Raw genomic sequence first — 230686 nt, 5'->3', positions numbered from 1 at the left:
ACGCGCCTTCGCTGGATGGCCTATGTGAGAAAGAGCATTTCATTAGCTTTGATGAAATCTGCAACCTGCAGTGCGTCTTTCTTGAATCTAAGTAGTGTCAACTAGTACTCACTTTATAATCTCGGCATGTACATCTCAACATTACATTTCTCTCGATAATGAACCCCCTAGCGCAGGCGCGGAAAAGGGGTCGCCGAAGCCGTAAGACTGGATGTGAAGCGCTAATCCAGGCTTATGGCGAAAGGTATCCCCAAAGCGCCAAGCGATCTACAATCCGCACCCGAGAATGGGATCAACGAATGTCCCAATACAGGAGGATAGAATTAGAATTCCTGCTAATATCGCTTCGGCGCTTTGTGGATGCCTCCCGCGATAAGCCCGAAAGGAGAGCGCTTTCAGTCTTATCGCTCCGGCTACCACGAAGTCGCACCTTCGCTGGATGGTCTATTTGAGAAAATGTATTTCATTATCTATGATGAACTATTGAATCCGGTGTATAAACTAAGCGAAGGCGCTTTAACAGGGGTAGCCGAAGTCATAAGACTGGCGGCGAAGCTGCTTGGCTTATGGCGGGAGGTATCCCCTAGCGCCGTAGCGGTTCAATGGAATTCTTTAATTCAACACATATATTAATTATTCCTACAAATCAGCTTCTGCGTTTGAGGCAACTACATCGTATTCAATTGTTCAACATATACAACTTATTTTTTTGTCACATGCCAATATGGTATACTTATTGTACAATTTTCGCACAATAAAAGGAGTGGAACGAGATGGCCCTATTACAAAACACCCCGCTCCTGGCGGCATTATTTGGAATCGTCTTTGCTCAATTCGTCAAAATTCCGATCCACTTTTTTCTTGTCGGTAAACTTGACTGGAAATTGATGACCTCGACAGGTGGAATGCCAAGCTCCCATTCCGCCGCGGTTACATCCTTAACCACTGCGATTGCTTATGAATCCGGGCTTGATTCTCCCCTCTTTGCTGTCTCGGCTATCTTTGCCGTCATTGTTATGTTTGACGCCACAGGAATTCGCTATCAAGCAGGACAGCAAGCACTTATCATCAATCAGATGCGAGTGGACTTCCAGACGTTCGTCCAAGAGGCAAAAGGCTGGCAGCATAAAGATGGTCAACAAAAAATTCAAGAATTGAAAACATTGCTAGGTCACAAACCAAGTGAGGTGTTCGCAGGAGCCGTAACTGGTATCCTCATCTCTGTAATACTTTATTCATTCATTATTTAAATAAGGAAAAGGATGTCTACAAGCATTTATCGCTTGTACACATCCTTTTTTTTAAAACATTTGATAACCTTGTTTTCTGAGTAGCTTAATAACGATACCTGAAATAATCGCTCCTACCAGTCCGCTTACTAAAATGAGAATATCCGCTGTATGCAGGGCCAAAAGCTTTTCTCCAAGAAGTTGGAATGCGTATTTCGGTTTCGTGAAGTATTCATACACTTTTACTTCATCAATAATCAGTATGACGACAATCGGGTAAATGATGGCCATCAACCATGTCATTCGAAGAAGCATATTCAAAAGGAATCCTATACCAAAAAACATGACAATGAAAATCATTACGGATAATACGACGTGCGTTAGTGAAATGGTTCCCAATGTAACTACCTCCGTTTTCCATTCATTATTTTACAGGAACGGATGAAAGCTTTCAACATTACTAGAGCCGTTCGATAATTTGTCGAAATTTAGACGAATAGATAATTCTATCGCCGGTATCACTTTTTGAAAAAGAGTTTATACGAAGTATAGCCGAATTGATCTCCAGGATTGATATTTTCAATTTCGTCAAAACCCGATTCAATCACCTTTTCAGCAATCTCATGAATCATAACAGAAACATCCTTATCTTCTTTCAATTCAAATGGACTTTTCCATGCCACTTCCGAAATTTCTTTCAGCTGAGGTATTAAGACTTGGTCTTCTTTCGCAAGTGTAAGTAGAAATATAGCCATGTTATCGCTAATTTCTCCGTTCAATACACCGGTACGGAATCCAATCATACCTTCAAGCCGGCAGATAATTCCCGTCTCTTCTTTTACTTCCCTAATTGCAGCTCGATCTGCCGTTTCATTGCCTTCAACGAAACCTGCCGGAATGGACCATAACCCCTTAAGACCACCATACTTTTTACGAACGACAAGCCACTGTCCTTTGCTATTAACAACAAGACCCGCTGCTCCAAGCCATACATTACCCCTCATTTTCCGTGACATTAGTTTCCCTCCTTGATAAAGTGCAAGGCTGATGCCCGGAACGCAGTAAGTTTTGATAACTATACTTTATTATCTTTCAAAAAAAACACCCGCCGTCATTGACAGGCGGGTGCTTCAAAAATGTTTTATTTAAGTAAGTTGAATTTACCTTTTTTCAGTGTAAGACCTGCTCCGCCAATCATGAATAGAGCACGGTTATCAATCATTTTTTTCATGAATGAAGCTTTAGTACCCGTTACTTTTTTACCGAATACTACACCAATTGCATCGCTATCACCTAGTGAACAAACGCTTCCTTTTAAGTCAGGTACGAACTCTGAAGTAGGATTGCCTTTCATAAGTGCGATGATATTATTCGCACACATGTCGCCTTGTTGCATAGCAATTTGTGCAGTAGGCGGGAATGGACGGTTCACTTCTTCGTTGATCATAAGCGCGCAGTCTCCAACGATGAATACATCAGAATGACCAGGTGCACGAAGATCTTTGTCTACTTTAACGCGAGCACGCATGTTTTCGATACCCGTTTCTTCAATCAAACGGTTACCACGCACACCAGCAGCCCAAACGACTGTACCAGCTTTGATAAATTCAAACTCATCTTCGCCTTTTTTAAGATTGACGCCCTCAGGAGTAGCTTCTACAACTGGTGTACCAATTGAGAATTCAATTCCTTTAGAGTTCAATTGTTTAACTGCATACTCCACAAGTTCAGGATCAAATCCTGGAAGAACCATAGGGGCTGCTTCTACACATAGGACACGTACTTTTTCTTGCGGAACGTCGAACTCTTTGCAAAGTTCTGGAACACGGTTACCAAGTTCACCAAGGAACTCGATTCCTGTGAAGCCCGCTCCTCCTACGATAATTGTCAGGCGGCTATCGTCTTTAACTTCTTCAGTTGACCAAGTCGCGAATTGATATTCAATATGTTCGCGGATTTGACGTGCAGCTTTAACATTGGCAATCGAGAAAGCATATTTATCAAGACCTGGGATACCGAATGTTTCTCCTTCAAAACCAAGCGAGATAACAAGATAATCGTATGTATGAGTACCAACGTTTGTCGTTACGACTTTCCCGCTAACGTCGATTGCTTGAACTTCGGCTTTAATAAATTTAACTTTATTACTATTAATAACATTTGCTATATCATAACGTACAGATTCAGGAGACATTGTTCCCGCAGCAGCTTCATGAAGCCATGTCGATTCATAATGGTAATCATTTTTGTTTATAAGAACGACATCTGCATCGTCCGCTCCAAGAGATTTTTGCAAGTTAACAACCGTTGTTAAACCGCCATAACCCGCACCTAATACTAAAATTGTCGGTCTTTTCACGAAGATCGAAACCACCTTTGATTTTTTTATGTGCCCAGCCCACGTGAAATCGATACACCGACGATTTACACAGTCCCGGCCTTTGTCATTTTTTCGACAAACTTCTATCTCTTATAGTAGCCCTTTTGATACGGCATTTCAATAGTATATTTGAAATAGCAAATATTTGAAAATACTGACTAAACCCCTACAATTATAATGAGACTAAAAAGCCCTCCTAAGCATGACTTAGGAGAGCCCGCGTAACGATCAGCAGTCTGCTGGCGTTCCTTCTTTCTTAGCTGTTCTGAATGATGTTCCGCAACCGCATGAAGCAATTGCATTCGGGTTATTTATCGTAAATCCGCCACCCATAAGGGACTCTTTATAATCAACTTGTGTGCCTTCAAGCACTCCGGCATCTTCACTAGAAACGAGAATTTGTAAACCGTGCTGTTCAAGCAGAATATCGTCCGGTGACTTTTCAGTTTCGAAACCCATACCATATGTCAACCCGCTGCATCCTCCACCGTTCACAGCGACACGCAGAAATGATCCTTCTTCTTCATTATGAAGCATCATTTCCCTTACATGAATTGCCGCTGCTTTTGTAACTTCAACAACCTGTGTCATTCGTGTTCACCTTCCCTTTGTTTTCTTCATTCCATCATACCAATTAAAACAAGCTGAACGCAATCATATTAACTCCTGTATTGAGTGTTATGCGCTATAATGAATTGTCTAGTACGAAAGGAAGATTTATATGGAAATCAGCCCATTTTATGATAAGAAAGTAACGTGTATTAATTGCAAAAAACACTTTACAACTATAAGAATCCGTTCGAGGTTCGTTCGAGTTGCATCCCACGAAAGTGATTTCAAACCAGTCTATTCAGATCCTGAAGTAAATCCCATCCTATATAACGTTGCCGTCTGTCCTCATTGCGGTTTCTCTTTTACTGATGACTTTTCCCCTTACTTTGCTCCCGGCACGGAAGAAGATATAGCCGAACGGATAACATCTCAGTGGAACGGCCGATCATTCAGTGCTGAGCGTGATACCGATGAAGCCATTGAAACTTATAAGTTAGCCTATTTAAGCGCTATGTTCAAGAAGGAGAAAGTTCTTACACTTGCGGGACTTACCCTGCGGATTGCTTGGTTATATCGTCAAAAAGGGGCAAAGGAAGAAGAGAAGCGTTTTCTACTAATCGCCAGAAATTTCTATAATGCTTCCTATTCAGAAGGCGATTTTAAAGGAACACAAATGTCTGAAACAAAGGTACTGTATTTGATTGCGGAACTATCATGGAAAATCGGGGATGAAAATGAGGCAGTAAAGAGTTTTTCCCGTATCCTTGAAAGCCAGCGCACATCGACTGAACCAAAAATTATTGAAATGGCTAAAGAACGATGGCAAGATATAAAAGAGTGGCGCAAGGTATCCGAATAGACGTGACAAGCGTCAGTCTGCAGTGGAAGCTTTTCTTGTCGAGAAAATAGAAAAAGCGAACCGAATTCCGGCCCGCCCACTTAAAAATTAAAATACTTGTTCCACTTCAACGACGCCTGGAACTTCTTCCAAAAGAGCGCGCTCAATACCTGCTTTTAGTGTAATTGTCGAGCTTGGGCAAGTACCGCAAGCGCCAAGTAGACGTAGTTTCACGATACCATCCTCGATATCCACAAGTTCACAGTCTCCTCCATCACGTAAGAGGAATGGGCGTAATTTATCTAATACTTCTTGTACTGGTTCAGTTAACATTGTATCTGACATTGTTTTTTAACTCTCCTTTCCTTATACTTATTATAAACTGGAAAGAAGAAAAAATCCAACAATCAATCGAGAGGGGACAAATAAAGTGAATAAAGTTATTATAAACATTGAAATTTACGGAGCAGATATCATTTGTGCCAGTTGTGTAAATTCACCTTCCTCCAAAGATACATATGAGTGGCTTCAGGCTGCTATCGACAGAAAGTACCCAAACCAACCGTACACTATCGATTATATTGATATCGAATCAGATGTTTCCGATGACAAGCATAAAAAAATCATACAGCAAATACAAGACGATGAGTTTTTCTATCCACTCGTCATGATCAATGATGAAATGGTCGGTGAAGGCTATATTCAATTAAAACCTGTGTTTACGGCATTTGAAAAGAATGGCTATGTAGCTGAATCGTGAAATGATAAAAATATAGTATAAATGAGAAGAGAAAATCCCTTACCCGCCAGTATGCAGGTAAGGGATTTTTCACACGCCATGAAATTGTGAAATTCTCATATTGTGGACAAGTTACAAGTTCGAGAGTTGTCATCTAGACTCCAGCGCTTTTGTTTAACCATTATGCCATTTATACATCCAAAGCACACCTGATTTTAACAATCGAGCAATACGGCCAGTTACAGTACGATCAGCTAGGTATGCAAATCCTTGTTTCTTACCAAGGGATCCTAGGAACCCTTTCAACTTGATTTCTGGCATTGTCTCTGGCAAGGGCTCATTGTTCCAGACATTGCGCAAGACACGTACAATCTGCTCCGCCTGTTCCTCTGCGACTTGTGCACTCGGTGCGTATGGAAGGGCCGCACAGTCCCCTACAATATAGACATCATTAAAGTCAGGCAACTGATGATACATATTCAGTACAACTCGGCCTGATCCATCTTTTTCTGTATCGATATTTTGTACAGCCGCGACAGGACGAATCCCTGCTGTCCAAACGACAGCATCGACCGCTATCGTTTCTTCATGATTAAAGAGTGTAGTCGGTTCAACTTTTGTAATATTGGAGCTTGCAACGACGTCGACATTATGCTCGTCAAACCAACCTTTGACATAATTGCTGAGTCTTTCAGGGAAGTCTCTCAAAATACGCGGGCCGCGATCAAACAATTTAATATTCAAATCCGGTCTGCTTTCCCGCAGCTCACTGGCAAGTTCGATTCCGCTTAAACCGGCTCCAACAATACCAATTGTTGCTCCGCTGCCAAGGCCAAGTAGTTTTTCATATGTAACCCTGGACTTACCAATTGTTTGAATACTATACGTATATTCAGCAGCCCCCGGCACGTCATGATAGTTATCTTCACAGCCAAGGCCGATGACCAATTCGTCATACATGAGTTGGACACCATCATCGAGATAGACACACTTTTCATCTGGTCTGATTTCTATAATTTCTCCACTGACAACTTTCAATCTATCATGTTCTGGAAGCGGAACTCGTACAACCGAATCTGAGACAGTTCCAGAAGCCAACGCATAAAATTCCGTCTTCAAGCTATGGAATGGGGTACGATCGACAAGCGTTATTTCGATATCTTTCGGCAGTTCTTTTGTCAATAAACGCAGTAAAATACGCATATTTCCATATCCAGCGCCTAATAATACAAGTTTTCTCATGTTTTTTCTCCTTTGTAATACAGTAATCCGTTGTTTTCCCAAATACGATTATAACAGTTTGTGACATGTTTCACAATAAGTCATCATAAAGCGAAAGATTAATCAGTGGAATTCGGTGCCCCACTAATCAACAGCCGCAACCCATATGATATACGTAATAGACGCTGCTACGTCCGCTTGCCCCTGAATGCGGGATAATTGACGTGCGAGGAAAAAAAGAGTAGGATTCCAAATAGGTGAGGTGATCGTCGTGAATCCGATTGTCGAGTTTTGCATGAGTAATATTGCAAACGGTTCACAAGAAACATTTGAAAAGTTGGAGAAAGATCCAAATCTTGATGTTCTTGAGTACGGTTGCTTAAGTTACTGCACAAAATGTTCAGATACGCTGTATGCGATCGTCAATGGTGAAATCGTCGAGGCTGATACGACAGACGAGCTGACTGAACGCATCTATCAATATATAGAAGACAATCCGCTCTTTTGAGCATTATGACTAACCGCCTACTCAAGGCGGTTAGTCTTTTTACATTCCCCATTCAAGCAATGACTCATACGAATAGGTGGGCTTCTGTTTTCTCGCTTGTACTTCTTCTCGTGATGTAACTCCCCCAGCAACATGTACGGTATCAATGCCGAAACGAATTCCTGCTTGTATATCCGTCTCGTAATTATCACCAATCATGACCATTTCTTCTTTTAGATAGCCGTTCTCTACCTGAATGAATTCAAGCATATGAGGCTCTGGTTTACCGACAAATACTGGAGTTATTCCCGTCGCACTTTCCAGCAATGTCACGAACGATCCATTACCAGGAACGAGTCCTCTCTCCGTTGGAAAAGCTTTGTCGCTATTCGTTGCGATAAAATTAGCCCCTGCCCGTATTGCAAGACAAGCATCGGCCAATTTCGCATATGTCACGCCCCGGTCAATCCCCATGATTACAACATCTGGATTTTCTTTGACGATCTCAATCCCTTCGAATGCTAATGCTTCTTCCAAACCTCTTTCGCCAATCATCATGACAGATGCACCATTATAATTCTCTTTGCAATACTTCGCCGCAGCAATAGCGGATGTCATAATACGATTACGATCTGCTTTTATGCCGAAAGAAGCTAGCTTTTCTTGCAGTTGCAGACACGTCATCGACGAATTGTTTGTTATGAAATAAGGATCAATGCCTCCCTGTTGCATTTCCCCAATGAACGTAACCGCTTCTGGAATCGGTTCTATTCCTCGATAGACAGTGCCATCCAAGTCAAGACAGATTGCTTTGTATGTTCCCATGATCATTTGTCCTCTGGTAAGAATGCGGAAACAGGTCCGAGTTCATGTTCAAGGTAGTGACGAACCTTAGTTGAAAATACAAGGAGTTCAGTCATCGACGCATTTAATACACGCTGGATTTCTTCGCTATCCACTTTTGTGAAGTCGCGAACGATCATCTTTCTAAGCTCGACAACTTGTTTTAACGGCTTGGCCATTTGCGAAGTAATGACCCGCTCGTCTTCCATAATGTCGATAATATCTTCATAACTCCCTGGATCACGCATGATAAAACCATCAATCATCGTATTCCCGACATCAATAATCGATTCGATGATGACATTCGTTATCCGTTCAAGCGCTAGTGAATGAATGATATCCTCTTGCCACTCATTTTCACTTTTATATAATTCAAGCAAATTATCCATATGGTTAAGCGATTCACTAATTTGATTTCGGTCGACAAAATACACGGGCTTTTCCCTCCTGATTGTTCACTATCTTCACCTCATGATACCATATTTGCTATGCGTAACAAAAAAAGACCCACGTGCGGATTCAAGATCCACGCGCGGGCCCAATTATTCAGGTACTTCGGAAACTTGCGTTTCCAGCTTAACCCGTCCTATTTTTTTCAATACAAAATAAGCGCAGCCAAAATTACAGTATTCGTAAAGATAATCCTGTAATGTACTGATTTTAGTTTCATACGTTGCTTTCTGGTTTGTGTCTTCAAAAAAACCTTTTAAACGGAGTTGTCCGTATCCCCAGTCCCCAAGTATATAATCGTATTTAAGGAGCACGTCACTATATCTCGCAAGCAATGCTTCTTCATTAAAGCCTTCACGGTAATCCTTTACAATTTCAAACTGCCAACTTTCTAATGTTATCATTCCACTATCACCGCCAATTTAGCTTTGCAGTGTTGTTTCAAGTAGTTCATCGCCTTGACGCTGCCTTTCTTTTGCAGCCGCATTCACCTGCTCGTCGGCATGGTAACTCGAGCGTACTAGAGGACCTGCCTCGCAGTGTGAGAAACCTTTCGACTTTGCAATTTTTCTTAGTTCATTGAATTCTTGCGGCGAATAATATTTCTGTACTTTTAAATGTTTTTTTGATGGCTGTAAATACTGACCAATTGCCATTATATCAACTTTATGTGCAAGAAGATCATCCATTGTCTCGAGGATTTCTTCATGCGTTTCACCAAGCCCAAGCATCATAGATGATTTTGTAGGGATATCGGGTTGCATCTCTTTTGCACGGAGCAAAAGTTCGAGTGAACGGTCGTATGTCGCACGCGCACGGACTCTAGGTGTAAGACGGCGTACCGTTTCAATATTGTGGTTCAAGATATCGGGTCTAGCATCCATAAGCCGCTCCAAATTTTCATAAACCCCACCCATATCGGAAGGTAAAACTTCCACTGTTGTAAATGGATTTTTTCTACGGATGGCACGAATTGTTTCAGCAAATACTGCAGATCCTCCGTCTTTCTGATCATCACGTGCTACTGCCGTCACAACTGTATGTTTTAAATTCATAAGCGCAACAGAATCGGCAACACGTTCCGGCTCAGCAAGATCAAGTTCAGTTGGTAAACCTGTTTTGACCGCACAAAAACGGCATGCACGTGTACAAACCGCACCAAGGATCATGAATGTAGCGGTACGTCTCTCTCCCCAGCATTCGTGAATATTAGGGCAACGTGCTTCTTCACATACGGTATTTAAGTTATTCTCCCGCATGATTTTCTTAAGATCTGTATAGTTTTCATTCGTATTCAGCTTAATTTTCAACCAATCCGGTTTTCTAACATATTCCGTTCTATTCCCTTGTTCCGGTCTGCATGACAAGATAATCGACTCCATTCCCATCGTTAATTGAAGGTTTTCATTACTGTTGTCAATGTATCATATATTCTGACTTCAAACAACCGTCATTCTGGCATATTTCGGAATAAAAAAGACAGCGCCTTGTTGTTAAACGCCATCTTTTTCAATGAATGATTAGTGACCGCCGAGATACGCATTCTTAATCTCTTCGCTGGCATGCAATTCTTCAGCAGTCCCTGAAAGAATAACACGACCCGTTTCAATAACATATGCCCGGTCAGCAACTGATAAGGCCATATGCGCATTTTGTTCTACAAGAAGAATCGTCGTTCCTTCTTCATTAATATCTTTTACAACTTGAAAAATCGTCTTGACCATTAGCGGGGCTAATCCCATTGATGGCTCATCCAGCAACAACAGTTTCGGCTTTGCCATAATAGCCCTGCCCATGGCTAACATCTGCTGCTCCCCGCCGGATAAGGTTCCAGCCGACTGCTTACGCCGCTCGTGCAGGCGCGGGAAAGTCTCATATACTTTTTGAAAATCCTTTTGAATACCCGCTTTGTCTTTTCTTAGAAAAGCACCTAACTCAATATTCTCTTCAACACTCATCTCCGCAAAAACTCGCCTGCCTTCAGGAACATGGGAAATTCCTGCTTGTACAATAGCCTGCGCCTGTTTGCCTGCTATTGAATTATTCAAGTACTCGATGGTTCCTTCCTTAGGTTTCAACAAACCTGATAATGTTTTCAACAACGTACTTTTTCCAGCTCCGTTCGCGCCAATCAATGTCACAATTTCGCCGGCATCTACATGTAAAGAAACACCCTTAAGGGCATGGATACTTCCATAATATACGTTTAGATTTTCAACTTTAAGCATGCTCATTCGTGCACTTCCTCCCCTAAATAAGCCTCTATCACTTTTGGATTATTACGGATTTCTTCAGGAGTTCCTTCAGCAAGGAGCACACCATGATCCAACACATAAATACGTTCGCAAATCCCCATTACCAAGTTCATATCGTGTTCGATTAACAAGATAGTTAAATTGAACTTTTTTCGAACAAAAGCGATTAACTCCATTAATTCTTTTGTTTCTTGCGGATTCATCCCTGCAGCCGGCTCATCTAGTAATAATAGCTGAGGTCCTGCCGCTAATGCTCTTGCAATTTCTAGCCGCCGCTGTTTACCATACGCCAAATTTTTAGAGTCTTCGTCTTTGTTTTTTTCTAATTGAAAGATTTTCAATAACTCCATCGCTTTCTCTTCCATTTCTTTTTCGCCCGAAAAGTGTGAAGGCAAACGAAACATAGAGCTAAGAACGGAGTGTTTTGCTAACGAATGATAAGCAACTTTGACATTATCTAAAACCGATAATTCATTGAACAAACGGATGTTTTGAAACGTCCGGCTAATTCCTCCCCGTGTAACCTGGTAAGGTGCCATCCCATTAATGCGCTTCCCGTTAAATAGTATATCGCCTTCCGTTGGCTTATAGACTCCTGTTAATAAGTTGAAACTAGTTGTCTTACCGGCACCATTTGGGCCTATGAGACCAATAAGCTCGCCTTGATTGATTTCCAAATTGAAATTCGAAACGGCCTTTAGTCCACCAAACTGAATACCAACATCTTTAACTTTAAGTAACGGTTCACTTGTCATGTTGGTCTCCTCCTTTTGAGCCTCTCCATAGCTTGAAGTAATCGGTAATTTCCATTGTACCCATCAACCCTTTTGGACGATAAAGCATTACAATAATCAACACAAGACTATAGATGATCATGCGTGTTTCTGGATAACCTTGCAAGAACGTGGAAACGACTGTCAATAAAATTGTAGCAACAATCGCCCCCGATAAACTTCCTAGGCCACCCAGAACAACATAGATCAAAATATCAATGGATTTTAAGAATCCAAAGTTTGAAGGCTGAATGATATAAAAGTTATGTGCATACAAAGCGCCTGCGACACCTGCGAAGAAAGCGCCAATTGCAAATGCTAACACTTTGTAATATGTTGTATTGATGCCCATCGCATCCGATGCTATCTCATTTTCTCGAATAGAGATACACGCTCGGCCATGTCTAGAATTTGTAAAATTGACGATAATTAGTATAGTTAGGAAAAGACAGATAAACGTAGTTGTCCATGTAGTTAAGTGACTAACTTGCATACCCGCTGCTCCACCGACATAATCAATATTTAAGAATACAATCCGAATAATCTCTGCAAATCCAAGCGTAGCAATTGCCAAATAATCTCCCCGTAATCGTAAACTCGGGATCCCTATTATTAATCCTGCAAGTGTAGCCACAATACCTGCCGCTAAAATTGCAATCGGAAAAGGTAATTGTAATTTCATTGTCACGATTGCCGATATATAAGCACCTACTGCTAAAAATCCAGCATGCCCTAGTGAAAATTGCCCCGTTATCCCAATAACCAAATGCAAACTGACCGCTAACATAATATTGATAGACATAAAGATTAATGTATTAGAATGGAAGTCATTTAAGATACCTACACTAATAAGAACTTGAATAACAGTATAAACGATAATCGATGAAGCAATAAATGACCAGAACTGTTTCGATTTTTTCATAATTTTACTTCACCTACACTTTCTCACGTGTATTTTTACCAAAGAGCCCAGACGGTTTGAAAATGAGTATTAAGATTAAAATGACAAATGCTGCCGCGTCTCTCCAAAGAGAAAATCCGAGTGCACTGACAAATGTTTCTACAACTCCAAGCACGAGTCCTCCAGCCATGGCGCCTGGAATAATTCCAATCCCGCCAAGAACAGCAGCTACGAATGCTTTTAAACCGGGTATAATCCCCATTAACGGGTCAATCTTTGTATAATAAATACCGAAAATAACGCCCGCTGCACCCGCTAGGGCTGATCCAATTGCAAACGTTGCCGAGATTGTGTTGTCGACATTAATCCCCATGAGTTTAGCAGCTTCTGCATCATAGGAAACAGCTCTCATGGCTTTACCAATTTTGGTTTTATGTACAACAAACTGAAGAATGATCATCAGTGTGATAGAAACGGAAAGAATTAATATGGATTGACTGCTGATTTGAGCACCAAAAAAGTTAAACGTTGAATTACGCAATACCTCTGGATAGGCTTCTGGTTGCGCTCCACGCATATAAATGACACCATTTTGGATTAGAAGTGAAACGCCAATCGCGGTAATCAACGCCGCAATTCTTGTAGCATTCCGTAATCTTTTATAAGCAATCCTTTCAATAACGACACCAATAATCGCACACGATACCATCGATATTAGTAATGCAGGTACAAATCCAAGTCCCCATCCAGCTATAGTGAAATAGCCGATAAACGCACCAATCATAAAAATTTCTCCATGTGCAAAGTTTATGAGTTTTATGATTCCATAAACCATTGTGTAGCCCAGTGCAATTAATGCATAAATACTTCCGAGTGAAATACCGTTTATAAGTTGTTGTAGCCATTCCATGAAATTTTCACTCCTTTTTGAGCTCTAATAGTTGGGATGAAAAAAGGAATGAGGGAGGACATCCTCCCCCATTCCTACCAGTTGAATTAAGGATTTACCTTCGTTTTAAATACTTGTTCGCCATCTTTATATTCAAGAATTGTAGCGGATTTAACCGGGTGATGATTTTCATCAACCGAATATAAACCGGTTACTAGTTCAAGATCCTTTGTTTCAGCAAGAGCGTCTTTAATTTTCTCTGAATCTGCACCGCCAGCACGTTCGATAGCATCCATTAGTAGATAAACTGTATCGTAGCCAAGTGCGTTAAATGCGTCAGGTGATTTACTGAATTTGTCATTGAATTTTTTGTTGAAGTCTTGAATGATGCCGTCCGGATCTTCAGAAGAATAGTGGTTTGTCGTGAATGTATTGTTTAATGCTTCTACACCAGCAAGTTCGAGTAGAGTTGGAGAATCCCAACCATCTGCACCCATAAGTGGAACAGTGATACCCATTTCACGAGCCTGTTTAACAATCAATCCTACTTCTTCATAGTATCCAGGGATGAAAATGAATTCAGGATTTGCTGCTTTAATACGCGTAAGAGTTGAACGGAAATCAGAGTCTTTTCCTACATAAGATTCTTCTGCAACAATTTTACCGCCTGCAGCTTCAAAATCTTTTTTGAACGATGACGCAAGACCTTTTGAATAATCGCTTGCGTTATCAGAGAAAATTGCTACGTTTTTAACGCCAAGGTCATTCGCTGCAAAGTTTGCTGCAACCGTTCCTTGGAAAGGATCAATGAATGATGTACGGAATACGAATTCATTAACATCTCCGTTGTCTTTAACAGTTACGTTCGGGCTTGTTCCAGACGGGCTGATTAGTGGCGTCTTGTTGTTATTAGCAATTTCAGCCTGTGCAACAGTAGCACCGCTTGTTGCTGCTCCGATGATTGCAATTACCTTATCCTTAGTTATCAATTTAAGTGCTGCACTTATTGCTTCAGCAGGGTCGGACTTATTATCCACTTTTATAAGCTCAATTTTCTTGCCATCAATTCCCCCAGCTGCGTTAATCTCATCACGGGCAAGCTCAATTCCCGATAATTCCGAAGTACCGTATGAAGCAACAGCACCCGATAATTCTAAGTTAACCCCGATTTTAATCGTATCGCCATCCTTAGAACCACCCGTACTTCCTTCTTCCGCCTTCTCACCTGTACCACATCCAGCCAACAATCCAATTGCTAGAGCTGAAGCAGCAAATACACTTACAAACTTTTTCAATTTCATATAAAATCCCCCTTTTATTGATATTTCTGATAATTTAAATCGTTTTAATCGAACTGATACTGACAAACGTTTAGCTTTTCAAAAACATCATTTTCTCCCTGTGTACATGCCCATTGTAAAACAAACTTTCTATTCAGTCTATGATAACTTTTCTATTCCAATCTTTCGCAGTTTAAATTCTACGAGTAAGGCTTATGATTACGAGTTCAATATCATCCTTTCTTGACACCCCCAGCTAACCATTGAATGGGAGTTCTCCATTTTCAGACTATTAGTGGTCTTAATGCCTAGTATATATACCTATCTAACTATTGTCAAAACATTTTTTATTGGAAAACTATTTGAAATATAATAAAAAGCGGTGAAAAGTTCACCGCTTTCAATCATTTACTACTATAAAGACAGCTGTATTGCCTCTTTCTTAGCTTTCATCGTCCAAACAGAAAACAATACTGCAAGAATAACGATGACCCCTACTAAACCAATCCATATAGAACCTGTAATGCCTAATAGGATATAACCCGCCGTAGCCACTAGCGCACAAATCAACGCGTATGGAAACTGTGTTGAAACATGGTCAATGTGGTTACATCCTGCTCCTGTAGAAGAAAGAATCGTTGTATCAGAAATAGGCGAGGAATGGTCTCCGAAAACGGCTCCTGCCAAAACAGCTGCAAGCGCAGGCAGTAACATTTCAGGTGCCGCTTCAATCATTATTGTTCCTGCAATCGGCATAAGAATACCGAAAGACCCCCAAGAACTTCCCGTTGAGAAAGCCATAATGCCAGCAAGAATGAACATAATGACCGGCAGGAATGAAACCGGTATATTTGATTTCAATACTAGCTCAGATAAAAACAAACCTGTTTCCAGTTTTCCAATTAAGAACGACAGTGACCAGGCAAAAATAAGGATGAAAACGGGTGGCATCATAGCCTTCAATCCATTTGTAAATGCGCTGCCCATGAGGGAATAGCTAGCAGTTTCATTATTTTTCATCTGCAACATATATAAGATGGCTGCAAGTGCTGTAGCTGTAATCCCACCTGCCAACAGCGCTAGCGATACATCCGTATTTTCAAAGATCGACAAAATGTTCATCGATCCTCCCTCTAAATAACCTGTCCAAATCATAACAGCAAATGTTACCGCAACAAGTGTAACGATTGGTGCGACTAAATCCCGAACACGACCATGCGCGTGAACCGGAAATTCTTCTTTCAGTTGACCTGGAATTTCTTTTTCAGGATCAAATAATTGACCCGTCTCCATTGCACGCTGTTCATGTTTCTTCATGTCGAATAGATCAAAATTCGTCCATGCGAGGAAGAATACCATTGCAAATGTGGCGATAACGTAAAAATTCATAGGTGCCATCATAAGGAAAGCGGATAGTGGCGAATAGCTAATTGCAGCAGCCCCGCCAAATATGAGTGCAAGTTGTCCGATTAAAAAGGCTCCCCAGCTTGAAATTGGAGAAATGACACAAATCGGCGCCGAAGTTGAGTCGATGAAGTAAGCCAATTTCGCTCTTGAAACCCGATGTTGATCCGTGATCGGACGAGCGATTTGCCCAACTGCCAACGCATTGAAATAGTCATCCACAAAAATAGCAATACCGAGAAACACTGTGAGCAATTTTGCTCCGCGTTTTGTTTTGATATGACGCACTGCCCATTCTGCAAATGCCCGGCTTCCCCCAGACAAACTAACAAATGCAGTGATAACTCCTAATAGAAGGATGAAAAGAATGATATAAATATTCCCTGTATTAAATCCATCATCCCAAAATGTTGCTTTTAATGATTCCCACAAATTCTTCAGCGATTCAACAGGCCCAAATGACGCTGCCAGCAAAGCGCCTGACACTATTCCTGCGCCTAGCGACAATAGCACTCGCTTAGTCGCAAACACCATAATAATGGCGATTAGCGGCGGTAAAATTGATACCCATGTTCCTATCATCTACAATTCCTCCATTTAGTCGGGTTGAGGCCCTGTATAGGGGGAATAAAAAAACGGCTGCTAATTACACTCAGCAGAGTGCATCAGGAGCCGGCTTTATCTACGTTTCGTTTGTTGGATAACTCATACTGCTTATCTAACACACGACTTGTAGCTCATCATACATGTTCAAAGATGTATGACAGTGTTATCCCTATTCGGAACAACCCCAGCCTGATAGATCCTGACGATCTTACCAAGCTTCGGCAAAGCTTCCTTTTACGCACGGTCATCGGTGTCAATCTCGCGTGTGTGACTAATAAGCAATGCAGCCTCTACCCAATCGATTTTTCAATTCTTAACAAGCCTATCAATAATCTTGGACATTTTCAAGCCCTTCTTCATTCCGCGAAATTATCTGGCAAAGGGATTTGAAGATTTGGCGGATTTCCACTTCCACTATTGTAGTAGTCAGGAACCGTTCCATGAATGAGTCCCATCGCTACCGGAATCTTCTGTTTAACTACACTTTTTTCGGTTGCGAGTGGAACAATAATTTGAACATTTACTGTCAGTAATATATTAACTTCAACATACACACTGTTAATACCGAAAGAACGTGTTTCCGTATCAATCGTCGCACTGACCTCGCCAATGACGTGGAAACGGATAGGGATTTTGGGGCCTAAATTACCGAGCAGGGGAATATTCGTCGCTTGCCCGATTGGCACAAAAAAAACAACTCCACCTTGGCTTTCCATCGCTTGCGGATCGAATTCGATACCACTTTGCATAGGTAGCATATCCAGATTTCCCTCCTCGGCTTGCTGGAGATGGGACTCGACTAGTTGTTGTGTTTCTGCCAACACCCTATTGATAATTTCTGTATTGAATTTCCACGCCGCCCCCCCTTCAGTATTAGTCGATGCGTCTACAATAATCTCATTGACGTCCAGGACATTAGCTATTCTTGAATTAATGGCTTTACTGATAACATGGGAGGCTATTTTCTCCGTCTGTACCTCTGCATACTGGACATAAATTGGAGTAAGTCTTGTATTAACAGTGTAAAAGAATAGGGAGACTGCAATTATAATTGTGGGAAGAAGAAAGGGTAACAATTTACGTTTCTTTTTCCTGGATCGCCGGGTTACCTGGCCCTGAAATTTCAAAACGACTCCTCCTGCTATACGTTATGCAGGAAAGGAGTCGTTCATTCTTTAAAATATTCAGTTCCATACCACCCTAACACGTCCCTGATCAATTCTGGCATGTAGTACTCTTTCTCTGCCTGTTTCAGTGACGGGAAGAAAAATCCGAATGTGAACATATCCAGCGTTGCAAGTGTATACTTTTGACCGGACACAACTTCCCGGTTGCCGGCGAATAACTGGCCATGTCTATTTTTATATAATCTTTCATGAATCATCGCACCCATTAATGCTCCCCGAAAGCCCAGTCCTTTAATTTCGATTTGTGGCCAGTCTTTATTCATGGACAGCTCATATACGTCTATCAGTTCAGATCCATCCAATGTGACGAGGCAGGGATTGATGGGATGAGGCAGCAACGCATGTAAATCAGCTTTCGTCACCCAGCCCTCATCTAGACTTCCTAAGAAAATCCCCGCATTGAACAATGCGCAATCAGCTTGCGAATAGGCAATGAGCGCCCTCCCAAAGAAAGACGACAAGGGACTTTCTTCAAACAAGTTTTGAGCCAAATGGGTTGGATTGAAAAAGACCTGTTCTTCCATTTCTTTTTTCCCCAATTGAATTAGTTTATTTACTTTTTCAATATCTTTTTCATTACTCTTCACCGAATCCATCCTGAAAAGCTCTGCATCCAGTTGCATGGGCTTTTTGGCATCCTTATCAAATTTCACGGTGACATGACCGACATACTGACCATATTTCCCCGTTGCAGCGAGCATCGTTTCGCCAATCATCTTGCCCTCATGAAAAAGGTGGTGCGTATGTGCGCCGAAAATGACATCAATCCCTGGACATTCTGCTGCAAGCTTTTCGTCTTCATTAATCCCCATATGCGATAGACAAACAATAAAATCAGTGTCCTCAGCCAAACTCTCAGCAATACGCTTTAAATTTTCGCGGGGTGGTGTCACTTGCCAGCCCAGCTTCGAATAGAAGGCTTTATATTCTGCGGTAGCTCCTATGACACCGATTCGTGTTCCTTTCGCAGTGCTATAGATTCTGTAAGGCAACGACCAATCTGGCCGACTTCCATCGTCCTCAAATAAATTGCTAAGGATAACATCGAAACTGGCCTCCTTATAAAGAGAAGACAGCGCCTCTTTTGACATGGTAATTCCTTCGTTATTGCCAATCGTGACGGCATCATATCCCGCTTCATTCAACAATTGTATATTCCCTTGACCTTTCGTCCCTTCTGTAAAAGGATGGGAACGATCAACATGATCTCCGATGTCTACTATGTAGCAAGCATTTCCTTCTATTAAATGCTCCTGTTTCTTATTACAAAGAAGCCGGCTGATTTGTGGCCAGTTCTCAAAATGGCTGTGGATATCGTTTGTATGATAGAAGTGAATCGTCTCAATTTCGTGATTCATATGTCACCCCATAAGTCCGTCAATAATTGATCTTATTCCTAGTAGCAGAAGAATAATACGCAGTGCAACAACAAGCGTTTCTGATTTCATTTTTTGGTTCAACTTTGCACCGACTTTGGCACCGATATACGCTGCTGGAACGACTGGGATGGTATAGAGCCACGGCACATTGCCCAGAGAGATATGCGTGATAGAGTTGACGAGAGCTGACAAAAATACCATGAACATCGACGTACCGACCGCGACATGCGGTGGAAACAGAAATAGAAGAATCATTGCAGGTACGATGATTGATCCCCCGCCGATACCAAATAGACCTGATGCAAATCCGACTCCAAATGTCAGCACTAGTGCAAACCATACAGGATAACCATAAACGTAAGTCTGGTTCATCTTATCTGTGAATGATCTTTTTTTGCCGTGATTAACAAACCAGCTGACCGGTTTCAAATAATTGCGTACTAAAAGAAGTGTTGATAATAGGATGAGTAAAATTCCGAAATATAAATTGAATGATGGCAAGTCGAGTCCTTTATTTACAAATGCACCAAGTAAAGTCCCCGGTACACTTCCTATAAAAAAGATAAATCCACTTTTGAAATCAATTGTTTTTGTCTTCATATAGGAAAGTGTTGATGCTAAACCAGTAAAAATCATCATGATAACGGAAAGACCGACGACACTTTGAGGAGTAATACCATCGATTAAACCAAGATTAATACCGACGAAAAGCGTCGCTGGGACGAGGATAACCCCGCCGCCCAATCCGACAAGCGCTCCGACAACTCCTGCCGCCAGACCGATCACAGCCAATAAGATAAATTCCATTACAATTACCATTCTCCTTCAAAAAAATCGAGTTGTTTCGGCGTTAGACTTTCATAGTGGATGTTGAGCATTTTTTGAAAGCGTTTTGCATTTTGTGCCGCATGTCCACCCGAATTATTGTTAAAGATGACGAACACCTCATCAGTCGCATCTTGCAATTTTTGTAAGGCTAACTGGATTTCCTTTAGTTCAGCATCATTATAGTTATATAAGTACCTCACCTTGCGCCATGCCTTATCATCCCCCGTCGTGTTGCGCCATCCCGCCACATTACGACCGTGTAATCTAACTAGCACTTTATCCGTCCGGGTTGAGATCGGTATCAGCGGGATGCTTCCCTGCCCGGCTTGTGGCTCATCACATACGGAATGGATAACGTTCAGTCTCTTCAAAAAAGCTAACGTTTGATCACAATATTTCGGAGAATACCAAGACTGATGCCTAAATTCAATAGCGATGTCGAATCCATGCAATTTACTGCAAACAAAGCTGATTTCCTCAACGTTCTCTTTCGTACAATCAAACCAAGGCGGAAACTGAACAAGGATCATTGCAAGTTTACCCGCTTCTTGTAGCGGAGTAACTGACAGCCGAAATAATTCGTACATTTCTTCGATGGATGCATAGGGCAGTTCTCCCCGATGATGCCCGGTCATTCCTTGATAAGCTTTGACGACAAAACGGAAATTACTCGGTGTTTCTGCAATCCATTTTCGAATATTGCGCTCCGACTGTATTGCGTAAAAAGTGGAATCTAATTCGACGATAGGAAAGTGCGCACTATAATCAATCAGTTTTTCTTTCTTCGAAGAAGAAGAGTTGTATACGTCAGGATGGTCTCCCCAACCGGTTAGTCCGATTTGGATCATCCCTACGCCCCCTTTCAAATGAATCGATACTATTTATATTAACATATCTGGACAACAGATTTGGCCGACTATAAAGGTCGACATAAAGAATACCATTGAATTCGATGCGGCGATCGGGGATGCCTCCCGTGATAAGCCAAGCAGAAAAATTAATCAACTACTAGGCACTCCGTGTATAATTGCTTTTTTGATCGCTTTGGATTGAACAACTTCTATACCATTACCGAGCTTTTTTTCTGTATAGGTTTTCGGCAATCGTATGGTGGTTGTTCATCCGTCACTCTCCAAAAGCGCAGATACACGAAGTGCTAATGCTTTTTGGGAACGAGGGAATAGAGGGCTTCTTACTTGGAGAGAAGCGGTCAAAGATACAATTTTGACCGCTGATACCTTCGCCATGGGCTTTTCCTTTTTTCATTTTAGGAATTGTCTCTTTCTATAGGTATTGTAAGTACGCGACAGGCAACTATTTGCAACAAGATTACCAAGAAGGGTGTCATGACTATTTCGCCGAAAGTGAACCGGAAATAATCCAGTGAAAATGTTGGTTTCAAGCCTTTGCTTACCTACAACTTATGTATGAAAATAGTTAATCAATAGACGCGGTAAAAACAAAAAAACCGACCGTAGTGGCCGGTTTTTCCATATAATAATTACCCGATTGAACCTTCCATCTCAAACTTGATAAGACGGTTCATTTCTACAGCATATTCCATCGGCAACTCTTTTGTGAATGGCTCGATGAAGCCCATAACGATCATTTCAGTTGCTTCAAGCTCAGGAACTCCGCGGCTCATCAAGTAGAAGAGCTGCTCCTCTGATACTTTAGAAACTTTCGCTTCGTGTTCAAGTGAAATGTTATCATTCAGGATTTCATTATATGGAATCGTGTCAGAAGTCGACAGGTCATCCATAATGAGCGTGTCACACTCGATGTTTGCGCGTGCACCATCTGCTTTACGTCCGAAGTGAACGATTCCACGATATGTTACTTTACCACCGTGTTGAGAAATCGATTTCGATACGATTGTAGATGATGTATTTGGCGCAAGGTGATGCATTTTAGCTCCAGCATCCTGGTGTTGACCTTTCCCAGCAAGCGCGATGGAAAGTGTCATACCGCGAGCGCCTTCGCCTTTAAGAATAACTGCAGGGTATTTCATCGTCAATTTCGAACCGATGTTACCGTCAATCCATTCCATTGTTGCATTTGCATCACAAACTGCACGCTTAGTAACAAGGTTATACACGTTGTTTGCCCAGTTTTGGATTGTCGTATAACGGCAATACGCATCTTTTTTGATGATGATTTCAACGACTGCACTGTGGAGTGAGTTCGTCGTATAAACAGGTGCAGTACATCCTTCAACGTAGTGGACGCTTGCTCCTTCATCAACAACGATAAGTGTGCGCTCGAACTGCCCCATGTTTTCCGAGTTGATACGGAAGTAGGCTTGCAACGGTGTTTCAACTTTAACGCCTGGTGGCACGTAGATGAATGAACCGCCTGACCAGACAGCTGAATTTAGGGCAGCAAACTTATTATCAGAGTTCGGAATAATCGTTCCGAAATACTTTTTGAATAGCTCTTCGTTTTCTCTAAGTGCTGAATCCGTATCTTTGAAGACAATCCCCAAGTCTACGAGTTCTTCTTTCATATTGTGATACACAACTTCAGATTCATATTGTGCAGAAACACCTGCAAGGTATTTTTGTTCCGCTTCTGGAATCCCGAGTTTATCAAACGTACGCTTGATTTCTTCCGGTACTTCATCCCAAGAGCGTTCTGCTCCTTCAGATGGTTTAACGTAATATGTGATTTCGTCGAATTTAAGGGAGTTGAGATCTCCACCCCACTGAGGCATTGGCATTTTGTAGAACAGTTCCAATGATTTCAAGCGGTAGTCAAGCATCCACTTAGGTTCGTCCTTCATTCCTGAGATTTCTTCGACGATTTCTTTTGTCAAACCACGTTCCGAACGGAAAACAGAGACGTCTTTATCAGCAAACCCATATTTGTAATCGCCGATTTCCGGCATTTTTTTAGCCATTACTATTCCTCCGTTCTATTTTGTCCGGAGTCATTTCCGACTCCCTTTTCCATCGCCTTCCAGGCCAATGTCGCACATTTGATACGGGCGGGAAATTTCGCTACGCCCGCCAATGCTTCAATATCGCCGAGGTCGATGGAGTCGTCAATATCTTTGCCCAACATCATGTCCGAAAAGACAGTGGCAGCTTTTAATGCTTCGTCCACTTTTTTCCCTTTGACAATTTGCGTCATCATAGAAGCGGATGCCATCGAAATTGAACAGCCGTCCCCTTCAAATTTCGCATTTTGAACGATGCCGTCATCTACTTGAAGCGTCAGATGAATAACATCGCCACATGTCGGATTATTCATATCGACAGTGATGCTACTTTCTTCGATGATGCCTTTGTTTCTAGGGTTTTTGTAATGATCCATGATGACCGAACGATATAATTGATCTAATTTATTAGTAGACATCTGCGAAATACTCCTTTGCAATACGGAGTCCGTCCACGAGGCGATCAACGTCAGCTTCTGTATTGTAAATATAGAAGCTGGCGCGTGCCGTGGCTGATACATCGAGCCATTTCATGAGCGGCTGTGCGCAATGGTGACCCGCCCTGACGGCAATGCCGTGCATATCGAGCACCGTTGCGACATCATGCGGATGGACATCGTTCAGATTGAACGTGACAAGTCCAGCGCGTTTTTCAGGATCAAGCGGGCCATAGATGGTAAGTCCATCGATTTCCGACATCCGCTTCATTGCATATCCGGCAAGTTGGTGTTCATGCCGTTCAATGTTATCCAGTCCGATCTCCTCAAGAAAATCGATAGCAGCACCAAGACCAATCGCACCCGCGATAATCGGTGTACCGCCTTCAAACTTCCAAGGAAGCTCTTTCCATGTTGATTCATACAAACCGACGAAGTCGATCATTTCGCCTCCGAACTCCACCGGCTCCATTTTGTTAAGTAAATCTTTTTTCCCATAAAGAACACCGATACCGGTTGGCCCGCACATCTTGTGTCCCGAGAAAGCGAAAAAGTCACAGTCAAGTTTCTGTACATCGATTTTCAAATGCGGTGCAGCTTGCGCGCCATCGACAACCATGACAGCCCCATGAGCATGCGCAATTTCGGTAATTTCTTTAATCGGATTCATCGTACCAAGCACGTTCGATACGTACATGATTGACACGATTTTTGTCCGGTCTGTAATCACTTCTCGCACTTTTTCGATTGACAATGTTCCGTCTTCCTCAAGGTCGACGTATTTCAACACTGCCCCTTTTTCTTTTGCCAATTGCTGCCATGGAATAATGTTCGAATGGTGCTCCATGTAAGTGATCAATATTTCATCACCTTCAGCGACATTCGCCCGCCCATAACTTTGCGCAACTGTGTTTAATGCAGTTGTCGTACCACGCATGAAAATGACTTCTTCCGTCGACTTCGCATTTATGAAGTTACGCACTTTCTCACGTGCACCTTCATACCCTTCCGTCGCCCGGTTTCCAAGCGTATGCACGCCACGGTGAACGTTTGAGTTATCAAAACTGTAATAGTTGCTAATCGCTTCTATTACTTGCCGGGGCTTTTGAGAAGTCGCGGCACTATCTAGATAAACGAGCGGATGCCCGTTTATTTCCTGGTCCAATATAGGGAAATGTTTGCGGATGTCTGTACTGAGCATTAGCGCACTTTCCTTTCGATAACCTCCGTCAATTGTTTCTTAACGCCTTCAATCGGCAATTTGCTGACAACAGGCGCAAGGAAACCATGGATGACAAGGCGTTCTGCTTCGTGTTGGGAAATTCCTCGGCTCATCAAGTAAAACAGTTGCATCGGATCAACCCGACCAACAGATGCTGCGTGTCCTGCAGTTACATCGTCTTCGTCGATAAGAAGGATTGGGTTTGCGTCTCCGCGTGCCCTTTCACTCAACATAAGAACACGTGACTCTTGAACAGCGTTCGCTCTTGTTGCGCCTTTTGCAATTCTTCCAATACCGTTAAAGATACATGTAGATGCTTCTTTCACGACACCGTGTTTCAAGATGAATCCTTCAGTATCCGTTCCCCAGTGAACGATTTCAGTTGTGAAGTTTTGGCGCTGTTGACCGCGTCCAACAACAACTGTCTTCATGTCACAATGAGATCCGTTACCAACAAGATGCGTAATATTTTCAGAAATCGTATCACTGTCATTCATCAATCCAAGTGCCCAATCAATTCGGCTATCGCGTCCTGTAACTCCACGACGATTCACGTAAGTTGTAAATCCCTTCGCAAGTACATCAACCGCACCGTAAGTAATTTGTGCATTATCACCTGTGAATACTTCAGAAACGATATTAGCTAATCCTTTTGCTTCTTCTACAGTCGATAAATAGTTCTCAACATACGTCACTGAACTATTCGCTTCTGCCACAACTAGAACGTGGTTAAAGAGTGAAGCTTGTTCATCATCATGTAAAAACAACACTTGAATTGGTTCTTCGACAACAACATTTTTCGGAACATATACGAAAACGCCACCGTTTATAAGTGCTGCATGAAGTGCAGTCAGTTTATGCTCGTCTACTTTCACACCGTCTGTCATGAAATATTTTTTCATAAGATCACTATGTTCACGTGATGCTGTGAAAATGTCTGTCATGATGACACCTTTCGCTTTCAACTCTTCAGATAAAAACAGGTAAGCTGGTGTGTTATTATGCTGGACATAAATGCTGTTCTGCTGATCTTTATCAACAAGTGCACGCGCTTCTTCTGACAGTTCGTCCAATGAAGAATACGTAGCACTTTCTACCGTATGAACAGGGAATTCCGTGAAATTCCATTTATCGATTTTCGTCTTATCTGGTTTTGGCATTGGTAGCTGTTCCGCTTTCGCTAATGCGTCTGCGCGGAAATCCGCCATCCAATCTGCTTCATTCATCTTAGCGGAATAGGAGCGGACGTCCTGTTCGGTTAATGCCATCTTTGTTTCAACCGTCATTTTGAATCGTCCCCCTTTCTTAAACTTCCTGCCCGACAGTTTCGTCTTCGATGCCAAGTTCTTCTTTAATCCAGTCATATCCTGATTCTTCAAGTTTATGTGCTAGTTCAGCACCGCCGGATTTAACAACTTTACCTTGCATCATAACGTGAACTTTGTCTGGCGTAATATAGTCAAGAAGACGTTGGTAATGAGTGATGATCAGGCAACCAAAATCTTCGCCGCGCATTTCGTTAATGCCTTTTGAAACAACTTTCAATGCATCAATGTCAAGACCAGAGTCAATTTCATCAAGCACTGCAAATTTAGGTTTCAGCATTGTAAGCTGAAGGATTTCGTTACGTTTCTTTTCTCCGCCTGAGAAGCCTTCGTTCAAGTAACGTGTAGCCATATCTTCGTCCATTTCAAGGAATTCCATTTTGCTATCAAGTTCACGGATGAATTTCATCAATGAAATTTCATCGCCTTCTTCACGTTTCGCATTGATTGCAGAACGAAGGAAGTCAGCGTTCGTTACACCAGTAATCTCGCTTGGATATTGCATACCAAGGAAGATACCCGCTCTAGCGCGCTCGTCCACTTCCATCTCTAGCACGTCTTCGCCATCGAGTGTGATTGTACCTGATGTTACCTCATATTTGGGATGCCCCATAATCGCTTGCGCGAGTGTAGATTTACCTGTACCATTCGGACCCATGATTGCGTGGATCTCATTTGTATTAATCGTCAAATCGACGCCTTTCAATATTTCCTTGCCTTCAATTTCGACGTGAAGGTCTTTAATTTCTAAAGTAGCCATTCCAATACCTCCAATATATTAAAGTTGAACGGATATCCATTCTCTATTTAGTATCATTCTAATCTTATCGCATTAAGCATTGCCTTGCAAATCATTAAGAATCGTTTCATTTAAAAGGAATACCCTTAATTCAAGACTTGAACAGCTTTCTTCATCAAGTCTTTACTCATTTTCAATTATCTATCCCTTATTGAGAAACCAAACAATTCAAAAAGCCGGCACTTTATGTACCGGCTTGGGACTACTTATTAATATTGTTTTGGTTCTAATTTCGTTTCAGTTGGAATGTCATTATCCGTAAATCTGTCGACGATAATAGCAAGTGCACCGTCGCCAGTGACGTTCGTAGCTGTTCCGAAACTGTCTTGCGCCATGTAAAGTGCAATCATAAGTGCAACCATTGTCTGATCAAAACCTAGCATTGAAACGAGGAGTCCAGTTGCCGCTACAACCGCGCCGCCCGGAACTCCAGGAGCAGCAATCATTGTCACACCCAGCATGAAGATGAATGGCAGGTAATCGCTGAACACAACAGGCACTCCATTCATCAGCATGACACCGATTGAACATGACACAAGAGTGATTGTACTTCCTGACAAGTGAATTGTCGCAAAAAGTGGAATGGTAAAATCAGTTACCTTATCCGACGCACCGGTTTTACGTGCTTGGCTTAACGTAATTGGAATCGTTGCTGCAGATGATTGTGTCCCAAGTGCAGTAAAATAAGCAGGGGCCATCGTTTTCATCAAGAAGAACGGATTACGTTTTGAAAGCGAGCCGGCAATCGTGTATTGAATCGTTAGCATGATGAAATGTAGAACGATAATCATCACGAAGACCATTGCAAACACAGAAAGAACCTTTGCAACCTCACCAGTATATGTCATATTAAGGAAGATACCAAAAATATGGAACGGCAATAGCGGAATGATAACAAACGCAATCACCTTTTCGATCAAGACATTCAATTCCTCGAATACAGCCAGCATTGCCTTACTGCCAATGGAAGCCATACCAATACCAAGTACGAATGCGAGAAGGAGTGCTGACATTACACCCATGATCGGTGTCATTTCGAGTTCAAAAAATGATTCTGCGGCAGCCCGGCCTGCTTTTTCGACCTTGCCGTCTCCAATACTTCCGATAAAGCCTGGCAATAAAGCTGTTGCCGAAAAGTATGCAATAATACCCGCTACAATTGTAGAGATATAAGCGAATGCTGTTGCTAGACCAAGGAGCTTTCCAGATCCTTTACCCAGCTTCGCAATTCCAGGCGTGATAAATGCAATAATAATCAAAGGCACTATAAAGTTCAAAAAACCTCCAAAAATCATATTAAATGTAGCGGCAAGACTGACAAACCAATCCGTAAAACCTTCTCCGATTTTTGGTATCATCGGTAAAAGTAATCCAAGTACAATTGCTGATGCAATTGCGATGACGATACGCCATATAAGCCCAATTTTCAACTTCAAACCTATGTCCCCCTAAGATGACTTTATGTATTTAATAGATAACGATACCATAATATTTTCGCTATTGAAACATCTATTCGCGATTAACATCTATTGGAAAACAGAAAAAATCCGTCGAACTCAAAATCTTCGACGGAGTATTCTTCACATCACTTTACCGGGACTACTGTACCGTCCCATTCATTTAGAATAAAGTCTTGAATTTCTTTCGACTTCAATATTTCAATCAAAGTTTTGATTGACTCTTTATCTTCATCGCCTTTTCTTACAGCAATGATATTTACATAAGGTGAATCCGTGTCTTCGATTGCAATGGAATCTTCAATCGGATTCAAGCCCGCATCGATCGCAAAATTCGAGTTGATCAGCAATGCATCGCCTTCATCATTCGCATAAAGTTGCGGCATTAGGCCAGGTTCGTAGTTTGCGTCAAACTTGATGTTTTTAGGATTTTCAACGATATCTTTCAGTTCAGCAGCTGTCTTATCTATACTTTCATCAAGTTTGATAAGTCCTGTTGATTCGAGCATCGCAAGTACACGTCCATGATCCGAAACAGAACTACTCATCAAAATCGTCGCACCTTTAGGTAGTTCATCAAGTGATTTATACTTTTTCGAATACACTCCGATTGGTTCAATATGGATGCCGCCTGCATTCACAAAATCGTATCCTGCGTCTTTAATTTGCAAGTCAAGGTAAGGGATATGCTGGAAGTAGTTTGCATCGAGGTCACCCGATTCAAGATCTTGATTTGGCAACACATAGTCTTGATATGTTTCGATTTGAAGATCGTAACCTTTTTCCTTCAATAACGGTTTAGCTTGCTCGAGTATGATTGAATGCGGTGTATTGGAAGCACCGACAACAATCTTAGTTATTTCTTTTTTCCCGTTATCATCACTTTTTCCGCTTACATTATTGCTTTCATTGGTGTTTTTTGTTCCGCAAGCCGCAAGTGCGAGTACAAGTACTGCCATTAAAAACCCTATGCTAAATTTTTTCATTTTTAAATCTCCCTTTTTTCTATGATGTTCTTCTGGATGGAAGGGTAAAGCCTATTATTCACTTTCTTCATTAAATCACTTTACAGGGATAACGTCGCCGCCCCACTCTTCGAGAATGAAGTCTTGGATTTCTTTCGATTTCAACACGTCAACCAAAGTCTTGATTGCTTCCGTATTTTCTTCGCCTTCTCTTACTGTGATGATGTTTGCATACGGCGACTCCGTCTCTTCTATCGCAATAGAATCTTCAACTGGATTCAAACCTGCATCGATTGCATAGTTTGCGTTGATAACGACTGCATCGCCTTCATCATTATTATAAAGTTGCGGCAAGAGTGCTGGTTCGTAATTTGCATCAAACTGGAGATTTTTAGGATTGTCTACAATGTCTTTCACTTCAGCCTTTACTTTATCTACTCCGTCAGCTAATTTAATTAACCCAGCTGACTCCAGTAAAGATAGAACGCGGCCATGTTCAGCTACTGAGTTACTAAATATAATAGTAGCACCCTCCGGAAGTTCCTCGATTGATTTAAATTTCGTCGAGTAAACAGCCATCGGTTCGATATGGATAGCCCCTGCATTTGCAAATTTATAGCCATGATCAATTACTTGTTGGTCCAAGTAAGGTATGTGTTGGAAGAAGTTCGCATCCAACTCACTGGATTCAAGATCTTTGTTTGGCAAGATATAGTCTTGGTAGGTTTCAATGACAAGTTCAATGCCTTTTTCTTTCAATATCGGTGCTGCCTTTTCTAAAATGATTGCGTGCGGTGTATTTGATGCACCAATGACGATTTCCGTTTCCTCTACGGTTTCATCGACAGCCTTGTCTCCCCCATTTGCATTTTTATCGCCGCTGTCATCTTTCGCTCCACAAGCTGCCAATGCGAATACAAGTACTGCTAATACTATTCCCCCTAAAAGCTTTTTCATGATGATTTCTCCCCTTTTTCTATTCTGTTTTATGGTTTACAGGCAAAGCCTGACGTTACTGCTATAAAATTATCTTTTGTCAAATTTCCTTACCGCGAAATCCCCGATGAATTGGATTACGAATACGATAATTAAAATAAAGATTGTTGCAACAAGTGTAACGTCCTCGCGGCTACGCTGGAATCCATCTAAGTACGCGAGTGTCCCAAGACCGCCTGCGCCAATAATCCCCGCCATAGCGGTGTACCCGACGAGTGCAATCGCTGTTACGGTAATTCCCGAAATAAGTGCAGGCATCGATTCGGGTAAAAGAACTTTAAAAATAATCGTTCTCGTTTTTGCTCCCATTGACTTCGAAGCTTCAATTACACCTTTATCAATTTCCTGTAAGGCAATCAGCACCATTCTTGCATAAAACGGAGCCGCCCCAATTATTAGTGCCGGCATCGCAGCATCCGGTCCGCGGATTGTGCCAAGAAGAAATTTCGTAAACGGAATAAGCAAAATGATTAATATGATAAACGGGATTGACCTAAAGACATTGACGAATGCCCCTGAAATCATATTTACAAACTTATTCGACCACAGTTGACCGGGACTTGATAGGAAGAGTAAAATCCCGAGTGCTAGTCCAATAACTAATGTGAACAATGTAGAGATTGCTGTCATATAGAGTGTTTCCACTGTCGCTTCCCACATCTTAGCCCAGTCAACATTCGGAAAAAGGTTTTCAATCATTACCGATCACCTCCGTCTGAACATCATTTTCATTGAGATAATGAATTGCTTCCTCAATAATTGTGGAATCTCCAAGGAGCTGAAGTATGAGTGTGCCGTATGCCCCACCATGCGTATGGGAAATGTTCCCTTGCACGATATTCACGTCGACACTGAATTTCCGGATAAGACTTGCGAGCACAGGTTGCTCTGTCCGGTCACCTACAAATAAGAGCTTGATAAGCGTACCGGTAGGGAATTCTTCCTTAATATGCGCCATTGCCTGCTTCGCTTCAGCTGGCTCAGTTACTTGAGAGACAAAACGCTTCGTAATAGACTCTTTCGGCGATTGGAACACATCGAGCACATTCCCCATCTCGACAACCTTCCCTGCTTCCATTACCGCGACTCTGTGGCAAATTTTGCGAATAACATGCATTTCGTGTGTGATAAGGACAATCGTCAGCCCAAGTCTTTCATTAATGCCCGTCAGAAGATCAAGTATCGAATCCGTCGTTTCCGGATCAAGGGCTGAAGTCGCTTCATCACAGAGAAGTACTTCCGGATCGTTTGCAAGCGCCCGGGCGATGCCGACACGTTGCTTCTGTCCTCCAGACAATTCAGATGGATATGCGTTTTCCCGACCACTTAATCCAACCAGTTCAATCAGTTCTGCCACTTTCTTGTCTCGCGTAGCTTTTCGTACGCCCGCGATTTCAAGTGGAAAAGCAATATTGTCCTTCACTGTCCGCGACCATAACAAGTTGAAATGTTGGAAAATCATACTTACTTTTTGACGCGCTTCTCTTAGTTCTTTTCCTCTGATTGCGGATATTTCTAAACCACCTATTTTCACACTACCTGATGTCGGCTTTTCAAGCCCGTTCAACAGGCGAATTAATGTACTTTTTCCTGCTCCGCTGTATCCGATTATGCCAAAAATTTCGCCATCGGCAATTTCAAGTGAGACATTTTCGACCGCTGAAATACTGGCTGGTCCTACACCGAACCGTTTATTGATTTCTGTTAAATGAATCATCTATTTCACCTCTGAGTATTTATCTATATAAATTGGAATTTAGAATTCCTTCAAATCCGCTTCGGCGCTCGGGGATGCCTCCCGCCATAAGCGAGGGTACTGAAAAAGTACGATTTCCTTCAATCCCGTTGATTTCCGTTCCGAGCGGACGCTTTCCGCGGGCACGGCTTCAGCCTCCTCGTCACTGCGTTCCTGCGGGGTCTTCAGCTCGTGCTGTTCCCGCTGGAGTCGCCGCTCTCCACTACAATCAACTAGTTCTTACTGAAAAAAGAACTTTTTCAGTGGCTTCCCATAAGCCAGACAGCTTCGCCGTCAGTCTTATGGCTTCGGCTACCCCTTGTAAGGCGCCTACGCTCAATAACTATCCGGTAGTTCACCGCTTAGTGACAATAAGGCTACATTTCATTAGAATACAAAAAAGCCTTCCTGCAGACGGGCAGAAAGGCTTTACGCTATCATAAAATAAACGTTTGTCCGATCTCTCATCTCTCAAAGTATGCACTTTGTGTGATTTGGCACCATTTCACTTTCGTGACGGTTGCCGGGCTTCGCAGGGCACTATCCCTCCACCTCTCTTAATAAGAGCGACCTATTCAGTTGAATGTTAAATCGAATTATATCAAATTAGCATATTGTTTGTCAATCAATCTTTTCAAGCAGATACGGAACCGACTGAAAGGCATAGATTTTATGGGTTAATACGCCCTCCTTCTGTATTAGAAGGCAAGGAACACTTTCAATTTCATAGTCAATTGCAATATTTTGGACGTAATTCAAATCTGCTTTCCCGATTGGTATTTCTGGTCTCATTACAGTGATGATCTCCATCATTTTAGATGCAACCGCACATGTGCCGCACATCGGTGTATATAAATAAAACGCTGCTACCGGAGACTCTTTTAAGGCTATCTCCCACTGTTCGCGTGTCCATGTCTCCATTGATCCTACATCCTTTAAAGTAGATATTCAGGCCGGATTTTGAAATCCGCCTCTTGAAGTATTTTGGCTAGCACTTTATACGGAGTTGTCTCCACTTCTCGGTATACCTTTTCTGTATATAGATGGATTGCTGCCGGGAAATCTCTCTTAAATAAAATACGGGTCTTCTCGCCATCTTCATCCGCATCGACAAAGACGTATAGTTCCTGTTCTTCGTAGGGTGCAAGTAACTCTTCAAGCCGGTAAGGGCTAACTGTACCGTTCGTACAAATAATTTCGACAGGATCAGCAAGTATGCGCACTAAACGTTTTCTATCCGAACCGCCCTCTACTATGATGACTTTTTCATCCGACAAAAGAGTTCCCCCTTTGCTAATACACTAGTAAGATGCAAAAAACGCCGGAATTATTCCGGCGCTCAGTTAAATCAAATACGCCTCGGCGTATTTGCGCCCAGATTTTGAATTGAGCTTGCTCAATTCACTCCTTTCAAAATCTGTGGCATCCGCCGGAGGCTTAGGGCCAACAGGACGTTGGTTACTCAGACGTTGCCGCAGGACGCGGCGATTTTAGTCTGAGTTCCCCTATTCAGCAAGGGTTTGAACTTCTGCTGAATAAATTTCAATTATTCTCCAACTGTCATTTTTTCATACGCTTCAGCTGACATAAGTTCATCCAGCTCAGAAGCATTAGAAGGTTCAACGACAATCATCCATGCATTTTCATACGGTGATTCGTTGACGAATTCAGGGCTGTCTTCAAGTCCCTCGTTCACTTCAATTACTTTACCGCTAATTGGTGCATAAAGTTCCGATACTGTTTTAACTGATTCAACGCTTCCGAAAGGCTCGTCCGCTTTGATGTCGTCACCGACAGATGGAAGTTCAACGAATACGATATCGCCAAGTTCAGATTGTGCAAAGTGAGTAATACCGATGCGGTAATTTCCGCCTTCTTCTTTTACCCATTCATGCTCTTCAGAATAACGCAGATCTTTTGGTGTGCTCATTCCGTACCCCTCCAAATAAATAGTTTCATTCTCTTCAATTCTGGCATATTTCTTGAACAAAGACAAGAAGGGAACTCAGTTACCCCATACTTTTTCGAATTCTTCTTCCTTGAACCCAACAGTCACTTTTCCTTCTCCAAAAACAATCGGTCTTTTAATCAGCATGCCATCTGATGCAAGTAAACTAATTTTCTCCTCATCCGTCATTTCCAGTAATTTATCTTTCAAGTTAAGTTCTCTATATTTCATGCCGCTGACGTTGAAAAACTTTTTCAACTCCAAATCAGAGACTGCTATCATCTTCCCAAGTTCCTCTTCTGAAGGAGGTGCTTCTGCTATGTTCACTTCCTGAAAGTCCAAGTTGTTCGTTTCGAGCCATTTTTTTGCTTTCCTGCATGTCCCGCACTTCGGATAACCGTAATAAACCAATCCCATAAAGCAACGCCTCCATTTTCGCCATTATAACAGAAAAAACACCCGGGCGCCTATAAGCATCCAGATGTCAAAGTGAGATCAGCAATTTTACTTCATTAAAACAATCACGTCTGTTGATTAATCATTTACTTGCATAAAACGATAGCGAGTAGGGCTTAAAAATCGATATTTCACTTCACCATTTCCGGCCCGCTATCGGCGAATTAATCACGACATTATTACCGTCCCGCAACGCTTTGGCACTTCTTGTACTTGTGTCTTTGGAGAGCGACGGATGAACTACCACCATACGATTACCGAACAGATAAGTAGGGATGCGACAAAGTCGCATCCCTACTTATCAAAACATCTCGATAATGATATAGAAGTTGTTCAATTCAAAGCAATCCAAAGGCAACTATACATGTAGTGCACAGTGTCTGATCAAGTTATTTATTGGTTACTTTTAGTTAATTTACAGTCATGTTAAACGATATACTTCTCCGCTTCGATTAACTTAACTGACGCTTCGCGTTTTTTAGCGATGATATTATACGGATTCGAGCGAGTCAATTTGCGCAACGCTGAAATCATCATGCGCTGGTTATCTCCATCGACAGCTGCCAGAAGTGTTTCTTTCGCATCTCTTTCAATCTCTTCAAATGCTTCTTGACAAAAGATTTGTGTGTAAAGAATCTTCTGTTGTGCTTTTTCTTCTCCGCTGCGTGCAATCGCTTTTTCTGTACGCAGAAGTGCGGACTCCATTGCAAAAACGTTGTTAGCAATGTCTGCGATATTAACAAGTACTTCTTGTTCTGCCTCAAGCTTCGTGCCGAAACGCTGTGCAGCAAGACCAGCAGCAAGCAAGCCAATTTTCTTAGCGTTTTTCACAAGTGCTTTTTCTTGTGCAAGTGCTTCATCGCCAATTTCTTCAGGCATCATCATAAGTAGCTCTTCTTGAAGTGCCTGTGCTTGTTGAAGTAATGGCAATTCGCCCTTCATTGCTTTTTTCAAGAACGTACCCGGAACAAGGAGACGGTTGATTTCATTTGTCCCTTCAAAAATACGGTTGATGCGCGAATCACGGTAAATACGCTCTACTTCATATTCTTGCATGAAGCCGTATCCGCCATGAAGCTGAACTGCTTCGTCAACGATGTAATCTAACACTTCAGAACCCACAACTTTATTGATTGAACACTCGATTGCGTATTCTGCAATTGCAGCAGCAATTGCTTTACCGTCTTTTTGCTGTTCAGGACTCAACTGGCTCTGACGCTCCTCGAAGTAGCCAACCGTACGATAAATCAAGCTTTCTGCTGCATAGAGCTTAGACGCCATTGTCGCTAGTTTTTGTTTCGTCAAATTAAATGAAGAAATTGGTGTTTTGAACTGTTGACGTTGATTTGTATATGAAATTGCGAGTTCAAGCGCACGTTTCGATCCACCGATTGTGCCTACTCCCAATTTGTAACGTCCGATATTCAAAATATTGAACGCGATAATATGACCACGACCGATTTCACCTAACAGGTTCTCAACAGGTACTTCAGCATCTTGTAAAATCAATGTACGTGTTGATGAAGATTTGATACCCATCTTTTTCTCTTCAGCTCCGACAGAAACACCTGGGAATTCTTTTTCGACAATGAATGCCGTGAATTTATCGCCATCGATTTTCGCATATACAACAAACACATCCGCAAATCCAGCGTTTGTGATCCACTGTTTTTCACCATTCAGGACATAGTGTGTTCCAGCAGCATTTAGTTTCGCATTTGTTTTCGCACCCAATGCATCAGAACCTGAACCTGGCTCCGTTAATGCGTATGCAGAAATTTTTTCACCTGATACAGAGTTCGGCAAATACTTTTTCTTCTGTTCTTCATTCCCGAAAAGGACGATTGGCAATGTACCAATACCTACGTGTGCACCATGTGTAATTGAGAACCCGCCCGCTACTGACATTTTTTCAGCAATCAAAGCAGATGAGATTTTATCAAGACCTAGCCCGTCATATTCTTCTGGAACGTCTGCGCCCAAAAGGCCGAGGTCGCCTGCAGATTTAAGTAGTCTGACAGAATGCTCGAATTCATGATTTTCCAGCTTTTCTACAACAGGGAGCACTTCGTTTTTCACATAGTCTTCTGTAGTTTTTGCGATCATTTTCTGTTCATCTGAAAAGTCTTCCGGTGTGAATACACGGCTTGCTTCAATATCCTCAGTTAAAAAGGCTCCACCTTTGATTAGTTCATTTGTTTTTAATTCAGTCAATGTTGTTTCCTCCTTTTGATCTTAAGGGTTTATATGTCCACTATTAATATAAAATTCACTGGTTTCTTTGCTATATAGTCGGCATTTAATAACTAGAATGTTCTTCCAACACCGCTTTGTCGCTTGGTGATGGCCTCACGCAATTAGCCCGCCAGAAGATCATTGTCGGTCTTATTGCTTCGGCTCACACTTGTCGCTCCTTCGCTAGATTTGTTCGTTATACTGGTGAGGTATACCACCTAGTTAATTCTAAATAAGTAGTGCCGAATTTATAGTGTTTACAGCAATTCAAACACGCCGGCTGCGCCCATTCCGCCGCCAATACACATCGTAACAACACCGTATTGTTTGCCTTGACGTTTTAACTCACTCATCATACGGATTGTTAAAATAGATCCTGTTGCTCCAAGCGGATGTCCAAGAGCGATTGCTCCACCGTTGAAGTTCACTTTATCCATATCAAGACCTAAATGACGGATAACTTGAAGTGATTGGGACGCGAATGCTTCATTCAACTCCCAAACATCGATATCCTCAATAGAGAGTCCTGCAATTTTAAGTGCTTTCGGAATGGCTACGATTGGTCCGATTCCCATTACTTCGGGTGGCACGCCGCCTACAGCAAATGACAGGAACTTCGCAATTGGCTTCAATCCTTGCGCTTCTGCTACTTCACGATCCATCACAAGTACTGCACCTGCTCCGTCTGATGTTTGTGATGCGTTACCTGCAGTAACAGTACCCGTTACTGAAAATGCCGGACGCAATTTAGCTAATCCCTCTACACTTGTTCCATGACGGACTCCTTCGTCCATTTCAAACATAAATTTCTTCTCATTATATTTACCATGCTCATCCACAGAACGCTTTACGACTTCAACAGGTACGACTTCCTCATCAAATTTCCCAGCAGCAATTGCCGCGCCCGCTTTTTTATGGGACAGTACGGCAAATTCATCCTGCTCTTGGCGAGTAATACCGTATTTTACGGCAACTTGCTCAGCAGTGTGACCCATTCCCATATAATACTGGGGAGCCGTCTCTGCTAAATGGGCATTCGGTCTGATCGTATTCCCCATCATCGGAACCATGCTCATGGACTCGACGCCGCCGGCAAGTATTGCTTGCGAGTGCCCGAGCATGATGCGCTCAGCTGCATAAGCAATTGATTGAAGACCCGATGAACAGAATCGGTTTACTGTAATAGCAGGCGTCGTATCAGGAAGACCTGCAAGTGCACCAATATTTCGTGCAACGTTCATCCCTTGTTCAGCTTCAGGCATTGCACAGCCAATAATTAAGTCATCAATTGGTCCATCATACCCTCCAGCACGTTTCAACGTTTCTTTAATTACTAGTGCCCCTAAGTCATCCGGGCGTACAGTTACAAGAGAACCTCTACCCGCTTTTCCCACCGGTGTCCGTGCACCGGCTACTAGTACTGCTTCACGCATTGAATTTCCTCCTCTTTGCTATGCACTTTAAATCAGTTACGTAACGGTTTACCTTTAACGAGCATGTGTTGCATACGCTGTTGTGATTTTGGTTCCGCCACAAGGCTAAGGAACGCTTCACGTTCAAGGTCCAACATATATTGTTCTTCCACAAGTGTTCCGTATGGCACTTTTCCGCCGGATAAAACAAACGCCAGTTTCTTCGCGATTTTCAAATCATGCTCGCTGATAAAGCCAGATAGGAACATGCCCTCTGCTCCGAGAAGCATCGTCGCATAACCTGAATCACCCGTAACAGGGAATTTCTCGCGTTGAGGTGCTTTGTAACCCATGTCAAACAATGCAATAGCTGCCTGTTTCGCATCATAGATTAAGTGATCGGCATTGACACTAATTCCATCTGCGAAATCGAGGAAGTTATTTTCACGTGCTTCGACTCCCGAAGTCGATACTTTTGCAGTTGCTATTGATTCGAAAACTTTATTGGCAACAAATTGATAGTCAATATGGACGCCCTTTGGCAATCCTTTTAAGTGTTTTGTATAAAGTCCTACGTTTCCGCCGCCACCTGGTATCAAACCAACACCTGCTTCAACGAGCCCCATATAGGTTTCCATTGACGCTTGGATATGCGCTGCTGGCAAACAAACCTCAGCTCCGCCGCCAAGCGTCATTGCAAATGGTGCTGCAACAACAGGTTTTGAGGAATACTTGATTTTCATCATGGCATTTTGGAATGAGCGCACAATGAAATCAAGTTCAAAGATATTGTCATCCTGTGCTTCCATTAGAATCATTCCGAGGTTTGCCCCTACACAGAAGTTTTTGCCTTGATTTCCAATGACAAGGCCTTTGAAGTTTTTCTCTACTTCATCAACAGCGAAATTAATCATTTGAATGATGTCAGGACCAATTGAATTCGATTGTGAATGGAATTCTAGCAGCGCCACGCCATCACCCAGGTCGATTAAGCTAGCGCCTGAATTCTTTTTAATGACACCGTGTTTTTTCTTATACAGTTTTAAATCGATTACTTTTTCATTTACCGGAACAAGCTGGTAATCTGCTCCGTTGAAGAAGTAACGTTCACTGTCTTCTTCTTTATAAAAAGTTTCATAGCCTTTGTCGAGCAGACTTTGAACAAATGCTGGTATTTCATAGCCTTCTTCATTCATCTTTGCAACTGATTTCTCTACGCCGATTGCATCCCACACTTCAAACGGTCCTTGTTGCCAACCAAAGCCCCATTTCATGGCATTGTCGATTGCAACGATATCATCTGCGATTTCACCGTTTAGTTCTGCAGAATAAAGCAATGTAGGTGAAAGAATGTTCCATAAAATTTCACCAGTGCGGTCATCAGCATAAACAAGAGTCTTCACTTTGTTGGCAAGTCCCTTTTGTTGCTTTGCCATTTCAATTGAAGGCGTTTTCAATTTCTTAGCTTGACTATATTCAAATGTCTCTGTATCTAGTTCAAGAATCTCTTTGCCTTTTTTCAAGTAGAATCCTTGTTTCGCTTTTGCTCCGATCCAGCCATTATCAATCATCTTTTTCATAAATGGCGGCAATTCGAATACTTTTTGTTCGTCGCCTTCCGTCTTGTCGTAAACGTTTTTTGCTACGTGCATGAATGTGTCTAATCCCACAACGTCAAGCGTACGGAATGTCGCTGATGTCGGCCGACCTATCAAGGTGCCAGTCACCGAGTCAACTTCTCCAATCGAATAACCGCGTTTTTCCATCTCACGCAATGTGATTAGAAGACCATATGTACCGATGCGGTTTGCGATGAAGTTTGGCGTATCTTTTGCAATGACTACCCCTTTACCAAGGATATCTTCGCCAAAACGAGTCATGAACTCAATAACTTCCGGCGCTGTTGTGCTCGCTGGAATCACTTCAAGCAGTTTCAAATAACGGGGTGGATTGAAAAAGTGAGTCCCCATGAAATGTTTTTTGAAATCTTCCGAACGGCCTTCCGCCATCACTTCAATACTAATGCCTGATGTATTTGAAGTAATGATTGTACCTGGTTTACGTACCTTATCTATTTTTTCATACAAACCTTTTTTCACGTCAAGATTTTCAACAATTACTTCAATGACCCAGTCAACATCTTTTAATTTATCCAAATCATCATCGAAATTTCCTGCTTCTATAAGGGACAGATTACTTTTCCTCGTTAAAGGCGCAGGTTTTTGTTTCAATAGTTTCTGTAAAGCCCCTGCTGCAATTTTGTTTCGTACAACACTATCTTCAAGTGTAAGTCCTTTTGCTGTTTCTTCTTCGGTTACCTTTCCAGGAACGATATCCAAAAGTAAAACCGGGATTCCTATATTAGCGAGATGAGCTGCAATCCCTGAACCCATAACGCCTGAACCTAAAACTGCTGCTTTTTTAATTTGATAAGCCACTTGCGAAGCCTCCCTTTTTCTATTTGAATGAACACTCATTCATTTAATGAGCAAAAAAAATAGAAACCATTTCTATAACTCTCAGTGTAGAACATTTTGCTAGTTTTCGCAATATTTAAATCGAAAAAATATTATTTTCTGTTTTTTAAACTATATAGGTTGGGATAAAGAATCCCACTGAATCTGCCGTGGCGCTCAATTAATGAGAGAATTGTAATTCGGGGTGTGGATTATAGTACGTTTAACACTTTGGGAATGCCTTTCCCAGCGTCTACGCTAGGGTGTTCATTATCGAGAGAAATGTGATTTTGATATGTATATGCCGAGAGTACATGTGATTACTAGTTGATACTAAACAGAATTCCATTGAACCGCTACGGCGCTAGGGGATGCCTCCCACCATAAGCCAAGCAGCTGCGCCGCCAGTCTTATGGCTTCGGCTACCCGGTGTCCAGTTACTGACACAATTCACGTCCTTCGAATTGTGTCAGCAACTGGCATCGAATAGGCGCCTTCGCTCAGTTTATACACCGGATTCAATAGTTCAACATATAGAATTAGAGTCAAGAAAGACGCACTCCAGATTGCAGATTTCATCCCCGATAATGAAATGCGCTTTCTCAAATAGACCATCCAGCGAAGTCGCGACTTCGTGGTAGCCGGAGCGATAAGACTAAGGAGGGATGCAGTTCAATCCCTCCCAAATGCTCTCCTTTCCGGCTTATCGCGGGAGGCATCCACAAAGCGGCGAAGCGGGATTAGCAGGATTTCTAATTCATTCCAAGTTATTAGGGCTTTTCCAATAGCCTTCCAAAAGCCCTTGTAAAGCACATACGCAGTATTTATTTGTTCAACATATATAGGCCGTATAAGTAGCCGACTAAAGTGAATACGTTGTACACTGTCCCTATATAAGGAGGGACAATAGTTATGAAACCAATTACAACAGTTGAACAGTTCAATGAAATTATTGCAGGAGATTCCAAAGCACTTGTCAAATTCCAAGCAGGATGGTGTCCTGACTGTCGACGGATGGATATGTTCATCGATCCAATCGTCGAGAAATACGATACGTACACTTGGTATGATGTCGATCGTGACGTTTTGCCCGAGATCGCTGAAAAATATGAAGTCATGGGAATTCCTAGTTTATTGATTTTCCAGAACGGTGAAAAGCAGGCGCATCTCCATAGTGCAAATGCAAAATCGCCATCACAAGTTACCGATTTCCTTGAAAACGTAAAAGCGTAACTAATAGAGACTTTACCTAAACGGATGGACTTATGTCTGTCCGTTTTTCATTTTCGGTGCACCTTTTATCTAGATGAAGTATACTAGAGAAAATGGTAACGAGGTGTGTATTAGTGGACTACGAGAATGAAATCCAACAGCTTAAAGCTAAAATTGCTTCCTATGAAAAGATTATACTAGAAACATCAGCACCAATCATTCCTTCCATTGTCGAAAATACGATTCTCGTCCCGATTTCGGGTCACACCGGCCAAGATCGCTTTAATTTGATCCGCACCCGCGTCCTCGATTATGTTGGAATTCATAGAAGTACAGTGTGTGCAATATTCGATTTCACTGGAGTGGGTCTCAAAGACGTAGAGGAATATGATTTTAATATACTTACTCTTGAAATCAATCAACTGAATAACACGTTGAAACTGATGGGGGTACGTCCTATTTTTGTCGGTTTTAATCCGAGGATTGTCAGAGAAATCGTCTCTGCGGGCATTCACTTGGAAATCGAAACCTATGTAAACTTCAGAACTTCATTAGCAGTATTGCTTAACGAGACAGGAAACTCACTTCAATTACTTTAATGAAGTGAGTTTTTTTTTACTAAACTTGAATCCCTTCACTTGCTAATAAGAGACTTATACTTTACATTGTAATTAGTATTACTTTGTAATAATTATAAACAAGGAGTGATTTCATTGGAAAAGAAACTAACAACAAATCAAGGTGTTCCGATTGCAGACAACCAAAACTCACGTACGGCAGGCAGTAATGGTCCTTCCCTACTTGACGATTATCAATTGGTCGAGAAACTCGCACATTTTGACCGTGAACGCGTTCCAGAGCGTGTCGTCCATGCACGGGGTGCAGGCGCACATGGCGTATTTAAAGTAAAAAATAGCATGAAGAAGTATACAAAAGCGGCATTCCTTCAAGAGGAAGGGAAAGAAACTCCTCTCTTCACACGCTTCTCTACAGTTATTCATGGACTTGGCTCTCCTGAAACAGCACGGGATCCACGTGGATTCTCTGTTAAGTTTTACACGGAAGAAGGAAACTATGACTTCGTCGGGAACGACTTACCGATTTTCTTCATCCGCGATGCGATTAAATTTCCGGATGTCATTCACTCACTAAAGCCCGATCCACAAACAAACTTGCAAAGTCCTAGCCGTTACTGGGATTTCATGGGTCTTTCACCTGAAACGACGAACATGATGATCCACTTGTTCACGGATGAAGGAATTCCTGCTTCTTACCGTCATATGCGCGGTTCTTCCGTTCATGCTTACAAATGGTATAACGAAGCGGGCGAAACCGTTTATGTGAAACTTCGCTGGGATCCAAAAGAAGGCATTAAGAATTTCACGATTGAAGAGGCGGAAGAACAGCAAGGTAAAGACTTCAGCCACGCAACACGTGATCTGTTTGAAGCAATTGAAGAGGGCAACTTCCCTGAATGGGATCTTTATGTCCAAGTACTTGACCCTAAAAATCTCGACGACTACGATTTCAATCCACTGGATTCAACAAAAGATTGGCTCGAAAAAGACTTCCCTTCGGAGCTTGTCGGTACGATGACATTGAATCGTAACGTCGATAACTTCTTTGCAGAAACGGAATCAGTTGGCTTCAATCCTGGTGTTTTAGTACCTGGTATGCTTCCATCTGAAGATAAAATGTTACAAGGTCGTATTTTCTCCTATTCTGATACGCAACGTCATCGTGTAGGACCAAACTACTTGCAATTACCGATTAACGCACCACAATGTCCATTTTCAAATAATCAGCGTGATGGTTCAATGCCTATCAAGCAACAAACGTCTACAATCAATTTTGAACCGAACAGCTACTCGTCTGAGCCGAAAGAAGATCACTCTTATCGTGAGCCTGATCAGCCACTGTCAGGTGTCATTGGCCGTAATGCTATCGAGAAAACGAACAACTTCGGTCAAGCAGGCGAAATTTACAGAAGCTATGATGAAGCTACGAAACAAGCGCTCATTAAAAACTTGTTGAATGACTTTGCGCAAATTGAAAACCGTGATATTGTTGGACGAGCAGTCGCAAACTTTTACAAAGCGGATGAAGGACTAGGACGCGCACTCGTAGAAGGTACAAACGTTGACATTAAAAAGTATTTATAAATCTTTGCTAATCGAGGAGCTTTTCCCTACGCTAGGGAAGAGCTCTTTTTTTCGGGAGGCAGATGAATGAAAGTTTTTATAGACGTCAAAGGAAAATCTCAATTCGATAAGGATATTGATCAATCGCTTCGATCATCAGCATGCGGACCGGTAACAGCATTTGTAATAGCTCAACATCTTTTTCCGCAGGGGTGCCCATACACCACAAATGAATTGTATCGTCTCTTGGGCGGCACAAAAATGGGTCTATTCAAATACCGCTTCATTCGAAATATGCGCAAAATGCTTGGAGTGGATTGGACTGTTGCGAAGTGTACGATTGATGAAGTGAAAAGACAACTCGACAACGGCCGGCCCGTCGCTGCAAAATTTGATAAATGGTTTACATTTCGTTGGCGCGGCAATTATGGATTCGACTATCATTGGGTACCCGTCATAGGTTATGAAGAGAAAGCTGATGATGTTTTCCTATTTATTCATGATAACGGGGGAAGAAACCGGGATAGTCAGGTCCGGCTCATTTCTTATAAGAAGAATAGTCCAATTTTATCTTTCATAAAGATTGAGCCTACTAAATAGTGAATCCAAAAAGCCCTATCCGAATCAGTTCCCGACTCGGATAGAGCTTTTTTCATTTTTCTATACACGCTAAAGCCTGCTTTAGCGTGGCAAAACTTTTAATCCTGCCAAACGATAATCCTAATTGTACGAGCGTTTGTGCGATAGCTGGCGATATTCCGCTTACAATTGGCTGAATACCAAGTAAGGAAAGCGCATCAAACAAATTGAATAATTGTTGTGCGACAAATGTGTCTGTTGTCTGCAAACCCGATAAATCGATAATCAGATTTTCCAACTGCAATTCGGATGCATTAGGTAATACTCGTTCCTGAAGAATTATGGCACGGTCATGGTCAACTGTGCCGACAAGTGGCAGTATGGCAGTCTGATCATTAATCGATACGAGAGGAACGGATAATTCGGAAACAAGAATTTGAGAAAGATCAAGTCTCTCTTTTTCATGTTTGACAAACGGGATACTAAAAAAGTAGATAGCATCGTTCAGCGACTGATCCAACACACTGATCAAATCGTACATCTCACGGGCACCGAGATCCAGTTCTATTACTTCATGTTTTATCACTGCTCCAAGTGTATTCCGATAATTGGGCATTTCACGAAGCATCATATCCAAACTGATCATCTCGTAATTAGCAAGCCGCGTCCCGACCTCCTCTCCCCAACTTTTAAGGGTTTCAATCCTTTCCGATTCATCCATAATCAGAGTATCAGCAAACATATGAACCATTTCTACCCTTTCCAGATCCAATAGATTACCAAGTTTCCCCATGACCGGATATCTGTTATTTTGACTTTCCGATACTGCTCGACCTATCTGCTCGGCCTCCGCTGCAATTTTTGTTCTCATATGTTCTAAATACTTTTTCACATGCATCCCCCTAGGATCTTTCTATAAAAAAAGCGAATCCGCTTGTCTGACGATCATAGAATAACCTTCTCTACCTATCATTTCCCTCACAACTCCATCATAAACAGGTATTTTCAGGGTTTCGATTGAATCATTCATTTCCAATTCACAATGGATTTCTGCAAGTTTTTTGGATAATAAGAGCATGTCCATCTCTTCCTCGATTTTCTTGCGTATTGCCGGCGTCAACTCATGCAATGATTGAATCACGCCTTCCACCGATCCATATTCTTTAATGAGTTTAAGTGCAGTTTTTGGTCCGATGCCTCTCACTCCAGGATAGCCGTCACTTGTATCCCCAGTGAATGCTTTTGTGTCAATAAACTGGATAGGGGTAATTCCATACTCTTCAATGAAACGTTCCTCTGTGTAAATATCGTAAACATTAAAACCTTTTTTCGTAAATGCAATACGGACACCCGGTCTAAGCAACTGAAGCATATCTTTATCGCCAGTCACGATTGTAATCTCCGCTTTCCCCTCCCAAGCCTGAACGAATGAACCAATCAGATCGTCTGCTTCCATGCCTGGCACTCCGTAGTTTTTCCAACCAATTAATTCAGAAACACTTCTTGCCATATCAAACTGCGGTACGAGCTCCGGCGCCGGTGCAGGCCGGTTTGCTTTATATCCTTCAAATAAGTCATTGCGGAACGTTTGCGCGCCCATATCCCAACAAACCGCCATATGTGTAGGTTTGAATATCGAGGTCGCTGTCATAGTATGACGGGCAAACCCCTGCACTGCATTCGTTGGAATTCCAGCGTCATTCGGGAAATAATGCCCCATCGCCGAAGTTGCAAAAAAGGAGCGGAATAAGAGTGCCATTCCGTCGATTATTAAAATATGTGGTTTTTCTTCTATAGTCATTTAATCTTCTTCCTCCATCTGCCAAACTTTATTAGTAGAACTTCATCAATGATAACATGCTTTCAATCAGTAGTTTGGGGGTAAAGAATAATAGATTTCATAGAGGAGGTTGTAAGTATGCATATTCACGAAGGTTCATTGTATTGGCCAGGAACGATGCCAATTCCCCCCGAACGAAAAAAAGTAGAAATCGCGTCACATTATGATGTCATTATTGTAGGTGGAGGGATGTCGGGAGCTCTTTCGGCACTTGCATTGGCTGACAAAGGTCTTTCGATCGCAATGCTAGACAAGCGGCAGATGGCTACTGGCAGTACAATGGCAAATACGGGATTACTTCAATATTCAAATGATATCATGCTCCATGAATTAATCGAGCAAATTGGAGAAAAGGATGCTGTGCGTTTTTATCAGTTATGTTTGGAAGCCATGGAAAACCTGAAAAACACTGCTGAACGACTGCCGATTGATCCTGATTTCATCAGCCGGCCAAGCGTTTATTATGCAAGTGACGACAATGATTTGAAAATGATCAGGAAAGAATATGAAACGTTAAAGAGTTATGGATTTCCTTGCGATTATTGGAACGAAGACGAAATCGGCAAGCATCTCCCATTTTCAAAACCTGGGGCAATCGTGACAGATGGCGATGCTGAGGTGAACCCTTACAAATTCGTCAACGGACTATTACAATTGGTGGAATCTATGGGCGTCCACCTATTTGAATTTACGGACATGGACGACGTCATCGACAAAAAGGGACTGTTGCACATTTCCACGTCTTCAGGGGGATTCCATGCAGATAAAGTTCTTTTTACAACTGGATACGAAACGCTTCCGGTAGGAAAACGGATCGGTGCCGACATTAACCGTTCGTATGTCATTGTCACTGAACCACTAGACGCTTCCTCGATTTGGCATGAAAATGCGCTGATTTGGGAATCAAAGCGTCCCTATCTCTATATGCGGACAACGGTCGACAACCGAATCATTGTAGGCGGGCTCGATGAGGCTAAACCCCAAGCCCCTTTTTCAAATGAAGCAATTATGAAGCGCGGTGAAAACTTAAAAAAACAACTAGAGGCACTTTTCCCGGAACTTCCGATTGAAATTGACTACGCGTATTGTGCAACATTCGGAGAATCGCTAGATAACTTACCATTCATAGGAGAACATCCAACAAAAAGAAATCATTATTATCTACTGGGCTATGGAGGCAATGGAACTGTTTATAGTATGCTTGGTTCAAAAATTCTCGCTGAGATTATGACAGGCAAAGCGAATTCCGATGCGCAGATCGTACAACTCGAACGCTCCGTAACTGCTTTAACTGGTGGACAAAGCGTGATTGCCTAACCAACAAACAAGATAACAACGAGTACATAAAAGATGACCAAGAAATAGACGGTATGCAAAGAGCGTTATCCATTTTGACACTTATTATCTTCTACTTTACGTTCTGTCTACTTTTACGGAAGTGCTATCTAATTAGATTCAAATTATCGTGATTGGCGATTTATGCTCTCATCACTAGCAGCCCAGAAAAATTTTGATTCGCTGATGGTCCTAGATAACCACATTCCCCTTATTTTTCATCGTTTTCAATCGTTTTCATTTACATATACTAAAGACCTCTAAATTTTAAAAAAGTTCGTGTGAAAATAAAGTACATTCCTTTTCACCCATTGTTGCATAGGATAGATGGAATCGCTTGGAAGGAGTGAACGAATGGTAAACATGCAACCAGATGGGCAAGAAGAGCCGCAATGGTTCCCTAGATTACCTGAAGGATATGAGGGAAATCCGGCACAAGATACACCGGGATATGCGTCTGCTGGATGGCCACCTGGAATGGGTATGCTGGAACAAGGTATGCAAGACTTTCCACGAGGGCAAGAAATGTCAGGATTCGAAACGCAAGGGTTTCCGCCGGTGCAAGGGATGGTAGGCTACGATATGCAAGACTTTTCATCGGACCAAGGGATGTCAGGATTTGATATGCAAAACTTTTCGTCGGACCAAGGGATGTCAGGATACGATATGCAAAACTTTTCGCCGGAGCAAAGGATGCCGGAGCAGGAAATGTTTGCTTTTCAACCGGGGCATGGTATGCAAGGGCTTAATCCACCAGGACGACCGCCCGGACAAGGAGCTCCAGGATTTGGACCACCGGGAAGACCGCCGGGCCAAGGGATGCCGGGATTTGGGCCTCCGGGACCTCCACCTGGTCAAGGAATGCCGGGATTCGGACCTCCAGGACGTCCGCCGGGCCAAGGAATGCCAGGATTTGGACCTCCAGGACGTCCGCCGGGCCAAGGAATGCCGGGATTTGGGCCTCCAGGACATCCGCCGGGGCAAGGAATGCCAGGATTTGGACCTCCAGGACATCCGCCGGGCCAACAAGGCGGCCAACAAGGTCCATCATCTCCTCCGCCAAACACCGTTCCCGCTTATCCTAGTACTCAATTGTTCGCAGTAGATCCAGGTGCAATCCGCGGCTGTCTCTACCGTCAAACTTACGTCTGGTTATCGAGAAGACAAGGTTTTTGGTTTTTCCCTGTATTTGTCGGAAGAACCTCTGTTGCAGGCTACAGATGGCGCAATAGACAAAGAAGATGGGAATACATGGGCATCGACCTTAATCGAATCGACAAATTCTCTTGTTTTTAAATTGATACGTTGAACATATTGATATAGCGTTGGCGCTATTCGATACCAGTTGCTATCATAATTCGGAGGACGTGAATTGTGTCAGTAACTGGACACCGGGTAGCTTCCCCTAGCGCCACAGCGGTTCAGGGGAATTCTTTATTTCAATTTATATTGTATCAACTAGTAATCACATTATAATCTCGGCATATACACCCCAAAATCACATTTCTCTCGATAATGAATAACCTAGCGCAGGCGCGGCAAAGGGGTCGCCGAAGCCGTAAGACTGGATGCGAAGCGCTAATCCAGGCTTACGGCGAAAGGCATCCCCAAAGCGCCAAGTGATCTAAAATCCACACTCCGAATTACAACTCTCCCATTATTGAGCGCTACAGCAGATTCAATGGGATTCTTTAATTCAACATATATGAGTTAATTTCATAATTCTCAGCCCATACGCACCAATGCTTTCTAGACATTAAAAATAGAGTACCTCCCCAAGTCTTGTATAATGTAGTCACCACAACAAACATTACAGACTGGAGAGATACCCCTATGTCTATTGTACGACAACAAAGCCTTTTTGACATGCATGAACTATATGATATTGAACCTACCCATCGTTTTAACGCCATTTTTTCAACGATAAACCTTGAACCTGTCTGGACTTTGTTCGATAAAAACACAAATGTAGGTGCGCCGAGAGAATTAAATTATGGGGCCATGGTCTATTCGTTAATCGCTCGTGTGGTGGAGCGAATTCCGACGGTGAAGGACCTTGTGAAACGTCTTGGAAATGACCCTTTTTTTCGATATGACTGTGGCTTTCTCCATTCGGATACGGTCCCATCCGAAGTATCTTATTCACGAATGATTGGACTGATTAGTGAATCAGATGCGATGGTACGCGTGCATGATGAACTCCTTCTGCTTGCGATTGATGAAGGATATATTACTGAAGAAAACATCGCCATTGACGCAACTCATTTTGAAGCGCGAGATCGCGCTTGGCCATCGGAAAAGAAAGAAAAACCTGCACCGAAAAAGCGGGGACGTAAACCGAAAGCAGAACATGAACAATGGTTGAAGGACAAACAAGTCGAAGAAGCAACACGCTCGATTTATGAAAAAGAGATTGTTCACCAACTATCCGAATCTGTGGAAACGTTATATACAGAGGCCCCGATCGATCCAAAGTGGGGAATCAAGAAAAACAGTGATGGGAAAAACTTTTCATGGTTCGGTTACAAAGCCCACTTAGCTGTCAGCACAAAGAGTCAATATATTCTTGCGGGGCTGATGACATCAGGTAATCTAAATGATGGAAAAGCAGCGATTCCATTATTAAAAAAGATTGAACAGGATCTTCCGGATTTATTTACCGCAGGTCTTTTCGATGCATGTTATGATTTTAAAGCGGTTTATCAGCAAGCAATAGATCAAAACTTACAAGCCGTCATTCCTTATAATCCTCGCGGTGAAGGAGAGGTAATTGGATACGATGCCCACTTCGCGCCAACATGCGTCCTGGAACATTCCTATCGTTACGACAGTTTTGACGCGACATACAGCACGCTGAAATATACCCGACCAAAAGAATGTGCAACTTGCCCATTACAACATGATTCACTTTGTCAGAAGACGTATAAAATCAGGCAGTCCGTGGATATCCGGAAATACACTTCCCCAGCGAGAGGGTCAAAAAGATGGACTGAACTGTACAAAGAACGTACAGCCGTTGAACGTGTCAATGCATATTTAAAGGAATACTTCGGCCTTACTAATGTCCGGCATCGAACTGGAAAGAAAGCGAGACTACACTTCCAATTGGTGACGCTTGTTTATAATGCCTCAAGATTAGCCACGGATCGGATTAGAGTAGAAATGAAACAACAGTCGTTACAAGCGGCCTAATTAAATCGTAATTCTATTTTTTAAAAAACTGAATTTCATTAAGGGGTTACTCCACGTATTTTTAAAAACGGCAATTATGAAATTAACTCATATAGTTACATTATTTAGTCGTACATTCTCAGTTAGTAACTGCCACCCTGAACTCTACAGTCGATAAAAAACGATTTCATTTAACAATGAAATCGTTTTTCCATTGGACTTCTACTGTTTAACAACCGTAGTTAAAGGGTATGAAAGTAGGAATGTGTGCATGGTAATGATAAAAAATGGACAAGCTTTATCTAAATGACTTGCAACAAAATCCCATAAGAAACATAGGTGATTGAATGAAAAAGGTTTCAAACGTTTTTTGGATTTCCGTCTTACTAGTAATATTAGCAGTTGCATACGGTGCTTTTGCACCCGCAAGCTTTGAAAGTGTAACAAATAACATGAAAGATTTCATCACTTCCTCATTCGGTTGGTATTATTTACTCGTTGTTACCGGGATTGTATTGTTCTGCTTGTACTTCATCGTTAGTCCGATGGGACAAATCACACTCGGTAAGGCTGATGAAAAACCAGAGTATTCCCGGATGAGCTGGTTTGCTATGCTCTTTTCGGCCGGTATGGGGATCGGGCTAGTCTTTTGGGGAGCAGCGGAACCCTTATCCCATTTCGCCATTAACCCAGCAACGGAGAGTCCTGGAACCGACGCTGCCTTCCGTGAATCAATGCGTTTCACTTTCTTCCATTGGGGCATCCATGCATGGGCAATTTACGCTGTCGTTGCTATGGCTCTTGCTTATTTCCAATTTCGTAAGGGTGAACCCGGTTTAATTTCCTCCACATTAAAGCCGCTCTTCGGTAAACGGATGGATGGCTCACTAGGTACGCTAATTAATGTACTCGCCGTATTCGCGACAGTGGTAGGGGTTGCAACAACGTTAGGATTTGGCGCCATTCAAATAAATGGCGGATTAGCCTATCTGTTCGATTTACCCATCAGTTTCCCAGTTCAAGTAATAATTATCGTGATTGTAACAATCTTATTTATTGCCTCTGCTTGGTCTGGCATAGGAAAAGGGATAAAGTATTTGTCTAACATTAATATGGTACTCGCAGTAGTATTACTTGTGCTTGTCGTTGTTCTCGGACCTACTTTGTTAATCTTCAATACATTTACAGATACGATTGGTGCCTACTTACAAAACTTGCCCCGTATGAGTTTCCGAGCTGCACCGCTTAATGACAGCGACCGTGCTTGGATTAATGATTGGACGATTTTTTATTGGGCTTGGTGGATTTCTTGGGCTCCTTTCGTCGGCATATTCATTGCCCGTGTATCGCGCGGCCGGACTATCCGGGAATTTCTAGTCGGTGTCCTGCTATTGCCTACTTTGCTTAGCTTTTTCTGGTTTTCCGTTTTCGGTGCCACTGCAATGGATGTACAAATGAAAGGCACCGATCTATCCGGTCTGCAAACCGAAGAGACGCTTTTCGCCGTTTTCAATCAGATGCCGATGTCAATGATGCTGTCGATTATAGCGATCATACTCATTGCAATCTTTTTCATCACATCTGCGGACTCGGCTACATTTGTACTCGGTATGCAAACAACATTTGGATCCCTTAATCCGAAAAACATCGTAAAATTAACTTGGGGTATCGCTCAAGCGGCAGTCGCGACCATCCTTCTTTCTGCCAACGGACTGAACGCACTCCAGAATGCATTGATCATCGCCGCACTTCCCTTTTCTTTCGTCATCATTTTCATGATGATCTCGTTCTATAAAGCCCTTGATCAAGAACGTAAAGAGATGGGATTAATGGTCAGACCTTATGATAAGAAAAAGAAAAAATGATTTAAAAAGCCAAGGCCGAGTCATATGCTCGGTCTTGGCTTTACTCTTTATATCGAAGTGCCGCAATTAATGTTGATGCCTCTCCCATATTCATGCTTTGAAAACCATACTTCTCTCTCATATCTGAAACAACTTGAAGAATTTCTGTTAGAAAGGCTAGGTTTTCGTCCGTATACTTGCCAAAGTTATGGGGATGCCACCATAAATGATAGACTTCACCATTTCGTGCAGCATATTCGATTCCTTTCTTAATCCTGCGTAATCGGAGTGGCTCTAGTGCTTTCAATGGCTGACTGAAAGGTCTTAAGAACCTGCTGGAGCGCAGGTTGACAAGCGGTTCTCGTTCGACGGTATCCATGGGGTACGTATGTTGCCCAGAAATATTTATATAGCAATCAAGCAAGCGAAGCATCCTTTTCATTCGACTTTGGCTTTCGTAACGGCTTGCTTTATAAATCCAACTCTCTTCATTCCCCCGAAAGCTATCGATTCCAGCACTTCTACAAATTTGCAAGTAACTTTTATTCAACTGATTTCGTGGGAAGACAAGCGAACGGATCGGCTGTCCATTGAAGCTACATGCCTTGATTGACGTAGTCAAGTCTGTTTCAAACTGCTTAGCGTCCTGCCCCTTTTCAAGGCAATAGTAATGTGAAAATGTATGCGTCCCTATTTCCTGGTATTGAGTGCTAGCAATTTTCCGAACTAAGGACAAACCAAAATGATAAGGATCCTGTTCTTCATCTAGCCCCACTGCATGCAGTTTTTCATAAGGGGAAAAACTTAAGTTCTGATAGGTTGGACGAATGAATGGCAGATTGGCCAATAACTCCTTCTTTGTATCAAAACATAGCATACCTACTGTCGCCCAGGTTGCATGGATATTAAATTGCTTGAATAGCTCTAGCATTCGCGGAATAGCTACTCTGCCACCACTTATATTCTCCTTATATTTTTCCAATGAAAAAACATCATGCACTCCCCAATTCAATTCAAAATCAAGAGAAATGATAAAAACCCCTTGTTTCGTCACTGTATCCCTCTACTAGTGGCAGAAGCTAATTTCCAACTTCTGAGCTTCAAAATAACTTTCGCTAAGTTAGATCGTGCTTCATAACCTGAAAAGACGGGAACAATTTCTCCCCCGAACCCTATTTTAAATCTGCGTATGTTTTCATTGTCTGATAATCCCCCCATGTCATATAACAGGTTGCCCTTATCTTTAAACCAGATAATGCTCTGCCATATAAGGAGTCGGTTTGCCTGGCTCAGAATCCTCTTCACCTCTGGACTGTCTACCATTCGAAAATGGGACGCAGAATACAAATTCATCGCAATAATTCCATCTGTCAAGTAAATACGGTAACAAAGAACATTTTCCTCTTTATCTTGCATATACGTAAGTACCAAAGCTTGTTTCTCACGGAGAAGCTTCATTGTTTGCATGTGATATGAATTACATGTGTGTGTTTGTTTATTTTTCGCAAATCGATTATAAAAGTCTTGGAATTTCGTCAATTCCTGATCTGAGGGATTATCAATAACAATATGCTTCAAATCCAAATCTAATGCACTTCTAATCTGTCTTCGAGTTGTTTTATGCATTTCCATGAGTAATATATTTTCATCTTTCGACAAATCGATTTGTATGGTATCGAAGCTTCTAAGTTCACTCTTCGGAATAAAGGAATGGGAATAGCCAATCAATTGAACATTAGAACCTGGCTGAATAGTCTCACTCGCGAAATAACATGTTTTGATATTCACACGCATGACTTTTCTTTCAATTGTAATAATAGTTTTCGCCTCCCAGATTTCACTCTGTGATTTGTTGTTTACTAACGCCAAAAAAAGTTCTTTTACTAATTTTTTTACAAAGAGTAAAACCCATATCTTTCAAGGCCGTACTATCTTGTTGAGAAACATCCTTAATCGTTACATAGAGCATTCTTGCCTTGCTGCTTCTTTTTACGAATGAGCATACATCTGCAAAGTTACTTTTATTCCAATTCTGTATATAGACGGAGTTTTTTCGAAAGTTTTCGATATAGGAGATAGAATCGATTCGAAGCACCTTTTCATTTGTCCAAAATATATTTTCATTAGACAAACTTCCATTAGGATAATACCCTCTATATCCTCCGTATATCTTCCGGCAAATTTCCTTCATGTGGAACTTGGAGATTACCGGGTCTTTTAATGCATCTGCTAATGTCAATTCAACAAAAACATCTGCCCTGGATAAATCGTTAATAGCCGTTCTTTCAATCTTATACACAAGATAATGGTTACATTCGTGTACATATTTTCCCCCTCGAATCACCATTTCTTTAAATTCACTCCAAATACTTTTCATCTCATTTTTATTAAATAAGTTCCTAAAGATATACACTAGTTTTCCAATTTTATTTCGCTTAAATAATACAAGTTTATGGTTTTTCTTAATACGTTCTATAATGGTTTCCTTCACCGATAAAAAAATCCGCGAAGTATTTGCACTAATAGTGTCCGACGAAAAAATCATTTTTCTCGTATAATCGACATCCGTATTCCAATCAAATTTATATGTTTCGTAACCAATGCTTAAATCAAAAGTTTGATAGTCGCTGTATTTACATTGCAATATTTTTTCTTTTTCAAGAATACGACCAGGACTGAAACCCTCAAAATCATTATCATAGCCTAATACATAACCTAAAAATCGTCCTCGGCAGTTGAATCCATAATTGAAAGCAATCATTGTGTTATTTATATATAAAGAATCGATTTCAGTTTTCATCGGTCCTTCTTGAATACAAGCAAGGCTGCGGTAAAAGGCCTTTTCTTTTTCATTTGTAAATCCACTTGTATCATGCTTTTTTTTCCACTGTTTTTTGTGTAGTTTAAATATATAATCCATTTCCGAAATTTCAGTTGGGCTCACCCGTACATTTCCAATACTCCGCAGTTTTTTTTCTCTTCTATCTAGCCGATGTAATCTTTGCCTTTCCCGCATGTATTCATCGAGTTTTATCTTTTGGAGATCGATATAGGGAGTGATTACTCGATGAACGGAAAAAACGAATTTTCTTTTTTGTAAATAATACTCCAAAGACTTTGGGGTACTTTTGCTCTCAAGCAGACCATGCAAGTAAAATACAACATTTTTTCTGGAACGGATGACTTCATCAACTACAATTTCAATTACACTGTCCAATAAATCTTCATAAACTATAAAATCCATATAATTAGCCTGTCCAAAAGCCATAAAGCTATATCTGTAACCGAGCCAGCTTCTTTTATAAAGAAAGGGGAAAAATGCAACGGGTTTATTTTCTTGTAGTACCGCTATTATTTCCACTTGGCTATCAATCCCTAAATGTCTCCACCATTCATTGATCCAATCAAATTCGATAAATGGATTCGTATTCTGATTTTTTTCTAATATTAGAGACCAATCAGCGCGATATTGTTGTAACTGCTCTCTCTTTGTAATCCATACTAATTCCACCTTCTTTACCCCCACTTATCTGTAGTTAAGTAAAGTCGAATAATAACTGATTGTTTCATCAAGCCCAATAGATAGCGGATAACTAACGTTCCACATTAGTTCAGAACGAGCTTTTTCATTGTTGAGGACACTTCTCACTATTTCTGCAGGGCGAAGTGATTTAAATTGAGGTTTTGTAGATGATAACGTTTTATCAGCAATAACCATAAACAGTTCCTTAATCGTTGTTTCCGTATTCGAACTGATATTAAAAAAACCTTTCAAGCCTGGTTCAAGAGATTTCCGGCAAGCGATTGCAACATCCTTTACATAGATAAAGTCCCTCGTTTGACTTCCGCCATAAATACATACTCCCTCATCCCGCAACATCCTGGAGATGAAAGTAGATACAACTCCTCCTTCTCCCCCTGCCTGTTGCCTAGATCCATAGACATTTGAAAAACGTAATATACAACTTTCCAACCCATACAACTCTTCATAGGAGCGAATATAATTTTCTGCAGCATATTTAGATACTGCGTAAAATGATTGCGGGTTAATTGTATGGTTTTCATCAACAGGTAAAATGAAAGGTTCGCCATATACAGCTGCAGAAGATGCGAAGATGAACTTTTTCACGCCATTCATTTTAGACAAATGTAAAAGTTTAACGGTCGTTGCTGTATTCGCTTGAAAATCTGCAAGTGGGTCCTCCATTGAAGCAACAACTGAAGTTTGTGCTGCCAGATGTATAACAATATGAGGTTGTTCAAGTTCGAATACATACTGCATTTCTCGATCGTTTATGTCCATATTGTATAACTTCATTTTCCCCGGAAGGTTCTCTATCTTCCCTGATTTCAAATTATCGACTACTATGATTTCATAATTATGGGCAAGCAATTCCTCAGCTATATGCGAGCCGATAAACCCCGCCCCTCCAGTTATCAATACCTTCATCCCGACATCCTCTTCCCCATGACTTTTTTATAGTAAGTAATAGTTTGAGTAATCATTTTGTCAAAAGTGAAATGCTGTTCATATAATTCCCGACTTTTACATCCCATTTCAACTTGCATGATTGGACTTTGAATCAGCTGTTCAATACTGCTCACAAGCAATTCCTTGTTTTCCAATCCAATAAGAAAACCATTATCTTTGCCGACGGCTTCTGCTATTCCTCCGACATCTGATGCGATTATTGGCAATCCAGCCCGCATCGACTCCAAGATTGAAAGCGGGAACCCTTCATGACCAGAAAGTAAGATTGAAATATGTGCCTTTGAAAGGAATTTCGCCACGTCTTTCCTTGCGCCTTCAAAGTGAACTCGGGAACCAATATTATTTAAAGCTGCATATTCTTGCGCTTCTTTCATTTCAGGCCCATCACCAATAAAGTACATCTCCCAATTCAGATGTTTTAGTTTAACGAGGGCTTCTAGCAACAGCAATTGCTTTTTTGGGGGTGCAAAACGTGCAACCATCATCAATTTTTTGGGGTCACCTCTATCAGCTGAGCTCTCATCAATAACCGCATCATGCACGCCATTATGAATTTGTATGATTTTCCTTGCAGGTACAATGTTGTGTTGGAGAGCAAGCTTCCTATCATAATTTGATACAGAGATCACACCGTCAGTAAAAATTCCCGCGAACTTCTCAACCCACATATACAATCGTCTTTTTGTTCCTCTTACGCCTTCTGTAAAGGACCATCCATGTACTGTGAACACCACCGGAATACGTAAAGAATAAGCTGCTAGACGCCCTATAACTCCCGCTTTAGATGAATGTGTTGCGACAAGATTTGGTCTGATATTTTTCAATAAGCCTCTGATTTCAAAAAAAGCCCTCACATCTGCTAAGAGGTGTATTTTATGGATAAGATACTTGGAATAATGCACATCAATCTTCTCATTTTCTATCTCAAAATGTTGATTTGCGTCTCCACCTGTCACAATGCTTATTGCATATCCTTTTCTTTTCAGACTGATTGAAATATCTCGAACATGTGATTGTGCACCGCCCATTGTATCCATTCGCGTAATAAGTTGTACTACTTTCAGAGGGGGATTTTCTATATACAATTGTTCACTTCCCTAGCTCCATTTTTCTGCTTCTCACCGGAAACCATGCAAGCGCCAGTACAATCCACAAGTGACGCCAATGTAGTGTATCTATGAAGAAACTATTAAAGGCAAGACCTATTAAAGAAGCAACTATTATTGCATGCAAAGCGCTTTCAGTATGTGCTGATACCATGAAATTTTGGAATGCTCTTACTATCGCAGATATGAAAAGTGTAGTTATTACCAGCAATCCGCCCAAGCCATTCTCAGTGAATACTCTCGCATACAAACTATGAGGAGAATATTGAAATAGTAATTCTGACTGTCCCGGCCCCATACCTAGTAAATTCGACAGACCACTCACAAATGCTTTTTGCTGTGTTCCAAAACGGTCACTGTCATAGTTTTTTATACTTAATCTAGTAGACAAAAGTTCCTCAACCGCCGGAGTTTGAATGAAATATAAAAAGGATGGGATCGCAATAACTAAAATGAGACGTATCGTTCGTAATCGATTCCGTCCTGTTCCCTTTTTCACTGCAGCCATATAGAGAATGAAAGCCAAAGCAAAATTTCCCCATGCCGCTCTTGAGAAGGAAATGATGATGCCAATTGTCAATATAAGAAATGCAGAAAAGTATAAATACCTTTTCCAAGCAAGCTTTCCGCTTCCTTCCGCAATAGCAAGTGCATATAAAGCAGGAATGACCAGAAATGGCCCAAAAACATTCGGATCCTTGAACATCGACTTTACTCGTCCGAACATTAAAAATGAATCACTGCCTTCGAATAGGTTAAAGTATGCACCGATACCAAGCAAAGTTGATAAGAGCGCTGATAACATATATCCACCTAGTATGATGCGAAAGAGTTCGAACTTCATTCTTTGTCCGAGTGCTATTAGGAAAATAAACGTTCCTACCAAATAAACAGTGATAAAAAAATACATCACCGATAAGGAGGCTTGTTTCACAAAAAACAATGATATCAAATTTGTCAGGAGAAAAAGGAGTCCAATAATAATCGGTGGCGCAGTTTTTCTTGAGATGGAAAAGTAAGACAGGACAATGCAGGATATTAGCAGAAGAGACATTAACAGGTCATATGGCGATGGCTCGATTACAACAAATGAACTAATCGCCATTGTTAAGAAAATATAACTCGATAGTGACTTGACTGTTTTGTCAGACACCTCCTTCGTCCCCCCTACCACTCAACACTTCTGGATTTGACATGATAGGAGACATAAACGTATGTCGTTTCATAACATACCAGGATAAAAACCCGATACAACAGTAACCAATGGAACTCCCTATGCTAATCCATAAAATCGCCATTACAGGATCTTCTTTGCTTTGGATTGCAATGATGATTGATAGTAGAATGAGGAAAAATCGAATTATCTCGCCTGCTATTTGTGTTTTTAATGCTTCAAATACATAAAAATTTGCCGTGATTGGATTGATAATGATTTTTGTTATATATAAAATTGCCAATGCTTGGATATAGACCCCTGTTTCTTTCCATGCTTCCCCGAAAACTATTTCAATTAATAGAGGAGCCACGAGGGTAACTGCCCCAATCGCGATAACCCCCATGACAGTCATTTTGAAAACGATACCCCAAAAAAACGCATGAAATTGTTCATATGACTGCCTGGCTTTTTGCGCAGCTTGCGATAAATATACTTGGGACGCTGAAAAACCTAGAAGTCCTTCAGGTACGGTCAGTACTTTCTGTGCCAGAAAGAAAAAACCAGCAGTTTTTGTATCGAATATTGCCACAAGAAAAAAAACTGGAGCCTGACTACCAAGACTATTGATAAGTGCAGACCAGCTGGAGAGTAACGGGAAGGATTTATACCGTACCATCACCTCTTTCATTTTTCTGGCATTGAACTTATGACTTCGAAGTCGCTCCATGTTTACTGTTTTCAAATAAGCGAATGTTCCTGTGATCCTTCCTGCCACCTCACCGACGAGTAAGCTTAGTACGCCAGGATGGATGAAGCCGAGAAGTACCTGTGATAGGACTTGACCACCATTCATCATCACTTTCGACTTGGAAACTGCACTGTATTCTTCTGTGCGAAGTGCCCAACAATTCAACACTTGAAACATTCCAATCCCAAAAAGGCTTAAAGACAGAATCCACATATGTCCTTGCACTCCGGGAATTTGAAATACGTCAGCAAATTGTAGCAGTAGTATAGTAATACAGGCCAGAGCGCTGACGACTACCACTAAGCCAGCTGACAATATGAACAAATGAAATGCATCGTCATCTTTTTTAGGAATAGGAATAGCCGTTTCATATCTAAGCGATGTGATAATCGTCAACGTATAGAGAATTGATAAAAAAACAGACAGACTGCCGAATTCCTCAGGAGTATACAGTCTTGTCAGAACCGGAGTCGTTACGATGATTAAAACGTTCGATAACGCCGTACCGGCCATAACTACGGACAGGCTCCGGATAAAGTGATTAGCGAATAGCCTTTCTTTCCATCGTAAAAAAGGCGGCATGACAGTTACCCCGATTCCTCATAATTAATGAACAGTAATCCCAGCCCCATCTAACTATTGTCCCACTCTTACCGTATACTGAATTGCGGATGGAAGTCTGTTCCATCGACAAGATGTTCTGCATTCTGCTTTAAAGATTCTACAATAGCAGAAGGTATTTTTTTCTCTAAACAATGGTATGCATTTATAAGGTTAGGAGATGAAACATTCTTTCCTGTAGAGGCAGTAGATATAAAATGGACGAGCCCTTTCCGACATAGCTTTATGGCTATTTTCCGATTTTCTCTGCCATTCATTCCAATAATGCTTTCAGCTGCGACATGAACAAGAACCCCCTTTTTTTCAAATTCACGTAAAATTGAATTATCATTACGTAATTCGAAATTCCTCTCTGCATGAGCAATAATCGGAATGTACCCCATAAGTTGCATTTCAAAAAAGACTGTATAGGCAAATTGCGGTATCTTTTGGTCTGGAATACTTATGAGAACGTATTTATCTGATTTTGTTATTGGATGTGGAAGGCTCTTTAAATCGATGGCCAACTTTTCATATAAAATAATTTTCATTCTTACCTCTTTCTATTAATAGTCACTTGAGTCAATTTCATAAATACCTTTTCCAATTAAAAATGCGGAAATTAATATAATTACTTGCTTCATGGTTCGTAAATATACAGTTCTAATCTCGTTGATTGTAGCGATAGCCGTCACGGAGAACGGCTTTTGCGAACAAAAGCGAAGCGTTGAGAGTAGTAAACAGATGCCTACGCTATTCGATTGACTGAAGCCAAGCCCGCGGAAATCAATCTCATTCGGATTTTAAGGCTTATTGTTCTATTATGAAATTGACTCTCTCATCATTTTTTTGAGATATTTCCCCTTATGATTCACTATCACGCCCAGCACATTTCCGTCCACTTTTTTTAATGATTGCAAACAGTTAAGCGCCTTTTTTTCAGATGTTCGATTACTATCGACGATGAATAGGCAACTGTCTATCGCCGGAAGGATATTAACAGCATCAGAAACCGTCAATGCAGGAGTGTCAACGATGACAACATCAAACTTCTCTCTCAAAGTAGCCATCAATGAAGCCATATTTTTCGACAAGAGGAATTGTGCAGGATTCGTGGGAAGTGGCCCAGTGCTTATAAAAGATAAGTTTTCCTGCTTTGAGTGTTGAATAATTTCATCCAATTTATAAAATCCAGAAATGACTGAAGTGAGCCCTTTCCTTTCTGGTAGATCAAACAAGATACGTGTCGTCGAATTCCGTAGATTGGCGTCAACAAACAATGTTCTTTTTCCATCTGACGCTAGGGTGGCTGCAAGATTACTTCCTATAAACGTTTTGCCATCTCCTTGATCCGTACTCGTTACCATTAAAATCTTCATCCCTTTTTTGTCCACGGAGTGATGAATAATAGCGGCAAGTCTTCTAAAATCCTCATTAGCGGCGCGAGGAAACAATGTGTTCAAATAATCTGGCTGCCCAATTTCACGGAACTGTTTACGCAGTGTAAAAATCGAACCTAAAAGTGGGAGATCTAATGCACCTTCCACTTTACTTTCCGAGTCGAGATTGGGAAAGTAAACTTCTTGCACCAATATGACTGCAAGACACACCACCAAACTAATCGTGAAAGATAACGCAATATAAAATAGCGGAATCGGCTTAACTTTTTTCGTATCTGTCTTCGATGCAACTTCTTGTAAAATTGTTAAATTGTCGAGATTCATAAGTGTTTTTATTTCTTCTTTAAACGTTGCTACAAACGTATTGGCTAGTAAAGCTGAAAGTTCAGCCGTTTCCTCTTGTGCGATAACCGTAATAATTTGCGAACCATTACCTGATTCAATCTTCACTTTTTTTGAAATGACCGATTTGGTATAAGAACCCTTCATTGCCTCGTTCACTTTGTTCGTCATACGATCACTCTTCAAGATTTGTTTATACGTTTCTATCAAACGTAAACTTGTATCAATTTCACCAATTGTCGATGTTGTTTCCCCTTCCTTTCCCCATGAGGAGTTGACAAGTACATCTACCTCTGATTCATAGGTCGGGGGAATGAATATACCCACGGCTCCGCCACACAATGTAAATAGGCAGACAATACTTACGATAGTTTTTGCCCGTCGCTTAAAGGCTAACAATAAATCTTGCAGTTCAATTGCCCTTGTCATCAGTTAACTTCCAGGAAGGCAATTCCTATATCTTTCATTTTTAATAGGCCCCCTTACTCCTTATAACAGAAGCTAGCGTTACAAAAAAAATTTTCAAATCAAGTAGGAAAGAACAATATTGAATGTAATACAGATCGTAATCGATTTTCTTTCCATGGTTCAAATCTGCCCGTCCCTTTACTTGTGCATATCCTGTAATACCAGGCTTCACTAAAAGTCGTTTCGACTGTCTAAGATTATAGAATTCCGTTATCGCAGGTATTTCAGGCCGCGGACCAACTAGACTCATATGGCCCATCAGCACATTCAATAGTTGAGGTAACTCGTCCAAACTGTATTTACGTAACACTTTCCCAATTGGTGTAACTGCTGAATCATATTCAGTTTTAAATTGGAAACTGTCCGGCACGCCTTCCTTCCAATTATATGTGTGCCTTTTTTCATTATGCTTAGACACCGTCATTGTTCGGAACTTCAACATACGAAATCTTTTATTATTTGTACCAGTCCTTGTCTGGATGAAAAAAACTGGCCTACCTGAATTAATAATTATAAGAGCAGACACTAAGATGAACAAAGGTAGGCAACAAAGGAGAAAACTAAAGCCGAAAATTAGATCAAACACTCTTTTCCATAAGTGATATCCAGACGACCTTCGTTCTGGCACGGTGATTTGATGGCCCAGTTGTCCAATCTGATGTCCTTCTTTTGTTTGTTCTTGAATTTGAATGGACAATAACTAATTCACCTCTCTCACTTTGTTTTCTTTTCTATCTTCTTTCCCATTACTATTATTGTATTCACTATATGTAGGTCAGCAGAACCAGTTTTTTCGCCCAATTATCATTTACTTTTGATTGGCCATAACTTTTAATACTTTTCCAATGAATAGCGGTATCATACAAGACAATATTGTGCATATATTTTGTAGAGCGAATGTCAGTATTATATATGTTGAAATAATGATTCTATATAATCTCCAGCCAAGGCTTCTTAACGAGGTAGCCGAAACGCCAAGCCGTTGTTAGTAGTATTCTTTATGCCAATATATATAGATGGGGAGGGGGGAATGTAGATGAGCGCAATGATACTTGGTGGATTTCTTTTTTTCAGTATAAGCATCGGGGGTGGGATTGCTTGGCTAGTATCTAAGCTATTCCAAAATTCAAAAGCAGGATTATCACTCCTCTGTGGTGGATTTTTAGTGGGGTTACTTGCAGTTGATATCATTCCAAACGCGTTGAAGATGTACAAGTCTTTTGGAATCATTCTAGGGGTACTCATTGGTTATCTATTTTTTCTAGTGCTTCGTAATTTAGTCCATCCGTCCATCGGTCAAAGTCCATCCGTTTACTTGCTCATGTTCGCTATACTCATCCATACAATTCCGCTAAGCATGACCATTGGTAGCTTGATGGAGAATTCAATCGTCGGCATCACGATTACAGCTTCAGTCATACTGCATCATCTCCCGGAAGGTTTTGCCCTTACAACTGCATTTTTGACGCAAAGGAAAAAGCCATGGAAGTTATTTCTGGGCTTCCTCGGCTTATCAATTAGTTTTAGTCTATTCATTTGGATTGGGCATTATGTAAATCTGTCTATAAAAGAACAAGGTGTTCTTATGGGGATTTCGATTGGCCTTATTGCAGCTACAAGTATTAGCGAATTTATCTTACATAACCTAAAAGTTGTACGCGCCATATCTTTCATTGGATACATTCTTATTGGTTATTTACTCAGCAGTCTATTTCATCTGTTGTTATAATTTTGACGCTTTCCTTTTGGCCATCATGCGCTAACTTCTTCAAACTTTTCGAATTAAAAGCTCTTCCTCTATATGTTGAACAAATGAATACGACGTTCGCGCTTTACACGGGCTTTTGGGAAGCCACTGAAAAAACCCCAATACTTGGAGTGATTTAGAAATCCCACTAATACCGCTTCGACGCTTTGTGGATGCCTCCCGCGATAAGCCGGAAAGGAGAGCGCTTTAGTCTTTTCGCTCCGGCTACCACGAAGTCGCGTCTGCGCTGGATAGTCTTTGAGAAAGCGCATTTCGTTTTTGGGAATGGGACCTACAACCTGGCGTGCCATAAATCGATTGAATGTGATCAACGAATAGCCCAATACATGAGGAATGATTTAGAAATCCCACTAATACCGCTTCGGCGCTTTGTGGATGCCTCCCGCGATAAGCCGGAAAGGAGAGCGCTTTCAGTCTTCTCGCTCCGGCTGCCACGAAGTCGCGCCTGCGCTGGATAGTCTTTGAGAAAGCGCATTTCGTTTTTGGGGATGGGACCTACAACCTGGAGTGTCATAAATCGATTGAATGTGATCAACGAATAGCCCAATACATGAGGAATGAATTAGAAATCCTACTAATATCGCTTCGACGCTTTGTGGATGCCTCCCGCGAAGTCGCGTCTGCGCTGGATGGTCTATTTGAGAAAGCGTATTTCATTAGCTGTGATGAAATCTACAACCCGGAGTGCGTCTTTCTTGACTATAATTATATATGTTGAACAAATGAATCCGGTGTATAAACTGAGCGAAGGCGCCTATTCGATGCCAGTTGCTGTAACAATTCGAAGGACGTGAATTGTGTCAGTAACTGGACACCGGGTAGCCAAAGCCATAAGACTGGCGGCGAAGCTGCTTGGCTTATGGCGGGAGGCATCCCCTAGCGCCGTAGCGGTTCAATGAAATTCTTTATTTCAATATATAGTATCGAATAGTAATCACCTTATAATCTCGGAATATACATCTCAAAGTTTTATTTCTCTCGATAATGAACACCCTAGCGCAGGCGCGGCAAAGGGGTCGCCGAAGCCGTAAGACTGGATGCGAAGCGAGAATATAATCCAGGCTTACGGCGAAAGGCATCCCCAAAGCGCCCAGCGTTATACAATCCACACCCCGAATTACAACCCTCTCTCATTATTGAGCGCCAAAACAGGTTCTATGGGATTCTTAATTTCAACATATATAATTTTATGATATTTTCTATGAAACAAAAAGACTATCGATATTCTATCCGATTTTTAGAAATAACAAGCTTAATGATCCCGGTTCACAATATAATTTAGTAAATGCTTCAAAAAAGTAGTATTACGTGGTACTTCTTGCAATGTTTCCATGGCAATACAATAATGTTCCCACATCGCTTTCTTAGCACCTACAACGCCTAGGATTGATACAAATGTCGTATTGTTGTTTTCAGCGTCTTTTCCAATAGGTTTTCCGAGTACATTTTGATCTCCTTCAACGTCAAGCAAGTCATCCTTAATCTGAAATGCAATGCCGACGTGACGGGCGAATTTTTTCAAAGCACCCATTTCCAACTCCTCTGCATGAGCGAGAATTGCAGGCATTATGAGAGAAGCTTCGAATGCGATCCCGGTCTTATAAAAACACATCCTATTTAATTGTTCCAGCGTCAATTGTTTCCCTCTGGAATCCAAGTCCATCTCCTGTCCCCTGCACATATCCCCCGCTATTTGAGACGAATATCGAATCAAGTTTATCACCGTTTTCGAATCGAACTGGTCAAGATATGTTTGTTCCTCAATCGCTTTTTGGGTCAGAAAAAGACCGGTTAATTCCGCTATGGCAACGTCATGTACCTGATGTAGGGTTGGACGCCCCCTACGAGTGGACGCATTATCCTGAGATGGCAGATCATCGAAAATTAGGGATGCAGTATGCATATATTCTAATGATCTCAGAAGTGGCACGATTGACGACTCACTTAGCCCATATCCGTTAACACCCATGACCCATGTCATGATTGGCCTTAATCGCTTTCCATCACCTTCCAGACTGTAATTTGCAGCATCGATTATTGGCTCTCTCATCAACGAAACATTCTCGGCTTCGGGTATCGTTAAAAAGTCGTTGATCTGATTACGTACGGTTTCAACTGTATCTATAAAGTCTTCTTGCTCTTTGCTTTCACTTTTCAAATTAGTAATCATATGATCCCGTAGCAGTTTATCAAAGAAGTCCACATCATTCGCTTTTCGAACCATACGTTGGATAACTTTGTTCAATGTAGGATTTCCCGCAGCAAATACCCTCATAACCTCATTGTATTTTTTAGTTCCCATTCGTTTTTTAAATCGTTTCAGCCCGTTTATTGCACGATCGAGTATCACCTCACGTGTCTTGCTATCTGAGTGATAGACATTATGGATTAAATTGAAGATAACCGTCCAGTACAATTCAAAAGGATTAATTAGATCAGAGCGCTTATCATGGTATTTCATATAATAGGTATAAGGTGTTACTCTTCCTTCCTTCATATCATCAAACATATCTGCAAAGTCATCCGCTAGCTGGTTGTATATACCATATACGAATGTTCGGGTATCGAATCCCTCATCCTCAGGTGCACTGATTACTGAACGGGTAATCAAGCGTGAAGAAGAGGATTTTAAAATGACAGGTATATAAATCTCTTCATTCGTGTAATTTGCATTGGATAGATCCTTTACACGATCCACTTCCTGTGAATTGAAAAACACATAGGACTGCTCAAAAAAACTTTTTCTTGTCTCTGGTCTCTGAAGGACCTTAATATACTCAAAGGCATCCCGGAGTTCCGAATGGATAAATCGGATGAGTTCCGCGTTTTTTCCAGTCCACTCCTCCAATTCAGGAACAGATCCTGTGATAAGTGTGGACCGTATTAAATTCGAATACTGTTTTTTCTCTGTATTGGATAAAACGTTGGCATCCAGAAGGTCGTCAATGAATGGATACGTCAGACCATAGGAATACCCAAGCCTAATCGCTTCGTCAAGTTTCCGGGAACGTTCTTCTGGAGAAATCTCAGCGTCCATCTCTTCAACCACATGCAGGACTACCCCTGCTATGATTTTAATAAGTTTTCGCTGGGCCTCCTCTGCATCCATCCCCTTTGGAATATGGAAGGATACAGTCTTTAATTTTTCCATCACCCAGATCATAGTGGATTCAACGCCTTCCTTCATGGCCAACTGGTACAACCCGGCCATGCTAAACGCCTCAAGTTTGCCTCCACGATCTGTCGGATTGGAATGAGTCAGGTGATTTTTCAAACTATCAACTGCACGTTGAACCCTGAACTGTGTATCAGGTGAATCTAATGCTTTGCCCAAATCTCGTAAATAAATATAGGAAATGCTCCGATCCAGGTAATTCTCTAGTTTACCTGTGTAATCCAACCATTGGATATACGTGTGGTATCCTTTCGAATCAGATTTTCCCTTTCCACGCGAAAAAAAAGAAACTACTGAATACGGATGAATATGGTTCTTTTTCCACGACTGTATATCTTTTAGCAAAGGAGCGACATAAGTCTTTTGCATAAGTTGCACAGAAAGTGATTTAAAATAATGAGCAGCCTCCTGCTCAGCCAACCGATAGCGTGCATCAGCATTTTTTAGTAACTCTTCATTCATACGCTTCAACACCTCTACTCAATGGTTTCTGATCTATCACTATATAAGTTGAAGTATTGAATCCAGTGTATTAACTGAGCGAAGGCGCCTTAACAGGAATAGCCGAGAGGCATTCCCTCGCGCCGTATCGGTTTAATGAAATTCTTTATTTCAACATATATAGTATTGCATAAAGTAACTTAAAAAGTTTGCCCGTTCGTTCTTACCATCATATCGACACTCATTTACAAATTGTATCCCAGCACACTACTAGTAAAGGCCGAATGTACAATCGCAAAGGCGGAAATAATTATAAGCGTAAATAATAACAACTGGCACCGAATAGCACCTTCGCTATATATCATATTCAAAGTTCCAACTTTCATAGTTAGTATATCGAATTATAAATCAAAAACCAGGCATTGTATGTAAACCTACCAAAACCCGTAATTAAATAAGAATTCAATCAGGTCACATTTCAATTAACTCTAAACGAAATGGCGCCACCTGTTATTTGTATACTCTGTAGCGAAGAACTAGGTATCATCAATATACTTTGCAGAACCAGCGAAGGCGCCTTTCATGTGGACGTCGAAACGGTATTATGGGAGCTTATTATTCCTATTTATGAGTCATGTGCTTCTTCAGCGGTTCCTCATACGCTCAGTAGCTTAGCCGCTAGTCTTGTGCCCCTACTGCTAATTACAACCAGTGAAATGTACCATCCTTGAATTAGTTTTTATCACTGTATGACAAGAATTATACCAATGAATGAATGAATCACTGACTGTATCCTACTTCATACATTCTGGATGATCAAAAATTAGCCAAGATATACTTTCCAGATTTAAACGACCGTTTATAAAAAATATTCTAAAAATAATAGATACATAAATACGAAAAGGCAGCTTCAGTATAGTTTCTTACTGAAAGCTGCCTTTATTCATTGGAGAAGCAATCAATAGGCTATGAAACTACACTTATTGAAGATGCATGTGCGACACGAGAATTAACTTATCAAGAAAGGAAAGTTCCAGCAGAACAAGTCCATTATGCGTTTGTCGGTGCACTTAACGGAATGTATTGTGCTGTAACTTCGACCGAGGATTTCCTGCGACAAAACTAACACAATCTTAAAGAACAAATAAATGTAAAAGGCATTTGGGAATGATTTTATTCTCAAATGCCTTTTAATTATTTCGATTTTCAAAAACGATCCCCTGATACGAGACGGATAACTTTCATTCTTTTTTAGTGTGATTCATCTAGTTTCAGCGTCTTTTACCACCACATCTAATTTACCTGTTTCCGGGTCGATTACTAAACCATGGACAGGTGTACCAATTGGGAGAAGGGGATGTTTCTTAATCATATTCACGCTATTACGAACACTATCTTCTACATTTTCAAAACCTGCTAGCCATTTCTCGATATCAATTCCGGCAAACTCCAATGTGTCAAATGTTTGTTTAGAAATTCCTCCATCTTGCATTTTCTTAATCGTTTCAAGTGAATTTATATTGTCCATACCACACCCATGATGCCCTATTACACAAACCTCGCTTGCTTTTAGTTCATACAAAGCAACAAGAATACTTCTCATGGCACTGCCAAATGGATGGGAAATAACGCCACCCGCATTTTTGATAATTTTAGCATCCCCATTACGCAGATTCATAGACTGTGGTAAAAGTTCAATTAATCTTGTATCCATACAGGTGACAATCACCATTTTTTTGTTTGGGAATTTTGTTGTACGGAACTCCTCATATTTTCGGTCATTAACGAATTGTTCATTGTATTCCAAAACACTATCAATCATCATATAAAACCTCTCCTAACTTCATATGTACCTATTTTCAGCATATTTTAGATATTAACTGATCCGTTTTTTCAAATCCCTTTAGGACGACTTCAAAGTAAGAATAACTCCAAAATAAATGAATTGTCAAATAGTTTTATTCAGATTTCACTTTCAACACTTATTACACTCAGCATACGGACGGGGTCAAATCCCGAAATCCATTCTCCGTTCATATTTGTTTGTGGAACTGTGAGTTTCTTTGTTTTCCCAATAAGTTTTATCATGGCAATTGGCCGAATATCCACATTCACCTCTTTAAAGGGTATATCAGAATCATTTAGAAAGTCCTTCACCATTCGGCATACAGGACATAGTGTAGTTGTATAAACCGTTACGTCATCCTTCATCTTATATCCTCTTTTCCAATTGAACATATGGTTCTATTTATTTTCCGACGAAAGTGACCGCTGGATTAATAGAAGGCATCCCAAGTAAAAAACGGCACAACCGGTGAAAGCTGTCCTCCTGTCATTTTCCTTTTATAGATATGAATAACCCCGTACTCGCCATATACAGAATACCAATGTATAAAAATATGTTACTTATTTCAAAGAAACTCTCCCTTTGGTGTCAATTGTAACACCCGCTTTTTTCAATAAATTTCCCACTTCTCAGCCTCTATCTGCTCCTTCTATTGCCCTTTGTGCAGATTGAACTTGCCCTGCTTTTGCATTGGTGGATAAAACGATTTGTGGATAGTGGGTAATGGTAAACCCCTCATCGGATATCGTTGCCTCAGAATTTACTGTAAGTTCTATGACTGGTATTTTTCTAGTTTCAAGCATAAAAGTAAGGGTTGCTATATAGCAAGTTGTTGCTGAAGAAACTAATAGCTCACTTGGATTTGCCCCGTCCCCACTGCCCCCCTTAGATTCAGGCACAGCGATGTTCGTTTCAAGATGCTCTGCTTTTAGCGTCCCCTTCCCTTGGATTCCACCATTCCAAACAGCCTTCATATTTGTTTTCATTTCAGCCACCGTTACCGTTCCTCATTTAAAATTAATAATTAAACTATAAACTGTAGAGTATACAGCGTAAAATACAGTTTACTCAACAGTTTATAGTTATATATGTTGAAATAAAGAATCCCATTGAATCTGCTGTGGCGCTCACTAACGAGAGAGTTGTAATTCGGGGTGTGGATTGTCGAGAGAAATGTGATTTCGAGATGTATATGCCGAGAGTATAAGGTGATTACTAGTTGATACTGCTTAAATTGAAATAAAAAACTCCATTGAACCGCTACGGCGCTAGGGGATGCCTTCGCTCAGTTTATACACCGGATTCAATAGTTCAACATATAGAATTAGAGTCAAGAAAGACAAACTCCAGATTACAGATTTCATCACAGTTAACGAAATGCTCTCTCTCGCATAGACCATCCAGCGAAGACGCGTCTTCGTGGTAGCCGGAGCGATAAGACTGAAAGTGTTCTCCTTTCCGGCTTATCGCGGGAGGCATCCACAAAGCGGCGAAGCGGGATTAGCAGGATGACTAATTCATTCCTCATGTATTGGGACATTCGTTGATCACATTCAATCGATTTATGGCATGCCAGGTTGCAGGTCACACCCCCGATACCGATATGCGCTTTCTCAAATAGACCATCCAGCGCAGGCGCGTCTTCGTGGTAGCCGGAGCGATAAGACTAAGGGGGATGCAGTTCAATCCCTCCCAAGTGCTCTCCTTTCCGGCTTATCGCGGGAGGCATCCACAAAGCGGCGAAGCGATAGTAGCAGGAATTCCAATTCACTCCGAGTATTGGGGTCTTTTCAGTGGTCTCCCAAAAGCCCTTGTAAAGCGCATACGCCGTATTCATTTGTTCAACATATATAGTTACTTTTCTAATTTGACTCTTTGTAAACGTAAGGCGTTTAATACGACCGACACAGAACTAAATGCCATCGCCGCGCCAGCAACCCAAGGAGCGAGTAACCCGATTGCTGCGATCGGAATCCCAACTGTGTTGTAGAAGAAAGCGAAAAATAAGTTTTGTTTAATGTTGCGCATTGTTTTTCTACTCATAATAATTGCATCTGCAACACTGTTTAAATCGCCACGCATGAGTGTAATATCTGCTGCTTCAATCGCAATGTCTGTACCTGTACCGACAGCCATTCCGATGTTTGCCATCGCAAGCGCTGGAGCATCATTAATTCCATCGCCGACCATAGCAACTTTCTTACCTTGATCTTGCAACTTTTTGATTTCATCACTTTTTTGTTCGGGTAGCACTTCTGCAATGACATGGGATAGACCCACTTGGCTAGCAATGGCCTCTGCGGTTCTTTGGTTGTCACCTGTTAGCATAATGACGTCCAGACCCAATTCCTGCATTCGTTTAATTGCTTCCTTAGATGTTTCTTTCACCGTATCGGCTACTGCCACGACACCCGCAAGTTTCTGATCCACGGCAATCAGCATCGCTGTTTTTCCCTCAGCCTCTAGTTTTTCCATCGCCACTTCCGAATCCAAAATCGCAACGGCACGTTCGCGCATCAATTTTCTAGTACCCACCAATACCGCTTTACCACTGACAGTCGCTTGAATTCCGTAACCTGGTAATGCTTCGAAATGAGTCACTTCTAGCAAGGACAAACCTTTTTCTTTCACACCTTGAACAATCGCTTGTGCCAATGGATGCTCTGATTGATTTTCTGCTGTCGCAATTAATTGTAAAACCTCGTCTTCTACAAAGCCTTCAGTTACTGTGACATCTGTTAAAGCTGGTTCTCCTTTTGTAACTGTTCCTGTTTTATCCAATACAACCGTATCAATGGAGCGTGTATTCTCTAAATGTTCTCCACCTTTAAAGAGTAAGCCCATTTCAGCGGCTCTCCCTGAACCGGCCATAATCGACGTCGGTGTCGCCAATCCTAAAGCACATGGACAAGCAATTACCAAAATCGAAATCGTTGGGATTAGTGCCGAACGAAAATCACCTGGTGTTACCGCAAAGTACCAGATGAAGAATGTTGCAACTGCAATTACAACAACAACCGGTACAAAAACACCTGAAATTTTATCTGCCAGACGCTGAATTTCTGCTTTCGACCCTTGTGCTTCCTCTACTATTTTTACGATTTGCGCTAATGCAGTATCTTTCCCTACTTTTGTGGCTTTAATTTGTAAAGAACCATTTTTATTAATCGTGGCGCCAATGACGGTGTCACCAACAACTTTGTCGATCGGAATACTTTCTCCCGTTACCATCGACTCGTCAATTGCAGAACGGCCATCAATGATTTCTCCATCTACCGGAATTTTTTCCCCAGGCTTCACAATGATCGTGTCTCCTGTAATCACTTGTTCAATCGGCAATTCCAATTCAACGCCGTCTCTTAACACTCTTGCTGTTTTCGCTTGTAAACCTACTAATTTTTGAATCGCTTGGCTTGTTTTCCCTTTTGCACGCACTTCAAATAACTTACCAAGTACGATTAAAGTGAGAATGACAGCGGACGCTTCAAAATAGAGCTCAGGATGTCCAACGCTTCCTGCATTCATCCATTCAAACGATAAAAAGAGGCTGTAGAAATACGCTGCGCTCGTGCCAAGTGCAACCAATACATCCATATTGGCACTTTTATTTCTAAGCGAATTAAACGCACCTTTATAAAACTGTGCGCCAACGATGAATTGAACCGGCGTTGCAAGTGCAAGTTGTAGCCAGGGATTCATGAGTATTTCCGGCATATAAATGAACGATAGGAACTCAAAATGTGCAACCATCGTCCATAACAATGGAAGCGTCAAAATCAGTGAAAAGATAAACTTTCTTTTTTGCTTTTTAATTTCTTGTTCTTTATGATCCATCTTATCTTTGCTATCTTGTTTGGGTATTAATTCATAACCCATTTTCTTAACAGCTGTGATCATATCGGTCGTTTCGACTTGTTTGCTGTCATATTCGACAGCGATTGTTTCTAACGCATAGTTAACATTTGCACTGGAAACACCGTCCATTTTATTAATACGTTTTTCAATTTTCGTCGCACAAGCCGCACACGTCATACCCGAAATATCAAAATTGACTTTGTCTTGAACAACGCTATATCCGAGTTTTTCAATTCTTTCTGTAAACTCATTCACATTTGTTTGTGCTGGATCGTAGGTGATTGTTGAACGTTCCAATGCATAGTTTACGTTTGCTTTCTCGACACCTTCTATTTTAGATAAGCCTTTTTCAATACGATTTGCACAAGCTGAACAAGTCATGCCGTTAATTTGCAGTGTTTTTTCCGTTGTTGCCATTTGCCTCTCCTCCAATACTCTGGTGGGGTATATATTTTTGAAAAAGAAAGATTATACCTATAGGTACAATCATATCCACCATTTTATACCCCCACATGGTGTAAGTGAAAATTCTATTGTCTATTTGTTAAGCGAGGTCATAACCTTGATCTTCGATTGTTTCTTTAATGTTAGCTAATGTCACCGCATTGTCGAATTCCACTGTAACTTCATTGTTGTTAAGGTCTACTTTAACTGCGGAAACACCTGCCAGTTCCCCGACATTCGTTTCGATTGAATTTACACAGTGATTACATGACATACCTTCTACTTTTAAGATTTCTTTCATATTAAACGCCTCCTGTTTTTTGTTATTACCAATCTACTATACCCCTTTAGGGTATGTCAATAAAAAGGTATTGCTCTATTTTTTATTTTGTCATTGTTTTCATAACACTCATCAATTCTTTAATCGCCGTCTCACCATCTTGCCCTTTAATCGCGTTCACTACACAATGATGTGTATGATCTTCTAGTAACGCCAATGAAACTTTGTTTATCGCTGATTGGATTGCGCTAATTTGATGTAAAATGTCTACACAATAACGGTCATTCTCTACCATTTGATGAACGCCTCTCACTTGTCCCTCAACACGTTTTAATCGATTAAGAAGCTGTTGCTTATTTGGTTGAACAGTTGTTTTTGTTGTTTCTGACATGTCCTTCACTCCTCAAAGTTTACTGATACCCCGTACCCCTATATTACTACTTTGATTTAAGAAGTGCAATTCATACATTCGCAAACGTTAATGCCCTTGATAGCTACTTGTTGTCGTCAGATTCTTAATAAGTTTTTTATTTCATCGAAGTTTTGTTCAAAGCCAATGATGACTTTGGGTTTACGTAGCAAACCTAGCAGCGATTTATTTTCAAATACAAAAGCAGGTACCATTCTTGAGCCTGCTATTTTGATGAGCTCTTTTTCTTTTACTGGTTCCTTGGATAAATCATAGTCAATATAGGGTATATTATTTTCGGCAAGAAACGCTTTTGCCTCTTGGCAGTCCGAACAAGTTGGTCTCGTATACAACTCGAATTTCACATTTTTCATAAGTCATCACCTTCCTTCAATTAAACATTTATCATTATGTCACTAGTTGACTTTTTAAGTTTTCGACACCATAACGGTTCACAAATTTAAAGAAGTTTTCTCTTTTCTTCCCATGTTCAGCGTAAATGGCAATGATTTTATCAACAGCCTTATACAATTGCTCAGGTTGTACTTGCTCCATGATGGTTGTTCCTGCTTGAGCATCTAATCCTTTTGCCTTTCCCCCAATAGATAAGTTATACCCATTCCTTATTTTCATAACACCAATATCATTGACGAGTGGTTCACCGCATCCAATCGGGCATCCTGTATAAGCTGGCCGAAGTGTTGTCGGGACTGCTTTCCCAGCGATTCGATCATTGAGTTCAATCGCAACAGGCATTCCCTCTTGCTCTGCCCCTTTACAAAAGTTGCAGGTCCTTAAGCTTTTCACAAAGTTTCCTACTGGATAACATGATAAACCGACCGCTTCGAATTTTTTTTGAATGAATTCAACATCACACTCAAGTACCTCGACATAAAGTTGTTGAAACGTTGTTAACTCGAGTTCATCCCCTTCCTTCATATATTCTGCAATGACAACTAGTTGTTTAGCATTTAATTTTGAGCCAAATGATATACCTCCGTTCACAGCTAGTTTAACCATTTTTTCTTGTTGCTCCATGTTAAGCGCACATCCTTTTTATTTATAGATGTTGAAATAAAGAATTCCAGTAAGGCGCCTTCGCTCAGTCTATACACAGGGTTCAATACTTCAACTTATTTATACAACTTGTGGCGACCATTCCACCATTTATCTCTCATTATAATATACGCGTGGGGGGTATATTGATTTCAAAAAATAATAATCATCCCTAAAGGCGTGGTCTTATTCCACCTCCACATGATGGATATGACATAGATTTACTTTCATTTCATCGTCCTAAAAGGATATTACCATACCCTCCTATAGTATATAAAGTGTTTTGTTTTATTTTTCATTATTTATTTTTCTTAAGGCAGTTGCCTCCGTGCCTTGACCTATAATTTAATGGTGGTGATGGCCGGAGGAGTCGGCTTTCGCTTTACATAGAATCGAATTGTCATGCTTATGTGCGGACGTTTCTAATTGGATCGTCACATGCTGTATGCCCTTATGTTCAAGATCATGTTCGATTTTATGAAGCAATTTTTGGCTTTCTGCAATTGATAGCTCATCATCTACAACAGCATGGCAAGAAAGCGCATGTAAGCCACTTGAAATCGACCAAACGTGTAAATCATGAACACTTTCAATACCCTTTGTTTTTTCGATCGTTTGAATCACTTCATTTATATCTACATTTTGCGGTGTACCTTCCATAAGTACATGTAATGCAGATTTTGACACATAGTAGCCACTTCGTAAAACTAGCGCAGCTACGATAATACTCGCTAATGGATCTGCCCAGCCCCACCCAAAGAACATGATCAACAATGCAGCGATAATGGCACCTACAGAACCAAGCATATCGCTAATTACATGTAGGTATGCCCCTCGCATATTCAAGTTCTCTTCTACATCCCCACCACGCATCATAATCCACGCAACAAGAATATTAACAGCTAAGCCAATACTACTGACAACCAACATTCCCGTTGTTGCTACTTCAGGTGGATTGGCAAAACGTTCGATTGCTTCGTAGAAAATAAACAAAGCAATGATAATTAACGTCACACCATTTAATACAGCAGCTAAAATTTCAAAACGTTTATAGCCAAATGTCTTACTTTTACTTGCTACCTTTTCTCCTAATTTAAATGCAATTAATGCAATTGCCAACGAAATCGCGTCACTTAGCATATGACCGGCATCTGCCAAAAGGGCAAGGCTATTTGTTAAGTAGCCCCCTATCACTTCTACGATCATATAAGTTGCAATGATGAAAAATGAGATGAATAACACTTTTTTATTTGCGCCATGTGTATGGTCGTGTCCCATTTAAGTTCCTCCTCAATTGTTAATGCTTGTAAAAAGGAAAGTACCTAACTATGTGTTGCGTGCTCAATCGCCTGCGCTAATAAATTCATGATATGATGGTCGTCTTCTGAATAATACATCGTTGTGCCTTCCCTTCTAAATTTGACTAATCGTAAATTTTTTAAAAAACGCAGTTGATGGGATACAGTCGATTGGCTCAAATTTAAAGTATCTGCAATATCATTCACGGAATGTTCCTCTACACATAATAAGTTTAGAATACGAATTCTTGTTGGATCAGACAGTGCCTTGAACGTTTGTGATACGACGAATAACGTTTCTTCGTCTAATTGTTGAGCGTTTCCAACAATTTTTTCTTCATTCATTTACTTTTGCACCTCCACTAAAATATTCACACACTCATATATGTCTATATGAGCATGTATTCATATATAATATATTATCTAACTCGGTAAATGTCAAACCGAGAGCTTTTACCTCTTTGATTGTTCATTCCGAGTTATTTTAGTTATAACGAATAATCATTCACCATTTCATTAGTTTATATGACTTCAACTTTAAGCGATGCCATAAGTTCCGGCAGTTATTATTTCCAGATGGATTATATCCACTTTTATCACGTATGAAAATAAGGTATGAACAACCAATTATCCATTGTTTATCCCCTAAGATGACAAAAGTTGAAGCTAGTTCATCAAAAGCGATTAAAGAGTTAGCTTCCTCACGTTTCGCTTCAACTTTTGCCGTATAATCGGGAAAATACATCCCTGCTAGTTTTAGTTAGTTTTTCACCGCATATAAATGCTTCACCAATTCACGGTTTTTCTCTTTAAATAGGTCATTATGTGAGGAGACCATTCCATGTCCATAAGCGTCTGGCGTGATGTATTGTTTCGCTTTATTTACCGCATTTGCCGCGTCCTGAAACGCCCCTGCAATTAAATGAAGCTTTCCTTCATGATTCAAAATATCTCCAGCTGCATAGAGCCCTTCTACAGAAGTTTCACTCATGGGACTTCCTGCAATACCATACTCATCTGCCATTTCAATATTCAATCCGCTATTCGATGTCAACTCTTTATCACGTTCATAACCATGATTAATAATTACTTCATCAACTGATAGCTGAATCCTATCTCCATCTCCGCCGCTAATTAACTCAACCATCTCAATGGTTTCATGATCATTTGCTGCAATTAGTTTTCCGATTGAAGTATTCAATAAGCATTCTACAGAACTATTGAATAGTCTCGATACTTCCGCCTCATGCCCTTTTAGCATGTCTTTCCGATACGTCAAATAGACTTTTTCCGCAATGGGTTCCAATTCATTTGCCCAGTCAATAGCCGCATTGCCGCCTCCAGAAATCAATACAGTTTTTCCTTTGAAACGTGCAAGGGATTTCACCGTATAATGTAAATTTGAAACTTCAAAACGTTCAGCGCCTTCAATTTTCAATTTCGTCGGCTTCAAGATGCCGCCTCCAACAGCTAAAATCACTGTTTTAGAGAAATGTTGCTGATTCCCAGATGTCAGAATAACAAAGTATCCATTTTCATCTTTTTTAATCGATATTACTTTTTCCCCTAATACAAGTTCGGGTTTAAAAGTTGAGCCTTGCTGAATCATTTGTTCAATCAGTCTTTCTCCTGTAACAGGCGTAAGTCCACCTATATCCCAAATCATTTTCTCTGGGTAGACATGTACTTTTCCACCTAAATAAGGTTGGAACTCAATAATTTTTGTTTTCATTTCCCTTAAACCACTATAGAAAGCAGAATATAGACCTGCCGGGCCACCGCCAATAATTGTTACATCATACAGCTGTTCTGAATTCATTATGAACGCACCCTTTCAATTAGTCATTTATGCTACATTCGATCGTCCGGCGCTAGTCTTAAGGCTCCGGGTCCCCTTGTAAGGCGCCAACGCTATATCCATTTGTTCAATATATATAGCTCTCTATTCACATTCACTTCGTTTGATTTTCATTGTTTCTTTCAATCAGCATGTCTACAAATAAGTCAATTTGTTCATAAATCGCAATCGGGTCATACCGGTAATACGTGTCAAAATCATTGTAAAACACTTGGTTGTTCTTCATGGCGTCCAATCCCATCCATATGGACGAGTCTTTTAAGTTCTTTAACGCCTCACCTTTTTTCTCTGGATCGTAGGTCGTCAAAAACATATAGTCCGCTGCATACTCTGGCAATACTTCCATGGACAACTGTACGGTTTGTTCCTCATTGTTATTTTCATGTGGCATGTTAAGTTCCAACGCATTATATAGCGCTTGTCCCCCACGCCCTGCATTATCGCCAAAGATCCATAGCTCACCTTTGTCCGTTAATTCATAAATACCGAACGTTGCATCAGCATCAATCACACTTGAAAGTTTTTCTCTTCCCTCTTTTGCTTTCTGATCAAATTTGCTGATGAATTTATCCGCTTCCTCATGATTTCCAGTAATATCTGCAAACAATTTGACCGTTTCTTGAATATTTGTCGCCGTTCCGTATGGTATATGAAGTGTCGGTGCGATTTCCGAAAGTTTCTCGTAATTTTCATCATACATAACAACAATCAAATCCGGTTCCAACTCCAACACCTTTTCAACATTTACTGGCTGACCAATCTCAACCGCATCCTTTAATAAATCCTTGATAAATGGATTGTCAAAGGCTGTTGGTTCAACACCTACTACATTTGCGCCAACAGAAAGTAATTCTCCGCCGTAAAAGTCTGTCACAATTCGCAATGGTTTTTCAGGAATTTCAATCGTTCCCTTTACCGTATCAAATGTACGATTTTTCATGACTTGTTGTTTTACTTCCGTTTCTTTTATCTCCTTCTCTGTATCTGTAGATGAAGGTTTTGTCGATGATTCATTACATGCAATCAGTATTGAAGCAAACAAGAATAGCATTGCAATCAGGGTTATTATTTTACTTTTCTTCATAATTAGTAAGCACCTCCACTACGCCATCAATAATTTGTGTGTTAGCAATCGGTCCTGAATATAGCCAGCTAGTTTCTGCTTCATATTCATAAATATGACCATTCTTCACAGCGGGGATGTTTTGCCATAGAGGTTCTTTCAACATCTCCGCCCCATTTCCTTTATCACTATTAATCAAGAAAATATGATCTGCATCCAGTTCAGCTAATTTCTCTAGGGAAATGGACGACCAATTTCCTGTGGCACTGCTCGAAATTTCGTGGACAACATTTGGAATTGTTAAGCCAAGGTCACCATATAAAACAGCTCCACTGGAAACATTTTCGCTCACTACAAAAAATGTATCATTAACGAGCCAAATGGCAGCAGCTGATTCTTTACCAATTGAATCCTGTATGATTTTTTTAGAGTCCGTTGCTTTCTTTTCGTATTCTTCTAATACTTTTTTTGCTTCATTCGTTTTCCCGAAGATCTCGCCTACTTTTAACAGTTTATCTCTCCAATCACTGTTATTCTCCACTTCGAGCACAAATGTAGGAGCAATTTTAGTGTATTGTTCGTATTTTGATCCTTCCACTGCTTCCGCAGAGTTCATAATGAGTAAATCCGGAGCAAAGCTGGTCACGACTTCAAATGGAAGGTCATGCGGAATCGTCGGTATGTCTTTTAAATAATCTTGCAAGTAATTTTGTTTAGATGCGCCGTCATTCACAGCCCACTGTGCAATAGGCGTAATACCAAGGGCTACTAAATTATCTTCTAAATAGGAAGCAATAATGCGCTCAGGTTTTACTGGAATGGTCACTTCATGCCCCATTGCATCCGTTAATGTACGTTCTGCTGAAGCTTCCTCAGTGACAGATTTACTCTCATTATCTTTGGACTGTTCTTCAGTTTTGTTATTGTCGCTACACCCAGTTAGCGCTATTGATAGTGCTAGAAAACTTGACAGGATTACACTTCTTTTTTTAGTATTTATCATTATTAAATTCTCCCGGTATTTGTATTTTAGTTATTCTCAATCATTATGTGACAAGAGTTTTATGTAAATTTCTATAACTGATTTTGAATTTGATATTGAAAAAAGTTAATCTTTTATGCGCGAAAGCAAATATAGGAAATACGGTGCGCCAATCACTGCCACGACAATCCCCGCCGGAATTTCTGACGGCTGTAATAGCCAACGACCGATTGTATCAGCAATCAGAACCAACAGCCCCCCGGTCATTGCAGCAGCCGGTATTAAAAACTGATGTCTTGAGCCAACTAGTTGACGAGCCAAATGGGGACCAATCAGTCCTACAAACCCAATCCCGCCACTGACTGATACACTTGCTCCTGCTAATCCAACAGCTGCAGCAAGCAATACACGCCGCTCTTTTTCAATTGAAGCCCCTAAGCCGGTAGCTGTTAAATCACCTAAATTTAAGACATTTAAGACACGAGCTTTTGAAAATGCAAATGGAATTAATAGAATGATCCAGGGTAACAAGGACAGAACAAATTTCCAATTCGATCCCCAAATACTTCCTGCTAGCCATGTAGCCACAAATTGATAATTCTCTGGACTTAGGCGCAGTGTTAAAACAACCATGACCGAACTAATACCGGCTGCAATCGCCACGCCAGTCAGCAACAACCGCATAGGTGAAATTCCCTCATGTCGTTTATAAGCTAGCGAATAAATGATTACTGCTGTTATGCCCGCTCCTAAAAACGCCAATACAGGTAGTAAAAAGACCGGTGTAGCTGTAGTCGATGGAAAAAAAGATATAAATAGCATGACAGCTAGTCCTGCGCCTGCATTAATCCCCAATATGCCTGGATCCGCCAAAGCGTTGCGGGATATCCCTTGTAATATGCAACCCGATACCGCAAGTCCCATGCCAACCAATACTGCAATAATAATGCGCGGCAATCGAAATTCAAATAAAATTAGGTGCTGCTTATCCGTCCCAAATCCAAACAAGGTGCGGATTACTTCAAGCGGTGACAATTTAATATAGCCCGTATTCATACTGATCATGAAAACAATAATGATGAGCAGTCCTAGAACACCGATGACCATCAGATTGCGGTTCTTTGCTTTATGTTGGTTCGTTGTCAGATCAACCTTTTCATTCATAGTTCTTTTCCTCCTTTTCGAGCAAGGTACAGGAAGAACGGAACCCCAATTAAAGCAATCAATGCACCAATAGGCGTTTCATACGGAGGATTAATCATTCTGGCCCCGAGATCAGCTAATACAACTAAAAGGCCGCCAAGCACGATCGAACATGGAATAATCCAGCGATAATCATGACCGACTAGAAAACGGGTAAGATGAGGAACAATTAACCCAACAAAACCAACAGCCCCTACAACAGAAACTGCCGCTCCAGCTAAAATCAGCACGATGATCATGCCAACCAGTTTAATTGTCTTTGTTTTTTGACCAAGTCCAATGGCCACTTCATCTCCAAGACTTAATAATGTAATGGAGCGCGCAAGAATCAGTGCGCCAATCATCGCAATAATAATCCACGGGGACATGACTTGGAGATGAACCCATTTCGTACCCGATACACCACCGGCATACCAAAAAGCTAAGTCTTGCCCAATGCGAAAATAAAGGGCTACTCCTTCGCTAAGCGCTCCTAGTAATGCACTTACTGCGGCTCCGGCAAGAACAAGACGCATAGGTGTCAATCCACCTCGTGACATCGAACCGACACCATATACAATTCCAACACCTAGGCCAGCACCTAAAAAGGAATACATGATCAAATACATATATGGGAGACCGGGGAAAAAAGCGAAACATAGTGCCAGCATAAATGCAGCACCTGCATTTAGTCCCAAAAGGCCTGAATCCGCTAATGGGTTTCTTGTCATCCCTTGCATAAGTGCACCGGCTACAGCAAAACATGCCCCAACCATTGCAGCGCCAAGTACACGCGGCAAACGGATTTCCCGTATAATTTGATGCTGCGTTACATCCGGATTAAAATTAAAGACAGCCGTCCAAACAGTTGCTAACTTAATGTCTGCAGCGCCAAACGATATAGAAAGGGCGATAGCAACAAGCAATGCAAACATGCCGCCAAATAACACAACGACTGCCACAATTGGATGTGAATGTTTCTTAATTTCTTTCAACTCTTCTATCTCAGTAGAAACTTCCACCGAAGTAGACATATCTATTCCCCCTGACAACAAAACCGTACTTAAAAATTCTTATTTGGATTAAAACAAATACTGTAAGCAACTCTTATGAAAAGGTCCTAACAATCCTTCTGACACAATTGATATGATAGACAAATTGGATTATCACTAAAAGGACAAGTTGCAATTCGGGCTTCTATATTAAATACGAGCTGTAAATTAGGACAAGTCATCACTTCTTCCGGTGTCCCCTCTTTAATTAACGTGCCATCCTTCATGGCAATCATATAATGAGAAAAGCGTGATGCATGATTCAAATCATGGAGCACCATGACGATTGTTCGGCCTTCCTCCTCATTAAGTCGCTGCAAGAGAAGTAAAATATCCAATTGATGCGCCAAATCCAAATAGGTAGTCGGCTCATCTAGAATTAGAATTTCAGTGCCTTGCGCAAGTGCCATTGCAATCCATACGCGTTGCCTTTGCCCACCTGATAACGCTTCAACAGGCCGATCCTTAAATTCATTTAATCCGGTTACCTCGATTGCCCAATAGATATACTTATAATCTTCCTTTTTTAATGAGCCGAATCCATTCTGGTGAGGAAAACGACCATAAGAAACCAATTCAAATACAGTCAGACCGCCTGGTGCATTTGCAGACTGCGGTAAAATTGCCATCTTCTTTGCGACTTCCTTCGTTTCTAACTGATGGATTGCACGTCCATCAAGATAGACAGCCCCACTTTTCGTTTTCATTATCCGTGAAATGGCTTTCAGTAAAGTAGATTTACCGCATCCATTCGGACCAATGATCGTCGTTATCTTTTTTTCAGGAATAGACACACTTAAATCATCAATGATAAGTGTGTTCGAGTAACCTATCGCAACTTGGTCTACAATAAATGCTGACATTATCAGTACTCCCTTTCCTTTTACTAACCGTCCCAATAATCGCTTTACGCATCTTTTCTATTAAAAATGATTCTATCACTTTAATTGATAACGATTATCAATATCAATTACATACTAGTTATATTTTAGAGAATTGTCAACATCTTATAGAAGTTAGGTTGGGTTTAATATTTTGAGGGGACGGAACATGAATCTTTACATACATGAATCAATTTCATAACCGCTACCTTTTCTGAAATAGTATCTAGTAGATACTGTATATGTTGAATCAATGAATCCCCTTGAGTCTGCTGTGGCGCTCATTAATGAGAGAGTTGTAATTCGGGGTGTGGATTGTACAACGCTTGGCGCTTTGGGGATGCCTTTCGCCATAAGCGAGGGTACTGAAAAAGTACAATTTCCTTCAATCCCGTTGATTTCCGTTCCGAGCGGACGCTTTCCGCGGGCACGGCTTCAGCCAATCGAACTACGAAGGGTTCGATTTGCCGTATTTCTGTGTTCTTTGCAGAAATTAAGGCATTCTTGCCCCGTGCTCCCAACGCTAGCGCTTTTGCTCGCAAAAGCCGTTCTTCGTAACGGCTCTTCCTGCGGGGTCTTCAGCTAAGGAAGAGTGAACTTTCTCTTCCTATCTTTGTTTTCTGTTCCCGCTGGAGTCGCCGCTCTCCACTACAATCAACTAGTTCTTACTAAAAAAAGAACTTTTTCAGTGGCTTCCCATAAGCCAAGCAGCTTCGCCGCCAGTCTTATGGCTTCGGCGACCCCTGTTAAGGCGCCTTCGCTCAGTTTATACACCGATTTTAATAGTCCGACATATATAATTAGATTCAAAAAAGACGCACGCCAGGTTGCAGATTTCATCACTGAAAACGAAATGCGCTATCTCAAATAGACCATCCAGCGCAGACGCGACTTCATGGTAGCCGAAGCGATAAGCCTGAAAGTGCTTTCCTTTCCGGCTTATTGCGGGAGGCATCCACAAAGCGGCGAAGCGATATTAGCAGGATGACTAATTCATTTCATAATGTCTTGGGTCATTCGTTGATCACAGTCGATCGATTTATGGCACGCCAGGTTGCAGGTCTCATCCCCGATAACGAAATGGGCTTTCTCACATAGACCATCCAGCGCAGACGCGACTTCGTGGTAGCCGGAGCGAGAAGACTGAAAGTGCTCTCCTTTCAGGCTTATCGCGAGAGGCATCCACAAAGCGCCGAAGCGTTATTAGCAGGATTTCTAATTCTATCCTCGTGTATTGGGACATTCGTTGATCACATTCGATCGATTTATGGCACGCCGGGTTATAGGTTTCCTCCCCGATACCGAAATGCAGTTTCTCAAATAGACCATCCAGCGCAGACGCGACTTCGTGGTAGCCGGAAAGCGCTCTCCTTTCCGGCTTATCGCGGGAGGCATCCACAAAGCGCCGAAGCGTTATTAGCAGGATATCTGATTCTATCCATTATAAAGCGCCTATGCCGTATTCATTTGTTCAACATATATAGTTACTAAATTCTGATATCGTTGTTGACATTAAAAGTGTATTAAGTATATAATACAAAGTACATTGCGTATTAACGACTTAATACACATCGTTGTTTTCCAAAACGCATTTTTTTATCGTGACTGTATTAGGGACTTAATACAGTCACAATAAATGGAGTTTCGTACATTTTTTTGCTATCACTGTATTACCCGCTTAATACAGAGTATGCGTAAATACATTATGTTTATTAGGAGTTGGGTCTATGGATGTAAAGTTTAATAATCGCGATCCTGTTTATGTGCAAGTGATTCAGCATTTTAAAGAACAAATTGCAACAGGTACCTTTGAACCGGGTCAAGAAATTCCATCTAGAAGGGAACTAGCTAATCAGCTGAAGATTAATCCAAATACGGCGCAGCGGGCGTATAAAGAAATGGAGGAACAAGGGTTGATTTTTACGGAGGGGAATTTGCCGAGTCGCATTACGAAGGATGAGCAGGTGCTAAAAATGGTAAGAGAAGAATTGATTTTAGAGGCGGTTAATACGTTTGTTCATGCAGTTCGCTCAATCAATGTACCTGTACATGAGGCCTTGAATTTAGTGAAGAACAAGTATGAAAGGGAAATGAATTAAATGGGGGGATCTTTATGATTGAAATAAAAAATATAACAAAAAAATTTGGTAGGAAGAAAGTGTTAAAAGACGTTTCTTTTACTGCTAAAAAAGGGGAAATCACTTGTTTAATTGGCATTAATGGTGTCGGGAAAACAACAATTATGAAAGCAATTATGGCATTAACCCCCATTAATAGTGGTGAAATTCTCATTGATGGTGAAAAAATTCATAAAGGGAGCTATGAAAAAATCACCTTTATACCAGACGCAATAACGATGTTGCCGCAAATGCAAATAAGGGATGCTTTTGTATTTATGGCTGATTTTTACGACTGCTGGAATCAGGATCGTGCCACTGAACTTCTCCAATTTTTCAAACTAAACGAAACGGATCGCATTTCTGAACTATCAAAAGGGAATACCGCAAAAGTGAACCTTATACTCGGTTTAGCAATGGATGTCGATTATGTCCTAATGGACGAACCTTTTTCAGGGATTGATATATTTAGTCGTGAACAAATTGCCGATGTATTTACGAGTCATTTAATTGAAGACCGTGGAGTCATTATAACGACACATGAAATTAATGATATCGAACATTTAATTGATAAAGTTGTTTTACTTGATGACGGCATCGTTTTAAAAGAATTCGATGCAGAAGAAGTAAGGGAAAATGAAGGGAAATCGGTAATCGATGTCATGAGAGAGGTGTATCAAGCATGAAACGTTATTTGAAGTTAGTCGATTTCGAATTTAATCGTTTTTTTAAGTTATATCTCATTTTAATTGGAATCACGATTCTTTCGCAAATAATTGGGGTTATTGTAGAATCACGAGAATACTTAAATCGTGCAAATGAATTAATTTACAAAGAATTAATACTGAAGAGTGAGTTTATCGAACAATATGGAACAATTTCCTTTGTAACAATTTCTCAGTCAGCCTGGTTTTTAGGACCCATTGTAGTTTGCGGTGTTACCTTAATTATTTATGTCTTTTTTATTTGGTATCGAGATTGGCTTGGAAAAAATACATTTAGTTATCGTTTGTTAATGTTACCTACAGCGCGCATTAATGTGTATTTAGCAAAGGCAACAACGATTTCACTATATGTTTTTGGCCTCGTCGCATTACAACTATTATTGCTACCAGTTGAAAGTCAAGTTTTACAGTGGATGGTTCCAAGTGAGTTTCGTACCGATTTCTCTGTTAACGAAATTACCAATTTCCGCAATTTGGCGATATTTTTACCGAACGCTTTAATCAAATTTGTTCTATATTATGGCGCTGGAATGGCAGCAGTGTTTATTATTTTTACAGCTATCCTGTTTGAACGTTCTTTTCGTATTAAAGGGATTATTTATGGCTTTCTCTATTGTGTTGTTTCCCTATTAATCTTTTTTGCCCCAATATTTATTAATGAATTTATTTTAGGTAATTACTTTTACCCGATAGAATTATTTTTCATTGAACTACTAGCAGGGATTCTTGTATTAAGTTGTGCAATATGGACAGGTAATTTTCTGATAAAGAATAAAATAAGAGTTTGATGGGAGGTCACACAAATGAAACGCTATTGGAAAATCATTTCGATTTGTTTGGTTACGTTAATTGTACTTGGCACTTTTTATATACAATCAAGTTTTGCTACAAATGAGCATTTAAAAATTGAATTTGAAAAAGTAAGTGGCGATGAAGATGAAGTGAAAAATATAAAGCTATTCGGGGATTACGCGGTAGGTAACATGTATCATCCTTTAGAAATTACAAGTGAAGAAACAATCAATCCAAATAATTCACCATTTTTACGAAAATTAGAAAGAATATATACCCCACAAATGTTGGAAGATTTAGTAAAACAGCAAAAGAATTTCATGCGGGGTAAGGATATGGTGTCTACTAATTTTTTTGAAGACGAAAAACTATTAACATATGCCAGTATTAAAGCGAAAAACCATGTACACCCTATGAAAGATTTAACCTTTGATATTGAAGTACTGAATAAAAAATCAGAAGAAGTTACGCCTATCCGGCTAGATGTACCAGAAAGGGAAAGTTACTCTTGGATGCAGGTTGAGGAAGTCCAAGTAATAGAAGGGGAATTAAAGGTCATTACACGGGCCTCCCGGATAAATAGTGGAGATGAATTACGAGTCTATACATTTGATATGAATGAGCAAAAATTACTGACCGATAATGCGATTGCTTCTACTCCGGTGATAAAAAATGGTTGGTCTGATTTAAGAATTATAAATGATTACTACTCAATTCAACGAAACAAATATCTTTTAATTAAAATAGAGACTTCTGAAGATGAAATGGGACATAGCGATGGTCAAACGAATATAGTCGCTAATGAATTCATCGTTTACGATATAGAAAATAATCAATCTAAAAAATTAATTGATCCTGCTGAAGTACTTGGATCTATTAGCGGTGAGACTACTATCTTTAATTCTACAATCTTTATTACATCACAGTCAGCGAATGGTTTAGAAGTCAACCAGTATAATATTGAAAACGAGAAATGGGACAAAAAACTGACATTTGATATAGTAGATACTAAGGATGGGGAGTCTCCTTATATTAAGGCGATGAATGGAAAATTGCATGTCATCAATTTAACAAATAACGGACATAACATTTTTATAGGAGATTTAAAAACAGGAGAATCGTTATATGAAGGTAAACTAAAAATAAGAAACCAAGGAGAAGATCAGAAGGATTATCGGCTTTACATTCATGAAATAGAGCATGTTCGATAAAAAATTAACTATTTTTGTTTGGAAAGCTCTTTTTCTTTAGCTAATTTATTTATTTTATGAACGGTTGCAGTCTCTAATTTTCTAATTTTTATTTCCACTTATAAAACGCCAATCTATATATGTTGAACCATTGAATCCGGTGTATAAACTGAGCCAAGGCGGCTATTCGGTGCCAGTAACGGGACACCGTGTAGCCGTAGCGGTTCATTGGAATTCTTTATTTCAATTTTTTTCTAAATAATGCACGCATTCAACTCATGCTCTACCGATAAACATCGAAGGACGGACTTCCTAATCCTTTAGAGGTAATAAATAAGCATAAATCACCTTTTATCCTTTACTCTATAAACAAATTTCTTTTATGCCATTTAAAATAAGGCTTGTTTTCCGCGTTTCGAGCAATCTTCATTTTTGGGTGTATACTGTATTTCTCGTAGTCCTCTTCTGGAATCTGTGAGGAGATATGCAACCTACCTTGTCCATCAAATGCGATAAATCCGTTCTTATAGAGTGCATCATGATTACAACAAAGAAGTACACCGTTATGAGGATCAACTTTTTCAACGTCCGTACTGTCTTTCCATGGCTTGGAATAGCTTGCGCGGAGTAGCACAGGCAACTCAATCTCACAAAGCACACATTTGTGATTCCACAACGGGATTAAACCTGCTCTAAACTTTTTTTGACCTAAACGAATCTTTGTTTTCAATTCTCCTTCTGTTTCAGTTATCATCGGAACGAATGTGTTACGCTCTGTTCGTAGCACCGTACCAATTGCTAACTCTAGCTGCTCTTCATCTACACGATAAATATTAAGGTCACCAATTATCTCCAATAATTTTATTGATAATTCCTCATTGCAAGGATACAAATACCCCTGATTACCATTTGCATCTGCTTGGAACGGTGAATATTTAATTGGCAGAAGTGGCAAAATCTCCTCGAATTTCGAACGTACATTGACAGGCACTTCAAGCTCATGATAGTCCAATTCCACCAAATACCCGTTATCATCCGTGTGTTCATGATTTGGCATAGTTGACGGCTTACCTGCTATCTGGCATCCTGTTTTAGCAACGCTAATCGCTACAATATTTCCTTTTACATAATGAAATAAGCGATCCCCTTCATTGACCTCTATCATTCGTAGCCGTGAATGACGTTCTTTCCCACTACTATCTTGTTGCAGTGACCAAATGATCCCTAATTCTTTTTCTTCCTGATACGTCTGGCCTTGCATTACAACGAAACTTTGCATGTATCGAACACTCCCTAAATCACAATTCAACTAGCTCTATACCTATTATAGCTGTTTTATTGCCTTACACTGCTTAATGGGGTTTTAAATTTCTCTATATGTTGAAATTAAGAATTTCATTGAATCCGCTGCGGAGCCAGGGGATGCCTCCCGCTTGAAAGGCGCCTTCACTGTTTATATGTAAGCGTCAAATAGCGCCCACCTGTCTTTCAGGGGGCGCTTATTATATGCTTTATTTAGTTTTATTGGGAACGTGGCAATTTGTCGGCAAGGTCTCCGACCATGGAAGTAGTTGATCTAGCGCCTTTGAATCCTCCAAATCTATTAAAGGAAGCTGTTCAAATACGTGGGTTAAATAAACCAATGGATTTAACTGATTTTCTTTAGCAGTTTCCACAATGCTATAAGCAATTGCGCTTGCTTTTGCACCTTTCATAGATTGAGAGAATAACCAGTTCTTGCGTCCAATTACGAAAGGTTTGATAGCACGTTCGGCCCGGTTATTATCGATTTCCAAACGCCCATCCTGTAGAAACATTGTAAGGCATGTCCATTGATTTCGGCAATACTTGATGGCCTGCCCTAACGCACTTTTAGGCGCGACGCGCGGACTTTGTGTTTGTAGCCAAGTTGAAAAGGCATCCAGCACAGGCTGACTGCGTTCAAGTCGCTCTTTATAGCGTTCTTCAGGGCTGTGATCCTTTAGCGCGCGTTCAATCGCGAATAATTGGTTACAGAAACGCAGCCCTTCCTCCGCAGCACAAGGAGTTTCCTTATTTTTGGCTTCCGCTGGCAAAGCAGTTAAGGCCTCATCGAATTTTCGACGCGAATGTGCCCAACACCCCACCAATTTCACCTTCGGTATATCATTATACCCTTGGTATCCATCGACGTGCAGATATCCCTTAAAGCCTGAAAGGAAGGCTTTCGGATGTTTGGCTGCCCTTGTTTGTTGGTAATCATACAACACTGCAGCCGATGCATCACGCCCCGTCCGATATAACCACATATAGGACTTGGATGTCGCTGGGCGTCCAGGTTCGGCCAGTACTTGAAGTGTTGTTTCATCCGCATGAATAACATCCTGTATCAATAGATAGGTACGGATATGTTCATAAAGATGGATTAGCCAATGAGTTGCCCCGTACATCATCCAGTTCGCTAAAGTCTGACGTGATAAAGGGACACCTAGACGTTCCAATTGTTTTTCTTGTCGGTAGAGAGGCATACCCTCTACGTATTTTTGATTCATGATATAGGCCATCGCCGAAGGCGAAGCCAAACTACCTGGATACATAGGTGCTGGCATCTTCGCTGTGACAATTGGAGTTTCAGTGCCTTCGCGTTCACAATTTCGGCAGCTGTAGACATGGCGTACATGTTCAACGACCTTCACTTGAGCTGGAATGACTTTTAACTCACGTCGTACTTCTGTACTCATTTCGTGTACTTGTTCACCGCAACACAAACAAGCCTGTTCCTCTTCTGATAAACGATAGTGAATCGTTTCAGTTGGCAGGTTTTCAAGCATCGCCTCGATTTGGCCTGTACGTTTTTTTCGACGATAGGTAATCGATTCAAGCGTTGGTTCCTCTACCTTTTCATCCGCTGTGACTTCAGCTTCATTGAAAAGAGAGAGTGCGAGTTGATCTGGATTGGTTTTTTCACTAGAAGCGCCAAATTTTCGTTGTTGGCTGAGGCGAAATTGTTCTTCTAACCAGTTGAGTTTAGCCTGTAGCGCTTCATTTTGTTTTTCCAACTCCATGTTTTTCGCTGCGAGTTCTTCAATTGTAGATGAGATAACTGCTACTGATTTTTCCATAATAAAAGGAATTCGACATGACTCGACGAATTCCTTTTTTTAAATAATGATTTTTGCAGAAACTTTTGGATGAGCTTGTTTTTGTTCATGTGGTAAGCCATCAAGTAGCCAGTGTAATTGTCGATGGCTAATCGCAAGTGGCTGGGTTGTTTGTCCATCGGGCCACTGGAATAGACCGTTTTCCAACCTTCGGTAGTAAAGCCAAAATCCATTATGATCCCAATGTAGGATTTTCAGTTTGTCGCGCTTTCGATTACAGAAGACAAATAAACTAGGGGAAAACGGATCAAGCTGAAAGCTTTCTTGAACGATGACAGCTAATCCATCGATAGATTTTCGTAAATCAGTACGTCCGCAGGCTAAATACACACAATCAACGGGTGTTTTACTTAACATGCGTTTGAAGTACCTGAAGTACTTCCCCTAAAAGTGTAGGGTTGAACCCCTCTTCAATTTGAATGGAAACAACACCTATCGCAAGTGTCAATTGGGAAGGCATACTTACCTTTGGAGCGATTGTATCAAACGAAACCCACTGCTGGGCTGTAGGTGCAGTATCTACTTTTTGCCATTCCTTTTTAAGCCAAGTATACATACTTGGAACACAGATATTATTTGTAGCACACCAGGCTGTTACGCTAGATTCACCACTCGCTTTAAATGCTTCAATCCGTGCGTGCCACATGGCTCGCCGTTCGTCTCGTGTCATGAAAAAACCTCCTAACATTGTTAATGTGATTATCACATAACACGAAAGGGGTTAGAAGGTGGGGAGTATTTGACGCTTACTTCTCTACTTCATCACCATCATTCTTATCCACTGAACTAAAATTGTTTAATAAAACATCTAAATCCCTAGTTAAAATCCTAAAATCCTCAAGGTTCTCTTACTGTTCACCTAAATCCTCTTTGTTTACAATACTGATACTTGAATTAAGTTTATCTAGTATGTCCAATATTCCTTCTAACTTTTTATCCATATAAATTTCTCCAGTTTCATTTCCAGCCCTTAACTACTCGTCCAGGTGCTTTCTTAGTCTTATCAGGGTTTAAAGTACCATCTAAATTCAAAACGTATTTCACATTCCCAATCTTATCTATTACTTCTAAATGGTCTTTGTGTAATGCGTCAAGATAAACTCCATAACCCCTTTCCACATATCGGTAATCAGTTTTCTTTTCTACCTTATAAATTGATTGTCCATCATACTAAACTTTGATTTTGATAGGGAATTACTTATTGATTTTCCTACTTCCATATCAAAAAACTCCCCATATTTGAAACAGGTTTAACAGTACCCTTAGGCTTCTCCCCTACCGTGGCTATCTTCTTATCTACAACGTGATTTTAACGCAGTCAAAATGAATCATGAATGGGTAACAGACGTCACCGAATTTCATCTATTCGGAGAAAAGCGTTATCTATCGTATATTCTCAATTGTATAACGGCGAAATTATTTCGTACAAAGTCATGAATCGATCCGTCTATCAACTCATTGGTGATATGGTAGATGAAACGTCTTAAACCAGAAGATAAAGTCATCCTTCATTCCAATCAAGGCTGGCATTATCAAATGAACAATTATTAGAAAACATTACAAAAACACCAGATTACACAAAGTATGCCCCATAAGGGCAACTGCTTAAATAATGCCGTTGTTGAGAATTCCTTCGGCTTATTAAAGTCTGAACTACTGTATCTGCGAGAATTTGAAAGTACGGCGCATTTTGAAAAAGAATTACATGAATATATCGAGTATTATAATCACAAACGAACGAAGGCAAAATTAAAAGACTTGAGATAGGTAGAGTACCGAACTCAAGTCTTAGAAATTGCCTAAAATTATTTGTCTTACTTTATTGGGGCAAATCAAAAGGCATTTTGCCAATCAAATTTTTTTCAAATAACATCAATCTTCTAAAGTATTTCTTCACAATTTTAGTCAATAATTGATAAAAAATACTCATTAAAATTCTTAAAACTTCTATTTATTCCTCTGCAACAAACTGTACTTCCAGAATATTTTAACACAAAAAAATATAGTTAGTTTAACGTAATTTATTTTATATCTTTTTAGAAGCATTATTTAGAAGCGCATTTAATTTATGACCTAAATTTAAATTTACATTATCAAGAGTGTTTTTATTTACTTTTATACTTTGAATGTTTTTTATAAAACTTTCAAAAGAGTCGGAAACCAAGAAAACATTTTCTCCATCCATTTCGTGAAACCAAATATATATTTTATTTTGTTTATCATTTGACTTTCCAATGCAAATTAAATCTCCGCCTGGTAAATCTGCAATAGGAAATAAATCGGTTGGTAATATATCTTTATAAAAGTTTGCTTTGTAATTTATTTTATTCTCATCATTATATAATCCGTAAATAGAGTCTATCTCAAATTGAGTTTGCTTAATTTTTTCAGGCAATTCTATTGAAGGTATAAAACGATAATCTTCTTTTATATGATCATTACCATAATGTTGCAGATAAAATGCATAATCTTGAGGTAACTTTAACTGATAACTAACTTCAAGTTTTTTTATTTCATCTTCATCCCAAATTTCATCTATCTCTTTTATATCAAAGTCAATTACTTCCTCTAGTTTCTCTTTTAATCGTTCCATTTTTAATATCCCCCTCTTAAATCAGATGCAGAACCAATATGCGGAACATTTCCATGCAAATCAGTTGGTATTAACTCTATTTCTGTACTCGACTTATGATGTGGTGTAACACCCGCCTGTTTTAATAATTTCTTAGCGGCGTTTTTTGAAGGTAAATTATACTGATGCTGTATTTTTTCATATACTAATGAAAAGTCATCAGACGTACCAGTTAACTTTCCTTTTTCAAGTATTATATTACCCTCTGACCAAGGTGTGAAGTTAGGTCTATTTTTTGCAAAATCTACCCCTTCACCATTTGTTATATTTTTAACTTCTGGCTTATCAGAATACCATTTTCCGTTACCAGGTTCACCTTCCCAATGACCATTACTTCTTGGTAACCTTGTTCTAGGATTATCCGTACCCTTAGACTTATTTTCAACTGCAGGAGTCTTCTTCACAGAAAGATTCCCTTTATATTTGGATGGCTTGACTCTAGGGATGATAGCCAGCGCCATTTTTTTGAAGCCTTTTTGGACGATTGCCCTCGGATGGATATAATCCACAAATGCTAGCTTCGTACCTTCAAAATAGTTGTCGAGCTCACGGACACCACCGTCATCGAATTCTTCTTCCACTTCTTTAACCACTTCGTATTGAATCGGCTTTCTTGTCCCAAAATTCTTGCACAAAAAAAAGCACTTGTTGCCTAATTTGCAATCAAATGCTTAATAATTTGCTATATAAAATAAATCTTTAATATTCTATCTTTAAACCAATGAGCCTGTTAAATTTCGTGTTTTATCGGCTTATTCTCTGTAACACTTTTACATCCATCTTTTACTTTAAGTATTCTGTAATTTTTATTTGTCCTCTTTTGATGGAAAAAAATACATATATTCCATACATACTCTATGATGGTACAACCATCATAGAGTATGTACTTTTTTTCAGCCTATTCTTTTTCATTCCACTGCAAACAAACTTTATTCGTATTAATCTATATATTCTGCTGTACCAATAAAGTCCAAACTATATGTATTCTTATCTACGAAGGGGAGTGTCAATATTTATGTGTAAATGACAATCCAACCTCTTCTTAAAGATCATCACACTTTTATTCTTTCACTTCAAACAACTCAGCCAGCTTTGCACGTGCTTGATCGAAACCGATATGGCATCGTACGGCGAAGCGTTGGTTGTACTCTTCAAACTGCGAGACTAGGAAGCGTTCGAGTGCTTCTTCATTCGGAAACTGTTCTTTGCGCTTTGTATATTTCTTGATTTGCTTGTTAAAGGACTCGATTAAATTCGTTGAGTAGATGCTGCGCCAAATTGCCTTTGGAAAGTTATAGAAGGTAAGTAGATGATCATTTGTAGCGAGTGATTTTGTTACCTTTGGATATGATTTGTTCCACTTGGAACAGAAATTATCTAACGCGACTTGCCCAGCTTCCTGATCATCTGCTCGGTAAACTGTTTTGAAGTCATCGCAAATCTCAGCACGATCTTCGACACGTACTTTATGTGAAATATTGCGTGCCACATGCACTAAACATGTTTGGAATTGCGCTTTAGGAAATACGCTTGTAATCGTGTCAATCATGCCTGCTAAGCCGTCTGAAAGGAAGAGAAGGACTTCTTCTACGCCACGCTCTTTTGTTTCCAGTAAGAGCTCTTTCCAATTGAATGCTGATTCTGTTGGAGCGATTGTGTAAGCAATTACTTCTTTTGATCCATCTTCGCGAATGCCCACAGCTATATAAACAGCTTCTTTAGAGACCGTTTCACGTCGAACAGAAATATAGGTTGCGTCTAAATAAACACAGACATAGCGCGCACTGAGTTTCCTTCTATTAAAGGCTTCTACTTGTTCGCCCACTACCTGTGTCATGTTAGAAATGGTTTGACGTGTGTAATGATGACCGTACATTTTCTCGATTAAATCTGCGATTTCCGACATGGTAACGCCTTTTTGAAACATGTGAATGACAAATGATTCGAGTGTATCGTTTGACCGCTTATAAGGCGCAACTGTCTGTTGTTTAAAATCACCGTTGCGATCACGGGGAATCGTAACTCGGAGGTCACCATATTCCGTGTGTAGCGTTCGGTCATACGAACCATTACGTGAATTCCCTGAATTAAAGCCTATTCGGTCGTATTTTTCATAATCTAAAAAAGCTGTCAGTTCAGTAGTCAGTAAACTATTAACCGCTGTTTCTAAATGCGAACGAAAAACCTCGGTAATATCTTGTTTTTGTACTAGTGCTTGAACAATATCTGTTGTAAACTGAGTCATAGGGAAGGCCTCTTTTCTAGGATTGGTTGTGGTGACTTAATTCTACCAAGAAAAGGTCTTCCTTTTTGTAATTATTCATTTACACAAGATATTTTACACTCTCCTACGAAGTGAACAATTTTACCTTCTTTATTATAATCATAATTGAATCAATTTCATAATAGCCATTTTTAAAAATGTGTAGAGTAGCCCCTTGATGATTTTCAAGTTTTTTAAAAATAAAATTTCGATGTAGTTAAGCTACTTGTAACGACTGTTGCTTCATTACTACTCTGATCCGATCCGTGGCTAATTTTGAAGCATTATAAACAAGCGTCACCAATTGGAAGTGCAGCTTCGCTTTCTTTCCAGTTCGATGACGGACATTATTGAGCCCGAAGAATTCTTTTAAATACGCATTGACCCGTTCGACAGCGGTACGTTCCTTGTACAGTTCATCCCACTTTTTCGATCCCCTGGCTGGATTGGTGTACTTCCTGAAATCCGTGGATTGTCTAATTTTATAGGTCTTTTGACAAAGGGTGTCGTGTTGTAATGGACAGGTCGCACATTCTTTCGGGCGTGTATATTTCAGTGTCTTGTATTTCGGATCGAAGCTATCGTAAAGATAGGAATGCTCTACGACACACGTCGGTGCGAAATGCTCGTCGTAACCGACCATCTCTCCTTCGTTGCGTCGATTATACGGAATGACGGCTTGTAGATTTTGGTCAGTCAATTGTTGATAAATCGGTTCGTAGTCGTAACCGGCATCGAAAAGACCTGTGTTAAATAAAGCTGGAAGGTCCCGATCAATTTTCTTCAATAATGGAATGGCTGCTTTCCCGTCATTGAGACTACCGGACGTCATCATACCCGTAAGAATATATTGGCTTTTTGTGCTGACGGCCAAATGACCTTTATAACCAAACCAGAAGGTGTTTTTTCCATCACTGTTTTTCTTGATTCCCCATTTCGGATCGATAGGGGCCTCTTTAAACAACGTTTCTACTGATTCGGATAGCTGATGTACAATCTCTTTTTCATAAATCGGACGCGCTTTCTCCGCCGCCTGTTTTTCTTTCAACCATTGTTCACGTTCGGCTTTTGGCTTGCGACCGCGCTTTTTCGAAGCCGGCTTTTCTTTCTTTTCGGAAGCCTGGGCACGATCCCTCGCCTCGAAATGGGTGGCGTCAATGGCGATGTTTTCTTCGCCAATATGCCCTTCATCGATGGCCAGCAAAATAAGATTGTCATGAATTTGGGTCATCGTATCTGATTCACTGATGACGGTAATCATCCTGGAATAAGAAGCTTCGGATGGGATTTGGTCGGAATGAAGAAAACCACAGTCATAACGAAAAATGGGGTCACGATCCAACCGTCTGACAAGATCCTTGATTGTCACAATACGCTCGACGACGCGAGCGATAAGTGAATAGATCATGGCACCGTAATTCAATTCTCTAGGTGCACCTACTTTTTTCGGTTTATCGAATAGATTCAAGATAGGATTTAAGTTAACTGTTGAAAAAACTGCTTCAAAATGATGGGTGGGTTCCATCTTATATAATTCATGCATGTCAAACAGGCTTTGTTGTCGTATAATGGACATAGGGGCATCTCTCCAGTCTGTTATGTATGTGTCGTAACTTACATTATACAGGATTTGGGGAGGTGCTCTATTTTTTATGTCTTGAAAGCCTTGATACGTAAGGGCTTAGGATTATGAAATTAACTCAATTATAAATTAAAATGATAGTATTGTATTTCGAACCTCTGCTTCCTGACGACCAGGTGGATTTACAAATTCAACATCTTTGGTCAAAGACCTCATATCTTTAATGTCATCCATACTAATTCCCCACTGCTTAAATTTAGGAGTTCTTGCTACAAGATGCCACTCATGGTATCCTCCTGGACGTCTAAAGAGATACTTTAAAAAGGTAACTGGTACTAACACAGTTCGGAAATGTATCAGAATCAGGCACCTTAATTTATCAAGCTTTTTTCTTAAAAGTAGTAATTCGTTTATTTTTTCATAAGTTGTTCAATAGGATTAAAAATTTACTTTTTAATTGATTCGATAATGTGTGAGGTACCACTGAATATGATATCTCGCATAACCTCGCTATAATTAGAGTACTCAGTAATATTAGTCATAATTATATCTAGTGCTTGTTTGAATTTACCATCAATCATTATTGTAATACCCTCAACCTCTTGATCTGTTTCACCATTAATAAATTTCTCATTTAACAAATTTAGTTTATTGTCTTGTTCCAAAGGAATTTACCCCCTTTCCTAATTATCATTACTTTCCTCTTTCAGAAAATAGTTTTTGTTATTTATCATCCAGTACGTTTCTTCATCTGGAACCTTGTCTAGGGCTGACATTTACTACTTTCATATATTCGAAAAAGGTGCCTATCATAGACATGACTCTGTATCTTGTCTTTGTTAGGCACCACGGCATTTTATATTGTTGAATCTCTGATGAAAATCAGTAAAGTCTACATCATTTTCTATGAAATCTTTGTAAGTACTTCCAGTTCATTTTTCATATTTACACTATCCTTGTAATACATGGACTACTATCACCGGAACTAACATGATTGTTATAAAGTTTCACAATTGAATAAGTTACAGTTACCTGATGCTACTTAATCAGATTTATTGTAGAATCTCTAAAAACTCAGTAAAGTTATCTGCTACTCTGTAAAGAACTGGCTCAAAATCGCCTGACTCTTCATGCGACCACACACACACTGATGGATCCCCTTTATTTTCTCTAAAATCCAAGCATACAAAATCACCGGCGAATATACTAGCTATTGGTAATACTTCCGCGCCTAATAAATCTTCATTATCAGTCAATCTTTCCCCTATTTGCGAAAATACAACGTCAATATCATAGATTCCATTTGGATTATTTTCAATGTCATTCAGCATACATAAAAACCTTTCTATCACATAAATACGATTGTTACATTCAAATGTAGCTTCTCCAACTTCTGCACCATTATATACTTTAATAAAGTCTAAGAATGCCCCTGGAAATGTTAGTCTCCAAAATTTTTCATGTTTTTTTATTAATTCTTCTGAAGGTAATGGTTTTACAATAGTGTCCGGATTTATTTTCATGATTTTACCCCTTTCTTTATTATATTATCTAGGAGCATCTGCCCACATTCCAGCTGACCTCCCACCATTATGAATAGTAATATTGTGTATTCCAAAAGGTACTAATTCCATCTTACCTGGTATTTCAGTATGATGCCATGTCGTACCTGCAGGTCTTCTAACAATTGCATTATCAAGCCATTCAAATTGCTTATCATCTGATAACAACCAAATATTCTCAGGTAATTGCTTAGTCTCTTGAACAACTCCAGCACTCTTAAAATCCGCAAAGCCATATCTCATTCCATCAACTTTACTAACTTTTATATCAGGGATCAAGCTCTCTGCAACTGCTTTTTCCTTAATAATTCTTCGCTGGCTAGCAGTCAAATTCTCTCCACCAAGGATTGACTTATTCCATGACCACGTTTTATTTGTTGAAATTTTTTCACTGTACATTTTTACATAATCATCAATAACATCATCAAAAACTTTAGTTCCTATAATAAACTCATCAATGTTCTTGTAGTTAACCTTACCCTTACCAGTAACATTTTCAACTTTCTTAGGACTTCTCCACTTCACAATCGGATTTTTCCTAACAAGTCTAATACCCGCGTTACCCGCTTTTATCGCTGTCCCAAAAGGGGTAATCGAGGCCATGGACAGTCCCTTGGCCGCGAAGGATGCATCGGGATTCGTGATTGTATTTAAATCATCCAGGATTAAGAAGTTAGCTACTCCCAACCCGGCTTTATCTATGAGGCTCAGTTCTTTGGGTCCATAATCCTTTGAAACACGAACGAGTCCTTGGTTCATCATGATGTATTCGCCTGTATGAGGATCGATTGCATAGTCATTCACAGGATTACCCACATGTTGTTCTTTTGCTAGTGCAGCATAGAGAGCCTTCAACTGCTCATCTTCAGACTTATTCATCCCTACTAGATTGCCAGGTTCATCACCGGATCCTTGTCCGCCATTTACGCCGTCCATCCCGGCCGTCCGTTGCGCTAAATCTGTCTGAAGAGTATTTTCCGCCGATAAAGCTGCCCATTTATCCATTGGGAAGTCAATGGTCGTTACGCCGTCTGTGAACAATCCTTCGATATCAGAAAGCCATGTTTCCATCGTCTTCAGGTCATTCTCTATCGCTATTAAAGCCCTCGTCTGGTTCGCATCAAATTCATACAAATCGGCAATCGTAATATCCCGTTTCCTCCGTGCATCCCGGACCCCCCCTGCACATCACTATCATTCAAATGTGGAAGGGCAACGATATCGGCGACCTGATTCATAATGTCGTTCGCTTCGTCGGTGAGACCGCTTGTCAGTTGGGCTATCTCCTTAAGTCCGGCTTCAACCTCTCCTTCAAGGAAGGTTTCACGGATGAACCCGTTCATATCCGGTTCCAGCGCATCGAGTGCGTAATCCATTTGAGTGAGGACTTTTACGTAATTGCTTTTAAGCGTCATGAAAAACAATAAGAACGGCAAGTGGCACTCCGCGTAAAATGCACGGATTGCATCACCACCTTGTCCTTTCAATGAGTCTTCCAGCGCAACAAGTCCTTCGACTGCGGTCTCGATTGCTTTCATTTCATTTTCCAAACGATTTAGCATGGTATTATTCCGCCGCAAGCCATCGTGGAAAGGGCTGACATTTACTACTTTCATTATAACATCGCCTGCTTCGGTCCGGATAATGTACTATGCACAACAGTCGCTATTTTTTCGTCTGATTCACGCATGAATTCAACGGAGCTAGTCGTCGTTTTACTATTCTCCATTAATATAGTTTGATAGTTCATCAAAAGCTGTTCCAGTTGAATCGACAACTTCGTCTGTTTAGTCACGACATCCATCGTATTCCCCGTAATCGGTGGTTCAACTCTTGGAATGAGTGACTCCGTTTCACTGTTCATTTCCTTTAGTTGGTTTTCAACTTCTCCATAGTCTATCTTCACTTCGGTCGACATGATAGTTATCTCCCCCGTTGTTAGTTGGAAGTCTTTTCTTTTTCCCTTGCCGCTTCCTCGGCCAATAGACGCTCGATAGTCTGTTGAATGGAGGCGATTTCTGCCTGAAGTGAAGCAATTTTTGCTGCAATTGCACTATATACCTTTGCGAACTGGGCACCTGCAATCTCCAAATAAGCTGTGTGAATTCCCTCTTCACGAATAGCTTGAAAATCAGTAGCATGTCTACCATGCCAAGTCGTGGCCGAAAGTTCTGGTTCCAAACATTTGTGTTCTTTCATAGTGAATTGCTGCTGTTTTTCGCTTAGTGAGGATTGACACGCATAAAGACGTGCAACCTCCCCTTTCTTCTTACTCAATAGTGCATAGTAATAGCCAAGCAATCCTCATTCCCCCCTTTTTTCATTCAACGCACATTTCCCCCCAATGACTTATCGGGTACTCGCACCAGAGACGCTGTTTAATTCCAATATAAGGTTGTAAAAAGTTATCTAATAATAACCATCCATAATTAACTCGCGCCAATTCTCCATTATATTGTTAATAAAGAATGATATGGTATTTATCCAATAATACTATAAATAGCATTCTAATCTCCCCTTTGTCAAAGACATCTAATATGACATAAATTTTCCACAAGACTATTATCCCTATTTATAATGTTCCTCCATATTATTTAGTACTTTATCACACCTACTTATACCGCCTAAGCCTAAAAAATTATGACTTATATAGTAGGCACTTCAGGATGTCTATTCTGATTCCGTGACTTAAGATCCGTTTTCATGAGTATTCAAAAAAACACTAGCTACATGCGGTAATTAATAGAGAGTAGACGTTGTATCATGCCCAAGCAAAAACGAAAAAAACAGTGCCGATATACTGAAATCTCGAAAGGAAACGCCTAAAGCGAAATGAAAAGGAAATCTTAGAGACGCCTGAGGAAGCACTGCTAACTTCAGAATGAGAAACTGAGTACGTCACTATGTTGCCCCAGAGTAAAAATGACTGATCGACAGCCCCCACCCAAACATAGCTCGGAAAAAGGGCAAAACTACTATTCTGACTGGACATTTGTAAAATGAGAAAAGCCAAAGGATCTCCATACTCAGAGATCCTTTGGCGAAAATTGTTTAGTTGCACTCGATTTAAATAGAGAATTTTTTAAAAATCCCAAAATATGCTTATGCACATTTTGGGATTTGTAGAAATTTACATATGTAAAAATTAGTTACGTACTGTATTTAACGCAGTTGTCCAAGGAATAACTTGGTCTAACATTTGGTTTACTGAATCTGCTTGTACAGCAGCTGGTTTGAAGTCTGTACCATTTTCGAAGTCTGTAAATAACGATAGCGCTGGATGTACACGAACATGCGCTACAGATAATTCACTTAAAATACCACGTAAATGTTCTGTTGCACGAGCTCCACCAACTGAACCGTATGATACAATACCAGCAGCTTTGTTGTTCCACTCATCACGTAAATAATCTAACGCATTTTTTAGTGCTCCTGTGATAGAGTGATTGTATTCTTGAACGATGAATACGAATCCGTCCTGTTTTGCGATGATTTCTGACCATGCTGCTGCACCTGATGCGTCGCCGCCAGCTTCACCTAAAAGTGGTAATTTGTATTCTGCAATATCGATAATCGTGTAGTTTGCATCCCCACGTTTATCTGCTAATTCTTTTACCCATGCCCCGACTTGTGGACTTACGCGTCCTTCACGTGTTGATCCTAAAATAATTCCTATGTTTGATGTTGTCATTGTCTTTTCCTCCTCTTGTTGTGTACCAAATAATTTATTGAAAAATCCCATTTTCTCTATCCCCCCTTATAAGTGCTCTTTTTCTATTTTAAGTGTGCTACGCACTGTATTAATCGGTCTTACCAATGCCTCAATTTGCTGACGTTTTCCTTCTAGGAATGGCGGTAACGACAAGATTTCCCCTACTGTTTCATAGGGTTCGTCCCCCATAAAGCCAGGACCATCTGTTGCCCATTCAAAAAGGATGCCAGGTGCTACGCGTGCATATAAAGATTCAAAGAAGAAGCGATCCACATACCCCGAAGTACTGAAACCAGCAGCTTCCATATGTTCAATCCATTCATATAATACTTTCGTATCTTCTACGCGGAAGGCTGCATGATGAACTGTACCGTAGCCTTGGCGACCTTCGGGGGAAATCGTATTATGTTCCACAATTACTTGCGCACCATTCCCACCTTCACCCATTTCAAATAAATGCAGTGAACCTTCTTGCGCAATCTCACGCATTAACATCACTTTTTCCAAAGTCTCTTTTAAATAATCAAATTGTGCGATACGAACATGAATCGGTCCTAATCCGGTAATTGCATATTCCAATGGTACGGGACCACTTTGCCAAGGCGTTCCTGATTCAATACCCTTATTAAATTCATCAGAAATCAACATATATTGTTGGTCATCAAAGTCCACAAATGAAATTGTTTTTTTACCGAACACTTCTTCAATACCATTGTTTTTCACTTTATACTTATCAAAACGTTTCACCCAGTAATCAAGTGCTACGTCTGTCGGTACACGGAAAGCAGTTTTATAAATCTCGTTCGTTCCATGTGTTCCTTTTGGAATACCTGGGAAATCGAAAAATGTCATATCTGTACCCGCTGAGCCTTTATCATCTGCGAAGAATAGGTGATATGTTTGAATATCATCCTGATTGACTGTTTTCTTTACTAAACGCATTCCTAATACGTATGTGAAAAACTCATAGTTCTTTTCTGCACTACTTGTAATAGCTGTTACATGGTGAATTCCTTTTAAATGGTTCATTTAGTTTCCTCCCTTTATTATTACCTTATATTCAAAGCATGTACTTAATAGTTTTTTCCCTATCAATACATCCCCCTGTTGGCTTCAATTTATATTTTGTTGATTCTTTTCTAATCGTTTCACTCTTCTATAGTACTTATTCCTTTTATCCTTAATTCAAGTATCTCGAATTCAAGCTAAATTTAACATGAAGTCACTGTAACTGTCAACACTTTGTATCTAAGTCGCTTGTATTTGTAAAGAATCCTTGCTATTTACTTATATTTCACAGTAAATCCAAGGTGAAGTGAATTACTAGATTGGCTTTCTTTAGACTGTTTACTGTTGGAGTACTTTTGCTAATACTCTTTCCTTAGCCTTCCTCTTAATTGAGTGTCTATCCTTGTGGTTTCATTTTTCTCATGCCCCATAAGACTTTGTATGACTTCAATAGGAGCTCCATTATTCAATAAATGAGTTGCATATCTGTGTCTAAGTTGGTGTGGATGAATCTCTTTATTGATTTCGGCACGATTTGAAATTCGTTTGATGATGTATTGCATTTGGGCGACACTCATTATATGTGGCTGCCTTGCTGTCACAAAGATAGCAGGATTATTGTCATTATGGCTTTCAAGATAGCGTTTAAGCCCTATGTCGCAACGTATATTAAAATTAACTTCCCTTTCCTTATCACCTTCCCTCTAACGATCGCGGATTGATTGGACCCATTAATATGGTTCTTTTCTAACGCAACTATTTCTCCAATTCGACTACTAGTAGAAATCATGAATTCGAAAATCGCTCCTTCCATTGGGGAATGACAGGATTCACGAAGGTGTTCGATCTTCCGTTCGGTTAAATACTTGGTTATCCGCTTCCCTCCCTTGGGTTCTGTAATTTTAGAAGTTGGATTCTTACTCAAATGGTCTTCTTCATGACAACAACAATTCAATTCCTTCTAAAAAATAATAGTAAAGGAGTTGTTGCCGACTTAATAGAATTATAGACATAAGGAGTGTTTTTACTAACTGCACAGTTTAGTTTAATAAGGTTTAAAGTAATAATTAATTCGGGGTAAAGAAAAGTGTTATGGGAAACTATTTTACTCTGGATTGTTGGTTTATTAATTTTGTACGTAGTAATCTTTGCAGCAGTAAAGGATGGGATTAATAAGTCAGAGATTGGTCAGTTAATAGAAAACGACATATGGGATTAAAGATGAAATTGAAAAGAGTTAATCCTTTAATTTCTGTATTCGTATCTCTTTTCGGTATACTAATTTGTGTGTTTTTTGTATTTGTTTATCTTTTACCGAAGCAGGAATACCACCAGTTATCCCTTAGCTGTATTCTGAATAAATTCAGGTCTTTGTTTAACTAATGTGGCAGAATAGTTCAACAAGACTTTTAGTTTAAATGGTAACATATGATTAAAAAGGGGGAGTTAAATGAGTAATTTTTTCTTAATACTTATGGGCTTTTTTATCGTTTTTGCAAATATTATCGGATTTATATCTTACAAAAAAAAGAAAAATTTATACTTTGTAGCTTTTACAATATTATTGTTATCAGTTTTATTTGGGGCGATCGGCGGTATATTAGCACTAATTCTTATTCGTGATGCTTTTGCAATATTTTATGGCATGCAAGTAGGATACTATTTACTAATAAATAGTGTTATCGTTTTCATTATTGCAATTTTAGTAACTGTATTTAAAAAATATGGTAGCAGGAAAATTTGATTGATCAATTATATTCAACTAACAGGTGCTCTACTTCAATTAGGCGTTAAGCACCCTTGTCATATTCAACTAAAGGGGCAGTTTAGTTGAATAAGAAAAGAAAAGGGGAATTTACTTATGGCAACTCTCTAATGGGTTAAAAATGGTCATTATTTTACTATAAATCTGCTTATTGGAGGGTTATATTTTGACAAATTTAAAAGGTAAAATAGCTATTGTAACTGGAGCAAGTCGATCAAGTGGTATTGGAGCATCGGTTTGTTTATCACTTGCGGATGCGGGTGCAGATATTTTCTTTACACATTGGAGTAATTTTGATGAAAACGAGGGTAATGGTGTAGAAAGAGATTTTCCAAGTATCTTATGCGATGTGATAACCAAAATGGGAGTGAGATGTCATCATGTCGAAGTTGATTTATCAGATCCTGAATCGCCGATAAACCTCTTAAATGAAGTTGAAAATACTCTTGGTAGCCCAAGTATCCTAGTTAATAATGCTACATTTGAGGCACCCTCAGATTATCGAAGTTTAAATACAGATATTCTTACTAAACATTATCAGGTTAATAATAGTGGAACGATTTTATTAAGTACGGAATTTGCTAAAAGATTTGAGAGAGCTTTTTTGGGAAGAAAAGGTGGAAGAATCATAAATCTTGTTTCGGGTGGTCCAGATCCAAATAATCTAGCCTATATCGCTACTAAAGGTGCTATTATTGCAATTACTGAACCATTGTCAGTTGGACTCGCCCCTATTGGTATAACAGTAAATTCTGTGAATCCAGGACCAACTGATACTGGTTGGATGGGTCAAGACTTAAAAGACCATTTTATTAATCTTTTTCCAATGGGACGTATTGGAGTTCCAGCAGATGCTGCAAAACTCATTAGATTTTTGGCTAGCGATGATTCTGAATGGATTACAGGTCAAATCATCAAATCTGAAGGTGGATTTTTGGGTAAATGACTAGATAACTTTTTTCACTAACGGGTGCTTTACTTCAAGAAGGAGAAAAGCCTTTTTTCTTATTGAACTAAAGGGGTAGTTTAGTTGAACAAGGATAAACAACCACAAAGGGGTGAAAATGTGGATTTTATGTTATTTTTCTTTTTCTACATAGGATGGTTTTTAATGCCTATCTGGTGCATTATATTTTGTTTGAATTTGGTTTCTATATTGAAAAAGGTAAAACACGAAGAAAAAACGACGGCCAATACAGTTTGGCTTATCATATCGTTAACGATTATTATGTGGACCACTGCATCGCTAGCAATAGGCACTAATTAAACTAACATCGTGCTTTAGGGAACAACAGTAATGCTTTTCTTATTGAACTAAAGGGGCAGTTTAGTTCAAGTGGGGGTATCGACCATTATGGTAAAATAAGGTCGATATGGAGGTGTCGAGATGAAAAAGGTGATTATTGGTATTGTAGTTTTATTTGCACTCTGGATATTACTTCCGTTAATGGGCATAAACTCATCAATTTTGATTCCTAATGTAATTGAATGGGCTACAAAGTTCATTCTACCGTGGATATTATTGTATTGGATTATTAGATTCATAAAAAAATTAGAAAAAAATCAATAGCTCTCTTCAACTAATGGGGTAGGTTACTTGAAGAAAGAATTTGTTCTTTAATAAAAGTTTATTGGAACTTTATGTTAAAATATTTATATATTTTGAATTAAAGGGGATAGGCGCATTGAGTAAAAATATGAAATTACTTTATTGTATATTTGGAAGTGCTGTACTTACTTTATTAAATAGTTCCATGCTTAGTTACGCTAAACTTGGAATGTTCCGAGATGGTTATGGAGTAAATATATTTGGAGAATTGTTAGTTCTAATTACAAATATATTGTCTTTGCTTGGGTTTATATTTTTAATAATATTTTCTCTTATCTTAATAATAAATAATATAAATTTAAAGGAAAAATAAATAGCTTGCAATCGAATCTTCAACTAACGGGTAGCTTTAGGTTAATTATTGGCTGCCTTACATGGCGGCTTTTTCTATGGAGTTAACTACTTCCGTGAACTAGCGTTATGTTAACCTGGTGTGTATGGATTATACAAGTCCGTACAGTGATCGAATCGATGGTTTTCGGATGGAGATAATTGAGGTTCTTGTTAAACTAATTGGGCAGTTTAATTGAATAATTTGTATTATAAAAGTAAAAAAAAGGAACTGAGGAGAATTGCCAATGAATGTTCGTATTTTACAAGGATCTGATGCCAGGTTGTACCAAGAATTGCGATTGAGTGCATTAATAACCAATCCAGAAGCATTTGGCTCAACATATGAAAGTGAAGTGAAATTGTCACTAGAAACTGTTATAGAGCGATTGGTACCAGCTAAAGGGAAATTTGTTCTAGGTGCTTTTGATGGGAGTGGTTTGTTAGTAGGAATCGTAACTTTTGTGCGTGAAAACAATCTTAAATTCGCTCATAAAGGTAATGTTTTTGGGATGTATGTAGCACCAGAAGGTCGAGGGCGTGGGATAGGAAAATTACTAATGGCTGAACTAATAAGCAAGGCAAAAAATTGTGATGGATTAGAACAAATAAACTTAACAGTAGTATCTGAAAATGACTCTGCAAAGAAGCTATACAAGTCCTTGGAATTCGAGGTCTATGGGGTAGAACAAAATGCCCTAAAATATAATGGGCAGTATTTTGATGAGGATTTGATGGTTCTAAAAGTCTGACTTTTGAGCTAACGGGTGCTTTACTTCAAGAAGGAGTAAAGCTTTTTTTCTTATTGAACTAAAGGGGCAGGTTAGTAAATCATACAAAGGAGGAAGGTTAGTAAATCATACAAAGGAGGAATTTTAAATTGAAACTGATTTGTAAATTATGCAATTTAGATGTTTCCAAACAAGTAATAGAGTTAAAAGACTTGAATTTGTTGAACAAAACTGATGGTCAAGATTTAATACCTGAAGGTTTTTATATAGTTGCGGATGATGATTATTTCGCCCCACGACATAAAGGTTCTATCATCATAAACATTAAGGATTTAATCAATTCAAACTACCATTCAGATAAAAGTAGGTTAAACGGTTGTTGCGGTTATGATGGTTGTGATGGCATGAATAGGGTTTGCTTATGTAAACATGAAATAGGTACAGAATGTTCTGATTGTTGGATGTCGCATTTCGTGGCATTAAATCCAGAATCAGTAAAATTCGTTTAATGTATATTTGCGGTTTCAACTAACGGGTGCTTTACTTGAAGATCGTTGAGCTGCTTAGACAGCTCTTTTCTTGTTTAACTAACGTAGCAGTTTAGTTGAACAAGGGGATTGGATGTTTTTGGTGAATTAGTAACTTGAATGAGAGGAGTATTTCAATGGAATTTATTATAACAATTGGTGTGATTGCGATAGTTATTACATGCTTTTCGATTGAACTGAAGCTAAAAAAAACAAGTGAGCAAAATAAAGAAATAATTGAATTACTAAAACAGTTAAAAGAAAAATAATAGATTTCCACTTTAACTAACGTGGTGCTTTACTTCAAGAAGGGAGCGAATAATGATGGATCGAATTTATTTTGTAGACAACCCTTGGCCTAATGGTCATCGAATAATCAACTTTAAATGGAGTGCACATTTTAAATATGAAGAAGACGAAGAATCGAAAGAAAGAATGGGATTGTATTTCGATTTACATTTGGAAACTGCGGATTATTATGAGGAAGATTTAGATGAGGATGAGGATGAAGACGAAGAAGTAGACGATTGGCACGCTAAGATTGTATGGAACAACTATCATAGTTGTACTATGTCATCTCAAGAATGGGATTATAAAGGTTTTCGTGTAGGAAGTGATGAGGCACCATTTGACCTAGAAACACTAGATGGGAAGGCATATGAAATTGACTTTCTATCCAAGAATGAACAGGAAAACTTGAATCTAAATTTGACTGCATTTGATGTTTATTTGCTCGGTCACGATGCGACAGCCTACCATATTATTAAGTTTACTAAAGAAGAAGGCCAGTCTTATCAAATTGATTGGAAGGGTAAGTTAGCGCTGGCGTATACAGGTGATTACAAGTTCAGATATGATTTTAATACATTAATTTCTGCTACGTCATTTAGCGGCATTACTATTCCTGATGAACTAACGGATCATAGGGCCTATGAGCTTCTAGAGCGCTTCGTTAGTAAACCAACATTGTTTGAATTGCAGAATGACAACGGGAAGAGAAAATTTATATTTAAATAACGAGATGACTTGAATATTTATGGAGTGTGAGGTTTTATAAACGCTTTTCATTGCTAGTAGGCAGTGTTAGCAACGGGATTAGGTAGTAGGAGATGGATATTAGCTCAAACGCTCAGAGGATTTGACGGACTGACACTTTACTGGTCTTGTTACGTCCCGCCGCCACCAGCCGCAGCAGCAGACTGGACTGCTTTTGCGTAGTCAATTGCCACTAATTTCGAGTACCAGGTTATAGAGCAATTCATAATTGAATTAGAACCTAGTACCCTTCACTTTTTACTATGTATTATTGGAAGTAATTAACTAATCAACAGATGTGTCATTTTTAAATTTAAATAGCCCTAATAACACTTTTAATATAATGGCTATTATTGACAGTTCTATAAACTTATGAGAATAAATATGAAAATATTGATACGCTTGTAAATGATTATTTGAATTTATCAGAGCTATATACTTTAAAAAGACATTATCATTGATTGGCAATGTATTAGAGATTAAAAAACTCAAGTAAAAGCTATCTGATTCATCAATTTTAATCTTATAAATAGTTTCAATTAATGTCATATATCCATAGCTAAAACTTATACCTGAAAATACGTAAGCAGCTATATATAAACCAAGTAAAACCGTAATTATTACCAATTTCTTTTTTGGGCTTTCTATTGAATGAATTTTATCGAGATAAATAATCATTAAAACCAAAAATTCTAACGTACCTATTAAAAGAATTAAGGGCAAATACCAACTAATAGCTATTTCTATGTTTAAGTTAAAAGTCGTTGTCCTAATTAAAAACAATATCACAAAAATCATCCCTAATAATAGGAATAGCATCCGAATACATACAAATAAAATAAACTGTGGAAACTTATCCCACTCCGTACCCAATATCCAATTCAATAAAACTCCAAAACTAATACTTATTAAAGCTATAATAAAAGTTAATACCACTTCGTTTTCCATTAAAGGTATTATTGCATAAATTGCTGCAAGTAAAATGATGAAATTATTATCTTTTTTAATGAAAATAATCAGCTTAGGATTAAATATTCCCGCATCTTCGTTAGAATTCATTAACTCCTCAACTTCTTTCTAAGGTAAATTTCAGCTTCTGTTAAAATAACGAGTATTTATTAGAAGTAGGAATGTAACACTGAAATGGCGGGTGACCACCAGCGTCGCATAGTATCATTTCGAGTACCAGGTTTTAAAATAATGCAGGATTCAACAAGAACCTGGTATCCTTCACTATGCCCCGCCCCCAGCAGACTGGGCTGCTTTCGCGTAGTCAATTGCCACAACGAGCGCTACGAGAAGTGGTTCCATCTCATCATCTAGAATTTCCAACTGGTAGCTATCGCCCCATGTGAACCACTTTTTGCTGACAGCGCCAATCAGTTCCCCATTTTGGTACACTTCGAAATCCATATCCCACCAATTCCCCTGTACTTCTATCCCTGCCGCATCAATTGAATACCTTGCTCTAAAAAAAGAACACTCCTTTTTTATCATTACCGTTTCTTGGCCGTGCACTTCGACATAAAAAGTCGGTAGGAAGCTAAACGTCTTTTTCGTGATCATCGCCACTTCCTGCCTAGCCACATCCATAATCGAAAACGTCTTCGGCATTTGCATGAAGCTTCCTTCTACGAAATACACTTCATTCTCTTCTGCATCCTTCACCGAAAACTTGCCACTCAGACTATATACCTTTTGCTTGATATACAACTGTCTCATGCAATCCCTCCTCGTACGATAAGACCTTTTTCAGTAAAACCCAATATCTCTACTACGAATCGGATGACAAAACGTTTCACTTTCTCTATAGAAGTAAGGGGAAAACATAAAATCTTGCTACTCCCACTCAAGCTCGCATCCGCGCCAACACCCGCTCCCCCGCCCTGGCATGTCCTAAATAATACGGATACGCGACAACTTTGTTGCGATGGAAGTATACTATATTCGCAGCATCCGTTTCATCGAAATGAAAAAGCTTCGGCATTAAATGGGAGGCATTGGTCAATCGTTTTGGCGTCTCTCTGAACATGTCCTGATGGAGTGCGTGTGCATCTAAAACATTTTCACTATAATAAAACGCAAATCGATCTGGCATTGTTGTTTCGGCAACGTACAGCTTAATCTTGCCTAGACTTAGCTGGTTTCGTGCAACCATTTTCGAAATTGCCTCTTCGTCATAGTCGATGGCATCCAGTCGCTTGGAATCTTCGTCCACTTTTACTTTCCCCTTGGCAATTGCCCAAAAAATCCGATGTGCCAGGTGTACCATGTCCATTTCAATCGCCAACTGAAACACTTCTTGTACAGATACCATGTTCACTCCATCCTTTCTCTTGACCAATCTATACTGTGGAGAATGCCTGTTTCTTTCACATAACGGACAGTTGTGGTCCCTGTAGGTCCGTTGCGATGTTTTGCGATATTTATTTCTAACAGGCCGGGCGTGTCTGTTTCTATGTTGTAGTAATCATCGCGGTATAAAAAGCCGATCACATCTGCATCTTGTTCAATATTGCCTGAGTCACGTAAATCGCTCATGACAGGTCGTTTGTTATCACGGTTTTCGACACCGCGGTTTAACTGTGATAGACAAACAACAGGACAGTCAAATTCTTTTGCCATTTGCTTTAAATCATTGCTAATTTGCCCTACGACTTCCGTGCGGTTATAGCTCGGGGAGTCGCCACGGATAATTTGTAAATAATCGACGAAGATAATCGGTTTTCGCTTCGGCTCCGTATGTATCATTTTTCTCGCTGCGGCGCGCATTTGGGACACTGTCAGTCCGGCACGGTCATCAATATGAATATTCGCTTCGTCCAATCTAGCGAGTGTCGGGAGCCAGTTCGATTTTTGCTTGTCAGTGAAGTGTGTGTAAGGATTTCTCATACGCAGTCGGTTATAGCCGCCCGTTATCGCAATGAACCTGTCAATCATCGAGGTTCTGCTCATCTCTAGCGAAAAAATAATCGGCTTATAGCCCGCTAATCCTGCATGGAGCGCGAAATGGTTCAACGTATCAGTCTTTCCCATCGACGGTCTCGCAGCAATGACGATTAATTCGGCAGGTTGGAAACCATCGAGCAATTTGTCCACATCATGCAATCCAGTCGGTACGCCAGGTACATGCTGCATTTCTTCATAAGGCCTTTCACCCATCCGTACCAAATCCATTTTAATGCCCGTATCGAGTCTTGCGCTGCCTTCCTTTTCTAAATCCTCAAACGCTTGTTGTATCTTTCCAATTTCCCAATCCCCCTCTTTCGCTTGTATAAGGATCTTGTTTTTTTCACGATTTTTCCATGCCTCGCACATCATGTCAACATAACGGTCAAATTTCGTCGGGCTTGCATAATTCGCCAGTTCAGCCAAGTAATTTGCGCCGCCCAGTTCAACCGGCTCCATCATCGTCAGGAGCGTTACATAGTCGACAGGACGTTTTTTTGCCAGTAACGCCTGCATGCAACCAAAAATATTTCTGTGAATTTGACTGATGAAAAAATCTTGTGCCACATCACTATCGACGATTAAATAATTCTCCGAAAGCATCGTTCCTAACACACTTCTTTCAATCTGCTTAAGACATGTCATCCGTTACGCCTCCCCTTTGCTAAAGTCTAATTCGAGTGGCTTTGGCGGACTGCTTTCTGGCAAGTCACTGACCCTCGATTCTTCCAAATAGTTTTCAAAATTCGTCGCATTGAATAACGTGGAAGGACGTAAATACTTCTGCCAATGTGGATCATCCAGCCAGTTCTTCGCTTTCGTGTCAATGACCTTTTTGCAATCCGCCACTGTGTACCCTTCAGAGAAACGCCCCTTCACCAATCGTGCTGTCGCCTTCGAGGATGCTTTGAATTGCTTGTTTGCTTTATCATTTAAGTACTCAATGACAGATACAACGTCGAGATCGTTCTCGACAAGGTTTTTTTTAATACTCTTAACCTCTTTGGTTATTGCTAGGGGCATTTTGCCCTCTGTAGAGGGGGCAATCTGCACTTCCTCTTGGGGTGATTCTGCCGTCATCGAAGGCGCAAGTTGCACCGACTGCCCTTGCAGCATTGTATAATTGATGCGGTACCATTTTGTCTTGTCCATTTTCATCCGATTATACTGAGAGGTCGAAATGATATAACCGCTCTCTTCCAGTTTACGAATCGCTCTTTTAATCGTATCGACAGACCAAAACGGGAACTCTTCGTTTTTCCATTCTTCATATGTTTTGTAAACCCACTTATGCCCATCCCGGACATTCGTCGAGATGAGCGATCTAAAATGCAGTTGCTGAAGTAAAACAGCCGCGTTTAATCCCACTTCCATCGCAAGCGACGGAAGCACTTGAAGCGGCGACTCTTTTATTAATAAATTCATCACCAATCCTCCTCAAATGAAGTGCAAAAGCGCAGGGCGCCTGTTTAGACGCGACAGGCACATTTCTACCTACTAGCGAGTTTTATTGACGGCAGCACGATGTCTTTTTCCTAGACGAACGCTGCCTTCACTCTTTATATAGACAATTCATTCGAAAAAGGATACAACTTGATGAAATTTATTTTTTCTTCACGATGGTATAATTGCGGTCATAGGGGTTGACGTTAAAAATTTAGAAAGATAAAAAAGCCTAACCCCTCCGTTTTTTGAACGAGGAATTAGGCTTAGAATCTGCAACAATCGTGCCCTTTAGTTTAATAAGGTTTTATGGAATACTTTTTTAAAACTATTTATCCACTTTTTCTAACCCTTGAATTCGTCTTCTATTTCTTCTCAATTTCATTATCACTAACCGCACAATTTTATCTTTAACCCCAATTAATTATTTCATTAAAACCCTCTTAAACTTCCTACCCCGATTGCGGAATATTGAAAAAGACGAAAGCTGTCAAATAGTTTCTCTTTTATTTTGCTAAAGATCCTGTTAGCTATCCATGAAGCCATGCATCTCCACAGAAAATGTAAGAGAATTAACTTTATCCTAATTTACATTTAAATAAATATAATAGTTGCAGAGTAAATCAATAACAAACACATGATTAACCTAACTGACTTTTCATATTTGGCAAAAAGATTTTTGAACAACGAGCCAAACCCTGCCCACAAAAGCAATGCTAGCCATCCCAAAAAAATTGCTAAAGCTAAATACATAACAATAAATTTAAGAGAGCCATTAAACGGTAAAACAAACGCACTAAGCAATGTTAAAAAGAAAAAAATACTTTTGACATTTATAATTTGAAAGATAAAACCCGCTAAAAAAGAAGATTGTACATCTATAGAATCCTTCTTTGAACTGTTGGACAAACTGACTTGCCAAGCGAAGGGAAAACTTTTGGCGTGTCACATTTGATGGACGGGGACAAGGTTGGAGAATTGGAAAGTTTCTTTACATTCAATCCCTAAAACATCGATTTTATTGCTGACGAGCTTGCATCCTCTATATATCCCAGCTTTACATAACTATCGCGCCCTATTATTTAATAACTATTATCTAAAATCGTTATTAATGAACTAACAGCGAACAATATAAATGCCATTTGAGTTAAGACATAAAAGAAGAGTTCAACTTTAGTCAGTTTCCTTTTCTTCTTAATTTTTTTGAAATGAAAATAATAATAAAGTGCACATAAGATTAAAACTGCACCTGAGAACTGGTATACACTCTCCAGTATTTCCTTCAAGTGAACCCTCCTCTCTTATTTGGCCCGATTGTTAAACAATACTGTTCAACTAACCTGCTGCGTTAGTTCAACGAGGTTTTTGTCGCTGAACAGATTTCAATGTTGCATGCACCTCAAGTAGAAATAGCCCAGATCTCGAAAGTTTTTTGAGTATGCTTTGATACATCTACTGCTCTAATCCAGTTTAAATGCTACATACACCCCTAGTGGACATAACGCCCGTTGATTTAAGTATATTGTGAATCAACCTTTCGAACAATACCCAGAATTATAACCAGTCTTTCACATAAGCAACTAATCCTAAAATTGCACCTATTACCAACCCCACAAAAACATAATAACGTGTTTTTATTTTTGTAACATTTCGTTTTTCGCTATTATCATTCATAATATAATCCCTCCTACTTAATGAATTTATAGTATATACAATTCTCATTGGGAAAATATTCAAATTCCTGTTTTTTTAATAAACATCAGATTAACATAACATCAGCGAAAGACAGCCGACTCTTTTTTAACTAAAGCTACCCGTTAGTTTATTAAAATATTAAATAAAACATAAAAGGTAAATCCTGTTACTAAGAAAAGTGTAATGGCAGTTGCCTTTCGTTTTTCACGAAATTCAGTAATTCCAGTAACTAAAAGCATTAACCCTAAGAAAAACAATACATAAGGAATTATTCCTCCTGATATACCAGTTATCAAAGCATAACTTGATAAAGCAACAACAATAATGGCTAAAATAAGTTTAAGTATTTTCAACGTCATATCCTCCAAAAATAAAATTAACTCCATCACCAATTTCTGTTTAATCATATCATTAACTCTATATATTGGGTTGAACTGGATATTCCTTATTAAACTAACCTGCCCCGTTAGTTGAACAAGAAACTCGATTAGCTCCATCCACCAAAGAACCGATCCTGCCCCTTTTTTTGCAAATCTAACATAGTTTCATTTTGAGTGTACTCTTAATGTACAAATAGAAAAAACTAGGGAATCACTAAACCCTAGCTTTTATTACATCATTTTTAAATAGAACATGTTACCCAAATTAAATATTTCAGGTAACTTTAATTAGTTAGATATTTTTCAGGGAAAAATGTAATATTTAATATTTTCGATGACAGGGGGAGATTTATTTTTAACTGTACGTGTAAGCAATGGGATTTAAAAAAAGATGACTCCGGCTCAATACCGAAGTCATCTCATAGTAGCATAGACTAAAATGTCACTTTATTAAACTGTCCATTAAATGAGTCTCAGTTCACTCTTAGTAATCCCTAAGTAATATATTATAGGAATTTTTCATTATTTTTCCCCAACACATACATTTATTAATTTCTATGTGTTATGGTAGCTTGGTATTTTAAAGATAAGGGGGATTACCATGAAAAAGATTTTTTGCTCGTTTTTATCATTTATTCTGTTACTATCGTTTATCACACCAAGTTTTGCAAAGGCAAATGAATCAGTAGACGCTTCTGAAGAAAATCAATTAGAATGGGTGGATATTGAAGAAGAGGTAAATTGGTTATTTGAAGAAGAAGCACCTGGGTTATTCCAACTTCTCAAAGAGGTAAATTGGGATGAAGTAGAATTAGAGTTAGCTGAAGATGAAATTGACTGGAGTAACATTCCAATAGAGTTAAATGAAGAAATTCAAATGAATGAAATGGAACCATTGGTCTGGGGACTTGTTGCAAGAGCTGTCTTAAGTGGAGGAAAATATGTAATCAAATGGGGCTCTAAAATCTTCAAAAAAGCTCCTAAATCAAAAGTTACTAATGCATTAAATAATTTTACAACCGGAACCTTTAAAACAGGAAGCCACACTTTCAAATTAACCAAAACAGATATGCAACATATGCTAACGAGACATCATCCTGAATACTGGGATGGTACAGTGAAAGCAACTCAAACTTTCTATAATCCAAATTTAAGTGTAAATGACGTAAAAAATATCGCCTTAAACATAGCTAAACAAAATAGTTCAACCCTATCCAAAAAGGGAACTAACGCAACATTCCAAGTTGAAGGAACAGTAAATGGAATTAAATATGTAATGGGAATAACAAAAGGACACATCAAACAATTATATCCTAAATAATAAAGGAAGATGTACAATGGAAGAGTTAACAATCAATGAATTTCTCATAAAAAATCCTATCACGGATCTTCAAGACTTAATAGTCAACCCTAGTCAATATATTATAAATGTAGAAGATGATTATAATAAACTTATTTCTATCATTACCAAAGATCAGGATCGATATATTGAGAATGGAATTATTACAATAGAAGGTGGAATATTTATCAAACAACATTATCAAGAAATTTCAGGGGTGAAATATTGGGATGACCTCCCGACATTATGGTCCTACATTTTAAACGTAATGGAAGAATATTTAGTAGATGGACAAGCAAAAATATATTTTCCTAGTCAACCAATTAAAATTCAATTAAAAAAACTTTATAGAAAAAAAATAGAGTTTTTAATAGACCATAATAGATTAATAATTGAACAGGATATATTTTATAAAACCTTTCTAGATCGAGCCGAATCCTTCTTTAATATTCTTGTGAATAAGTTAGATCTTGAAAAATATGAATATGAGATTAAGCAAATTCAAAAAATCAGACTTATGATTTAAGTAAAGTAAAGAGGCTGAAACAAAATCAATGTGTTACAACCTGAGGAATTTCTTCAAAACTTTTTGCATTTGTTGATAGTGGTGCAAAGGAAAATACTAAACTTACAATTAGGATAAACTTAATTATTTTTTTCATATAAATTATTCCTCCTAATAATATATCAAACTTTTCTACTACAACTTTACATCTTCTTGTTCCACTAACTTGAAAAAGGAATTCGATTACTGAACGAGCTTGCAAAGTCTATACACACCAGGTTACCATAACGCCAGTTCTTCACTCTATTATTCAATAAGAAAGAGCTGCCATGAAAGGCAGCTCTTTCTTAAATTAAAGCACTCTTTTTGTTGCTTCTCTTATGGCACGAATCAATGTGCTTATTGAAATGCCCGTTATTTCCTCCACTTGCTTATTGGAATTACTCTTCGGTAGACGTCAAGCGTGTTCAATCTGTTTTTTGCCGTATAGGTTCGGACGACCCTCTTTGAAATCGGGGTTCTGTTTTGCAATGGCTTTGCCTTCCTGTGTACGTTCCACTATCATATCCCGTTCAAACTCAGCAAAGGAACTCATGATGTTCAGGATCAATCGTCCTGTTGGCGTATCCTCCACTAAGCCCATTTTCAGCACATGGACCTTAACGCCATTTTGCAGCAGGTCTTTGATTAGTTCTGTACCAGATAACGCAGTACGGGCAAACCTATCCAGTTTAGTGACCATTAACGTGTCACCTTCCTCCAATATAGAAAGTAATTCAACGAATTGGGGACGGTCTGTTTGGTACCCGTGAACTTCTCAGAATAGATTTTGTCACAGCCTTCTTTCTCCAACGCTTGAAGTTGTGCCTCAAGATCTTGGGATGCTGTACTTACTCTTGCGTATCCGCATTTCATATAAATTAGCCCCTTTTTTTCGGTTCACTTATGACACTAAGATGAGACACAGCTTAATACCTTGATTGTCACTTCAATTGGTAAATTGCGCCTCTTCGAAATGCTATTTTGCACTTCAAAGTACGCCCTTTCTAAACAATGAAAGCACTTATACAAGCTGTGAGATGGGATTTAAATTTGGTTGTGCAAATTAACGATTAAAGTAAACGAAAATCACCTCTTAAAGTGATACATAAGGGTAACCAGGTTATAAAAATACCAATTAGTATTTACTGAAAATTTTTAGATTAAATGAATTTCAAAATAACAACTTACTCCTATATGTGGATTGTTTATTAATTAATTGATTACTAGTGATTTCAGGGCACTTCAAACCGTTGGCATTTTATTTTGAACATATAATTTTTAAGACAAAATTATTCTCTTTCGATGAAATATTCTCTAATTTCAATTGGTAATTCTTCTATAGCTATAATTTTCATTTTTTTCGTTCCAGGAGTAGTTTGAATTAAGTAAGTTTTCTCATCAAATTCCACTAGTGTAATTTGCGTAATCATATTAGGATTAAATTCTTCTTGAATATATTCAATACTCTTATAGTCAATATTTTTAGAGTCAAGAAACAGTGACTCTGGATTTTCGGAGTTCCTTAATGTCTGCATTAATTCTAATGAATTAGAAGGGTTAGTAATAGCCCAGTAAATGATTGGTGCTGAAACAATGAGTAAAGCAAAAATAATGGCTAATATTTTTTTCATATAAGATACCTCCAAAATTAAATTGATCAAGAAAAATTAACTGTACCATAGACTATTTCCATATCGTCCTGTGTGATGCCTGTATACCGTAACCTAACACTTTCGAAGCTATGGTTAAACGTCTTTATCAAGAGCGTAATATTGGTCCCTCTCTTTATCTGCTGGTAGCCGAACGTTTTTCGAAGGGAATGTGTCCCGATGTTCTCAAGACCTAACTCGTTCGCTACATCACTCATAATGGTCCAAGCCTGGACCCGACTAATCGCTTGATTCGTCCCTTTCCGGCTCCTGAATAAATAGGCTTCCGAATCCCCCTCATAATACTGATCAGCATACACTTCAATCGCTTTTTTGACCCCTTTAGAAAGGGCGTCCTTATTTTCCTTCCCAGTTTTTTGTTCAATCTCCATCAAGTGCGCACGCACGTGATTTTTAGGATCTAGTACATGTTTGAATTGTCCCCTGACTAAATCAGAAATGCTATAGGGTGAATTGATACCGATCGTCAATAAATGATAGTTCCTTTCGCTTTGCGCGAAAAGGATTTTTCATGCTACTAATCTTGTGAAGTTCTCGTATCGGTTCAACGTATTTCATGCTTTCCGTACCCCTCCTCATGTGGCTTTAAAATAAAGATGAATCATTTTAAATACAGTTCGAAAACGTATCCAAATGTTTGGTACAATTACGTAGACAAGCTGGACTTTAACAATTCAACAAACGGGCCAAATTCTGAAATAAAAATATTGATTAAGAAGCTGTGCCTTGTATAATCTTGGGGGGGAAAATGAAACATACAAAAGAAAAAACAAAGAACACACAAAAAGAATTCAATCCAAAAGATGCTATTTTTGTATTCTCATCATTTGCTTTCATTTGCGTTGCTATTATATTTATTCTTATCGTTTATGACGTCCTAACAATTCAAAGTTTACTTTCATTCGGGCAGCCTATCAAAATGTCAATAAGCATAGTGAGTACTTCTTTTGGTTTGCTTTTATTTGGCATAATATTAGCATTTAGTATACCTTCTAAATATATTGACGATACCAATAAAGGCTTTCAAAACTATACACTTTTCAGTATTTTTTCCTTTATGTTTATAGGTGCGTTATTTGAAGAGTTGTTGTTTAGAGGAATTATCCAAAACTTGATTTTTGTATTTACCGAAAGTCAATGGATTGCAATTATTACTACTACTTTATTATTTTTAGGCTTTCATATTCAATATTTCAAAAAGCCAATAATGTTAATGAATATAGCAGTGCCAAGTTTAGTATTTGGTTGGATTTATTTTGAAACAAACAATATTTTAGCTCCATTTGTTGTCCATTTTCTAATGAATTTAGGAATAACATTGTTATTCAAATACAATTTAATTAAGGTTAAATAATAAAATTCAGGTGTTCAACAAACGGGCACGATTGTTAAATATCATAGCTATAAAATGATCAAACATTCTTTCAATGCCACACCTCATGCATTTCAACACACAAACGCCAATCTAACTTAACATATGTTAAGTTAGATTCAAATGCGTAATGAAAAAATGCATGACTAAAAAACAGCTTGATCCTTTGTATACCAAGGGATCAAGCTGTTTTTTCTAATCTAACATATCTACACTGCGTTAGATCGGAAGCTCTATGTGAGGGATAAAGGGAATATCGAAAATCAGTTTCCATTCCTATATTCTCCGTCTTTTTATATGTCACTCTCGTACGAGTTTTATAAAAAAAGTTCTTTTTTGTTACGGTGAGTTAAGTCTACTTTGTAAAAGGTAAAGACAAACCACCATCGAAATGCCATGTCTCAGCTTTGCTATATAAAAGATGAGTTTTCTTTTTTCGACCTATAATTGACCGAAAAAAACTAATCCTCATTTTATATACAAAAAATATTTCATGAAGTAGTATTATGTGTAACGATATATCGTTACACATAATAAGGCGTAACATAATACCATAAACTGTGAAATAAGGAATGTAAGTAATGGCATATAATGGGGGACCGATGGCTGAAGCAATGTATTATGTACTACTGGGATTAATGCATCCCAACCATGGCTATCAGCTGATGCATGCAATTACAGAAGTTTCGAATGGCAGATTAAAAATGGGACCCGGAACACTTTACGGAGTACTCTCACGAATGCAAACAGAAGGCCTTATTTCATAACTTTTTCATTTTAGCCACCCTTTCATTGATAAAATCCGAAATCTCTTTTTTAAAAGATTAACCTAAGCAAATTCTTTGGTCAATGAATTTCCCAAAATCAACCACATTCTAACTACCCTGTTTTTAAAACTCAGTTCAAATCGGTCACTCATTTACCTCACCCTTCTAGTTAAATAAGAAAAGGGTACTTGAAACCTAATTGAATTAAAGCACCCGTTACTTTAAGTACATTTTTTTGCAATGTCTTATCTGTTCAGTAAACTACCCTAACCCAATATTTTAAGAAAGTACTCGACATTATACATAATAATTACACCTAACATTAGAAAAATAAGTGTAGTAACATGTTGTTTTGAGTTTTTCAGATACTTCCACTCCAGAATAGACTGAAAACCCAATAATAATATTATATAGAGGATCCAATACCACTTCATAACATTTATATCCTTTGTAATAACAAACGGAAGAGTGCATAAAAAGAGAACCAAAATAATGCCTCTTCCCCATTGGTCAACTTTTTTACCAGAAGTTTCGGAAATCTTTTTCTTTTCAACACCAAGTAATTTATTTAGTATTTTTTCTAATAAGATCACCAAAATTACAAGAACTATAATGAAAACCCAATACCCCACAATAAATCCCCCATTTATTTCTTTGTTAACAATATTATACCATAAATTTCCTAGTTACTTATTGAACTAAACTACTTCGTTAGTCTATAAGAAAAAAGAGCTCCCTTAGAAGTCCTTATGCTTCAACTAAAGCGCTCGATTGCTTAAATAAAATTAAAATAATCTATTACCCCATAAGCAACCGATTCTAAGATGGTGGAATTCATTTATTGCTATAATCATTATAAATGCTACGATATTTATGTACAAATGCGCTAACTTAAAAATGTACACTTTTGCCTCATTTTCTAGCATACTAATCATGAGGTGATTGGTATGTACATAACGCTAGATGTTCAAACGGATTTTGAAATCAATAGTCTTTCAGACTTAACAAAATTCAAACAGTTAATGGAGAATCTAAAAATGAAAATTAACAAAAGCCAATTGGCAAGGGAAATGGGTATAGATCGGCGGACGGTTGATAAATACCTAAGTGGATTTACACCAAAAGAAACAAAAGAGAAAATAGCGATTTTAGATGAATACTACGAAATAATTGCAGCACTTTTATCTGAGGACTCGAAGCAAGTCTTTTATTACCGACGCGTACTTTGGCAATACCTAACGGACAATCATGGGTTAAAATGTGCTCAATCTACTTTTCGTCGTTATATTTCAAAAAAGCCAGAGTTCGCTGCCTATTTCACAGAGCAGGTGCGCGTGCCTTCACCTAAAGGGACGACAAGATTTGAAACACCGCCTGGCCAACAAGCACAATTCGATTGGAAAGAAAGTATTCCATTCGAAACAAGTGATGGAGAAAAAATAGAGGTAAATGTAGGAGCGCTTGTGTTAGGGTATTCACGTTTCCGCGTATTCACTCTTACATTACGAAAAACACAAGATGTTTTATTCTCCTTTTTGACGGAGGCATTTGAAAAAATAGGAGGTGTTCCGAAGGAAATCGTAACTGATAATCCAAAAACGATTATGGATGTGCCACGAAGAGAAGATAATCCAGGGAAAGTAAATAGCCGGTTCGCTGCTTTTGCGAAGGACTTTGATTTCAAGGTTAGGCCGTGTATTGCAGGTCGTCCCCGTACGAAAGGGAAAGTAGAAACTCAAATGAAATTTATAGATGAAATTCATGCCTATCAAGGTCAGCTGACCTTGAACGAACTCTATCAATTCATTGAAAAGTTGATGAATCGAGTCAATCAATCCTTTCATCAAGGTTCAGGGAAAATCCCAGCATTTGCGTTAGAAAAAGAAAAGAGTTCCCTTCTTCCGCTACCAGCAGAAAAAATAAGGAACTCTTACCGTATCAAGCATCAGCTTGTACAGGTGAATACATCAAGTATGATCTCCTACAAAGCCAACCAGTATTCAGTGCCCACTAAGTACATCGGCCAAAAGGTAGGGATACAAGTACTAGATGATCAATTATGGATTTATTATAACATGGAGTGCATTGCGCGCCACCCTATATCGAATCGGAAATTAAATATTCGTCCTTCAGATTATAAAGAAACGCTGCAAATATCAGCTCCCCATTATCCAGACATTGAGGCTTTAGCTAAAAACAATCTAAAAGCCATTGGAGAGGTGTATGACGCATGATGCAGCAAACAAATTATCAACAGCTTCTGAAGAACTTGGAGTATTTGAAACTGAAACAAATGGTAACGTATTTAGACGAAGTCATCGACTTCGGTATCCACAATCAGCTGTCATTTATCGATACATTAATTAAACTGACAAACTATGAAATCGATTTACGTGAAAAAAACATGGTTCACGCGATGGTAAAAGTGGGTGCATTTCCAAATTTAAAAGAGGTAAAGGATTTTGATTTTGAATTCCAACCCTCGCTAAATCCACAGCAAATTCAAGATTTTCTTACGCTACGTTTTATTGAAGGGAACGAAAACATCGTATTTCTGGGACCTAGTGGAGTCGGAAAAACATTTTTGGCTTCAGCGATTGGCATCGCAGCCGCTAAAAAACGTACTAGCACTTACTTTATTAAATGTCATGACTTGATTCAGAACCTGAAGCGGGCCCGCTTAGAAAACCGTTTAGAAAGCCGCTTGAAACACTACACAAAGTATAAGTTACTCATAATCGATGAGATAGGCTATTTACCGATTGATGCGGAGGATGCAAAACTATTCTTCCAGCTGATAGATATGCGTTATGAAAAACGTAGCACAATCTTTACTACTAATGTTAACTTCAAATCCTGGGACGAGGTATTTCAGGAAACCAAGTTAGCAAATGCGATATTAGATCGTATTTTACATCACGCAACGGTGGTTACCATCGTTGGAAATTCTTATCGTTTGAAAGATCATCTAGCTCCAGAAGGTGAGTGATTTTGTACATCATTAAGTGAGCGTTTTTGTACATAGATTGGTTGACATTTGTAATCATTACAATAAAACTAGTCCAACTAAGTATTCTTTCAACATATTTATGTAGTGTGTTTACGTATATTTTATCTAATTCAGATTCCTCTATATTCAATTTTGTTAGTAGCTTTCGATTGATAAATTGATCTAAAATGAGAGTAGCAATTAGAATGGTAATTTGTGTACGCTTCGATTTCCTTTAGCCATTCTTGACTATTTTCTACTCTACTTTTTATTTTCACAAAAATTATTTCGTAGTCCTCTTTATATTTCTACATAAATATTCAATTCCCTTATTAAGTGTTCTTCAAGAAAATGGTCCGATTGTGGAAGTTTAGCATTGTACGTTAGTTTGCTTTAGAACTGGATATTTTTATGTATGTCTTTTAACCTCCATGTTCTTCAATTATCCGCATTGCAATGCCCGTTAACTCGCCATGTTCAGTAAATCGTTCATTAAGCATATCCGTAAGAATATGTTCTAGGAAGTATGCTACACAGTGCATATCTTGAAACAGAAGGATTGTCCTTAATGCTTCTTCGTATATCTCTAAAAACAATGGCTCTGGATTATCCTTTTGAATCTCACCAAATGCTTCATAAAGCAAATCAATTTTATCAGCAACAGATAAAATGCGCCCCTCCAATGTCTCATCTTTACCCTCTTTAAGTCGCTCCAAATAAATGCTTTGAAACTCAGACGGAATTTCCTTTTCTACAAACTTTCTTGTCATTTCTTCCTCTACTTCACTGAATAGTTGCTTCAACTCTTTCGAAGCATATTTTACAGGCGTCTTTATATCTCCTGTAAAAAGTTCCGCGTAATCATGATTCAATGCCTTTTCATATAAGATTCTCCAATTTACTTTCTGACCAGATTCCTCTTCGACTGTTCCAAGAAATTGAGCAATTTTTGTTACCTTAAATGAATGACTGGCGACGGAATGCTCCTGAAATTTGAACTTTCCTGGACAACGAATAATTTGTTCTAAATCAGATAAGCTTTTAAAATATTGATGTACACCCATCCTATTCATCACCTTTCTATATTTTTTGGGGCTATCGTATAGAAAACCTACTCATACAGTCGAATCATCTTTACGACTAGAATAACACGATAATTTATGCTTTTTTAATAGGGCTGTGTTCTCTTTAAATACTGTCTTTCATTACTTTCCCTTATTCCGCCTAAATTATGCAGGAAAGGGACTAATATCACACAACTAAGAATTTAATCGGTCAACTTAGTCACTTATGGCGTGCTTCGGTAGTCCGTTTAGCTACTTCTCAATAATATAATTAACTGGTACATCTGAATTTCTGTAATTATTCCTTACCTTTAAAAAATGGCTTATCGAAGTTCGATAAGCCATTTCCATACATATTGTGTTATTTTGATAATGCAATTTTTATATGGGCTAAGTGGTGTTCTTCGTGCCAAGCTAATTTGGCAACTTTTGTCGCAACTGTTATTTCACCGTTTTCCTGGTGAGTAAAAGTTCGATCTAATTGCTCTTCGGTTAAACTATCTCCTAAAGATACGATACGCTCATTTATACCTTCTAGCATTTTAATCGAACTTTCTACAGGAAGCTTTGTATCCGGTTGAATAGCCCACTTTTCTTGATCGAAAGCTGGTACTGTTGGATTTTCATCTGTTAAAGCCAACTTCAAACGTTGATACATGTTCAGCTGAGAATCTGCAATGTGATGAACAAGTTGACGAACTGTCCAGCTACCATCACGATATGTTCTGCTTAATTCCTCATCATTTAATGAGTCAACCGTTTCTCTTAATCGTATCGTGTACGTTTCGATTTCCTTTAGCCATTCTTGAATACTTTCTACGGTTACTTTTTTAGGAACTTGTAATTTTCCAATTGGATATTTTACATCCATTTTCAATCCCCTCTTTCCTATTTGTACTTTCCACTTATTTATTTTTTCATAATCCTCTTTGTACTTTATCATAAAAATCTAATTCACTTATTAAAAGACTATAATTTATTCCTCTACTAATGTTGCAATATCATTTTTCACTTTAATAATTAAGAAGTCATCATCTTCCTCTACACATTCTTTTTCATATCTCATTTCTTTATCGATTAGCATTTCAAAATAGTTTGTTTCCGTATTTAGTTCAAAGACTGGACATTGGTCAAATCTAACATCACCAATAAAAATTGCTCTAATTTTCTCCATCTACTATCATCTCCTGTAATGTGCGTAAATCGGTTTTTATCTAAGCATCAATGCATCTGATTGTAGGAACAACTTTATCGACGTGATTACATATTTGACTGGCGGTCCATCAAAATCTATCAATTATTGGATCATAACTATTAATTACCTATAATTTATTTGATTTGCTCCGCCAATTCTAAAATAATTCCTTCTGGCCCACTACAGTAGCATAACTTATAACTTTCTTCATATTGTAGTATCTCACTAAAGATTTTCGTACCTTTCTTTTTTAACTTGGTAACAACAGCTTCAATATCTTCAACAGTAAATGCAATATGTCGGATCCCCAGAGTATTTGCAAAAGGTTGCTGAATTTCTCTTTCATCTAACGGATTATAAAATTTGATTAGCTCTATCCATACCTGACCGTCTGGCGTTCCCAATCCCACACATGCTACTTTAACGTCATTAAGCCCAAATACCTGATTTATCAACTCTCCTTCCATTTCCCATTCCCCTTGTACCTCAAGGCCAAAATCGAGGAAAAAATCTTTTGCCGCATAGAGATCATTTACAATTACACCCACATGATCTATTCTATGGATCTTCAAATCTCATTCCTCCTATGTTCCTGTTTTTTCGCAACATTCCGCATTCCGGATAAGTTTGTTTGTAATTCTAATTCGCTAAAAACAGAAAATATCCTTGTTCAATAAAGTGGTCCGATTGTTGAATACAAGTTAAACAACACTGTTCAATTAACCAGCTTCGTTTGTTGAAGTGTAACATTTCACACTTTATTGCCGAAATCTTCTTGATGTTTTGGACATAAAAATAGTCCCTCGAAATGATGATCATGTTAAACTAAACTCGATAGCTTAACAGCAAATGATCACAACTGTAAACGATAAACTAAAGTGAGCAGTTTTCCACAAATAAGATTGAGCAGTTTTCCTCTAAATAATTCACTTCCTTTATACTAAACTTGTAAAAGGAAGTGAGGAAACTGGAGTGAAGAAAATCATGATTTATATGAAAATCTGCGAGTTATCCGAAATGGGCTTTTCTAAGTCGGCAATTGCGAGAAAGTTGGACATTTCAAGAAATACCGTTTCTAAATATCTAAAGAGTACATCTGAAGAATTTGAGGATTATTTAGTCTCCTTACAATCACGTAAAAAGAAGTTGGATCCCTACAGGGATGTCATTGTTGGATGGTTGAAGAAATATCCTGATATGAGTAGTGCCCAGGTCTACGACTGGTTGAAAGAGAATCAGGGGTTGAATGAAGATAATATTGTGGAGAATACTACTAGGAATTATGTGAATGAGTTACGTGCTGCATATCATATACCAAAAGTGTCTGAACAAAGAGTTTATGAAGCAGTTCCGGATAGTCCGATGGGTTTTCAAGCACAAGTAGATTTCGGTCAAGATTTGGTGACTTGTAATGACGGAAAGAGAAGAAGGCTTTATTTTATTGGGTTTGTATTATCCAATTCTAGGTATAAGTACATTGAATTCTTAGATAGACATTTCCATACAAGAGATTTAGTCCGCTGTCATGAAAATGCTTTTGAGTTTTTTGGAGGCATGCCTGAAGAAATGGTATATGACCAAGATGCTTTACTAGCTGTAAGTGAAAATGCGGGTGACTTATTATTTACCAAGGAATTTGATAATTACCGTAAACTAAGAAAATTTTCTATTTATTTATGTAGAAAAAGCGATCCCGAATCAAAAGGGAAAATAGAACAAGTCGTCAAGTTCGTGAAGCATAACTTCATGAAGAATCGTGAGTTTCAAGACATCCATTTGTGGAATCAACAAGCCATTCAATGGCTTGAGAGAACCGGAAACTACAAAGTGCATCATAATACAAAAAAAAGACCTTCTGAAGTGCATACAGTCGAAAAACTGCACTTAAGAAAAGTCTCTTCAAAATTCTCTTTCGAGAATTCCCTAATAGAAAGTATAACAAGAACAATTCAAAAGGACAATGTCATACGCTTTGAATCCAATCGTTATTCCGTACCTACAGGTACGTACGATGCGAAAACTAAAAACATGGCATATTTAGAAGTAACCACAGATGACCACCTAAATATTCGATTACAGACATCTGGAGAATTAATCGCGAGACATTTACTCTGTAGTTCGAAAGGACAATTAGTTTATGATCCAACTCATCATAAGAAACCAAGTCCAAAGAAAACGCTATTGAGAGACGAAATTGTGATTAGGTTTTCTAATAAAGAATTGATTTGTTGGTTTTTAGATGAATTGAATAAGAAGTATCCAAGACACTTATTAGACCAGTTGAAAGTATTACAAATGGTCATTCGAAATCATCCAGAGCATATAAATGAAGCGCTGGAAACTGTGAAAACTTTGCATATGATTAGTGCTAATGACTTCAGAGATGTCGCTTTCACGCTACATAAAGAATCACAGATGCAAGTAAAAGAAGTAATTACCAATTCACCAAAATATCAAGAATATAAGGCAGCAGAACGATCAGAAGATTACTACACCGATTTATTATCTGGGGGTAAAAGGTCATGACCTCTCCTATTGAACTATTACAAGAAAAATGTAGAACCTTGAGACTCGCTGAAACCGCAAAAGAGCTTCCCGCTCTTTTGCGTAATGCAGAATCGGGCAGTTGGACTTATCACGAGTTTATTAATGAACTCCTTACCCATGAAATGGTGTGCAGAGAAAAAAAGACCATTCATCGACTAATGCAATGGGCAGACTTTCCCTATCCAAAAACACTGGCAGATTATCGACTGGAAGAACAAAATGCGATTGGCGAGAGACAGTTTAAATTATTAAAAGATTTAAATTGGATTGAAGAGATGTTTACCCTAATTCTAATGGGCCCACCTGGGACAGGCAAAACACATTTGTCCGTAGGACTAGGCACTTTGGCTATTGAACATGGATATCAAGTGACCTTCGTTTCAATGGGAGAACTAATATATATTTTAAAAAGCAGTGATTACGTTAGTAAATCAAAGACACGCTATAAACGTATTACAACATCAGATTTAATAATTATTGATGATGTTATGTATATGACTGTAGATCCAAAGGAAGCAAGCCTGTTTTTCCAGTTTATATATGACATGTATGATAAAACCGCATTTATATTAACTTCGAATAAGGGTCCAAATGAATGGGGTAAATTTTTAGGAGATACCTCACTGACAACCGCTATATTGGATCGCCTTCTACATCGAAGTGAGGTGATTTCCTTCGGAGAAGACGAAGAAAGTATGCGTATGAAGTACAGAAAGACTTTGTTTCCCGAAGTAAGTGCTCAAACTTAATTGTGGAAAATTGATCAAACTTAATTTGTGAAAACTGCTCAATTCTACTTGACGGTTACAACAACCCGCTATTTCTCCCAGAGCTCGACCAGTCGACCATCAGGATCTTTAATCCAAATAAACTTTCCATATTCACTAATCTCTTTTTCCTTCGCAAGAGGTACACCAATATATTCAAGATGCTTAATAGTCTCGTTTAGATCATGTACTTGGAAATTTAACATCACTTGTTGTTCTGTTGGGAAGTAGGGGTCATCTTCAGTAAAGAAAGAAAAGGCAGTTTCATTTCCTAAATGGGGTTTAATAATAGTCCCATTCCAATTGTCTATTTCAATCTTCAACACTTCACTGTACCATTTTTTCACAACATCAAGATTCCCAGTTCTCCAAAATACTCCTCCGAAACCTTTTATCATCGTATCCAACTCCTGTCTGTCTTTTAATTTTAGGTTTTACAATTATTCTTAAGTTCCTTCTTTAACTATACTGCCCCTTTATTTGATTGTTTATCAAAAAGAGAAATCCAAGATGTATATTAACGGGTTCCATTTTGAAGTGCAAACATAAGAAAAGTCATATAATTTCTGCTCTAATTTCACAGTGAAAAACGCTATTGTAAAATTATCAACAGCGTTTTTTGTTGGATTGTTAACTGCAATGCTCTATTTTAAAACTGTCTCGGCTAGGGTAAATGCTTCCCATTGATTATATTTCGTTGTTATTGATGAAAGAAACCAATATTCTCTAAATGGTTCTAAATTTTTTTCCACGATTATAATCTTCTGCCCACTATCAAAATCTCCATATGATGCCCATAAATCGTATTTAACGGTAAACCGCATTTTGGATTCGCTAAGCTTTTCTACTTTGGTAAAACGAAAATTACTAACCGAAGGGCTTGACTGACCTGTTATCCAGTGAGTTTGCTCAAATTTACTCCTTGATTGTTTTCGAAGCGAAGGGGACAACATCGCATATTGAACAGCACCACTTCGACCATTTACGCCAAATAGCCACAATTCAACAGCTTGTTTTGGTTCGGTGACCATCAAACCAGTCATAAAAGACATTAACTGGCTTTCTAAAGGAGTAAGTTGTTTGCCTTTAATAATTTCTTCCTCAAAGAAAGGAGGAGGATCGTTCGTTTTTGCATTTACTGTTCCATAATAAAACCCACAAATTAGTATACTAAATAAAACCAATAGAAGAGGTTTACTTTTATCCATTTTCATCATCCTAAATTATATTTAGGTTTAGTTTATCCTGTTCAGTTACAGTCATACCCTGTTCAACTAACCTGCCGCTTTAGTTTAATAAGAAAAAGAGCCGTACTACCAGCTTAATAATCTTCAAGTAAAGGAACCGTTAGTTGAGTAATAGGAGATTAAGTCAAATATCCTATTCAATGAGTTCATAACAAGAAGTAGTGGAAACAAAACAGCAAAAGTAATATTACTTTCTAAGATTGCTTTCCATAATTTCAAACCGTTACGAACCTTATAACCTAACAAAAATATTGATACAGTAACCGCAGAAAACAACAGAAATAATTCTCCCTTTTGTTTCTTTACTGCATTTTTAATTTCATCAATTATCCAAGTGTCATTTCCAGAAAAGGAAAGAGTTATTTTATCTTTTTCAACCCCTAAGAAATTGAATGATTTTAGTGATACATTATCTTTTTGTACAGCTTCAATATCATATCCATTTGGTAAAAATGAAACTTCGTACACAAGAAGATATGAAACACATACAAAAATACTTGCAATTAATAAAAATGCTAAAATTTTTTTAACCTTTGATATAAAATCATTATTCATTAATTAAATCAGCCCCTTTAAATACCTCCGTACCACAAAAACCCAATCCCCTTGTTAAACAAACCTGCCTCGTTAGTTGAAGAAGGGATTCGATCACTGAACGAATTTGTATACGCCATGCATACGAGACTGACATAACACCGATCCACGGAAGTAGTTAACTCCATTACGCAATAAGAATAAGCTGCCCTGTAAAGAGAGCCAGCTCTTCAACTAAAGCACCCGTTAGCTTAAAGAACAAGTCGAGTAATTATGCTAACTTCTTTTTAAAAACTCTCCAGTTTTTGGGTTAAATATAAGTATATATTCAATATCGTTTGATTCTGTTACTCGATATGTATAAAACCATTTTGGTGTGAAAACATCAAATTCTTCCGTATAAATTGGGGTATTTTTTAACAACTCCAGCGTAACAACTTCAGATAATTCCTTTTGAATGTTTTTTTCTGACTCAGCAACCGTAAACCCAGGTAAAACAAGATACACGGCGATACTAATCAGAACTATTGATGCAATGTAAATATATAAACTCATTTTTTTTGCATTCCTTATTCCAATGACAGTGCTAATTATAACAGCGACTGGTAAAGACATACTCATGACGTTATTATACAATATCAAATTCACTGTCTCCAAGGTAATAATGAGCAAGAGTGGAACTATTATGGCAAAAGATATTCTTTTGCGATATCTCAAATCCCTCACCTCCTTCTTCTAAATTACAATACAATTTCGCAATGAACGTATTGAACTAACCTGCACCGTTAGTTCAATAAGTAAAAGAGTTACCGCTGGCAACCCCATTACACATTGCCGAAACTTCACCAATAATTCAATACTAGTCTGTTACTCATGATATAAAGGACTAATTCATTTCTTTACTCTGACGGATAGCTATTTTGACCGCAAGATAGAAAATTAGCAAATTTAATATATTTACTATTTCATACTCCCTCGTAATTGCCGACAGTATCCACCACGAACCAATTAAAACAAAAAGAAACAAAAAAACTGACTTCAATCTATTCGACTCCCCTTGAGTGTACAATTACACTTATTCTTATTGAACTAAACTGTGCCGTTACTTCAACAAGAAAAAAAGAGCTACCTAAGAAGCCCCAAAATCTTTTACTCAAGCCTATGTTATTTGAACAATTGAGACCCTCGAAATATACTTACTACGAAATAACTACTGGATTATTGTTTACCAGTTTTTCAGCACGTTTAATATTTCTCTTCAAATAAATAGGTGAATTAGAATTACTTGGAATTTTCTGGGTAGTCATCTAAATAACGTCGTCAACTTCTTCAGGACTCTTAGCAAATGCTTCGCCTGAATCAGTAACAAATGAAAAATAATCTCATATTGTATTTTTATAATTCGAAAATGTACACTTCAGTTTTTAAAAGGAACAGGAACTAACCAATCCTTTTAGAATAAAACCACTAGGTAATGGAATGCTCTTTCTTCTGTTTCCTCTTATAAAAATAAAGCCAAATAAAAAAGATTACCCAAGGTATTAAGGTGAATACTCGAATTCCAGTAAATTGCATTATTAATATTTCTGCTATCAAAGTTGGCACCATAATAATCAACCACATTCTAACTACCTTGTTTTTTAAACTTAGTTCAAATCGGTCACTCATATACCTCACCCCTTTTGTTTTTAACTAAATTGTCCCTTTGCCTTATTACGTTTGACACTAATAGAAGTTCCAATATTAAGTAAATCGCCTGGTTTGAATTAATCAAAATTCATTTCTAAATGCCCCCCTCGTTAGTTCATTTAGAAAAAGCTATCTTTACAAGCGGCTACTTGTTTAACTTAAAGTACCCGTTAGTTTAAGTGAAATTCTTCACGCAGTTAAAAAAAGTGACGCTATAATTAATTCTGGGCATTACTTAAGAATAAAACTGCCATGTTATAAGTAAAAAGATTAATATAACAATAGTAACAATCGATAGAAAATAAATAGCCCTCTGGAATTTCGTTAAAGTTGCCTTTTTCCAATTAACTAGAATAAAAATAATAAAAACCAGACTTACAATAGTTAAAACATAATTAGCAACTATATGTGGGAATACTTCAAAATATCCTCGATCACTATTACTCAACATCCTAATTGCTAATAAAATAATATTTACGATAAATGCTGTACCAACAATATTTAATAGGTAAACCCATTTCTTTATTTTTATAGAAGGCTTTTTTCTTCTCCAATTCAAAATACTGATTACAATTAAAACGAATGGGGCAGCACTAAAGTATACTAAGCAATAAATGAATAATATTGCACTTATTGATAACCAAGATATACTTTTATCGAAAGGGAGGTAATCTGAAATCGATGTAGAAATTTGTTTAACTTCACCATCCTTTATAGAAAAGTAAAGAACATTTGTAGGAATAAACATAGTACTACCATTTGTCATTTTATAAACATTTGGAGATGTTTGGACGTAATTAGCTTTCATACCTGCCAAACTTACTTCAATTTCATTCGCATTTGGTGATTTCACTGTAAGCGGTTGTAAATAGTAATACAAATTTAAGAATCCATTTTTCATTCTGCGAGTAGTTAGATACTTTCCTTCTGTTATTTGTGAGTTTGGTAAGTCCGCCAATTTCCCTTCATCTATCTCTTTTTCTCCAACCAATTCCTTCGTCAGTCCATAGGAAATATCATACTCTGAAGCTTGATTCGTTACTATTATTACTGCAAAGTTTTCTTCAGGGACGATATGAAAATTACTTGAAAAGGAAACTGTATTTCCACCATGTGTTAATCCTTTAAACTTTCCATCATACTCCCAAAAACCATGTGCGATACCAGGGACATTTTTATTAATAGCATAACTTTGCGAAAGCATTGTAACTAGCGTATTTTCATCCTCAAACAAAACGTTTTCATTATCGGATTGTGGCATAAGTGCCATTGCAAACTTAGCTAAATCTTGAGCTGTTCCATTTATTCCACCGCTAGGATACATGGACATATAGTAGGGTGTCGATAGTTTGAAACTTCCTTTTTCAATAAGCTCATATCCATTTACTTTGTTTTTTGTTATCTGCTCATTTCTCCCTAAAGACAAATATGCAGTTGAATCTAGAATACCTAACTTTTGAAATATATGTTCATCAACATATTCATTAAAGTCTTGTTCTGTAATTAATTGAACTATATATGCAGCTAGAGAAGTTGAATAATTAGAATAAGCAACGACTTTACCTGGACGATATACTTGGTTTGGCTCAGCAATTTTCAATCCTTCTTCTAAAGATTTCACAGGGGATTCGGTAGCATATCCCGTGTCAAAAATATTTTCCTCAAATCCTGCAGTGTGATTCATCAAATCCAACATAGTGATCGGGTCATCATATGTTAATTTTGTTAAAAATCCTTGTGGTAAATAGCTGTTTATATCTTCATCTAAATCGATTTTTCCTTGTTCGACTAATTGCATGACCGACACCCATACAAACAATTTACTAACTGAACCCCATTCAAAAACAGCAGTATTCGGATTTATTTTAATTTGGTTTTCAATATCCCCATAACCATATCCTTTTGATAAAACAACTTTATTATCTTTCAAAATAACAATGCTCGCACCCGCAGTTGTTTCACCAATATATTCATTTACATAATCGTCTACGAAAAGTTCTACATCGGATAATGAAATTCCAGATGGTGTTGTAAGTTCATTAGCATAAATTGTTTCGGTGAAAAACATAGATAAAGCTAGTATCAATAAAACAGTAAAATTTTTATTCATTCCGCACTCCCTTATAATAAGTATCTATTAGCATATTTAATTTCATTTAACTTGTTCAATTAACGGGAGGTTAGTTGAACAAGCTTACTACGAAATAGCTACTTTATTATTGTTTATCAGTTTTTCAGCAAGTTTAATATTTTCCTTTAAATAAATAGGTAAATTAGAATTACTTAGAATTTGCTGGGTAGTCATCCAAATAACGTCGTCAACTTCATCAGGACTCTTAGCAAATGCTTCGCCTGATTCATGGTCGCAAAGAAAAACAATGTCAACCACATTTATGCCTGAATCAGTAACGAATGATGAGCTATTAACATACCGAAGATTTGAAACCTCTATACCTACTTCTTCAGTGATTTCTCTTTTTAGTGTCCTTTCTAAAATGTCTGATGAGGTTCCTTCTTCTTCTACTTTTCCTCCTACAAGAGACAGTAGACCTCCAGCGTGTTCTTCTTTTTCACTCCGTCTGATTAACAACCATTTTTCATTTTTGTAAATTGCACCTTCTACATTAACAATAAACATAATATCTCCCCCTCGTTAGTTCATTTAGAAAAAGCTACCTTTATAAGCACCTACTTGTTTAACGAAAGCTCCCGTTCCTTAAGTGTAACTTTTCACAAGCCTGGCCTTAGATAGCTTATTTCTTAAAATTAAATCTATTTCCTATATCCTTAAATTCTTCGCTATCAATTATCGGGGGTTCTTCATCTTTCTCTTTTAATTTCAAACCGATAAGTCCAGAAATCAATGCAAATATGAGTGAACCTTGCCAAGTAATCGTAATATTAACCATGAAGGTATCGAGTAATTGAATCAACGCAAAAGTAAGACCCGTATTCAAAAAAAATGATAACCATCCCTTACTTGATTGAATGATACCGACAGATTTCAAAGATTTTGGTATCGCATTTGTAATGAATGAGAGAGGTATTTCAAGGAATACATACATAACAAAGAAAAATACTAAAGCACCCATTGAATTATATTGAAACCCGAGTAATCTTAAAAATAAATATTCAAAAAAAGTAATACTAAGCAAAATGATAAGCACGATAGACGTACAAATTACTATTGTTTTAATTTTATTTATATTAGCCGTACCTCCCAACTATCCTGTTCGTTTGCTTAAGTCCATTCTTTCACGATCTTCATTTACCTTACTAAGCATCACCAAACAATATATATGATTACATTTAAGACTGTCCCATCACCTATGGTAATCTAATCAATAATCGCGCCCGATTTGCAGTAAAACCTACCAAAATCAATATTCAATGATGTGGGAACTCATTTATTGCTATAATCCTTACAATCTCAAAACATGTTTTTATGTTTTTCGAAAAATTCATAGTATGTACGGACGTTTTCTAATTCAGTCCAGCGTCGCACCTTAACAGGGTTTTCATCAAGATTATAAATTTTTGCTTCTTTCATGGATAACAGAAATGGAGAATGTGTTGATATAATAAACTGACAGCCAAAAAAACGGGCAGAGTCTTCAATAAATTTCACGAGTTCCATCTGGCGTTTTGGAGAAAGACTGTTTTCCGGCTCATCCAAAATATAAAGTCCATTATCTGCAATTTTTTCAGTGAAATACAGGAATGCACTTTCTCCATTCGAATATTCCCTCACATTATCTATCAATTCATTTCTCACAAAACGAGATTGTGTTTTACTTCTGGCTGTGTTAACTTTTTTTAACTGATCATAATCTGCCATAGATTTCATTTGAAAATGGGAATACTTCGCATCCAAATATTCTTCAAAAATTTCTTCCCGTTTTTGGTCAATTCCCTCGTTGAGGTTCCGGATATTCAACATATAGTCAAATACATCATCACTAGTAATAATTCTGCTATTTTTTGGAATGTCTGCTTTAAGCTGCATCTCACACATATTTACATAATCAGGATAGAAATTAGATTTATTATAGATAGAATCACGTTTGATTCCTATTTTTTCTGCAATCACGTTTAATGCAGTACTTTTTCCTGAACCATTTCCGCCATATAGAATCGTCACTGGCTCAAAAACAATCGTCTCAAAATCATTTTTCGATAAAATTTTAAATGGATAAAACGAGTCATAGCACGTTCTTTTTATTTTCATGATAAAGTCAAACTCCATTCCCTCATTTGGAAATGAAAAACCATGTAAGTAAACCATAATTCTCTCCCCTCGTTTAGTTTATTTTTTTCTAATTATAATCTTCCGCAATATGATCCATTTTCGTAATCCAAGACGCAATTCGATCGTTTGGAAACGCTTGACGAACATCTTCCCTTTTATTTCGGAATTGAGCCTGACTGTGGAGGTTTAGAAACTATGCCATCAAAAAGGATGTCCTGATAAAGCGCAAGAAGAGCTGCTACTTGATAAACTTTTTTATTAGTACCAATACGGAAAAATGAATGCCACCACCAACCATACCGAAAATGAACATGAAGATTATTGAAAACAGATCATATAGAACAACGCTCCCAACAAGACCCGCCAAGCCACCGAAACCTGCATATAAAAGTACTTTTACCCAATTCGGATAGTTTTTGGTTCGGGCAGAAAAATCGAGGTACAATGAAACAGGAAATGCCCCAAAAGCAAAGAACGGAAACGAATAAAGCGCCACTACCAAGACGGTTGGACCAAAACTCCAAGAATCTTGGAAAGATAAAATTGAATAAATTGCTAATAAAACTCCAAAGAGTATGGGAGTAATTAAAATTGCTAAAAAGTAGAAAGAAAAGCGGTCAAACGTCTCTTTATAGTTTGTTGTCATATTGAAATGCATCCCTTTCCTTCCCTATGATTCAAGAAATTATTTCGCAAGATCGTCCTTGGAATGTCAAAGAAAATCTTTAAATGGAAGAGAAGTAATACAATTATAGTTAGAAGTATATTTTTAAAAGCAGCATTTAAATGAGTAATCCACTTGCTATTGCGCTTAAAATGGTCGATAGATTCAACATATATCCCCCCCTTACTATTCAGCTAATGGACTGTCTGTTTAATATGATTGCCTTTGAGGCAGCTGAATCGAGTAAAGAAGATTAAATCCACAATTGCGCCCGATTTGCAGTAAAACCTACCAAAAAATGTAAAAACACCCCTGTTGAGTAATGAAGAAGTGGTGCCTGTGTGGTATATCCCGCACCTGGTAGAATTATTGCCAAGTTTTTGGAACCTTCACTTTTGCCCAGCATTTTAAAAGGAATATCGAACCCCTTATACCCTTTAACTGTTCGCGTTTTAACAGTAAACATTAAAATCTCCCCGTTCCCCAAATGTATATTTCCTTCCTCTCTACTTGCATAACTTTAACTTTCAATATGAGCCGTCCAATTCCCTTTTTTCATCGACTATCTGGCTCTTATTCTGGAATCACAAATGAAATATACTTTAATATGCTTGTGTCCAATATACCGAGTATTTCCCCTCTTTATTAAAGCAAGATCATTTTTCTAATTTCTATCGCCATTCCCAATTTAACGTATCCACTTTGTTTGGACGGTGGCTATAAAAAATACAATCAATACAATGCTGTAGACAAGGATCCAGGTAAACTGCGCAAAAACCTCTGCCGGAATGGAGGTAATCTGATCGCCCACACTCATAATTTCCAAAGAGTAATGCAAAGGTGGTAGAATCCAGGTTAATAGCTTAAATTTTAAAATATCCGCTTTCAATACTGCTATAACCAAGGAAACAATCAGAATACTGATAACGCCCCACCAGGAGTTGACATTGCTTTTTACGAGTTCCCTAGTGAAAAACAAGGATAGCGCAATTGAAAGGATGGCAAGACTAAAATGAGCCAAAAGCCCAATCACAATATGTACACTATGTAACTCAGGCTTAAACGCATGAATAACGACAGGATACGCCACAGCTACAATGCTCAGAATCAGCCCGGACAAGGCACAATTTAGCACGAGGCTTAGGTAATACGTTCCTTTATTTTTGGCGTGCATAATTGTTATTTGTTTTTGCCCCTCATCCTCTGCGTGTAGGATAGTGATCGTGACCCAGCCCATCAAAAAAAACAGCATGAGCGAAGTAAACGAGTAGCTGTCCAGAATTGGATTAGGCGTGTAGGTGTAATTGATAACGAGCATCATGATAAAGACTGAAACCGGGGGGACGTACTTATGTGTTCGAATATATGTAGCAAATTGGTAGTGAATCAAACCCTTCATTATTACGTTTCACCTCCTCTTTTAAAACTGTTGGAAAAATTCCGTTTCTTTATTATGTAAAGGCGCTAAAAGCTTGATCGAAGCCCCTAAATCTAGAAATTCTTTTACAACTTTATTCGTTTGTTCTTGTCTGACATTCAACTCGATCACCCTTCTTCCCGAACCGATTTCCGTCTCCTTCTGGATGATCACTTTGTCCCTTAACGGACCGATTGATACAGTGTTCGACAGTTCAAACACAAGCCTGTTCATGAACTTTACTTGTGCTTGTTGGCTACTCGTCTGGGTGATTTGACCTTGATGAATGGCAAGTATTTGGTCCACGACCTTTTCCAATAGCTTGGTCTCGTGACAGGTTAAAATGACGCTAATCTTTCTCTCCTTCATGAGTATTAATAAGTCTTCCAATTCGGTTTGTGCTTTTGGGTCGAGGCCCGAAATCGGCTCGTCCATGATTAGAAGATCTGTTTCCTCCAGCATCGCCTGCATGATCATTACCTTTTGTTTCATCCCTTTTGAAAAATGAACGATCCGAGTGTTTCCGTCGTCTTCCATATGAAACATTTCCAGCAAGGTGTTAATTCGCTGCTGCAGCCACTCCTTTGGTAGCCCCCGAATTGTTCCCATATGTGTCAAATACTCCACCGGCGTAAAGGGAATCACCGCAGGGATCACCTCAGGTACGTATCCAATCCTGACAGACTCTCCGTTCCGCAAAAGGACTTGCCCGCTATCCGGCTTCGTTAATCCGCCAATTATTTTCAATAAGGTACTTTTCCCCGACCCATTTTTTCCGATGATAGCCGTAACCTGGTTCGATGGAATCGAGAGGGACACCCTCTCCAGGACGAGTTTGTTTTTGAATGATTTGGTTACATTCTGCAATTCTAAGATTGTGTCCATTTTTACACATCCTTTTAGAACTTATAATAGATATCCAATTTTCTTTAACGGTGTTATACCATAAACTGGCCCGTTTGCTTTATATGGTATCCTTTCGGGCAGTCCGATTGTGTGAAAGTAATTATTTGTTGTCTGGATACCACTTCAAAAACATTTCTCTCTCTATTACATTTAAAATGCAGGGTGAATTCACTTGCGATTCTAATTTCCTATGTTCCTCTGGAAACTCTGACTGTACACCAATTCTAATATAAGGCAGGTTTTCCTGAGCCTTTTGAGAACGGATATTTGATAATTTTGCCCCTGCAAATACATATTCTAAATCCAATACTGTAAAGGCGATATATAGAATTTCTGATTTGGCTAATGCGTTATAACCTTTCCCCCAATAGTGATGCCCTATCCAAGTACCAATATGACAAGTGCTATAGATGTCATCAATGTCTTTTAGTGTTATTACCCCCATTAAATTTCCGTTTTCGTCAAGGATGACTCTTGAATATTGCTTTCCTAGTCTTTCTTGTTCCAAAATAAACTCAATAAAATCAATAGTTCCTTCAAGTGAAGTTTGGTCATTGGTAAGTCCCAATGCCTCTTTCACTTGTGGTTCTGACGAAAGTGATGACATTGATTTTGCATAGATTTTATTATGTGGAACTAATGATACCTTTAACAATCGTATCCCCCCAAAAAAATATTGATATTCGAATCTCTCTCCAACAATATGGCCCGATTGTGGAAGATCATCGTAATCGTCTTGTTCAACTAACTGCGTAATTTTAGTAAGCAATACCGTTATTACTAATTTCCATAGGATCTAAAACTCTACACAAAATGGTTGGATACTGTTATCAAGACAGTGCTCTATTCTTTGCCTGACTTAACTCAACTCTTGATTTCCATAAACTTTTTTGACGTAGCTTTTACTATAAGGAAATGAGGGCTGGTCATAAGATAGTGATACGATTTTCCATTCACTTCTTTCAGCTTTTCTGACGGTTGGGGTTCAATCAGCTTAGCTATATTGAAAAAGTTAGTGGTTTCATTTACGATGCTTTGCATAGGCCTTCTGTAAAAGCTGACTTCAATTGTAATAGCAGGTTTGTTCCAGGTTTCTGATAAGAATTGGGTGTTAAAGTAGTCTTCACAATCGTGTCTTGTATAGTCCATAAATGGGTGATGAACTGAAAATAAAAAGGTTCCGCCTGCTTTTAGAATGCGGTTGAATTCTTGAAATGTATAACTCCAATCCTTTAGATAATGAAGTGTAAGTGAGCTTACAATCACATCAAAGGAATCATCCCTAAATGGAAGAGTTTCTCGAAGATCATGACAAAGGAATGTCGCTTTTTCCCCTAAACGGTGCTTCGCCGCTTTTACCATTTCGGGGCTTACGTCTATACCAGTAACTTCTGCACCTTGCTGCAATAATTGAGAAGAATACCATCCAGCAGAACAACCGGCATCAAGCACCTTTTTTCCTTTTAATTGGGGAGGCAAAGCAGCTATCATAGCTGGTCGTTCATAAAAAGCGTTGTATGGACTCCCCTCATCCACATCGTTTTGATATGTATTAGCTAACTTATTATAAATGTCCTTTGTAGTGTTACTCATTTAATGCCCTCCTTCCGATTGTTGATATATACCCTTAATAATAGGTATCTCTTAAAAAAAAGCCGTGCTCTTATATCGTTAATTGGCCCTTATATGAAGAAGGAGCGCTGAATTTCACTCAAGAAAAGCACCCATTTATTGAATTGTAACTATTAAAGACATTTTCTAAAAAACCAAGTTATTATTTAAGATCATCTTTTTCCAGAAAAAACTCTTCATTAGAATTTTTTAATACAACATCAAAATTCCGATGATAGGGATGCATGAATAAATCATATTGAATTCTACGCTCTTCATGAGATTGTCTTAAATAATGAATATCTATTCCTCTTTCAGAAACGTCTCGAATTCCTCTTCTATTTAACTCGGTTTCTCCATCAGTATATAAATAAATCGTCAAATCAAATAACATTGGATTTATAAATGCAATACTCATGCCCTCTACAATATTCACTTTGTTTTGGGAAGAAATTAGCGTGCTCTCCCTATAATGCGTGCCAATTGTATAAAAATCTAAACCATCCCTAATCATGTTGATGTCTCTCTCTAAAGCAGACAAATTATGAGCAGTAGGATGGCATGCTGTCATTTTATAATGATGTTCTTCGTTGTTATATTCGTAATCTAATACAGTGTACTTCCTCAGATTTGAGCCAATAATATATGGGTCAGTATTAATAAAATTAATGTCTTTTTGTTCCAGAAGCTTTACAAGTTTATTTGCAAATGTTGTCTTTCCAGAAGCACCATGACCTGAAATTCCAATCATCACTTTTTGATCTGTATTGTTTATCCAATTGGCTATCTCATCTAAGATCCTGTCCATGATTCTCTCCCTTGAAATTATTCTGGAACAACTTTGTCCAACAATCGCTCCCACTAATTGAAGAACAGAATAGCTACAGATTTAATTTGGGTAATATTGTTTTTAATTCAATTAAATCATCTATTACAATATCAGCCTGAGAAAGTTCTTCTTCTTGTGCAAAATCAAAATTACATCCTATTGAAACTAAACCATTATCTTTTGCTGCATTAATATCAGATAACCGGTCTCCAACTACTGCTCCATTGACAATATCATATTTTTTTATAATACTCCGAACTAAGTCTGATTTATTCAGCGATTCAATTTGTTGGATACTAAATGTTTCAGTAACCCAATTATCCAAATTATAATAACTTACGATTGCCTTTAAATATTCCGTTAAACCATTACTTGCTATGTAAATTGAACAATTATTCTCTTTCAAATAACTGAAAACTTCATTTACATTAGGATATAAAGCACCTTTCCCACTTCTTATATTTTCAATTAATCTATCTAGAAAATAAGCATCAGTTTGTTCCCTTACTTCATTCGAATGATTAGGCAGCAAAGTTTCCCATACCATTGGTAAAGGCACACCCATAATTTGACGGTATTTATCAATTGGTGTTCCTGTATCCCATTTATTTAATAATCGTAAATGATTAAAAGTATCCTCAAGTGATAATTCTAAAATTTTATCCGTTTGAAATAGTGTTCCATCCATATCAAAGATTAATGACTGCGACATTACTTTACCCCCTTATCTCCTTATTTAATAGGCGCAATCTTTGTTCCAGAAATGCGCACTTTAATTGAAAAAGAAGATATTCAATTTTGTTTTGTACGAAATGCTAGAAAAATCGTCCTTATCAGGCCAATCGCCAGAAGAAGAATTCCATTCGCTAACGTTGTAAGCCCTAAAAATGCTCCACCGTAGCCAGCACCTTCTCCAGTTCCCCCTGAACTCCAATCATAAAAATGAAGAAATAATGCTCCACTAGAAAAACCAATAACTGGAGCAAGTATCATCATAATGATACCTGATACCATAAGATTTAGTTTTCCTTTTTTAAACAACATAAAAAAACCAATATTAAGCGATATTATGAGTAAGATAAATAGTGTCAAAATAAAATTTTCCATCACTGCCCCCCCACAATCTAATTTCACCACTAAAGTTCCATTCCGATTGAGATTATTCCATTAAATGACCCGATTGTTTTCCTAACCTGCCCCATTAGTTCAATAAGAAAAAATAGCTCCCTAAGAAGCCCCTGTTGTTCGATTAAAGCTACCCGTTAGTTGAATTAGATTAAGGTGAAGGGATTGCAGTAGTTGAGAAATACATCAATAGTAAAACAACCATTAAAGCTAGGATAAGTAAAAAAATGCGTTTCATCAACTTCCCCCCCTCAAAAAGGAATCTTTCATGTTTCCATTTGTGAACATTAACCTGTCCGTCAGTTTAAGAAGAACAGAGACGCTTATTGTAAGCATTGAAAAGGGGAACTTCGACTGGAAGATCCTTTTAGCTGTTTGTTGAATTAAAGCATTTGCTTGCAAAAAACTTTTTTTACTTCAATTTGTCTTTAATGATTTTTTAGCAATTAAACTACCGACAAAAGAACTTACAACAGCAATAGGTGCAATATATAATACTTTATTTATATTCCATGGTGTTAGATAACTAGAAATAATAACTATTATAACCATAAAAACACTTGCAAATATTGATTGTCGAGTGTTTAATTTTAACAGGTTCATAATAAACTCCTTTCTTATTCTTCAATTAAATTATTTGTTATAAAGGAACTAAGTTTGCAGCTGATCCTCCTTGAACTCTACGATCCATATTCAATCGTATAGTATTGATAACATGGTATATATCTCCATTAAACTTAGTCACTATAAAATCAAGTAATAACAATATATGTAATAAAGATAATTTTCCAATAGCAGAGCTAGTATAGATTTATGGATACAAGTTAGTTAAGTCTCTATCCTAAAATAGAGAGGACATGTCTGGGATGAAACAAAAACGTTATAACCAAGAATTTAAACAAACAATTGTTGACCTCTACAGATCTGGTACTTCTGTGAGTGATCTCAGCCGCGAGTATGGTGTATCTGAAGTAACGATTTATAATATGATTCATCTTGTTTTAGGTGGAACAGCGCTTTATGATGACAGTGACAATTGTTTCTTCCTAATTTAATTCCTGTAATGGCACATTTCCCGTATTGCGTAATAAATCGGCTAATCCGATTGTTGAACTTAGATAGATTTATCTGAGCTAGTGGTTAGGTATTTATTAAAGAAAACCTTCAATCTTTGCCACGCATCAAATTGCGCCTTTGAGTTATCTTTCGGATTTCCTCCAAGTAACAATTTCATTCCGTTCCCAAAAGGAGATACGACAGATTGTGTGGTTGGGAATCCAGGAGCCACAAAAGAGTGTCCTGACTTAGGGAAATTGATATGTTCATAGTAATAAGGATGGCTGTGTTCTCTCAATCGGGTTATCACTTTTTCAGACAACAAATCAGCTGGCCATAACTGGTCATCGCCTCCTGAAATCAAAAGAATAGGACCTTGAATATTTTCGACTGCAATCTCAGCCTGTTTCTCGCCTTCTGCCCAATATTGATAGGTTTCCCGCCAAGATATCGGTTCTCCTGAATGTAGCGCCTGATTAAATTTCCTAGTAATCCCTTTTGGTACATCACCACAAGCAAACGGTAACGATTCCCCCTTGAATTGCCATGAAGATACTCGCAGTGCTGATTGACCGATTCCTGGGTAAACAACGCCACTAGCTACATAACCTACAACTGCCTTGATTATCGGGAACACTGAGGCGCTTAATAGTGCTAGTTCACCGCCTTTAGAAGTTCCGAATACGCCTAGTTTTGTAATATCCGCATTTGGATTATTGTTTAGCCAACCTATTGCTTTTTCGATATAATCCAAGGGGATATTTACTAGCTCTTTTGGTAAGTCTCCAATACCAAAATACGCCAAAGCTAATGTATTAAATCCATGTGAAGCCAACAATGCTGCATTATTCTCTCGCAATCCTCCTTCAGATCCTCCTAATACAATGATGGTAGGCAATGGCCCGCTATTGGAATGGCAAAAGAATGTTCCAACCAGTCCTTGTTCACATATAGGAAATCTATCTACTTTAGGGGAAACTACATCACGAATAACAGAAGTAACTGTCAAGACTTCTTGCTCCCTCATTAGAATTAGCTTTGTTTCTAATGGTTTTAAGGGAGTCCTATTCTTTGGTTTATCATTCGATACAGGAGACATTGACCAAAAAAGTCCCATTACATCAGGAGTAAAATAAGTTCCTGATTCAGGCTGCGCAGTTGCTAAATTAATTTGCCCCTCACTATCAGACTTAAATTCCGCAACCGATTCCCAATTGGTGCCAAGGTTGTCGCACATTTCGGCTTTTATCGTTACAACCTCACATGGTAGAAGATTGGTGACATGGAGTTCTAGTGATGTGTCTATTAAGGAACTGCTCTGAGTAACATGGAATGATGGTTTCATTGCTTTGCCCTCCTTATATAAATTGTGCCTTGCTCTATTATCATTGAATACTTAATTATTAAAAATTGGAATGACTCGATTTTCAACAATATGGCCCAATTGTTGAACACAAGTTAAACAATACTCTTCAACTACTAACCTGTTCTGTTAGTTAAAGATTCGATTGTAAGCTATTTTTTTCCATTTAAATTAATATTATTTATTATTAGGATTAGAGAAAATAATATTAAAAATATAAACCCGAGCAAAGACAATATATTTGTAATTAGAACTAACAATTCTCCAAATATATTTCCTCCATAACCACCTGGGAACATTCCAAGTTTAGCGTAACTAAACATAGAACTATTTATTAAAGCAAGTACAGCACTTCCCAATATACAATAAAGTAATTTCGCATTTTTACTCAATGTACCTATCCCCCATTAATTCAATTTATATAAATATTTAAACCTAAAGTTCCAATAAACTTTTATTAAAGAACAGATTCTTTCTTCAAGTAAACCGCCCCGTTAGTTCAACAAGGAATTTGATCACTGAACCAGCTTGTATAGTCCATACACATCAAGCTAACATAACGCCAGTTCACAGAAGTAGTTAACTTCATTTTTCAATAAGAATAAACTGCTCGTTATCGAAAAAGCGTCTCCACCTATTGTAGAAACGCACCCGTTAGTTTAATAAATACTATTCCGCAGTAGGAACTACTGCGGACAAAAAATAAAGATTACATCTTAGGATAATCATTACATCATATTTGGAATGAATAATTTCATAAATAGGAAGTAGCCTAGCGCACCAACGACTAAGGAAATAAGGATTATTACAAGCGGTAATTTTTTAGTTTTCATGGTTTCCACCTCACCCAAATTTTAACAGGAAAGGTTCTGTATTGATACTCTATTTCAAGATTGGCTAAACTACCCCTTTAGTGAAAAAGCGTCTCAACTTATTATAGAAATGCACCCGATAATTGAACAAGCGCTCTCCTATTTCAAATTATGGTCGTACTGTGTCCTTACCAACTTAATGACTGACCACACCTATTACAGTGATATAACACATTGGTTATGCATATGGCATTGTGTGCAAAAACCCCCGTCACCTTCAAGTTCAGTAACCTTCTTCGGCAATTGTTTATCCATTTCTACCAAAGCTGTTCTCATAGCTTCTTGTTGTTCATCTGTCCAATTCGCCCATGCTAACTCTGCATGAATGACTTTTTGCGCTTCTTTGATTTCTAAGTTCATTCTCCTGTCGTTCTGTAACTTTTTGTACGATAACAATTGAAATACATAAATGGACGTGAATCTCATCCTCTAGACCGATTCAAAAATAGGCATGAGGTCCGTGTATTTATAGATTTTAGAATTATATAATAAACATATAAATTAAAGGAGATTATGTTACATATATCAAAATGCATATATACATTGCTTATTTTTTCCATATCACGGTATAATTTAAAGGGGGTCAACTTATGAAAAAAATAATTGGATTAAGTTTTATTCTATTTGCTGGTATCACTTTATCCGGATGTTCAGGGATAATAGAAAATTCTTTAGATTCAAGTGATAGAGCTGATTATGAAGTTGCTTTTAAACAAGAAACCGGAAACGGAAGTATTGAATTATTAACACCAACAATTACAACAAAAGATAATCAATTAGATTTTATGACTGAGGGAATTGATGAAAATAAAGTGACCTTTATTTTTGTTGCCAATGAAAAAGTATTTGAACAAAAAATAAAGAATGATGAATCCTACGAACTTAACATTAAGGGCATCAAAGATGCTCATAAAACGGGGTACAAGCCAAAAGTTCAACTTTTGCAAACTACAGATGATACTGAAAATGGGGATATAATTACCTTTAAACAAGTTAGATATACAGTTGAAAAAGATTAGTTTTCTTGTTAGGCATTTGGTCAGAAGAATTGAGAATAATAAACTTCTTGAATGCTCAAATGGGGTTGCTCAAAAAATGCAAGATAACATTATAGAAACAACCAAATATGTAAAACCTTAGCAAATTATAAAACATCACTTGCTGATTTTAAGTCCTCTGAAAAATAGAGGGCTTTTTTTACTTCACAGTTTGTGTCAAATACGACATAAAACCTCTACTCCCTTCTTTCACTAACCTGCCCATGTTAATTGGAGATGGAAAAGGACTAGCTACATAAGATCTAATTGTAAAAACAGCGCTTCGATCGCTGAACAGGCTTGTATAGCCCATACACAACAAGTTAACATACCGCCAGTTGACGGAAGTAGTTCACTTCACTACTCAATAGGAAAAAGCCGCCATGAAAGGCAGCCCAATCTTCACTTAAGCACCCTTTACTTTAAGAACATTATTTCACTAACTCAATTTTTTTGAATTTCTTCTTCAATTTCTTTCATAATATCGAATGCACCTTTGGATTTGTTTGAACATATTACTGTTTTAATTGCAGTTTTGGGATAAAAAGCAGAATGGAAACTGACGCCAGGATCATAACCCATTATATGAAATTTGAAAATCTCATCATCCTTTTTCTCAATCCATACACCATAACCATAAAAGCCATTTTTGTTATTCGTTCGAACATATGGAGTTAGTAACTTATTTGTGTGTTCTTCATTAAGTAATTGGTTATTCAATAGAGAATCCCATAAATTCCCCATATCGTTCACTGTTACAAAGGCCCCACCATCTGAACCACCCTTTACAGGCAATGAGTAAATATTTGTTTTCCATTTACCATTTGGAAGGTCAATATAACCGAGTGCTGTATGTCTGGGTAGGGAATCAAATTCAAAATAGCCTGCGTCACTCATATCCGCTTTTTTAAAGATATGCTCCTCTACATACTCAGAAAATTCAATTTGACTTACTTCCTCTACAATCAAACCAAGTAAAATGTATCCTGCATTGTTATAATGAAATCTTTCCCCAACTTTGAATTTCATTGGCTGGTTTTGGAATAGAGGTAAGAAGTCTTCTAAGTTTCTTATAAGATACATCGGATTCTTAACCCACAATTCCTCAAATTCGTCCATAATTTCTTCATCAAAATAATCAGGAATTCCTGACGTATGCGTTAAAAGATGATGAATCGTTATACCTTTAGCAAAATTCAGGAAGTCTACATCAAGACAATCTTCTAATTTCGATTCAAAAGAAAGTTTTCCAGCTTCCACAAGCTGACAGATTGCTATGGATGTAAACAATTTACAACCTGACGCAATACCAAATCTTGTATCTGTGCTATTTTCAATTTGCTCAGAACGGTTTGCATAACCGTAGCTTAATTCTGTTAAAATATCATTGTTTCCCTTAACAAGAATGCCTCCAGAGAATTCAACTTTTTCTTGGGCTTTGGTAATACGCTTTAAAATATTGGTTTTCATTATATCCCCTCCATTGTTGGCATATAAATCTGTATTCTTCTTCAACAAAACTTCTTTGTTTGTTGAATAACTGAGTAATCGGTCTATTGGCACAGTGTAACACATTTACAAAAATTGGTGTAGTGAAGTTCCGAATCAGTAACGGAAATGATTGACTGTTACGGCAGGCGAAACGCCAGTGTCTATCACCTCAACTTTGAGGTAAAGCATACACACGCATCATCCATGACAACCGTAACAAGCTCTTAGAAGCATTTACCGAGCTTATAAGCATTGAGAATGAAGTTCTAGAGCTATCTCTGAAGTAACAGGTGAGTTCCTGTTTACGTATGAAGGCATAACAAAAGGACTTGCAAATATGAAAATCAATCATCCACGCAAGTCCTATTCTTCTTAAACTAAAGCACCCTTTAGTTTAAGATCAGTCTTCTAGACAAGCATAACTGATTATTAAAATGTTTTATTTTTTCAGGATATCTAACAAGCAGTATCCAAGCACTATTCCCACTGCCGTCTTGAGTGGAGTTCTAATTGTTATTCTTAAAAAATCTTCAAATATTGAATGTTCACCAAATGGGGTATAAGTCCAAATAAGTTAAATCCAAACTGGAGAAGTTACGATAAAAAAGGTGGGATACCAATTGCTAACAATTTCAATCAATCAAATGTCCATTTTTCCTGTTGCTTAATGTCCTTGGCCAATACAGGTAGCTTTAATAGCATCCCAATAATGACAGGAAACACGAGACTGTAAATGAAGAATAGTTTATTATCAAGCGTTTCTTGGGCAACGGATTTTAAACTCATATAATATTTGCTACCTAAATAACAGAAGAAACCAATTAAATAGAACCCAAACAAAATAATATATAAAACGTTTCATCTAAATACCTACTGTCACCTTTTATATGAGTCTATATATAAAAGGTGGCAGTTTCCAAAATATTTATTTATGTATTTTTCTTGTTCAACTAACCCGCCCCTTTAGTTGAACAAGATAAGGATGCTTAACCCTCAATTGAAGTAACGCACCCGTTAGTTCAATAACAAATAAAATTTATTGGTTAACACCAATATTTACATCCCATAGTCTTTGAACATTCACTAATTCCTGTTTATTGAATTCCATTCTATAAATATCAGGTTTTGATGTGCTATGTAAAAAATTCAAATCATAAGTGCTATCGAAATATCCCATCATTAAAGTCATAACTGCCCCATGAGTACCTACCACTACTTGTTTATCTCTAAAAGTATCTAATAGTTCTTTTAAGACTTTTATAGCTCTTTTTTGGCAATTAACATTTGATTCTCCTCCCTCTAAAGAGAAATTTGATTCAAAAAATGACTTCTCCAAAAGTTGAACCAATTGCTTATCAGATACACGATTGTCTTCAGAAGAAAATAACTTCTCTTTTAAATCTTCGAACACTAAAACTTTTTTCCCTATTTGTTGAGCTAACTCTTCAACAGTTAAAATTGAGCGTACGTATGGACTTGAAACAACTATATCAACTTCTTCATCTTTCATTATGTCAGTTACTCGTTGAGCATCTAAATAACCTTTTTCGGTTAACCCTCTGGTTCTTTCATTTCCTTCTTTTGGCGACTCACCGTGTCTCACCATATAAACAAATGTACTCATAATATATTCCCCCTAAAAGTGTATCGCTTATTTACCGACAGCCCTGTTTTACTAAAGCACCCGGCAGTTGAATTAGAATTATCTATTCATTATTCGACCTTCCAGAATGTTCTAAATAATTTAAATTCATTTAATTTATTCATTCCTAAAGTCATAGGTATCATCAATAGCAATTTTTGTACCATTAACTACAATTGTTCCATTATTTATCCATCGAACTTCATTAACATTTGGCATCACTAGAAAAACATTCTTTTTCAGACCTGAGATAGAATCTTCTAACACCCCCACATATGTTACGTCGTTATGGAATATTAGTCCTCCGTTAAAATAAACCGTTATACTTTTCTCCCCATCTGGCGAAGTATAAATACCTTCTTCATTTTTCGCATTCACTTGAATATTACTTAGCGTTGGGTTTAATACTTGATACAAAAATAATATGCGCAACATAATAATGACCGCAAAAAACAATAATGAAATTTTAATTAACTTACTCATTTTTCACAATCCTCTCCATAAAATCGTTCATATTTGTAATTTCATATGAATGATTTTATTTTAAAGACGTAATGAGCGCTAAAAGGTTCAAATTTTCCCTTAATTTTAATTAATTAGGTTTATAATATTTTGAATTTGACTAACCCGCCCCTTTAGTTGAACAAGAAAAAAGAGCCCTCTAAGCATCTCAATGATCTTTAAGTAAAGCACCTGTATTTCGCAAAAACGTAATACAGAAGATTGCAATTGCAACTACACAATGTTGCAACTTGACACGGATCCTCTGCGGGCATGAGTACCAAGCCAAGAAGCCAGCTGTATCAATGGCTGGCTTTGCATGCGAAGGCAATCATACATACCACTCCATGTAAAATTGCAACGCCAAGTTTGGTTGCAATACTATGTACTTTCATTTTGCACTATACAGCAAACGTTAGATCAAGAAGAAGTAAGTCCAGTCTTATTATTAAAAAATCTATGCAGTGCAATAGCTACTGCTAATATTCCTAATAGCAGAAAACTAACAAAAAAAATTTCAAACCAGTAGTTGAAGATTTTGATACGAAACCACTTAACACCAAAAACAAAACGCCAACACCAGATAGGAAATATGAAAATGTCCTATCCTTACGTTTGAGTAGAATATATCCTCCAAGGATTATGAGATACGTTGCACTTAGTAACATAAGTAAAGGAAACCTAGGTGCAAATTTTGCTGCATATACAAAATGGTCAATTGGTAAAATACCATTTAGGTTTTCTACTTGTCCGTTCGCCATCTGAGAAAAGATTGCAGTATGTTTCCATTCCCAAGGTTTCTCTAATATTGTGCTGACTTCTTACCAGGTAGCCCCAGTAGAAAGTATTAAAAGTATTGAAGCCAAACCAAATTGGATAATAATCTTAAAAGACAATTTCGTCACCTCTTATTTAAAATGAAAGTTAGATTGTTGAAGGTGATATTTGTAACAAAGTAAGAAAAGCATTACTGTTGTTCAAGTAAAGCACCCGTTAGTTGAACAACAGTACATATTTCTTACTTACTCTCCTTCATTATTGAGGAATAATAACACCAACACTTACATAATTAACTTGTTCTTGTTCCATCATTGGTAATATTTCTTCCACAGTACCTGTTATTACAATTCCTCCCACTTGTAGCTCACCTTGTATTTTTTCTAACAATCGCTCTTCGTTATTTTGTTTTTCGGATAATCTTTGCAATCCTTGTTTAAATTCTTTCACGTTTTGTTCAATTGCGCTTTCTGGCTGAATTGAAAAACCATAAGCATATTCGCTAATAACATAGCTAACATAATCAGAACCTATTTCCTTTAACGAGCTGTCGAATGAATCTCTATTCATCGGATCAACAACCCAAGCCCACTGTGCTGTTGGGAAAAATTCCAACATCTTATCTACAGGTAGTTCTTCTTTGAAAGAAATCGCTACTTCGATTTTATCTTTACTATCTAGCGAGGATATCAGGGCAATGTCATCATTTGAACTTTTCATTCGAGGATATAAGAAGTTCATCACTCGTTGACCATTCCGATAATATTGCTCACCATCAAATGATGTTATTCTTGTGTCAAGTAATGTAGTCGGTTTGTCATAAATTTTATAAAGAGTTTGTTCGTTATACCAAGTATACGGAATGCCGTCAATGTTTTTTCTATATTGATCTTGTGTAATCGCCGATTCAATACCATAGCTGCTTGCTCCACCATTATCTAAAGTAATATTTGCTCCACGTACCATTGATTTACTCACTTGCAAATTATAATAATTGGTCATCGTTTTTTGCATGTAAAGATGCGCTGCTAAAAAAATAACTACTCCTACTATTACTGTAGTTAATGTCACAGCTATTGAAACCCAAATTGTCCGTTTCAAAGACTTTTTCTTTGCTTTTTTTATAGTTGGTTGATATGTATCCTTTGAATCAAAAATAGATTTTTCACTCATAATAAGTATCCTCCTCAATCATTTTTCGTAATCGTTTTTTTGCCCTTGCCAACTGAGTTTTTATTGATTTATCTGTTGTTTCTAATAAATGAGCCATGTCTTTTAATGAAAATTCTGCACTATACTTCAAAAGCAGAAGTTCAGTATCTTTTGGTCTTAGTTTGGACATGGCTATTTTCATTTGTTTTACAAACTCTCCATCAATCAGGGATTGCTCGGGAGTATATAAATTAAGTAAATCTTCAGTTTTAAAAAGCGCTAGATAACGATCCATTGTCTTCTGTTTCTTCAAGCCATCATAAAATAAATTGATAGCTACTCGATAAAGCCATGCATCTATATACCTTTCATCAACACCATCTAATAGCTGGACAAAACGATATGCCGTCTCCTGTAAAATATCTTCGGCATCTTCTTTTTTTGCTCCCATTTTTAGTAAGACATAATAGACGCCTTTTAATTTCCTTTCTAAATAAAGCCCTAATTCTTCATCCATAATCCCCCTCCTACTTAGATAACGATTGACGTTCAAAAAGGTAAACACCTTATATCAATAAAAAAAAGATTAGCTATTAAGCTAATCCAAGTACAAGAACAACTTTACTTTTTATTTAACTCCTCCTTTATATACGATGCCATTTCAATTGGAATTTCAATAACATCTTGAATTAACACTTCCCCCTCTTCAGACGTAACAGGCGTTAAGTGTACAAGCAACGTTTTACCATTATCAAAAGTGACTAAAGTAAAACTGTTTATTTCTGCACTATTAGTTACAGTGCTTCTCACAGTATCATATATCTCATTTATACTATCTTCATCGTATCCTTCTTGTACTAAGGATTTAAACTGTGCGTAATTATCTTGAACTGCATATTGTTTCATTAAAGATGAAGTATTTAAAGGACTATATGGCTCCCAAGCCTTACTATTATCCTCACTACATCCAGTTAGGAATATTGTAAGAAACAGCAAAAAAATTACATATGATTTATTCATATATACACTCCTTAAGTATTATTCAACAATTTCGATATTTAATTCTCCCTACAAATTCGATAGGAATTATACATTCTGGTCCGGATGTTGAACATAAGTTAAACAACACTTTTCAACTAACCTCCCCGTTAAAGGTTACATTTCTCTTTTCAAGCACGTATAAAATTAGGAGTATTTTCAATTCCTGACTCAATCCCTGCTGGATTAAATGCTAAAGCCTTTTTCTCTGGATTGTCGTTTGTCTCCTTGGTATTTGTCTGGTCACAACCACCTAGAAAAATGGGTAATGACAACATATAAAAAATCCTAGCTATTTTTACGGTATCTCCTCCAATAAATCCAATTTTGATAAGTTCAAATTTACCAAGCATAGATATCCATGAAAAATGACCAATTAAATATATCAAATCTAATGTTTTTTTATGTAATTACTCTGTCCTTTGTAAACTGTATATAATGCTGATTATATAGGAAAAGAAAGTTTGAAGAAAGAAAAAGAGTACAATTTTCAGTTTTCTCAACCTTCTTTCTATAACCAATCAAACATATAAACGTTAGTGAAATGCATGGAAGACGAAAAATTTGTGAGTGTGCTTAAATGATAATTCTGATAGAATCGATGAAATAGCTAAGCAATGGAAATTGCTCAGTATTGGTATGACAATACTTTAGGAAACTTGTCGTTGATTTAACGTTCTGCTGAGAAAGGTCAGGTTGAATTTATGAGTAAATTGATGAAAATTGTTGGGGCAATCGCGATCATTAATATATTGGCCAGGTTACTTGGCTTTATTAGGGAAATAGCGATAACGAATCAGTATGGTGCGTCGACTACAGCTGATGCAATTGCAAAAGCGTATACAATTCCGAATTTCATTTACCTCGTTGTTGGTGGCGGATTGACGACAGCATTTATATCCGTCTATCATTCAACGAAATTAGATAAGGCTTTGTACGTTCGAAAGTCGCTTACGACTGTTCTTATGACAGCAGTTTCGATAACAGTTACATTAATCATCTTTACAGATCCAACTTTGAAACTATTCTTTAAGAATCAGAGTGCTGAAGAGCATGCATTGGTACGCAATCTATACCTTTGGATGATGCCATCTTCAATCATTCTTGTCCTATCGACATGGATGAGCGGAGTGCTTAATGTAAACGGTAAATACAACCTGTCTAGTATTGCGGTTCTTCTGTATAATGCAGCCTTTGTCGGAATAGCTGTCTTGTTAACCAGTTATTTCGGACCTCAATCATATGGGATTGGTGCATTGTTTGGTGCATTGATAATGGGTGGATTTCTTTATGCAGGACTTCGGAAATCGAAACTCTATTCGTTGAAACCATCTTTTGGTATGTCTGAAGATGTTAAGAGGTTATGGGTTATCGCTTTGCCGATATTGTTCGGTGGAGCCTCGCTGCAGTTCTATATTCTCATACATAGGATTGTATCTGGGCGGTTTGGAGAAGGAGTTACTACTGCGGTGAATATTGCCTCGAAATCGACTGGCCTTCCGCAGGCAATCTTGATGACCGCAGTGACGACCGTCATTTATCCTCTCCTCAGTAAAAAAGAGGGAGAGGGCGACATGGAGACTATCCGTGCACTCTATAAAAAGGGAATGCTCTATCTAGTTGCACTACTCGTTCCAGCGATGGCTGTCGCTTACTTTTTTGCAGAACCGCTTATCAGTCTTGTTTTCGAACGTGGGGAATTTACAAAGGAATCGGTCTTGCTAACGGTACCGATATTTCGTGCATTTTCGCTGTCGATGTTTTTCCTCGCTGCGAATACATATATCACTCGATTCTACTACGCAAAAGCCAATTCGATGGTGCCGGTAATATTTAGTGTGATTACCGTCTTAGGCATTAATGTAGCGGTTATTTATTTGATGATGGGCTCATTTGGACCTTCGGCGATTGCTTATGGTACGGTTATTAGTGCTGCGGCAAACTTCGTGATGCTCGTTATTTATGCGAGGGTGAAATGGAAACTTTAAACATAGCTAATTCATTTATACTTTTTAATAGATAAATCAAAATCACATGAAAGGTTTTACCTCATTACTCAATAAGTTATGAGACTTTTTGCAAATCGAACATATTTACATTGCGATAGATTTAATAAGAGAAAGCTGCCCTATATAGGCAACCAATTCTTCCACTAAAGCACCCGTTAGTTGTACAAGAAAAATGAAGCTTATTCCATATTAGCGATCGTTTGCTGAATAAAAAATTCTTTCTTTCTTTCTTTCTTTCTTTCTTTCTTTCTTTCGTCTTCCAGGAATATTAAAATTATCAAAATCAACAAGCAAAGCGTTATAGAACCCCATATTTATTTTACACCGTGAAAAACAAAAGATTTGGTTTCTAAAGTTGCTTGTTTAAACTCCCAATCTCCATAAACTTGGGTTAGTGAAAAACCTACTTGTTGTAATAATTCATGGATTTCTTCTTGCGGTCGAAATTTTAATTGCATTTTTTCATGAATTACTACTTCACCTGTACGTGCGTTTTTTACAGTCTCATAGAACGTAAAAACATCTTCTACAAACCCCTCATATTCAGTCCAAATTTCAAGTGACTCACCGCTCACCTGGCTCATCGCAATATCAGGTGTCATATCTTTTTCCCACTGTTCCCACGCTTTTGCTAATGGGTTACGTGTATCAAAAATAAAATGACCTCCAGGTTTTAATGCTCGATATGCATCTGAAATGACGCATTTCCGACTTTCTTCTGTAAGAAATACTTGCGCAACATTCGCTGTCATTATGACTGCATCAAACGCATTTGTTTGTAAATTTGAGCTATCACCAACAATCCAAGTCACTTCGCCTGGAAACTCTTTATTTTTCGCATATTCGATTGCTTCTTCATTTGGATCAATAGCTGTAATATGATAGCCTGCTTGAGCAAAGTGAGTTGTCAATCTTCCTGTTCCGCAACCTAAATCAGCTACTTTTTTAACATTTAACTTCTTTAACAGTGCTAAGAAGAATTCATCGTCTTTGCCCCAGCCATTAATTTGGTCATATACTAATGGAATCATTTATTTACCTACCTTCCAATTCTCTTCTTTTCTTTTTCTTGTTCCTTTATATTTGGGTGAAATATTTTTGGCAATACCTGAACCACTAATTAATCACCTCGATTGGATTATAATTTCTTCTTCCACGATCTGTCACGATTGTGGAAAACAAGATAAACAAAACTCTTCAACTAACCTGCTTCATTAGTTGAACTACAATCATTCACATACTCTTATCATTACTCTGCATGTTGTGGCTCAATTCCGCTTTCTTCTACCGACGTGCCTGATACAGTCCACATCCTTACTTGTCTTACCTCTGTATCTTCAACTGTATATTCATAAACTACTTTTGGCTCACTATCGAAAATTACATGAAGATTTATAACAGGTTCTATTTTAAAGTCGTCTGTATCTGTAATTCCCCATGAATCCTTTGAATATTTTTCTTCTAAATGACCTTCTAATACTTCTATGGCTTTTCCAGTTTGTTGCTCTATAATCAAAGGTCTAATTGCCCCTTGATAGATATAACTACAAATTAAAATGATGCCCAATATACCCCAGACAAACTTCCTAACTTTCTTAGGTAATAGAAAAGTTAACAGACCCACTGCAAAAATACATATTGTAATAAATAATAACCCAATTAAGATTGTTGGTTCCATTTACTGCGACACCCTTTACATACTTTTTATATTTACTACTATCTAGTAAGATTAGTCTTCAGATTTACTAGTGTAAATTACTTCACCTTCACTATTGTAAGCAATATATTCAGCTTCATAGAAATCCTCACTAGCAGTTCTGAATAACCCAAACCTTTCACCAGAACCTTTGGGTAGAAGTTCAAAGTCATGGAAAATGTTCTCTCCTGTTTCGATTCTTACTTTACTTATTTCATTATCAAATACCCTAAGTAGAACAGTATTTAATGTTTCTTCATTGTTAAATGGAGACTGGAAAAATGAAAGATGAATAGGTGTATTAATTCCCTCTGGTTCAAAGGTGAATTCCCGTTTAAATTTCCAAGAAAGCAAAGATTTCTCAAAATATATTTCCCCCTCTGTACCGTCGTCCTTTTTGATAAAAGCAACAGATTTATTACCATCCAATATTTCAATATGCTGTATGTCTGTATCATCTCCATACTTTTCAATTTTACTTGTAAGTTGTTCCTTATTATTTCCTTTAGAAAAATTTGAAATTACTAATAAAACTGCAATACCCATAATAATCACTAAGCCTTTTTTAGATTTTAAGATGTTCACACACTCTTCCTCCTCTCGTTAAAAATTAAATTTGTTTTCTTAATTAACGATAGCATACTATAGATACTATTTAGGTAATTATTGAAAAAACCTTGTTTAGCTACCTGTTGCGTTAGTTGAATTATCTTTACCTAAACTCTTAAGTTATGACATCTGCAATAGATAAAAAAGTCTCCCTCTCTAAATACAACAGGGACTTTTCGCAAATCTAACCGTAAAAAAACTAATCATCTTTTTATATTTACAAAAAATATTTCATGAAGTAGTATTATGCTTAACGATATATCGTTACGCATAATAACGCGTGACATAATACCATGAAATGTGAAAGAAGGAATGTAAGTAATGGCATATAATGGAGGACCGATGACTGAAGCAATGTATTATGTACTACTGGCATTAATGCATCCCAACCATGGCTATCAGCTGATGCATGCAATTACAGAAGTTTCGAATGGCAGATTAAAAATGGGACCCGGAACACTTTACGGAGTACTCTCACGGATGCAAACAGATGGCCTAATTTCATTAACAGAAGATGATGGTAGAAGAAAGACCTATCAAATTACATCAGAAGGGGAACATGCATTAAGAACAGAGTATAGTCGATTAAAATCCCTAATCCAAGACGGAAATATTTTAGAGATAGGTGATGAGAATGAATAAGATAGTTCGTAAACTTCGTTCAAGTGACTATTGGCGAATTGGTGAACATGAAAGCTGGTTTCAAGACATGGCGGCAAAGGGTTTCCATCTAAAAAAGATGGGGTTACGTTTTGCTCATTTTGTTAAGGGCGAACCGAAAAAAATGAGGTATAGAATAGATGTCGCAATAAATAAGAAGAATATACCAGAACAGATCGAGATGTATGCGGATAGTGGATGGGATTATGTGACAGGCTATCAATATTTTCAAGTGTATTCATCACCTGTTGAACGAAATGCACCAGAGCTACATACAGACCCTGCCGAGCAATCTTTTACATTAAGCGCACTGGGTAAAAAATTAGCCTTTAATGCTGTTATGGTTGTTGTCGCGTTACTTTTAATGATTGGCATGTTGTCTGCAATTTGGTTTCTTGATGGAACTCCTACCTTTGTTTTGATTGATGGGTTAGCTGTTCAACAAACGATTTTGTCAATTCTATTTGTATATCTGGCCTATATTTCACTGCAAGCAGCCATATCCATTCGTGCTTTACGAAAAGATTTGATCGAAGGAAAACCGATTAATCATCATGCCCCATGGAAGAAGCACTATCGATTAAATTCGATTATCGCCTTCCTATTTACAATCGTTGCTGGATTGAGTGCCATCGTTCCATTCGGACAGCTTATCAAAAATGATACAAAAACATTGCCAGAAACAAATCTTGACTTACCGATCGTCAGATTAGCAGATGTAGAGCAGAATCCTGCTTTGGTTCGAGGAGAATCTTCATATATGAGAGACAATGTTGATTGGGGCAACCGGTACACGTATAAATGGAGTCCTTTAGCACCAATCCAATATGAATCAGATGAAAATGGGGTTGTTCCCGGAAAAATGTGGGGAGACGGGAGTGGCGAATATTCTCCAAGTATTCATACAAGGGTTTATCAGTTAAGTGTACCAGCTTTAGCAGATAATCTAATTGCCGATTTAATAAAAAGACATAATTATGAATATAGTGATGATGATTTTGTTGAAACAAAGCATGCAGACCTCAATCTTTTAATAGTTCATGAGGAAGATGATTTTAAAGAAGTATTTGCTTCGAAAGGAAAAGCTGTCATATATGTTCGTTATTATGGTTATGCGAATATAAATTCAGTAATAGAAAACATAGTAGATAAGATTAAGTTGTTTACAGAGTAATACTTGAATTCGATTTGCTAATGAATGAAAAGAACTTTTCCAGTACAAGGGCACTTTACTAAAGTAATGATTAAAGTTCAATTTCTTAATTTCAATGTTGAGAAATTGGACTTTTCATATGTATTTAAGTGCAAAATAGATGCATCATAACTCCTGAAGTGACAGTTATGACACCTGCAATAGATAAGAAAAGCTTCCCTTTTTTAAATAAAAGAGAGACTTTTTACAAATCGAACATATTTACATTGCGATAGATTTGATAAGAGAAAGCTACCATGAAAGGCAACCGAATCTTCACTAAAGCACCCGATAATTGAAGAAGAAAAGTGATACTTAATCAACATTCGTACCCGATTACGGAAACTGAATTTGATATTTGTTCTAGCGATACTCTGGAAATAACCCTAGCAGCCAAAAAAATAAGCAATAAAGTAAGTGGAAAGCGAGATAACATTCTTAAAAGTTTAAACTCCTTGAGATAGCTCCAATAACAGTACCTATCCATATTTCTACTAAAATAGTAATCGTAAATAAACCTAGTCCCATACCTTCCCAACCACCAATTCCAATCGCGCTATAAATAATTACCCCGATACAAATCAGACTTAATGCAGTAGAGGTGGAAAATAAAGAACTTCTTAAAACTTTACGTGACATAATAAACATCCCAATTGCAAACACAATTCCGCAAAGCAATATAGGAGTCCATCCCTCTAACATCAAAGCATCCATTTAATTACCCCCTGTTACGTTTTTCCGCAAACTGGCCCCCTTGTTGAACACAAGTTAAACAACACTCTTCAACTAACCTGCACCGTTAGTTGAAGAAGGAATTATTTAACTTCCTCAATTTTAGAAACAGGAATTTCAATTCTTGTTCCTAATACATCATCTGAATCCAAAGAAAAATCCGCAATAGCTTTAAATTCATAAGTACCTGTCTTTAATTTAAGTTTTTCTATCCCTTTAAATTTTACTCTGTAAGGTTCATTTCGAATCAGTGTTGTTGTTAATAGTGGTTGTTCCATACTACCTAAATATTCAAAACCACCATCTTGTTGATAAATATTAAAGAAAAAAATACTTCCACCATGATAAATATCTTTTTCAGCTGCTCCTCCTATATAAGTAATAGTGGCATAAACATTAAGGTCTTTTTCAACATTTATTGATACTTTGATATCATCCACCTGTTTAGACTCATTGGTAATTTTCGATTTACCACTTAAATTTTCTTCATTTTTGTTATTTGTTACACAGCCAAATATTCCGAAAATCAATATTATAGAAACAACGATAAATAATTTCCTCATCGTTCCCACCCCCTTTACGATTAGACGGAATCCTAGTCGGTTTGTTTCATACTTAATCATAATAAACTGCTTCGTTAGTTTAAGAAGAAAAAAGAGCTTCCTTAGAAGCCCCTGCTGTTCGACTAAAGTACCAGTTAGATGAATAACAAAACTTCCAATTTGAATCAATAACCAATTGAATTGGCTATATCTAACAAGGTTTCAGGAGTAATTTTATCTGATACTCGTTTATCTATACTTAGCATATATTGCCAATCATCTCTCTCAAAAACAAGCACATAAAATCCTGAAATAGTCATATAAGTGGCTACAATTCCATTTTTTAATTCAAAGGTTTTTATCACGAGTTTTTCTCTTATAGGAATACTATTCTTTATCGGGCGAACATCAATTTTATAATGGTTTTCAGATAATTGATCATTTATAAACGTCACTTCAAATGAATCATTAATGTCGCCATCTAAATCATTAAACCTACCAAAATGATGGGTAAAGCCTATTGGTGGTACTCTAAGCGGAAGCTTAAGTTTTTGTTTGAAATGCTGTTCAAAATCGTCCAATGCATCTTCCACAGTTTTGTAACCTACTTCAGGATAAATTTCTTCATAAGGTCTGGTTTTATCGTTTGCAGTTGCATATATGGTCGAGAAAAACAATAAACAAAATGAAATCAACAAAAGTAAAGTAGTTCTATTCATTTTTCATCACCTCAAAGTCTTTAGATGTATTGTTCCCAGCTTTATTAAAATCATCAAATTGAAATTGTTTGTTGAATTATCCTGTCCGTTAGTTGTAGAAGGTCTACATATATAAACTTACTTTTCTTTTAGTGTACTATTTTTTCGATTCAAACTTTGCACAAATCAGACGCTCCATTTAATTACCTGAATAAGCACTTTTTATAATTAGCTAAAACTAAAACTACAGCCACTATTAAATATAATACAGTGGTAACTGTAAGAGTATTAAGTACGTTTCCAACTTGAATGACCATAAAATAATTGAAAAGTTGGTGAATCATAATAGGAATAATGAGATTACGATTCAGGTTATAAAATGTAGTTATAATGATTGATACAGCAACAATGCCACCCAAGAAACAAATGATATATTGCACCAATTGTAATCCTGAGTATCCTGACATAAGCCATAACGGTGTATGCCAGAAACCCCAAACCAATCCAACGATAATGGCTGATTTTAATGGACTGAATCTTTTTTGCAATTCATTTAATACAAATCCCCTCCACCCTAATTCTTCCCCGAGTGGTCCAAGGATTAAATTGTAGCCAAATAAGATAAGAAGTGAAGTCCATGAAGCAGTAAATTGTTCATATATGGGCACATCCCATACTTTGTTTGTCATTAATAAACTACCAATCAAAACCAAAAATTGAATAATGACGACACACAATACAGTCGATACTCTGATTCTTTCCTTAAATTGTCCTTTTATAAAATTCCATAGGTTCCCTTGGGGATAGATTTTACGGAACATTGTTACGAAGACAAATGTAGACGTCCATGATGATAGCACGATTAATATATCTGCTACAGGCTGAGACTTTAAAAAAAACATTGTCAGCCCTATGACAAGAAGAAATACAAAGAACATGACATAGGTCCATAAAATATACTTTTTTATCATTCCACTCAAACCAAACACCCTCCTAGATATATAAATAACCAATAGAACAGTTTGCACTTGTTCCATTGGTTATAAAGATAAACTATGGTGTTACCCCCAGGTCAATATCAATAAAAAGTATTTTACTCTTCTTCAACAGGAACATATATTTCTAAGAAGGCTCGTTCTTTATTATCAAGATATGTAATAAGACGAGTATTAACAAAAGCAACCCCTATTGGTTTAAGTCCTTGTTCGTTTCCCCATTCCAAAGTAGATTCAAAAACTTTATATTTAATATCACTATTTCCATTTTGATACCTGCCATCCTCAATAATTGTATAGATGCATTTAGAATATTGTAAATAACATTCTATATTTTCCTTATGTATCGTTTCATGCTTTTCAACAATATACATCTTGGAATCTAGAAAACCGTTTTCATCAAAAGTAAATTTCCTCATGATTTTGCTAAGAATATCATCCTTAATCATATCCATATTTTGCAATATGGCAGGATACTCCAGAAAGGAATAAAAGTCAGAAAACTCATCAATTATTTCATAGGTTGGAAATTTCCTTATGGAGTACTGGTTTAAGTGTAAGCGTCAAATAGCGCCCACCTGTCTTTCAGGGGGCGCTTATTATATGCTTTATTTAGTTTTATTGGGAACGTGGCAATTTGTCGGCAAGGTCTCCGACCATGGAAGTAGTTGATCTAGCGCCTTTGAATCCTCCAAATCTATTAAAGGAAGCTGTTCAAATACGTGGGTTAAATAAACCAATGGATTTAACTGATTTTCTTTAGCAGTTTCCACAATGCTATAAGCAATTGCGCTTGCTTTTGCACCTTTCATAGATTGAGAGAATAACCAGTTCTTGCGTCCAATTACGAAAGGTTTGATAGCACGTTCGGCCCGGTTATTATCGATTTCCAAACGCCCATCCTGTAGAAACATTGTAAGGCGTGTCCATTGATTTCGGCAATACTTGATGGCCTGCCCTAACGCACTTTTAGGCGCGACGCGCGGACTTTGTGTTTGTAGCCAAGTTGAAAAGGCATCCAGCACAGGCTGACTGCGTTCAAGTCGCTCTTTATAGCGTTCTTCAGGGCTGTGATCCTTTAGCGCGCGTTCAATCGCGAATAATTGGTTACAGAAACGCAGCCCTTCCTCCGCAGCACAAGGAGTTTCCTTATTTTTGGCTTCCGCTGGCAAAGCAGTTAAGGCCTCATCGAATTTTCGACGCGAATGTGCCCAACACCCCACCAATTTCACCTTCGGTATATCATTATACCCTTGGTATCCATCGACGTGCAGATATCCCTTAAAGCCTGAAAGGAAGGCTTTCGGATGTTTGGCTGCCCTTGTTTGTTGGTAATCATACAACACTGCAGCCGATGCATCACGCCCCGTCCGATATAACCACATATAGGACTTGGATGTCGCTGGGCGTCCAGGTTCGGCCAGTACTTGAAGTGTTGTTTCATCCGCATGAATAACATCCTGCATCAATAGATAGGTACGGATATGTTCATAAAGATGGATTAGCCAATGAGTTGCCCCGTACATCATCCAGTTCGCTAAAGTCTGACGTGATAAAGGGACACCTAGACGTTCCAATTGTTTTTCTTGTCGGTAGAGAGGCATACCCTCTACGTATTTTTGATTCATGATATAGGCCATCGCCGAAGGCGAAGCCAAACTACCTGGATACATAGGTGCTGGCATCTTCGCTGTGACAATTGGAGTTTCAGTGCCTTCGCGTTCACAATTTCGGCAGCTGTAGACATGGCGTACATGTTCAACGACCTTCACTTGAGCTGGAATGACTTTTAACTCACGTCGTACTTCTGTACTCATTTCGTGTACTTGTTCACCGCAACACAAACAAGCCTGTTCCTCTTCTGATAAACGATAGTGAATCGTTTCAGTTGGCAGGTTTTCAAGCATCGCCTCGATTTGGCCTGTACGTTTTTTTCGACGATAGGTAATCGATTCAAGCGTTGGTTCCTCTACCTTTTCATCCGCTGTGACTTCAGCTTCATTGAAAAGAGAGAGTGCGAGTTGATCTGGATTGGTTTTTTCACTAGAAGCGCCAAATTTTCGTTGTTGGCTGAGGCGAAATTGTTCTTCTAACCAGTTGAGTTTAGCCTGTAGCGCTTCATTTTGTTTTTCCAACTCCATGTTTTTCGCTGCGAGTTCTTCAATTGTAGATGAGATAACTGCTACTGATTTTTCCATAATAAAAGGAATTCGACATGACTCGACGAATTCCTTTTTTTAAATAATGATTTTTGCAGAAACTTTTGGATGAGCTTGTTTTTGTTCATGTGGTAAGCCATCAAGTAGCCAGTGTAATTGTCGATGGCTAATCGCAAGTGGCTGGGTTGTTTGTCCATCGGGCCACTGGAATAGACCGTTTTCCAACCTTCGGTAGTAAAGCCAAAATCCATTATGATCCCAATGTAGGATTTTCAGTTTGTCGCGCTTTCGATTACAGAAGACAAATAAACTAGGGGAAAACGGATCAAGCTGAAAGCTTTCTTGAACGATGACAGCTAATCCATCGATAGATTTTCGTAAATCAGTACGTCCGCAGGCTAAATACACACAATCAACGGGTGTTTTACTTAACATGCGTTTGAAGTACCTGAAGTACTTCCCCTAAAAGTGTAGGGTTGAATCCCTCTTCAATTTGAATGGAAACAACACCTATCGCAAGTGTCAATTGGGAAGGCATACTTACCTTTGGAGCGATTGTATCAAACGAAACCCACTGCTGGGCTGTAGGTGCAGTATCTACTTTTTGCCATTCCTTTTTAAGCCAAGTATACATACTTGGAACACAGATATTATTTGTAGCACACCAGGCTGTTACACTAGATTCACCACTCGCTTTAAATGCTTCAATCCGTGCGTGCCACATGGCTCGCCGTTCGTCTCGTGTCATGAAAAAACCTCCTAACATTGTTAATGTGATTATCACATAACACGAAAGGGGTTAGAAGGTGGGGAGTATTTGACGCTTACGTTTAAGTGTTCTTTTAATCCCTCACAGAATACTTTTGTTTCTTTTATTTTTTGAAGCATAAATTTATTATTTCGTATGGTTTCTTCTAATTGTTCGGCTTTTATTTCTAATAAAGTTTCCAGTTCTTCTATTGCTCTTCCTTCTTGTAGTTTTCTAACTTCTTTCATCGAGAAGTTTCTCTTTATATAAAAATCTGCAACCAATAATGTATAAATATCATAATCATTATATTGTCGATAATTATTTGATTCATCATGGTTTGGTTTTACAATTCCTTGTTTCTCGTAATATCTAAGTGCATCTCTTGATACACCTAGAATTTCAAATAATTGACTTGTTCTATATGTATTCCTTTCCATTTCATATTGACCTCCTAAAGGTATACTATTCATTGAGTGATTTTAAATATTTACTCTACTATCACGGACCTTATTAATATGATTAAATATTTAATCCCAGTATTCACAATTATATTAACATAAATATTCAATTAGAGTTTATCCCCCTCTAAGCCATCCTTTAGAGGGGAGATAACTTCAATTCATTTATTTAAAATCATCAATCTTTATTTATATAATCAAACTTCGTGTTAAATGAACAATCTTTTTAAAAACTATAATTAGGTTTTCTTTTTATTCTTATTAAACTAACCTGCCTCTTTAGTCCAATAAGCAAAAGCTGTCACGAAAGGCAGGAAGCTTATTTCTATTTAAATAAATCAAACAAGGGATATAATGGATTGCCAAGTAAAGGGATAATAACAAGCATAGTTATCAACATCGCAATGAAGAATATTCCGAGCCTTTTTTTTATGCTCATATGTTATTTCACTTCCTTTTCAATCTAATATTACAGTAATTATCCAATTTATCGAGATTATCCGGCATAACATCGAATCAATCGCTGAACGGGCTTGTATGGTCTATGCACAGCAGGTTACATAACGCCAGTTCACGGAAATAGTTAACTCCGTTACTCAATAAGTAAATGCTACCATATAAAGGTAGCCGATACTTGATTACAAAAAAAAGAGGCGCTTATTAAACAAACGCACTCTTTAATGGAACAGTGTGATACCGTTGGTTGTTTTATCTGTCCCGATGATCCTACGGGAGTCGGTCGTCTTCCGCTCCAATCAACTAAGTGTGTGTTAATAATCGATGGACCGCAATCGTGCTCGTTTGCGGAATATCGCTTACTATACATACGTTCTCGACTCTATGAAAGATCATGTAGTATACTAGAGTATCATCTTCAATAAAAGGACCACATCTCGTCTTTTCGAACTTTCAACTCCTTAAGTACAAACGCCCGATACTCGACCAGTTCTGGAAACTGATAAAAAAAGTTCACTTTTCTAGCTGGTATCGTTTGAGGGTTGGCATTGTACGGAGTTAACATAAAGTAAGAAAAAGACTCCGCAATATCTTCATAGGGATTAACCGTAGCATAAGTTGTCACAAATGAATCCTTATGTTTTTCATAAAAAGCAATTCGCTCTTCCGCAGTCCTATTACCAGCCTGTAACCATCGCTCCTCATATTCCTTCAAAAAAGCTTGATAATAGAGATTCATATAACTGTCAGTGTTATAACATTCCCAGTATGGCTTCATGTGAAATTGATCTGCTGCACATGTCTCCGAAATGACAAAATCCGCTTCATTCCATGTCAGCATATGGCCATATTCATGAATCAGTGTACTTACCGTAGCGGACTGAAGCCAATGCGTTATCAAATTAGAAGGCATCACCAATTTCCCCTCATAAACATCAACATACGGGTAAACGTCCTCTTGAAAATCAAGGATTTGTAAATTCACTTTATTTCGATCGTACAATGCAAGTACAATATCAGCTATGCCTTTGAAGATGCTCGCTTCTTCGCCTTTCGTCAAAACAAATTCTTCTTCTATTAATTCATAGCGAGCGATAATGGATTCTTCATCTTCCTTTTCATTAGTAGCAATAGCAAGAACAGATTCATCTTCTTCCGTGGCCACATTCAAATACGACATCTGGTCTGAAGCTTTGAGTTCTCCTAAAAAACTGGTGAAATGTTCGCTTCCGTATGTATCCCCTAAATCGCGGCATTCACCTATTGTTTGACATATCTGCGAATCAATCGGCTGCGTCCAGTAATCATCGACTACTGTTTCATCTACTTGAAGGATCTCTTCAACAGTCTCCGTCTTCACCAAGTCAGCAACCGCCTTCTTTTCCTCCTCACATCCCGCAAGTAGAACCACAATTGCAGCGAATCCCCCTATGATGATCCTCTTTAACATTCTCATCTACATCCCCCCCGATACGATCCCCTAACCTGCATCGTTTAATACCCATGTCCGCTCCATACTTACTGATGAAAATGGTTGAAGATGAAAAGGCTGCTTAACCTCTAATTGAAGTAATGCACCCGTTAGTTTCAGTAAATAGTTAGCATTATTTATCCAATGTTGTTTTTATCTCTTCGTTCCTCACTTCTAATAAATAATTATTGATGACATAATCTCTCCCGCCATGTTTATCATACCAATCTTGAACTCGTTGAACGTGTGCTTTGTCACTTCTTACACTTTTCTCAATTTCACCGTAGTCTTCGTAACTGTCGTATTCCCAAATAGCGAATATTTCAGTAGTATCTTCATCATTTGGAATCATCCATCTTCCCGTTAATCTTGCACCATGTTTTATCTGATTAGGTAAATTATTCTCATTAAAATGGGCATTAAAAATGGCAACAAATTCATTCTTTACAATGTAGAACTTCCTTCTGTAAAACAAATTTCTCACTCCCCTTCCCGAACTAACTACTATTATCAAAGAAATTTTCCATTTCACCTATTTTAAATGGACTCAAGTTCAACAATCCTCTTCAACTAACCTGCCCCGTTAGTTGAAGAGGATGTGAGTTAGAGTTTAGATATTAATTCGTTAAGGTTATTCCATTCGTATATAAGAAGATTCAATTCAGTACCTGCAATTGTTGTCTTTTCGGATTCAAGTAAATTAGCACCATAATATTCATAGAAATACCGAGTTTTATTGTCTTCTAACACCTCCACAAAAACTCTATTGAAGCCTAGTTCTTCAAATTGAAGAACTAGTTGTTTCAATAATTGTTTCCCAACTCCTCTTCCTTGATATTCTTCAAGGAGATAAATAGATGTTAAGTCACCAGAATTATCAACATTATTACCATCTCTTTTTCCGCAATCTGCAAATCCTACGATTTCTCTCTCATTATTCTCTGCGACAAAGACGTAATTTCCCTCTTTAGAAATATTGCGATTCCACAAATCAGTTCGTTGGTCATATGATAATGTCTCCAAAAATTCATCTGGAATAATGTTTATATAAGTAGATTTCCAACTATCAACGTGGACTTTCGCTATACCCTTGGCATCAGATAAAGTAGCTTTTCTTATGTTCATTGAATCCACCTCCTAAAGCGTCATTCTATTTCTATAAGAATTAATCCTCCATCTTCTTGAACTAACCTGCCCCGTTAGTTCAAGAAGAAAAGTGCTGCCAAAGTTATCAAGACCTAATTTGATAAAAGATAGAAAAATTAAAGGGTTTTACATATTAGACATGACTAATTTGTAAAACCCTTTCTAATTCAACTAACACACCCGTTAGTTGAATTAGAGCAGCGACGCTTATTAAACTATTGAGTCCGATTGCTTAAGAGAGTATTGGTACAAATAGAACGTTAAGAAAAATGTCTGCTGATATTAATGTGTATTAATGACCCCTATTATCGTTGTTACCACTAAGTGGTTCTACTACTTCTCCATTTTTATCTATTACAATACTGTCGGTTTCCTTATTAGCCTCGGTCAAAGACCCATAATAAGTAAAAACACCAAAAGTAATGATAGCTATCGTTGTTAATCCTATAGAAATTCTTTTTTTCATAAAGTAGTCATCTCCCTACATCTAAATTTATTTTGTTCGAATTTTAACATACATTTTTTTCAATCTAATCCGATTAAAGCATAGTGCTTATTCAACAACTGCGCCCAATTGTTTAGGAATTCCCTAAAACTCGTCATAACTATTCCCATCTGTATCCTGAATGAAAAGCTCACCCTTTATAGCACTTATGCCAACCATAATGTACGGATTAGCTTCATCGTTTTTATTTTCCATCTCTTTTAATATAACTTTGGTATTTCCTGAATCTACTTTAACATTATCTAGTTCCAATGATCTCTCAACATCTCCAGTCGATATAACTACCATTTTTCTACCTTCTGATATTGTAAATACTTTAAATCCTCTTTTATCAGGATTATCCTGAAGACTAGTCACAAAGTTTTCAATTTCAGGATCTTCATTCAATCTATCCTTTTCCAACACCCAATTGTTATCGGGCGTATATCCCCCACAAGCAACCAAAATCAAAGTTGTGACGAAAAATATTAAAATAAGAAATGTTTTCTTCAATATTTTCTCCTTTCTTGTTGAATCTTATTTTAAAAAAAATGGCCCGATTCTGGTACAACGTTACATGACAAAAGCGCCCGTTTACGGAATTATTACTTTTTAACAAACTAAATCTCCCCTCCGAATATTGCTAAGAGAAATACAACATATAAAACACCTAATGCAATGGAAATTAACGCGATATATTTAATAAACCCTTTTTCCTTCTTAAAAAAAGCGATAATTCCAAGTGTTATACCTGTTAAATAGATAGTGAAACCAATGGGGATGGCTACCATGGACCACACTCCAAATGTTATATTGATAGGAGGAAAAATCATATACGCAATAAAAATCCCAACGACAATTAGAATCACGGAGTACTTACTATACCTCCTTTCCACTTTTCACATCCCCTTCATTGAATTAAATGGCCCAATTGCAGCACAACGTTGTATGACAATCGCGCCCGATTGTTTTACAATGTGCCCCTATCCCGATATAAAAACAACGTAAGTGCATTTAATAAAATGGTAACAATTACAAGTACCGTTGAAGCAACAGCTACACCATGCATTTCCGACAGAGCAGACCAGTCTTTAATGTTTACCAAGTAAAGGTCATAAAAAATTTGTAAACATATTGCAATAGCGCAAGCGCTGAAACTGATAATGGTAAGAGCAATCCATTTCTTATTCGTCTGTTTTTTACCTGTCGCAAGATTAATAACAGGAATTATCCAAGCTACTAATCCAAGTACCAAACTGCCGATGTTAAGCCAACCAGCATCGAACATATTTCATCCCACCTTCATTTTTTCTTTCTAATTTATCCTCAACAAAATGGCCCGAATGTTGAACACAAGTTAAACAATACTTTTCAACTAACCTGCCCCTTTAGTTCAATAAGGAAAAGGGCTTTACTTCTTCCCGAAGTAAAGCATCTAGTTAGTTGAAGATAAGCATTTTTTTATTCATACGACATTGTGTTAGAACCTGCAATCAAGAAAGAGGCTTTTGCCAGTAGATAGGATCACAAGACATTTCTCATCCATCTTAATTGAACCGCCGTATACCGAACGGTACGAACGGTGGTGTGAGAGTTCGGGAGTTAATCATTCCTTCCTATCCTACTTGATTTCCCTGTGACAAAATCCTCCATTTTGGAAGTCTTATCGCCATTCAATAGATGGGTCACGCCAAACGTTTCACCTTCGCCACCATGATTGACTTCAACGTCAATGTCGTACACAATCTGCTTCATATATTCGAACGCTTGTCGCATATCATCATCGGTCGGTTTCCATTGGTCGGAAAGTGACGTATCTTCTTTCGCTTGCCCATTCGGGTCTAAATGTGCCGTGCGGACAAATTGGTTGTGTCCGATGTAACTTGAAAGAAGGAATAAATTCGAATGTTCTTTTTCGATTTCCTTATCCTCAACAATCAAATGTGTCGGGAAAGCCCAAATGACCTCTTGTGCCTTCAAATAATATTCGAAACCTTCGTCGTTGTTCGCTTCCCCCAATTTCGGGTCGTCCATAGGTTCGGAAAGCAACGTGATCATTGCCGAAGCCCATTCACCGACTTCCTTGTCGTACTTTCTAGTTTCGGGCGCGGTCGATACCCTCGGAACTTCGACAACCGTTTCGTTCTTTACTTTGCCGCCGCTTACCTTCTCAATTCCCGTGTATTCACGTACCCCCACAATTGCAATGCCAACCGCAAGAACAACCGCACCGATTAATAGTTTTGATTTCATGTAATTTACCCCCTTGCGATTTTAAACATGGAATACCAGTAATATGTAATCACGTATATAAAAGGACGCCAGTAATAATAAACTTGCGTCCTCTGCTATTTAATCGGCAATAAACGACGATTGTCAGTTTTAATATAGATTTTCCCATCTATTTCAACCGTTTCAACTATATTTACCTTGAACTTTATTTTGCCACGTTCCTCAACTATTTTTGATTCTTTTTTAAAGAGAACAGGGGTAATGGATTTATATATAGTCTACTTGGTATAAAAAAACATCTCAATTAATGGTGTTTTTGAATTCCTCTTTTCAGAGATTAAGTACGGTCTTGAAAGAACATTATTACTTTCTACATAAGCTGTATAAATAGGCTGTACGCGAAATAACCATTTACATCACATGAGTACAATGATTGCTACAAGCATTGTACGTATATTCAACACATTCAAGTTTTCTTTATTTATAAACATGTGAATAGAAGTAGGTAAAGAAAAGGGAGCTATCAGTGCAATCCATTTATTATACAACACTCTTCAACTAACCCTTTTGTTAAAAAAAGAGGGTGCTTAACCCCTAACTGAAGTAAAGCACACGTTTGTTTAAGTACATTTTTTCACAATCTTATAGTACTTTTAAGGTTGATTGTTGTATCCTTTAAGAACTTCTCCGTTAGTATTTCTCAATTTTTATTGTTATATTTTCTTCGCTAATTGTTTCGTTTTCTGTTTCAGAAACTTTCTTTACAGAATCTTCAACTATTTGTTGGATCAACGTATCATCAACTTTTATATCCTTCGGGAAACTTACTGATACAGAAAGTTCTTTAACATTACCACCTAACATTATTGCTATTGAATCCGCCTCAATTGCCGTTTGTTCTGTAATAGATACTATTATTTCATCTCGTAATTCAGATAATAATTTTTCCTGTTCACTTTCTACTATGTCTTGTTCACTTTCTACTATGTCTTGTTGTAAACGATAAACTAAAGTGAGCAGTTTTCCACAAATAAGATTGAGCAGTTTTCCTCTAAATAATTCACTTCCTTTATACTAAACTTGTAAAAGGAAGTGAGGAAACTGGAGTGAAGAAAATCATGATTTATATGAAAATCTGCGAGTTATCCGAAATGGGCTTTTCTAAGTCGGCAATTGCGAGAAAGTTGGACATTTCAAGAAATACCGTTTCTAAATATCTAAAGAGTACATCTGAAGAATTTGAGGATTATTTAGTCTCCTTACAATCACGTAAAAAGAAGTTGGATCCCTACAGGGATGTCATTGTTGGATGGTTGAAGAAATATCCTGATATGAGTAGTGCCCAGGTCTACGACTGGTTGAAAGAGAATCAGGGGTTGAATGAAGATAATATTGTGGAGAATACTACTAGGAATTATGTGAATGAGTTACGTGCTGCATATCATATACCAAAAGTGTCTGAACAAAGAGTTTATGAAGCAGTTCCGGATAGTCCGATGGGTTTTCAAGCACAAGTAGATTTCGGTCAAGATTTGGTGACTTGTAATGACGGAAAGAGAAGAAGGCTTTATTTTATTGGGTTTGTATTATCCAATTCTAGGTATAAGTACATTGAATTCTTAGATAGACATTTCCATACAAGAGATTTAGTCCGCTGTCATGAAAATGCTTTTGAGTTTTTTGGAGGCATGCCTGAAGAAATGGTATATGACCAAGATGCTTTACTAGCTGTAAGTGAAAATGCGGGTGACTTATTATTTACCAAGGAATTTGATAATTACCGTAAACTAAGAAAATTTTCTATTTATTTATGTAGAAAAAGCGATCCCGAATCAAAAGGGAAAATAGAACAAGTCGTCAAGTTCGTGAAGCATAACTTCATGAAGAATCGTGAGTTTCAAGACATCCATTTGTGGAATCAACAAGCCATTCAATGGCTTGAGAGAACCGGAAACTACAAAGTGCATCATAATACAAAAAAAAGACCTTCTGAAGTGCATACAGTCGAAAAACTGCACTTAAGAAAAGTCTCTTCAAAATTCTCTTTCGAGAATTCCCTAATAGAAAGTATAACAAGAACAATTCAAAAGGACAATGTCATACGCTTTGAATCCAATCGTTATTCCGTACCTACAGGTACGTACGATGCGAAAACTAAAAACATGGCATATTTAGAAGTAACCACAGATGACCACCTAAATATTCGATTACAGACATCTGGAGAATTAATCGCGAGACATTTACTCTGTAGTTCGAAAGGACAATTAGTTTATGATCCAACTCATCATAAGAAACCAAGTCCAAAGAAAACGCTATTGAGAGACGAAATTGTGATTAGGTTTTCTAATAAAGAATTGATTTGTTGGTTTTTAGATGAATTGAATAAGAAGTATCCAAGACACTTATTAGACCAGTTGAAAGTATTACAAATGGTCATTCGAAATCATCCAGAGCATATAAATGAAGCGCTGGAAACTGTGAAAACTTTGCATATGATTAGTGCTAATGACTTCAGAGATGTCGCTTTCACGCTACATAAAGAATCACAGATGCAAGTAAAAGAAGTAATTACCAATTCACCAAAATATCAAGAATATAAGGCAGCAGAACGATCAGAAGATTACTACACCGATTTATTATCTGGGGGTAAAAGGTCATGACCTCTCCTATTGAACTATTACAAGAAAAATGTAGAACCTTGAGACTCGCTGAAACCGCAAAAGAGCTTCCCGCTCTTTTGCGTAATGCAGAATCGGGCAGTTGGACTTATCACGAGTTTATTAATGAACTCCTTACCCATGAAATGGTGTGCAGAGAAAAAAAGACCATTCATCGACTAATGCAATGGGCAGACTTTCCCTATCCAAAAACACTGGCAGATTATCGACTGGAAGAACAAAATGCGATTGGCGAGAGACAGTTTAAATTATTAAAAGATTTAAATTGGATTGAAGAGATGTTTACCCTAATTCTAATGGGCCCACCTGGGACAGGCAAAACACATTTGTCCGTAGGACTAGGCACTTTGGCTATTGAACATGGATATCAAGTGACCTTCGTTTCAATGGGAGAACTAATATATATTTTAAAAAGCAGTGATTACGTTAGTAAATCAAAGACACGCTATAAACGTATTACAACATCAGATTTAATAATTATTGATGATGTTATGTATATGACTGTAGATCCAAAGGAAGCAAGCCTGTTTTTCCAGTTTATATATGACATGTATGATAAAACCGCATTTATATTAACTTCGAATAAGGGTCCAAATGAATGGGGTAAATTTTTAGGAGATACCTCACTGACAACCGCTATATTGGATCGCCTTCTACATCGAAGTGAGGTGATTTCCTTCGGAGAAGACGAAGAAAGTATGCGTATGAAGTACAGAAAGACTTTGTTTCCCGAAGTAAGTGCTCAAACTTAATTGTGGAAAATTGATCAAACTTAATTTGTGAAAACTGCTCAATTCTACTTGACGGTTACAAACGTTTATTCTTAGAAGAACAACGTTAAATCTTTACGTCTTTACATATTTCGACAGTCTTTAAAATATACCTTCTTATTGAACTATCCTACCCCTTTAGTTGAACAAGAAAAAAGAGCCGTTTTAGCAGCTCAACGATTTTAAAGTAGACGAGTAGAGAGGTTCCCTTCTACTCGTCTACTTTAATTATTGGCTACCTTTCAGGGTAGCTTCTCTTTTGAGTAATGGAGTTAACTACTAACGTGAATTTATAATGAATTGGTCGTCCACATTAAAGGTAATCGTTAAAATGCGAATATAGTTCTATTATTTTGTCTATGGATAATTTACTCGGATCACTCATATCAACAAAATAAGGCAACTACAAATGTCAACCAATCTATGTACAAAAACGCTCACTTAATGATGTACAAAATCACTCACCTTCTGGAGCTAGATGATCTTTCAAACGATAAGAATTTCCAACGATGGTAACCACCGTTGCGTGATGTAAAATACGATCTAATATCGCATTTGCTAACTTGGTTTCCTGAAATACCTCGTCCCAGGATTTGAAGTTAACATTAGTAGTAAAGATTGTGCTACGTTTTTCATAACGCATATCTATCAGCTGGAAGAATAGTTTTGCATCCTCCGCATCAATCGGTAAATAGCCTATCTCATCGATTATGAGTAACTTATACTTTGTGTAGTGTTTCAAGCGGCTTTCTAAACGGTTTTCTAAGCGGGCCCGCTTCAGGTTCTGAATCAAGTCATGACATTTAATAAAGTAAGTGCTAGTACGTTTTTTAGCGGCTGCGATGCCAATCGCTGAAGCCAAAAATGTTTTTCCGACTCCACTAGGTCCCAGAAATACGATGTTTTCGTTCCCTTCAATAAAACGTAGCGTAAGAAAATCTTGAATTTGCTGTGGATTTAGCGAGGGTTGGAATTCAAAATCAAAATCCTTTACCTCTTTTAAATTTGGAAATGCACCCACTTTTACCATCGCGTGAACCATGTTTTTTTCACGTAAATCGATTTCATAGTTTGTCAGTTTAATTAATGTATCGATAAATGACAGCTGATTGTGGATACCGAAGTCGATGACTTCGTCTAAATACGTTACCATTTGTTTCAGTTTCAAATACTCCAAGTTCTTCAGAAGCTGTTGATAATTTGTTTGCTGCATCATGCGTCATACACCTCTCCAATGGCTTTTAGATTGTTTTTAGCTAAAGCCTCAATGTCTGGATAATGGGGAGCTGATATTTGCAGCGTTTCTTTATAATCTGAAGGACGAATATTTAATTTCCGATTCGATATAGGGTGGCGCGCAATGCACTCCATGTTATAATAAATCCATAATTGATCATCTAGTACTTGTATCCCTACCTTTTGGCCGATGTACTTAGTGGGCACTGAATACTGGTTGGCTTTGTAGGAGATCATACTTGATGTATTCACCTGTACAAGCTGATGCTTGATACGGTAAGAGTTCCTTATTTTTTCTGCTGGTAGCGGAAGAAGGGAACTCTTTTCTTTTTCTAACGCAAATGCTGGGATTTTCCCTGAACCTTGATGAAAGGATTGATTGACTCGATTCATCAACTTTTCAATGAATTGATAGAGTTCGTTCAAGGTCAGCTGACCTTGATAGGCATGAATTTCATCTATAAATTTCATTTGAGTTTCTACTTTCCCTTTCGTACGGGGACGACCTGCAATACACGGCCTAACCTTGAAATCAAAGTCCTTCGCAAAAGCAGCGAACCGGCTATTTACTTTCCCTGGATTATCTTCTCTTCGTGGCACATCCATAATCGTTTTTGGATTATCAGTTACGATTTCCTTCGGAACACCTCCTATTTTTTCAAATGCCTCCGTCAAAAAGGAGAATAAAACATCTTGTGTTTTTCGTAATGTAAGAGTGAATACGCGGAAACGTGAATACCCTAACACAAGCGCTCCTACATTTACCTCTATTTTTTCTCCATCACTTGTTTCGAATGGAATACTTTCTTTCCAATCGAATTGTGCTTGTTGGCCAGGCGGTGTTTCAAATCTTGTCGTCCCTTTAGGTGAAGGCACGCGCACCTGCTCTGTGAAATAGGCAGCGAACTCTGGCTTTTTTGAAATATAACGACGAAAAGTAGATTGAGCACATTTTAACCCATGATTGTCCGTTAGGTATTGCCAAAGTACGCGTCGGTAATAAAAGACTTGCTTCGAGTCCTCAGATAAAAGTGCTGCAATTATTTCGTAGTATTCATCTAAAATCGCTATTTTCTCTTTTGTTTCTTTTGGTGTAAATCCACTTAGGTATTTATCAACCGTCCGCCGATCTATACCCATTTCCCTTGCCAATTGGCTTTTGTTAATTTTCATTTTTAGATTCTCCATTAACTGTTTGAATTTTGTTAAGTCTGAAAGACTATTGATTTCAAAATCCGTTTGAACATCTAGCGTTATGTACATACCAATCACCTCATGATTAGTATGCTAGAAAATGAGGCAAAAGTGTACATTTTTAAGTTAGCGCATTTGTACATAAATATCGTAGCATTTATAGCAACTGCCATTTTTGAGTTTTCATCGCTTGCTTACTAGTCGGTTTATCCCAGCTAGAATAAACTCTTATTGCCATTTTCCCCTTTGTTGAACTGGACCTAAGAATATTCTGTTTGAAAAGAATTCCTTTTGGAAATATAAATTGTCCAAACTCACTATCATCTTTAAAAGTAGTTATAACTAATAAATCAGTTGCTTCCTCATATGTAAAGGGTTGGTTTTCATTATTTTTATCTTTTTCCCAAAATGCAACAAATTGCCCTACTTTGGTAGGGGTTATATTTGCAACTCTAAAACGAACTGTTCTCGAAGATAATTGAAATGTACCAGCACCATACTTAGAATTTTGCTTTTCTTCTTGAACCGACTTTACAGTTAAATCATTTGGCTCGTAAATCACTTTATTTACATAATTTAATGCTGTATAAAAATCATTCATTATTCCACCCCTCAAATTTCCAACAATCGGGTCCGATTTTTGAACACAAGTTAAACAACACTCTTCAATTAACCTGCCCTTTTAGTTGAAGAAGAAAAGCGTTCTTAACCCCTAATTGCTATAAAGCAACCGTTAGTTTAAGAAGAACAGAGATGCTAATTCAACAATCGCGCCCGATTGTTGGGAGTAGATTGCACTAAACATTACCCTTTTCCAGCCACTAATACTGAATGTTTTCTAAAACCGAAGGATTATCTCCTTTTTTTGAATACATGGCGAAATACTCTTTATCTTTCTCAATAAGGTTCCAAACCATCTTTTCTTGTATCACTATCTTAAATGCTTCTTCTTTGTTTTGATTGTTCGGGTCATATGCCTTAATCCAATTTTCTTTGTTGTCGCTTGAATAACCTTTTTCAATCACCAACAACGTCGAGGCAATTGATACTCCCCCCCCACAGGAGGCAAGTATTAATGTGAAAAGGATAATGAATAACCCAAAAGTTTTTTCATAAATTTTCCTCCAATGATTAAATAATGCTTTTAAGTTTCAACAATCTGGTCCGTTTTTTGAACAAAAGTTAAACAATACTCTTAAACTAACCTGCCTCGTTAGTTCAATAAGTTCAACATAAAAGGCGTTAATCCAGATTCAACGCCTTTTAATAGCCCTCAAATTTCCCTACTTTTGCAGTCCAAATTTTATAAACATATTTACCGTCTTCCTTTATTTTATCTTTATGCACAATTACCTCTACATTTAGGTAATCTGCCCATTGTGGAAGTAGTTCGGTTAAATAATCAATTACTTTTTCATCAGGAGTTCCATAACCAACATTTATTTCACTAAATAAACAATTTGAGAAATCCGGATACAATGAGTTTGTCCATTCATAAACTTCCATCTGGGAATCAAAAATCCTCTTATCTTCTGGATATTGCCCATTCAGCCATTGGATTTCCATAAACAAATGCACCACCTTTAGTCTTTAATTTAAAAATGTTTTCTTCAACTAACCTGTCCCGTTAGTTGAACAACTGAATAATCAGTTGTTGGTATAGTGTAACTTATTTACAAAAATCGGTGTAGTGAAGTTGTAAATGTGTAACAAATATGATTGATCGTTACCACAAGCAATATGAGAAGCTCAAGCGCTTCAAATTTGAATTAGTGTACAAGGTCAATCGGAACAAGCATCTAGAATCATTTAAAGAGCCTCTGAGTAGTTGTTTGGGATGTTACCTAATCGGTGTTACAGAGCTGTCTGTGAGTGTGTGAAGACATAACAAAAGGACTTGCATACATGAAATTTAATCTTAAGTGTAAGTCCTTTTCTTATTGAATTAAAGCACCCGTTAGTACATTGAACTTAAAGAAGTTTTTATTATTTGTTCTTATCATATAAATCTTTATACATAATAACGATAAGAACAAAAACATATACAGGGATTAAAAAAGCTCTATTATTTGTCAGGCTATTCGCTGAAGTATTATCAAATAAAACACTTACTATTAAAGCAATTATACTAACCACACTGAAAATAATAAATATCATTTTGTTTGCCAAAAAATACTCTTTTTTTATTTCAATCACAAAAAATACTATTGTAAAAATAACTAAAACCATACGAGTTACAAATAAATATTCATATTGAAGAAAAAAAGTTACAAATAAATACAAAAGAACTATTAAAACAAAAATTATAGGGAAATTAATTTTTTTCATTATAAACTCCTAAAAGTAGATTGATTGGCGTTGTTCAACAACCTGGCCCGATTGTTGAACACAAGATAAATAACACTCTTCAACTAACCTGCTCTGTTTAATTAAATAAGGAAAGGGTGTTTTAACCCCTAAATGAAGTAAAACACCCGGTATTTTAATAACTAATCTTACGTATAAGACCCTCGTAAAAGCAGATAATATGGTGAGGTGATTCGAATATGTTAAAAACAAGGTTTGGTTATATTATTTGTTTTTCAATTATTTTAAGCTTATTTGTGTACAGTAAGTCCATAAATACAAAATCGATGGAGGTATCTTTCTCGCAACCGAATAGTGATAAAGGTGAACAGGAACGAATTCAGGAATTGGAACAACGTTTAGATTTCCTCGAACCACCCGAACCCACCACTATTCTTGATTCACCTTTCCCGTTTGAAAAGGGGACAGAGGTGCATTTCCCTACCGATGTCATCCCTATTTCAGAAGTGTTAAAAGAAGGAACAAAAATCCCTTTCAAAGTAATGAAAAGCGAACCGAACTATATTAGACCAATATATGAAGATTACTGGCATAGCACGACTGGAAGATGGAGCTATATTCCTTCTCGAATATACTATGCTCTTCACCGCATATTCCCTTATTACGCCGTTGGACTTTCAGCCGAATTAGATTTCACACAGAATGTAGGTATTTCTTTTCCTACAGATAGGAATGAAGCAGATCTTGATCTGTATATAGTTGTGTTTCAAACAAATATCACAGATGTTTATACAAAAGGAAATCAAGTTGTTGTTGTTGGAACACCTAAACGAACAGGAGTTGAGGTTTTAAGCATTAAAACCGCAGATATACACCCGAGTAATAAGGAGAAACTTTTGTTAGTTCAGTTAGCAACTAATGGAGCTGAACTTGATTATTCTTTAATTCGATATGAAGCACCCGATTATTGGTTAAAGCTAAAGCAAAAAAATGAACGTGAAAAATCTAAAAAAGAGTGAACCTTTGCCTTATCAAATAAGTTGATAAGGCTGTTCTTTTACTCGGATTAGAATAGATTGCAGTAAAATCAATCTTCTTAATCCTTTCTCCGAACGCTACTGCTCTTTTCACTCCACTCTTTGTTAACTCAGAGTCGCTCCTTTTGTGTATTCCATATAGTCATTTCATATCTGGTAATAAAGAGAGTTAGCACTAATATCCTCTATATATAATGTTAAACAAAATAAATACAGCGTATGTGCTTTACAAGGGTTTTTGAAAGACCAATAAAAAAGTCCTAATACTTGGAGTGAATTAGAACTTCTACTAATACCGCTTCGACGCTTTGTGGATGCCTCCCGTGATAAGCCAGAAAGAAGTTCACTTTCAGTCTTATCGCTCCGGCTACCACGAAGACGCGCCTGCGCTGGATGGTCTATGTGAGAAAGAACATTTCGTTAGCTGTGATGAAATCCGCAATCTGGAGAGCGTCTTTCTTGAATATAAGTAGTATCAACTAGTAATCACATTATAATCTTGGCATCTACATCTCAAAATTATTATTCTTTCGATAAAGAACACCCTAGCGCTGGCGCGGCAAAGGGGTCGCCGAAGCCGTAAGACTGGATGCGAAGCGCTAATCCAGGCTTATGGCGAAAGGCATCCCCAAAGCGCCAAGCGATCTATAATCCACACCCCGAATTACAACTCTCTCATTATTACAATACACGGCAGATTCAATGGGATTCTTTAATTCAACATATATAGTTCTTTACTTTACAGGGATTATTCCATTAAATAATCCGTATACTTTGTCTCGTATCCTTTAAGGCAGTCCCATTGCCTTAAGATGGTCTATTTAATAATCGTATCCCTTAACGGAAGTTCGCATAACAGTATTCCGCTCTTTATAGCTTAAGTACAGGTTTCGACAACAACCTTCCTTTCAAGGTAAGAAATACGGCGCGTTACTTGTTTTTATTGATGAATGTATCTGCCATCCATTCACTAAATTTTTCTTTCTCTTCAAATTGGGGATAATGCGCTGATTTCTCAAAAGAAATAAATTCCTTATGTTCGGCTTCAATGCTATCAAAATACTTCTTTGCGGCATTGGAGGAAGTCATATAATCGTATTTCCCCATGACGAAATATAAAGGGATTTCAAGTTTTGTTACGATGGAAGGTAATGGATTTTCTAATATATTACTTAACAACTTTTCTTGGGAAAATCCCATCCCATAGTTATAACGAATAACGTCTAACAAATTATATTCGCTACTCAATAAAACGCCTATGTTATCACCATCGGGGTTATCAATGAGTCTAACAGCGCCGCCGTATTTCATAACATAGTTTCTTGGTGTAAACGTATCGCCATTTTTAATTTGCTCGGTTAGTCCTTGTAAAGCTAAAACATCATCCGCATTTCCAGCCTTTTGGGCCTGGCTAATAGAGTATTTTAAACTTTCAATCTCACTTTCCTTTGTTTCACTCATTTGCCCAATCCCAACATATGCTTCATATTTGTCGGGGGATTTATAGGCAGCTTGTAGTCCAATGTATGTACCAGAAGAATGCCCCATCAGTATAACCTTTTCTTTATCAAGCCTTTCTGATATATATTCGGTCACAGCTAATAAGTCATCTACCAATAAGTCTGTTGAAAGAGCAGAATAGTCCTCAAAAAAATGATATGATTTTCCACTTGCCCTTTGATCGTAATTAACAATTGAGAAATTGGCTTCCAATAAATCTCCGTATTTAGTGGCATATGGTATTTCCGGAGCCCCAGGTCCTCCATGTACGACAATGATGACTGGGTTATCCTTATCATTGCCACGTATCATAATTTCGTGACCACTTCCATTTATCTCTATTTGTTCTAATGTACTTATACTGTTATCGCCTTTTATATTTGATGTCCATGTGGGAAAGAGGAGCGCGATTACGAGTACTGTTACAATAGTGAGTGCAATATACTTTATTAATTTCTTTATACGTTTCATCTCATTTATTCCCTTCCATTTAACTTCATTCAAATATACGATTGAACAGAGCTAATTAGAGTGATCGGTAAGCCTGTGAATTTATCACCCGTTTTCGCCGCTAATAGCTAAGCTTATACCACGTAGTATCCTACCAATCAGCCTGCTACTCGACGTAAGGGGAACGTTTCGCACCCAGAATCGCGTCCGATTTTTGAATTTTGCTATTCAAACAAGCCAAATATAATATCTGCTATGTAAGTTTCCGAAAATGCAGCCATAATAATTAACGGTAAAATTAAAATGGCGTAAATCTTTATAGTCTCTAGAACTTTTTTAATAAGAGATGTTCCTACTTCGTCTGCCTTAAATACATTTCTTATTTTAACTCTAACAACTTGATTTAACTCAAAGAGAACTGATGCAAACAAACAAAAAGCGAATACTTCAAAAGCATAATGAGGGATAGTGGCAATAATTATACCAAGACCTTTTATTGAATTGACCTGTAAAGCAATCCCAAAAAGAATACCAGGCAGAGCAACAGTTGAAATTATATTCAACAGATATAGAAATTGTATTGGAATTAAAGCCAAGATAAACATTTGTAAAGGCACCCTAAATCCATTATTAACAACAAATGACCACACCTTTTTTATACCTTCAGATTCTTTCACTTGATCCGGTAATTTATTTCCTATTCCTTCGGTTATTTCTTTTATATCCGGGTTGATTATATAGGTTATTACCGTTGCAATAATTGTTATTGCTACAGCAAATATAAAAAAAATAATTGATCTTTTTAATCCGGTTTCACGAATTATATTTGCTATAGTAATCACCTCACTCAATTGACTTTTACTCAACCCTCGTGCCCGATTGTGGAAGATTATCATACTCGTCCTGTTCAACTAACAGCGTAATTTTCATGAGCAATACCGTTATTACTATTTCCTATAGGACCTAAAACTCTACACAAAATGGTTGAATACTGTTATCAAGACAGTGTTCTATTCTTTGCCTGAAGTTCCCAACAGTTACCATTTCCAAAGCTTGCTCAATAAGGAAGAATCCCACTTCTAAACTTTCTGGCGAAGTTGTTAATTGACCACCAATCGGCTTAGCTAAAAAGAGCGTATTACAAATTGACTTATCCACGTTTTGAAATATTCCGCAGAATTTAAGAACTTCAATATCAATACCTGACTCTTCTTTAGTTTCCCTAATTGCAGCATCTCTCAGAGACTCACCTTCCTCGACTATTCCACCTGGCATTTCCCAACCTCTTATAGGTCCCTTAATTAGCAGAATCTCCTTTTGATCGTTGAGTACAATCGTTGCAGCAGAAACAAAGTGCTTAGATGGTGTGTAAATAGATGATGTGTTTTGTCCCAAAACATTGCCCCCTCTTTTGTGTTAGTTAACTTTCCATCCCCGTCAGTTCAATAATTCTTCCTCCAGTAAATGGCTCTATTCAATTGAAGTAAAAATTACTCAAACTTAAATTCATAACCTATATAGTTAAATACATTTCTGAATCCTATATTCTCTGCGACCGCAATTGAAGGCTTGTTAGATTCCATACAATCCCAATAAGGAACAAGATTATTTTCCAAACACTCTTTTACAAAAGCAATGGCTACGTTTTGTGCTAACTTTTTACCTTGATGCTCTTCCAAGGTTTCAATATCAATACAATGTACATTATCAACTACAAAACCTGAAAAACAGACGCTAACAATTTTATTTTTACAAACTACACCGTAACCAAAGCCTTCATTAAAGAACCTATCGGGTGAAGACCAGAACTCTACTATTTTGGAATGTAAAAACTCAATATTTCCAATTGATTTATCAGTGTTTTTAAAAAATGCTTTACTAATTTTAACAATTTCATATCCTTCTTCAATAGCAAGTTCGAAGTTGTCTTTATAATCGTTTTTTTGTAACATATAAACCCTCTGATTCCAACTTCCCAAATTGCGGTTTTCAAACACCTTTATAATAGTCTCATCCCACTTATTATGATTTCCAATACCCTCAAACCAAGTTAATCCTACCTTCTCTGCTTCTGGAATGATTACTGTATCAATAAAACGATTTAATTCGGTATTGAACCCTTCGATTCTTTCATCTCCAATAAAGAAGAAACCGTCATTATTTCCTAACCAAATAAGTCCCGAAGCAGGAGATTCAATATCATCTACAAAAATACGACCAGGATTTATCCCTTCGACGACTGCTTTAGCTTCTAATTGACCTTGCTCATTTAACAAAGATCTACATTTATAAAATTCCGACTCTTTCAATTCTGAAATCATTACTTACCTCCTTATCTGCCCGAAATTAACTAATCAAAGAACCTTTTCTTTTTTAACAATCCTTCACTTTATAATCTACCTGTTCTTCGACAATATGGCCCATTTGCTTTATATGGTTCCCTTTAGGGCAGCCCCATCGCCTAAGAAGTTCTATTAAATAAGCGCGCCCGTTCATTTAATAAGCTGTTAATCCATAGTTAGCCAATAACTATACAGAAATGAGATAAGCATGTCCTATGAGGAAGAAGCCTTTCAAGAAAAGAACTTAAAATATTAGATGGTGTACTTCCCCACTAATAAACATAATTAAGCCAATCGATGCAAGCGTTATACCTACGTAAAAAGTCCAAGGATTATCTTCTTTTTCTTTGTCAAAAGTAAAAAAGGTAACTATGCAAAAGATAAGAGTAATAACAGGAATAAAGCCATACCGAGGTCCAAATGTAAACGCAATTCCCCCCAATATCAATCCTATAAGCCCATAGGGGTTTTGAGATGGAATTTTGTCTATATATTCCTTTTCATCATCGGATAAACTCTCGTTTCTGCCCCCCCATAGGTCGATGACTTTCATTCTATTTAGAAATTCGATTGTTTTTTTAAATACCTTCATAAACCGCACCTTCTTTCTCGTTAATCTAGCCTCTATCATTTAATTACGATATAGGAGCAATCGTCCTCTTTTGTTGAATAACACATATTAATTTCGGTAATGTAAATACTACTTTTGAGGTGAAATTAATGATATTGAAATTATTTCTTGCTTTAAATATTTTAACAACAGTATTTCAGCCATTTATTAGTCAAAGAATCCCTATTACATCATCCAAGCCTGAAATTATAAGTATATATACAGATTATCCAATAGACGGAACTTGGGTACAGATTCCAAAAGGTACAAAGAAAATAACATTTTATGTTGATGCAGAAAACACTGAAACCGTTTTATTCTGGTTGATACCAACAGGAACCCAGACATGGGCAGACAGAAAACTTATTGGATATGATATTCGAGAAAATCAAACTGATAATAAATTCACATTAACTTGGAAAATAGATTTGCCATGCCTACATGACCATTTATATATTCAAGCAATAGGTGAAGAAATAGTAGAACAGGAAGTATTCAATTTATACATGGAGTAAAAATTGGATACTTACTGGCCCGTTTGTTCGATATGGACGCAGTCGCTGATTAGGCAATCGCATCCTATTGTTTAAAACAAACAAATATAAATGGCTATTCCGAATATCCCCATTATAATACTGGCAATACTTTTCGCCGTACTTTTATTCCTGTTTATCAATTCCTCCATCCACACTACAAACCAACCAAAGAACATTAAACCAATTCCCGAATGTTGTATAACTTTTATTCCTGGTGCCGAAACAGAACCAGTAAAAAATACAAGCAAACCAATAGTTATAGGTGCAACTCCTAAAATAAATAAAGGGTCTTTAATTTCTTTTATAACCACGTGTCGTTTCTCTTCACTCATTTTGCTGAAAGAACGCCAAGCAATCAGAATGGATCCCCCCCATAGAAACACTATATATATAAACTGAATTAGCCTCATACCAGTACCCTTTCTGATCACCTGATTTCCCTTCACAATCCGGTCCGATTACTAAAAATGTACACGTTCATTTGAAAGTCATTTAGTGCTTATCAGGCTACTCCTCATTCCACCATTTCACCTGAAATCCTCCTTGTTTTCCCTCTATAGCTTGAACAACAATATATTTTATCGATTCCTCTTCAAATTCTACACTGAATACGTCCTTACCTTCTTCACTCATCCCCACATAATCGCCACCCTCACCATATACAGATACGCCATAGCTATCGCCCCCGTTAAATAGATGTTCGACCACAAAGTAAACCTTTTCACCTTGCCCTCCAACAATCGGGATTAAATGCTCACCATTAAAATAGTCGTATTCAACCTCTACAGATGAATCTCCTACCACCTCATGCCACCCCACCTTACTTGTATGATCAAAAGGTATCATACCTAAACAAACAAGCGGAACAGCAAATACAAGCCAACTATACCACCTGGAAGCTTTTAACTTTTCTTTCCCGAGTAAAAATAAGAAGGAGAACAAAGCGCCAACGGTTCCAGCAAGCAACGCAAATTCGATGGGCATAAAAAACAGAAAAATAATGTAGCCTAACAATACATAAAGCAATATCTGTTTAGCAAAAGAAAAAGGTGGCATGAATTTTCCGATAGCATCAATAACAAGAGCACTAATGATTCCATAACAAAAAAATATCATCCATAACACCGGTACTCTAACCGTATTATGAAATTCAAATAAATTAAAACCACTACCCATGAACAGGATGATAAAAAATATCGATATTGAAAAGCTGGCCCCTATCAACTTCTCTAGCAAGCGACTCATCATTAACTGCTTTTTCAAACACGCTCAACTCCAACAAAAGAATACCACTGAACACCCACCTTTCGAGTAGAGTGCTCGAATGTTAAAACGACTACTAATAGAGTCCAGTACCAGCTAATTGTAGCAATGTATGTACTATGTATTTTTTACCAATCTCATAATCATCAAAGTTTTTTTCATGGTAGATATAACCTCTCTCTCTAAAAAAAGTATACCATTTACCTTCTTCTTCAAAAAAGTGGAAACCTTCCGCCATCGAATTTCTACCCGTTGCCTCACTCTGTGGGATACCATTGATGGAGGTATATTCATATACTTCCTCCTCACTAACCGTAAAAACTTTAGAGTATTTATGATATCTCATATCTTTAACACCCAGTGTTTCACAAGCAAAATCTAATGCATTTCCATAAAGCAGTACCTTAATCTGCGTTACTTTGTCAACCAAAAATATCAACTCCTTATAGGACTTCTATGTACTATATATATTTAAAGAATCCCATTGAATCCGGTGTGGCGCACAATAATGAGAGGGTTGTAATTCGGAGTGTGGATTGTAGAACGCTTGGCGCTTCGCATCCAGTCTTACGGCTTCGGCGACCCCTCTTTGCCGCGCCTGCGCTAGAGTCTTCATTATCGAGAGAAATGTAGTTTTGATATATATATATAGCGAGATTATAATGTTATTACTAGTAGATACTACTTATATTCAAAAAAGACGCACTGCAAGTTGCAGATTTCATCACGGCTAATGAAATGCGCTTTTTTACGTAGACCATCCAGCGCAGACGCGACTTCGTGGTAGCCGGAGCGATAAGACTGAAAGCGCTCTCCTTTCCGGCTTATAGCGGGAGGCATCCACAAAGCGCCGAAGCGTTATTAGCAGGATTTCTAATTCTATCCATTATAAAGCGCCTATGCCGTATTCATTTGTTCAATATATATAGCATATTAATGAACGCCTTGTTAAAGTATCGTAACCGTTTACAGAATAGTATATAAGTTATTACATTTTAATAGTATATTAATCTATACACTATTGAACCAATGATAAATAAGCCGCAAGACACTGCACTTAATAGATATGTTTTATTTTGTTTTGCATAATTCCACTCCATTAAGGTACTAAAAGTAAACAAAATACATGGAACTATAAAAATAAATATCCTAAGATGATGATAGTTAGTTATTGATATAACCATAACTATTATAGTTGCCCAGTGGAGTATTCCCTCACCATATTTATGCAATGTATTTATATATTTATTTGGTGAGTCACGTTTCTTAATATGCATTTTTCTCGTTAAAACATTATTGATAACATAGTTTGAAACAAGAATACAAATTAAAATAGTCAAAATAGGTGTCATTTAGATCCCCTCCTTTACACATACATAAATTACTCTTTCAATTTATTTTCATGATACAATTCGGCTTTTAATGACAATACTTATTCCGCCATTTGGCCCGACTGTAGGCCAGCTGTATTTGATTATCGTGCCCATTAGTGGAATATCCAAATTAACCAACATACTGAAGAATTAATTGATATAACGCTACGCAAAATCCTAAAATACTCGCTTTTATTTTTGATGGATGGTTTCTTTCATTAAGAAATAAGTAAAATAAAACTGCTATAAACCCCAGGGGCAGCCATAGTGCAAAGGTTTTTCCTTCTGTACTATGAGAGTATATTGGAGCAATGTAAGTGCTAATCAGAAAGTAGAAGAACACTGTAAAACGTCGTGTTTCTAATTTCTTGCTCCACCTTACTAAAAGATAAATAATTAAAATTGCTGTAACTGTAATGGGTAAAGTGGGTAGAACGATCGCTACACCATTACCGAGTTTAAACTCCATTTTGAATCTTCCCTTCAAGTATCCTCTTCCCATGGGTAACACATTTCAACAAAACAACGACAGCTTCTTTGACCTCTTTATTTGGTGATAATGCCCGTTCAGGCAAAAGATTTTATTAAATTAACCCATCCACATTGCCCAAACAAAAAATGACCATATAGTAATCGGGAGCCCTATTAAGACACACGCAATAACACTCACAATTAGTAATACTTTTTTGGTTTTAATGAAAAAAATCAATGAAATAGGGATAATTATATATAATCCAATACTAATGAAAGTTACGATAGTTATAGCTGTTGTTAATTCAATTGTTGGAAAACGTTCATTAAAATCATAAGCTAAAACTTGACCAAAGATACCGAAAATAGTTGCAACTATAAGACCTATAATTACAAAAGAACTATAAATCATTACCTTCATATCCTCAAAACCCTCTTTTGAAAGCATTATTCAATAATTTGGCCCGATTCTGGAACAGCTGTATCAATCATGCCTGGCGTACATCAATTTCTCATTCACTTATAAATTCATAATACTCTTCATAAAAATGCGGATACATGCCGAAACTTATTTGAACATCATTTTGAAGGTTTTTAAGAAGAGTGATTATAGTCCTTTAAAAAGATAGTATCCGCTTTAAAGGAAATTGGTTTATATACACTAAAAAAAGAATACGGAAAAATCAACGTTATTAAAACTAAGCTTATGATTACAATTAACCCTAACGTTCTTTTTTTCCCAATTTGAAGCCCCCTTGAAGCACTAGATGTTCGATTGGAGAATTACCTAAATAAGTTGATTTCACTGTATATCTTTGGCAAAATTAATATATTCGTTTGAGGAAGATTGATCTTATTGAAGATCAGTCAGATTTGTAAAACAAGTATAACATTATTGCATCCCCAAAATATGGTTTCTTATCTTTGATTATCCAGAAAGTATAAAGTGGTAAAGAATCTGTCCAGGAGGTAGCATTTGATCCCAAACAATTATGCTACTATTAAATACAGTGGGAGAGTCGCGGGAGGTAATGAGGTGAAATATGTAGCGATTGAAGACGATGTTCAGTTGAACAAATTATCTCTCGTTCATCAAATTGCCAGTGATGTTTGGAACAAAATTGAATTGAATTAGGGGGCTATGACGATGCAAAAGCTTTTTTTTGAACCTGCATGGGACAAAGCAATTGCCCCTGCTGATCGTAAAAAAATTATGGATCATTTCAAACAACAAACAAAACAGCTACAAGGCGGCGCCCATTTGTCATTCTTATGGAATGCTCGTAATCATAAAGGTGAACACCTGATTACCGTACTCATTCACAATTTCGAAGACATAAATTTCTGCCTACACAATACAGTCATTTCCTATTACGAACAAGGCAAACAACCGGTCAATGCTACGTTTAGCTTACCTTGGGAAATTGCCGGCAATACGTCGATGCCATGGACGTTTATATTTTCAGAAACGAATGTAACAAATACAGATCCCCAGTATGCAATTTGGAATTAATATATAATGAGGTCTACTAGGCAGCACTTATTACAATGATTCAGGAAAAGCACTAGAAAGATTGTGGGATACGATGCGACCGTATACAGGCTAGGTATGCACAAATATAGGCATAATAATAAGGATTATCCATAAGTCGATAACAATGACTTATGGATAACCCTTTTTCATTTAATCATATTCAGCAAGGCTTCCTTCATTATTCACTGATTCGTGACAATCGCTCTTACAATTAATTCTGTGCATCTAACGAAAAGAAATGATATTATATTATGATGGGTAAAGGACCTTGCGATCACTCACATGGTTTTATATGTTGCAACAGGAGGAGAAAAAATGAATAACGAAGATAATTTTTGGCTTGATTTACCGAAGCCGTTTTTTATATTAGCACCAATGGAAGATGTCACAGATGTAGTATTTCGTCACGTCATTAGTGAAGCTGCAAAACCCGACGTATTTTTCACGGAATTCACAAATTCTGAAAGTTATTGTCACCCTGAAGGAAGAGACAGTGTACGTGGTCGGTTAACGTTTACAGAAGATGAGCAACCGATTGTCGCTCATATTTGGGGCAATAAACCCGCATTTTTTGAACAGATGAGTATTGATATGAAAAAACTCGGGTTTAGAGGTATCGATTTAAACATGGGATGCCCCGTACAAAACGTCGCAGCCAATGGTAAAGGTGCCGGATTAATACGAAATCCTGAAAATGCAGCAGAAATTATTCAAGCAGCAAAAGCAGGTGGATTACCAGTTAGTGTTAAAACAAGATTAGGCTACACACATATTGACGAGTGGCTCGAATGGTTAGGACATGTTTTGAAACAAGATATTGCGAATCTTTCCATTCACCTTCGTACAAAAAAAGAGATGAGTAAAGTAGATGCACACTGGGAACTAATTCCTGAAATAAAAAAATTACGAGATGAAATTGCTCCAAATACGTTGTTAACCATTAATGGAGATATTCCTGACCGCGCAACAGGATTAAAATTAGTGGAACAATACGGCGTCGATGGTGTCATGATTGGCCGCGGCGTTTTCACCAATCCTTTTGCTTTTGAAATAGACCCTAAAGAACATAGTGTGAAAGAGTTTATCGATTTGTTATTTTTACACTTAGATCTCCACGATAAATATTCAAAAGAATTCGGACCTCGTCCATTTAAGCCACTTCTCCGCTTTTTCAAAATCTATATTCGTGGATTTAAAGGTGCAGGTGAACTAAGAAACCAATTAATGGATACAAAGTCAACGGATGAAGTACGTCGTTTAGTACAACAAGTTTTAGATAACGAAAAAGATTGAGGCATATCCACCCTTGCCAGTAAAAAAAGACTTGTTTTAACAGCAAGTCTTTTTTAGCAATTATAGTTTTATTCTCAATAGAACTCTCGAATCGCTATAATGTCTGCTGTTGTTAGATTATACTCTTTTAAAAATTACTCTTCGTATATACTTTACTCCGACTATCGTTATCTACTCGGGACGACATTGAAGTATTGAGAGAGAATAAGAATAGTGTTAAGTTCAGTCCATTTAATCACCTTCTTTTCTTCAGAAGCTGATGCATACGTTTAGTTTGCGCTTCATCGCAGTTTAATGTAGCTGGTTGGTCACACCCAACTCATTATGATAACCTGGAATCTAGGTTGAGTTGTTAAAATTGTTCCATTGGCTCTTCCGATTATTTCAAATGAAATGAAGAACCATCAATGATTTCCACATCATCTCTCGTATTAATCTCTTCCATTAATTGAAAAAGGGCATTGTCTTTACTTTTCGCTTCAATCATACAGTCAATTTGCGGAACGCTGCCCTTAATTTCTTTTAGAAACTGAAAGAACATATTCAAATCAATAAAATCAGCATGATGTCGAAATGCTTTTTGGCTCTTAGGACTGGAAATATGCATTTTTACAGGTAGAGAAGAATGCTTCCATGTTTGGATAACCCTGCCCCAATGAACTTCCCAATCAACATTTCTATAATGAGCCAGGTGGTGATGATAATCAAAGACAAGCGGAATATCCAATTTTTCACACAAGTATAGAGTATCCTCTAGCGTAAATGAAGTATCGTCATTTTCAAGCATAACCATTTTTTGAATCGATTTTGGAACGTCCATCCAATTATCAATAAAACGTTCAAGTGATGCTTCCGTCTCCTTGTAATTACCACCTACATGCATGACACAGCGATGAGTCGGGGCAATACCCATCCCTTTTAATAATAAATAGTGCATCTTCAACGTTTGGATAGAATTCTTAAAAACTTCTTTTTTCGTGGAATTAATGAGAACAAAATGATCCGGATGAAAATCTATTCTTATATCATATTCCTTGGAAAAATTGCCGATTTCACGCAGCAGATTGCGCAGCGGGTTCAGATAATCCCAATCACGAAGTGCTTCATGATTTGCCAAAGGAATGAGTCGGGAAGTTAGACGATAAAAATGAATATTTGAAGCCGCATTATGCTTTAGAATTCGCAGTGTATTTTTTAAATTCGATTGCGCAATCCGTTCTAATTTGCGAATAGCTGCTTCCCGATCCGCAATTTTCTGAAATTGTGCAAACGTCATCGTTTGTGAGGGGGAAGCATTTTTTAATTCCATACTCATGGCAACATAACCGAGACGTACAATGGTCATTCTTTTCCACCTCATAGTTTTAGAATAGTATGCGGCAATTTTTAAAAATTATGATGGAATTGTGCTAATTAAATTACCCTCCTCTGTAGCGCCATTGTAAGTACCTTCAATTATGCTTAATCTTGCCCTAAACAACCCACCCTTTACTTTTTTAAGCTTCCTGATACGAGGATTGACGCTAAAATTATGATAATTGCGCCTATGATAAATTGTATATTAACTGGAGTACCAATAAACAGAATTTCGGTTAAGATCGCCCAAAATACATACGTATTGTTCAGTGATTGCCCCCTAGCGGCTCCGATTAAATTAATTGACGAATAGTATAAGGAATAATTAGCAGTTCCTAAAAAACCGGCGATGACGATGATCCATACAATGTTGGATGCCGCCGCCTCAAATACTAAAGGATAGCCATGCAGCAATGGAACGAGTATTATTGCATAACTGAGAGCGGAAGTAATTTGTCTAATATTAATCGCATATAGCGGTACGACTTCTTTTCCTCTCATCCCCCAAGCACCGATTACACCTTCAAGTCCCCAAAAGATGGCAGCGCCTAACGAAAACAATATTCCGATGAAAAAGGTACTTTCGGTGTCAAACTTCGTGGGTACATATGCTATTACAATGACCCCAATAATACTCAACACAACGCCGGACCAAGTTCTTTTGTTCATTTTTTCCTTCAAAAAAAAGAATGCAAGCACGGCTCCTATGCCAGGAAATATAGAAGCGATACTTGCCGCATAGGTGACTCCAGCATATTGAATACCAAGAAAGTAAAAGCTCATTGCCAAAGGTCCGCCCGACAATGCACCTAAAACTAATATCGCACCACTTTTCGTTTTATAGAGCTTTAAGACATTTATAAATTCCCCCTTAATAATCATCAATAAAGATATCCATATTGAAGAGAAAAAGTCATGCATGAATGCAGCTATAATCGGAGCAAGCATCACGGCCTCTTTAAATGGAGTACTCGCTATTATAATGCCAATGATTACCGTATCTACCCCCCATGCAACTGCGGAAGCAGCCCCTAAGCCTACACCCTTTTTAGCTTCCTTACTACTTTTGCTTTTTATAGTCATCAACTTTACCTCTTCTCGGATTGCTCAACATTTTTTCTACGGATAATGGCATTATTAAAATTCATAAATAGGCATTATGATGAGTAAAAGGACGAAAAGGAAATGAATCATGCTCAATAGAAATACTTTTCTTAGCTAATTCATGCCGTAACAATTTATTATTAATTTGCCTATTGTGAGTGAGATTATACATTCCAATCAAATCAGGTTCAGTCAACGCTTTCCAAATTCCTTCTTTTTGTTGAGGCAATACTCAAGAGTAGAACAATCATTCAACAAAAAAAGAGAAACAGGATTTATCCCATTTCTCAAAAACAACTCGATGAATCATCTGAATATCCTCTCTCGCAGCCACCTTCCACTACTGACTTCTTTTTGCAAAAAGTTTTTTCTTTATGTTTAAGTAGTTTTTCATTTCAAAAATCAAATAAAATAGATTCGCCCGTATTTCAAATTCTTCTCTTGTCTTCGGTAACTCCATCTTGCGAATCAAGGCATTTAATTTCTCTAACTCATTTAATGAAATGTCCGTTGTATCTCCCGAATGAACGTTCCGACTTAAATTCTCCAAGAACTCTGCAAACATTTCTTTCTGTTTGACGTCTAGGCTGAATGAAGAGAAAATAGCAACGATTTTCATCATATGTTTTAGGAGTTCCAGTTGATCCTCTCGCATTTCCAGATAATAATAATCTATATTTTGTTTTCGCAACAGACGATTTTCTACATCTTGAATGGCAATGCTTTTAGATTGATTAATCAAATCTTCTACCTCGAGTATCTCTTTCCCATCCCAATTTCGCATACTATCCCTTAAATGGGCAGAGAATTCAAAGAGAATAATTTCAAACTTTTGTTCAATCTCCTTCTTAAAGTTTTCAATATCTCGCTTGAAATTCGGCATAAAACTATTGACGAGAAGAGCAATACCCATACCGATGAAAATAATATAGAGCTCATTCAAAAACATAGCCCAGGTAGCATCCTTTACCGTATAAACATGTAATACGACAACCATACTTGTGACAAAACCAGCCTGAATGTGACCTCTTACAAGGATTGGAACAAATAATAAAATAAATAAGGAAAAGACAATGGGATTATAACCTAATACTTCAAAAAACAAAGCACCAATAATCAAGGATAAGAGAGAGGCAAAAAATTTATCCTTCATTGTAATTAATGTCTTTTTCTTCGTTTTCTCGATACACATAATAACAATAATTGCTGCAAACGTTGCAAATTCCAAATCCAATAAACTTGCAATCCAAATGGCCAGCCCTGCTCCTACAGCAGTCTTTATCGTCCGATAGCCCATACCAATCATGGAAGCACCATCCTATTATTTTTTCAGTAAATCCTTGCAGGTTTCCTGTTTTACAAACATACGCGTTAATTCACATATATGTACAATCATAGACACCATAACCGGATGGCATCAGCTTTGATGAATACCAATCCATTTATAGTGTATTCTAAGAATGGTTTTCGGACTATTCCTCGAAATTCATCTGCCTATAGTTTAACACGTAGCTAATAATTCGTGATATTTATCTGATGCATTAAGATGGATATACGTACCTTCTGTCGTCTCGATGTAGATGTCTTTATCGAGAATGTCAGAGCGTAGAGAATTTATTTACAAAGCACCGGTTTCATTGCTTTAGCAATAGTGGTCAACCCCAAAATTAAGGTGAACAGCTAATTAGCCTCCTCATTCACAATTTCAAGGAAATAAATTTCCGCTTACTCAATACAGTCATTTCCTATTATGAACAAGGCAAACAACCGGCCAAGGCTATATTTAGTGTACCTTATGAAATTGCGGGAATTATTGTGGAGGACATGATATGCAAGATTGAAATGATGTTTCTTATAGGAAGTGAATTGGTCATGACGTTAGCCGATGTGTTACGTAGAAAATGGTGGCGACAAAAAGAGTGCCGAAGCTTTATCTGAAATACAGTTGGTTATCGAACCGTTTGGAAGAGTACCCCTATATATGGAAGAAGTCATTGCAAAAACCGATTCGGTGGCTGTGAATAGACGATCACCTCTTGTTGAAATAATGCCCTTCGTTAATTTAATAATATTGATTTTGATTAACATTTGGATATTTATTATTATATATTTTGTTCCAAATTTTGAGAGTGTAAAATATCTTGTGTAAATGAATAATTACAAAAAGGAAGACCTTTTCTTGGTAGAATTAAGTCACCACAACCAATCCTAGAAAAGAGGCCTTCCCTATGACTCAGTTTACAACAGATATTGTTCAAGCACTAGTACAAAAACAAGATATTACCGAGGTTTTTCGTTCGCATTTAGAAACAGCGGTTAATAGTTTACTGACTACTGAACTGACAGCTTTTTTAGATTATGAAAAATACGACCGAATAGGCTTTAATTCAGGGAATTCACGTAATGGTTCGTATGACCGAACGCTACACACGGAATATGGTGACCTCCGAGTTACGATTCCCCGTGATCGCAACGGTGATTTTAAACAACAGACAGTTGCGCCTTATAAGCGGTCAAACGATACACTCGAATCATTTGTCATTCACATGTTTCAAAAAGGCGTTACCATGTCGGAAATCGCAGATTTAATCGAGAAAATGTACGGTCATCATTACACACGTCAAACCATTTCTAACATGACACAGGTAGTGGGCGAACAAGTAGAAGCCTTTAATAGAAGGAAACTCAGTGCGCGCTATGTCTGTGTTTATTTAGACGCAACCTATATTTCTGTTCGACGTGAAACGGTCTCTAAAGAAGCTGTTTATATAGCTGTGGGCATTCGCGAAGATGGATCAAAAGAAGTAATTGCTTACACAATCGCTCCAACAGAATCAGCATTCAATTGGAAAGAGCTCTTACTGGAAACAAAAGAGCGTGGCGTAGAAGAAGTCCTTCTCTTCCTTTCAGACGGCTTAGCAGGCATGATTGACACGATTACAAGCGTATTTCCTAAAGCGCAATTCCAAACATGTTTAGTGCATGTGGCACGCAATATTTCACATAAAGTACGTGTCGAAGATCGTGCTGAGATTTGCGATGACTTCAAAACAGTTTACCGAGCAGATGATCAGGAAGCTGGGCAAGTCGCGTTAGATAATTTCTGTTCCAAGTGGAACAAATCATATCCAAAGGTAACAAAATCACTCGCTACAAATGATCATCTACTTACCTTCTATAACTTTCCAAAGGCAATTTGGCGCAGCATCTACTCAACGAATTTAATCGAGTCCTTTAACAAGCAAATCAAGAAATATACAAAGCGCAAAGAACAGTTTCCGAATGAAGAAGCACTCGAACGCTTCCTAGTCTCGCAGTTTGAAGAGTACAACCAACGCTTCGCCGTACGATGCCATATCGGTTTCGATCAAGCACGTGCAAAGCTGGCTGAGTTGTTTGAAGTGAAAGAATAAAAGTGTGATGATCTTTAAGAAGAGGTTGGATTGTCATTTACACATAAATATTGACACTCCCCAAATTTTTAAGGCACTTGGATAACAATTATTAATCGAAGGTACTCTACTCCTCGAAAACATTTCATCAAAGACCTTATGTATCACTACAGCTAATTTTTCAACAGATGCAGTTGGTAATAGCGATACAATGCGACTTATTTCTGGATCATACTCATCCTCAGATGTGTAACGTAAAAGGTGCATCGGGTCCCAATCATTAATTACTTCTTTTACAATTTGGTAGTGGTTCATAATATCCCTCTTTCAAAATGTATTTTTAGTGATTTATGCTACACCCTTATTTAGCTAACCTGCCCCGTCAGTAAAAACACTCCTTACGTCTATAATTCTATTAATATGGCAATAATATTTTTAAAATTACTATTTTAGGGGGATGGAATTGTTACTGTCAAATGCATGGTCTTCATTTGAAGCTGATAAATGAATAGAGGGTTTTTCACCACAAACGTTGAAGGCCTATCAGTCACAGTCTTTGCTACTAATTGGTGATTTTATGGATGTAGAGATGGAATTGCTGGATACAAATCGACTAAAAGGATATCTTGCTGTATCGGGCAAGCATTTAACCAAACGGGAGATTGAACACCTTCGTGAATCCTGTCATTCCTCAATGGAAAAAGTGATTTTTGAATTTATGTTTTCTACTGGTTGTCGAATTGGTGAAATAGTTTCGTTAGAAAAGAACGATATTAATTGGTCCAATCAATTCGCGATCGTTAAAGGAAAAGGTAATAAAGAAAGGGAAGTTTATTTTAATACACGTTGTGATATATGGCTTAAACGCTATATTGAAAGCCATAATGACAACAATCCTGCCATCTTTGTGACCGTAAGGCAGCCACATAAAATGAGTGTTGCCCAAATGCGATACATCATCAAGCGGATCTCAAATCGTGCTGAAATCAATAAAGAGATTCATCCACACCAACTTAGACACAGCTATGCAACTCATTTGTTGAATAATGGAGCTCCTATTGATGTCATACAAAGTCTTATGGGGCATGAGAAAAGTGAAACCAAAAGGATATACGCTCAATTAAGCGGAAGGCTAAGGAAAGAGTATTATCAGATGTACTTTTAAATGTGAAAGGAGCACCACGTTAGTTTAAGAAGAGCAGAGAAACTACTTTTATGCTTCTTCCATGTCAAATACTACGTAAAAGCTTTCAAGCGATTCCGATTGTTAAAACGAACTACACCCCAAAGAATAAATAAAACACCTGAAATAGCAAAGAAAATATAATAGAGAAACTCATACTTCAGATAATTGTAAGCTTTATATTCATATTCCACATGCCAAAGATTATTGTCTTTTCCGATTTTCCCCTGTCTAATCATACCAGATTCCCCGGCGCCTTCTTTTCCTTGAGTAAATAATTTTTCACTTGTCTTTTTACCATCTACCTCAGAATCCTTTATGAATGCGAAATAACTAATATTGTCAAACCACTTTGAATTCCGTTCAACCATGTCTTGTAAGGCAAGTTCATCTTCAGAAGTGAATTCACCTTTCGTTTGATATGATTGTACTAAATTATCCATTAAATTTAAGGTGTCACTGTAAGCTTTGTCCCTTATGAATAAACTAATCGAAACAATCAATCCTATCAATAGAAATATAACTGCTGAACGTAATAGCCATTTTACAAACTTATTTTGATATTGAAAAATTGTTAATAACCCAATTGTGACTTGTTTTTCATCTCCGAATCTATCTAGAGCAATCGAAATTGCTTCTTGCTCTGATTTCCCTTCTGCTTTTAACTCTTCAACAGTTTCTAATAAATGTGAACGCATTTCTTGTTTCAACTCTTTTGCTTCTTTCCCACTTAAATGGGCATATATAGAATTGACAAATTGCTCGATTTGTTTCATTACTGTTCTCCTCCTTCTAAAAATAAGTCAATAATCTTTTTTACAAATTCCCATTCCTGACGTTTTTCTTCAAATCCATCTTCACCAAGTGGTGTGATTTTATAGTATTTCCTTCTTCCTCCTGGTCCTTGTTCATCACCCCAGTAAGATTCAATCCATTGATTTTTCTCTAATCTCTTTAAAGATAAATAAAGCGTACCTTCTTTTAATTCAAATTGTCCATCGCTTCTTTCTCGAACTAATTTAGCTAATTCATAGCCATACATATCTCTTGTATGTACAAGAGATAGAATTAACGTATCAATATGACCTTTTAGAACTTCTTTATTTACTTCCAAATTTTTGCACCTCCTAATTCATTTATAATGTATATTACTCAGTAATGCAAGGTATTGTTTTAAAAAAATATATTTTCTACTTAAACTATTCTGCCCCTTTAGTTGAAGATGAAAAGGGTGCTTAACCCCTAAAGTAAAGCACCACGTTAGTTGAAGATAGTTTAATGTAACTTATTTCCTCCATAAACATGCTAGTTTTATATAGAATCTTTTTTGTGACCGTGTTTATTCCTTTTTAAAATGGATTTTCAGTATAAAAAATAAATATATAAGCCAAACAATAATATATAATGAATACAATGCCACCTGAACACTAATAGGGCTCCAAACAAACATGGTTTTCCATGAATAACCATTTAGTAAAAGGCTTGGTATTAAATAGATAAAATAACTTAACCCCAACATAAATAATAAAGACAAAGTCAGTTTAAGAATGCTTTTTAAACCATTAAATTTAAAATATAACTGTTTTCTATATATCTTTATTAAAAACCTGATGATGAAAATTAAAACAACTAGCATTAAGATGCTTAAAACAAGTATGATACCAAGTGCCAACTTATCTATATATTGGTTTGAATCTTCTATGTCATTACTAACAACACCTCCCTGTAATATTTCATTAATTCCTGCCCCTATATTTTGAACTTGATTTGAACTTAAATTACCTAATACAGCAACTCCAATTTTTTCTTTGTTACTGAATGTTACATAAGAAGAATAGTTTGGATTCATTCCGTCATGAGTGACCTGTTCATTTGGTTCAAGGAACCAGCCGCCAGCATAGAATACTTCATCACCTGCTGCATCAACAGCACGATAAGCCTTATGAGTCTTTTTAATGATTTCTTTATCAAAATCAACTTCATTCATCGTACCCATTTGGATTTTAAGCCATTTTGCCATATCCTCCCCGCTAGATATAATATATCCTGCTGGGGTGTTTCCCCTATATATCGGTGCTTCATATCGTTGTGGTTTCAAAAACCCCATTTTATATCCATTAGTCATTTGATTGTTTATTTCTTCATTTCGGATTAGGTACGTATTATTTAATTCCATTGGTTTTAAAATAGTTTCTTCCATATAGTATTCGTATGTCTCACCTGTTACTTGTTCAATAATTAATCCTAGGACATCATAATTTATTGTCGCATATTGAAACATCTTACCTGGTTCACTATCTAGCTCTATTCCAATTAAGCTTCTGACTGTTTCTTCCAGCGCACTATCTTCATTAGAAACGGGGATCATATTTATAGTAGAGCTGGGGATTCCAGTTGTTTGATGTAGCGTTTGCTCAATCGTTATTGGTATTTCTTTTCCTTTATACTTTACTTTTAGCCAAGGTATATACTTATTTACGTTATCGTTAAGCTCTATTTGTCCACTTTTAACTAAACTCAAAATAGCTAATGCAGTAAAAGCTTTACTATTAGATGCTAATTCAAATAAAGACTGGGAAGTGACTGGTTTTTCTTCATCTAGATTTGAATACCCAAACCCTTTTTGATAAACAGTTTTATCATCTTTCACTATCGTTATAGATAATCCTGGGATATTCCCCTTACTCATATTTTCCGTTATGACTTTTTCTATTTGCTTTTCTTCCGTCTCAGTTAAATAATTTATTTCTTGTGCCTTTACTACTCCATTTCCCATTACGGGACTCATTAGCATTGTTACTGTAATAAACAATAATGTTATTTTTATAAACACATTTTTCATTTATTCCCCTTCTCTCACATCATCTGTAATATGTTTTATTTCCCCCTAAATAAATCTGGGACATAGGGACAGGCACCAAGACTCGCTATTCAATATCAAGAGTGAACCGAGGTCCCTGTCGCTCATTCCCCATTAGGCATATTAAACTAACGCACCAGTTAGTTCAATAAAGGGAAATGAGAGGTATCATTAAACTTATTTAAAACGTTCTGCTGAAAACTATTTTGACTTAGAACTGTAATACCTCCTACTGATGAAGAAAAGTATGCGTTAACAATCATTTCAGCTTCAAATTTCATCCACCAAGCCATAATATAACCCAAAGTACCACCATGTGTGACAATCAATAAAGTTTTTCCCTTTTCTATTTCATATATCCTATCCATACAACTACAAACACGACTATAAAACTCTCTCCATGTCTCTCCATCTTTAAATTCTTGATAATCTAAATCAAATCCACTATTTTTCCTTGGAATTCTATTTTCTCTTGCCCAATCCTTTGTTTTTCCTGCTGCAACACCAGTATTTATTTCACGAAGTCCTTTATTTTTGATGACTTTTAAGTTTATCTGATTGCCAATTATTTCCGCTGTTTGTGCTGCTCTTAATAAATCAGATGAATAAAAAGCATATTCGTTATTATCTACTATTTCCTCTTTTAATTTGTCCCCTATAAGTTTTGCTTGTTTTCTCCCTAAATCTGTTAAAGGTGTATCTGTCCATCCTCCTGACATGTTATTTATATGGTGTGCTGATTGACAATGCTGTATCAAGATAATGTTGCCCATTCTGACTTCCCTCCTCTAAAAGTTAATTCATTTCAAATTATCCTTACTCTTGTAATTGTTCCAATATTCTAATACCTTACTAACTAAACCGCCCCGTTAGTTGAACAAGATCACCGTCTTCAACGTAATCCAAATACAATCTTTTCTGTTATATCAACTTGGTACTGTAACGCCTCATATAGCTTACCATCATAGCAGCTACACAGTAGCCGTCATGATGGTCTATTGCCTATGATGACCATACTTCGCTACAATGTACATAATGCAGATCGTAGAGGGTATGGTCATGACGGATACAGTCAATACATACACCGTAAAACACATCGAAAAGACACTCGGAATCAGCGTGTCAACCGTGCGAAAATACGTCTTGCTCTTGGAGTCGCACGGCTACCGGATCAGTCGCAATAAAAACAACATCCTCTATGATGCCGACATAACGGTATTCCGACGGCTTTATGAGGATTCCACAAAGGGGTGCACATTGGACTCCGTAGTTAACAGAACTCGCGACTGCACAGAAGGAAACGGACATAATCAAAGGGACTCCGCCAACGCTGAATTTGATGAACAGTTTTTAATTCCATGAAATCGACGATGCACGGAAGTATATCCAATAAAATCATTGAAGGTTCCCCGCATTGACAGCTACTGTAGCGATTATTGCATGATTCATCAATAGAAAAAAGTAACCATTCCACTTCCGACCAAGAAGCTGAATGGTTACTTTTTGTGTATCTTTTGACTAACCGCACTACATGCGAATGTCAGCCACATTATATAAAAGCACAGGCACTCCAACAAATATGTGAGTTGAAACTTTCACGATTGCATGATTGCCCGTCACCTCAATAAACAAAACCTTCTTTACCGAACCGACACCTTTTCCTGTTTAACTTGGCGTGCAATTTTCTCTGTTAAGCGTGTTGTCACTTTCGGCAACACCATTTTAATAACAGGTGTCAACACAGCACCTGTTAAGCCGCCTGCATTTACTTCAACAGTCCCTGTCATCGTTGTTTGCCCTGCCGTTTCTTCAGCAGTAAACTTGCCACTGCCTGTAAAGTTGTCCGTTAGGCCTTTTAATTCGAACCGAATCATCGAAGGCTCATGAAATTCAGTGATGTTTAACTCCATTTTCACAGTCTTTTTAAACCCTTTAATATTCCCTTCGAATGTCCAAACTGACTTTTGTTCGTCAATTTGTTCATGCTCCTTATAGGCAGGAACCATTACTGCCCAGTTTTCAATTTGACTAACGTATTCCCATACGTTCTCTACAGGTGCTGGAATGATTACAGAATGCGATGCAATTGCCATACGTTTCACTACTTCCTTCTTTATGTATTGATAATGTGAATCTACCACTACCATTTTAGCATTTTAATTGTATAGATTCATATTTAATTCCTTTTGGAAAGAAGGAACAAAGAGATAGTAGCCCATCCATGAAGAGTAAATCCTCCTTCTTGGATGGGCTAACAACGGATGCTTTATTTTAATATAAATAAGATATGCGTTGTTTGATTGGGGTCTTACACTAATTACCAGTTTAATAACTATCTTGTCACTAAATCACGTCAACCCAAATACAATAAACATCATGAAGATGACAAGGGCAAAAAATACAGATAGAATCCCTAATAACCTTGGATTTTTTATATCCTTTCCTTCGTGTAAATTTTTCATATACGTCAACTGACACACGTAACCACTTGTTCCCAATAATGCCCCTAGTACAATCCAAAACAATTCCATACAAAAACCCCCTCGTACTTTTATTAGAACGAATAAGTATTCAAAAAGACAAGACTAGTATTCATCAAAGAAATAACTACTTATAACCCATCGGTAAAATGATAGACACCATCCGTTATATACCTATATGTAGGAACACCATCATAGGGTTTCGATTCCAGTATTTCATCTGTGGAAAGATCTTTACCGTTCCTACTGATCGCAATTCCGCTAATTGATTGGAAAACAGCACCGAAACTGAAATAGATGACATCTTTATCTACTAGTGTATAAGCACCAACGCCGGCAGACCGTTTTAATTTCTCCATTTTCTTCACAATTTCATTGCTAGAAAAAACAGAATCCGGATTTTCTAAATCATTTGTGTTAGATGACCATGAAGAAAAATGCTCTCCAACTGGCACTTTACCATCATCGTACGCTTGAAAAATGGCATCCGAAACGGCGTAAAAATCGTTTTGATATAATTTGAATTTACCCTCTGATTTTAATGACGGTACAAAAACAATGATAATTGTCATCGTCAAGGCAAATACAATCGCACGAACGATTTTCTCACTATCTTTTCCTCCATTACTTTTCACAATAATAGTAGTTAACCAAATTACGGGTATTCCAACCAGAACCATTGCGGATAAATTAAGAATAAAGGTTAAGGAGGAGTCACCCACTACAAATTTTGCATACAGAAGCAAGAAATCGCCTGCCCATAACATAAGTAACGGAGCAATCATCCCATTGATATTACCTTTCCCGCAAATCAATACTACCGCCCCTCCAAGTACTAACGATAGTGTAATAATAATAGCTAAAGCCATATTTTTTTACCTCGCAACATGTATTTTAACCAAGTCCAGTTGTACTATAGGCAATTATTGCCTCTCCACTTTTAAAATCTACAATTTCAATATATTTTTGAGTTCCTTTAACACGAAGATTTCACGTTTTACCCATGTATTCTTTTCAAAACTATTAATTCGTTTCTCATTTTGCTCAATCACCTCATTCAGGAGAATCCATTCAGGTCTAAATTCCCGAGCGAACTCATAATCATCCAATTGTTGAGCAATTCTTTCATTGTTTATTAATTCACAAAGATAGTAGTGTGAAGTCATTTGGAATACTGAGATATTGTCATATTCGTCTAATTTCCTTTCAATAACGATCCCTAGCTTATCTTTAATTATACAGTTAACATACCCAGTTTCTTCTGCCACTTCACGAATGAGACACTCCGAATGGCTTTCTTGGCCTTCAACCCCGCCACCCGGAAACTTATAATCCTCCTTATTCGTATGGATCAAGAGGATTTTATTATTTCGTAATATAACAGCTTTTATTGCTTCTCTGTAATTGACCTTACTATCGACTTGAATATGTTGTTCTTCTATTGCCTTATTAAAAATCATTTCCCCCTCCTAAATGTTCCCATCATTTCTTTATCCATAATTGCTCAAACGTCTTATTCAAACTCTGCTTTCAGAAGGGGAAAAACTACGCTACTGGGTATCTGAAATTAGCTTTGAGTCGTCTCTGAATTATTTTGATTGAATCTAGTTACAATCTTTAAGAACCTATCTAGTTGATTTTGAGTTTTTCCTAATGGACTGTTGACGACATCTTGGTAGATTGGGGAATAGATGGACGCCATCTTCTCTGTACTTACCACTTTATTTACTTGATTTAAATCATTTCCTTTTAAGGCTAATTTTCCACCCGTATTTGCCCAGCCAGCAACTGGAATCATCGCTCCAAAAGAAAGGGCCGCATTTAATGCATCCCCTCTTGCCGTATAGATAACACCATTTACGCCATCTGCTGCTTCACCAATAACAGGGACAAGCCCTGCAATATCTAATCCAATCTGAAAATAATCTAGTACTTTGTTTTCTTTCGGTTTGCAATATGTGTAAATTACGGTACAACCATTTCCATCTCTAGTGATTGCTTGGGGTCACTATTTATCCCCAACAAGACTCATAGAGATTCTGAAAGAATTATTCCCTTAGAGATATTCATGCCATAGTAAAAGCAGTAGTAAATTATTATCCAAATAGAGTGAGTTACATAAAGAACCAATCCCTAGTTAATGAGGTAATATGTTACGAAAATACCGCCTTAATTGATTATTGTTGATTATTTCCCTGTTTTCTTACTTTTGAGTGTAGCCGACGTTATAGCAGTATTTTACGTCTTAACGGGTGTTGTTTCTGTTTATTAATATCGGGAGTGTTTTTGTCTCGTGGAATAACAGAACTCAATATGCATAGGAGTTCTGCTCTGCTCTGATCTGTTTATATATATAATAAAGAGCGTATCCGTGATGGGAGTACACTCCATTGTTGAATTACCGTCGACAATGATTCAATTATTTACCTAACGCATCCTTGTTGCTACCAACAACTAGGAATTTTTTTATTGCGTTTATATCATGCAAGTTACCATTTACCGTAACCTTACCCGCAACGTCACCAATACTATCACTTTTCTTCTCTACAACATCATCAGCTATTGTAATATTGGTGCCAGAGCCCTCTTCTATAAAAAAACCTAGATTAGCATTAGCCATTTAATGCTTTAATCATCATTGTGTACGTTGTTTTCTCACTTTATGTGTTTCTAAATCTGCTAATCTAACAGGAATAGGTAAACGACTCTCTTTATTGATACAGTTCATAACCATTTCGGTGCTTGTATCTAAATCAATCCAGTTTCCACAAGAAACAAAGATGAGTTTAACACTTTTTGTCATCCTTAAGTTTTCTAAGCTGTATAACCTATAACCCTTGCTCTTCCTCTTCTCCCTCAAGTTGTGCATTAAAATAATCAGCATAGGTCTCCCATTCAACTGGTTTTGAGGTAAAAGACTTTTTTTCTAATTCAGAAATTTCCACTGCATCAAACCAAATAACTGAAGGAGTATTTTTTGTATCCATGACTATAAGACTTTCTGATGGCTCAGCTAGAACGACAAATCTAGTTGGCAAATTTACAGACTCTCTCAATCTAATCGTTTCATCGATGATATTTAAGCTGTTACCTACCCTGGAAAAAGAATAATTACTTATACTACCCAAATATCCCCCACTAAAAAATGTTGATACTTCGCAAAAAAAATCTGGCAATTCTATTTCTAACATTTTTTCTATTTCAATTAACTCTTCATTGTTAATTCCATCATCAGAATAAAGAGCTTCGTATCTTTTTTTCATTTCTAAATTTTCTTTATTCATAATACAATCCCTCTCTACAATTTATTTATTTTCTACTCTCAATTTCCAATATTCTCTTGTATCTGCATTGAAATTTTTTCGCTCTATAGGAAAACTAGGATTAGGTTTACTTTTACCAAACTGGCTGTGTAACTAGATTATGGTATCTACTAGGCATCTCAATTATTGGTCCCTCAACTTTTTGTTCAGTTACCATTAACAATACCCTTCATGAGTTCTGAATTTCAAGCTGGTCTCATTCATTGTTTTATACTTAAATTTCTCACAAAAAACAACATCTGCTGCCTAAAAGGCAATCAGGTGCTTTATGGTTAGCTATATAAAGTAATTCATTACTAATTCTATCTGTAAACCCACGAACTTATTTAATTACGTAAGTTTTTGGCTGGTTCCCTGCAACAATATTTCGTATGTTTCAAATGTCATATCGCCAGTTATCATATTTATTTTTCATAACCCAAGTATTCTTTGGTACAATCTACATGAGTTATTGATTTTCTCAGTAAGATTACTTTGTGAGTATTAGACTAATAGAGTATTGCTATTTTCTAATTATTCTCATGTTTTTTAATTATCTTGAAGCCCCATTACAATCCATTCATCTACAATATCCCAGAAATCCACATTATATTCAGGCTTATCATTGGTAAACCATAATGTCGCTACATCATCGATACAGTTGTTTAAATCTATAGCAACATATCCTCCCATGCCGTTTTCAAAAAAACCATATGTTGTAGCCATATTAATTCCTAATGGTTCATCTAATTCTTCAAGTATTCCCCATTCATAATCCTCAAAATGAGTACTGCATTCCACTGGTACTAGCCCCATAGCTCTACTTGGCAGATAATAAAACCCATTGTGTAACTTTTCATAGAACCTCTTAATAGATTCTGGAACATTTGACCAATCTTGTTGCATTTCTGAAATATAAATAGAACTGGTCGGTATACCACCTTCGTAATAAAGAATTTCTTCATTTTCACTCTTTACGCTGTATAGTACTGCATATTGTCCATTATCTACAATTAATTCAAATTCTAATAAATTCTCTTTCAAGTACGAAATAGTAATGCTCAATTCTTTTTCACACACATCATTCCATAAAGCTATTAATTTATCTTTCTTTTCAGTTTTATCTGTTTCTTTAAATATTTCTATCCATTTTTTAGGAATATTTCCCTTTTCTATATTGAGTAAGTCTTTGTTAGATACAAATTCTATACTTTTTCTGTATTGTTTTAATGAAGATAGCTTATCCACCCGAAATCACTCCTTTTTATTTATCCTATTAAATTCATCTGTCATCTTTTGTATCTCAATTTCTAGTTCTTTTTCTTTTAATATCATTTTTCCCTAAATACAGGATTTACCAAAATATTTTCTTTTTTATAGATATTCCAATATGCAAATTATTTTGAACCTTTAGATATATTAGCCGCTTCACTAAGACCTTTAAAATTCTCTACTAAATCGGCAATTTCCTTCTGTTGTTGGTAAGTCAATGTCTCAAAACCTTCCAAATGAGCTATTTTCTCTAAAGAAACAATATGATCTGCATGCAGTTTTTTTCAATTATTTTTTCGGGTAAAGCAAAATCCTCAGTTCCAATAATAACATCAATATTTTTATTAACTTCTTTTTGTATTTTAGAAGATGGCGATGCTCTTCTTAATTTAGCATATGTCTCATCGGAAATTTTCCTTTCCCCATGTCTTGCACCTTGCGTAATGTTTTTATCCGTCCCCTTGGCCCCAACATCCACATTCTTTATTTCAACCTTGACATCGACATCTCCACTTTTGATACTCATAGGGATATCCGTTTTTGCAAATGGCATATTGAATGCAAGGGCATTTGGCGTACCCAATTGGTAATGAGTATTAGTTAAGAGATCTAGTTGATTTTGAGTTTTGCCCAGCGGACTGTTGACGACATCTTTGTAAATTGGAGAATAGATGGACTCCATCTTCTCTGTTCTTACCACTTTACTTACTTGATTTAGATCTTGTGCTTTTCCGGTTAATTTCACACCCGCACTTGCCCAGTCAGCGAAGGGAATCATCGCTCCCAAAGAAAGGGTTGCATTTAATGTATCCCCTCTCGCAGCATAGATAACTCCATTTACGCCATCTGCTACTTCACACAAGCCCGGCAATATCTAAGTCAAACTGAAAAGTATCTAGTACTTTGTTTTCCTTGGAGTAAGAAGTCACTTTCAGTAGAAGACGAATTTATTATAGAGCTGTGAAAAGTACTAGGTCTCGGATTAACGCCCACTTAATTACAATAAGTATAAAAATATAAAGAAGCACTTGTCGCCTATTAAAAGGCAATCAAGTGCTTTATTGTTTACTTTTTTTCAAATTCCTTCATTCTCTCTATTAAATCTAAATCTGGCTGTTCTTTGTTTTGGCTTACATATTTATATTCAAAATACTTAATTCTAGCTGTTGGACCAAATTCACTTTCATGCCAATTTGTATAATCAAAATGTACATTTAATTTTCCTGTATCATTTAATAATAATGTCACTGAAAACCAAGGTTCTTGGTCGTTATCAGTAAAAACTTTTTGAAGTTCAACAGTTAGTTGCAATAATTTATGTAGTTCTTTATTATAAGCCCTCTTATCTATACTATATAATTTTGGAATATAATGTGAATAAACGTGTTGCTCCTCACCTTGGTGTGTAAAAAGAAGAAAACTCCTCCTTCTCCCTCCTTTACTTCACCATTAAAATAGAAATTATCCCATTCAGTTGGAATCATATCATTAACCTGTTGTGCAATTTTATTATATAACTTGTTTAATTCTATTTCAAAACTCATCAATATCAGCCTCCTGATTTATTTGCAATCTCACGAATCACTGGGAATTGTCCTTCAATTTCATATTCGACCATAAAGGAATCAGGTCGCATTGAATTATTAGAATAGATTGGATCAATGCTAATAGAAACTCTTCGGTGGTATCTCTTTCAATGCATTGGCCCACTCAGTCTCCATTTCGTACCAAACTCCACCCCTCCTATTAATTTGACTATTTTGTGGTACAAGATTATCAATATCAGGAGGACCATTAAATTGTGCTCCTATTAAATGTCCGCCATCATCATCTGGTAATCTGTCTTTTCCCCCTACATTTGCCTGGGCATATTTATTTCTATCAGCCTTTTTCAATACAAGTTCAGGAGCATTTACATTTACTATACTTCCAAGTTCATCAGTAGTATATTTGTAGTTATTATTGGTTACATACTTAGTATTTGGGAGTAGTTGTTTCTTACCATTTTCACCTTTTATTATGTGCTTTCCGAAGTCAATTTCTTTAACTTCGTTGACTATACCTTTTCCCGTCCCCTTAGCCCCAACATCCACATTCTTCACTTCAACCTTAACATCTCCAACTTTGATACTCGTAGGAATATCTGTTTTTGGGAATGGCATATTGAATGCAAGGGCATTTGGCCTACCCAATTGGTAATGAGTATTAGTTAAGAGATCTAGTTGCTTTTGAGTTTTGCCTAGTGAACTGTTGACGACATCTTGGTAAATTGGCGAATAGATGGACGCCATCTTCTCTGTACTTACCACTTTACTTACTTGATTTAAATCATTTCCTTTTAAGGCTAATTTCCCGCCCGTACTTGCCCAGCCGGCAACTGGAATCATCGCTCCAAAAGAAAGGGCCGCATTTAACGTATCCCCTCTCGCCGTATAGATGACACCATTTACCCCATCTGCTGCTTCACCAATAACAGGGACAAGCCCTGCAATATCTAATCCAACCTGAAAATAATCTAGAAATTTGTTTTCTTTCGGTTTGTCGACTTCAACGATTTCTTCTACTTTATAGTCAACTTTGGAAACAACTTCATAGAAAACTGTTTGGCCTACAACATACTCTTTAATGAGTAAACCATTTTCATACTCATAATATTTTATATTTCCCTCTATGTTTTCTTCAATAGTAGTTACTTTTTCCCTTCAAGGGTGTGAAAAGTGGCGGCAGTAATCATCGTACCGATTAGCTGTTCATGTTCCTTTACCCATAAGTCAGTGGGATAGAAGTACAAAAAGCCCCACACAGGAGATAAATCCTGATGCGAAGCTATTATACACTTAACTCCTGGACCTACGATTAAATTACCAGAGTAGCGAATTGTTTGAGTACCTGGTACCCGACACTTATATAAGCCTTGTAATTCATACAGCTAGTCAGAATTTTAGATATTTGAATTTTATCTCTTCCCATTTTTATTATTTACATAATTCCGCACAAACTGTCTGTTTATCTCACTTTGAGGTAGCAACCCTAAATGTTGATATTCAAAAACCATTTGTCGCTGCGTTGGAGATATAACCGAATTTATTACGTCTTCATAATCATAATTAATTTTTATCTTTCCAGGATACTTCAATATTAGTGTTAAATTCGTCCAAGGCTCTTGATCATTATCAATAAATATTTGTCTTAAATCATGAAATTTAGTTTGTAATTCTAATAACAAGCTATCATAGGTTTTTTCACTTACATTATATTTTGCAGGAATATCATGAGAATATATAAAATCTTCATTCTCGTAAGTATTGAAATAAAAGAACACTTCTCTAGAACCATCCAAAATTTCAGCATATAAGTAAATCTCATACCAATTACCATCAGGTATCATACCAAGGATATCCTCTGCTATGACGGGGTACATCTGATTCATCTGTTGTTCCATAAGTTTACTAACCCCCATTCTGATTTTGGACTGTTACCTTTTTTACCCTACCACCATCGATTGAATACTCGACTATAAAATTATCTGGTCTAGCGGAACTACCAGTGTATTGAGGTTTTATTTTCACTTTGGCGCTACCTCCTTCTCTACCTAAAGCTGATGCCCACTCTTGTTCCATCTGATGCCATTTCCCACCTGCTTCATTTATTTGGGAATTCAGTTTCATCTGCCTGTGCACCAGACAATTCTAATTAATTCTGAATTGTGTCCAATTTGCACCGTACACAGGCAGCACTCACTAAATGATTGCGAGTGACATCCGGTTTTACTGACTATTTCGCCTATTATTGATTATTGTCCATATTTGGCTATAATTAATAAGTAGGCGGCATTAGTCGGAATTTTACGTCTTAACGGCTGATTGATCCTGCTTATTTGTCTCGTGAGTGGATTCGTCTCGTGGAATAACAGGACTTAATAAGTTTAGGTATTCTACTCAGATGAAATGTTTATGACTTTTATCAACCTCACATTGTTTATATATAGAAAAAAGAACGTATCCGTGATGGGAGTACGCTCCATTGTTGAATTCATCAACTTCTGTAAGGACTTATTTTTAAAAGTTTATAATTAAAATATAAACAAGGGATGAAAGATGCGAAAAACTGGAAGAAAATATATCTTCCAGCTTAGTTTATGAGTTAATCATTGTTCACTCGACTCGTCTTATCTAAAACTGAGTTTCTTGTTATTCAATAGGACCCATGAATTCAGTGGCAATTAATATATGCTCTATTAGTTTCACTGTTTTTAGATTTTCAGCTTTTTCTGTTCCACCTAATCCTAATAAAGGGGTGTATCCAAAACACTCGTCATAGTTAGGGGCACTATATTTACTAGTCGCTTCAGGATAAGGCTGCCACATTAATTCATCGTTCATAAAGTCATTATCTTTTAAATCATCAAAAAAGAATTCAAATCCGGATGAAACAACATTAACATATCCTTTCCTAAAGTTTAACAAATTTACATACTTATCTTTTTCCCATACTATAATATCACCCATTGCGGTTGTAAAAATAGGAATCGCTTGCTCATACCTTAGGTAACTTCTCTCTAAAACATCTAAATAATCGTCTGGATTAATAACTTTTAAATAGTCATTTACGAAACTACCAAAACCATATTTTCCCCATGTTTCTATTAACTCTTCAGGAAGTTTATCCTTATACTTCAAAATAACATCTTCATCAACAGTTTCATGTTTAATAAAATCGCTAAATATAGTTTCCACTTAAAAAGCCCCCTTTGATTATTCAGTTAATTTCACATTTAAATAATTATTCTTTAGCTGCTCAGGTGTCATATTCTTAGCAATTCCCCTTATTTGATCATCAACAATATCAATCCTATATTTCCATTGAGAACCAATGGAGGAATTTACTCTTTTATCCCCCAAACCTCCAATAATGTTTGCTCTTCCTCCAGCTATTTGATCTGGATTATGGAGTGCTGCTTTTGTTCCCATCCATTCTGAAGCTTGCTTTGTCGCATCCGCTCTGGCAAGTCCTTGTTTTCGCAGTTCAGTAATTTTGTCTTTAAGCGCTTCTTGTCTAGCCATTTTTTGAGCTGCATTTCCTTCTATTGCTCTACCTTCAGCAATATATCTTTCTCTATTTTTTAGATACTCGAGTTAATTTCATAATCCTAAGCCCTTACGTATCAAGGCTTTCAAGACATAAAAAATAGAGCACCTCCCCAAATCCTGTATAATGTAAGTTACGACACATACATAACAGACTGGAGAGATGCCCCTATGTCCATTATACGACAACAAAGCCTGTTTGACATGCATGAATTATATAAGATGGAACCCACCCATCATTTTGAAGCAGTTTTTTCAACAGTTAACTTAAATCCTATCTTGAATCTATTCGATAAACCGAAAAAAGTAGGTGCACCTAGAGAATTGAATTACGGTGCCATGATCTATTCACTTATCGCTCGCGTCGTCGAGCGTATTGTGACAATCAAGGATCTTGTCAGACGGTTGGATCGTGACCCCATTTTTCGTTATGACTGTGGTTTTCTTCATTCCGACCAAATCCCATCCGAAGCTTCTTATTCCAGGATGATTACCGTCATCAGTGAATCAGATACGATGACCCAAATTCATGACAATCTTATTTTGCTGGCCATCGATGAAGGGCATATTGGCGAAGAAAACATCGCCATTGACGCCACCCATTTCGAGGCGAGGGATCGTGCCCAGGCTTCCGAAAAGAAAGAAAAGCCGGCTTCGAAAAAGCGCGGTCGCAAGCCAAAAGCCGAACGTGAACAATGGTTGAAAGAAAAACAGGCGGCGGAGAAAGCGCGTCCGATTTATGAAAAAGAGATTGTACATCAGCTATCCGAATCAGTAGAAACGTTGTTTAAAGAGGCCCCTATCGATCCGAAATGGGGAATCAAGAAAAACAGTGATGGAAAAAACACCTTCTGGTTTGGTTATAAAGGTCATTTGGCCGTCAGCACAAAAAGCCAATATATTCTTACGGGTATGATGACGTCCGGTAGTCTCAATGACGGGAAAGCAGCCATTCCATTATTGAAGAAAATTGATCGGGACCTTCCAGCTTTATTTAACACAGGTCTTTTCGATGCCGGTTACGACTACGAACCGATTTATCAACAATTGACTGACCAAAATCTACAAGCCGTCATTCCGTATAATCGACGCAACGAAGGAGAGATGGTCGGTTACGACGAGCATTTCGCACCGACGTGTGTCGTAGAGCATTCCTATCTTTACGATAGCTTCGATCCGAAATACAAGACACTGAAATATACACGCCCGAAAGAATGTGCGACCTGTCCATTACAACACGACACCCTTTGTCAAAAGACCTATAAAATTAGACAATCCACGGATTTCAGGAAGTACACCAATCCAGCCAGGGGATCGAAAAAGTGGGATGAACTGTACAAGGAACGTACCGCTGTCGAACGGGTCAATGCGTATTTAAAAGAATTCTTCGGGCTCAATAATGTCCGTCATCGAACTGGAAAGAAAGCGAAGCTGCACTTCCAATTGGTGACGCTTGTTTATAATGCTTCAAAATTAGCCACGGATCGGATCAGAGTAGTAATGAAGCAACAGTCGTTACAAGTAGCTTAACTACATCGAAATTTTATTTTTAAAAAACTTGAAAATCATCAAGGGGCTACTCTACACATTTTTAAAAATGGCTATTATGAAATTGATTCAGATGACTTTTTAAATTCATTCTTTATTAACTATTCAACATTTAAAGATTCATTGATTTTGGCTCAAAGGGAAATAGTTGAAACCTTATCTGTCCCCATTATTCCAATAACGCCCAGTATATGTATACTTCCCTTAATTGGCGCAATGGACTCATTTAGAACAACGATCCTAGAGGAAAAGATTTTAGAAGAGATTAATAGGCTTCATTTTCAAACATTAATCATTGACTTATCTGGCATAGCTAGTATGGAAAGTAGTGTAATTGAACATCTTATGAAAACTATTTACGGTACTTCCATGATGGGATGTCGCACAATCATTACTGGCTTGCGTCCAGATGTTGTTAGACAGTTGATTCGTTTAGGTATAAATTTTGATAAAGAAACGAAAACCTTTGGTACTTTACAACAAGCATTAAATGAATTCTTACTAAAATAACGAAACTGATACTTCAGAAGATAATTAGTGTCGAGTACTAGGTTCTAAATCAATTCAGAACTGAATTAGAACCCGGTACCCTTTACTAAAAAATGATCTGCTTTTCCAGTTGTACTTCTAACTCTTCCTGGCTATACCCTGACAACCAACGGATAATTTCATCGACTTCTGATTTTGTACGCCCTTTTTTCTCTGCTTTGGAAATATAACAGCCATAAACTTTTGCGGCACCCATCGTATAAATCTGATGTTTGGCCATAATAAAAGATTATTGATATTTATTTCAGTTTACTCTGGTAAGTTCAACTGCCAGGATACACCAAACTGGTCATTCAACCATCCGAATTTCTTGCTGAACCCATAGTTATTTATAGGCATGAGTGCTGTGCCATTTTGCATCATTTTATCATAAAGGCTGTCAATTTCCTCTTCAGTATCACACGTAAGAAAGATAGAAAAAGACGGGGTAAACGCAAACTCATGGTCAACATGACTGTCAATACACATGAACTCCTGCCCCTTTAACGAGAATACAGCTTGTATAACTGTCCCTTCTTCACCAGGTCCTTCAGCCCCGTATCGAGTAATGCTTTTAATTTCCGAATCCTCGATGAGTGATGTGTAGTATGTCATAGCTTCTTCTGCAATACCGCCTTGAAACATTAAAAATGGTGTTACATTCTTCATAGTTAAACTCCCTTTCTTCACATGAATTTTATTGTTATTTTCCTATTTCAACTACCTGTTTATACCCGAAAAAATGAGAGCGAATCCTTCTTAGACCAACACCCCTATGCGAAGCGAAAACTCGGGTAACTTCTTTTCTTGAATTAATGATATATGAGCTGTAGTCAAATTTTCAATACATTATTTTAATCACAATCAGCTTAGAAACGATACCCGTTTGTCCAAAATTTCAGGTACCTGTGTACGACACTATTCCGTTCGAGAGTGTAAAATATCTTGTGTAAATGAATAAATACAAAAAAGGAAGACCTTTTCTTGGTAGAATTAAGTCACCACAACCAATCCTAGAAAAGAGGTCTTCCCTATGACTCAGTTTACAACAGATATTGTTCAAGCACTAGTACAAAAACAAGATATTACCGAGGTTTTTCGTTCGCATTTAGAAACAGCGGTAAATGCGCTGCTCGCCACGGAGCTGACGGCTTTTTTAGATTATGAAAAATACGACCGAATCGGCTTTAATTCAGGTAATTCACGTAATGGTTCATATGACCGAACGCTACACACGGAATATGGTGACCTACAAATCACAATTCCCCGTGATCGAAACGGTGAGTTTAAACAACAGACAGTCGCGCCTTATAAGCGGTCAAACGATACACTCGAATCATTTGTGTAAACGATAAACTAAAGTGAGCAGTTTTCCACAAATAAGATTGAGCAGTTTTCCTCTAAATAATTCACTTCCTTTATACTAAACTTGTAAAAGGAAGTGAGGAAACTGGAGTGAAGAAAATCATGATTTATATGAAAATCTGCGAGTTATCCGAAATGGGCTTTTCTAAGTCGGCAATTGCGAGAAAGTTGGACATTTCAAGAAATACCGTTTCTAAATATCTAAAGAGTACATCTGAAGAATTTGAGGATTATTTAGTCTCCTTACAATCACGTAAAAAGAAGTTGGATCCCTACAGGGATGTCATTGTTGGATGGTTGAAGAAATATCCTGATATGAGTAGTGCCCAGGTCTACGACTGGTTGAAAGAGAATCAGGGGTTGAATGAAGATAATATTGTGGAGAATACTACTAGGAATTATGTGAATGAGTTACGTGCTGCATATCATATACCAAAAGTGTCTGAACAAAGAGTTTATGAAGCAGTTCCGGATAGTCCGATGGGTTTTCAAGCACAAGTAGATTTCGGTCAAGATTTGGTGACTTGTAATGACGGAAAGAGAAGAAGGCTTTATTTTATTGGGTTTGTATTATCCAATTCTAGGTATAAGTACATTGAATTCTTAGATAGACATTTCCATACAAGAGATTTAGTCCGCTGTCATGAAAATGCTTTTGAGTTTTTTGGAGGCATGCCTGAAGAAATGGTATATGACCAAGATGCTTTACTAGCTGTAAGTGAAAATGCGGGTGACTTATTATTTACCAAGGAATTTGATAATTACCGTAAACTAAGAAAATTTTCTATTTATTTATGTAGAAAAAGCGATCCCGAATCAAAAGGGAAAATAGAACAAGTCGTCAAGTTCGTGAAGCATAACTTCATGAAGAATCGTGAGTTTCAAGACATCCATTTGTGGAATCAACAAGCCATTCAATGGCTTGAGAGAACCGGAAACTACAAAGTGCATCATAATACAAAAAAAAGACCTTCTGAAGTGCATACAGTCGAAAAACTGCACTTAAGAAAAGTCTCTTCAAAATTCTCTTTCGAGAATTCCCTAATAGAAAGTATAACAAGAACAATTCAAAAGGACAATGTCATACGCTTTGAATCCAATCGTTATTCCGTACCTACAGGTACGTACGATGCGAAAACTAAAAACATGGCATATTTAGAAGTAACCACAGATGACCACCTAAATATTCGATTACAGACATCTGGAGAATTAATCGCGAGACATTTACTCTGTAGTTCGAAAGGACAATTAGTTTATGATCCAACTCATCATAAGAAACCAAGTCCAAAGAAAACGCTATTGAGAGACGAAATTGTGATTAGGTTTTCTAATAAAGAATTGATTTGTTGGTTTTTAGATGAATTGAATAAGAAGTATCCAAGACACTTATTAGACCAGTTGAAAGTATTACAAATGGTCATTCGAAATCATCCAGAGCATATAAATGAAGCGCTGGAAACTGTGAAAACTTTGCATATGATTAGTGCTAATGACTTCAGAGATGTCGCTTTCACGCTACATAAAGAATCACAGATGCAAGTAAAAGAAGTAATTACCAATTCACCAAAATATCAAGAATATAAGGCAGCAGAACGATCAGAAGATTACTACACCGATTTATTATCTGGGGGTAAAAGGTCATGACCTCTCCTATTGAACTATTACAAGAAAAATGTAGAACCTTGAGACTCGCTGAAACCGCAAAAGAGCTTCCCGCTCTTTTGCGTAATGCAGAATCGGGCAGTTGGACTTATCACGAGTTTATTAATGAACTCCTTACCCATGAAATGGTGTGCAGAGAAAAAAAGACCATTCATCGACTAATGCAATGGGCAGACTTTCCCTATCCAAAAACACTGGCAGATTATCGACTGGAAGAACAAAATGCGATTGGCGAGAGACAGTTTAAATTATTAAAAGATTTAAATTGGATTGAAGAGATGTTTACCCTAATTCTAATGGGCCCACCTGGGACAGGCAAAACACATTTGTCCGTAGGACTAGGCACTTTGGCTATTGAACATGGATATCAAGTGACCTTCGTTTCAATGGGAGAACTAATATATATTTTAAAAAGCAGTGATTACGTTAGTAAATCAAAGACACGCTATAAACGTATTACAACATCAGATTTAATAATTATTGATGATGTTATGTATATGACTGTAGATCCAAAGGAAGCAAGCCTGTTTTTCCAGTTTATATATGACATGTATGATAAAACCGCATTTATATTAACTTCGAATAAGGGTCCAAATGAATGGGGTAAATTTTTAGGAGATACCTCACTGACAACCGCTATATTGGATCGCCTTCTACATCGAAGTGAGGTGATTTCCTTCGGAGAAGACGAAGAAAGTATGCGTATGAAGTACAGAAAGACTTTGTTTCCCGAAGTAAGTGCTCAAACTTAATTGTGGAAAATTGATCAAACTTAATTTGTGAAAACTGCTCAATTCTACTTGACGGTTACAATTTGTCATTCACATGTTTCAAAAAGGCGTGACCATGTCGGAAATTGCAGATTTAATCGAGAAAATGTATGGCCATCATTACACACGTCAAACAATATCTAATATGACACAGGTAGTGGGTGAACAAGTAGAAGCCTTTAATAGAAGGAAACTCAGTGCGCGCTATGTCTGTGTTTATTTAGACGCAACCTATATTTCTATTCGACGTGAAACGGTCTCCAAAGAAGCTGTTTATATAGCCGTGGGCATTCGCGAAGATGGCTCAAAAGAAGTGATTACTTACACAATCGCGCCAACAGAATCAGCATTCAATTGGAAAGAGCTCTTACTAGAAATAAAAGAGCGTGGCGTAGAAGAAGTCCTGCTCTTCCTTTCAGACGGCTTAACAGGCATGGTGGCCACAATTACAAGCGTATTTCCTAAAGCGCAATTCCAAACATGTTTAGTGCATGTGGTACGTACTATTTCACATAAAGTACGTGTCGAGGATCGTGCTGAGATTTGTGATGACTTCAAAACGGTTTACCGAGCTGATGATCAGGAAGCTGGGCAAGTCGCGTTAGATAATTTCTGTTCAAAGTGGAAGAAATCATACCCAAAGGTGACAAAATCACTCGCTACAAATGACCATCTACTTACCTTCTACAGCTTTCCAAAATCAATTTGGCGCAGCATATACTCAACGAATTTAATCGAGTCTTTTAACAAGCAAATTAAGAAATATACCAAGCGTAAAGAGCAGTTTCCAAACGAAGAATCACTTGAACGCTTCCTAGTTTCCCAGTTCGAAGAGTACAACCAACGCTTCGCCACACGATGCCATATCGGTTTCGATCAAGCACGCGCAGAGTTAGCTGAGATGTTTGAAGTGAAAGAATAAAAAAAGACTTAAAGCGTTTAATATGGTTTTGATGAATAGGTACCTCTTTCTCGAAATCACAAAACAAAATCATCTATTTGAATAAGCTAAAATAAAAAAGTGTGATGATCTTTAAGAAAAGGTTGGATTGTCATTTACACATAAATATTGACACTCCCTTCCGTTCATTCATTCCTATTATATATTTATAAGGAGTAGATAATATATTTACTTCAATATCTATCCTTTTTCCTTTTCATACAATTGGTTGAATAGTTCATTGCACAGGTACCCCAAAATTTAAATGAAATTAACTTTGCTTTACTTGCTTTCATTAATTTTGGACACATTAGCAGAAAACTCCTCAAAACTCAATTGTCCTAAGGCAAACTCCATACTTTGAACATATATACATTCATTTTTAGTTAGTTCACGTTTTGCTTCCTTTTCAATCCAATCACGCTCTATGTCCAAAATATCTAAAACATGTTTTTGTTTTGAAAAAGCATCATAGTATCTTAATCCAAATTTCCTTTGAGAGATAGCATCAATATGAATGCCATCTGGATTTGCTGTTAAGCCTTCGGACGTTACAAAGTAGCAATTTTCATTGTTATGGGCAACTTTAGATAAAATCTGGTTAATTTGATTATATTCTACAGCACTTTTTCCAAATCCTACTTCTCCTAGGTAATGCCCTAATTCACCAATAATAATCGGGATATCTGGTACATTCAATTCTTCTCTCAAGTGTTTAAATAATGAAAGCAATTTATCTTCATACGTCTTATAACGTTCTCCAAAACTGTCACTTTCTCCTTGATGCCATAAAACCCCTATTATTTCACTCGATTCCATAGCAAACTTTGCTTCAGTAATTGCATGTCTTGTTAATAGTCCATCAATTGTCCACTCATCAATTGAGCTTCCGCCTTCAGCACATGCTATTAACCCAATGGATTCACCTGGATAATCCTCTGTCCAAGCCTGAGCAAAAGAGGCTGCTGGCCCAATACCAGATATATGACGATCAAAATTAAGCGGTTCCGCCATCATTTGCCATCTTCCGTTCCTTAACATCTTTATGTGTTCATTATAAATAGGCGGTACATCGTCAATAAATCCTCTTCCCGCCATATTCGATTGTCCAATTAATAATATAGATTTCATAGTAAAACCTTCTTTCTTTAAAATAAAAGGTGTCAGTCACTCATCTCAATTCATCTCCATAAGGTACAATAACCTCATTCAATACATGTATCCACTGACGCTTCATTTCCGGTACGTGCTTCAATGGCTTTGCAGCTTTGTACTTATCAAATTGCTTGCTGTCGAGAATCCCTTTGATATTCGGATTAGTTTCTGATCCAGTCACGTATTGAATTGCGAACAAATGCAGTTCGCCCTCTTTTACAAACCAAGTATTCGATAGCTACGTCCCTTTCGAATAGGGTGTCCGATAAATTCATTCATTAGCCAATCGATAGTTGGCAAATGAAAAAGGCAATTCAAGATAACAGTAAGATATCATAAAGTAATCGGATCATAAACACTTTGATATCATACATATCTTCTTGAACTGCCCATTAAATTTCAACCATTAGTTAGATTTTACATTCTCATCTTTGTTGTAATTGAACTGAGAAGGATCAACTGGAGTATATCCTGTTGGCGTATAGAATCTCAATAAGTCACCATTTACAACTTTGTCGGAAAGTTCTAATTTATTATCCACTTCTTTTTTGATAGTATTCGCAAACTCTAATTGACTATCATCTAGTGGTAAGCCTGTTTTATTATCATAAAACTTCCCATTAATTGAATAAATCGTAGGACTGACAAAACCGCCATTTCTAAATGGAACAATTTCATCACGCTCTTCTGATAATAAATCTGAACCAAATTGAATGAATTTTTTCGTATCAATTCCTAGTAAATGTAATAACGTTGGAAGAAGGTCTGTTTGGCCACCATAAGTGTGGTTGGTTCCACCTTGCATTCCTGGAACATGTATGAATAATGGTACGCGCTGTAAATTAGCACTTTCATATGGTGTAATTTCTTTCCCCATAACTTGTCCCATCGCTTTATTATGATTATCTGAAATACCGTAATGGTCACCATAAAGAACAATCATCGTATTATCATATAAGCCTAATTCTTTTAATTGGTTGAAGACTTGTTTGATTGCTTCATCTGTATAACGCGCCGTTTGGAAATAATCGTCAACACTTACATCTCCTGTATTGGCTTTATCAATTGTTACTAAGTCTTGATTAATATTATATGGAAAGTGGTTTCCTACCGTAATAAATTTCGTATAAAAAGGTTGTGGTAACGAACTTAAAAGACCTTCAGATTGTTCATAGAATGGTTTATCTAACAAACCATATTCCGCCATGTCTTCTGAAGAACTCGTGTCATAATAACTAGCATCAAAGAAGTTATCGAATCCAAATGTTTTATAAATTACATTTCGATTCCAGAAGCTCCCGTTATTACCGTGGAATACAGCTGATGTATAACCATAATCTTTTAAGATACTAGGAGCTGCTTGGTACGTATTTTGTGCTTTTGTAATATAAGCAGACCCTTGTGGTAACCCAAATATAGAATTTTCCAGCATAAATTCTGCATCGGAAGTTTTACCTTGACCTGTTTGGTGGAAGAAGTTATCGAAATACGTTGTATTCTCATCTTTTGTTAATGAATTTAAAAATGGTGTAACTTCTTCACCGATTAATTTGTAGTTGATAAGAAAGTTTTGGAATGATTCTAAATGTAAATAGATGACGTTCATTCCTTTTGCTGCACCAAAATATTCTGCATCGGGTTTGGCGTAGTTAGATGCTGTATAGTTAATCACTTCTGTAATATCATCACTATCCGCCAAAGCTCTCTGTGATGATGCTTTCACAGTTTCAACTGAATCATAAATCGAATAGTTATACATTCCTAGATATTTCACAATATAGTTTCTATCAAAACCCCGAGTTAATAGTTGCGGACGACTAAGTTCAGCTAGTCCCAAATTTATGATTGATACTACTAATGCAAAAGCAATAATTGCTATTGCTTTTTTAGTTCCTAAACGATTTGTTTCTTTTTGTATTTTTCTTGAGAATCGTAGGTAAAACAGTACAAATACATCCACAAAGAACAAGATATCAAAAGGTTGTATTAAAGAAAGAACACTTCCACCTAAATCCCCGAAATTCTGAGTTTGGAAAAGTGTAGGTAATGTAATGAAATCACTAAAAAACCGGTAATAAACTACATTCGCATATAAAAGAATAGACATAAGAGTGTAAACAACAACTAGTGCTGTATATTTTTTCTTCCCTCTAAATAAAAATGAAATTCCTAGAAATAGCAATGCTGAACCAAGTGGATTTATTAGTAAAAGGAATTGTTGAAGAGGTCCTTCTACACCTAGTTCAAATTGTAATGTTTGAGTGATATATGTTTTAATCCATAACGTCAAAACAGCTAATAAATATACCCTTAAAAAGTTGTTTAAAAGATAATCTTTTTTACTTACTAGATTTTTCATTTTTACACCAACCTTTTACTTATTTAAATTTAAATTATTGGTAGTAAATTGAAGAAATGTTACTTTACAATAACTCTTTTCTGTAACTAGTGTAGATTACTCCCATTTTACACTTTCGTCAAGTTTTTATAATCCAATAAAACCACATGAAATAAACGCCAAAACCCTTGCTGTATCAAGGGTTTTGGCGTTCATTGAAACTCAATGAAATTGTAATATGGAGACGGCGGGAGTCGAACCAACCATATCTAGAAAGATTATATAATCAGCCTTTCCAAGGGTTTATAGCTGCTATTATAAATTTTTGACTACGCTTTTGACTACGTTTTAAAAAAAATGCGATGCGGTGGACAATATTTATTTTAGATCAAGTGCTTGCGATGTTCCTATGAAGGCTTTGAACTATGATAATACCTTTCGCACGTATGTTGGCTTCACAAACTCTTTAATCAAGGTTTGTGATCTTTCACTATATATTGGACGCAACGTATCTTCGTCTACTGATACCGGTGGTCGGGATCGAAATAACTCTAAAAGTATTGAAATGACACAGTTTTATTAATTGATGATGGAAAAAAGCAGAAAAACCATATCAAACTCATGTAAAACAAATTTCAAAAAGCAACTGCGTCTTCTTTATTACAACTTTTTGTTAATTTAAGAAAGCTATGTTTCTTAATCGCTAGCTATTTAAGTACATTATTCGTCTTTTTTTCCTTTTTTCGCTTTAATTCTAGATTCTAATTCAGCTGTTCCCTTATCTAAAAATTCAAGTATATTAGTACGGGCTGTTTCAATAAAATCCTGCATAGCGTGTTCAATATGGTTATCTAATACATCTTTTTGCAAGTTAACCGGTTTCGGCTCTCCGACAATTTCTTTATTGCCTTCACTCCATACCACATATAATAAAGACAAATTGACAGCCCTATATCTTTCAAATATGTTCCCCGTTTCATAGAAACTTTCCGGCATTTTTTCTTTAAATTGACTTTTATCCAATAACTTTGCTTCATCAGTAGTCACGACTGCTGCATTTACCTGATTATAAAGAACTTCTCGAACAAGCTCTTCAGTTATTTGATTATTTGCATTAAATAATCTAACCGCTGCCGCAACAGGAAGAATATGTTCATGTGTAAAATGCTTACCAAGCACAGCACTAAATTGAGTTAATTTATGATTATTCTCTTCCCATAACTGTTGATACTTTTCATAAGCCTTTGGTGTAAAATATGGCACCCCTCTATAATCCCCGTTTGTTGTGTGTATAGAGGTCCAACCTCGCATCAATTTACTTACCGCATCATATTTTTCCCTATTCGAATCACCAGCTTGATTGCTTAAAATATTCCATACCATATTTATAATATCTTCGTTTCTGTCTCTATCTTCAGGTGTTAATTGTCCATCATCATTGAAATGAATACCTATATTCGCCATTTCAGCAATCCTCTCTATTATCTAGTTTAGTTTTTAAAATCATTCTTCAATTATATCTAATTTTGAATGACTTATTAAACTAACCTGCGACATTAGTTTAAGTACATTCTTTCACAAACTTTTTTTAAACATAAGGTTGAAACTTATTAGTTGTAGGCTAATCTTCATAATACCATTTTACGAAAAGTCAACCTTTACCTTTAACATAGCCTTTAAGAAAAAAATCACATTTATCATACTTAGAATTAATGTTTAAAAATAGTGAAGTTGCTGACAGAGAGCGGTCCAACACTAATCAAAAAGAGAAAAACTGAATTAGTTCTCATTCATATTTACAACACGATTGTTACAAGGCTGCAAGAACACAATTGTATCCAAAAGTACTTATGATTTGGCTTTTTTTTGAATTTATCCACTAAATTCGTTAATACCATATGAACATTCCATAAAAAGCAGAGCATTCTAATACAAAATCGAATGCTCTGCTTTTTCTTTTATCTTGCCACAATTATAATTACCTGTGTATGTTTCTCGAAACACATCTATCTCTTTATTTGATAAACGTTTTACATTATCAATCTAACAAACCTATAATCCCATTATGATAAGTTTCTTAAATGCATTAGCAGATAAACCTGCATACTCGCCAGGGCTTCTGGGAGCTCTACTGCCATTTGCTTTAATAGCAGTATTTATCAGGGTTATC

Annotated in this window: 243 protein-coding genes, 10 pseudogenes and 2 riboswitches; of the genes and pseudogenes, 55 read left to right on the top strand and 198 right to left on the bottom strand. The window is 37.7% G+C overall.

All coding sequences use genetic code 11. The annotated features are described in order from the left end of the window. The first annotated feature begins 773 nt into the window (after window positions 1-773). Window positions 774-1250 (top strand): divergent PAP2 family protein, encoded by a 477-nt coding sequence (locus tag MKZ11_RS09825; RefSeq protein WP_340794237.1) that lies wholly within the window; start codon window positions 774-776, stop codon window positions 1248-1250. Between the two features lie 51 nt (window positions 1251-1301). On the opposite strand, the gene MKZ11_RS09820 is transcribed toward MKZ11_RS09825, so the two are convergent. From MKZ11_RS09820 to MKZ11_RS09805, 4 genes are all read right to left on the bottom strand, one after another. Next, window positions 1302-1589 carry a YuiB family protein gene (locus MKZ11_RS09820; RefSeq protein ID WP_445327043.1) on the bottom strand — a complete coding sequence of 96 codons (288 nt, stop codon included), beginning with the start codon at window positions 1587-1589 and terminating at the stop codon, window positions 1302-1304. Window positions 1590-1747: 158 nt separating this feature from the next. Then, a complete protein-coding gene (locus MKZ11_RS09815; RefSeq protein WP_340794233.1) occupies window positions 1748-2245 on the bottom strand; it encodes an NUDIX hydrolase in 498 nt (165 codons plus the stop codon). 125 nt (window positions 2246-2370) lie between these two features. Beyond that, complete coding sequence (locus tag MKZ11_RS09810) at window positions 2371-3588, bottom strand: NAD(P)/FAD-dependent oxidoreductase (RefSeq protein ID WP_340794231.1); 1218 nt, start codon at window positions 3586-3588, stop codon at window positions 2371-2373. 249 nt (window positions 3589-3837) lie between these two features. After that, window positions 3838-4200 carry a HesB/IscA family protein gene (locus MKZ11_RS09805; protein ID WP_340794229.1) on the bottom strand — a complete coding sequence of 121 codons (363 nt, stop codon included), beginning with the start codon at window positions 4198-4200 and terminating at the stop codon, window positions 3838-3840. Window positions 4201-4330: 130 nt separating this feature from the next. Between MKZ11_RS09805 and MKZ11_RS09800 the strand changes: the two genes are divergently transcribed. Next, complete coding sequence (locus tag MKZ11_RS09800; RefSeq protein WP_340794227.1) at window positions 4331-5020, top strand: DUF2225 domain-containing protein; 690 nt, start codon at window positions 4331-4333, stop codon at window positions 5018-5020. 87 nt (window positions 5021-5107) lie between these two features. Here the strand turns inward: MKZ11_RS09800 and MKZ11_RS09795 are convergent, their stop codons facing one another. Beyond that, window positions 5108-5344, bottom strand: a complete 237-nt coding sequence (locus MKZ11_RS09795; protein ID WP_340794225.1) for a NifU family protein — start codon at window positions 5342-5344, stop codon at window positions 5108-5110. Between the two features lie 85 nt (window positions 5345-5429). On the opposite strand from MKZ11_RS09795, the gene MKZ11_RS09790 reads away from it, so the two are divergent. Beyond that, window positions 5430-5759, top strand: a complete 330-nt coding sequence (locus tag MKZ11_RS09790; RefSeq protein WP_340794223.1) for a YuzD family protein — start codon at window positions 5430-5432, stop codon at window positions 5757-5759. A 153-nt stretch (window positions 5760-5912) separates the two neighbouring features. Here MKZ11_RS09790 and MKZ11_RS09785 read toward each other — a convergent pair whose 3' ends face one another. After that, window positions 5913-6980, bottom strand: coding sequence for an NAD(P)/FAD-dependent oxidoreductase (locus tag MKZ11_RS09785; RefSeq protein ID WP_340794221.1), 1068 nt, complete (start codon window positions 6978-6980; stop codon window positions 5913-5915). Between the two features lie 123 nt (window positions 6981-7103). Further along, on the bottom strand, window positions 7104-7256 hold the full coding sequence (locus MKZ11_RS09780) for a hypothetical protein (RefSeq protein WP_340797106.1): 153 nt from the start codon (window positions 7254-7256) through the stop codon (window positions 7104-7106). On the opposite strand from MKZ11_RS09780, the gene MKZ11_RS09775 reads away from it, so the two are divergent. Next, window positions 7231-7467 (top strand): YuzB family protein, encoded by a 237-nt coding sequence (locus MKZ11_RS09775; RefSeq protein WP_340794218.1) that lies wholly within the window; start codon window positions 7231-7233, stop codon window positions 7465-7467. The genes MKZ11_RS09780 and MKZ11_RS09775 overlap by 26 nt on opposite strands. A gap of 39 nt (window positions 7468-7506) precedes the next feature. Here MKZ11_RS09775 and MKZ11_RS09770 read toward each other — a convergent pair whose 3' ends face one another. The 31 genes from MKZ11_RS09770 to MKZ11_RS09620 all read right to left on the bottom strand — a co-directional run bounded on the left by MKZ11_RS09770 (window position 7507) and on the right by MKZ11_RS09620 (window position 40604). Next, window positions 7507-8271, bottom strand: a complete 765-nt coding sequence (locus MKZ11_RS09770) for a TIGR01457 family HAD-type hydrolase (RefSeq protein WP_340794214.1) — start codon at window positions 8269-8271, stop codon at window positions 7507-7509. A gap of 2 nt (window positions 8272-8273) precedes the next feature. Beyond that, window positions 8274-8723, bottom strand: a complete 450-nt coding sequence (locus MKZ11_RS09765) for a DUF86 domain-containing protein (RefSeq protein ID WP_340794212.1) — start codon at window positions 8721-8723, stop codon at window positions 8274-8276. Window positions 8724-8831: 108 nt separating this feature from the next. After that, on the bottom strand, window positions 8832-9143 hold the full coding sequence (locus MKZ11_RS09760; RefSeq protein WP_340794211.1) for a YutD family protein: 312 nt from the start codon (window positions 9141-9143) through the stop codon (window positions 8832-8834). Between the two features lie 18 nt (window positions 9144-9161). Further along, a complete protein-coding gene (lipA, locus tag MKZ11_RS09755; RefSeq protein WP_340796962.1) occupies window positions 9162-10121 on the bottom strand; it encodes a lipoyl synthase in 960 nt (319 codons plus the stop codon). Window positions 10122-10259: 138 nt separating this feature from the next. Then, window positions 10260-10967: an ABC transporter ATP-binding protein gene (locus tag MKZ11_RS09750; RefSeq protein WP_340796961.1), complete on the bottom strand. Its 708-nt coding sequence runs from the start codon at window positions 10965-10967 to the stop codon at window positions 10260-10262. Between the two features lie 2 nt (window positions 10968-10969). After that, window positions 10970-11749 (bottom strand): ABC transporter ATP-binding protein, encoded by a 780-nt coding sequence (locus MKZ11_RS09745; RefSeq protein ID WP_340794209.1) that lies wholly within the window; start codon window positions 11747-11749, stop codon window positions 10970-10972. Beyond that, on the bottom strand, window positions 11739-12689 hold the full coding sequence (locus tag MKZ11_RS09740) for a branched-chain amino acid ABC transporter permease (RefSeq protein ID WP_340794208.1): 951 nt from the start codon (window positions 12687-12689) through the stop codon (window positions 11739-11741). The genes MKZ11_RS09745 and MKZ11_RS09740 overlap by 11 nt, the downstream gene beginning before the upstream one ends. 13 nt (window positions 12690-12702) lie before the next feature. Beyond that, window positions 12703-13578, bottom strand: a complete 876-nt coding sequence (locus MKZ11_RS09735; protein WP_340794206.1) for a branched-chain amino acid ABC transporter permease — start codon at window positions 13576-13578, stop codon at window positions 12703-12705. Window positions 13579-13664: 86 nt separating this feature from the next. Then, entirely contained in the window at window positions 13665-14858 is a 1194-nt protein-coding gene (locus MKZ11_RS09730) for an ABC transporter substrate-binding protein (RefSeq protein ID WP_340794204.1), read from the bottom strand. 393 nt (window positions 14859-15251) lie between these two features. Further along, window positions 15252-16823 (bottom strand): Na+/H+ antiporter NhaC family protein, encoded by a 1572-nt coding sequence (locus MKZ11_RS09725; protein WP_340794202.1) that lies wholly within the window; start codon window positions 16821-16823, stop codon window positions 15252-15254. Between the two features lie 143 nt (window positions 16824-16966). Continuing rightward, window positions 16967-17148, bottom strand: a riboswitch (Lysine riboswitch). A gap of 55 nt (window positions 17149-17203) precedes the next feature. After that, window positions 17204-17974 carry a sporulation protein YunB gene (gene yunB, locus MKZ11_RS09720; protein ID WP_340794200.1) on the bottom strand — a complete coding sequence of 257 codons (771 nt, stop codon included), beginning with the start codon at window positions 17972-17974 and terminating at the stop codon, window positions 17204-17206. Between the two features lie 41 nt (window positions 17975-18015). Next, a complete protein-coding gene (locus tag MKZ11_RS09715; RefSeq protein WP_340794198.1) occupies window positions 18016-19392 on the bottom strand; it encodes a bifunctional metallophosphatase/5'-nucleotidase in 1377 nt (458 codons plus the stop codon). 3 nt (window positions 19393-19395) lie between these two features. Continuing rightward, entirely contained in the window at window positions 19396-20220 is an 825-nt protein-coding gene (locus tag MKZ11_RS09710; protein WP_340794195.1) for a sulfite exporter TauE/SafE family protein, read from the bottom strand. Window positions 20221-20225: 5 nt separating this feature from the next. Then, the gene (locus MKZ11_RS09705; RefSeq protein WP_340794193.1) at window positions 20226-21089 is read right to left on the bottom strand and encodes a DUF72 domain-containing protein; all 864 of its coding nucleotides are present in this window, start codon (window positions 21087-21089) and stop codon (window positions 20226-20228) included. A 653-nt stretch (window positions 21090-21742) separates the two neighbouring features. After that, complete coding sequence (gene sufB / locus MKZ11_RS09700; RefSeq protein WP_340794191.1) at window positions 21743-23140, bottom strand: Fe-S cluster assembly protein SufB; 1398 nt, start codon at window positions 23138-23140, stop codon at window positions 21743-21745. 2 nt (window positions 23141-23142) lie between these two features. Further along, window positions 23143-23598: a Fe-S cluster assembly sulfur transfer protein SufU gene (sufU, locus tag MKZ11_RS09695; RefSeq protein WP_340794189.1), complete on the bottom strand. Its 456-nt coding sequence runs from the start codon at window positions 23596-23598 to the stop codon at window positions 23143-23145. Further along, complete coding sequence (locus MKZ11_RS09690; protein WP_340794187.1) at window positions 23588-24817, bottom strand: cysteine desulfurase; 1230 nt, start codon at window positions 24815-24817, stop codon at window positions 23588-23590. The genes sufU and MKZ11_RS09690 overlap by 11 nt, the downstream gene beginning before the upstream one ends. Beyond that, the gene (sufD, locus tag MKZ11_RS09685) at window positions 24817-26124 is read right to left on the bottom strand and encodes a Fe-S cluster assembly protein SufD (protein ID WP_340794185.1); all 1308 of its coding nucleotides are present in this window, start codon (window positions 26122-26124) and stop codon (window positions 24817-24819) included. The genes MKZ11_RS09690 and sufD overlap by 1 nt, the downstream gene beginning before the upstream one ends. Window positions 26125-26143: 19 nt before the next feature. Beyond that, window positions 26144-26923, bottom strand: coding sequence for a Fe-S cluster assembly ATPase SufC (gene sufC, locus MKZ11_RS09680; protein WP_445326989.1), 780 nt, complete (start codon window positions 26921-26923; stop codon window positions 26144-26146). Window positions 26924-27171: 248 nt separating this feature from the next. Next, a complete protein-coding gene (locus MKZ11_RS09675; protein ID WP_340794183.1) occupies window positions 27172-28398 on the bottom strand; it encodes a dicarboxylate/amino acid:cation symporter in 1227 nt (408 codons plus the stop codon). A gap of 149 nt (window positions 28399-28547) precedes the next feature. Next, entirely contained in the window at window positions 28548-29405 is an 858-nt protein-coding gene (locus tag MKZ11_RS09670) for a MetQ/NlpA family ABC transporter substrate-binding protein (protein ID WP_340794181.1), read from the bottom strand. Between the two features lie 75 nt (window positions 29406-29480). After that, entirely contained in the window at window positions 29481-30341 is an 861-nt protein-coding gene (locus MKZ11_RS09665) for a MetQ/NlpA family ABC transporter substrate-binding protein (RefSeq protein WP_340794179.1), read from the bottom strand. 69 nt (window positions 30342-30410) lie between these two features. Next, window positions 30411-31079, bottom strand: coding sequence for a methionine ABC transporter permease (locus MKZ11_RS09660; protein WP_340794177.1), 669 nt, complete (start codon window positions 31077-31079; stop codon window positions 30411-30413). Continuing rightward, complete coding sequence (locus MKZ11_RS09655) at window positions 31072-32097, bottom strand: methionine ABC transporter ATP-binding protein (protein WP_340794175.1); 1026 nt, start codon at window positions 32095-32097, stop codon at window positions 31072-31074. Before MKZ11_RS09655 ends, MKZ11_RS09660 begins: the two co-directional genes overlap by 8 nt. A 479-nt stretch (window positions 32098-32576) precedes the next feature. Further along, a riboswitch (SAM riboswitch) is annotated at window positions 32577-32682 on the bottom strand. A 54-nt stretch (window positions 32683-32736) separates the two neighbouring features. Then, window positions 32737-33036, bottom strand: a complete 300-nt coding sequence (locus MKZ11_RS09650; protein ID WP_340794173.1) for a thioredoxin family protein — start codon at window positions 33034-33036, stop codon at window positions 32737-32739. Window positions 33037-33050: 14 nt separating this feature from the next. Then, a complete protein-coding gene (locus MKZ11_RS09645) occupies window positions 33051-33392 on the bottom strand; it encodes a toprim domain-containing protein (protein ID WP_340794170.1) in 342 nt (113 codons plus the stop codon). A gap of 269 nt (window positions 33393-33661) precedes the next feature. Then, window positions 33662-34045, bottom strand: a complete 384-nt coding sequence (gene gcvH, locus MKZ11_RS09640; RefSeq protein WP_340794168.1) for a glycine cleavage system protein GcvH — start codon at window positions 34043-34045, stop codon at window positions 33662-33664. 75 nt (window positions 34046-34120) lie between these two features. After that, complete coding sequence (locus MKZ11_RS09635) at window positions 34121-34480, bottom strand: arsenate reductase family protein (RefSeq protein ID WP_340794166.1); 360 nt, start codon at window positions 34478-34480, stop codon at window positions 34121-34123. A 465-nt stretch (window positions 34481-34945) separates the two neighbouring features. Beyond that, complete coding sequence (locus MKZ11_RS09630) at window positions 34946-36733, bottom strand: acyl-CoA dehydrogenase family protein (protein ID WP_340794164.1); 1788 nt, start codon at window positions 36731-36733, stop codon at window positions 34946-34948. 278 nt (window positions 36734-37011) lie between these two features. Further along, a complete protein-coding gene (locus tag MKZ11_RS09625) occupies window positions 37012-38187 on the bottom strand; it encodes an acetyl-CoA C-acetyltransferase (RefSeq protein WP_340794162.1) in 1176 nt (391 codons plus the stop codon). A 32-nt stretch (window positions 38188-38219) separates the two neighbouring features. Beyond that, window positions 38220-40604, bottom strand: a complete 2385-nt coding sequence (locus tag MKZ11_RS09620; protein ID WP_340794161.1) for a 3-hydroxyacyl-CoA dehydrogenase/enoyl-CoA hydratase family protein — start codon at window positions 40602-40604, stop codon at window positions 38220-38222. A gap of 930 nt (window positions 40605-41534) precedes the next feature. On the opposite strand from MKZ11_RS09620, the gene MKZ11_RS09615 reads away from it, so the two are divergent. The 4 genes from MKZ11_RS09615 (at window position 41535) to MKZ11_RS09600 (ending at window position 44575) form a co-directional block, all read left to right on the top strand. Continuing rightward, window positions 41535-41855, top strand: coding sequence for a thioredoxin family protein (locus tag MKZ11_RS09615; protein ID WP_340794159.1), 321 nt, complete (start codon window positions 41535-41537; stop codon window positions 41853-41855). 113 nt (window positions 41856-41968) lie between these two features. Continuing rightward, the gene (locus MKZ11_RS09610) at window positions 41969-42433 is read left to right on the top strand and encodes an STAS domain-containing protein (protein WP_340794156.1); all 465 of its coding nucleotides are present in this window, start codon (window positions 41969-41971) and stop codon (window positions 42431-42433) included. Between the two features lie 108 nt (window positions 42434-42541). Then, window positions 42542-43996: a catalase gene (locus MKZ11_RS09605; RefSeq protein ID WP_340796959.1), complete on the top strand. Its 1455-nt coding sequence runs from the start codon at window positions 42542-42544 to the stop codon at window positions 43994-43996. A gap of 66 nt (window positions 43997-44062) precedes the next feature. Continuing rightward, entirely contained in the window at window positions 44063-44575 is a 513-nt protein-coding gene (locus tag MKZ11_RS09600) for a C39 family peptidase (RefSeq protein ID WP_340794154.1), read from the top strand. Window positions 44576-44627: 52 nt separating this feature from the next. On the opposite strand, the gene MKZ11_RS09595 is transcribed toward MKZ11_RS09600, so the two are convergent. Together MKZ11_RS09595 and MKZ11_RS09590 are read right to left on the bottom strand one after the other, a co-directional pair. After that, window positions 44628-45446: an STAS domain-containing protein gene (locus MKZ11_RS09595; RefSeq protein WP_340794152.1), complete on the bottom strand. Its 819-nt coding sequence runs from the start codon at window positions 45444-45446 to the stop codon at window positions 44628-44630. A 21-nt stretch (window positions 45447-45467) separates the two neighbouring features. Continuing rightward, complete coding sequence (locus tag MKZ11_RS09590; RefSeq protein ID WP_340794150.1) at window positions 45468-46355, bottom strand: 5'-3' exonuclease; 888 nt, start codon at window positions 46353-46355, stop codon at window positions 45468-45470. A gap of 117 nt (window positions 46356-46472) precedes the next feature. Between MKZ11_RS09590 and MKZ11_RS09585 the strand changes: the two genes are divergently transcribed. From MKZ11_RS09585 to MKZ11_RS09570, 4 genes are all read left to right on the top strand, one after another. Then, a complete protein-coding gene (locus tag MKZ11_RS09585) occupies window positions 46473-47711 on the top strand; it encodes an NAD(P)/FAD-dependent oxidoreductase (protein ID WP_340794148.1) in 1239 nt (412 codons plus the stop codon). A 372-nt stretch (window positions 47712-48083) separates the two neighbouring features. Then, window positions 48084-49025 carry a hypothetical protein gene (locus MKZ11_RS09580; protein ID WP_340794146.1) on the top strand — a complete coding sequence of 314 codons (942 nt, stop codon included), beginning with the start codon at window positions 48084-48086 and terminating at the stop codon, window positions 49023-49025. A gap of 537 nt (window positions 49026-49562) precedes the next feature. Next, the gene (locus tag MKZ11_RS09575; RefSeq protein ID WP_340794144.1) at window positions 49563-50921 is read left to right on the top strand and encodes a transposase; all 1359 of its coding nucleotides are present in this window, start codon (window positions 49563-49565) and stop codon (window positions 50919-50921) included. Between the two features lie 326 nt (window positions 50922-51247). Next, window positions 51248-52765, top strand: a complete 1518-nt coding sequence (locus MKZ11_RS09570; protein WP_340794141.1) for a glycine betaine uptake BCCT transporter — start codon at window positions 51248-51250, stop codon at window positions 52763-52765. A 40-nt stretch (window positions 52766-52805) separates the two neighbouring features. Here the strand turns inward: MKZ11_RS09570 and MKZ11_RS09565 are convergent, their stop codons facing one another. The 10 genes from MKZ11_RS09565 to MKZ11_RS09520 all read right to left on the bottom strand — a co-directional run bounded on the left by MKZ11_RS09565 (window position 52806) and on the right by MKZ11_RS09520 (window position 63753). Beyond that, the gene (locus MKZ11_RS09565; RefSeq protein ID WP_340794139.1) at window positions 52806-53798 is read right to left on the bottom strand and encodes a polysaccharide deacetylase family protein; all 993 of its coding nucleotides are present in this window, start codon (window positions 53796-53798) and stop codon (window positions 52806-52808) included. Next, a complete protein-coding gene (locus MKZ11_RS09560) occupies window positions 53795-54532 on the bottom strand; it encodes a hypothetical protein (RefSeq protein ID WP_340794138.1) in 738 nt (245 codons plus the stop codon). Before MKZ11_RS09560 ends, MKZ11_RS09565 begins: the two co-directional genes overlap by 4 nt. Before the next feature lie 49 nt (window positions 54533-54581). Continuing rightward, the gene (locus MKZ11_RS09555) at window positions 54582-56255 is read right to left on the bottom strand and encodes a GNAT family N-acetyltransferase (RefSeq protein ID WP_340794136.1); all 1674 of its coding nucleotides are present in this window, start codon (window positions 56253-56255) and stop codon (window positions 54582-54584) included. 15 nt (window positions 56256-56270) lie between these two features. Then, window positions 56271-57194 (bottom strand): NAD-dependent epimerase/dehydratase family protein, encoded by a 924-nt coding sequence (locus MKZ11_RS09550; RefSeq protein WP_340794135.1) that lies wholly within the window; start codon window positions 57192-57194, stop codon window positions 56271-56273. After that, complete coding sequence (locus MKZ11_RS09545; protein ID WP_340794134.1) at window positions 57191-58273, bottom strand: glycosyltransferase family 4 protein; 1083 nt, start codon at window positions 58271-58273, stop codon at window positions 57191-57193. Before MKZ11_RS09545 ends, MKZ11_RS09550 begins: the two co-directional genes overlap by 4 nt. A gap of 52 nt (window positions 58274-58325) precedes the next feature. Beyond that, window positions 58326-59495, bottom strand: a complete 1170-nt coding sequence (locus tag MKZ11_RS09540; RefSeq protein ID WP_340794133.1) for an O-antigen ligase family protein — start codon at window positions 59493-59495, stop codon at window positions 58326-58328. Beyond that, on the bottom strand, window positions 59488-60828 hold the full coding sequence (locus tag MKZ11_RS09535) for a lipopolysaccharide biosynthesis protein (RefSeq protein ID WP_340794132.1): 1341 nt from the start codon (window positions 60826-60828) through the stop codon (window positions 59488-59490). Before MKZ11_RS09535 ends, MKZ11_RS09540 begins: the two co-directional genes overlap by 8 nt. A gap of 68 nt (window positions 60829-60896) precedes the next feature. Further along, window positions 60897-61397: a CpsB/CapC family capsule biosynthesis tyrosine phosphatase gene (locus tag MKZ11_RS09530; RefSeq protein ID WP_340794131.1), complete on the bottom strand. Its 501-nt coding sequence runs from the start codon at window positions 61395-61397 to the stop codon at window positions 60897-60899. Window positions 61398-61667: 270 nt separating this feature from the next. After that, the gene (locus MKZ11_RS09525) at window positions 61668-63017 is read right to left on the bottom strand and encodes a polysaccharide biosynthesis tyrosine autokinase (RefSeq protein ID WP_340794130.1); all 1350 of its coding nucleotides are present in this window, start codon (window positions 63015-63017) and stop codon (window positions 61668-61670) included. Between the two features lie 40 nt (window positions 63018-63057). Then, window positions 63058-63753, bottom strand: a complete 696-nt coding sequence (locus MKZ11_RS09520) for a sugar transferase (RefSeq protein WP_340794129.1) — start codon at window positions 63751-63753, stop codon at window positions 63058-63060. A 339-nt stretch (window positions 63754-64092) separates the two neighbouring features. Between MKZ11_RS09520 and MKZ11_RS09515 the strand changes: the two genes are divergently transcribed. Further along, window positions 64093-64785: a ZIP family metal transporter gene (locus tag MKZ11_RS09515; RefSeq protein WP_340794128.1), complete on the top strand. Its 693-nt coding sequence runs from the start codon at window positions 64093-64095 to the stop codon at window positions 64783-64785. 1291 nt (window positions 64786-66076) lie between these two features. Here MKZ11_RS09515 and MKZ11_RS09510 read toward each other — a convergent pair. Beyond that, complete coding sequence (locus tag MKZ11_RS09510) at window positions 66077-68461, bottom strand: polyprenyl synthetase family protein (RefSeq protein WP_340794127.1); 2385 nt, start codon at window positions 68459-68461, stop codon at window positions 66077-66079. A 925-nt stretch (window positions 68462-69386) separates the two neighbouring features. On the opposite strand from MKZ11_RS09510, the gene MKZ11_RS09505 reads away from it, so the two are divergent. Further along, entirely contained in the window at window positions 69387-69566 is a 180-nt protein-coding gene (locus MKZ11_RS09505) for a hypothetical protein (protein WP_340794126.1), read from the top strand. 135 nt (window positions 69567-69701) lie between these two features. Here MKZ11_RS09505 and MKZ11_RS09500 read toward each other — a convergent pair whose 3' ends face one another. From MKZ11_RS09500 to MKZ11_RS09425, 16 genes are all read right to left on the bottom strand, one after another. Further along, entirely contained in the window at window positions 69702-70265 is a 564-nt protein-coding gene (locus MKZ11_RS09500) for a beta-class carbonic anhydrase (protein ID WP_340794125.1), read from the bottom strand. Window positions 70266-70402: 137 nt separating this feature from the next. Further along, window positions 70403-70651, bottom strand: a complete 249-nt coding sequence (locus MKZ11_RS09495; RefSeq protein ID WP_340794124.1) for a glutaredoxin family protein — start codon at window positions 70649-70651, stop codon at window positions 70403-70405. Window positions 70652-70915: 264 nt separating this feature from the next. Next, the gene (locus tag MKZ11_RS09490; RefSeq protein ID WP_340796958.1) at window positions 70916-71272 is read right to left on the bottom strand and encodes an OsmC family protein; all 357 of its coding nucleotides are present in this window, start codon (window positions 71270-71272) and stop codon (window positions 70916-70918) included. 868 nt (window positions 71273-72140) lie between these two features. After that, a complete protein-coding gene (locus MKZ11_RS09485; RefSeq protein WP_340794122.1) occupies window positions 72141-74558 on the bottom strand; it encodes a heavy metal translocating P-type ATPase in 2418 nt (805 codons plus the stop codon). Window positions 74559-74685: 127 nt separating this feature from the next. Then, window positions 74686-74886, bottom strand: a complete 201-nt coding sequence (gene copZ, locus MKZ11_RS09480) for a copper chaperone CopZ (RefSeq protein ID WP_340794120.1) — start codon at window positions 74884-74886, stop codon at window positions 74686-74688. Window positions 74887-74968: 82 nt separating this feature from the next. Further along, on the bottom strand, window positions 74969-75256 hold the full coding sequence (locus MKZ11_RS09475; protein WP_340794118.1) for a metal-sensitive transcriptional regulator: 288 nt from the start codon (window positions 75254-75256) through the stop codon (window positions 74969-74971). Window positions 75257-75372: 116 nt separating this feature from the next. Then, window positions 75373-75648: a glutaredoxin family protein gene (locus MKZ11_RS09470; RefSeq protein ID WP_340794116.1), complete on the bottom strand. Its 276-nt coding sequence runs from the start codon at window positions 75646-75648 to the stop codon at window positions 75373-75375. Between the two features lie 34 nt (window positions 75649-75682). Beyond that, the gene (locus MKZ11_RS09465; RefSeq protein WP_340794114.1) at window positions 75683-76312 is read right to left on the bottom strand and encodes a nitrite reductase; all 630 of its coding nucleotides are present in this window, start codon (window positions 76310-76312) and stop codon (window positions 75683-75685) included. 363 nt (window positions 76313-76675) lie between these two features. Next, the gene (locus tag MKZ11_RS09460; protein WP_340794112.1) at window positions 76676-77608 is read right to left on the bottom strand and encodes a cation diffusion facilitator family transporter; all 933 of its coding nucleotides are present in this window, start codon (window positions 77606-77608) and stop codon (window positions 76676-76678) included. A gap of 44 nt (window positions 77609-77652) precedes the next feature. Continuing rightward, the gene (locus MKZ11_RS09455) at window positions 77653-77973 is read right to left on the bottom strand and encodes an ArsR/SmtB family transcription factor (RefSeq protein WP_340794109.1); all 321 of its coding nucleotides are present in this window, start codon (window positions 77971-77973) and stop codon (window positions 77653-77655) included. Between the two features lie 415 nt (window positions 77974-78388). Beyond that, a complete protein-coding gene (locus tag MKZ11_RS09450; protein WP_340794107.1) occupies window positions 78389-79447 on the bottom strand; it encodes an NAD(P)/FAD-dependent oxidoreductase in 1059 nt (352 codons plus the stop codon). 133 nt (window positions 79448-79580) lie between these two features. Continuing rightward, window positions 79581-80573, bottom strand: coding sequence for an ABC transporter substrate-binding protein (locus tag MKZ11_RS09445; protein ID WP_445327042.1), 993 nt, complete (start codon window positions 80571-80573; stop codon window positions 79581-79583). Then, the gene (locus MKZ11_RS09440) at window positions 80557-81552 is read right to left on the bottom strand and encodes an ABC transporter substrate-binding protein (protein WP_340794102.1); all 996 of its coding nucleotides are present in this window, start codon (window positions 81550-81552) and stop codon (window positions 80557-80559) included. The genes MKZ11_RS09445 and MKZ11_RS09440 overlap by 17 nt, the downstream gene beginning before the upstream one ends. 105 nt (window positions 81553-81657) lie before the next feature. Further along, window positions 81658-82638 carry a FecCD family ABC transporter permease gene (locus MKZ11_RS09435; protein ID WP_445327041.1) on the bottom strand — a complete coding sequence of 327 codons (981 nt, stop codon included), beginning with the start codon at window positions 82636-82638 and terminating at the stop codon, window positions 81658-81660. A 53-nt stretch (window positions 82639-82691) separates the two neighbouring features. Continuing rightward, a complete protein-coding gene (locus MKZ11_RS09430) occupies window positions 82692-83747 on the bottom strand; it encodes a FecCD family ABC transporter permease (RefSeq protein ID WP_340794098.1) in 1056 nt (351 codons plus the stop codon). Between the two features lie 86 nt (window positions 83748-83833). Further along, window positions 83834-84628, bottom strand: coding sequence for an ABC transporter ATP-binding protein (locus MKZ11_RS09425; RefSeq protein WP_340794097.1), 795 nt, complete (start codon window positions 84626-84628; stop codon window positions 83834-83836). 1745 nt (window positions 84629-86373) lie between these two features. Between MKZ11_RS09425 and MKZ11_RS09420 the strand changes: the two genes are divergently transcribed. From MKZ11_RS09420 to MKZ11_RS09405, 4 genes are read left to right on the top strand one after another with little or no spacing between them, the layout of a single operon-like run. Beyond that, window positions 86374-86745: a GntR family transcriptional regulator gene (locus MKZ11_RS09420; RefSeq protein ID WP_340794094.1), complete on the top strand. Its 372-nt coding sequence runs from the start codon at window positions 86374-86376 to the stop codon at window positions 86743-86745. Window positions 86746-86759: 14 nt separating this feature from the next. Then, window positions 86760-87449, top strand: coding sequence for an ABC transporter ATP-binding protein (locus tag MKZ11_RS09415; protein WP_340794092.1), 690 nt, complete (start codon window positions 86760-86762; stop codon window positions 87447-87449). Next, entirely contained in the window at window positions 87446-88276 is an 831-nt protein-coding gene (locus MKZ11_RS09410) for a hypothetical protein (RefSeq protein ID WP_340794089.1), read from the top strand. Before MKZ11_RS09415 ends, MKZ11_RS09410 begins: the two co-directional genes overlap by 4 nt. 15 nt (window positions 88277-88291) lie before the next feature. After that, the gene (locus MKZ11_RS09405) at window positions 88292-89491 is read left to right on the top strand and encodes a hypothetical protein (RefSeq protein ID WP_340794088.1); all 1200 of its coding nucleotides are present in this window, start codon (window positions 88292-88294) and stop codon (window positions 89489-89491) included. A 337-nt stretch (window positions 89492-89828) separates the two neighbouring features. Here MKZ11_RS09405 and MKZ11_RS09400 read toward each other — a convergent pair whose 3' ends face one another. The 4 genes from MKZ11_RS09400 to tnpA (MKZ11_RS09385) all read right to left on the bottom strand — a co-directional run bounded on the left by MKZ11_RS09400 (window position 89829) and on the right by tnpA (MKZ11_RS09385) (window position 93280). Then, entirely contained in the window at window positions 89829-90749 is a 921-nt protein-coding gene (locus tag MKZ11_RS09400; protein ID WP_340794086.1) for an HNH endonuclease, read from the bottom strand. A 232-nt stretch (window positions 90750-90981) separates the two neighbouring features. After that, the gene (gene tnpC / locus MKZ11_RS09395) at window positions 90982-92583 is read right to left on the bottom strand and encodes an IS66 family transposase (RefSeq protein ID WP_445327037.1); all 1602 of its coding nucleotides are present in this window, start codon (window positions 92581-92583) and stop codon (window positions 90982-90984) included. Between the two features lie 27 nt (window positions 92584-92610). Continuing rightward, complete coding sequence (tnpB, locus tag MKZ11_RS09390) at window positions 92611-92967, bottom strand: IS66 family insertion sequence element accessory protein TnpB (protein ID WP_340793818.1); 357 nt, start codon at window positions 92965-92967, stop codon at window positions 92611-92613. Further along, on the bottom strand, window positions 92957-93280 hold the full coding sequence (gene tnpA / locus MKZ11_RS09385; RefSeq protein WP_340793820.1) for an IS66 family insertion sequence element accessory protein TnpA: 324 nt from the start codon (window positions 93278-93280) through the stop codon (window positions 92957-92959). Before tnpA (MKZ11_RS09385) ends, tnpB (MKZ11_RS09390) begins: the two co-directional genes overlap by 11 nt. Window positions 93281-93906: 626 nt before the next feature. On the opposite strand from tnpA (MKZ11_RS09385), the pseudogene MKZ11_RS09380 reads away from it, so the two are divergent. Then, a pseudogene (locus tag MKZ11_RS09380) lies at window positions 93907-94377 on the top strand (IS3 family transposase); the annotation flags it as partial. Window positions 94378-94636: 259 nt separating this feature from the next. Here the strand turns inward: MKZ11_RS09380 and MKZ11_RS09375 are convergent. The 13 genes and pseudogenes from MKZ11_RS09375 to MKZ11_RS25070 all read right to left on the bottom strand — a co-directional run. Then, window positions 94637-95203 (bottom strand): SMI1/KNR4 family protein, encoded by a 567-nt coding sequence (locus MKZ11_RS09375; RefSeq protein ID WP_340794084.1) that lies wholly within the window; start codon window positions 95201-95203, stop codon window positions 94637-94639. Between the two features lie 2 nt (window positions 95204-95205). After that, window positions 95206-95835: a hypothetical protein gene (locus MKZ11_RS09370; RefSeq protein WP_340794082.1), complete on the bottom strand. Its 630-nt coding sequence runs from the start codon at window positions 95833-95835 to the stop codon at window positions 95206-95208. Window positions 95836-96302: 467 nt separating this feature from the next. Next, window positions 96303-97487: an IS256 family transposase gene (locus MKZ11_RS09365; RefSeq protein ID WP_340792598.1), complete on the bottom strand. Its 1185-nt coding sequence runs from the start codon at window positions 97485-97487 to the stop codon at window positions 96303-96305. Between the two features lie 235 nt (window positions 97488-97722). Beyond that, complete coding sequence (locus tag MKZ11_RS09360) at window positions 97723-99081, bottom strand: IS1182 family transposase (RefSeq protein WP_340792672.1); 1359 nt, start codon at window positions 99079-99081, stop codon at window positions 97723-97725. 452 nt (window positions 99082-99533) lie between these two features. Continuing rightward, complete coding sequence (locus tag MKZ11_RS09355) at window positions 99534-99752, bottom strand: hypothetical protein (RefSeq protein WP_340794080.1); 219 nt, start codon at window positions 99750-99752, stop codon at window positions 99534-99536. 387 nt (window positions 99753-100139) lie between these two features. Beyond that, window positions 100140-100610 (bottom strand): SMI1/KNR4 family protein, encoded by a 471-nt coding sequence (locus MKZ11_RS09350; protein WP_340794078.1) that lies wholly within the window; start codon window positions 100608-100610, stop codon window positions 100140-100142. A 24-nt stretch (window positions 100611-100634) separates the two neighbouring features. Then, window positions 100635-101783, bottom strand: coding sequence for an HNH endonuclease (locus MKZ11_RS09345; RefSeq protein WP_340794076.1), 1149 nt, complete (start codon window positions 101781-101783; stop codon window positions 100635-100637). Beyond that, window positions 101747-102265, bottom strand: a complete 519-nt coding sequence (locus MKZ11_RS09340; protein ID WP_340794075.1) for a ribonuclease YeeF family protein — start codon at window positions 102263-102265, stop codon at window positions 101747-101749. Before MKZ11_RS09340 ends, MKZ11_RS09345 begins: the two co-directional genes overlap by 37 nt. Next, window positions 102265-102567: a YwqI/YxiC family protein gene (locus tag MKZ11_RS09335; protein WP_340794073.1), complete on the bottom strand. Its 303-nt coding sequence runs from the start codon at window positions 102565-102567 to the stop codon at window positions 102265-102267. Before MKZ11_RS09335 ends, MKZ11_RS09340 begins: the two co-directional genes overlap by 1 nt. Window positions 102568-102587: 20 nt before the next feature. Further along, on the bottom strand, window positions 102588-102950 hold the full coding sequence (locus MKZ11_RS09330; protein WP_340794071.1) for a YwqH-like family protein: 363 nt from the start codon (window positions 102948-102950) through the stop codon (window positions 102588-102590). A gap of 844 nt (window positions 102951-103794) precedes the next feature. Beyond that, complete coding sequence (locus MKZ11_RS09325; protein ID WP_340794069.1) at window positions 103795-104391, bottom strand: NADPH-dependent FMN reductase; 597 nt, start codon at window positions 104389-104391, stop codon at window positions 103795-103797. A 15-nt stretch (window positions 104392-104406) separates the two neighbouring features. Next, on the bottom strand, window positions 104407-105390 hold the full coding sequence (locus MKZ11_RS09320) for a ring-cleaving dioxygenase (protein WP_340794066.1): 984 nt from the start codon (window positions 105388-105390) through the stop codon (window positions 104407-104409). 338 nt (window positions 105391-105728) lie between these two features. Beyond that, window positions 105729-106309, bottom strand: a pseudogene (locus tag MKZ11_RS25070) (tyrosine-type recombinase/integrase); the annotation flags it as partial. 510 nt (window positions 106310-106819) lie between these two features. On the opposite strand from MKZ11_RS25070, the gene MKZ11_RS09310 reads away from it, so the two are divergent. The 7 genes from MKZ11_RS09310 to MKZ11_RS09280 all read left to right on the top strand — a co-directional run bounded on the left by MKZ11_RS09310 (window position 106820) and on the right by MKZ11_RS09280 (window position 111348). Next, window positions 106820-107113, top strand: coding sequence for a 3-isopropylmalate dehydrogenase (locus MKZ11_RS09310; protein ID WP_340794065.1), 294 nt, complete (start codon window positions 106820-106822; stop codon window positions 107111-107113). Window positions 107114-107300: 187 nt separating this feature from the next. Next, entirely contained in the window at window positions 107301-108080 is a 780-nt protein-coding gene (locus tag MKZ11_RS09305) for an SDR family oxidoreductase (RefSeq protein ID WP_340794063.1), read from the top strand. 739 nt (window positions 108081-108819) lie between these two features. After that, the gene (locus MKZ11_RS09300) at window positions 108820-109056 is read left to right on the top strand and encodes a hypothetical protein (RefSeq protein WP_340794061.1); all 237 of its coding nucleotides are present in this window, start codon (window positions 108820-108822) and stop codon (window positions 109054-109056) included. A 265-nt stretch (window positions 109057-109321) separates the two neighbouring features. Beyond that, complete coding sequence (locus MKZ11_RS09295) at window positions 109322-109825, top strand: GNAT family N-acetyltransferase (RefSeq protein WP_340794059.1); 504 nt, start codon at window positions 109322-109324, stop codon at window positions 109823-109825. A gap of 128 nt (window positions 109826-109953) precedes the next feature. After that, the gene (locus MKZ11_RS09290) at window positions 109954-110313 is read left to right on the top strand and encodes a hypothetical protein (protein WP_340794057.1); all 360 of its coding nucleotides are present in this window, start codon (window positions 109954-109956) and stop codon (window positions 110311-110313) included. Between the two features lie 155 nt (window positions 110314-110468). Next, the gene (locus MKZ11_RS09285; RefSeq protein ID WP_340794055.1) at window positions 110469-110600 is read left to right on the top strand and encodes a hypothetical protein; all 132 of its coding nucleotides are present in this window, start codon (window positions 110469-110471) and stop codon (window positions 110598-110600) included. Window positions 110601-110655: 55 nt separating this feature from the next. Then, complete coding sequence (locus tag MKZ11_RS09280) at window positions 110656-111348, top strand: hypothetical protein (RefSeq protein ID WP_340794053.1); 693 nt, start codon at window positions 110656-110658, stop codon at window positions 111346-111348. Between the two features lie 303 nt (window positions 111349-111651). Here the strand turns inward: MKZ11_RS09280 and MKZ11_RS09275 are convergent, their stop codons facing one another. The 6 genes from MKZ11_RS09275 to MKZ11_RS09250 all read right to left on the bottom strand — a co-directional run bounded on the left by MKZ11_RS09275 (window position 111652) and on the right by MKZ11_RS09250 (window position 117806). Beyond that, window positions 111652-112425: a hypothetical protein gene (locus MKZ11_RS09275; RefSeq protein WP_340794051.1), complete on the bottom strand. Its 774-nt coding sequence runs from the start codon at window positions 112423-112425 to the stop codon at window positions 111652-111654. A 174-nt stretch (window positions 112426-112599) separates the two neighbouring features. Next, window positions 112600-113088, bottom strand: coding sequence for an LURP-one-related/scramblase family protein (locus tag MKZ11_RS09270; protein WP_340794048.1), 489 nt, complete (start codon window positions 113086-113088; stop codon window positions 112600-112602). Between the two features lie 127 nt (window positions 113089-113215). Beyond that, window positions 113216-113683, bottom strand: coding sequence for a hypothetical protein (locus MKZ11_RS09265; RefSeq protein ID WP_340794046.1), 468 nt, complete (start codon window positions 113681-113683; stop codon window positions 113216-113218). 2 nt (window positions 113684-113685) lie between these two features. Then, window positions 113686-114960, bottom strand: coding sequence for a replicative DNA helicase (locus tag MKZ11_RS09260; protein WP_340794043.1), 1275 nt, complete (start codon window positions 114958-114960; stop codon window positions 113686-113688). 3 nt (window positions 114961-114963) lie between these two features. Further along, entirely contained in the window at window positions 114964-115740 is a 777-nt protein-coding gene (locus MKZ11_RS09255; RefSeq protein WP_340794042.1) for a conserved phage C-terminal domain-containing protein, read from the bottom strand. A 1835-nt stretch (window positions 115741-117575) separates the two neighbouring features. After that, window positions 117576-117806: a DUF3953 domain-containing protein gene (locus MKZ11_RS09250; protein ID WP_340794040.1), complete on the bottom strand. Its 231-nt coding sequence runs from the start codon at window positions 117804-117806 to the stop codon at window positions 117576-117578. A gap of 628 nt (window positions 117807-118434) precedes the next feature. On the opposite strand from MKZ11_RS09250, the gene MKZ11_RS09245 reads away from it, so the two are divergent. Further along, entirely contained in the window at window positions 118435-119154 is a 720-nt protein-coding gene (locus MKZ11_RS09245; RefSeq protein WP_340794038.1) for a hypothetical protein, read from the top strand. A gap of 16 nt (window positions 119155-119170) precedes the next feature. Continuing rightward, on the top strand, window positions 119171-119698 hold the full coding sequence (locus tag MKZ11_RS09240; RefSeq protein WP_340794036.1) for a hypothetical protein: 528 nt from the start codon (window positions 119171-119173) through the stop codon (window positions 119696-119698). A 331-nt stretch (window positions 119699-120029) separates the two neighbouring features. On the opposite strand, the pseudogene MKZ11_RS09235 reads toward MKZ11_RS09240, so the two are convergent. The 3 genes and pseudogenes from MKZ11_RS09235 to MKZ11_RS09225 form a co-directional block, all read right to left on the bottom strand. Continuing rightward, window positions 120030-120592 (bottom strand): annotated as a pseudogene (locus tag MKZ11_RS09235) (recombinase family protein). Between the two features lie 416 nt (window positions 120593-121008). Continuing rightward, on the bottom strand, window positions 121009-121350 hold the full coding sequence (locus tag MKZ11_RS09230) for a hypothetical protein (protein WP_340794035.1): 342 nt from the start codon (window positions 121348-121350) through the stop codon (window positions 121009-121011). Window positions 121351-121376: 26 nt separating this feature from the next. After that, the gene (locus tag MKZ11_RS09225) at window positions 121377-121859 is read right to left on the bottom strand and encodes a tyrosine-type recombinase/integrase (RefSeq protein WP_340794034.1); all 483 of its coding nucleotides are present in this window, start codon (window positions 121857-121859) and stop codon (window positions 121377-121379) included. A 278-nt stretch (window positions 121860-122137) separates the two neighbouring features. Between MKZ11_RS09225 and MKZ11_RS09220 the strand changes: the two genes are divergently transcribed. Next, window positions 122138-122743, top strand: coding sequence for a CPBP family intramembrane glutamic endopeptidase (locus MKZ11_RS09220; protein WP_340794032.1), 606 nt, complete (start codon window positions 122138-122140; stop codon window positions 122741-122743). Between the two features lie 599 nt (window positions 122744-123342). Beyond that, window positions 123343-123528 carry a PadR family transcriptional regulator gene (locus tag MKZ11_RS09215; RefSeq protein WP_340794030.1) on the top strand — a complete coding sequence of 62 codons (186 nt, stop codon included), beginning with the start codon at window positions 123343-123345 and terminating at the stop codon, window positions 123526-123528. 266 nt (window positions 123529-123794) lie between these two features. Here the strand turns inward: MKZ11_RS09215 and MKZ11_RS09210 are convergent, their stop codons facing one another. Further along, window positions 123795-124160, bottom strand: coding sequence for a DUF4181 domain-containing protein (locus MKZ11_RS09210; RefSeq protein ID WP_340794028.1), 366 nt, complete (start codon window positions 124158-124160; stop codon window positions 123795-123797). A gap of 315 nt (window positions 124161-124475) precedes the next feature. Between MKZ11_RS09210 and istA (MKZ11_RS09205) the strand changes: the two genes are divergently transcribed. After that, the gene (gene istA, locus MKZ11_RS09205) at window positions 124476-125762 is read left to right on the top strand and encodes an IS21 family transposase (RefSeq protein ID WP_340792502.1); all 1287 of its coding nucleotides are present in this window, start codon (window positions 124476-124478) and stop codon (window positions 125760-125762) included. Beyond that, window positions 125759-126517 (top strand): IS21-like element helper ATPase IstB, encoded by a 759-nt coding sequence (istB, locus tag MKZ11_RS09200; protein ID WP_340792503.1) that lies wholly within the window; start codon window positions 125759-125761, stop codon window positions 126515-126517. The genes istA (MKZ11_RS09205) and istB (MKZ11_RS09200) overlap by 4 nt, the downstream gene beginning before the upstream one ends. On the opposite strand, the gene MKZ11_RS25065 is transcribed toward istB (MKZ11_RS09200), so the two are convergent. The 5 genes from MKZ11_RS25065 to MKZ11_RS09180 form a co-directional block, all read right to left on the bottom strand. Further along, window positions 126459-126668 carry a hypothetical protein gene (locus tag MKZ11_RS25065; protein WP_445326988.1) on the bottom strand — a complete coding sequence of 70 codons (210 nt, stop codon included), beginning with the start codon at window positions 126666-126668 and terminating at the stop codon, window positions 126459-126461. The genes istB (MKZ11_RS09200) and MKZ11_RS25065 overlap by 59 nt on opposite strands. A 271-nt stretch (window positions 126669-126939) precedes the next feature. Then, entirely contained in the window at window positions 126940-127581 is a 642-nt protein-coding gene (locus MKZ11_RS09195) for a YfbR-like 5'-deoxynucleotidase (RefSeq protein ID WP_340794025.1), read from the bottom strand. Window positions 127582-127942: 361 nt separating this feature from the next. Next, window positions 127943-128452 carry a YfiT family bacillithiol transferase gene (locus MKZ11_RS09190; protein WP_340794023.1) on the bottom strand — a complete coding sequence of 170 codons (510 nt, stop codon included), beginning with the start codon at window positions 128450-128452 and terminating at the stop codon, window positions 127943-127945. A 105-nt stretch (window positions 128453-128557) separates the two neighbouring features. Continuing rightward, complete coding sequence (locus MKZ11_RS09185; protein ID WP_340794021.1) at window positions 128558-128755, bottom strand: hypothetical protein; 198 nt, start codon at window positions 128753-128755, stop codon at window positions 128558-128560. Between the two features lie 155 nt (window positions 128756-128910). Further along, window positions 128911-129348, bottom strand: coding sequence for a VOC family protein (locus tag MKZ11_RS09180; RefSeq protein ID WP_340794020.1), 438 nt, complete (start codon window positions 129346-129348; stop codon window positions 128911-128913). Window positions 129349-129748: 400 nt separating this feature from the next. Here MKZ11_RS09180 and istA (MKZ11_RS09175) point away from each other — a divergent pair, with 400 nt between their 5' ends. Both istA (MKZ11_RS09175) and istB (MKZ11_RS09170) read left to right on the top strand, forming a co-directional pair. Then, window positions 129749-131302 carry an IS21 family transposase gene (gene istA, locus MKZ11_RS09175; RefSeq protein WP_340793835.1) on the top strand — a complete coding sequence of 518 codons (1554 nt, stop codon included), beginning with the start codon at window positions 129749-129751 and terminating at the stop codon, window positions 131300-131302. Further along, the gene (gene istB, locus MKZ11_RS09170) at window positions 131299-132072 is read left to right on the top strand and encodes an IS21-like element helper ATPase IstB (protein ID WP_340793833.1); all 774 of its coding nucleotides are present in this window, start codon (window positions 131299-131301) and stop codon (window positions 132070-132072) included. The genes istA (MKZ11_RS09175) and istB (MKZ11_RS09170) overlap by 4 nt, the downstream gene beginning before the upstream one ends. 68 nt (window positions 132073-132140) lie before the next feature. On the opposite strand, the gene MKZ11_RS09165 is transcribed toward istB (MKZ11_RS09170), so the two are convergent. From MKZ11_RS09165 to MKZ11_RS09080, 18 genes are all read right to left on the bottom strand, one after another. Next, window positions 132141-132488 carry a VOC family protein gene (locus MKZ11_RS09165; RefSeq protein ID WP_340794018.1) on the bottom strand — a complete coding sequence of 116 codons (348 nt, stop codon included), beginning with the start codon at window positions 132486-132488 and terminating at the stop codon, window positions 132141-132143. A gap of 246 nt (window positions 132489-132734) precedes the next feature. Further along, window positions 132735-133298: a hypothetical protein gene (locus MKZ11_RS09160; RefSeq protein ID WP_340794016.1), complete on the bottom strand. Its 564-nt coding sequence runs from the start codon at window positions 133296-133298 to the stop codon at window positions 132735-132737. A gap of 123 nt (window positions 133299-133421) precedes the next feature. Further along, window positions 133422-133892, bottom strand: a complete 471-nt coding sequence (locus MKZ11_RS09155) for a hypothetical protein (protein WP_340794014.1) — start codon at window positions 133890-133892, stop codon at window positions 133422-133424. Window positions 133893-134147: 255 nt separating this feature from the next. Beyond that, window positions 134148-134588 carry a hypothetical protein gene (locus MKZ11_RS09150; protein ID WP_340794012.1) on the bottom strand — a complete coding sequence of 147 codons (441 nt, stop codon included), beginning with the start codon at window positions 134586-134588 and terminating at the stop codon, window positions 134148-134150. A 1207-nt stretch (window positions 134589-135795) separates the two neighbouring features. Further along, the gene (locus MKZ11_RS09145) at window positions 135796-137670 is read right to left on the bottom strand and encodes a serine hydrolase (RefSeq protein ID WP_340794010.1); all 1875 of its coding nucleotides are present in this window, start codon (window positions 137668-137670) and stop codon (window positions 135796-135798) included. Window positions 137671-137757: 87 nt separating this feature from the next. Then, window positions 137758-138198 carry an NUDIX hydrolase gene (locus MKZ11_RS09140; protein WP_340794008.1) on the bottom strand — a complete coding sequence of 147 codons (441 nt, stop codon included), beginning with the start codon at window positions 138196-138198 and terminating at the stop codon, window positions 137758-137760. 115 nt (window positions 138199-138313) lie between these two features. Next, entirely contained in the window at window positions 138314-138784 is a 471-nt protein-coding gene (locus MKZ11_RS09135) for a YrvL family regulatory protein (RefSeq protein WP_340794006.1), read from the bottom strand. A gap of 206 nt (window positions 138785-138990) precedes the next feature. Beyond that, complete coding sequence (locus MKZ11_RS09130; protein ID WP_340794004.1) at window positions 138991-139845, bottom strand: AAA family ATPase; 855 nt, start codon at window positions 139843-139845, stop codon at window positions 138991-138993. A 202-nt stretch (window positions 139846-140047) separates the two neighbouring features. Further along, on the bottom strand, window positions 140048-140455 hold the full coding sequence (locus MKZ11_RS09125; RefSeq protein WP_340794002.1) for a hypothetical protein: 408 nt from the start codon (window positions 140453-140455) through the stop codon (window positions 140048-140050). 271 nt (window positions 140456-140726) lie between these two features. Then, window positions 140727-140939 carry a hypothetical protein gene (locus MKZ11_RS09120; protein ID WP_340794001.1) on the bottom strand — a complete coding sequence of 71 codons (213 nt, stop codon included), beginning with the start codon at window positions 140937-140939 and terminating at the stop codon, window positions 140727-140729. A gap of 222 nt (window positions 140940-141161) precedes the next feature. Next, complete coding sequence (locus MKZ11_RS09115; RefSeq protein ID WP_340793999.1) at window positions 141162-141872, bottom strand: ABC transporter permease; 711 nt, start codon at window positions 141870-141872, stop codon at window positions 141162-141164. 21 nt (window positions 141873-141893) lie between these two features. Next, window positions 141894-142775 carry an ABC transporter ATP-binding protein gene (locus MKZ11_RS09110; protein WP_340793997.1) on the bottom strand — a complete coding sequence of 294 codons (882 nt, stop codon included), beginning with the start codon at window positions 142773-142775 and terminating at the stop codon, window positions 141894-141896. A gap of 121 nt (window positions 142776-142896) precedes the next feature. Then, window positions 142897-143403: a GNAT family N-acetyltransferase gene (locus MKZ11_RS09105; RefSeq protein ID WP_445327040.1), complete on the bottom strand. Its 507-nt coding sequence runs from the start codon at window positions 143401-143403 to the stop codon at window positions 142897-142899. A gap of 257 nt (window positions 143404-143660) precedes the next feature. Beyond that, on the bottom strand, window positions 143661-144389 hold the full coding sequence (locus MKZ11_RS09100) for a class I SAM-dependent methyltransferase (RefSeq protein WP_340793993.1): 729 nt from the start codon (window positions 144387-144389) through the stop codon (window positions 143661-143663). A gap of 181 nt (window positions 144390-144570) precedes the next feature. Beyond that, entirely contained in the window at window positions 144571-145215 is a 645-nt protein-coding gene (locus MKZ11_RS09095; RefSeq protein WP_340793991.1) for a uridine kinase family protein, read from the bottom strand. A 73-nt stretch (window positions 145216-145288) separates the two neighbouring features. Then, on the bottom strand, window positions 145289-145948 hold the full coding sequence (locus MKZ11_RS09090; protein ID WP_340793989.1) for an HAD hydrolase-like protein: 660 nt from the start codon (window positions 145946-145948) through the stop codon (window positions 145289-145291). An 80-nt stretch (window positions 145949-146028) separates the two neighbouring features. Next, window positions 146029-146343, bottom strand: coding sequence for an inner-membrane translocator (locus MKZ11_RS09085; RefSeq protein ID WP_340793987.1), 315 nt, complete (start codon window positions 146341-146343; stop codon window positions 146029-146031). A gap of 435 nt (window positions 146344-146778) precedes the next feature. Further along, entirely contained in the window at window positions 146779-146964 is a 186-nt protein-coding gene (locus MKZ11_RS09080) for a hypothetical protein (protein ID WP_340793984.1), read from the bottom strand. Between the two features lie 254 nt (window positions 146965-147218). On the opposite strand from MKZ11_RS09080, the gene MKZ11_RS25060 reads away from it, so the two are divergent. Further along, the gene (locus MKZ11_RS25060) at window positions 147219-147416 is read left to right on the top strand and encodes a transposase (RefSeq protein ID WP_445326987.1); all 198 of its coding nucleotides are present in this window, start codon (window positions 147219-147221) and stop codon (window positions 147414-147416) included. A gap of 59 nt (window positions 147417-147475) precedes the next feature. Here MKZ11_RS25060 and MKZ11_RS09070 read toward each other — a convergent pair whose 3' ends face one another. From MKZ11_RS09070 to MKZ11_RS09060, 3 genes are all read right to left on the bottom strand, one after another. Beyond that, window positions 147476-148762 carry an acyl-CoA thioesterase/bile acid-CoA:amino acid N-acyltransferase family protein gene (locus MKZ11_RS09070; RefSeq protein ID WP_340793982.1) on the bottom strand — a complete coding sequence of 429 codons (1287 nt, stop codon included), beginning with the start codon at window positions 148760-148762 and terminating at the stop codon, window positions 147476-147478. Window positions 148763-148932: 170 nt separating this feature from the next. Then, entirely contained in the window at window positions 148933-149172 is a 240-nt protein-coding gene (locus tag MKZ11_RS09065; RefSeq protein ID WP_340793980.1) for a hypothetical protein, read from the bottom strand. A 636-nt stretch (window positions 149173-149808) separates the two neighbouring features. Then, window positions 149809-150012 carry a hypothetical protein gene (locus MKZ11_RS09060; RefSeq protein ID WP_340793979.1) on the bottom strand — a complete coding sequence of 68 codons (204 nt, stop codon included), beginning with the start codon at window positions 150010-150012 and terminating at the stop codon, window positions 149809-149811. Window positions 150013-150242: 230 nt separating this feature from the next. On the opposite strand from MKZ11_RS09060, the gene MKZ11_RS09055 reads away from it, so the two are divergent. After that, the gene (locus MKZ11_RS09055; protein WP_340793977.1) at window positions 150243-150671 is read left to right on the top strand and encodes a hypothetical protein; all 429 of its coding nucleotides are present in this window, start codon (window positions 150243-150245) and stop codon (window positions 150669-150671) included. A 462-nt stretch (window positions 150672-151133) separates the two neighbouring features. Here MKZ11_RS09055 and MKZ11_RS09050 read toward each other — a convergent pair whose 3' ends face one another. The 9 genes from MKZ11_RS09050 to MKZ11_RS09015 form a co-directional block, all read right to left on the bottom strand. After that, the gene (locus tag MKZ11_RS09050; protein ID WP_340793975.1) at window positions 151134-152159 is read right to left on the bottom strand and encodes a serine hydrolase domain-containing protein; all 1026 of its coding nucleotides are present in this window, start codon (window positions 152157-152159) and stop codon (window positions 151134-151136) included. A gap of 657 nt (window positions 152160-152816) precedes the next feature. Beyond that, window positions 152817-152966, bottom strand: a complete 150-nt coding sequence (locus MKZ11_RS09045) for a hypothetical protein (RefSeq protein ID WP_340793973.1) — start codon at window positions 152964-152966, stop codon at window positions 152817-152819. 250 nt (window positions 152967-153216) lie between these two features. Then, the gene (locus MKZ11_RS09040; RefSeq protein WP_340793970.1) at window positions 153217-153804 is read right to left on the bottom strand and encodes a histidine phosphatase family protein; all 588 of its coding nucleotides are present in this window, start codon (window positions 153802-153804) and stop codon (window positions 153217-153219) included. Window positions 153805-153939: 135 nt separating this feature from the next. Then, window positions 153940-154305 (bottom strand): DUF5412 family protein, encoded by a 366-nt coding sequence (locus MKZ11_RS09035; RefSeq protein WP_340793969.1) that lies wholly within the window; start codon window positions 154303-154305, stop codon window positions 153940-153942. A gap of 506 nt (window positions 154306-154811) precedes the next feature. Further along, window positions 154812-155132, bottom strand: coding sequence for a DUF4306 domain-containing protein (locus tag MKZ11_RS25055; RefSeq protein ID WP_445327039.1), 321 nt, complete (start codon window positions 155130-155132; stop codon window positions 154812-154814). Window positions 155133-155358: 226 nt separating this feature from the next. Beyond that, window positions 155359-156273, bottom strand: coding sequence for an anti sigma factor C-terminal domain-containing protein (locus tag MKZ11_RS09030; RefSeq protein ID WP_340793967.1), 915 nt, complete (start codon window positions 156271-156273; stop codon window positions 155359-155361). Next, window positions 156266-156769 carry an RNA polymerase sigma factor gene (locus tag MKZ11_RS09025; RefSeq protein WP_340793965.1) on the bottom strand — a complete coding sequence of 168 codons (504 nt, stop codon included), beginning with the start codon at window positions 156767-156769 and terminating at the stop codon, window positions 156266-156268. The genes MKZ11_RS09030 and MKZ11_RS09025 overlap by 8 nt, the downstream gene beginning before the upstream one ends. A gap of 104 nt (window positions 156770-156873) precedes the next feature. Then, the gene (locus MKZ11_RS09020; protein ID WP_340793963.1) at window positions 156874-157272 is read right to left on the bottom strand and encodes a hypothetical protein; all 399 of its coding nucleotides are present in this window, start codon (window positions 157270-157272) and stop codon (window positions 156874-156876) included. Between the two features lie 149 nt (window positions 157273-157421). Then, the gene (locus MKZ11_RS09015; protein WP_340793961.1) at window positions 157422-157679 is read right to left on the bottom strand and encodes a hypothetical protein; all 258 of its coding nucleotides are present in this window, start codon (window positions 157677-157679) and stop codon (window positions 157422-157424) included. A 327-nt stretch (window positions 157680-158006) separates the two neighbouring features. Between MKZ11_RS09015 and murJ the strand changes: the two genes are divergently transcribed. Next, the gene (murJ, locus tag MKZ11_RS09010; RefSeq protein ID WP_340793960.1) at window positions 158007-159278 is read left to right on the top strand and encodes a murein biosynthesis integral membrane protein MurJ; all 1272 of its coding nucleotides are present in this window, start codon (window positions 158007-158009) and stop codon (window positions 159276-159278) included. Window positions 159279-159613: 335 nt separating this feature from the next. On the opposite strand, the gene MKZ11_RS09005 is transcribed toward murJ, so the two are convergent. The 3 genes from MKZ11_RS09005 to MKZ11_RS08995 form a co-directional block, all read right to left on the bottom strand. Then, a complete protein-coding gene (locus tag MKZ11_RS09005) occupies window positions 159614-160330 on the bottom strand; it encodes a class I SAM-dependent methyltransferase (RefSeq protein ID WP_340793958.1) in 717 nt (238 codons plus the stop codon). A gap of 218 nt (window positions 160331-160548) precedes the next feature. Next, window positions 160549-160977 (bottom strand): hypothetical protein, encoded by a 429-nt coding sequence (locus MKZ11_RS09000; RefSeq protein WP_340793956.1) that lies wholly within the window; start codon window positions 160975-160977, stop codon window positions 160549-160551. A 51-nt stretch (window positions 160978-161028) separates the two neighbouring features. Next, entirely contained in the window at window positions 161029-161580 is a 552-nt protein-coding gene (locus tag MKZ11_RS08995; RefSeq protein ID WP_340793954.1) for a hypothetical protein, read from the bottom strand. Window positions 161581-161925: 345 nt separating this feature from the next. On the opposite strand from MKZ11_RS08995, the gene MKZ11_RS08990 reads away from it, so the two are divergent. After that, a complete protein-coding gene (locus MKZ11_RS08990) occupies window positions 161926-162246 on the top strand; it encodes a PadR family transcriptional regulator (RefSeq protein WP_340793952.1) in 321 nt (106 codons plus the stop codon). Beyond that, the gene (locus MKZ11_RS08985) at window positions 162239-163438 is read left to right on the top strand and encodes a DUF2812 domain-containing protein (protein ID WP_340793950.1); all 1200 of its coding nucleotides are present in this window, start codon (window positions 162239-162241) and stop codon (window positions 163436-163438) included. The genes MKZ11_RS08990 and MKZ11_RS08985 overlap by 8 nt, the downstream gene beginning before the upstream one ends. Before the next feature lie 456 nt (window positions 163439-163894). Here the strand turns inward: MKZ11_RS08985 and MKZ11_RS08980 are convergent, their stop codons facing one another. The 18 genes from MKZ11_RS08980 to MKZ11_RS08895 all read right to left on the bottom strand — a co-directional run bounded on the left by MKZ11_RS08980 (window position 163895) and on the right by MKZ11_RS08895 (window position 176444). After that, the gene (locus MKZ11_RS08980; protein ID WP_340793948.1) at window positions 163895-164170 is read right to left on the bottom strand and encodes a YesK family protein; all 276 of its coding nucleotides are present in this window, start codon (window positions 164168-164170) and stop codon (window positions 163895-163897) included. A gap of 101 nt (window positions 164171-164271) precedes the next feature. Further along, complete coding sequence (locus MKZ11_RS08975; protein WP_340793946.1) at window positions 164272-164751, bottom strand: hypothetical protein; 480 nt, start codon at window positions 164749-164751, stop codon at window positions 164272-164274. Between the two features lie 164 nt (window positions 164752-164915). Next, complete coding sequence (locus MKZ11_RS08970) at window positions 164916-165449, bottom strand: hypothetical protein (protein WP_340793945.1); 534 nt, start codon at window positions 165447-165449, stop codon at window positions 164916-164918. A 182-nt stretch (window positions 165450-165631) separates the two neighbouring features. Continuing rightward, complete coding sequence (locus MKZ11_RS08965; protein WP_340796956.1) at window positions 165632-166399, bottom strand: CPBP family intramembrane glutamic endopeptidase; 768 nt, start codon at window positions 166397-166399, stop codon at window positions 165632-165634. 122 nt (window positions 166400-166521) lie between these two features. Next, a complete protein-coding gene (locus MKZ11_RS08960) occupies window positions 166522-166878 on the bottom strand; it encodes a hypothetical protein (protein WP_340793944.1) in 357 nt (118 codons plus the stop codon). 153 nt (window positions 166879-167031) lie between these two features. Further along, window positions 167032-168633 carry an IS66 family transposase gene (gene tnpC / locus MKZ11_RS08955; protein ID WP_445327036.1) on the bottom strand — a complete coding sequence of 534 codons (1602 nt, stop codon included), beginning with the start codon at window positions 168631-168633 and terminating at the stop codon, window positions 167032-167034. 27 nt (window positions 168634-168660) lie between these two features. Beyond that, window positions 168661-169017, bottom strand: a complete 357-nt coding sequence (gene tnpB, locus MKZ11_RS08950; RefSeq protein WP_340793818.1) for an IS66 family insertion sequence element accessory protein TnpB — start codon at window positions 169015-169017, stop codon at window positions 168661-168663. Beyond that, window positions 169007-169330, bottom strand: a complete 324-nt coding sequence (gene tnpA, locus MKZ11_RS08945; RefSeq protein WP_340793820.1) for an IS66 family insertion sequence element accessory protein TnpA — start codon at window positions 169328-169330, stop codon at window positions 169007-169009. Before tnpA (MKZ11_RS08945) ends, tnpB (MKZ11_RS08950) begins: the two co-directional genes overlap by 11 nt. Before the next feature lie 32 nt (window positions 169331-169362). Next, the gene (locus MKZ11_RS08940; protein WP_340793943.1) at window positions 169363-169770 is read right to left on the bottom strand and encodes a MerR family transcriptional regulator; all 408 of its coding nucleotides are present in this window, start codon (window positions 169768-169770) and stop codon (window positions 169363-169365) included. 895 nt (window positions 169771-170665) lie between these two features. Beyond that, window positions 170666-171703 (bottom strand): hypothetical protein, encoded by a 1038-nt coding sequence (locus MKZ11_RS08935; protein WP_340793941.1) that lies wholly within the window; start codon window positions 171701-171703, stop codon window positions 170666-170668. 148 nt (window positions 171704-171851) lie between these two features. Next, the gene (locus tag MKZ11_RS08930; protein WP_340796955.1) at window positions 171852-172193 is read right to left on the bottom strand and encodes an NIPSNAP family protein; all 342 of its coding nucleotides are present in this window, start codon (window positions 172191-172193) and stop codon (window positions 171852-171854) included. Window positions 172194-172321: 128 nt separating this feature from the next. After that, entirely contained in the window at window positions 172322-172843 is a 522-nt protein-coding gene (locus MKZ11_RS08925; RefSeq protein ID WP_340793938.1) for a GNAT family N-acetyltransferase, read from the bottom strand. Between the two features lie 313 nt (window positions 172844-173156). Then, entirely contained in the window at window positions 173157-173330 is a 174-nt protein-coding gene (locus MKZ11_RS08920) for a hypothetical protein (protein WP_340793936.1), read from the bottom strand. A gap of 123 nt (window positions 173331-173453) precedes the next feature. Then, entirely contained in the window at window positions 173454-173861 is a 408-nt protein-coding gene (locus MKZ11_RS08915) for a hypothetical protein (RefSeq protein ID WP_340793934.1), read from the bottom strand. A 107-nt stretch (window positions 173862-173968) separates the two neighbouring features. Continuing rightward, window positions 173969-174244: a hypothetical protein gene (locus MKZ11_RS08910; RefSeq protein ID WP_340793932.1), complete on the bottom strand. Its 276-nt coding sequence runs from the start codon at window positions 174242-174244 to the stop codon at window positions 173969-173971. A 74-nt stretch (window positions 174245-174318) separates the two neighbouring features. Further along, entirely contained in the window at window positions 174319-174636 is a 318-nt protein-coding gene (locus MKZ11_RS08905) for a hypothetical protein (RefSeq protein WP_340793930.1), read from the bottom strand. Between the two features lie 314 nt (window positions 174637-174950). Beyond that, on the bottom strand, window positions 174951-175601 hold the full coding sequence (locus MKZ11_RS08900; protein WP_340793927.1) for a hypothetical protein: 651 nt from the start codon (window positions 175599-175601) through the stop codon (window positions 174951-174953). 669 nt (window positions 175602-176270) lie between these two features. Next, complete coding sequence (locus tag MKZ11_RS08895) at window positions 176271-176444, bottom strand: hypothetical protein (protein ID WP_340793925.1); 174 nt, start codon at window positions 176442-176444, stop codon at window positions 176271-176273. 242 nt (window positions 176445-176686) lie between these two features. On the opposite strand from MKZ11_RS08895, the gene istA (MKZ11_RS08890) reads away from it, so the two are divergent. Beyond that, window positions 176687-178240 carry an IS21 family transposase gene (gene istA, locus MKZ11_RS08890; RefSeq protein WP_340793835.1) on the top strand — a complete coding sequence of 518 codons (1554 nt, stop codon included), beginning with the start codon at window positions 176687-176689 and terminating at the stop codon, window positions 178238-178240. Next, the gene (gene istB / locus MKZ11_RS08885; RefSeq protein WP_340793833.1) at window positions 178237-179010 is read left to right on the top strand and encodes an IS21-like element helper ATPase IstB; all 774 of its coding nucleotides are present in this window, start codon (window positions 178237-178239) and stop codon (window positions 179008-179010) included. Before istA (MKZ11_RS08890) ends, istB (MKZ11_RS08885) begins: the two co-directional genes overlap by 4 nt. A gap of 475 nt (window positions 179011-179485) precedes the next feature. Here istB (MKZ11_RS08885) and istB (MKZ11_RS08880) read toward each other — a convergent pair whose 3' ends face one another. The 6 genes from istB (MKZ11_RS08880) to MKZ11_RS08855 all read right to left on the bottom strand — a co-directional run bounded on the left by istB (MKZ11_RS08880) (window position 179486) and on the right by MKZ11_RS08855 (window position 183786). Beyond that, complete coding sequence (gene istB / locus MKZ11_RS08880) at window positions 179486-180244, bottom strand: IS21-like element helper ATPase IstB (protein ID WP_340792503.1); 759 nt, start codon at window positions 180242-180244, stop codon at window positions 179486-179488. Continuing rightward, window positions 180241-181527: an IS21 family transposase gene (gene istA / locus MKZ11_RS08875; protein ID WP_340792502.1), complete on the bottom strand. Its 1287-nt coding sequence runs from the start codon at window positions 181525-181527 to the stop codon at window positions 180241-180243. Before istA (MKZ11_RS08875) ends, istB (MKZ11_RS08880) begins: the two co-directional genes overlap by 4 nt. A gap of 88 nt (window positions 181528-181615) precedes the next feature. Next, window positions 181616-182059 (bottom strand): MepB family protein, encoded by a 444-nt coding sequence (locus MKZ11_RS08870; RefSeq protein WP_340793922.1) that lies wholly within the window; start codon window positions 182057-182059, stop codon window positions 181616-181618. Window positions 182060-182279: 220 nt separating this feature from the next. Beyond that, complete coding sequence (locus tag MKZ11_RS08865) at window positions 182280-182483, bottom strand: hypothetical protein (RefSeq protein WP_340793921.1); 204 nt, start codon at window positions 182481-182483, stop codon at window positions 182280-182282. Window positions 182484-182721: 238 nt separating this feature from the next. After that, window positions 182722-183024, bottom strand: a complete 303-nt coding sequence (locus MKZ11_RS08860; RefSeq protein WP_340793919.1) for a hypothetical protein — start codon at window positions 183022-183024, stop codon at window positions 182722-182724. Window positions 183025-183444: 420 nt separating this feature from the next. After that, window positions 183445-183786, bottom strand: a complete 342-nt coding sequence (locus tag MKZ11_RS08855; RefSeq protein WP_340793917.1) for a hypothetical protein — start codon at window positions 183784-183786, stop codon at window positions 183445-183447. 218 nt (window positions 183787-184004) lie between these two features. Between MKZ11_RS08855 and MKZ11_RS08850 the strand changes: the two genes are divergently transcribed. Continuing rightward, a complete protein-coding gene (locus MKZ11_RS08850) occupies window positions 184005-184784 on the top strand; it encodes a hypothetical protein (RefSeq protein ID WP_340793914.1) in 780 nt (259 codons plus the stop codon). Here MKZ11_RS08850 and MKZ11_RS25050 read toward each other — a convergent pair. From MKZ11_RS25050 to MKZ11_RS08825, 6 genes are all read right to left on the bottom strand, one after another. After that, complete coding sequence (locus MKZ11_RS25050) at window positions 184771-184935, bottom strand: histidine phosphatase family protein (protein WP_445327038.1); 165 nt, start codon at window positions 184933-184935, stop codon at window positions 184771-184773. The genes MKZ11_RS08850 and MKZ11_RS25050 overlap by 14 nt on opposite strands. A 797-nt stretch (window positions 184936-185732) precedes the next feature. Beyond that, on the bottom strand, window positions 185733-186773 hold the full coding sequence (locus MKZ11_RS08845) for an alpha/beta fold hydrolase (RefSeq protein WP_340793912.1): 1041 nt from the start codon (window positions 186771-186773) through the stop codon (window positions 185733-185735). Window positions 186774-186976: 203 nt separating this feature from the next. Further along, on the bottom strand, window positions 186977-187594 hold the full coding sequence (locus MKZ11_RS08840) for a stage II sporulation protein M (protein WP_340796954.1): 618 nt from the start codon (window positions 187592-187594) through the stop codon (window positions 186977-186979). A 121-nt stretch (window positions 187595-187715) separates the two neighbouring features. Beyond that, window positions 187716-188147 carry an NUDIX hydrolase gene (locus MKZ11_RS08835; RefSeq protein WP_340793910.1) on the bottom strand — a complete coding sequence of 144 codons (432 nt, stop codon included), beginning with the start codon at window positions 188145-188147 and terminating at the stop codon, window positions 187716-187718. 95 nt (window positions 188148-188242) lie between these two features. Next, a complete protein-coding gene (locus tag MKZ11_RS08830) occupies window positions 188243-189073 on the bottom strand; it encodes a GNAT family N-acetyltransferase (RefSeq protein ID WP_340793908.1) in 831 nt (276 codons plus the stop codon). A gap of 265 nt (window positions 189074-189338) precedes the next feature. Beyond that, window positions 189339-189686, bottom strand: coding sequence for a cell division protein FtsK (locus tag MKZ11_RS08825; RefSeq protein WP_340793906.1), 348 nt, complete (start codon window positions 189684-189686; stop codon window positions 189339-189341). Window positions 189687-189814: 128 nt separating this feature from the next. Here MKZ11_RS08825 and MKZ11_RS08820 point away from each other — a divergent pair, with 128 nt between their 5' ends. Next, window positions 189815-190219 (top strand): hypothetical protein, encoded by a 405-nt coding sequence (locus MKZ11_RS08820; RefSeq protein WP_340793904.1) that lies wholly within the window; start codon window positions 189815-189817, stop codon window positions 190217-190219. A 71-nt stretch (window positions 190220-190290) separates the two neighbouring features. On the opposite strand, the gene MKZ11_RS08815 is transcribed toward MKZ11_RS08820, so the two are convergent. The 6 genes from MKZ11_RS08815 to MKZ11_RS08790 all read right to left on the bottom strand — a co-directional run bounded on the left by MKZ11_RS08815 (window position 190291) and on the right by MKZ11_RS08790 (window position 193768). Continuing rightward, the gene (locus MKZ11_RS08815; protein ID WP_340793902.1) at window positions 190291-190572 is read right to left on the bottom strand and encodes a hypothetical protein; all 282 of its coding nucleotides are present in this window, start codon (window positions 190570-190572) and stop codon (window positions 190291-190293) included. Window positions 190573-190747: 175 nt separating this feature from the next. Next, window positions 190748-191503, bottom strand: a complete 756-nt coding sequence (locus MKZ11_RS08810; RefSeq protein ID WP_340793900.1) for a hypothetical protein — start codon at window positions 191501-191503, stop codon at window positions 190748-190750. A 76-nt stretch (window positions 191504-191579) separates the two neighbouring features. After that, on the bottom strand, window positions 191580-191933 hold the full coding sequence (locus MKZ11_RS08805) for a hypothetical protein (RefSeq protein WP_340793898.1): 354 nt from the start codon (window positions 191931-191933) through the stop codon (window positions 191580-191582). A gap of 565 nt (window positions 191934-192498) precedes the next feature. Beyond that, window positions 192499-192855, bottom strand: coding sequence for a DUF4181 domain-containing protein (locus MKZ11_RS08800; protein WP_340793896.1), 357 nt, complete (start codon window positions 192853-192855; stop codon window positions 192499-192501). 151 nt (window positions 192856-193006) lie between these two features. Beyond that, window positions 193007-193345: a hypothetical protein gene (locus MKZ11_RS08795; RefSeq protein ID WP_340793894.1), complete on the bottom strand. Its 339-nt coding sequence runs from the start codon at window positions 193343-193345 to the stop codon at window positions 193007-193009. Between the two features lie 120 nt (window positions 193346-193465). Beyond that, window positions 193466-193768, bottom strand: a complete 303-nt coding sequence (locus MKZ11_RS08790) for a hypothetical protein (RefSeq protein ID WP_340793892.1) — start codon at window positions 193766-193768, stop codon at window positions 193466-193468. Window positions 193769-194323: 555 nt separating this feature from the next. Here MKZ11_RS08790 and MKZ11_RS08785 point away from each other — a divergent pair. From MKZ11_RS08785 to MKZ11_RS08775, 3 genes are all read left to right on the top strand, one after another. Beyond that, the gene (locus MKZ11_RS08785; protein ID WP_340793890.1) at window positions 194324-194482 is read left to right on the top strand and encodes a hypothetical protein; all 159 of its coding nucleotides are present in this window, start codon (window positions 194324-194326) and stop codon (window positions 194480-194482) included. A gap of 12 nt (window positions 194483-194494) precedes the next feature. Continuing rightward, window positions 194495-194860, top strand: a complete 366-nt coding sequence (locus MKZ11_RS08780) for an SLAP domain-containing protein (RefSeq protein ID WP_340793888.1) — start codon at window positions 194495-194497, stop codon at window positions 194858-194860. A 336-nt stretch (window positions 194861-195196) separates the two neighbouring features. Continuing rightward, complete coding sequence (locus tag MKZ11_RS08775) at window positions 195197-196174, top strand: tRNA dihydrouridine synthase (RefSeq protein WP_340793886.1); 978 nt, start codon at window positions 195197-195199, stop codon at window positions 196172-196174. A 379-nt stretch (window positions 196175-196553) separates the two neighbouring features. Here the strand turns inward: MKZ11_RS08775 and uvsE are convergent, their stop codons facing one another. The 3 genes from uvsE to MKZ11_RS08760 form a co-directional block, all read right to left on the bottom strand. Further along, a complete protein-coding gene (gene uvsE, locus MKZ11_RS08770; protein ID WP_340793884.1) occupies window positions 196554-197519 on the bottom strand; it encodes a UV DNA damage repair endonuclease UvsE in 966 nt (321 codons plus the stop codon). A 143-nt stretch (window positions 197520-197662) separates the two neighbouring features. Beyond that, window positions 197663-198613, bottom strand: coding sequence for a DMT family transporter (locus MKZ11_RS08765; protein ID WP_340793882.1), 951 nt, complete (start codon window positions 198611-198613; stop codon window positions 197663-197665). 361 nt (window positions 198614-198974) lie between these two features. Beyond that, the gene (locus tag MKZ11_RS08760; RefSeq protein WP_340793880.1) at window positions 198975-199940 is read right to left on the bottom strand and encodes an aromatic acid exporter family protein; all 966 of its coding nucleotides are present in this window, start codon (window positions 199938-199940) and stop codon (window positions 198975-198977) included. 922 nt (window positions 199941-200862) lie between these two features. Between MKZ11_RS08760 and MKZ11_RS08755 the strand changes: the two genes are divergently transcribed. Then, the gene (locus MKZ11_RS08755) at window positions 200863-202047 is read left to right on the top strand and encodes an IS256 family transposase (RefSeq protein WP_340792598.1); all 1185 of its coding nucleotides are present in this window, start codon (window positions 200863-200865) and stop codon (window positions 202045-202047) included. Window positions 202048-202080: 33 nt separating this feature from the next. Here MKZ11_RS08755 and MKZ11_RS08750 read toward each other — a convergent pair whose 3' ends face one another. Further along, entirely contained in the window at window positions 202081-202341 is a 261-nt protein-coding gene (locus MKZ11_RS08750; protein WP_340793877.1) for a DUF1871 family protein, read from the bottom strand. A gap of 193 nt (window positions 202342-202534) precedes the next feature. On the opposite strand from MKZ11_RS08750, the gene MKZ11_RS08745 reads away from it, so the two are divergent. Beyond that, window positions 202535-203191: a tyrosine-type recombinase/integrase gene (locus tag MKZ11_RS08745; protein WP_340796953.1), complete on the top strand. Its 657-nt coding sequence runs from the start codon at window positions 202535-202537 to the stop codon at window positions 203189-203191. Between the two features lie 71 nt (window positions 203192-203262). Here the strand turns inward: MKZ11_RS08745 and MKZ11_RS08740 are convergent, their stop codons facing one another. The 4 genes from MKZ11_RS08740 to MKZ11_RS08725 form a co-directional block, all read right to left on the bottom strand. Continuing rightward, window positions 203263-203985 carry a permease prefix domain 1-containing protein gene (locus MKZ11_RS08740; protein ID WP_340793875.1) on the bottom strand — a complete coding sequence of 241 codons (723 nt, stop codon included), beginning with the start codon at window positions 203983-203985 and terminating at the stop codon, window positions 203263-203265. Further along, on the bottom strand, window positions 203985-204323 hold the full coding sequence (locus tag MKZ11_RS08735) for a PadR family transcriptional regulator (protein WP_340793873.1): 339 nt from the start codon (window positions 204321-204323) through the stop codon (window positions 203985-203987). Before MKZ11_RS08735 ends, MKZ11_RS08740 begins: the two co-directional genes overlap by 1 nt. Before the next feature lie 225 nt (window positions 204324-204548). Then, window positions 204549-206051 (bottom strand): serine hydrolase domain-containing protein, encoded by a 1503-nt coding sequence (locus tag MKZ11_RS08730; protein WP_340793871.1) that lies wholly within the window; start codon window positions 206049-206051, stop codon window positions 204549-204551. A 158-nt stretch (window positions 206052-206209) separates the two neighbouring features. Then, window positions 206210-206842 carry a histidine phosphatase family protein gene (locus MKZ11_RS08725; protein ID WP_340793869.1) on the bottom strand — a complete coding sequence of 211 codons (633 nt, stop codon included), beginning with the start codon at window positions 206840-206842 and terminating at the stop codon, window positions 206210-206212. 253 nt (window positions 206843-207095) lie between these two features. Here MKZ11_RS08725 and MKZ11_RS08720 point away from each other — a divergent pair, with 253 nt between their 5' ends. Then, a complete protein-coding gene (locus MKZ11_RS08720) occupies window positions 207096-207431 on the top strand; it encodes a hypothetical protein (protein WP_340793867.1) in 336 nt (111 codons plus the stop codon). Between the two features lie 278 nt (window positions 207432-207709). Here MKZ11_RS08720 and MKZ11_RS08715 read toward each other — a convergent pair whose 3' ends face one another. From MKZ11_RS08715 to MKZ11_RS08640, 16 genes and pseudogenes are all read right to left on the bottom strand, one after another. Then, window positions 207710-208216, bottom strand: a complete 507-nt coding sequence (locus MKZ11_RS08715; protein WP_340793866.1) for a CoxG family protein — start codon at window positions 208214-208216, stop codon at window positions 207710-207712. A 201-nt stretch (window positions 208217-208417) separates the two neighbouring features. Beyond that, window positions 208418-208600, bottom strand: a complete 183-nt coding sequence (locus MKZ11_RS08710; RefSeq protein ID WP_340793864.1) for a hypothetical protein — start codon at window positions 208598-208600, stop codon at window positions 208418-208420. A gap of 80 nt (window positions 208601-208680) precedes the next feature. Further along, window positions 208681-209418, bottom strand: a complete 738-nt coding sequence (locus MKZ11_RS08705; protein WP_340793861.1) for a hypothetical protein — start codon at window positions 209416-209418, stop codon at window positions 208681-208683. Window positions 209419-209496: 78 nt separating this feature from the next. Beyond that, window positions 209497-210009 (bottom strand): NUDIX domain-containing protein, encoded by a 513-nt coding sequence (locus MKZ11_RS08700; RefSeq protein WP_340793859.1) that lies wholly within the window; start codon window positions 210007-210009, stop codon window positions 209497-209499. Between the two features lie 107 nt (window positions 210010-210116). Continuing rightward, on the bottom strand, window positions 210117-210347 hold the full coding sequence (locus tag MKZ11_RS08695; protein ID WP_340793856.1) for a hypothetical protein: 231 nt from the start codon (window positions 210345-210347) through the stop codon (window positions 210117-210119). A 621-nt stretch (window positions 210348-210968) separates the two neighbouring features. Next, the gene (locus MKZ11_RS08690; protein WP_340793854.1) at window positions 210969-211169 is read right to left on the bottom strand and encodes a hypothetical protein; all 201 of its coding nucleotides are present in this window, start codon (window positions 211167-211169) and stop codon (window positions 210969-210971) included. A 15-nt stretch (window positions 211170-211184) separates the two neighbouring features. Next, window positions 211185-211358, bottom strand: a pseudogene (locus tag MKZ11_RS08685) (endonuclease V); the annotation flags it as partial. Window positions 211359-211377: 19 nt separating this feature from the next. Continuing rightward, window positions 211378-211833, bottom strand: a complete 456-nt coding sequence (locus tag MKZ11_RS08680) for an SMI1/KNR4 family protein (RefSeq protein ID WP_340793852.1) — start codon at window positions 211831-211833, stop codon at window positions 211378-211380. A gap of 567 nt (window positions 211834-212400) precedes the next feature. Next, window positions 212401-213099: an SMI1/KNR4 family protein gene (locus MKZ11_RS08675; RefSeq protein WP_340793850.1), complete on the bottom strand. Its 699-nt coding sequence runs from the start codon at window positions 213097-213099 to the stop codon at window positions 212401-212403. 274 nt (window positions 213100-213373) lie between these two features. Next, complete coding sequence (locus MKZ11_RS08670; RefSeq protein WP_340793848.1) at window positions 213374-213985, bottom strand: hypothetical protein; 612 nt, start codon at window positions 213983-213985, stop codon at window positions 213374-213376. A 203-nt stretch (window positions 213986-214188) separates the two neighbouring features. Continuing rightward, a pseudogene (locus tag MKZ11_RS08665) lies at window positions 214189-214607 on the bottom strand (immunity protein YezG family protein). Window positions 214608-214787: 180 nt separating this feature from the next. Further along, window positions 214788-215510, bottom strand: coding sequence for a DNA/RNA non-specific endonuclease (locus tag MKZ11_RS08660; protein ID WP_340793845.1), 723 nt, complete (start codon window positions 215508-215510; stop codon window positions 214788-214790). Between the two features lie 569 nt (window positions 215511-216079). Further along, entirely contained in the window at window positions 216080-216565 is a 486-nt protein-coding gene (locus MKZ11_RS08655) for an antitoxin YezG family protein (protein ID WP_340793843.1), read from the bottom strand. 7 nt (window positions 216566-216572) lie between these two features. After that, window positions 216573-216791: a DNA/RNA non-specific endonuclease gene (locus tag MKZ11_RS08650; protein ID WP_340793841.1), complete on the bottom strand. Its 219-nt coding sequence runs from the start codon at window positions 216789-216791 to the stop codon at window positions 216573-216575. 522 nt (window positions 216792-217313) lie between these two features. After that, window positions 217314-217859 carry a T6SS immunity protein Tdi1 domain-containing protein gene (locus MKZ11_RS08645; RefSeq protein WP_340793839.1) on the bottom strand — a complete coding sequence of 182 codons (546 nt, stop codon included), beginning with the start codon at window positions 217857-217859 and terminating at the stop codon, window positions 217314-217316. Between the two features lie 18 nt (window positions 217860-217877). Further along, a pseudogene (locus MKZ11_RS08640) lies at window positions 217878-218255 on the bottom strand (polymorphic toxin type 15 domain-containing protein); the annotation flags it as partial. A 126-nt stretch (window positions 218256-218381) separates the two neighbouring features. Between MKZ11_RS08640 and MKZ11_RS08635 the strand changes: the two are divergent. Both MKZ11_RS08635 and MKZ11_RS08630 read left to right on the top strand, forming a co-directional pair. Continuing rightward, a complete protein-coding gene (locus MKZ11_RS08635; protein WP_340792672.1) occupies window positions 218382-219740 on the top strand; it encodes an IS1182 family transposase in 1359 nt (452 codons plus the stop codon). 147 nt (window positions 219741-219887) lie between these two features. Beyond that, the gene (locus MKZ11_RS08630) at window positions 219888-220268 is read left to right on the top strand and encodes an STAS domain-containing protein (RefSeq protein ID WP_340793838.1); all 381 of its coding nucleotides are present in this window, start codon (window positions 219888-219890) and stop codon (window positions 220266-220268) included. A gap of 88 nt (window positions 220269-220356) precedes the next feature. On the opposite strand, the pseudogene MKZ11_RS08625 reads toward MKZ11_RS08630, so the two are convergent. Together MKZ11_RS08625 and MKZ11_RS08620 are read right to left on the bottom strand one after the other, a co-directional pair. Continuing rightward, window positions 220357-220527, bottom strand: a pseudogene (locus MKZ11_RS08625) (DUF2200 family protein); the annotation flags it as partial. 29 nt (window positions 220528-220556) lie between these two features. Beyond that, entirely contained in the window at window positions 220557-220955 is a 399-nt protein-coding gene (locus MKZ11_RS08620; protein WP_340793837.1) for a VOC family protein, read from the bottom strand. Window positions 220956-221319: 364 nt separating this feature from the next. On the opposite strand from MKZ11_RS08620, the pseudogene MKZ11_RS08615 reads away from it, so the two are divergent. From MKZ11_RS08615 to MKZ11_RS08600, 4 genes and pseudogenes are all read left to right on the top strand, one after another. Continuing rightward, window positions 221320-221631, top strand: a pseudogene (locus MKZ11_RS08615) (transposase); the annotation flags it as partial. A gap of 110 nt (window positions 221632-221741) precedes the next feature. After that, the gene (istA, locus tag MKZ11_RS08610; protein WP_340793835.1) at window positions 221742-223295 is read left to right on the top strand and encodes an IS21 family transposase; all 1554 of its coding nucleotides are present in this window, start codon (window positions 221742-221744) and stop codon (window positions 223293-223295) included. Continuing rightward, on the top strand, window positions 223292-224065 hold the full coding sequence (istB, locus tag MKZ11_RS08605; protein ID WP_340793833.1) for an IS21-like element helper ATPase IstB: 774 nt from the start codon (window positions 223292-223294) through the stop codon (window positions 224063-224065). The genes istA (MKZ11_RS08610) and istB (MKZ11_RS08605) overlap by 4 nt, the downstream gene beginning before the upstream one ends. Before the next feature lie 61 nt (window positions 224066-224126). Next, a pseudogene (locus MKZ11_RS08600) lies at window positions 224127-225005 on the top strand (IS256 family transposase); the annotation flags it as partial. Window positions 225006-225305: 300 nt separating this feature from the next. On the opposite strand, the gene MKZ11_RS08595 reads toward MKZ11_RS08600, so the two are convergent. From MKZ11_RS08595 to MKZ11_RS08580, 4 genes and pseudogenes are all read right to left on the bottom strand, one after another. Continuing rightward, the gene (locus MKZ11_RS08595) at window positions 225306-226154 is read right to left on the bottom strand and encodes a sialate O-acetylesterase (RefSeq protein ID WP_340793831.1); all 849 of its coding nucleotides are present in this window, start codon (window positions 226152-226154) and stop codon (window positions 225306-225308) included. A 40-nt stretch (window positions 226155-226194) separates the two neighbouring features. After that, window positions 226195-226413, bottom strand: a pseudogene (locus MKZ11_RS08590) (hypothetical protein); the annotation flags it as partial. 171 nt (window positions 226414-226584) lie between these two features. Then, on the bottom strand, window positions 226585-228537 hold the full coding sequence (locus MKZ11_RS08585) for an LTA synthase family protein (protein WP_340793829.1): 1953 nt from the start codon (window positions 228535-228537) through the stop codon (window positions 226585-226587). 699 nt (window positions 228538-229236) lie between these two features. Further along, the gene (locus MKZ11_RS08580) at window positions 229237-229980 is read right to left on the bottom strand and encodes a hypothetical protein (protein ID WP_340793827.1); all 744 of its coding nucleotides are present in this window, start codon (window positions 229978-229980) and stop codon (window positions 229237-229239) included. Window positions 229981-230686 lie beyond the last annotated feature (706 nt).

Source organism: Sporosarcina sp. FSL K6-1508 (assembly GCF_038007465.1).
Classification (GTDB): domain Bacteria; phylum Bacillota; class Bacilli; order Bacillales_A; family Planococcaceae; genus Sporosarcina; species Sporosarcina psychrophila_B.
Note: the sequence above shows the minus strand (reverse complement) of the source record. Positions and strands in the feature narration are given on the sequence as shown.

Coding starts and splice junctions, on each gene's coding strand:
- MKZ11_RS09825 (WP_340794237.1), top strand. CDS start 774: ATGGCCCTATTACAAAACACCCCGCTCCTGGCGGCATTATTTGGAATC.
- MKZ11_RS09820 (WP_445327043.1), bottom strand. CDS start 1,589: ATGATTTTCATTGTCATGTTTTTTGGTATAGGATTCCTTTTGAATATG.
- MKZ11_RS09815 (WP_340794233.1), bottom strand. CDS start 2,245: ATGTCACGGAAAATGAGGGGTAATGTATGGCTTGGAGCAGCGGGTCTT.
- MKZ11_RS09805 (WP_340794229.1), bottom strand. CDS start 4,200: ATGACACAGGTTGTTGAAGTTACAAAAGCAGCGGCAATTCATGTAAGG.
- MKZ11_RS09800 (WP_340794227.1), top strand. CDS start 4,331: ATGGAAATCAGCCCATTTTATGATAAGAAAGTAACGTGTATTAATTGC.
- MKZ11_RS09795 (WP_340794225.1), bottom strand. CDS start 5,344: ATGTCAGATACAATGTTAACTGAACCAGTACAAGAAGTATTAGATAAA.
- MKZ11_RS09785 (WP_340794221.1), bottom strand. CDS start 6,980: ATGAGAAAACTTGTATTATTAGGCGCTGGATATGGAAATATGCGTATT.
- MKZ11_RS09780 (WP_340797106.1), bottom strand. CDS start 7,256: ATGCAAAACTCGACAATCGGATTCACGACGATCACCTCACCTATTTGG.
- MKZ11_RS09770 (WP_340794214.1), bottom strand. CDS start 8,271: ATGGGAACATACAAAGCAATCTGTCTTGACTTGGATGGCACTGTCTAT.
- MKZ11_RS09760 (WP_340794211.1), bottom strand. CDS start 9,143: ATGATAACATTAGAAAGTTGGCAGTTTGAAATTGTAAAGGATTACCGT.
- lipA (WP_340796962.1), bottom strand. CDS start 10,121: ATGGAGTCGATTATCTTGTCATGCAGACCGGAACAAGGGAATAGAACG.
- MKZ11_RS09750 (WP_340796961.1), bottom strand. CDS start 10,967: ATGCTTAAAGTTGAAAATCTAAACGTATATTATGGAAGTATCCATGCC.
- MKZ11_RS09745 (WP_340794209.1), bottom strand. CDS start 11,749: ATGACAAGTGAACCGTTACTTAAAGTTAAAGATGTTGGTATTCAGTTT.
- MKZ11_RS09740 (WP_340794208.1), bottom strand. CDS start 12,689: ATGAAAAAATCGAAACAGTTCTGGTCATTTATTGCTTCATCGATTATC.
- MKZ11_RS09735 (WP_340794206.1), bottom strand. CDS start 13,578: ATGGAATGGCTACAACAACTTATAAACGGTATTTCACTCGGAAGTATT.
- MKZ11_RS09730 (WP_340794204.1), bottom strand. CDS start 14,858: ATGAAATTGAAAAAGTTTGTAAGTGTATTTGCTGCTTCAGCTCTAGCA.
- MKZ11_RS09725 (WP_340794202.1), bottom strand. CDS start 16,823: ATGATAGGAACATGGGTATCAATTTTACCGCCGCTAATCGCCATTATT.
- MKZ11_RS09715 (WP_340794198.1), bottom strand. CDS start 19,392: ATGAATCACGAAATTGAGACGATTCACTTCTATCATACAAACGATATC.
- MKZ11_RS09710 (WP_340794195.1), bottom strand. CDS start 20,220: ATGGAATTTATCTTATTGGCTGTGATCGGTCTGGCGGCAGGAGTTGTC.
- MKZ11_RS09705 (WP_340794193.1), bottom strand. CDS start 21,089: ATGATCCAAATCGGACTAACCGGTTGGGGAGACCATCCTGACGTATAC.
- sufB (WP_340794191.1), bottom strand. CDS start 23,140: ATGGCTAAAAAAATGCCGGAAATCGGCGATTACAAATATGGGTTTGCT.
- sufU (WP_340794189.1), bottom strand. CDS start 23,598: ATGTCTACTAATAAATTAGATCAATTATATCGTTCGGTCATCATGGAT.
- MKZ11_RS09690 (WP_340794187.1), bottom strand. CDS start 24,817: ATGCTCAGTACAGACATCCGCAAACATTTCCCTATATTGGACCAGGAA.
- sufD (WP_340794185.1), bottom strand. CDS start 26,124: ATGACGGTTGAAACAAAGATGGCATTAACCGAACAGGACGTCCGCTCC.
- sufC (WP_445326989.1), bottom strand. CDS start 26,923: ATGGCTACTTTAGAAATTAAAGACCTTCACGTCGAAATTGAAGGCAAG.
- MKZ11_RS09670 (WP_340794181.1), bottom strand. CDS start 29,405: ATGAAAAAATTTAGCATAGGGTTTTTAATGGCAGTACTTGTACTCGCA.
- MKZ11_RS09665 (WP_340794179.1), bottom strand. CDS start 30,341: ATGAAAAAGCTTTTAGGGGGAATAGTATTAGCAGTACTTGTATTCGCA.
- MKZ11_RS09660 (WP_340794177.1), bottom strand. CDS start 31,079: ATGATTGAAAACCTTTTTCCGAATGTTGACTGGGCTAAGATGTGGGAA.
- MKZ11_RS09655 (WP_340794175.1), bottom strand. CDS start 32,097: ATGATTCATTTAACAGAAATCAATAAACGGTTCGGTGTAGGACCAGCC.
- MKZ11_RS09650 (WP_340794173.1), bottom strand. CDS start 33,036: ATGGAGACATGGACACGCGAACAGTGGGAGATAGCCTTAAAAGAGTCT.
- gcvH (WP_340794168.1), bottom strand. CDS start 34,045: ATGAGCACACCAAAAGATCTGCGTTATTCTGAAGAGCATGAATGGGTA.
- MKZ11_RS09635 (WP_340794166.1), bottom strand. CDS start 34,480: ATGGGATTGGTTTATTACGGTTATCCGAAGTGCGGGACATGCAGGAAA.
- MKZ11_RS09625 (WP_340794162.1), bottom strand. CDS start 38,187: ATGCGTGAAGCAGTACTAGTAGCCGGTGCACGGACACCGGTGGGAAAA.
- MKZ11_RS09615 (WP_340794159.1), top strand. CDS start 41,535: ATGAAACCAATTACAACAGTTGAACAGTTCAATGAAATTATTGCAGGA.
- MKZ11_RS09600 (WP_340794154.1), top strand. CDS start 44,063: ATGAAAGTTTTTATAGACGTCAAAGGAAAATCTCAATTCGATAAGGAT.
- MKZ11_RS09590 (WP_340794150.1), bottom strand. CDS start 46,355: ATGACTATAGAAGAAAAACCACATATTTTAATAATCGACGGAATGGCA.
- MKZ11_RS09585 (WP_340794148.1), top strand. CDS start 46,473: ATGCATATTCACGAAGGTTCATTGTATTGGCCAGGAACGATGCCAATT.
- MKZ11_RS09580 (WP_340794146.1), top strand. CDS start 48,084: ATGGTAAACATGCAACCAGATGGGCAAGAAGAGCCGCAATGGTTCCCT.
- MKZ11_RS09575 (WP_340794144.1), top strand. CDS start 49,563: ATGTCTATTGTACGACAACAAAGCCTTTTTGACATGCATGAACTATAT.
- MKZ11_RS09570 (WP_340794141.1), top strand. CDS start 51,248: ATGAAAAAGGTTTCAAACGTTTTTTGGATTTCCGTCTTACTAGTAATA.
- MKZ11_RS09550 (WP_340794135.1), bottom strand. CDS start 57,194: ATGAAGGTATTGATAACTGGAGGGGCGGGGTTTATCGGCTCGCATATA.
- MKZ11_RS09545 (WP_340794134.1), bottom strand. CDS start 58,273: ATGGATACAATGGGCGGTGCACAATCACATGTTCGAGATATTTCAATC.
- MKZ11_RS09535 (WP_340794132.1), bottom strand. CDS start 60,828: ATGCCGCCTTTTTTACGATGGAAAGAAAGGCTATTCGCTAATCACTTT.
- MKZ11_RS09530 (WP_340794131.1), bottom strand. CDS start 61,397: ATGAAAATTATTTTATATGAAAAGTTGGCCATCGATTTAAAGAGCCTT.
- MKZ11_RS09525 (WP_340794130.1), bottom strand. CDS start 63,017: ATGACAAGGGCAATTGAACTGCAAGATTTATTGTTAGCCTTTAAGCGA.
- MKZ11_RS09515 (WP_340794128.1), top strand. CDS start 64,093: ATGAGCGCAATGATACTTGGTGGATTTCTTTTTTTCAGTATAAGCATC.
- MKZ11_RS09510 (WP_340794127.1), bottom strand. CDS start 68,461: ATGAATGAAGAGTTACTAAAAAATGCTGATGCACGCTATCGGTTGGCT.
- MKZ11_RS09500 (WP_340794125.1), bottom strand. CDS start 70,265: ATGATGATTGATAGTGTTTTGGAATACAATGAACAATTCGTTAATGAC.
- MKZ11_RS09495 (WP_340794124.1), bottom strand. CDS start 70,651: ATGAAGGATGACGTAACGGTTTATACAACTACACTATGTCCTGTATGC.
- MKZ11_RS09490 (WP_340796958.1), bottom strand. CDS start 71,272: ATGAAAACAAATATGAAGGCTGTTTGGAATGGTGGAATCCAAGGGAAG.
- MKZ11_RS09485 (WP_340794122.1), bottom strand. CDS start 74,558: ATGGCAACAACGGAAAAAACACTGCAAATTAACGGCATGACTTGTTCA.
- copZ (WP_340794120.1), bottom strand. CDS start 74,886: ATGAAAGAAATCTTAAAAGTAGAAGGTATGTCATGTAATCACTGTGTA.
- MKZ11_RS09475 (WP_340794118.1), bottom strand. CDS start 75,256: ATGTCAGAAACAACAAAAACAACTGTTCAACCAAATAAGCAACAGCTT.
- MKZ11_RS09470 (WP_340794116.1), bottom strand. CDS start 75,648: ATGAAAAATGTGAAATTCGAGTTGTATACGAGACCAACTTGTTCGGAC.
- MKZ11_RS09465 (WP_340794114.1), bottom strand. CDS start 76,312: ATGGAGCAACAAGAAAAAATGGTTAAACTAGCTGTGAACGGAGGTATA.
- MKZ11_RS09460 (WP_340794112.1), bottom strand. CDS start 77,608: ATGGGACACGACCATACACATGGCGCAAATAAAAAAGTGTTATTCATC.
- MKZ11_RS09455 (WP_340794109.1), bottom strand. CDS start 77,973: ATGAATGAAGAAAAAATTGTTGGAAACGCTCAACAATTAGACGAAGAA.
- MKZ11_RS09450 (WP_340794107.1), bottom strand. CDS start 79,447: ATGAATTCAGAACAGCTGTATGATGTAACAATTATTGGCGGTGGCCCG.
- MKZ11_RS09440 (WP_340794102.1), bottom strand. CDS start 81,552: ATGATAAATACTAAAAAAAGAAGTGTAATCCTGTCAAGTTTTCTAGCA.
- MKZ11_RS09435 (WP_445327041.1), bottom strand. CDS start 82,638: ATGGTCATCGGTGTTCTAGGACTGCTCATCATTATTGTTTTCATGATC.
- MKZ11_RS09430 (WP_340794098.1), bottom strand. CDS start 83,747: ATGTCTACTTCGGTGGAAGTTTCTACTGAGATAGAAGAGTTGAAAGAA.
- MKZ11_RS09425 (WP_340794097.1), bottom strand. CDS start 84,628: ATGTCAGCATTTATTGTAGACCAAGTTGCGATAGGTTACTCGAACACA.
- MKZ11_RS09420 (WP_340794094.1), top strand. CDS start 86,374: ATGGATGTAAAGTTTAATAATCGCGATCCTGTTTATGTGCAAGTGATT.
- MKZ11_RS09415 (WP_340794092.1), top strand. CDS start 86,760: ATGATTGAAATAAAAAATATAACAAAAAAATTTGGTAGGAAGAAAGTG.
- MKZ11_RS09410 (WP_340794089.1), top strand. CDS start 87,446: ATGAAACGTTATTTGAAGTTAGTCGATTTCGAATTTAATCGTTTTTTT.
- MKZ11_RS09405 (WP_340794088.1), top strand. CDS start 88,292: ATGAAACGCTATTGGAAAATCATTTCGATTTGTTTGGTTACGTTAATT.
- MKZ11_RS09400 (WP_340794086.1), bottom strand. CDS start 90,749: ATGCAAAGTTTCGTTGTAATGCAAGGCCAGACGTATCAGGAAGAAAAA.
- tnpB (WP_340793818.1), bottom strand. CDS start 92,967: ATGTTAAGTAAAACACCCGTTGATTGTGTGTATTTAGCCTGCGGACGT.
- tnpA (WP_340793820.1), bottom strand. CDS start 93,280: ATGACACGAGACGAACGGCGAGCCATGTGGCACGCACGGATTGAAGCA.
- MKZ11_RS09375 (WP_340794084.1), bottom strand. CDS start 95,203: ATGGAACGATTAAAAGAGAAACTAGAGGAAGTAATTGACTTTGATATA.
- MKZ11_RS09365 (WP_340792598.1), bottom strand. CDS start 97,487: ATGACTCAGTTTACAACAGATATTGTTCAAGCACTAGTACAAAAACAA.
- MKZ11_RS09360 (WP_340792672.1), bottom strand. CDS start 99,081: ATGTCCATTATACGACAACAAAGCCTGTTTGACATGCATGAATTATAT.
- MKZ11_RS09350 (WP_340794078.1), bottom strand. CDS start 100,610: ATGAAAATAAATCCGGACACTATTGTAAAACCATTACCTTCAGAAGAA.
- MKZ11_RS09340 (WP_340794075.1), bottom strand. CDS start 102,265: ATGAAAGTAGTAAATGTCAGCCCTTTCCACGATGGCTTGCGGCGGAAT.
- MKZ11_RS09335 (WP_340794073.1), bottom strand. CDS start 102,567: ATGTCGACCGAAGTGAAGATAGACTATGGAGAAGTTGAAAACCAACTA.
- MKZ11_RS09325 (WP_340794069.1), bottom strand. CDS start 104,391: ATGGGATTTTTCAATAAATTATTTGGTACACAACAAGAGGAGGAAAAG.
- MKZ11_RS09320 (WP_340794066.1), bottom strand. CDS start 105,390: ATGAACCATTTAAAAGGAATTCACCATGTAACAGCTATTACAAGTAGT.
- MKZ11_RS09310 (WP_340794065.1), top strand. CDS start 106,820: ATGAGTAATTTTTTCTTAATACTTATGGGCTTTTTTATCGTTTTTGCA.
- MKZ11_RS09295 (WP_340794059.1), top strand. CDS start 109,322: ATGAATGTTCGTATTTTACAAGGATCTGATGCCAGGTTGTACCAAGAA.
- MKZ11_RS09285 (WP_340794055.1), top strand. CDS start 110,469: ATGGAATTTATTATAACAATTGGTGTGATTGCGATAGTTATTACATGC.
- MKZ11_RS09280 (WP_340794053.1), top strand. CDS start 110,656: ATGGATCGAATTTATTTTGTAGACAACCCTTGGCCTAATGGTCATCGA.
- MKZ11_RS09275 (WP_340794051.1), bottom strand. CDS start 112,425: ATGAATTCTAACGAAGATGCGGGAATATTTAATCCTAAGCTGATTATT.
- MKZ11_RS09270 (WP_340794048.1), bottom strand. CDS start 113,088: ATGAGACAGTTGTATATCAAGCAAAAGGTATATAGTCTGAGTGGCAAG.
- MKZ11_RS09265 (WP_340794046.1), bottom strand. CDS start 113,683: ATGGTATCTGTACAAGAAGTGTTTCAGTTGGCGATTGAAATGGACATG.
- MKZ11_RS09260 (WP_340794043.1), bottom strand. CDS start 114,960: ATGACATGTCTTAAGCAGATTGAAAGAAGTGTGTTAGGAACGATGCTT.
- MKZ11_RS09255 (WP_340794042.1), bottom strand. CDS start 115,740: ATGAATTTATTAATAAAAGAGTCGCCGCTTCAAGTGCTTCCGTCGCTT.
- MKZ11_RS09245 (WP_340794038.1), top strand. CDS start 118,435: ATGAAAAAGATTTTTTGCTCGTTTTTATCATTTATTCTGTTACTATCG.
- MKZ11_RS09240 (WP_340794036.1), top strand. CDS start 119,171: ATGGAAGAGTTAACAATCAATGAATTTCTCATAAAAAATCCTATCACG.
- MKZ11_RS09230 (WP_340794035.1), bottom strand. CDS start 121,350: ATGAAAAAAATATTAGCCATTATTTTTGCTTTACTCATTGTTTCAGCA.
- MKZ11_RS09220 (WP_340794032.1), top strand. CDS start 122,138: ATGAAACATACAAAAGAAAAAACAAAGAACACACAAAAAGAATTCAAT.
- MKZ11_RS09215 (WP_340794030.1), top strand. CDS start 123,343: ATGGCATATAATGGGGGACCGATGGCTGAAGCAATGTATTATGTACTA.
- istA (WP_340792502.1), top strand. CDS start 124,476: ATGTACATAACGCTAGATGTTCAAACGGATTTTGAAATCAATAGTCTT.
- istB (WP_340792503.1), top strand. CDS start 125,759: ATGATGCAGCAAACAAATTATCAACAGCTTCTGAAGAACTTGGAGTAT.
- MKZ11_RS09195 (WP_340794025.1), bottom strand. CDS start 127,581: ATGGGTGTACATCAATATTTTAAAAGCTTATCTGATTTAGAACAAATT.
- MKZ11_RS09190 (WP_340794023.1), bottom strand. CDS start 128,452: ATGGATGTAAAATATCCAATTGGAAAATTACAAGTTCCTAAAAAAGTA.
- MKZ11_RS09185 (WP_340794021.1), bottom strand. CDS start 128,755: ATGGAGAAAATTAGAGCAATTTTTATTGGTGATGTTAGATTTGACCAA.
- istB (WP_340793833.1), top strand. CDS start 131,299: ATGACCTCTCCTATTGAACTATTACAAGAAAAATGTAGAACCTTGAGA.
- MKZ11_RS09165 (WP_340794018.1), bottom strand. CDS start 132,488: ATGATAAAAGGTTTCGGAGGAGTATTTTGGAGAACTGGGAATCTTGAT.
- MKZ11_RS09160 (WP_340794016.1), bottom strand. CDS start 133,298: ATGGATAAAAGTAAACCTCTTCTATTGGTTTTATTTAGTATACTAATT.
- MKZ11_RS09155 (WP_340794014.1), bottom strand. CDS start 133,892: ATGAATAATGATTTTATATCAAAGGTTAAAAAAATTTTAGCATTTTTA.
- MKZ11_RS09145 (WP_340794010.1), bottom strand. CDS start 137,670: ATGAATAAAAATTTTACTGTTTTATTGATACTAGCTTTATCTATGTTT.
- MKZ11_RS09140 (WP_340794008.1), bottom strand. CDS start 138,198: ATGTTTATTGTTAATGTAGAAGGTGCAATTTACAAAAATGAAAAATGG.
- MKZ11_RS09130 (WP_340794004.1), bottom strand. CDS start 139,845: ATGGTTTACTTACATGGTTTTTCATTTCCAAATGAGGGAATGGAGTTT.
- MKZ11_RS09125 (WP_340794002.1), bottom strand. CDS start 140,455: ATGACAACAAACTATAAAGAGACGTTTGACCGCTTTTCTTTCTACTTT.
- MKZ11_RS09120 (WP_340794001.1), bottom strand. CDS start 140,939: ATGTTTACTGTTAAAACGCGAACAGTTAAAGGGTATAAGGGGTTCGAT.
- MKZ11_RS09115 (WP_340793999.1), bottom strand. CDS start 141,872: ATGAAGGGTTTGATTCACTACCAATTTGCTACATATATTCGAACACAT.
- MKZ11_RS09110 (WP_340793997.1), bottom strand. CDS start 142,775: ATGGACACAATCTTAGAATTGCAGAATGTAACCAAATCATTCAAAAAC.
- MKZ11_RS09105 (WP_445327040.1), bottom strand. CDS start 143,403: ATGTCATCACTTTCGTCAGAACCACAAGTGAAAGAGGCATTGGGACTT.
- MKZ11_RS09100 (WP_340793993.1), bottom strand. CDS start 144,389: ATGAGTAACACTACAAAGGACATTTATAATAAGTTAGCTAATACATAT.
- MKZ11_RS09095 (WP_340793991.1), bottom strand. CDS start 145,215: ATGGACAGGATCTTAGATGAGATAGCCAATTGGATAAACAATACAGAT.
- MKZ11_RS09090 (WP_340793989.1), bottom strand. CDS start 145,948: ATGTCGCAGTCATTAATCTTTGATATGGATGGAACACTATTTCAAACG.
- MKZ11_RS09085 (WP_340793987.1), bottom strand. CDS start 146,343: ATGGAAAATTTTATTTTGACACTATTTATCTTACTCATAATATCGCTT.
- MKZ11_RS09080 (WP_340793984.1), bottom strand. CDS start 146,964: ATGAACCTGTTAAAATTAAACACTCGACAATCAATATTTGCAAGTGTT.
- MKZ11_RS25060 (WP_445326987.1), top strand. CDS start 147,219: ATGTCTGGGATGAAACAAAAACGTTATAACCAAGAATTTAAACAAACA.
- MKZ11_RS09070 (WP_340793982.1), bottom strand. CDS start 148,762: ATGAAACCATCATTCCATGTTACTCAGAGCAGTTCCTTAATAGACACA.
- MKZ11_RS09060 (WP_340793979.1), bottom strand. CDS start 150,012: ATGAACTTAGAAATCAAAGAAGCGCAAAAAGTCATTCATGCAGAGTTA.
- MKZ11_RS09055 (WP_340793977.1), top strand. CDS start 150,243: ATGAAAAAAATAATTGGATTAAGTTTTATTCTATTTGCTGGTATCACT.
- MKZ11_RS09050 (WP_340793975.1), bottom strand. CDS start 152,159: ATGAAAACCAATATTTTAAAGCGTATTACCAAAGCCCAAGAAAAAGTT.
- MKZ11_RS09045 (WP_340793973.1), bottom strand. CDS start 152,966: ATGAGTTTAAAATCCGTTGCCCAAGAAACGCTTGATAATAAACTATTC.
- MKZ11_RS09040 (WP_340793970.1), bottom strand. CDS start 153,804: ATGAGTACATTTGTTTATATGGTGAGACACGGTGAGTCGCCAAAAGAA.
- MKZ11_RS09035 (WP_340793969.1), bottom strand. CDS start 154,305: ATGAGTAAGTTAATTAAAATTTCATTATTGTTTTTTGCGGTCATTATT.
- MKZ11_RS09030 (WP_340793967.1), bottom strand. CDS start 156,273: ATGAGTGAAAAATCTATTTTTGATTCAAAGGATACATATCAACCAACT.
- MKZ11_RS09025 (WP_340793965.1), bottom strand. CDS start 156,769: ATGGATGAAGAATTAGGGCTTTATTTAGAAAGGAAATTAAAAGGCGTC.
- MKZ11_RS09020 (WP_340793963.1), bottom strand. CDS start 157,272: ATGAATAAATCATATGTAATTTTTTTGCTGTTTCTTACAATATTCCTA.
- murJ (WP_340793960.1), top strand. CDS start 158,007: ATGAAAATTGTTGGGGCAATCGCGATCATTAATATATTGGCCAGGTTA.
- MKZ11_RS09005 (WP_340793958.1), bottom strand. CDS start 160,330: ATGATTCCATTAGTATATGACCAAATTAATGGCTGGGGCAAAGACGAT.
- MKZ11_RS09000 (WP_340793956.1), bottom strand. CDS start 160,977: ATGGAACCAACAATCTTAATTGGGTTATTATTTATTACAATATGTATT.
- MKZ11_RS08990 (WP_340793952.1), top strand. CDS start 161,926: ATGGCATATAATGGAGGACCGATGACTGAAGCAATGTATTATGTACTA.
- MKZ11_RS08985 (WP_340793950.1), top strand. CDS start 162,239: ATGAATAAGATAGTTCGTAAACTTCGTTCAAGTGACTATTGGCGAATT.
- MKZ11_RS08980 (WP_340793948.1), bottom strand. CDS start 164,170: ATGGATGCTTTGATGTTAGAGGGATGGACTCCTATATTGCTTTGCGGA.
- MKZ11_RS08975 (WP_340793946.1), bottom strand. CDS start 164,751: ATGAGGAAATTATTTATCGTTGTTTCTATAATATTGATTTTCGGAATA.
- MKZ11_RS08970 (WP_340793945.1), bottom strand. CDS start 165,449: ATGAATAGAACTACTTTACTTTTGTTGATTTCATTTTGTTTATTGTTT.
- MKZ11_RS08965 (WP_340796956.1), bottom strand. CDS start 166,399: ATGATAAAAAAGTATATTTTATGGACCTATGTCATGTTCTTTGTATTT.
- MKZ11_RS08960 (WP_340793944.1), bottom strand. CDS start 166,878: ATGGATATGATTAAGGATGATATTCTTAGCAAAATCATGAGGAAATTT.
- tnpB (WP_340793818.1), bottom strand. CDS start 169,017: ATGTTAAGTAAAACACCCGTTGATTGTGTGTATTTAGCCTGCGGACGT.
- tnpA (WP_340793820.1), bottom strand. CDS start 169,330: ATGACACGAGACGAACGGCGAGCCATGTGGCACGCACGGATTGAAGCA.
- MKZ11_RS08940 (WP_340793943.1), bottom strand. CDS start 169,770: ATGGAAAGGAATACATATAGAACAAGTCAATTATTTGAAATTCTAGGT.
- MKZ11_RS08935 (WP_340793941.1), bottom strand. CDS start 171,703: ATGAGAATGTTAAAGAGGATCATCATAGGGGGATTCGCTGCAATTGTG.
- MKZ11_RS08925 (WP_340793938.1), bottom strand. CDS start 172,843: ATGAACATAAGAAAAGCTACTTTATCTGATGCCAAGGGTATAGCGAAA.
- MKZ11_RS08920 (WP_340793936.1), bottom strand. CDS start 173,330: ATGAAAAAAAGAATTTCTATAGGATTAACAACGATAGCTATCATTACT.
- MKZ11_RS08905 (WP_340793930.1), bottom strand. CDS start 174,636: ATGTTCGATGCTGGTTGGCTTAACATCGGCAGTTTGGTACTTGGATTA.
- MKZ11_RS08900 (WP_340793927.1), bottom strand. CDS start 175,601: ATGAAATCAAAACTATTAATCGGTGCGGTTGTTCTTGCGGTTGGCATT.
- MKZ11_RS08895 (WP_340793925.1), bottom strand. CDS start 176,444: ATGTTAGGTGGTAATGTTAAAGAACTTTCTGTATCAGTAAGTTTCCCG.
- istB (WP_340793833.1), top strand. CDS start 178,237: ATGACCTCTCCTATTGAACTATTACAAGAAAAATGTAGAACCTTGAGA.
- istB (WP_340792503.1), bottom strand. CDS start 180,244: ATGATGCAGCAAACAAATTATCAACAGCTTCTGAAGAACTTGGAGTAT.
- istA (WP_340792502.1), bottom strand. CDS start 181,527: ATGTACATAACGCTAGATGTTCAAACGGATTTTGAAATCAATAGTCTT.
- MKZ11_RS08870 (WP_340793922.1), bottom strand. CDS start 182,059: ATGAATGATTTTTATACAGCATTAAATTATGTAAATAAAGTGATTTAC.
- MKZ11_RS08860 (WP_340793919.1), bottom strand. CDS start 183,024: ATGGAAATCCAATGGCTGAATGGGCAATATCCAGAAGATAAGAGGATT.
- MKZ11_RS08855 (WP_340793917.1), bottom strand. CDS start 183,786: ATGAAAAAAATTAATTTCCCTATAATTTTTGTTTTAATAGTTCTTTTG.
- MKZ11_RS08850 (WP_340793914.1), top strand. CDS start 184,005: ATGTTAAAAACAAGGTTTGGTTATATTATTTGTTTTTCAATTATTTTA.
- MKZ11_RS08845 (WP_340793912.1), bottom strand. CDS start 186,773: ATGAAACGTATAAAGAAATTAATAAAGTATATTGCACTCACTATTGTA.
- MKZ11_RS08830 (WP_340793908.1), bottom strand. CDS start 189,073: ATGATTTCAGAATTGAAAGAGTCGGAATTTTATAAATGTAGATCTTTG.
- MKZ11_RS08825 (WP_340793906.1), bottom strand. CDS start 189,686: ATGAAGGTATTTAAAAAAACAATCGAATTTCTAAATAGAATGAAAGTC.
- MKZ11_RS08820 (WP_340793904.1), top strand. CDS start 189,815: ATGATATTGAAATTATTTCTTGCTTTAAATATTTTAACAACAGTATTT.
- MKZ11_RS08815 (WP_340793902.1), bottom strand. CDS start 190,572: ATGAGTGAAGAGAAACGACACGTGGTTATAAAAGAAATTAAAGACCCT.
- MKZ11_RS08800 (WP_340793896.1), bottom strand. CDS start 192,855: ATGACACCTATTTTGACTATTTTAATTTGTATTCTTGTTTCAAACTAT.
- MKZ11_RS08795 (WP_340793894.1), bottom strand. CDS start 193,345: ATGGAGTTTAAACTCGGTAATGGTGTAGCGATCGTTCTACCCACTTTA.
- MKZ11_RS08790 (WP_340793892.1), bottom strand. CDS start 193,768: ATGAAGGTAATGATTTATAGTTCTTTTGTAATTATAGGTCTTATAGTT.
- MKZ11_RS08780 (WP_340793888.1), top strand. CDS start 194,495: ATGCAAAAGCTTTTTTTTGAACCTGCATGGGACAAAGCAATTGCCCCT.
- MKZ11_RS08775 (WP_340793886.1), top strand. CDS start 195,197: ATGAATAACGAAGATAATTTTTGGCTTGATTTACCGAAGCCGTTTTTT.
- uvsE (WP_340793884.1), bottom strand. CDS start 197,519: ATGACCATTGTACGTCTCGGTTATGTTGCCATGAGTATGGAATTAAAA.
- MKZ11_RS08765 (WP_340793882.1), bottom strand. CDS start 198,613: ATGACTATAAAAAGCAAAAGTAGTAAGGAAGCTAAAAAGGGTGTAGGC.
- MKZ11_RS08760 (WP_340793880.1), bottom strand. CDS start 199,940: ATGATTGGTATGGGCTATCGGACGATAAAGACTGCTGTAGGAGCAGGG.
- MKZ11_RS08755 (WP_340792598.1), top strand. CDS start 200,863: ATGACTCAGTTTACAACAGATATTGTTCAAGCACTAGTACAAAAACAA.
- MKZ11_RS08750 (WP_340793877.1), bottom strand. CDS start 202,341: ATGAACCACTACCAAATTGTAAAAGAAGTAATTAATGATTGGGACCCG.
- MKZ11_RS08740 (WP_340793875.1), bottom strand. CDS start 203,985: ATGAAACAAATCGAGCAATTTGTCAATTCTATATATGCCCATTTAAGT.
- MKZ11_RS08730 (WP_340793871.1), bottom strand. CDS start 206,051: ATGAAAAATGTGTTTATAAAAATAACATTATTGTTTATTACAGTAACA.
- MKZ11_RS08725 (WP_340793869.1), bottom strand. CDS start 206,842: ATGGGCAACATTATCTTGATACAGCATTGTCAATCAGCACACCATATA.
- MKZ11_RS08720 (WP_340793867.1), top strand. CDS start 207,096: ATGTACATAATGCAGATCGTAGAGGGTATGGTCATGACGGATACAGTC.
- MKZ11_RS08715 (WP_340793866.1), bottom strand. CDS start 208,216: ATGGTAGTGGTAGATTCACATTATCAATACATAAAGAAGGAAGTAGTG.
- MKZ11_RS08710 (WP_340793864.1), bottom strand. CDS start 208,600: ATGGAATTGTTTTGGATTGTACTAGGGGCATTATTGGGAACAAGTGGT.
- MKZ11_RS08705 (WP_340793861.1), bottom strand. CDS start 209,418: ATGGCTTTAGCTATTATTATTACACTATCGTTAGTACTTGGAGGGGCG.
- MKZ11_RS08700 (WP_340793859.1), bottom strand. CDS start 210,009: ATGATTTTTAATAAGGCAATAGAAGAACAACATATTCAAGTCGATAGT.
- MKZ11_RS08695 (WP_340793856.1), bottom strand. CDS start 210,347: ATGATTCCAGTTGCTGGCTGGGCAAATACGGGTGGAAAATTAGCCTTA.
- MKZ11_RS08690 (WP_340793854.1), bottom strand. CDS start 211,169: ATGGCTAATGCTAATCTAGGTTTTTTTATAGAAGAGGGCTCTGGCACC.
- MKZ11_RS08680 (WP_340793852.1), bottom strand. CDS start 211,833: ATGAATAAAGAAAATTTAGAAATGAAAAAAAGATACGAAGCTCTTTAT.
- MKZ11_RS08660 (WP_340793845.1), bottom strand. CDS start 215,510: ATGATTCCAGTTGCCGGCTGGGCAAGTACGGGCGGGAAATTAGCCTTA.
- MKZ11_RS08655 (WP_340793843.1), bottom strand. CDS start 216,565: ATGGAACAACAGATGAATCAGATGTACCCCGTCATAGCAGAGGATATC.
- MKZ11_RS08650 (WP_340793841.1), bottom strand. CDS start 216,791: ATGAAACTGAATTCCCAAATAAATGAAGCAGGTGGGAAATGGCATCAG.
- MKZ11_RS08635 (WP_340792672.1), top strand. CDS start 218,382: ATGTCCATTATACGACAACAAAGCCTGTTTGACATGCATGAATTATAT.
- MKZ11_RS08620 (WP_340793837.1), bottom strand. CDS start 220,955: ATGAAGAATGTAACACCATTTTTAATGTTTCAAGGCGGTATTGCAGAA.
- istB (WP_340793833.1), top strand. CDS start 223,292: ATGACCTCTCCTATTGAACTATTACAAGAAAAATGTAGAACCTTGAGA.
- MKZ11_RS08595 (WP_340793831.1), bottom strand. CDS start 226,154: ATGAAATCTATATTATTAATTGGACAATCGAATATGGCGGGAAGAGGA.
- MKZ11_RS08585 (WP_340793829.1), bottom strand. CDS start 228,537: ATGAAAAATCTAGTAAGTAAAAAAGATTATCTTTTAAACAACTTTTTA.
- MKZ11_RS08580 (WP_340793827.1), bottom strand. CDS start 229,980: ATGGCGAATATAGGTATTCATTTCAATGATGATGGACAATTAACACCT.